Source organism: Aquipseudomonas alcaligenes NBRC 14159 (assembly GCF_000467105.1).
Taxonomy (GTDB): domain Bacteria; phylum Pseudomonadota; class Gammaproteobacteria; order Pseudomonadales; family Pseudomonadaceae; genus Aquipseudomonas; species Aquipseudomonas alcaligenes.
This window is the reverse complement of the sequence record NZ_BATI01000005.1, coordinates 53,370-252,742: the sequence shown is the minus strand read 5'-3', so window position 1 is coordinate 252,742 and position 199,373 is coordinate 53,370. Positions and strand designations below refer to the sequence as shown.

Sequence of the window (199,373 nt, the reverse complement as noted above, 5' to 3'; positions counted from 1 at the left end):
ATCAAGGCCGGCGTGCCGGTGCCGCTGGTGGAAGCGGCGCTGATGGGCGCGGACGGCCAGTTACTGCCGATCGATGGCGAAACCCAGGGCGAGCTGGTGCTGCGCGCGCCCTGGCTGACCATGGGCTACTTCAATGAGCCGCAGAAAAGTGCCGAGCTGTGGGAGCACGGCTGGCTGCACACCGGCGACGTCGCGACCCTCGACGACTTCGGCTTCATCGACATTCGCGACCGCATCAAGGATGTGATCAAGACCGGTGGCGAGTGGCTGTCGTCTCTGGAGCTGGAGGATCTGATCAGCCGCCACCCGGCCGTGCGCGAGGTGGCGGTGGTCGGCATTCCCGATCCGCAATGGGGTGAGCGTCCCTTCGCCCTGCTGGTGCTGCGTGAAGGGCAGGCGCTGGATGCCAAGGGGCTGAAGGAACATCTGATTCCCTTCGTCGAGCTGGGCCACATCAACAAGTGGGCAATACCCAGTCAGATCGCGATTGTTACCGATATTCCCAAAACCAGTGTGGGTAAGCTCGACAAGAAACGTATTCGTCTTGATATCGCCCAGTGGCAAGCCGCGGGCAGCGCGTTCCTGTCGACGCTCTGAGCCCTGAGGGCGGGGCATCGGAGCATTTCGTTGCCCCATCCGAGCAAACGCTTGGCTTGTTAATTGCTGTCGCGTGATGAATCTGGTCGGCTCGCACATGCGTGACCGGCCGGTCTAGAGAGGCTGGGGGCTGGAAATCACACTTTAGGGGGATCAAGCCTAGGGGGGTGGTAGCTATAGTCCGCGGCATCCATAACAAAAACACATGGAGTAGCGTCGATGACAACCACTAAACCGTTCTGGCGTATGGCCAAGCTGCCTCTGGCAGTCAGCCTTGCCTCAACCCTCGCTGCCCCGGCATTCGGCGTCAGTTTCAATATCGGTGAAATCGAGGGTCAACTCGACTCCACCCTGTCCTTAGGTGCCAGCTGGTCGGTGCGCAGTGCAGACCCTGACCTGATCGGTGTGAACAACGGCGGCAAGGGCCTGTCCCAGACCACCGATGATGGCCGTCTGAACTTCAAGCGTGGTGAGACCTTCTCGAAGATTTTCAAGGGCATCCATGACCTCGAGCTGAAGTACGGTGATACCGGCGTATTCGTCCGTGGCAAGTACTGGTATGACTTCGAGTTGAAGGACGAGAGCCGCCTGTTCAAGGACATCGACGACTCCAATCGTAAAGAAGGCGCCAAGGCCTCCGGCGCCGAAATTCTCGACGCTTTCGTCTACCACAACTACAGCATCGCCGAGCAGCCGGGTTCCGTGCGCCTGGGCAAGCAGGTGGTGAGCTGGGGTGAAAGTACCTTCATCCAGAACGGTATCAACGCCGTCAACCCGGTCGACGTGTCCGCTTTCCGTCGTCCTGGCGCCGAGATCAAGGAAGGTCTGATCCCGGTTAACATGTTCTTCGTGTCGCAAAGCCTGACCGAGAACCTGTCGATGGAAGCTTTCTATCAGCTGGAGTGGGATCAGACCGTAGTTGATAACTGCGGCACCTTCTTCTCCCAGGTTGACGTGGCTGCTGATGGTTGCGATGACAATCTGCGTTTGCTGACCAACGATACCGCGCTGGTCGATACGCTGAATAACCTGGCGTTGATTCCCCGCGGTTTGGATCCCCTGAATACTAACGGGGAGGGTAATCTGGTAGCTAGGGCAGATGACCGTGATGCCCGCGACAGTGGCCAATGGGGTGTGGCTTTCCGCTACTTCTATGAGCCGCTGGATACCGAGTTTGGCGCCTATGCCATGAACTACCACAGCCGTGCCCCTATCCTCAGTGCCACTGCGCCGGGGCAGGATATTTACGATGTGGCAAACCAATTGCTGCCAGTTTTCAATGGCGCTGCATCTGCTCTGGCAATCGCCGGTAACTCAAGCTACTTCATGGAGTATCCCGAGGATATTCGTCTCTATGGCCTGAGCTTCTCCACGACGCTTCCCACTGGCACCGCCTGGAGTGGTGAGATCAGTTACCGTCCGAATGCGCCGGTTGCTCTGAATACCACGGATGTTCTTTATTCGGCAGTGCGTCCGATGAACAATCCTCTGGCTGATAACCCCTATGCGGATGCCTCGGTATTGAGTGCTGCGCCTGGCGGAACTCGTCATGGCTACAACCGCAAGGAAGTTACTCAGGTGCAGACTACTTTCACCCACTTCCTCGATCAGGTTATGGGCGCTAGCCGCCTGACCTTGGTGGGCGAAGTTGGTATGACTTTTGTGGGTGGCCTGGAGCACAGCAGCGAAGCCCGCTATGGTCGCGATCCGGTATTCGGCCCTGGTGAACTGCCTAACGGTACCTGTGAGCTGCTCAACGACGTAACTCTCGATCGCGCCGTTGGAAATACGGATTTCTCCAACGCTACCAAAGACTGTAACGACGACGGTTTCACCACCCACAGTTCTTGGGGTTATCGCGCACGTGCCATCTGGGATTACCCGGATGTGTTCGCCGGTGTAAACCTGCGCCCGAGCATTGCCTGGTCGCATGACGTGGACGGTTACTCGCCTGGCCCGGGTGCCAACTTCGAGGAAGGTCGTAAGGCTGTTAGCCTGGGTCTCGAGGCCGAGTACCAGAACACCTACACCGCCAACCTGTCCTACACCGACTTCTTCGGCGGCGATTACAACACCCAGATCGACCGCGATTTCGTAGCCTTCAGCGTCGGCGCAAGCTTCTAAGACCAGGGTTCCTGAGGAAAGACATGCAAATGAAAACAACAAAGTACATGCTGCAATCCGGCGTCCTGGCGCTGTCCCTGCTCGCCACCAGTGTCATGGCTGCTGTTTCTGCCGACGAGGCCGCCAAGCTGGGCACCACCTTGACCCCGCTGGGTGCCGAGAAGGCCGGTAACGCCGATGGTTCCATCCCGGAGTGGACTGGTGGTCTGCCGAAGAACGCCGGCACCGTGGATGATCGTGGCTTCCTGTCCGACCCGTTCGCCAGCGAGCAACCGCTGTTCACTATCACTGCGCAGAACGTCGAGCAGTACAAGGACAAGCTGACCCCTGGTCAGGTCGCCATGTTCAAGCGCTACCCGGACAGCTTCAAGATTCCGGTGTACCCGACTCATCGCTCCGCTACCGCTCCGCAGAGCGTGCTGGAGGATGTGAAGGCCAACGCCGTCAACACCAAGCTGGTTGAGGGCGGTAACGGTCTGGAAAACTTCAAGACCGCGTATCCCTTCCCGATTCCGCAGAACGGCCTGGAAGCGATCTGGAACCAGATCACCCGCTATCGCGGCGGCAGCGTGCGTCGTCTGGTGACCCAGGCTACTCCGCAGCCCAACGGTTCCTACAGCCTGGTTTACTTCCAGGATGAGTTCACCTTCCCGACCAGCCTGACCGACTACGATCCGAGCAAGCCGAGCAACATCCTGTTCTACTTCAAGCAGCGCGTGACCGCGCCGGCGCGTCTGGCCGGTAACGTTCTGCTGGTCCACGAGACCCTGAACCAGGTGAAGGAGCCGCGTCTGGCCTGGCTGTACAACGCCGGTCAGCGCCGCGTGCGCCGCGCTCCGCAGGTGTCCTACGACGGCCCGGGTACCGCCGCCGACGGTCTGCGTACTTCCGACAACTTCGACATGTACAACGGTGCTCCTGACCGTTACGACTGGAAGCTGAACGGCAAGAAGGAGATCTACATTCCGTACAACTCCTACAAGCTGGACTCGCCGAAGCTGAAGTATGCCGACATCATCAAGGCCGGCCACCTGAACCCGGAGCACACTCGCTACGAGCTGCACCGCGTGTGGCACGTGACCGGTACCCTGAAGGCCGGCGAGCGCCACATCTACGCCAAGCGTGATGTGTTCATCGACGAGGACAGCTGGCAAGCCGCGGTGATCGACCACTACGACGGTCGTGGCGCCCTGTGGCGTGTCGCCGAGGCTCATTCCCAGTACTACTACGACAAGCAAGTGCCGTGGTACACCGTGGAGACGCTGCACGACATCATCTCCGGTCGTTATCTGGCCCTGGGTATGAAGAACGAGGAGAAACAGTCCTACGACTTCAACTACAAGGCCGCGACCAGCGATTACACCCCGGCAGCCCTGCGTCAGGCTGGCGTGCGTTAATCGTCGCGTGATCGAAGAAGCCGGCCTAGTGCCGGCTTTTTCGTTTCTGGCGGACGGGGTGGACTTCAAATGCACGGCGTGAGCGGATAGTCTGCGGACATTTCGCGCCTGGATGTCGACTCCGCCCGTGACCGATCTGTCTAGCTCTCCCGCTCTCGCCAGCTTTCCGGTTTCCGCCGGTGAGGGTCGCTTCTTCCGTCCTCCATTGCCTGCCGGGCATGTGTTGCGGCCGCGTCTGTGTGAGCGCCTGGAAGAGGGCATGGACGGGCGCCTGCTGCTGGTGTGTGCGCCGGCCGGTTTCGGCAAGAGTTCGCTCGCCGTGGAGTTCTGCGAGCGTCTGCCTGCCCACTGGCAGAGCCTGTGGCTCAGCCTCAACCGGCGCGATGGTGATCCCGGGCGTTTCCTCGAGCGCCTGCTGGAGGGACTGCGTCAGCATTTCCCGCGGATTGGCGATGAGGCCCTGGGGCTGTTGAAGATGCGCCAGCGCCACCAGCCGTTCGCCTTCGAGGAATGGCTGGACGGCTTGCTCGATGAGCTGGGCGAACGCCTCGATCCTACCAGTCCGCTGCTGCTGGTGCTGGATGATTACCACCTGGCCCAGGGGGCGGTGCTGGATCGCTGCCTGCAGTTTTTCCTCAATCACCTGCCGGCCGGCATGCTGGTGCTGGTGACCAGCCGCCAGCGCCCCGACTGGCACCTGGCCCGCCTGCGCCTGTCGCGGCAACTGCTGGAGCTGCAGGAACAGGATCTGCGCCTGACCCTCGACGAGACCCGTGAGTTGCTTTCCGAACAGGGGGCCGAGCTGCCTGGCGAGGCGCTGGACAACCTTCTGCAACGCAGCGAGGGTTGGGCCGCTGGCTTGCGCCTGTGGCTGCTCACTGCCGCCGAAGGCGAGCGTGGTCTGCACGGCGCCCAGGGCATGATCCGCGATTACCTGCTGGAGGAGGTGATCGAGCGCCAGCCGCCCGAACTGCAGGCCTTTCTCTATGACACCGCCTGCCTCGATCGCTTCTGTGCCGAACTGTGCGATGCGGTGCGCGATAGCCATGACAGTGCCGCCATGCTCCAGCACCTGCAGGCGCATCAGGTGTTTCTGGTGCCGCTGGACGAGCAGGGCCACTGGTTCCGTTACCACCACCTGTTCTCCGATCTGCTGCGTGCCAATCCGGCCAGCCAGCTGTCTCAGCCGTTGTCTCGTCTGCACCTGCGTGCCTGTCGCTGGTTCAGCGCCCAGGGGCGCCTGGACGAGGCGGTCGAGCAGGCCCTGCGTGCCGGTCAGCCGGATGTGGCGGCCAGCCTGGTGCAGAACTTCTCCGAGGAGCATCTGCTGGCCGAGCAGAACGTCGCCATGCTGCTGCGCTGGAAGATGGACCTGCCCGACAGCCTGCTGACCAGCACCCCGCGGCTGATCCTGCTCTACAGCTGGGCGCTGGCCCTGGCCTGTCAGCTGGATGCGGCGGAAGACCTGGCCAACCACCTGCAGCGCTTCCTGCCGGCCCCCAGCGGCGCCGAGCAGCAGTCGTTGCTGGCGCAATGGCTGGCCATCAGTGGCGTGATTGCCCGTGGTCGCGGTGACAGCGATAACGCCGAGCTGTACTGCAGTCAGGCGCTGGCAGGCATGCCCAGCCAGCACTACGGCTCGCGCCTGCTGTGCCTGTCCACGCTGGCCAACCTGGCGGTGGTGCGGGGCGATCTGTGGCGCGCACGCGGCCTCAATCGCGAGGCGCTGGAACTGGCGCAGCGCCACGGCAATCCGCTGTTCGAGGCCTTCTGTCACTACGATCGCGGTCGTGTGCTGCTGGCCCGCGGCGAGATCCTCCGTGCGCTGGAGGAGGTACGAGCCGGTCTCGAGCGCCTGCGTGGCTTGCCGAGCCAGCGAGCGTATGCGGTACGTGCGCGGCTGACCCTGTACGAAGGTTTCCTGCTCGCCCTGCGCCTGTGTCCGGAGCAGGCCCGTGAGCGTTTGCAGGCTGGCATCACCGAGGCGCGCAGCTGCCGTGATATCAGCCTGCTGGTCGGCTACTGCATCCTGGCCAGTCAGGAGGGGCGACTGGGGCGGCTCAATGAGGCATTCGCCCTGCTGGCCGAGGCCGAGCGCCTGATGCACGTCTGGGATGTGCCGCCGGTGTATTACCTGGCGATGATTACCGTGACCAAGTGCGAGTTGTGGCTCAGCCAGGGCCAGGTCGAGCTGGCCAATGCCTGGTTGTTGCGCCTGGCCGAGACCTACGGCGGCGAGCCGGCGGCCGCTGCGCCTGAATTCCACCCGCAGCTGCCGTTGCACATCGAACTGCAGCGTGCCGCCCTGGAGCGGCGCACGGGCCAACTGGAGGCCGCAGAGCGGCGCCTGCGGGCGCTGACCCAGCGCGCCCAGACCCAGGGTGGGCAGCTGTTGGGCGTTTTTGCCCAGGTTCAGCTGAGCCTGCTGCTGTATGCCGGTGGTCGCGAGCGTGATGCCCAGCAGCAGCTGCTGGCGGGCCTGGAGTTGGCCAGCGGTGGAGCGTTGCTGCCGTTCTACGAGCTGCTCGCCCATCAACCGGGTTGGCTGAGGGCGCAGCTGCAGACGGCGCCGGTTTCCGCGCTGGGCGAAGCACTGCGTCGCTGCCTGCCGGATGAGGTTGCGGTCGAGCCGGTACCGGTCGGCGCCGCCGAAGCGCTGAGTACCCGCGAGCTGGCGGTGTTGCGGCTGATCGCCCTGGGTTGCTCCAATCAGGAGATCAGCGAGCGCCTGTTCATCTCTCTGCACACGGTCAAGACGCACGCCCGCCACATCAACAGCAAACTCGGTGTGGAGCGACGTACCCAGGCCGTGGCCCGGGCCAAGGGACTGGGGCTGATCAGCTGACTTCCAGCGGGTCGAACTCGCGGCGCCGCTCCAGGATCACCTGCAGGTTGTCGTGCTGCCAGGGGTGGAAGTCGGCCCGGTAGAAGTCGAAATAGGCCTGCACCAGCGGCTTCAGGATGCCGCGACTGCCCCACAGCCAGCCCAGGCCGTCGCGCCAGATTCGCCAGTTCCACAGCAAACCGTCGCGGCGCAGCATGTGCACCAGGCCCTTGATCGTGTCCAGGGTGAAGAAGAAGGTGCTCTGCAGCATGGCGCGGCGCCGCAGCCAGACCTTGCCGCAGACCTGCTGGTAGAGGTCGAACGCTACCGCCTTGTGCTCGCTCTCCTCCAGTGCATGCCAGCGCCACAGGCGCGCCATGGTCGGATCGGCGCCCTCCAGCCATTCCGGGTTCTGCAGGATGGCGTCGGCCATGATCGCGGTCAGGTGCTCCACTGCCGTGGTCGCTGCCAGGTGTACCTTGGGCGGCAGATGCTTGCGCACGAAGGCCAGGCGCTTCTTCAGGCGTCGTTCCAGATAATCGAGGTCGTAGCCGCTCTCGCGCAGGGCTTCGCTGTAGTGCTGGTGCTCACGACTGTGATGCGCCTCCTGGCCGATGAAGCCGCGAATCTGTGCCTGCTGCTGCGGGTCGGTCACCTGGTCGCGGTAGGCGCGCACCGCGTCGATGAAGAAGCGCTCGCCGTCGGGAAACAGCAACGACATGGCATCGAAGAAGTGGCTCTTGAAGGCGTCGCCGCCGTGCCAGTGGCGCAGCCAGGGCGAGGGCAGGGCGAATTCGGGCTGACGCGGCTTGATCAGCAGGTCGTGCGGGGTCTGGCAGTGCATGCGGCCTCCCATCTTGTTGTTATCAGTGCAAGGACTATGGGCTTGTGGGCTTTTCCCGGACAAGGTTATCTTCAGCCAACTTGAAGGTCATATCTGGCCAATGGCTGGCGCGGTGCCTATGAGCAAACCTCTGACCCTGAGTTCCGAGCTGGTTCCTGTGACCTATGCCGAAGCGCTGCTCCAACTGGCTGGCGAACTCGGTGTCGGCCGCGAGCAGTTGCTGAGCGCCGCCGGCCTGCGCGCGGAACAGTTGCACAGCCCGACCGGCCGGTTGTCCCTAACCGACTTCCACCAGCTCGCCAGCGCCGCCCTGCTGCGCTGCGATGAACCGGCGCTCGGCCTGTTGCTCGGCCTGCGCCTCAATGCCTCGGCCCATGGCATCCTCGGCTATGCCCTGTTGTCCAGTGCCAACCTGGGCAAGGCCGTGCACTTTGCCCTGCGCTACTACCGGGTGCTGGGACTGACCTTCGACCTCGAGTTGGTGGACAGTCCTGACTCACTGGAGCTGCGTGCCAGTGAGTCGATTCCGCTGGGCATGCTCAGTCGCTTCGCCGCCGAAGGTCTGTTCGGCAGCCTGTATGCGATCGCTCAGTTCCTGCTCGGCGAGCCTCCACAGGGCGTAGAGATCGGCTTTGCCTATCCCGAGCCCGTACATGCCACGCGCTATCACGAGGCGTTCGGCGTGGTGGCGGCCTTCGACCAGCCATGGCACTGGTTCCGTCTGCCGCGCGACTATCTGGACCGGCCCATGGCCCTGGCCAACCCCGCCACCATGCAGATGTGCGAGCAGCAGTGCGAGGCCTTGCTGGCCAGCCTCGATGTGCAGGAGGGGCTGCTCAGCCGCCTGCGCCGCCTGCTGCTGGCGCGCCCAGGCGAATTCCCCAACCTGGACAGCGCTGCCAGCGCCCTGCACACCAGCGGCCGCAGCCTGCGCCGCCACCTGGCTGCTGCGGGCACCAGTTACCAGCAGGTGCTCGACGAGGTGCGTAAGCGCCTGGCCCTGCAGTACCTGGAGACCACGCACCTGCCGTTGTTCGAGATCGCCGTGCTGCTGGGGTTCAGCGATCCATCCAACTTCCGCCGCGCCTTCCGTAAATGGACGGGCAGGGCGCCGACGGATTATCGTGCCCGCCCCGTGACGCCCGAGGAGAACGCCCGATGACCGACAGTCCACAAACCAGCCTGATCCGCGAAACCTTCCCCGTCGGCCCCTTGCAGTGCAACTGCAAAAATTGATATTCCTTGGACGAGCTTGAAGTCAGCATTTCAGGCGGAGAGTGCCCGTAATAGAAGGGGTTAAGGCGTTCGTAAGTGTCATTCTTGGTAACCCTTGATCATCGCTTGGCACAAGTTCACTGTGCCGAAATTGTGCCAGGGCAGTTGCGCGGATGACCGCAGATGATTAGTCTGCGATCAAGCGCGCCGGCAGGTACGTAGAATGCCCTGGCCTGAGGGAGTCCATCATCTGGTAATGGTGGCTGCCGTTGAGGGTTAGCAGGGTTCCTAGGTCCGGCACCGTGGACAGTTGTAAGCGGACGAAACTGCCGCGGAAGAAAGGATGCCCATACGTGGGCAATCGCCTGATGACACAACGCCACCGGCATTGATGGGGCCGGAACCCAATTGGCAGCGTGCGGAGGAGAGCGTGGGAAACTGAGGGCACAACCCCGCGTATGGATCGATCCCACCTTGTGGCTGAACCAGCAGCTGCAAGTGGTCAATCGCCTACGCTGCCGCGGACCCATCCTAACTCGACCATTTGATTCATATGGTCGGGCGAGGATGAGACATGCCGCTCGAAAAGCTTCTCACAATCAATGATCTCGCTGAGATCCTGGGCCGGTCTGCCGGCACAATCAAAAATCAGCACTCCAAAACCCCTTTTAAGTTGCCTCCGGTTTGCCGTATTCCAGGTGCTGGACGGCTGCTTTGGCGCCGAGAAGATGTTGATCGGTGGTTGCAGCAGCATGTTGCACCGCACGATATTCCAGTCTCTACGTTAAAGCGGAAGCCAGGGCGGCCTCGGAAATCTTTAGCCGTTGTGAGCGGAGGGGGCCTCCGCCATGCATGAGGTCTCCCGCAGCAAAATTTGGGGGGGACTCTCAAGCACAATCGAGAAACTGAACAAACGGAGCGCAGAGGCTGCTGAGCGTAGCAAACTTAAAAGTGAGCTTCTTGCAGAGTCTGTTTGTTTAGATGAAGTGCCCCTGAAAAATCTTGATCAAATACGATACTTTCCTGGCAAGGCATCAGCGATGCCAATTCCATGGACCAGGACAAGTCTGTTCTCGAGTCTAAAGAAAGGTCAGAGACGAATGTTGGTGAATGAGGTTATTGAAAGTAGGAAAGACTGCTGTGTGAGAGTCAGTGGAGAACAACTGGATATGTGCGATAACGATGTATTTCTGCATATTATCCAGCTTGCTCAGGGTTCTTGCTCAGGAGATTCAATATGCTTTGAGCGATCAACATTTCTACGCGCCATAGGTCGTGGTAACGACCTGTCCTCGGAAAGCTATCGCAGGCTTGAAGGGTCAATGAAAAGGCTGGCAAGTACAAAAATTTTTATTGAGGGCGTTGGAGAGGGTGAAAGCTTTCATCTTATAGGCGAGCTCATATGGGGTGCTGGGGGAAGATACTATATTTTGATGGATCCTGTTGTTGTCTCTATATTTGCTAGCGAATTTCTTGCCTATATCGACATGGGTGTCAGACTTCGCTTGAAAAGCCCGTTGGCCAAATACCTTCAGAATTATGTTTGCGGGCATAAGGTCGGGCCGCATGCGATTTCATGTGAGTCCTTACGTCGATGGAGTGGTTCGACGGGGCGCTTGCGGGATTTCACCAGCCGGGCTTTGCCTGCGGCGTTGGACGAGCTACAGACGCAGCGTCTCATCAGTGATTGGGAAATCGGATTCGAAACGGTCCGATGGTTAAGGCTCCCGCACGAAAAAAGCAAAAAGGTATGATTTATACACAGCCTTCGGGGTATCTGCGCAGAGGCCTCCGGGCTTTCTGCGCTAACTCCCGGGTTATATACGCACTATGACGGGGTATCTGCGCATCGGCATTTCTAGAGGCCTGATTCTGTGCGGGCTGCGGGGGGGAGGGGTAGCCTCTAAAATGCTTTTAAACATCATCTAAAATGCGGAGGGGCGGGGAGACCTATGGTCTCGGGTTGTCTGCGTGTTTGTAGCAGCGATTTTTGCGAACCTGAAACGCCTACGGCGCAGAAGCCCCCGGAAGGGAAAGAGGCGACGGACGAAGGCGGTGAAGCACAGTCCTGGGGTCAGTATTCGCGAAGCACAAAATAAATAGATAAATAATCGAAATATATGTGGCGGTTTACTTTTTCTTGTGTCTTGATATGCCGTAATTTAGTTGATGTTTGTGATTTTTACCAAGCTCCCGAAGAGCGGCGGCAGTGGGGTTGTAATAATTAGAAGTGTCCAGTTGGGTGCTTGCTGTTACCATCCCATAATTCGCTATGTGCGATCCTTGCGACGAGTTTTTTGGGTGCTTAAATCAAAAGATAATTGAGTCTATTAAATAAAGAAGTTTTTTTGCATTGCTATGTCTGCAGCCACAAAAAAGCCCGGCATTGCCGGGCTTCACTTTTCGGGAAGGGCTTCTAATTACTGAACTCTTTGATGAAGGCGCCGCCGAGCTTCAGGTATCCGTCGCCCGCGAAATGGGCCTGGTTCTCCTTTACCGTAGCAACATAACGCTGCGCCGGTTCGAGCTTCTTCTGAGCCAAGGCGACCTTGACCTTCGTCTGAGCAAAACCTCGATCTCCAGCTGCGATATCGGCCTCGATCGAATCTTTCAGGCCAATCCAGGACAGGTCAGGCTGATCTTGGGCAGACAGCGAGTACTGAGCGCGGAACTTCTTTGCACGCTTATTGCCCTTGATCTCCATCCGCTCGAGGTCGGACAGCGCACCGACAGTTCGCCAGTATGTGCCTTCGACAGCAAAGCCGAGCGCTTCGCCCTCCTTGTACATCCTAAACTTGGCTTGTTCCTTTTCCTCCTGTGCTGCGGCCTGAGCCCCAGCTTCAGCTCGGACAGCCGTTGCGTACTGCGAATAGCCCGAGTTGATAGCCTGAGCGCCTAGGTAGAGCACCGCGCCAACCGCAGCTAGGATGATTGCGCCGCTCGGCCAACGAAGTGCAGCCAGGATGGCCAAGATCAGCCCGCCAGCCACGAATCCACTGACGTTCTGCGCCTGCTCGTCGATCTGATTTTGGTTCATCTAGGTACTCCTGCTCGGGGCCGAATAGCGGAGAGCTATAATGGGGGGGAGCTAGCCTTCCCCTCAAACATATAGGTCCGCGGTGTCTCCGGTTTCGCGCGTCTCGGAATACACCGAAGGATCGCACTCGACCGCAAGTGCGCTGCTGGAGACATCACAAGGTGGTCCTTTCAGCTGCCGCGGAGGCCTTGGCATTTTCGCGCAGCAGGTCGAAACCCGCGTCCACCATCAAGGTGACGGGGCCATGCATGAAGACGCCGAGGGCAAATGCAGCGACGAGCCCGTAGAAACCTACGCGGCGGGAGTTTGCGGCAGCCAGCTTCTCGCTGACAGCGCCCAAATCCTCACCGAGCTTGTTGATGGCCTGCTCGCTCAGCTGCTCGCTCTTGGACAGGGTGTTCATCAGAACCAGGTTCTGCGATTTGAGGTTTTCGATTTCCTTCTCGGCCTGAGAAAGCTTCGCTGCGTTGAGGGCGGCATCACCAAAAACGGCGTCGCTGGCAGCTTGAGCTGCAGGCTTGAGCAGCGATTCGAGTTCGCGACTAGTGATCTCGATACCAGCGTTGCGCGTAGCCTCAACCACCTCCTCGAAAAGGTCGGTGAAGGTGTTACGCACAGCAAGCCGGAAACCCTCTTCGTCCGCGATCTTCACCAAGCGCTCCGGCAATGCCTGTACTTGTTGAAGGAGTGCAGCAACTTTCTGTGCGAGTTCGCTGCCAGCAATAGGGCCTAGAGCAACGCAAGCAGTTTCAAGGTCGGCGATCACACCGCGAGAGCCCTCAGTCCCCCGCAGCATGTCAAACACGCGATCAACCTTGCCGGCCGCTTCATCGAAGCGGTCGGCCAGCTTGTAGTGGTCAGCGAACAGCTCTTCGAGCAGTGCTCGCTCGCGGGTCTGCCTTTCCATTGCGTTAGCCCTCGGCGCCTGCGGTCAGCCGCTCGAACACATACTGCAGCTGGCGATCCATGGCCTTGGCCATCTTCTGGATGGCCACCATGTCAGCGGCTTTCTGGAAGCCCTTCTTGTCGTCAGTCGCTCGGGCAGCTTTCAGCTCGGATTTCCAGTCGGTCTGATCATTGAGAGCCTGGGAAATGTTGAGCTTCTTATCGGCGAGGAGGCTGAACAGCTCGCTCTCCGGGATGAAGCAGTCCGGGTTCGCGGTTACTTGGCCGGTCTTCTTCGCGAAATTCAGAACGTCCCCGAAGTCGGTCTCGACGTCCTGGGTGCGGTTAAAAACGAACGTGATGCGGGATGCCTCGACACCCAGATCCGAGAGCATTACGGCAGTCTTGACCGCCTCGGTGCGTTCCTTCTTGGCAGGCGTGGCCGGGATTACGAAGAGGTCAACTTCGTCATGCCCGTCCTCAAAACGCTCGAGGCCGAGCAGGAAATCTTCGATGTTGCTGGCTCCTACATCCAGGATCAGGTCGTCCGCTGCTGCCAGCTCGGCATAGATTCGAGAGAACTGCTCCCCGCGGAGTTTTTCGACATCGATGCCCAGGTCGTTGCCCGCTCCGTTGATGGTTTCGACGGCCAGGATTTTGGCCCCCGGAATGCGCGGCGAGAACAGGTTCACCGCGAGGGTGGTTTTGCCCTGATTGCCGCCCAGGTTCACGATCGCAATTCGCATGAGTGCTTCCTTATTCGGTTCCGTTAATCGGGTACATCGTCTAGGTCGATTCGGTCGGCATCAGCGCGCAGCTGACCTCGAGGCCGCATCGGTGGTTTTCTCTCGCCGGTGGCAGCAGGCTTGGTCACGGGTTTTGCTTCTTCCTTCTGTTTGCCTGCTCCTGTCCCCTCCGGTTGCCGAAATTCGGGGGGGGTGTCTATTTCCAGTACCTCGGGCGGAATCTCCTTACCGAAATGTGGGTCTCCGGGTTTTTTGGCTACCAGGTACTCGGCGTATTCGCGCGGCAGGTAGCGCTGCAGAAAGGCTCGAAGCGAGTGGTAGTTCACCTGGACTCCGCCCTCGCCAAGGAGGTCTGTGATCTCTCGCATCGACAGTCCGTACACGACCATTTCGCGCAGCTCCTCCAGGCGTGGCCGCAGCACACGGGTCGCATGACCACGGGTGCGGTTAGCGGTGCCGCCCTCCAGGTCTTGCGCCTTCCTGCGCTCCAGTAGCTCTCTCAGCCTTAGGTTCACGCTCTCCTCCAAATCAAGGGTGGCCTGCCCGTTTTCCTCGATGTCCTGCTTTTTCATGGGGTTGATCCTCTGTTTGGTTGTCTGCGCCAGTTTATAGCGCGTACCTACAAACAAGATCGCCCATTCATCAACAATGGTCTACTGACTCTATACGAAATCCAATTTATCCAACTGGTTTCTATAATGCAAATCAACTTAAAATAATTTAGCGATACAGATTGCAACGAAAATCGAAGTTAGTAGTATGTAGCTCGGGAAGGCTGAACACGGCTGCACTCGCTTCGCGAGGTGCATCCGTGTCAGCCCGCACCAGCCGGTCATCACGAGAGATAGGTGGTCTACTACAGCGGTAGTAGCCACCCCTGAAGGGAAGGGAGCTGAATGGCTTTCGAGAGGAAGAATCACACACAGAGCATGGTTACTGAGGCCGCTCAGCAGGCGTTCGAGCGCCTCGCGCGTGACCTGAAAGTTTCGAAATCGGCTGTGCTGCAGACCATCCTGGAGGCTGTTCCGACCGCAGATTTGGTCGCCCTGGTGCACGGTGATCTGGCTCTGCATACGGCCAAAATCGTCGCCCTGGAGCCCGAGGAATCGCTCGCGATCCGGTCTGAGATTGAATCCTCACTCGCCCTTTTGGGACCTCGGATCGCGGAGGCGAGCCGGCTGGGAGCGCAGCGCGCGGTGGCTGAACAGCTCAAGTTTCTGTTCGCTGGCGTCGAGGGTGTTTGAGATGGCCATCTTCACGATCGACAAATTCACCAGCGGCGATATCGGGGCGCGGGCGAACTATTTCGAGCGTGGCGAGGGCCAGATCCTCGACGACGAACACGATCAGGTGCTTTCTACCGGAGGAGAGGACTACTTCCACAAGCCTGGCGCCGATACGGTGCTGACTGAGTATCTCGGTCAAGGCGCCGAAGCAATGGGGTTGGGTATCACCCCGCAGGATGGTGATTACTCCGCCCTGATGAGCGGTATCAACCCCCGCACAAGGGAGTCTTATGTCCTCAAGCGCCGTCAGGATCAGCTTGAGCGTGGCACCGGGACGGCGGGATTCTCGACCAGCCTCAACGTGGATAAGACCCTCTCGCTGGTATATGCCTCGCTGCCGCGAGAACAGCAGATCATTCTTGAGCGGTCCATGATGGAGGCCTCGCGACGGACCTTTGAGTACGTGGAAAAACAAGGGTACTTCGGCTATAGGCTTGGCGCCCAAGGGGTGGCCCGCTTCGCCGGAAAGGCCATGGCTGCCTCGTATTTGCACTTCACCAACCGCAATCAGGAACCCCATCTCCACGTCCACATCGAGATTCCGAATGCCTGCCTTACGCCTGATGGCGAGTGGCGGCCGCTCGATGGTGGCGAGCTGTATAAGCGTCAGGGAGAGTTCGCTGCGCTATTTGACTGCTATCTGGCCCATGCCCTCAGGCGGGATATCCCTCAGCTTGCCAAGTATTTTGAATCTGACCTCGAGCGCAACGGGCTTCGCGTGGCCGGTATTTCACGGGAAACCGTGCTGGAGTATTCCACCCGCCGCATGGAGATCCTCAAGGCGCTCGACGAGATGGGTGCCAGTGGTGCTGACTCAGCACGAGGCGCAGCTAAGCGGACTCGTGAGGGCAAGAAGGAGCGTGACTCAGACGAACTCCGCGCCGAATGGCGCGAGCAACTGCAGAACTTCCACCAGGAGCTGCAGCGAGGCGACCTGACCCCGGAAACCAAGCTGTTCGCCGAGCAGCTTGTGCTTCGGAACGCCAGCGTGTTCGGCGAACACGCCCTCGATCGCGCAGCAGCCCAGCTGGCGATCCTGCATGGGGGCGAATCCGCTATCCCAGCAATCAAGAGCGGCCTAATCCGCCAGCTCGGGGTGATCGAGCTGCCGCAGGAAGGGCGCCACCGCGAGTTCACAACCGAGACCTACCGCCAGTTCGAGGCCGAGCTGCTGGCTTATGCCCATGCAGCCCAGCGTCCTGAGGTCCGATTCACGATCAAACCTTTCGACACAGAGATGGCCATCGCCCGGATTGAGCGGGAAAAGGGCTACCCCATGCGCGACGAGCAGCGCGCGGTCGTGCGCTTCTGCACGAGCGGGGCTCGCTTTCAGATCATCCAGGGCGCTGCCGGTACTGGTAAATCCGTCAGCCTGGCCGCGCTCCGCGAGGCCTACGAGGCTGCCGGTAACCGAGTGATCGGTCTGGCGCCGTCTGGTGCTGCTGCCGCCGAACTGCAGAACTCAGCTGGCATCCGGGCTCGCACAATCCATTCGCTACTGATGCGACTGGAAAACGACAACGCTCAGTACCGCGAAAAGCTGCGCGCCAACGATGTGATCATTTGTGACGAGGCGGGCCTCGCGGATCTGCGCACCCTGCACAAACTCGCCGGGTACTGCGACGCTGCCGGCGCCAAGCTCATCTTGGTCGGTGACGGTCGCCAGCTCGAAGCCGTGGGCTCCGCGTCGGTGCTTGACATGCTGACAGAGGAGGTTGGCTGCGCTGAGTTGATCCAGATCGCACGCCAGAAAGACCCGGCAGACCGGGCGATCTCTCAGGCCTGGTTCGAGGGACCTGCGGAGCAGGGCGGCCCTGACGCCCTGGAGATGATGAAAGCACGCGGCCTACTGAAAATGCCGGGCGAGGGCACCAAGGATAAGCCGATCAAGCTGATGATGCGCGACGCGCTGCAGGCGCACGAAGAGGGCACAGACTGGCAGGAAATCCTGCTGCTGGCCGACCGCAACCAATCTGTCCGCTCATTGAACAGCAAGGTCCGCGAGCACCGATTCGAGATCGGTGAACTGGACAAGGCCCAACAGGTCCGTATCCCGGTTGAGACCGGTCGAGGCGATTACGCCGACCTCGATCTGGTGCCAGGTGATCGAATCATGCTGCGCAAAAACCAAAAGGTCGATGGCGAGCCGGTCTACAACGGTGACCGCGCGACCCTCACTGGCATCGAGCGTGTGCAGACCGGCACTGACGATAACGGTGAGCCGATCTGCGACACAAAGCTCACCGCAAGGCTGGACCGCACCAAAGAAGAGGTCAGTTGGAACCTGTCCGACTATGCCTCGATCGATCATGCCTACGCGATGACCGTGCACAAGAGCCAGGGCCTCACGGTCGATCGGGCCTTCTACTTGACCTCAGATTCCACCGATCGCCGCCTCGCCTACGTGGCGTTTACCCGCTCGCGCCAGGCCTGCAGCTTCTACATCGGCAACGATCAAGAGTCGCTCGACACGCTGGCCCGGAACACCGCGGTATTCAAGTCCAAGCGCTGCGCCCTTGATGCCGACAAAGAGTTCCGCGCCCTGATCCGCGCCAACGCTGAAGCAGGCCTCTACGAAGAGCAGCCGATCAAGGCCCAGCAGCCGAGCACCAAGGATCTGCTGGAGAAGGCAGGCGAGCGTTTCGAGTACGCCACAGAGCCTAAGGCAGAGCCCAAGCAGTCGCCTGAAATCCAGGTTATGCCGGCCACTCAGGCCGACCATGACCTGTCCGTTGCCCGCGGCTTCGCAGTAACCGGGCTTATCGATCTGCCCAACGACACCCGCCAGAAACCCGGGAAACCCTACGAGTTGCCGGCCGATGCCAAGCGCGTCGCGCTGCTTGCCGAACCACTCCCATTACCCCCAACCCCGAAACAGGAAATCGAAAATGAGCGACCTGAACGAGCAGTTGCTGCAGGAATGCGTCAGGACAGTTCCGCCGCAGTAGGAGGGGATATGCCAAAGCAGCGTCGTGTCTGGACCAAGGCCGAGCAGCAGCGTGAGACCCAGGCGATCCGCGATCGGGTGGATCTGCGCGATCACGCTGAGCGCCTAGGCTATGTCCAGGTCAGCGGGTCAGGCGCCCGTGTTCGGATGGAAAACAAGGCCTTGGATAAAGCTGACCCCATGCGCGAAATCACCCTCAAGCCGAACGCCAAAGGAGAGCCGAGCTGGGTGGCCACCAAGGCTGGTCAAGGTTCCGGCCTTGGGGGTGACGTTTTCCACCTCCATCAGCACGCCACGGGTCAGGGCTTTTTGGAGACCCGCGACGAGCTGCGAAGGGTCGCCTTCAACAAGGACTTCGACTCCGGCTCCCGTTACCAGGGGCTGAGCAATGCCGAGCGCGAGGCTCGCATAGAGCAGCAGCGGCAGAAGACCGCGCTAGAAGCAGAAATTCGACGAGTTGCTGCCTGCGACCAATACAAGAAGGCATCTACAGAGCCAAACCGTTTCCTGCTGGCTAGAGGTATCTCCGAGCAGACCATCGCTGAAACGAAATCCCGCACCGATCAGCACGGAAACGCGGTTTTCCCACACGTCCGCGAGGACGGGAGGTTCACTGGTTACGAGCGCAAAAAGGACGGCTGGACCCTTTATTCCTCCTCAGATCGAGGAATCTATGTCGCGAACCAAAGCTGCCCCAACCCTGAGCAAATCAAAGTGGCTGAGGGCGGCCTCGATGCTTTGAGCTTGTACCAGATGGACTCTCCAGAACAGCGCTCTCGCACACTGTATGTCAGCTCGGGTGGAAATCCGGCCGACGACACCGCCCAAGCCTTGCGCGGTCTATCTGAGCGCACTGGCGCCAAGAAGGTCGAACTTGTCTACGACCGGGACGAAGCTGGTGATGGGCATACCGAAACCCTGCAGAAGGCGCTCGCCGAAAAAGCCCCTCACCTGCAGGTCGAGGACCGGCGCGGCGATTACGCCATGCGCGAAGGCGAAGACCCCAACGACCTCCTCCGCCGCCTCCAAGCCGAACGCCAGCAGAGCGCCGAGCGCACCCAGCCGGCGCAGCCAACCCGCGATGCCGTCCAGTACAAACCCTCCATCCATGACGGCAAAACCCAGCAGCAACCCGAACAAACCAAACCGGAACCGGCCCACCAGGCCGGACCCGAGCAGACCCAAGACCAGCATCAGGGCCGCGGCATGAGCCGCTGAGGAGCCCCCAGTGACCCGACTACAGCCCACCATCGACCTCTCCTACGGCGAGCAGGAGGTGCTCCAGCGCATCCTCGCCGAACCCCGGAAAATCGCCGACGCCCTGGCGCCAGACGACGTCCGCGAGCACTCGCGGATCATCGGTGTGCTCGAAGAAGTCGCAGCCGCCTTCGCCGAAGTGTTTTTCCACGTTGTCGAGCAGCTGCCCGACCCAGAGCCTGAGCAGACCCAGCAGCAGAGCCGCAGGATGAGCCAATGATCCTGACCCTCCTCCAGCACCTCGAACGGGCCGACTCCGGCCTGTTCGTTCAAGCCCCTGAGGGAACCTGCCAGCGCCTGGCCGAGGCGCTGGGTGACGCGGGAAAACCCCTCGCCGGTCTTACTGAAACAGAGGACAGCCAGCTCGCCATCGAGCAGCTGGCCGTCCAGCTTGCTGTAGATCCAGGGCACACCCTCGCGGCCACCCTGGAGTCCGCCAGCCGCCTGATCGGGGAGCCGATCTATGTCCTGATCGATCGCGCCGAGCGCCTCGAGCACGCCGACCTGACCTACGCCCTCAAGGCCGCCCGCGACGTCCTGGCCAGCTCTGAACTGGCAGGCCTGCGCCTCGCTTTTTTCAGCACCGACCGCGCTGCTCTGGAACGTATGACGCGCCGGCAGTCGGCCGCTTTCTTCTGCGCCCAGATCCTCAATGTTGCCGATGAACTGTGCTGGGAGAACGCCCCGGCCGTTGGCCACGAATTCGGTTCTATGTCGATCGACCTGCAGACCCGCGAGCTGACCAGGCGCAATGCGCTATGGGCGCTCGGCAACCCGGAAAAGCATGACCAGGCGACCCAGGACCTGCTGCGCGTCTGGCGTGCTGACCGTGACTGCCCGATTGGGCCTGCCGCAGGCCTGACCGTCGACGAGATCCGCAACCTGGTGCAGATCCACGTCGAAGAGGGCGCCGGCTCCCTGGTGCGCTACTCCGAAATCCCTGAGCCATGGGCAACCCGATTCCAGGTCGCCAGTCTTGGCGCTACCCGCGCCCTGAACGGGTACTACGCCCGCGACTGGGAGAGGTTCCTCGACCTCTGGCAGGGTGAGGCCGAGACAGTCGATGACCTGGTTGAGCATGAGCTGGAGCGACTGGCCATCATCGGCATCCAGAAAGCCAATGTGCGCAGCGCCGCGACGCTGGCAGACCTTGGCATCGATTCCGTCGAGCTGGGTGAGTGGGTGGCTGAGCAGGTCGGGAAAGGGCGCTGGCCAGAAGGCGATTTCGTGGAGGCCTTCCGCGTCTGGCGTGACCAGAAAAATACGTCGAACGCCGATCCTGTCTGCAGGCCATGATCCTGTTTCTCGATATCGACGGGGTGCTGCACCCCGATCCTCCCCAGCCCGATCAGCGTCTGCGCTCACTGCCGAGGCTGGTCGAGGTCCTGCGCGACCATCCCCAGCTCGTGGTGGTGATCAGCTCGCTCTGGCGCGAGAAGCTCACGCTCGACCAGCTGCGCGAGCTGTTCCCGGCCGATATGCGCGAGCGGATTATCGACGTGACGCCTATCGCCGAACGCATCGATGGCTGGTTACCCGCGCGACGTGAAGGCGAGATTCTGGACTGGCTGGAGGCCTCAGGCCGTGCCGGCGAGCCATGGCTCGCCATCGACGACCAGGTGTGGCAGTTCACCCAGCACCGGGACCGGTTGATCGCGTGCATGTTCTACGACGGAATAACCGACGCAATCGATGCGCTGCTGCGCCAGAGGCTCGCCGCCGATTCCTGAAAATACGTCGAACGCCGATCTGTGTATGTCATAAGCAGTGCAGCATTTGGAGCGATCTTCGGGTGTAAGGGGGGCTCATACCAATCTCCCGAAACCGTCACTCGGCGGATCTTGGTCAAGCATGTTGCTCACCATTCGCTGACGTCTTAGCGTGCCCAGCGTGAAGAGGAAGCACGACTCGCAGAGTCGCACCTGGCAGCGCTCTCCAGCATGCGGCGAACTATCGCTGATCTCCGCGGCAAGCTGGCCCGGCAGCGGTTCGGCGGTGTCGCAAACGCCAACCTTTTCGCTCAAAGCTTCATCCCCATCGCGAAATCCAGCTCGAGCTGCGGTTCTTCCGGCACCTGCCGCGCCCGGCGCATGTAGAGGTCTACCGAATCCTCCTCGATCAGTCGCCAACCACGCCCGTTCTGTGGTGTGTACGACTCGGACTCAAGCAGCTGGTCGGCCTAGTCGAGCGAGACGCCACCTACGACCACCGAGAACACCATCGAGGCCTCAGGGAGGCTCAGCATGACCGCATGCGTCGGTCTGCCCATCCGCAGCATGGTATCGGTCACCCAGGCCGTATGAGGCTGACAGCCCTCCAGTAGCGCTCGGCGCACTGTGTCGATGAACGTTTGTCGGTGATCGCCTGTGCGAGCGTATGCCTCGTAGTAGATCGAGGCAGCGTGCCTTGGGTGGTCCTGGTCGATCGTTCTTTGTGAATCTCTGCACATGAGATCTGTCCTCACAACTGATAGCAGTTGGCCGCAAACCCTCTGATCTTTTCCATTACCGGAGACAAGTCGGCTGACGAACCGTAAGACACCATCCCTTCTGCAACGAAGACTAGATGAGGCACAGCAGGCTGAGCGGCTGCGTGAAATGCAAGAGCAAAAGCGCATAACCTAAATCGGAGCACTCAGCCCGAACCTAACCAGATGGTTTACTATCCAGAAACTGTGAGGCGGAGCACGGTGCTGGGTGATTCGCGCATTTGGAAGCGAGTAAAAGCAGAGGGTTAGGACGCGTGGCTAAAAAGCAGAATGTGCTGCTCTGCTGGGTAGGTGGCAACGACCTCAAGGCACCATCAGGAAGTGATGCTGGGCCTGTGCTTTCGACGCTGAAAGCGGAGTCTTTCGATCAGGTTGAACTGCTCTCTTCATACCCGGCTGCGCAGGTTGAACCCTACTTGGCCTGGCTGCGTGAGCAGGTGAATTCGCAGGTCAATCTTAGCTATGAGTCGCTTAGGTCTCCGGTGCATTTCGGAGATATCTACCAGGCAGCCAATGCACACCTAAAGCGGCTGCACGTCCCTGGCGCGCAGCTATCCATCCTGCTCAGTCCCGGCACCCCAGCCATGCAGGCTGTTTGGATTTTGCTCGGCAAGACCCGCTACCCAGTCACCTTCTACCAGTCCTCGTTAGAGCAGGGGGTGCAGAAGGTCGATGTGCCATTCGAGATCGCTGCGGAATATGTACCGGCAGCTAATACCATTGCGGGTGACAAGCTGCTTCGGCTTGCTGACGGCCAGGCCCCGGTCAATGCGGCCTTTGACAGCATCGTTACGCAGAGTGAACGCATGTTCAGGCTCAAAGCGCAGGCGCAGGTTCTTGCTCAAAAGCAGGTGCCTGTCCTGATCTATGGCGAAACGGGTACTGGCAAGGAGCTATTTGCCAGAGCGATTCACAATGCCAGTCCCCGTTCATCGGGGCCATTTGTTGCGGTCAACTGCGGAGCTATCCCGCCGGAGCTGATTGATTCCACATTGTTTGGTCATCGCAAAGGCGCGTTCACGGGCGCCGTTGAGAGCCGTGCCGGTGTTTTCCAGCAGGCTGATGGTGGAACCCTGTTCCTGGACGAGTTCGGTGAGCTGACTCCTGATGCCCAGGTGCGTCTGCTGCGCGTGCTGCAAGAGGGGGTGGTGACTCCGGTTGGGGGCAGCCAGGAAGTCAGAGTGAATGTGCGATTGGTCACTGCGACTCACCGTAACCTGATGCAAGCCGTGGCTGAAGGTGGCTTTCGGGAAGACCTTTTCTATCGGGTTGCCATCGGAGTGCTGCACCTACCGCCATTGCGTGAGCGCGAGGGCGATTTGCTGTTGCTGGCGGACACTCTGCTGGGTGCAATTGCCGCAGGGGATGAATCGCTAGAGAGTAAGAAAATTTCCGCAGAGGCAAAAAAACTTATCCTCAGCCATCCCTGGAGAGGCAATGTGCGGGAGTTGCAGTCCACCTTGTTGCGCGCCGCCCTCTGGTGCCCGGGGGATGTGATTGGCGCTGCGGATATCGAACAGGCAATGTTCCAACCGCCTCGTGAGCAGAAGAGCCCCTTGTCTCAAGATGTCTCTCAAGGCATTGATTTACAAGAGGTAATTGCTGAGGTTGCCGGGCATTATCTGCGTCAGGCTCTGAAACTTACCGGCAACAACAAGACCCGTGCGGCCAGCCTGCTAGGCCTCAAAAGCCAGCAGACGCTGAGCAACTGGATGGACAAGTACGGCATCGAATAAAACTTGGCACGGTCCTCGCTCTAGGACCCTCATGGACAGAATCGCCTACATGAAATCAGTCAACTTCGAGTTTCTCCGCACCGGCAACGAACTGCTGGCGAACCTCGCTGGCCTCGCCGAAGCCGTCCTGCATATCGATCCGGGCAGCGCCCTCACTCGCCTGCGCAGCTTCGCCGAAGAGCTGACCAAAGCCATCTACAAGGAAGAGCTGCTGCCGCGCATGCCGCAGTCAACCTTTTACGACTTGGTTAAAAACTCGGTGTTCACCGATTGCGTCAGCAAGCCGCTGGTTCACCAGATCAACTTCCTGCGCATCCAGGGTAACGACACCGCGCACGGCGCGGAAGGTGATCTGCGCAATGCACAGCTGGCGCTGAAGACGGCTCATCAGTTGGCCATGTACATGGCCATCAAGTACTACGGCACCGCACAGGCCGATATTCCACCCTTTGCCGAGGTGCAGGATCCGACTGCGACTCTCGCCAGTCTGCAGAAGACCGTCTCCAGCTACGAGAAGGAGCTCAACCAGCAGCAGGAAGAGCTGCAGCGTGTCATGGAGAAGCTGGAGCAGGAACGCACCCGCCATCTCGACAAACTGGAGCCGCCTGCCAAGCCTGACCAGCAGAAGCGTCAGCAGCAGAGCCAGAAGGTCGCCGACAGCCTGCAGTGGAACGAGGCCAAGACCCGCGCCCTGCTGATCGACGCCATGCTGGTGCAGGCGGGTTGGGATATCAGCAACCCCTCCCAGGTCGGCCAGGAAGTAGAAGTCGACTTCCCCGATAACGTTTCCGGCAAGGGGCGTGCGGACTACGTCCTATGGGGCGACAACGGTCAGCCGCTGGCCGTTATCGAGGCCAAGAAATCCGGCAATGTCAGCCTGCAAGCCGGGCGCGAGCAGGCCCGCATGTATGCCGACGGCTTCGAGCGCATGGGCATGCAGCGCCCGGTGATCTTCTACAGCAACGGCTACGAGACCTTCATCTGGGACGACGCGCAGTACAACACCTACCGCCCGGTGTATGGCCTCTACAGCAAAGACAGCCTCGAATACCTGATCTACCAGCGCCAATACCGCAAAGCGGAGCTGGAGCGTCATAACCCTGATCTGAACATCGCTGACCGTCCCTACCAGATCGAGGCGATCAAAACAGTTGCCGCGCACTTCCAGCAGCAACGTCGCCGCGCGCTGATCATCCAGGCCACCGGCACGGGCAAGACCCGCGTGGCCATCGCACTGGCCGAATTGCTACTGCGCACCGGTTGGGCCAAGCGCGTGCTGTTTCTGTGTGACCGCAAGGAACTGCGCGTGCAGGCCGATGAGGCCTTCAAGCAGAACCTGCCCAGCGAGCCGCGTTGCGTTATCGGGGAAACCAACAAGGTCGATCAGACCGCACGCGTCTACATCGCCACCTACCCGGGCATGATGAACCGCTTCGCCCAGCTTGATGTGGGCTTCTTCGACCTGATCATTGCCGACGAAAGCCACCGCAGCATCTACAACAAATACCGTGATCTGTTCGATTACTTCGATGCCCTGCAGGTAGGCCTCACCGCCACCCCGGTGAAGTTCATCAGCCGCAATACCTTCGATATGTTCGATTGCGAGACCACCGACCCGACCTTCGAGTTCGGCCTCGATGCCGCCATCAACAACGATCCGCCTTACCTGGTGCCGTTCCGTGTCAAAGACCTCACCACCGACTTCCTGCGCGATGGCATTCACTACAACGACCTGAGTGAAGAACAGCAGCGTCAGCTCGAAGAGGACCTCGGCGAGGAGGAGGCCAAGCGCACCACCATCGCCGGCAAGGACATCGGTCGCAAGATCTTCAGCGAAGACACCGACCGCATCATCCTGGAAAACCTGATCAACAACGGCATCAAGGACGAGACCGGCTCACTGGTCGGTAAAACCATCGTCTTCGCCCAGCGTCAGGATCATGCCGAGCATCTGGAGGCGCTCTTCTGCAAGCTCTATCCGCAGTACGGTAGCAAGGTCTGCAAGGTCATCCACAACGCCATCCCGCACGTGGATACCCTGATCAAGGAATTCAAAAAGCCGGGCAACGACTTCCGCATCGCCATTTCGGTGGACATGCTTGATACCGGTATCGACGTGCCCGAAGTGGTCAACCTGGTGTTCGCCAAACCGGTCAAATCCTGGGTGAAGTTCTGGCAGATGATCGGGCGCGGCACACGCCTGCGCCCGAACCTGTTTGGTCAGGGCAAGCACAAGACCGAGTTCCTCATCTTCGATCACTACGGCAACTTCGACTTCTTCGAGCAGGAGTACGAAGAGCCGGAAGACCAGGGTGGCAAGTCGCTCCTGCAGACCACCTTCGAAGCGCGTCTGGAGCTGGCGCAGGCCGCCCTAAAGCACAATCATGCTGCTGCCTTTGATGCCGCCATCGAGCTGCTGCGTGCCGACATCAACGACCTGCCGGAGAGCAGCGTTGCCGTCAAACGCGAGCTGCGTGCCGTGCACCAGTTGCAGCAGGGCGACCAACTGCAGAAGTTCGACGCCAAGACCCAGCACCTGCTGGCGACCACCATCGCCTCTCTGATGTCCGCCCGTGTGCTGCGTGACAAACATGCCACCGCACTCGACAAGCTCATCGCCGGTATCGAGCGCTGCCTGGTGGAGCAGGCCAGCTGTTTCGAGGATGGCAAGATCACCTTGCTGGAAGAGATCGACAAGCTCGCCATCAATATCCAGGCCGTGCGCCAGAAGGATGCCCTGATTGCGGAAGTGCGCAGCGCTGACTTCTGGCTCAACGCCAACGTGGGCAAGCTGGAGCGTGCGCGGCAGGAGCTGCGCGGCATCATGAAATACCGTAAGTCCGGCGATGGCACAGGCTACGCAACGCCGGGTACTCGCACCGCCGATGGCGGTGTAAAGGAGGCGGAGCGCGTCATCACCATTGCCGGCGCCAACGAGGCGATGATCTACCGGCGCCGCATCAAGGACATCCTCGACGCCATGCTGGCTGCCAACCCGACCCTGCAGAAAATCCACAAGGGCGAGCCGATTGCCGAGCAGGAGCTGAACTCGCTCACCTCGACCATCCTCACCACACACCCCGGCGTTAGCCTGCAGGTGCTCAACGAGTTCTATGGCCGTACCGCCAGCGAGCTGCAGCTGACCGTGCGTGAGCTGATTGGTTTGGATGTGCAGGCTATCGAACAGCATTTCGCCCAGTTCCTGCATACCCACCCCAGCCTCACGGCCCAGCAGGTGCGCTTCATGAACCTGCTCAAAAGCTACATTGCCCAGCACGGCAGCATCGTCATCGAAAAGCTCTACGACGCGCCGTTCTCCAGCATTTCCCACGAAGGCATCGACGGTGTGTTTACCCCAGCCGACGTGGGTGAGCTGGTGGCCGTGCTCAAGCCCTTCTTGCGCGGGGAAACCCCGCCCACCAGTCACTAGGAGTGCACATGCAAGCCAGTCAATGGACTACCGAAATCATCGTAATCTGCGTGGTCGCCGCTCTAATCAGTGTGGTGTTTGGCTACGTTGTCGCAGCCCTGCTGCAAGGGCGGCAGCTCAGCCGGCTCACTGCGCAGCTTGAGCAGGCGCAAGAAGCACAGGCCTCCGCAGTGGCCGCCAGCACGGCGCTGAGTGAGCAATTGAAGGCTGCAGAGGCACGCGGTCAGGTGCTTCAGATTGAAGAAAGCTCACTGAAGGCCAAACTGCAGGCAGCCTTCGAGAACGTGACGCGGCTGAACCAGGAGCAGCAAGAGAGCAAAGACGCAAAGGCAGCCCTAGAGATAAAGCTGGAAGACGCCAACCGGCGCCATAACGAAACCGCCAAGCTTCTGGAAGCGGCTCAGGCTGAGGGGCGAGCGCTTCAGGAGCAAATCACCGACCTGCGTGATCGTCTGAATACGGCGCAAACCTCCATCACCTCGCTGCAAAGTGAGCGTGATGGCCTCAAAAACGAGCTGGCTAGCCTGGATGCCAGCGCCCAGGTGGCCGCATCAGAAGTGCGTGAGGCGCGTGAGCAGCTCAACGACACCAAGCAGAAACTTGCTGAGCAGACACAGTCACGCGCCGAGCTACAGGGTCGTTATGAGCCACTGAGTAATGCTCATGCAGAGCTTAAGACTGCCTTGGAGAAGCGTGAGGAATTAGTGGCCGATCTAAATGAGCGACTCGCCAAGGCTCAAGCTGCAGGTCTTCAACTGCAGGCTGAGCGTGAGTCACTAAAGGACGAGCTGGCCAGCGAAGGTAAGCGGGCTAAGGCTCTGGAAACCGCTGAGCGCGAAGTGCGCGAGCAGCTAGCAGAAACCAAGCAAACGCTGGTCAAGCAGGTGCAGTCTTTCAGCGAACTGCAGGAACGCCTGCAGCAGCTCAACGCGGACCATACCGAGCTCAAAACCACCCTGCAGAAGCGCGAGGAGCACTTCCAGGAGCAGATGACGCAACTGGCTGATACCCGTAAGTCGCTGACTCAGGAATTCGAGAACCTGGCCAACAAGATTTTCGAAGAGAAGGGGAAGACCTTTACCCAGACCAGCCAAACCAGCATCGACGGCATGCTCAAGCCGTTCCGCGAGCAGATCGAAGGCTTCCAGAAGCGCATCAACGAAGTTCACGATGCGTCCCTGCAGGGCAACACCAGCCTCAACTCTGAAATCAAGAAGGTGCTGGAAATCGGCCTGCAGATGAGCAAAGAGGCCAACAACCTCACCTCGGCACTCAAGGGCGACTCCCAGCAGCGCGGCGCTTGGGGCGAGGCGCAACTGCGCCGCACGCTGGAAATGAGTGGCCTGATCGAAGAGGCGCACTACGAAGTACAGACAGCCTTCAAAGATGCAGAGGGCCGCTCCAAGCAGACCGACTACCTGATCAAGCTGCCCGATGGCAAACACATCATCATAGACAGCAAGGTCTCCCTGGTCGCTTACGACCGCGCCGTTGGCGCCGAGTCACCAGAGGAATACCAGCTGGCCATGGCCGAACATGTCAAAGCGGTGCGCAAGCACATCGATGACTTGGCCTCCAAGGACTACACCAACCTGGCTGGCATTCACAGCCCGGACTTCGTGCTCATGTTCATGCCCATCGAGCCGGCCTACATCGAGGCCATGAAGCACAACAAGGACCTGTTCGAGTACGGCTACAAGAAGCACATCGTGCTGGTCTCGCACACCACCCTAATTCCCATTCTGCGCACTGTCGCCAACCTATGGATGATCGAGCGCAGTAATGCCGAAGCGCGCGAGATCAGTGAAAAGGCCGGCGAGATCTACAACCAGGTCTGCACCGTGGCCGAGCGTCTCGGCAAGCTGGGCGGCACGCTCAATACCGTGAGCAACCACTACAACGACACCGTCAAGGCACTGGCTGGCAAGCAGGGCCTGTACGGCAAGGTGGAACGCTTCAACAAGCTGTCGGCCAAGGTCAGCAAGACACTGCCGGCACTGGAGCCAACCCACATGGATTTCGAAAGCGAGCGACTCTCGCTGATCGTCGAGGCGCTCGACGAGGCGGATGAGCCCACCGCAGAGCTGCCACCGCTCATGAACCACATCGCTAACGACAGCGAAGCGCTGCCGCAGGCCTGACCCCATTTTTAACGAGAGAAGTACCTCGAATGCTCACCGGTAAAATCCGCAACGATATCGACAAGCTCTGGGAAAAATTCTGGACCGGCGGCATCACCAACCCGCTGACCGTGATCGAGCAGATCAGCTACCTGATGTTTGCCCGCATGCTCGACATGCAGGAAGACGTGGCCGAGCGCAAAGCCAGCCGCACTGGCAAGGACTTTGCCCGCCTGTTTCCCAATACCCCGGAAGGCCAGCTGCTGCGCTGGAAGAACTTCCGCAACATGAGCGGCAAGGAGCTGCACAGCCACCTCAAGCAGAAGGTCTATCCGTTCTTCGCCCAACTCGGCAGCGCCGGGGGCGAGGGTGGCGAGCGTGAAGGCCTCGGCCATATCAGCGAATACATGCAGGACGCCGATCTGGAGATCAAGAACGAGTCCGTGCTCACCTCTGCCGTGGAGATGGTCAACGACCTGCCGCTGACCCAGAGCGACGTAAAGGGCGACATCTATGAGTACCTGCTGAGCAAGCTCACCACCGCCGGCATCAACGGCCAGTTCCGCACGCCGCGCCATATCATCGACGCGATGATCGAACTGATCGCCCCGCAGCCCAACGAGGTGATCTGCGACCCGTCCTGCGGCACCGCCGGCTTCCTCGCCCGCACCATGGAATACCTCAATCGCGTGCACTCCAGCGAAGCGGGCACCTTCACCGACGAAGACGGCAACCTGCATTACTCCGGTGACCTGCTCGAACCCTACCGCCAGCACATCAACAGCCAGATGTTCTGGGGCTTTGACTTCGACACCACCATGCTGCGCGTCTCCAGCATGAACATGATGCTGCACGGCGTGAACGGCGCGAACATCCGCTACCAGGACTCCCTGAGCAAATCCATCAAGGAGCACTACCCGCGTCAGGAGCAGGACTTCTTCGACGTGGTGCTGGCCAACCCGCCGTTCAAAGGCAGCCTGGACGAAACCAACACCAACCCCGACGTGCTCGGCCTGGTGAAAACCAAGAAGACCGAGCTGCTGTTCGTCGCCCATATCCTTCGCTCGCTCAAGCTTGGTGGCCGCGCCGCCGTGATCGTGCCGGACGGCGTGTTGTTCGGCTCCTCCAAGGCCCACCAGCAACTGCGCCAGGAACTGCTCGACAACAACCAGCTTGAAGGCATCGTCAGCCTGCCCAGCGGCGTATTCAAACCCTACGCCGGTGTCAGCACCGCCATCCTGATTTTCACCAAGGGCGGCAGCACCGAGCGCGTATGGTTCTATGACCTGCAGGCCGACGGCTATTCGCTGGATGACAAGCGCACCGAGCTGAAAGGCGAGGGCAGCAACGACCTGCCCGATGCCATCGCCCAGTGGCACAAATACCGGCAGATGGTCGAAAGCAATCTCAGCGCCAGCACCATCAACACCCTGTTCGGTGACAAGCGCAAAAAGGCCTTTGTCGTACCCGCCGAGGACATTGCCGCCAACAAGTACGACCTCTCCATCAACCGCTACAAGGAAGTGGAGTACCAGCAGGAACAGTACGAGGACCCCAAGGTGATTCTGCGACGGCTGAAAGGGCTGGAGCAGGAGATTCTGGCGGATCTGGATGAGCTGGAGGGGATGCTATGAGTTGGCCGTTGGTTGAGTTGGCTTCTCTTGAGGGGCAGAAGGGGGGCTTCGTGGATGGGCCTTTCGGTTCGAATTTGAAAGCTACAGAATATGTTGAGTCAGGCGTTCCCATTATTCAGCTCAAAAACATTAAGCCGAACGCATATGTTGCAAAAGATATAAAGTTTATTACCCCGCAAAAGGCGGGTGAGCTAAGTCGACATTCTTATGCTCCGGGGGATGTCGTTATCGCAAAGCTTGGGGCGGTAGGTACTGCATGTATAATTCCTGAGGATGCTCCAGCGGGAGTTATTGTTGCCGATGTTGTTCGCTTCAGAGGGGACTCCAAGAGAGTAGATCATCGTTTTCTGTGTCATTACCTAAACTCTAGTTCAGGCCAATGTGCAGTGATGAAGCTAAGTCGTGGCTCTACAAGGGTTAGAACAAATCTTAGCGACCTTAAAAAAGTTGAAATCCCCCTCCCCCCCCTGTCCGAACAAAAGCGCATTTCCGCCATCCTAGACAAGGCCGACGCCATCCGCCGCAAAAGCCAGCAAGCCATCCGGCTCGCCGACGACTTCCTCCGCGCCGTGTTTCTGGACATGTTCGGCGACCCGGTGACCAATCCGAAGGGGTGGGAAGTAGATGCATTGGAACAACTATCTACTCGTGTAACTAAGGGCGAGTCGCCTAAGTGGCAAGGTTTTGAATATGGTAGTGAGGGCGTTAGATTTATTACTAGTGAGAATGTCTTGTGGGGTTCGCTAGATGAGAGGATGAAATTTATTCCTCTGGAGTTTCACCAAAAGCTAAAGCGATCGCAGGTTCAAGAGGGCGATCTTTTAATCAATCTTGTTGGTGCATCGGTAGGTCGAGCCTGCTTAGCCGAGCTGAATGGAATGCCTGCAAATATTAATCAAGCTGTTTCGGTTACTACGCTTGATCACTCTCGACTGCTACCAGAGATAGCGCTTTATCAGCTGCTCGTGCCTTCAATGCAAAGAGTTCTGCTTGGGAATGTCGTGGATGCGGCAAGGGCAAACATCAGCCTTGCAGGTATCCGAGATTTACAGATGTTGGTTCCGCCGATAGGCGTGCAGCTGGCCTTCCTTAAAGTTCTAGGGAAGGTGAAAAAATATATGGCGGTCAACTCATCTTTCTCGGATTTAAATTTGTTTGAATCACTTAGTCATAATGCATTTTCAGGCCAGCTGTAGATAAGGAAATCCCCATGCGCCTCAAGTCCGTCAAGCTCACCCATTTCCGCGGCTATCGCGCCACCACGGTTATTCCCATCGACGAAGCCATGACCGGCATCGTTGGCCGCAATGACTATGGCAAATCGACCATCCTCGAAGCCTTGGCGATCTTTTTCGAGAGCGGCGACGTCAAGGCCGACAAGAGCGATATGAACTGCTTCAGTCTGGCCGAGGGCGCCGAGCAGTTCGAGATTGCCTGTGAGTTTGACGGCCTGCCTGAAGCACTGGTGCTGGATGAGAATGCCGAGACTTCCTTGGCGCAGGAGTACCTGCTCAACACCGAGGGTGCGCTGGAAATCGTCAAAACCTTTAAGGCCAACACCGGCAAGCTGGAGCGCACCGCTATCCGCTGCCAGCACCCTGCGGATGAAGCGCTAGCTGGGCTGCTGAGCCTGAAAATGGCCGATCTGAAAAAGCTTGGAGTGCAACTTGGTGTTGCTGAGCGTGTTGCTGATCAGCGTGTGGCTTTTCAGTGGCGGCAAGCCATTCGTGCGGCAGCGGGACCTATTGTCTGCCAGGAGATGCTGCTGGACGTTAGCAAAGGGCTTTCGACCGACAGCAAATCCATCTGGGAAAAGATCGAGGCTCAGTTGCCCACCTTCGCCCTGTTCAAGGCGGATCGTGAAAGCAGTGATGGCGATGCCGAGGCCAAGAACCCCCTGCAGCAAGCGGTCAAGGAAGCCCAGGCTGCGCTGCAGAATGAAATCAGCGCACTGGAGCAGCAGATCGAGGCCAGCGTGCTGGATGTCGCCGCCCGCACTCTCGACAAGCTGCGGGAAATGGCCCCCGAGCTGGCCAACGAGCTGACTCCGCGCTTCAAGGAAAAGCCCAAGTGGAGTTTCAGCTTCACCCTGGATGGTGAGAACGGCATCCCCATCAACAAGCGCGGCAGCGGCGTGCGCCGCCTGATTCTGCTCAATTTCTTCCGTGCTGAGGCGGAGAAGGCGGTAGTGGGCTCACAGCGCAATGTGATTTACGCCATCGAAGAGCCGGAGACCTCCCAGCACCCGAACTACCAGATGATGCTGATGAAGGCGCTGCTGGAACTCTCCAACCAGCCCAACCGGCAGATCATCGTCACCACCCACGTCCCTGCGCTAGCTGGCCTGATGCCCATCGACGGCATCCGCTATGTGACCAAGGATGAGAACGGTATCCCCATCGTCAAAATGCCCAATGACGATGTGCTCAAGGAGGCCGCCGAGAGTTTGGGTGTGCTCCCAGAAACGGGGATGGAGCGAGCGAAGGGAATCATCCTGGTGGAAGGCAAGAGCGATATCACCTTCCTGCGTCACACGGCTAGCACCCTCAAGGCGGCAAACGTTATTGACCGCGATCTCGATGATCAGGGACTTATCCCGATTCACGTTGGCGGCTGTGGAAACGTGAAGCATTGGGTCACCCACCGGCTTGCCGGCGAAATTGGCCTGCCGTGGTGCGTTTTCTTGGACTCAGATCTTGGCGATCCCTTTCAGCACAAGACCAATCTCAAGCGTAAGCAGGAAGTTGAAGGGCTTGGGCGGGCGTTTTATTCGACTCGTAAGCGCGAAATCGAAAATTACCTGTGCCCAGACTTGATTCGGAACGAAGCCGGTGTCGCAGTTAACTTCACGGATACCTGCGATGCCAAGCAGATCATTGGTGATGCTGTGGGAATGAACCCTGACGATGTTTCAGATCGATTCTGGCCACTGATGAATGCCGACCAAATCCTTCAGCGCTCGATGTACCAAGAGGGTACTCAGCAGAGATCAGAGCTGAAAGAGCTGATCGAGAACCTGCTGGCATTGGCTCCTTGAGTCCAGGACTGTGTGTGGCCCAGCCGAAAGCGGTTTTCTCTTTGCCCGTGGGCAGTGTTAGGTGACACAAAGGTAGGATCTATGGCGCTTGATTTAAGCAACACGCTGGTAGTGGGTATCTCGGCCACCGCGCTGTTCGACATGAGCGAGTCCGATCAGATGTTCAAGGCGGCACTAGAGGCCGATCCCGAAAGCGTGATCGATAACTACCGCCGCTATATGCAGGAGCGTGAGGGTGAGCCGCTGGCGCCGGGTACCGGGTATCACCTGGTCAAGGCGCTGCTAGACCTCAACCGGCATATGAAAGGTGGCGAGACCTCGCCGTTGGTCGAGGTGGTGGTGATGTCGCGCAACAGTCCGGACACCGGCATCCGCGTGCTCAAGACCATTCGCCGTGACCAGTTGACGATAACCCGTTCGGCCTTTACCGGTGGCGAGTCGGTGGCCGACTACATGGATGCCTTCGATGTGGACCTGTTCCTGACCACCAATGTGGAGGATGCACAGAAGGTCATCGACTCCCGGCAATGTGCCGCCGCGATCCTCAAGGCACCGCCGACCAACGCCCCGCAAATCCCTGAGGGCCAGGTGCGCATCGCCTTCGACGGGGACGCGGTGCTGTTCTCCGACGCCAGCGAATTGGTTTACAAAACCCAGGGGTTGGAGGCTTTTAAGGCCCAGGAAGATGCGCTGCAGCACACGCCGATGGAAGAGGGCCCTTACGCCAGTCTGCTGAAGAAACTGGCCCGGCTGCAGGAGCGCTTGCCCACTGGCGGTAAGGACTCACCGATCAGGATCGCCATCGTTACTGCCCGCAACTCACCCTCTGAAATGCGAGTCATCAATACCCTGCGCGCCTGGGGCGTGTACGTTGATGAGGCCTTTTTCCTAGGGGGCGTTGGCAAAGCCAAAGTGCTCAGCGCTTTCACCCCGCATATTTTCTTCGATGATCAGGACGTGCACCTGGAAGCAGCAGCCAACTTGGTACCCTCCGGCAAAGTGCCGTATCTCAGCAAGTCTGGCTTAGCTATCAGCAGTGAAATGGAGGAGAACATTCATGGTTGATCAAACTGCTCAGCTCTACAAATTGGCGATTACCCCTTCAGGGCGTCGGCTGTGGACGTACCTGGCGGCCATTCTTGTAGTCACCGAAATGGATCAAGGCAAGCCATTTCAATTGAGGCGGTTTCTGAAAAATTTCCAGACTCACTTGGATGGGCGGCGAATCGAGCGTGTGCCCGAGGGTTTCAGGCTGACCCGAATTGGGCAGGACTATTTTCAAGACCGCTACCGGGTTGGGAATCCCCAGCACATTGAGCGGGCTGAGGTTGAGAGAATGATCAGCTCTATCCGAACCGGTCGCGGAGAGGGGGATTGGGTGCCGCTGGCCTAGGGTGAGCCGTACTTCTCGCAGAAAAACGGGACACATTTATTTATCTAGGACTTGAGGCGGGTATATGTCTGTCTGGACGGGCTTGAAGCGCGCTGTCGCTGTACTGGCTTCGGTTTCAGGAACGGTTTCGCGAGCGTTTACAGGGCTCAACGGCGCTCTAAATGCCGCTAATCGCTCTCTGGCTGAATATAACCGCTCGCTTGAGGCCCGCCTTGAGGCTGAAAAGACGCCAGCGCTTGAGGCCGAAGTAAAAATTCTGGAGGCTGGTATTGCCTGCCCAGATTTTTTTGGTTTTTCACCGCGTCAGGTTGCGAGTAAGCGCAAGGAGCTTTTGCTGGCCTACGAGGCGTTGGCGGGGCGCTTGGCAGGCGAAGCCGCTGCTGATGTGTTGCTGAAAATACAGAGGCTCCGGGCGGAGCTTGGTGAGAAGACGGCAGGGTAAGTTCTGTGTGCGATTGGTGATTTTTCTGATCTTTGTATGGATTCGCACGGTCGAGTAAGGGAAATGAATGGTTTCGGATAACTTTGTCCCGTTGAAGTCACGCTGGCCTGAGCTGTATCAGCATGCCGCTTTTGCTGAGCGTTATGTGTTTGCCGACCCGCACACCGCGGCTATTAAACTGCGCTGCTTTGCAGAGGTGCTGGTCGGCCTTCTCTACCGAGATTTGCGCCTACCCAGTGAACCGTCCGATGGGTTCTTCGAGAAGCTCAAATACCCGGCGTTTCAGGAGGTGGTTGGCGATATCGTGCTGCAGAAGCTGCACGCCCTGCGGATGATCGGCAATAAAGCCGCCCACGGTGGTGTTATCGACGCCGGCGTCTCCCTCTCCCTGCTTGGGGATGCGTATCTGATCGGCCAGTGGTTTTTCAAGACCTGCAGCGGTGAGTCTGCCGACAGCTATCCGCCGTTCACGCCTCCTGTGGAGGCCGCAGATTCGGGCAGTCCTGCAGATGACCGTGCCGAGCAGTTGGCCAGGGCGAAACACGAGTTGAACCGCCTGGAGGCTGCTGAGAAAGCCGCTCAGGCTGAGGCAGCGTCAAACACCCCGACACCTGATCCGGCCAGGCTGGATGATTTCAAGTGCGCTTCGGCCCAGGCCCTGGGTTCTATCGATTTCAGCAGTGCCAACACACGTCAGCATCTCAGTATTCACGATGCCTTTGCTGGCTATACGTTGACCAACGGCCAAGCTGAGCTGGTCAAGCAGATCGAGCGCTTCCTCGCCAGCAATACGGAAAGCGTGTTCCTCCTCAAAGGCTACGCCGGTACCGGGAAAACCTTCATCACCAAGGGGCTGACCGAGTATTTCCGCGCGATTGGCCGTAACTATGTGCTGGCTGCGCCCACCGGCAAGGCGTCAAAGGTGATCGCCAGCAAAACCCAGTCGCCGGCTTACACCCTGCATAAGACGCTCTATGCGTTTGACGATATGGCCGAGTACCTCGATGAAGACACCGAGGGTACCGAGACTTTCAAGTTCTACGCAAAGCTGGCGGTGAACACGCTCTCGGTGGATACGGTGTACATCGTGGATGAGGCGTCCATGGTGGCGGATATCTACCAGGAGGCGGAGTTCTTCCGCTTTGGGTCGGGCTATCTGCTTGCCGACCTGTTCGAGTTTGTCAATCTGGACCATAACGATCACCGCAAGAAGGTGATCTTTATCGGTGACGACGCGCAGCTGCCGCCCGTGGGGATGAACTTTTCCCCTGCTTTGGATGCGGAGTATCTGTTGCGCCATCACCGCGTCCGTTGCAGCGGATACGAGCTGTCTGAGGTGGTGCGGCAGAAAGCGCAGAGCGGCATTCTGGCCAATGCCCAGCCCCTGCGACAGTCACTGCAGAGCAAGGTGTTCAACCGCCTGACCATGGACCTCTCCTATCCGGATGTTGAGAAGGTCGAACATCAGGCGCTGTTGCAGCGTTATCTGGACTCTTGTGGCGGCAAGATCAACGGCGAGTCTATCGTCATTGCTCACTCCAACGCTGACGTGGGCGATTACAACCGGCTAATTCGCGAACACTTCTTCCCCGGCTGCGCGCAGGTGATGCCGGGAGACAAGGTGATGGCTATCTCCAATAGCAATGCGTACGGGTTCTTTATCTCGAACGGTGACTTCGGCCTGATCCGTGAGGTGCTCGGAGAGGTTGAAGAGCGCAGCGTCAAGCTGAAGCGGAGAAATCCTGAAACCGCTGTGGTCGAGGAAATTGTTGTGCCGCTGCGCTTCAGGGACGTACTGGCAGGCTTCCGTGACCTTGATGGCACAGCGCATTTCTTCCCGGCCAAGATCATCGAGGATCTGCTTTACAGCAAGGAGCCAACGCTCTCGTCAGATGAGAACAAGGCGCTCTACCTCGACTTCTGCATGCGCCACAAGCACTTGCCAAGGCGGACTAAGGCGTTCAAGGACGCCCTGATGGCGGATCCGTATTTCAATGCCTTGAGGCTCAAGTTCGGTTACGCCATCACCTGCCACAAGGCGCAGGGCAGTGAGTGGAATCATGTGTTTGTGAAATGCAAAAGCCACCAAAGCCAGCTCACGGCTGACTACTTCCGCTGGCTCTACACGGCGATTACGCGCACGGCGCACCACCTGTATCTGCTCGGTCCGCCGAACCACCAGCCGTGGAGTGGTATTCAGATGGTGGCCAATCCGGCGCTGGAGATGCTCGGCGCGGCGCCCAGCATGCCCGCGGCTCCGGCTCCCAGCGTTGCAGCGCCAGCAGCTGCAGCGGTTTCCCCTCCGCCGCCAGCCAATACATTCGGCATTCCCCCCAGTGCAACAACGCTGCTCGCGTTGCTGGCCGAGGTGCGCAAGTTGATTGCCGGGCGGGGGATCAGTATCGAGGACGTTCTCCATCACCAGTATCAGGAGGTTTACCTCTTCAGCCGTGAGGGGGAGTCTGCCCGAATAGACATTGCCTATAACGGCAAGAGCAAGGTTACCGGTGTAGCTGCTCCTTATCTCTCCGAGTTGAGCAGCGAACTGAGTGCTGTGCTGGCCGAGCTCAAGGGCTTGCCGCTTGCGAGTGGCGGGACGGCAGGGGTTGCCGATGCCCATTTCGCCAAGCCGTTTCTCAATGAGTTTCACGCCAAGGTGCTCAGCCTGTGTGCGGGCGGTGGTATCACGCTGCACAAGGTGGTTGAGCAGCAGTGGTGCCAGCGCTACAGTTTTACCCGCGAGGGTGCCGTGGCCGTTTATGACATCTGGTACAACAGCAAAGACCAGTTCACGAAATGCCAGCCCGTGGTCGCGGCCTGCTCACCGGGCACCCTGGTCGCTGAGGTCGGGCAGCTGCTTACGGCGGGTATGCAGGCATGATTAGCAACAAGGAGGTATTCGCCAAGCGCAGGGAAGGGGCGATCGACGAAGCCTACAAGATGGCGCTTGAGTTGATGGCTGCGCCGCAGGCCGATGACTGGGACCGCAAGGCATTTGCCTGGTGCCTAATCGACCTGATCAAGCGGGACGTCAAGGATGGGCAGTTGCAGAACCTGCCGCACTACCGCAGTCAGTTGGAGAGTATTGCTATTGATCCTGCTGACGATGTCTTGAGTAAAGGGGTTCGCCATGCGCTCTCGCTGTGCAATCCCTTTGGCCAGCAGATCAGCGAGGCCAAGGCGCTGAGCAAAGGCGGGCAGCATGCGCAAGCGGCTGCTATCTACCGCAAGGTCTGGATGAGCGGCGCTGCCGATCAGGAAATCCAGACCAGTCTAGGCTGGGAGCTTTACCAGCACACCAAGGCGCTGCTGGCCAAGGAGAGCTTCAGCGTTGGCGAGGTCAAGCGCAATTTAAGTGACTATCTCAAGCTGGAGATCGAAAAGCCCTCTCCGCTTCACTCTCGCATACTGCAGTTGGCAGCCAAACTGGCCGGGCAGGACAAGCTGAGAATGCTGGCCTTTTCCCGCCATTGGAATCTCCAGTACCTGCGCGAAGAAGACTATGAGCGTTTCCGCGCCGAGGATGGCAGGGAGTTTCCGTCACTGGCCGAGAAGGTCATCCAGCAGGCGGGCAAGGAAGCGGCCGCTGCGGATGATGCGGACGGGCAGGCGTACATGCTGCCCGTCATTGATAGGGCCATGGGGCGCTTTCCGGACAATGTATTTCTCAAGCTGAACAAGGCCAAGCTGCTACTGGCGCTGGGCCGGCATGATGAGGCGCTGGCTTTTGGGATTGCAGTGACCAAGGCTAAGTCAAACGACTACTGGGCCTGGGGGCTGCTGGGCGACATTGTCTCGCAGAAGGATCCGGATGCGGCATTGGGCTGTTACTGCAAGGCGCTGACCTGTCCGGCAGAGGACAAGTTCACTGGGAAAATCCGCCTGGAAGTCGCCGAGCGCATGCTGGAGGCCAATGACCATGCAGCAGCCAAGCACGAAGTCGAAGCCATTATTCGAGCCAAGGAGCAGGAGGGCTACAAGATCCCCGAGGCCGTTGCCAGCATTGCGGCGCAGGGCTGGTTTGCCGAGATGCAGGCCAAGGCATCCAATCGTGACTACTACAGGCTGCATGCAAAGGCGGCTGAGGCGCTGCTGTTCAGTGACTTGCCCTGGATTGATGCTTGCCTGGGCGAGATGTTTGTCGTGCCGGGCAAAGAGGACAAGCCAAAACCCAAGCCCAGGCGCAAGGTTTTCCTGAAAACGGGCTCAATCCCCACGGAGGTAGCGATTCCCGAGTCAAAGGTCGCGCGGATGAGTCTGGCGACCGGGGATGCCGTCAGGGTCAAGGGCGAGTTTGATGAGAATCAGCGCTTCAACCTGTTTGTGCTGGAGCGCCGGGCTGGCGCTACAGCGTGGGATATCGCACCCGAGCTTCTAGGGGTTGTGAACCAGGTGAATGAGGACAAGCAGGCCATTCGCTACATCGTCAGCCGGGAGATCAATGGCGAGATTCCGATGTCGGTGTTGCCGTGTGCGTTTGCCGAGGGCGATGCCATCGAGGTGCAGCTTGTTCGCTATGTTTCGAAGCGTGGTCCCCAATACCGCGTGCTTGCCGCAAAGGCGAGCGAGAAAGTGCCAGGAGATCTGTTGCGCAAGGACTTCACCGAGGCGGTTCGCGTCTCTAACGGTATGGGTTTTACCCCGAGCGAAATTTTTATTCCTCGGCATCTGGTGGAGCGCTGCGAGATCAAAGACGGCCAGCAGGTTTCCGGTACAGCGGTACAGGCCTACAACAAGAAGCGTGAAAGCTGGGGATGGAAGGCCGTATCCATTCAACCGTTGTAGGCGGCTACTCGTTGGTCTTTCTCTGGCTCTTTTGAGAGTTGACGAATAATTGCGAAAGAAAAATCTGCAGTCCGGCTTTTTCAAGGCAGCATCCCTTGCGGCCGCCCCAAGCCTGATCATGGGTACGCTGCCTTTGCTGGGTTACGCGCCGTGGTGGGCGTACCAGCCTGGAGGTGGTTGTTTTCTTCGTGGTGGGTTCGCCACTTGAGATGGTAACGGGCGATGCTGCTCTTAAAGGCTTCTATGGCAATCAATGGGCTCTGCAGTTCAAAGCGGGTAGTGGTTTGAGCTGGGACCGACTCGTTTACCTGTCAAGGCAGAATTATGAGCAGGCCGGGTCAAACGACCTTGCTGGGTCGCTGGGCCTACATCCACGAGTGATCATGCTGCTTTTGCAGCCGGCCTTGCCCAGCCTTCTGCTGGGCAGGGTTAACTCTGCGGAGACTCCAGAGTTTTCAGTCTTACGCTCATACCTTGAGCACTCTGGCCGTTAGAGCATCCTCATGTGGATGAAATGAATATCTGGGTGTTTTCATCACTGGCCGCTAATACTCTGCACTGGATGCGCGTCATGATCTCCTCTCCAAGCCGAGGTGATGAGAAATCGAACCTGAGCAGATAAGGCTTTCCACTTCGTTCGGCCTCCCAGTAGGAAAGTCCTTGATCAAACTGGATGGTCAGTTGCTTGCCTGAGCGCAACTGCAGTTGCAATTGGCGGTAGTGTGGCAAACTCGGAAGGCTGAGGACATCGGCTTCTAGGCCACAGTACTCAAACGCCTGACGGATCGCATGATCGCGCTCTTGAGATGTGCGCCAATCGTGCCAGCACTGCCAAGGTGAGCGATTGTCATCCTTCTGGTACTGACGCCCCTGAATCCTAATGGCAAAGACATCATCGCTATGCGCTCCGATCTCATGGATCAGATTGACAAGCAGATTCACGACCAGCGGACTGCATACATAGCGGTCGCTGTAGACCAACTCGATGATTGGATCCTGGCCTGTGATGGCATTAGCCAGAAGGCTTCTGGCCTCCTGTCTAAGGTGCTCCCAGAACCGGCGAGCAAAGCCATCGAGCGAGCCATCCAGATGATTACCGATCTCGACCTTAACCAAGCCCTGGGTTGTAGGCGGCATTAAATCGCTGGTATCCAGTACGCGCTCAGTTTTCAGGATGGGGGATACGCCCCGAATGATCCGCACCCCGGCTGCCGCCAGATCCCAGGTGCGTCCAGGTGCGGCCAGGTTTACATTGTCGCTGGCCCAGGCGAAGTTGCCTCGCGGCCCATGTACGCTGATGTTCAGCGCCAGCACTCCGAGATCTGGCATGGCCTTGTTTAGGCCGATCTCAATCCCGTTGAAGGACAGTTTTGCGAGCCACTCCCTCTGGTCGGCAGGCAGAGCGGCGAAGGTGCTTTCCAGCAGATGCAGTTGCACTTGGTGTCCGGCGTCTTCCCAATTCTGTAGCTGATGCCGCAGGCGGCGGGCGACGGAAAGATCCCAGTCTTCGGCGGCAGCCGCGAGGTAGACCGTAACGGTCTTCGCGCTGTCATCTTGGGTAATCGCCCGTTCGACCGCTTCCTGAAGGGTGGTAATTTCCGCCTGACTTTGTGAACCAAAGACTGCGAGTTCAGCGGGCAACTTTAAGCCGGTAAGCCAGGTCTGGTTGATCCACTCCAGTGCAGCGTGGCGATTGAGGCGGTCAGCCTCAAAGCGGGTATCAAAGCTGAGCAGGCAGCGCTGGCAGGCATGCGAACAGTTGCAGCTGTCCAGGCGCGTGATGACCCGCTGCCACAGGCTGGAGTCATTCAGCCGTTCTGCCGCCTGAGAGGTATAGCCGCCACTGCGCAGGTCGAAAATCCGGATGGCTCGGGTTGGAGAGCCATCGACCCTAATCGGGTGGCAATCGCAGCCAAGCTCTTCGGTCTGCACGCCCAGTTCAGCGGCTATTGCTTCCCGCAGCGCCACGGCAATCGAATAGCCGGTGATGTCATCGTTCAGCAGTTCACCGTTGGAGGGCCTACGCAGTACCAACTCCAGCGCATCGGTCAGGCTGTCATGGCCGAGGTGGATGCTCTGCTTGATCTTCCAGCTGTTGTGGCTGCCGGGGCAGATGTTTTCCCCGTCGTCGTTCTTGCCGCCGCGCAGACGTCTGTGCTGTGCCTTCTGGCGGAAAATGGCCGGTAGATACTGCTCATTGGCAGGGGCGGATGTATCGGGATGGCTAAGCATGGGCTCAGCCTTGCCGCACTCTAGACAGATGGCGAAGCCCTGCTGATTAGCCCCCGAGGTGTAGTGGAATAGGTGGGCCTGCTGGCTGGAGCGAAACTGGCCGAGTGCAGGGTTGGCCAGGCAGACCCAGCTGGAGGGCAAATTCAGCCACGGGGCTTTGACCGGTACGTACTGCAGGCGGCTGATATCGTTATGCGGCTCATCGAAGAAGTCCACAGCAAAGCCTGCGGGCACCAGGTATTCGCGAATCTCGTCCCGCTCGATCAGAGCGCCGCAGTCCTGGCAGTTTATCTCCAGTCCGGGGTTGATGGCCGTGTCACTGGCGCCGCACTGCCCGCAGCGCCAGGCCTTCTTGAAGAGTTGTAGTTCCTTGATGCCTTCGGCGGAGGCGGGTGCATGCCAGTTCAGCGTAATGCCGGAGGACTTGTACACCAGTCCGTCCATGACTAGTTCGGCGCCAGGTGCGTACTCGCGCAGGCCGGTGACGCGATCGCGGGAAGCCAGCGAACGATATCGTACGCGGTTGTCCTCACGCTTATCGGCCTCCTCCAGTTTTAAGGTCTGCATGCAGCGGTTATCGAAACTGACGATATCCGTTGGGAAACCATAGCCAGGTAGAAATCGCCGGTCAGCCAGCTCGCTTAGCAGATACTCCTTCTCGATACGGCTGAGTTGGGCCTCCATGGCGCGGGACGCGACGGCTTTCTTGTCGGCAATTTGCAACAGTTGAGAACGGCTTGCCTCATGCTCTTGCCGCCATGTCTGCATTATTTCGGCGAGATTGCTGCTGGCGCGATTCAGCAGCTCAGACTGCGGCGTAGAGTCGAGAATGCTGCGTCGAGTAATGTCCTTAATGGCTTGTACTACCTGCGGATCCGCTTCGCTTGCCTGATTGTTGCACCATAGACAGAAGCGCTTGGCCAGCGACATAGGCATTTCGCCGTCGAGGAAGAATGCACCTGCCGTCATCGACTTGATTTCCTGGGCGGCGACAACGTGTTTCAGCCAGTGCGAGAGCAGCCAGGCGTTGATATGGCGCTGTACCAGCTCAGGGCTTTGCAGGGAAACCTTGGGCATGCGCATGGGCGTGGTGAAGGGCCAGAGGGGGTTATTGAACACACTCTGATCGTGCGGGGTGTTCTTACAAACGGTTAGCGCCAGGGAGCGCCCTTCACGACGACGACCAGCTCGTCCCGCACGTTGGAGGTAGTTGGCCGGGTGTGGGGGGACGTTGTTCATGGCCACTACGCTGATGCCGCCGATATCCACACCCATTTCCATGGTGGTCGAACAGCTCAGCAGGTTCAGCTTGCCTGCCTTGAACATGCTTTCGTAGGTATCCAGTTTGTGCTTCGGTTGTTGGGCCGAGTGCTCGGCCGCATGGAAGTAGTTGCCGCCCTCGATAACCAGATCCATTACGTCAGACCAGAGAGACTCCTGGCGCAGCTGCTGGATTTCCGGCTGGGTGTTGAGCCAGTCACGAATCGCCAAGAGGCCGTCATCACCCGGCAGATATAGGAGGTCTTCTGGGGGGCGCGGCAGGGTGTATGGTGTCACTTTGACGACCATCGCGCGGTCGGTGCGTGGCGTATACGGGCTTAGCTGCTCGAACGGAGTGTCTATGAAGCGCCTTGATACCGGGCAGAGGTAGACTTCGGTGGGCAGCCGGAAGCTCAGATCATTGAGGTCGAGCTGATAGCCATCACCAGAGGAAATCAGCAGTTTTGCCTGCTGGGTGAGTGCTTGCCAAGCGTCACGCAGGATCGAGTCGATTTGATCCTGATGAGCCGCGGTTGACCAGTTGAACGCCTTGCAGAGCAGCAGGATAGGCCGTGATTGGGCGCTGCTGACGGTATTGACTGAAGGCCAGCGTACGTAGCGACCAGGAAGCCTTTCAAGTTTGCCATCAGAAACCGGAGCTACTACCCACTTGGGACTGATACGAATGCCGATCAGTGATTGCCATTGTCTATCGATATTCAGGATGGCGTTTTGGCGGACGAAGAAATCCATCAGTACTTTAAGGTAGGTGCGCCAGGATTCGACATCCAGGTGCGCAGGCCAGGCCATGGGTTTGGTGGTGATGTTGGTCAGCTTGGGATAGCACACTTGCACCAGTCCTAGAGTTTCCAGACTGTTGGCGTGTTTGGGTCTGCGGAAGAATTCACGGGCGAGCAGCATTTTGGCCAAGGCGATACTGTCGTGCTTGCCAAAAGTTTTGGGGGCGAGGCCGTGGTAGTAGTCCAGAATGCCCAGTTGCAGATCCGGGGTGCTGGCCAGATGGTTGACCATGTCGGTCCAGCAGATTGCGGTGCCCTTAGCCGTCTCAGTTTGCTTCTCCTGCAGTTGCTCCAGATATTTCTGCGCATAGCGGTCAAGCGTTTGTGAGGCTGCACGTGCCTGTAGATCACGGAATTCCTGCAGCTCTTCCTCTGACATGGCCGCAGTGGGTTGGGCCTGTAGAAGGCGCTGATAAATCAACCCGCGAATCCGGTTCCGCTCAGAGTCCTGCTGTAGCTTGACCGCAATGCGTGCCGTACCTTGGCGGCTGTCGGTGAAGGAAATTAGCTTGCGGCCTTGGAAAGGCTTGCCGGACGGCATCGGGTCTGGAGGGCAAAATTCCAATAGGGTCCCAATCACCGTACTCAAGGTGAAGGGCGTGCCGATTCGGGCCGGGCGCATCAGGCTGCTACCTTGGATGGTGGCGCCACAGCATGGGCACTCATTTTTGTGGCTCTGGAAAACCTGCAGTTCGATGTAGCCTTCCTTGGGACCATCGAACATCAGTTTCTGGCTAGTGCGATCAAGGAACTCAGAGCTGCCGTGCGCCACGGGGCGGTTGGTAATCAGGATTTGGCTAAGTGATTCACTGTCGTTATCGGCTTGGTCTTCCGTATCCGCAGAGTCTTCATCTAGAGAAAATTCGTCGACCTGTTGTAGCGACTGATCGATCAATCTTCCGCTGCTGGTAGGTTTTGCCTGCAAGAAGCTCTCATTGCACTCCTCGCAGGAGACCAGAGGCATTAACGGGGCATTGCAGCGGCAATGGGTCCGTTCCTCCAGATACACCATTCCGAAGGGCCACTCCGCGTGATCCAGCGCTGTGCCAGCCTTGTAAGCGCAGTTCCGATCCACGCAGGCGCGGATTGCCGGGATTACGTTGTGGAACAGGTGCGCTCGTAACGGCAGGTAGGACAGCCCGTCGGCACTCTTAGTGCCGGACATCAGATCCAACCAGGCCAGTATTTGTGCTGCCGTGAGACCGGATGCTCTCGTGAGACCCAGTAGGCTTTGCGGTTTCACTTGTCCATCAGGAATGAACAGGGAACGCAACCTCCGTGCAGTCGGGCTGGCCTCCAGGCGCCGGTAGCGCAGCGCAGATTGCTCTTGTTCTCCCTCGATAGCCCCGATGGATTCGGGCGTGTCCTGAGAGGTTTCTGGCTTGGCGTCCAGCAATGCTGGAATATCCCTGTGGCCCTGCACAACATGCACCTGATCAGGAGTCACTCCGCCGATATCGGCGAGGAACTTGCGGAGGCTCTCGATGGTTTGCATATCCGAGCCGAAGGTAGCTGAAGTCGCAACGAAGCGGACATCCTGAGGCTTAACTTGAAACGCCAGCATCACCCGGCGCAGTAACAGAGCCATCTCAGCAGCTTGTGAGCCGATATGGGTATGAGCCTCGTCAAGAATGATCCAGCGCAGTTTTCCGGCCGACTTTTGCAGGATAGGCTCATCGTCTTTACGAATGAGCATGTACTCGAGCATGGTTGCATTGGTTACGAGTAGCTGTGGCGGCCGCTCGCGCAGGCTCTTACGGTCAATCACCTGGCCCTTGTATTGCTGATCGGAAGCCTTTCGCTCATTTTCCAGCGCGCCGGTGTATAGACAGTGGCGAATCTGCCCGCCAAAGCCATCGGTCCAGGCGTCTAGACGGTTTTGCTGTGAGTTGATCAGGGCATTCAGCGGATAGATGAACAGGGCACGAACCCCTTCCAGGTCTTCCCCGGCATCGATCTCCTTCGCCAGATGGTTGAGGACTGGCACCAGGAAACATTCGGTCTTTCCCGAACCGGTGCCGCTGGTAACCACCAGTGATTGCGGCTCCGGGCTATTTAATGTTTTCCAGGCCGCTAACTGGTGGGTGAATGGATGCCGGGTGACGGGGAAGGTGTATTCCTGGGCAAGATCCTTGGGCGGGGATGCCATGGCTTCGGCAAGACGCGGGTGCAATAGATTGCCGCCGGATAGAGAGCCCATGGTTTCATTGCTTTCTTCCCAACCGAAGGTCGGTTCGAAAACTGGATCTGCAAGCCAGGCACCTGGAGTGCCGGGAGAGGCGGTCAGCTGATCATGCAGGAACTGGCGCAGGTGAGGGCTGCCAAGGCTGAGCAGGCCCTGCGCAGCGCGTTCGCTGCGGGTGCTCAAATTTGTGGTTAGGGCGGAGAAATAATTCTTTTGATAGAGCATAGGACTCACTTTTGTATCGAGCCGGCTTGCGCCATGGCGAGGCCGAGTTCATAGGCCGAATCAAACCAGACGGTATCGAACTGGCGAGCATTTCTGAGGCTGAGCAGGCGGGCCGGATCGGCTTGCCACTGCTGGCCATGACCGGCATGGGCGTCGAAGGCGGCCATGAAGGGCAGCATTACCACGGCCAACTTGAAGTCGTTGGCAGGAAGCTTGCTGCGGCGGAGTAGTAATTGGCCATGCGTAGTTTTTAGGAATGCCCCGATATTCGTATTCCCGGCGCCAGGGTATTGATGGGTTTCAGCAGGGTTGCGTTGGAACATCCGCTGCATGGCAGATTTCTCTCCCCCTTCAAACAGCCTGTCTAACCAGGTTCCGGTGAGCACCGCCGGACTTCTCAGGAAGAACCCTACATCCTGGCTTTGGAGATCGAAGTAGCGGTGGAAGCCTTGTTCGAAAATGAAGCGCAGCGCGGGTTGCCAGCGAGACAGGTACTGACTCTTGCTCTGGATGTCGTGGCGGATGATCGACAAGAGTCGGTCATCGCTAGCGGCAAACTGCCGGCGAAGTATCGCGAAGGTGTCGAACCAGTGGTCTGGAGCGATGAGCAGCCACTCGAAGGGCAGCTCGGATGGCAGGCGTTCAGCCATTCGACTGGAGAAGCCGTCGAGGAGCAGTGTGGTCATGGCGAGCGCCTGCGGCTCACGTATCAGTGCCTGGCAAATATCCAGGCTGGCCGGTGGCAAGTGGTGCAGTCGCTCAAGCAGAAGTTCCAGCGTTTGCCAGTCCTTATCTTGCGGGTCATTCACCATCGAGCGCAGAGCGGCTCTGAGCATGCTCATGCGCACCTCACCATCGGCCTCGCAGAGCGCTTGACGCAGAGGAGTCAATGGCTTCGACAGACCAATCATTGTCGGCGGAACAACTGTCGGGCGGCTATGCAGTGGTGATTCGTCTGATGTGTACAGCAACCAGGGGCCAGTCGCATCGGTGGGCAGGCTGACCAACCAGTTGCCTGTGAACACCTGCTCGGAGAAATGCAGCGGCAGGCTGACCGGCTCATGGTCAGGCTCGGCCAGTGGTAGGGCTAGCATCAGGCCTTCAGCTTGGGGCTGCTCGAGAATGAGATCTCGGCCTCCATCACTCAATGACACCATCTGTCTCTGGCTGTGCGGGCGGATGCGCGTCGAGTAGCGGCCGACTTGAAGGCGAGCACGTGTCTGATGGGTATGTATTAGCTCCAGTTGCACAGCATGATCTAGCCCCGGGTGGCAGGAAAGCATCTGTTGGATTGCCGGGATCAGCTCGAACAGCCGAATCTCCCGAATCCCCGTGTAGCGAATTTCCTGTGACAGGGTGGCGCGAGCATCGGGTCCGACAGACGTCAGGCGAACCTGCCAATGCTCTGCGCCCTTTGCCGACATTAGCAGGGCACGACAGCCGATCAGCTCATCGATGGTCAAGGCCTGATTGGGCTTGAGAGGAAGATTGTCACGCCGCAGTGTGACGCCATAACCGGGGAACGGCAGCGTGAGCCTATGTTCGCCGTCGGGCCACTGTAGGCAGAGCGGAACCGAAGTTGCAGGTTGAGCGCTCGTGCTTTTCAGCCTGAGGATCAGGCTTGTTCCATCATGACGGCTGTCCAGCTCAATCTCTTCGTTCTCACAACGAACTGGTACGTCGGGCCAGTTATCGAGTCGAATGGTTCCTTCGAGGGTGCTTGCCGCTGGAACATAGGTAATGGAAGCTCCCGCCGGGAGGAGTACGGCGCGGGTGCTCAGCAAGCGCTGGCCATCCTTGCGCCAGATCAGTCGGCATAGTCCTGGTGCCTGTGCCTCACCGAGTGCTAGCTCCTTGGAATGGCTGCGAACAAAAAGTTCATGGGACGGCGCGTAACTGGAATGCCCTGGCCCCTGATCGACTCGAAGGCGTGGCGTACCACGGAACAGTAAGCCCGGCACAGAAAGCGCCTCTAGACTATTACCTTGCCAATAGGCTTCCGGGCGGTGCGAGGCACTGGCGCTGATGGTGACAATGAACGCTTGTCCGCGATAAGCGAGCCTCGTCTTGCCAGCCGGAAGCTCCATCAGCATCTGCCCATCAGCAAGGCAGTCGTGAAGTTCACGGGTCTCGCCTTCCTCAGCCAATACGATGGTTCTTGCCGGCATGACCGCCAGTGCGGACAGCCCCTTTACCAGAGCATCGCCTTGAGCAATCAGACGAGCAAAGGGATAAGTATTTTCGAAAATCAACGGTTCGTCGTGGCTTAACGCTTCGCCGCCGGGCAGGTTGGCGATGTGCAAGGTGGCGCCCCAACGACTGACTATCAGCTGCGCAGATTCGTGCACAGTTTGAATGGAGGGCAGCGGTCTGGCGATAAGCTGATACTCGTCATCCCTGAGCAATGCTTCGCCGACCAGGTGCTCCCGCTCACCGATGCGCAGCAGCAGTTGGAAGTGCGGCGGCAGTCGATCAGCAGCCAAACCCAGTGACTCGGCAACTTGATCTCGCTTGGCTTGTGCCTGCATTGCAAAGGACAGCTCGTAGACGGGCATGGAGCCGTCGGAGCTGAAGCGCAGGCCGCGCTGAATCTGGAAAGGGGGACGTCTGGACTGGGGTGTGATGCCGACTGTGACCCGGACCAGGCCCTTGATGAGGCTGGCTGCGGCCTGACTGTCGAGCGCGATTGGAAAGAGTTCTTCCCACTGAGGGCATTCTTCCTGCAGCTTGGCGATCGGATCCTGGGCAACCTTCAGAGCATAGGTCCTGCGGATATGCAGGACCGCCTTGATCAGGTTGTCCAGCAACTCATAGACCGGTGCTTGTTGATAGCATGCGGGCAAAAGAGCAGCCTGGGCTTCGATAGCCTGACGCAGTTGCTCATCGTGCAGGTCGTAGTCCACCGCCTGTAGGGTTACCATGCGCAGCAGGCCGGATAGCCCCCCCTGCGCCGACTCGACCAGGCGCATCGGCAGGCCGCCGTTCACTGCGACCAGGCCGATGAAGCGTTTGCCTTCATTCTTGATGGCGGTTTGCAGACACCATTGGCGACGCCCTTCAATGACCAGCTTGCGAGTCTTCTCATGTGACAAGCCCCGCTGGCCTGCCGCCTCGCACAACGGCCCCCAGCGCCATGCGCCACCTGAATATTCCCGCTTCCACCACTCGGCGGCAAACAGTAGCCAAGCCTGAGGGTAGCTGGGAGTTACTTGCTGCCCTCCGGGAAGATTCTGCAAAAGCTGGCGCAGAGCTTCGAACTCTTCTGAAGAGGTCTTATAGGCAAAAAGGGGACGGCCATCTGGCTCTTGCAGTCCACGCCGGGATAGAAAATCTGAGATCCATTGGGCAAGCGCCACACATAATTCCTTTTTGTGAACGACTGAGCTGACTCAAGAGGCGATTTTCTGATCGTGTCTTTTTTTCAATCTCAAAACAAGGCAGCTGATCCCGCCTGGACGCTCTGGCCCTCAAGCGGATTAGCAGGCGCCCGCGGATCAAAATATGAGTAGTCACCCTGGGCAGGCAGCCACAAGCTACGAGCCAAAGCGGTGCGGAAATTTTTGTTCAGTCCATAAAGCGACAAAAGGTCAGCACGATGGCTGACCTAAGTCATTTTTTCATATGTTGGGCTCGTACGGACTTGAACCGTGGACCAAAGGATTACGAGGGTGTTGCTTTTGACTATCCAAGTTTCTTGGCTAGATCTTCGGCCCTTGGGTGGTAATAGCGCATGAGCATTCTGGTGTCTTGGTGGCCGGTGATTTTGGTCAGTTCATGCAGGGGGAAGATCTCAGCCAGGCGTGAGGTGGCCTCATGGCGTAGATCGTGAAACCGAAGGTCGAGCAGGAATGGATCTTTGACGATTCGATCTGCGATCTGCTCTGGCTTTAGCCCTTCGGATTGGAGGTGCAGCTCAAGCCCTTCCTCATAAGCGTTTCGAGCGTCATTAAGTGCGTCCAGAAACGCCTTGGTAATAGTGTCCGGCTGGCTCTTGAAGACGCGGCCGTCCTCTAGCTTCGGTTGGTTTTCAATGATTGCTGCCGCTCGGCTGGATAGTGGCACCCCGCGTGATGAGCCATTCTTTGTTACGGGCAGGAGAGCGGTCCGCTTTTTCACGTCTACGTTAGCCCGAAGCAGGCCAGAGATCTCGCCGCGGCGCATACCTGTTTCAACAGCAAACCGGACGATCTGCGGCAGCTCGGTTGAGCGTGAGTGACGGGAGATCATCTCCAGCTCGTCGAGATATTCACAAACCTGTTCGCCGCCCTGGAGCGTCAACACATTCGCGCTCAGGATGCGCCTATCCCTTGCGTCATCGACGCTTGGTTGACGGATCAACTCGACGGGGTTGCTCAAGGACTCCATACGCCACTCTTTACGAGCGATAGTGAAGACATGAGAGATCAAAGCAAGCTCGCGGCGTACTGTGGCCGCTGCCAGCCCCTCTGCGAGGCGTTGATCGCGGTAGCTGGCCATGTCGGCACCACGGATGCTGGCGAGCGATCGTAGGGCCAGTGGGTGGCGTTGCAGGGCCTGGATGCGTGATAACTCGGAATCGCTACTGCGTTTCTTGCTAGTCACCTGCTCGGCGTACATCTCCAGGGCTTTGGCGAAGGAGGTCGATTCCGCCTCGTTGCGGCTGACGAACACGCCGGCGTCCATTTCGCGCTCGATCATCGTTGCCCAGGCTTTCGCCTCTGCCTGGGTGTTGAAAGTGCGGGTCTGTTGGGGCCACCCTTTACGTCTGATTTGGGCGTGCCACTGGTACGGGCCTTTCTTCCTGATCGTCGCCATCGTCAATCGCACTGTGCCAAAAATGTGCCATTAATCCTACAGGAATACCCATGGAAGCCGCAAAAGCCGCGCTAATACGAGAAACCTTCCCCGTCGGGCCTTTGCAGTGCAACTGCACGATCATCGGCGATCCGGTGACGAAAAAGGCCATCGTTGTCGATCCGGGCGGCAATCCCGAGCTGATCATGGCGCGTCTGGATAAGCATGGACTCAAGGTGGTGAGCATCATCCACACGCACGCCCATCTGGATCACTTCCTCGCTTCCGGGCAGATGAAGGAGAAGACCGGCGCGACCCTGCACTTGCACAAGGATGACCAGTTCCTCTGGGATAACCTGGAAATGCAGTGCCGCATGTTCGGTGTGCCCTACACCCCGGTGCCGGCCCCGGACCAGTGGCTGGCCGACGACGAGGAGCTGGCCTGCGGCTGTGGCGTTGCGCTGCATACACCGGGGCACACTCCGGGCTCCACCAGTTTCTGGTTCGCCGAGGCCAAGCTGCTGATTGCCGGCGATACCCTGTTCCGCCGTGGCATCGGCCGTACCGACCTGTGGGGTGGCGACTATGCGACCATCGAGCGTTCGATCAGGCACCTCTACACTCTGGATGAGGATGCCACTGTGGTGACCGGCCACGGACCGGATACCCGGCTGGGCGACGAGATGCGCGAGAACCCGTTCATCCGCGCCTGAGCGGGAATTTTTCCTCGTCTCCCGCCTCTAACAGAGCGTCGGTCCGTGTGGCCGGTAACCCGTCTCAGGAGCAGCAGAACCATGTCCAATACTTCACGCCTGACCATCGCTGCCGTTCTGGTTGCACTGTTGTCGGGCTGTGCTTCGCAGAACCCCTACGACAACCAGGGCCAGCAGAGCTCCGGTGGCATGAGCAAAACCGCCAAGTACGGCGGCCTGGGGGCTCTCGCCGGTGCGGTGGCCGGGGCCGCGATCAATCATGACAACCGCGGCAAGGGCGCGCTGATCGGCGCCGCAGTGGCCGGTGCGGCCGGTGCGGGTTATGGCTATTACGTCGACAAGCAGGAAGAAGAGCTGCGCCGCAGCATGCAAGGCACCGGCGTGGAAGTGCAGCGTCAGGGCGATACCATCCAGCTGATCATGCCCGGCAACATTACCTTTGCCACCGATTCGGCCGACATCGCCAGCAGCTTCTATACCCCGCTGAACAACCTGGCCGGCTCGTTCCGCCAGTACAACCAGAACAGCATCGAGATCGTCGGCCATACCGACAGTACCGGCAACCACGCCTACAACATGGGGCTGTCGCAGCGCCGCGCACAGAGCGTGGCCAATTACCTGATGGCCCAGGGTGTCGATGCCTCCCGCTTGAGCACCCGCGGCGCCGGCCCGGATCAGCCGGTTGCCAGCAACGCCACTGCGGACGGGCGCGCACAGAACCGTCGGGTGGAAGTCACACTCCGGCCGCTGCCCGGCGCCCAGTACTGAAGCCAAGGCCCCGCGAGGGGCCTTGTGCTTTCCGGGTGATGGCCTTGTGCCGTCCGTCGTCACGGGCGGGCCCGGGAAAATCCTGACTACACTCTCAGCAGGTCGCGCCATCAGGTCGCGCGAGTCGGCGACCCCAGGTACGCGGGGCGCCTTGCTGCAGGATCAGGAGACTCCATGGACGACGCCGCTCCCACCTTTCATTCCCGCAAGCCCTGGTTGCCTCTGCTGATCAGCCTGTTGCTGTTTGCCGGCTTGAGTTCGCTGGTGCTGTGGCAATGGCGGGCGCTGGAGAGCTCCAGCAGGGCGTCTCAGGAACAGCTCTTCGCGTTGGCCGTGGATGGTGTCGAACTCAGCGTGCGCGAGCGCATGCGGGCCTACGAGATGGTGCTGCGCGGCATGGCCGGCCTGATGTCCGGCAGCGACCAGGTATCCGATCAGGAATGGCAGCGGGCGACCGATCAGTTGCAGTTGCAGGACCACTACCCGGGTATCCAGGCGCTGGCCTGGGGGCGTTACCTGCGCAGTGGCGAGCTGTCCGCCTTCGTCGACGCGGTGCACGCCACCGAGCGCAAGGACTATCAGGTCTACCCCCCGGGAGAGCGTGAGGCGCACATGGTGGTCGAGTTCATCAACCCGATGGACTGGCGCAACCGCCGCGTGCTGGGGTTCGACATGTACAGCGAGGATGCCCGCCGTGAGGCCATCGCTCAGGCGCGTGACAGTGGCGATGCGGTGCTCACCGGACCACTGCGGCTCAAGCAGGAGACCGACAAGGATGCTCAGGCCGGCGTGTTGTTGTACCTGCCGGTGTTCCGCCTGAATGCGCCGCTGAGTACCGTCGAGGAGCGTCAGGAGGCCGTGCTGGGCATGGTCTTCGGGGCATTCCGCATGGCCGACCTGATGCGCGGCATACTCGGCAACAACAGCTCGCAGTTTGAGGTCGAGTTGATCGACTCTGCCGCCAGTGACTCGCCCATGCTGGCGCACCGTGAAGCCACTGAGCACAAGCCGCGGTTCCACGCGGCGCGCAACCTCAACATCTACGGCCGTGACTGGCAGCTGAGGGTGGGCAGTACCGCCGCTTACGAGGCCGCAGTGGTCAACAGCGGCCTGCCGGTCGGGCTGGGCAGCGGCCTGCTCGCCGTGCTGCTGCTGTCGCTGCTGGTTGGTGGCTTTCTCTTCCTGCGCGAGCGCACGCTGGGTGAAAGCGAGTTGCAACGTCGCCGCCTGCACGAGAGTGAAGGGCGTTTCCGTCTGGTGGTGGAGGCCTCGCCCAATGCCATCGTGCTGGTCGACGCCGATGGCAAGGTGGCCATGGTCAATCGCCAGGTCGAGATGCTGTTCGGCTACGAGCGTGAAGAGCTGCTCGGGCAGCCGGTGGAGCGCCTGTTGCCGGAAAGCCTGCGTCACGGCCATGTGGCTCAGCGCCAGGCCTTTCATCAGGCGCCGGAGCAGCGGCGCATGGGCGGCAATCGCGAGCTGTTCGGCCAGCACCGTGACGGCCGCCTGATTCCGCTCGAAGTCGGGCTGGCACCGATCCGCGCCGGCAGTGAAATGCTGGTGCAGGCGGTGATCATCGACATCAGCGAGCGCAAGGCTGCCGAGGAGCGCTTCCGGCTGGTGGTGGAAGCCTCGCCCAACGCGATAGTGCTGATCGATGGCAAGGGCCGCTTGAGCATGGTCAATCGCCAGGTCGAGCAGATGTTCGGCTACGCCCGCGACGAGTTGCTCGGCAAACCGGTGGAGATACTCCTGCCCGAGTCGGCCCGGGCCATGCATCCGGCGCTGCGCGATGGTTTTCTCAGCAACCCCTCGCCGCGGCGCATGGGCGGTAATCGCGAGTTGTTCGGCCAGCATCGCGATGGCCGGCTGATTCCGCTGGAGGTCGGCCTGTCGCCGTTGCGCAGTGGCGAAGATCGCCTGGTACAGGCGGTGATCATCGATATCAGCGAGCGCAAGGCCGCCGAGCAGCGTTTGCGCGAGCAGGCCGAACAGCTGGCACTGGCCAACCGCTACAAATCGGAGTTCCTCGCCAACATGTCGCACGAGCTGCGCACGCCGCTCAACAGCATCCTGATCCTCAGCGAGCAGCTGCGCCACAACGTCGCCGGCAACCTCAGCGAGAAGCAGGTCAAGCATGCGGACATCGTTTACAAGGCCGGCAACGACCTGCTGCAACTGATCAACGACGTACTCGATCTGGCCAAGATCGAGGCCGGGCGCGTGCAGCTCAAGCTGGAGCCGCTGAATATCCATGACCTGCTGGTGGAGCTGGACTCCAGCCTGCGCCCGATGGCCGAGATCAAGGGCCTGCGCCTGCTGACCCATCTGGAGCCGGGCGTGCCGAAGATGATCCATAGTGACCGTGGGCGCCTGCAGCAGATCCTGCGCAACCTGCTGTCCAACGCCCTCAAGTTCACCGAGCATGGCGAGGTGGAGCTGTCCATCGGCCACTCGCCGGTGTCGCTGGACGAGGAGCGCGAGACCTTGCAGTTCGTCGTTCGCGACAGCGGCATCGGCATCGACCCTGCGCAGCATCAACGCATCTTCCAGGCCTTCCAGCAGATCGACGGCTCCACCAGCCGGCGCTTCGGGGGTACCGGGCTGGGGCTGGCCATCACTCGCCAGCTGGTCGAGGTACTGGGCGGGCAGATCAGCCTGGAGAGTACTCCGGGGCAGGGCTCGCGCTTCATCGTGCGTCTGCCGGTGCTGGCCTTGCAGACGGCCGGGCGCGAGGACGACGCGCCCGATGCCGCGCCGCTGCGTGCGGGCAGTGGCCCGGCCATGCTGATCGTCGAGGACGACCCCAACTTTGCCGCGGTGATCGCCGAGGAGGCCCAGGCCCATGGTTTTTCCAGCGTGCACTGCCGCACCGGCAAGCAGGCCATCGCCCTGTTGCAGAACGAGCGTTTCGTCGCGGTGATCCTCGACATTCTCCTGCCGGATATCAGCGGCTGGCAGATCTACCGGCGCCTGCGTGGCCTGCTGCAGCATCGCGATGTGCCGGTACATATCGTCTCCTGCGTGCCGCAACCGCAGGACTGGCACAGCGAGGGCACCCGCTACCTGGTCAAGCCGATCGCCCGCGAGGACCTCGAGCAGGTGTTTCAGGACATCGTCCTGCCCGACGCACCTACACGCAGTCTGTTGCTGGTCGAGGATGTCGAGGTGGAGCGCGAGCATTATCGCGAGCACCTGACCCAGATGGGCTTCCAGGTGGTTGCCGAGGGCAGTGCCGAGCGGGCTCGCCAGGTCTATTCCGGCAAGGCCTTCGAGGCGCTGGTGATCGACCTCGATCTGCCCGATCAGGACGGCTTCGACCTGCTCGAGGCCCTGCACCGGGAGCGCCCTTTGCAGAGCACCCAGGTGGTGATCAATACCGGCGTGGATATCACCCGCCAGGACCTGCAGCGCCTGCGCCGCTACTCGGCGGTGGTGGTGCGCAAGAGTGGCGACGATCTCGGGCCGCTCAGCGAGGCCCTGCAGGGCTTCCTCGCCACCCTGCGCGAGCCGCAGGTCGAAAGCCTGGAGCTGGGCGGCAAGCGCGTGCTGCTGGTGGATGACGATATCCGCAACATCTACGCCATGACCGCGCTGCTCGACGAGCTGGGGCTGGTGGTGGTGGCGGCCAAGGACGGCGTGGAGGCGCTGCAGGCATTCGATCGCGAGCCCTTCGACCTGGTGCTGATGGACATGGCCATGCCCAACATGGATGGCTATACCGCCACCCGCATCCTCAAGGGTGAGCGCGCCTGTGCCATTCCGGTCATCGCCCTGACCGCTCACGCGATGAAGGGCGACCGGGAGAAGTGCATTACCGCGGGCTGTGACGATTACCTGGCCAAGCCGGTGGGGCGCCAGGAACTGCTGGAAATGCTGCATCGCTGGCTGGCCGTCGCGCAGGCGCCGCGGCGCCGGGTACAGGGTTGAGAGGAGGTCGGCATGGCACAGATGCAACTGGAGGCCGCCACCGAGCAGCAGGTGCTGCTGGTGGTGGATGACCGCGAGGAAAACCTGGTGGCCATGGAGGCGCTGCTCGGCGACGGGCAGTGGAACGTGCGGACCGTCGACTCCGGCGAGGCGGCCCTGCGCTGCCTGATGGAGGAGGATGTCGGCCTGGTGCTGCTCGACGTGCAGATGCCGAAGATGGATGGCTTCGAGGTGGCCAGGCTGATGCGTGGCAGTCCACACACGCGCCACACACCGATCATTTTCCTGTCTGCCATCGCCCACACCGAGGATTCGGTGCTGCAGGGCTATGCCATCGGCGCGGTGGATTTCATCCTCAAACCCTTCGACCCCAAGGTGCTCAAGCACAAGATCGGCGCCCTGCTGGAGCAGGAGCGTCATCGTCACGAGCTGCTGCAGCTGACCCAGCAACTGGACAGCGAGCGTGCCTTCAATGCTTCGGTGCTGGACAACGCCTCGGAAGGCATCTTGGTGATCGACAAGGAGGGCGTCATCCGCTTCGCCAACCCGGCCATCGCGCAGATGCTCCATGGCGAGGTGGCCGATCTGACCGGGAGTGCGTTGCTGTCCTATCTCAAGGCGCCACAGATGCCGGCCGACTGGAAGGACAGCGAGTTCTACCGGCACTGGCGCGCCGGCCAGACCTACCGGGCGCACGATGCGGTGTTGGCGACCCTGAGTGGCGACTACCTGCCGGTGGCGCTGTCCTGCTCGCCGCTGCCGCAGTACCAGAATTCCATGGTGCTGATCGCCCTGGACATGTCGGTGGTGCGCAACCTGCACGCGCAGCTGGAGTCGCAGGCGATCACCGATGCCCTGACCGGCCTGTACAACCGGCGCGGCTTCCACCAGATACTGGAGTCCACGCTGTCGCGCATCGACCGCAGCGGCAAGCGCATGGCCGTGCTCTACCTCGATCTGGACGGCTTCAAGCGAGTCAACGACTCGCTCGGCCACGCCGCCGGTGACCAGGTCCTGCGCAAGGTCGCCGAGCAGTTGAAGACCAGCCTGCGCCCCTACGATTGCGTGGCGCGCATGGGCGGTGACGAGTTCACCGCCTTGCTCGACTCCCTCGATCATCCCGAGGATGCCGCGCGGGTGGCGGAGAAGCTGATCGAACTGGTGTCGGTACGGCACAAGGTGGATGGCGTCGAGTTCACCCTGGGCGCCAGCGTCGGCATTGCCTGCTATCCCGAATGCGGGCAGACCGTGGACGGTCTGCTGCGCTCGGCCGACATGGCCATGTACGAGGCCAAGCGTGCGGGGCGCCAGCAGTACCGTTTCTTCTCGCCGGAGATGAACGGGCGCGCGCGTTCGCGGCTGATGCTGGAGGAGAGCCTGCGCAACGCCATCGAGCAGGACGACTTCGTGCTGGTCTATCAGCCACAGATCGAGCTTGCCACAGGTCGCCTGCGTGGTTTCGAGGCGCTGCTGCGCTGGGAGCATCGGGTGGCCGGCACCATCTCGCCGGGCGTGTTCATCCCGCTGCTGGAGGAGACCCGTCTGATCAACCGTCTGGGCGAATGGATATTCGACCAGGGCGTGCGTCAGTGTCAGGCCTGGCGCGAGCGTTTCGGCGAACAGCTACTGCTCAGCCTCAACGTCAGCCCGGTGCAGTTCGGCATGCCGCAGCTGGTGGCCGACCTGCGCAGGGTGCTGGAGGTACACGGCCTGCAGGCCTCGCAGCTGGAGGTGGAGGTGACCGAGAGTGCGCTGATGCAGGATCTCGACACCACCCGCGAGCAGCTGCGTCAGCTGCGCCAGCTGGGCGTGCGCATCGCCATCGACGACTTCGGTACCGGCTATTCGTCGCTGGCCTATCTGCGTCACTTCGAGCTGGATACCCTGAAGATCGACCGGCTGTTCATCGCCAACATGCTGGACTCGCCGAAGGACGCGGCGATCGTCAGCACCATCATCGATCTCGGTCATCACCTGGGCCTGGAAGTGATCGCCGAAGGCGTGGAGACCCTCGAACAGCGCGACTGGTTGATCGCGCATCACTGCACCACCATGCAGGGCTTCCTGGTGGCGCCGGGGTTGCCGGTGGCGCGCGCCAGCGCCTTCCCGACGCGCCTGGACTGGAGCAGCTGGCAGCCGGACGAGCCGCCGCACTCCAGCTGAGTTCAGTCGCGGCCGGGGAACTGCCGGTGCAGCTCGGCCAGCTGGGCGTCCTTGGCCTGCCACAGCTGGTTGACCCACTGCTGGAACTGCAGGCGGTATTCCTCGTCCTGGTCGTAGTTGTGGCCGACGAACTCCGCAGGCACATCCAGCTTGGCGAAGCGCGCCACCACTTCGCCGACGTTGCCGCACAGCAGGTCCCAGAAACCGGGATTGCCGCCCGGGTAGTGGATGGTGACGTTGACGATGGCATCCAGCTGCTCACCCATCGCGTCCAGCACGAAGGCGATGCCGCCGGCTTTGGGTTTGAGCAGGTACTGGAACGGCGAGTTCTGCTGGGCATGCTTCTGCGGCGTCAGGCGGGTGCCTTCGAGGAAATTGAAGACCGATACCGGGTTGCTCTTGTAGCGCTCGCAGGCCTTGCGTGTGGTGGCCAGGTCCTGGCCGCGTTTTTCCGGATGCTTGGCCAGGAACTCCTTGCTGTAGCGCTTCATGAACGGGAACTCGAGTGCCCACCAGCACAGCCCGATCACCGGCACCCAGATCAGCTCCTGCTTGAGGAAGAATTTCAGCAGCGGCATGCGCCGGTTGAGCAGGTATTGCAGCACCAGGATATCCACCCAGCTCTGGTGGTTGCTGGTGACCAGGTAGGAGTGGCGCATGTCCAGGCCCTGGATGCCTTCGACGTCCCAGTGGGTGTCGCGCACCAGGTTCATCCAGAATTTGTTCACGCCGATCCAGAACTCCGCGATGCCATGCATCACCGTGCGCAGCACACGCTGTGCGGCGGGGAAGGGCAGCAACAGCTTGAGCAGCGCCACGGTGAACAGCGGCCAACAGCAGATCAGGGTGTTGAGGGCCAGCAGCAGGGCGCTGATGACTCCGCGCAGCGGGGCGGGCAGGAAATGCAGCATGGGCTCGGAAGGCTCCTGGTCAGGGGGCGTTCTGTGCGCCCCGTTCGGGTCGAGATACCTGCAGCACTCCCTGCGGCAAGTCGGTCCGGCGCCAAGGTTAACGCTTGTACACTGAACGGCAAGTGCTGGTGTTGACCAATTGGTTGCGCTGCTTCGGTGCCGGGCGCGCGAAATTCTAGCGCAAGCATCCCGTAGGGCGGGTGAAACCCACGCGGGTTTCACCCGCCCTACACAAAGCCTTAGCTCTTGCACGCCGTATGGATCTCACTGAGAAAGAATGCTCTCGACTAGGAAGCCATCACTTGAGTTACTGGCTTCGGTGTTCGGCCTTGCCTTCTGTATCCGTGTGGCCGTCCATGGGGAGGAAAGAGGCCGAGCGGATGGCCCTAGTCGTAATACTCGTATTCCACCTCGGGATAGTCTCCCTCGCTCAGGCGCCCATATTCGTCGATGGCGACGCTCCAGCCGATGCGGTGTACTACTCCCGCATCATCCTCTATGCATTCGGCCTCATCGGTATACACCACCGCCCGCACCTCAAGGCATCCGGGACGACGCATCAGGTGGATCAGCGGTGTAGCCATCTCGAACGCATCGTCGCCCGCAAACAGGTTCAACGTCAGGCCTTGCTCCCCATCCAGAGACCAACCCTGCAAGCATGGCCGCGACTTGTTCTGGCTCAGCTCCAGCAAGGTGCGCCAATGGACGCCCCTGCTGCGCTCTAGGTAGGCCCACAGGGCTTCGGGCAAGGGGAAATGACCGGCACCGACGGGCAGATGCGGGATGACTTCGGCCAGCTCCGGATTGACGGGGGTGATGCTCAGATCGATATCGCACTCCATAGGCCTCACTCCCCCTGCGGAGCTTCCTCTATATCGCCATCACGCACCATTTCCGCATAGGTCTTGGCACCATGGGTCCGCATCAACTCGACCACCTGGTCAATCGCGCCATCACGGTTCTCATAACTGTTCCTATCTCGGTACCAGATCAAATCATCCAAAACGGTGACTTTGTTATAAAAATCACCGCAGTCGACACGTGCACCACACTCCAAGAGCACACGTATAACGTTCAACCGCCCACCTATCACCGCGCGCATCAAAGGCGTCATACCACCAGGCGTCAGCTGATTCACATCTCTTGAAAGCCGGATAAATTGCTCGACATATTTATCGTTCTTCCCGAGCACCAACAAATGCAGCAGCGACTCGCCCCGAGGATTCAAATGATCGACATCAGCCCCCATCTCCAGAAGTCGATACACATACTCATCAGAGATGGCAGATGTGTACTTATTCTCCAATGCACTCGCACTGTAGAGCCCGCTGTACCCGGGATCGGGAGTATTTACCTGCTGCGCGTAATCCAGCAGCGCCAGAGAAACCGGCAGGGAATTCTCGTCGAACTTCCCGAAGAGTAGCCGCTGACGCACCTCATCTTCTGCAGGCAGGTATTCCGAGTAATCGAGGTTGCGATACGAGTATTTGCTGTTCCAGTACAACGGCATGCCATTATCAACCAGCATACGGGCCAGTTCGATCGAGCCGCTGTGTTGCGCGATCACCAGCGGATAGACATCCGCGGTCCAGATCTCACGTAGATCAAGCCCCTCGTCGATCAGCGCCTTGACCCGTGCAATATTCCCCTCACAACAGGCATCGCTCAATTCCTGATGTTTCTTATTGATTTTAATTTTGATGGCCATGGCCCGCCTCGCGAAGTTATCGGGAGCTTCTATAAGAGTTTGGATTGCTGCAAAGCGGCCGTATTATGGCCGCGGTTATTTGCAGTGCGAGGCAAGCGGGAAGAGTGCTTCGGCCTCGGCAAGTCCTTTTGCCGGATACCGGCTCAGGCAGGGTATCTTTGTGGCCGGCGCAATTTCAATCGGGTACGCGGTGCTTCATTCGCCTTTGGCTTGACTCGCCGCCTGGATCGCGGTGAGGGCGATGGTGAAGACGATGTCGTCCACCAGCGCGCCGCGCGACAGGTCGTTCACCGGCTTGCGCAGGCCCTGCAGCATGGGGCCGACGCTGACGCAGTCGGCGCTGCGCTGCACGGCCTTGTAGGTGGTGTTGCCGGTGTTCAGGTCGGGGAACACGAACACGGTGGCGCGGCCGGCGACCTGGCTGTTCGGGGCCTTCTGCCGGCCGACGCTGGCGATGGCGGCGGCGTCGTACTGCAGCGGGCCGTCGATCAGCAGCTGCGGGTTCTGCTCGCGGGCCAGGCGGGTGGCCTCGCGCACCTTCTCCACCTCGGCGCCGCTGCCGGAGTCGCCGGTGGAGTAGCTGATCATCGCCACCCGCGCCGGCACGCCGAAGGCCTCGGCCGAGGCGGCGCTCTGCAGGGCGATCTCGGCCAGCTCGGCGGCATTCGGGTCGGGGTTCACTGCGCAATCGCCGTAGACCAGTACCTGGTCCGGCAGGAGCATGAAGAACACCGAGGACACCAGGTTGTAGCCCGGCGCGGTCTTGATCAGCTGCAGGGCCGGGCGAATGGTGTTGGCGGTGGTGTGGATGGCGCCGGAGACCAGGCCGTCGACTTCGTCCAGGGCCAGCATCATGGTGCCCAGCACCACGCTGTCCTCCAGCTGCGCCAGGGCCATCGGCGCATTGAGGCCCTTGCCCTTGCGCAGTTCGACCATCGGCTCGACATAGCGCTCGCGCACCTGCTCGGGGTCGAGAATCTCCAGGCCCGGTGGCAGCTCGATGCCCTGGGCCTTGGCCACGTTGTGCACGTCCTCAGGCTTGGCCAGCAGTACGCAGCGGGCGATGCCGCGCGCCTGGCAGATGGCGGCGGCCTGCACGGTGCGCGGCTCGCTGCCCTCGGGCAGGACGATGCGCTTGTTGGCCGCCTGGGCACGGCGCACCAGCTGGTAACGGAAGGCCGGCGGCGACAGGCGCAGTTCGCGCGGGGTGCCGCAGCGCTGGGTCAGCCAGTCCAGATCGATATGTCCGGCGACGAACTCGGTGACCTTCTCCGCGCGCTCGCGGTCGTCCACCGGGATTTCCTTGTTCATGCGGTTGAGGTTGGTCGCCGTGTCGTAGGAGCCGGTGCTCACCGTCAGCACCGGCAGGCCGCCCTGCAGGGCGCCCTGGCACAGTTCGAGGATGCGCTCGTCCGGCGGGAAGTCGCTGCACAGCAGCAGGCCGGCCAGCGGCACGCCGTTCATGGCCGCCAGGCTGGCGGCGAGGATGATGTCGTCGCGGTCACCGGGGGTGACCACCAGCACACCGGGCTTGAGCAGGTGGACGCTGTTGGGCACGGCGCGCGCGCACAGCACGATCTTCTGTACGCGGCGCTGTTCGTAGTCGCCGGCGTTGAGGATCTGCGCGCCGAGCAGTTCGGCGACGTCGCGGGTACGTGGTGCGTTCAGTTCGTCCTGCCAGGGGATGCAGCCGAGCAGGCGGAAGTCCTCGCCGCGCAGCAGTGGCGAGAGCTGGCCGAGCTGCTCGGTGAAGGTCTCGATACCCTGCGGGTGGCGGACCTTGTTGAGGATCACGCCGAGCACCTTGGGGTCCTTGGGGCCGCCGAACAGCTGGGCCTGGATCTCGATGCGGTCGGACAGTTCGGTCAGGCTTTCCGGCTCTTCGCCCTCGGGCGCCGACACCAGGATGATCTCGGCATCCAGGCTTCTGGCCAGATGCACGTTGACCCGCGCCGCATAGCTGGCGTGGCGGGTTGGCACCATGCCCTCGACGATCAGCACGTCCATGCCCTCGGCGACCTGCTGGTGCAGGCGCACGATCTCTTCCAGCAGCTCGTCCAGCTGGCCGTCGCCGAGCATGCGCTCGACCTGGGCCAGTGGCAGCGATTGTGGCGGCAGTAGGCCGTGGGTCCGTGCGACCAGCTCGCTGGAGCGCTCGGGCCCGGCATCGCCGGGGTGCGGCTGGGCGATCGGCTTAAAGAAGCCGACCTTAAGCCCGGCGCGTTGCAGGGCGCGGATCAGGCCGAGGCTGATGGAGGTGAGGCCGACGCCGAAACCGGTGGGGGCGATGAAGAAGGTATGCATGGGTATTCCTTGGGCGGTCAGGCGGTGAGCAGGGCCAGGGTGTCGAGGGCGATCTGCCGTTCCTCGTTGGTCGGCACCACCAGCACCCGCGGGTGGCCTTCGGCACCGATGGCGCCGGCGACGCCGCGGATGCAGCGGGCATTGGCCTGCGCATCGAGGGTCAGATTGAACAGTTTCAGGTGCTCCACCGTCTTGCTGCGGATCAACGGCGAGTTCTCGCCGATGCCGCCGGTGAAGATCAGGCCGTCCAGCTGCGGCAGGGCGCAGCTCATCGCGGCCAGCGACTTGGCCAGGCGGTAGCAGAATACTTCGATGGCCAGGGTGGCGCCGGCGTGGCCCTGCTCGCGCGCCTGTTCCAGGCTGCGCATGTCGTTGGACAGGCCGGACAGGCCGAGCAGGCCGCTGTCCTTGTTGAGCATGGCGTCGATCTGCTCCAGGCTCCAGCCCAGGGTGCGCGCCAGGTGACCATGCAGGTTGGGGTCGACATCGCCGCTGCGGGTGCCCATCACCAGGCCTTCCAGCGGGGTCAGGCCCATGCTGGTATCGCGGCTCTGGCCGTCGACGATGGCGCAGGTGGAGCAGCCGTTGCCCAGGTGCGCCGAGAGCCAGCTGCTGGCGGCATAGGGCACCCCAGCCATCTCCGCGGCGCGCTGGCTGACGTAGCGATGGCTGGTGCCATGGAAGCCGTAGCGGCGCACGCCGTGCTCGCGGTATAGCTGTTCCGGCACCGCGTAGCGATAGGCGTGCTCAGGCAGGCTCTGGTGGAAGGCGGTGTCGAATACCGCGACCTGCGGCAGCTCGGGGAACAGCTTGAGCGCCGCCTCGATGCCCTGCAGGTTGGCCGGGTTGTGCAGCGGTGCCAGCGGCGAGGTGGCGCGGATCGCCAGCAGGCTGACGGTGTCGATGCGGCAGGCCGCGGTGAAGTGCTCGCCGCCGTGCACCACGCGGTGGCCGATGCCATGCAGCTGGCCGCCGGTGGCGTTCTGCACCAGCGGCAGCAGGTGCTGCAGGGCTGTCCGATGGTCACCACCCTGCAGCAGCAGACTGTCCTTCTCGCCGTTGTGCTGCCAGTGCAGCACCGCCTCCGGGCTGGCCAGGCGCTCGGCCAGGCCGCTGAGGATGAAGTCGGGCTGCTCCTCGTTGACCAGGGCGAACTTGATCGACGAGCTGCCACAGTTGATGACCAGGATGTTGCGTGACGGCATGACTACTCCTTATCCGCTTGCTTTGCCGGTTCGCCGGCGCACCAGCCACAGCTGAACGGCTGGCCCAGATGACGCTGGCGTGCCTGCGGGTCCGTGACCCAGGCGCGATTCTGCCATGGTGGCTGATGACGCAGGTGCTGCGTATGGCCGCAGGACAGCTCGGCCACCCAGTGGCCGTCTTCGTCCTGGTGGAAGCCCAGCAGCCGCGTGCCCCGTCCGTCTGGCCCGCGGTCGCTTTCGGCCGTTTTGGCGGTTAGACTTGGTACCTTTCCATTCTCTTGCAAAAGGTTTCTCCTCCATGCAGATCGCCGCCAACAAGGCTGTGTCCATCGACTATACCCTGACCAACGATGCCGGTGAGGTGATCGACAGCTCTGCCGGCGGTGCTCCGCTGGTGTACCTGCACGGTGCCGGCAACATCATCGTCGGTCTGGAAAAGGCTCTGGAAGGCAAGCAGGCCGGTGACGAGCTGAGCGTGGCCATCGAGCCGGGCGAAGCCTACGGCGAGTACAGCGCCGAGCTGGTTGCCACCCTCAACCGCAGCATGTTCGAAGGCGTCGACGAGCTGGAAGTGGGCATGCAGTTCCACGCTTCCGGTCCGGACGGCGGCATGCAGATCGTCACCATCCGCGACATCGAAGGCGATGACGTGATTGTCGACGGCAACCACCCGCTGGCTGGCCAGCGCCTGAACTTCCAGGTCAAGGTCGTCAACGTGCGTGACGCCCATGCCGAAGAGCTCGCCCACGGCCACATCCACGGCGAAGGCGGTCACCACCACTGATCGGTGACGGGGCGAGCAATACGACTTATGGTCGTTTCAGACTCGACTCCGGCTGCTAAGCTGAGCTAACCGAAAAGGCGCCCCCGGGCGCCTTTTTTGTCCCTTGAGGAGTCCGCCATGAGTGCCTTTCACGATCTCAATCTGCGCGCGCTGGACGGCCAGGACCTGCCGCTGGCGCCCTACAAGGGCCAGATAGTGCTGGTGGTCAACGTCGCCTCCAAGTGCGGCCTGACCCCGCAATATGCCGGCCTGGAAAAGCTGCATCAGGCCTATCGCGAGCGTGGCTTCACCGTGCTCGGCCTGCCGTGCAACCAGTTCGCCGCCCAGGAGCCGGGCAGCGAGGACGAGATTCGCGAGTTCTGCAGCCTCAACTACGGCGTGACCTTTCCACTGGGCAGCAAGCTCGAGGTCAACGGTCCCAATCGCCATCCGCTGTATCGCCTGCTGGCCGGTGAGGGCGCCGAGTTCCCCGGTGACATCACCTGGAACTTCGAGAAATTCCTGGTCGGCCGCGACGGCCGCGTGCTGGCGCGCTTCTCGCCACGCACCACGCCGGACGATCCTGCGCTGCTCCAGGCGATCGACAAAGCCCTCGGCTGATTCGGCCATTTTTCGGCCGATTTCCCGGCGCAGTATTGCCCCCTCGGCGTCCCGATAGCCTAATCGGGGCATCTGCCGAGGAGGCCCCCGATGACCAGCTTCTCCCCCGATGACCTCAGCCTCGGCGCCTCGCCGCAGGCGCTGCGCGCACTGATCGAGAGCCGCCGCGCGGTGCGCCGTTTCCTCCCCGAGGCGGTGCCCGATGCGGTGATCCGCGACTGCCTGGAGCTGGCCGTGCTGGCGCCCAACTCCTGCAACCTGCAGCCCTGGAGCTTCCAGGTGGTGCGCGACCCGGCGCTGCTGGCGCGGCTACACCCGGTGTGCATGAGCCAGAATGCGGCCAAGGCACCGCTGATCATCGCCGTGCTGGCGCGCCCGGATACCTGGAAACAGGCCTGCGCCAACATGGTTGAGTACTGGCCGGAGCCCGAGGTGCCGGGGCGCATCCGGCACTTCTACGCCAAGACCGCGCCTTTCCAGTACAACCAGGGCCCGCTGGGCCTGCTCGGCCTGTTCAAGCGCCAGCTGGTGCGCCTGCTGGCGCTGCGCAAGCCGCTGATGCGCAAGCCCAACAGCCACGCCGACATGCGCCTGTGGGCAGTGAAGTCCACGGCGCTGGCGGCCGAGAACCTGATGCTGGCCTTCCAGAGCCACGGCTACGCCACCTGCCCGATGGAGGGTTTCGACGAGGTGCGCCTGCGCAAGGTGCTGGACATCCCGCGTCAGGCCATTCCGATCATGCTGCTGGCGGTCGGCCGCCAGGGCGAGAAGGGCGTGTACAACCCGCGCCTGCGCTTCCCGCTGGAGCAGCACGTCACCTGGCTCTAGAACTCAGGCGCGCCGCGACAGCCAGGCGTGGATCAGTCCGGCCTGGAAGAACGGCACCGGCAGGGTGAAGCCGCCGGCGGCGATGATCGCCGCGGTGCGCTCAGGCGACAGCACCCCGATATCCCTGGCGTAGGCCTGGCGCATGCGTGCCATGGTCTCCGGCGAGACTTCGGCCGCCGCCATCATGTGCATCCAGGCTGTCAGCAGCACTTCGTATTCCGCCGAGTCCACGTCGGCGGCCAGGTCGGAGCTGGCGAGCAGGCCGCCCGGCGTGAGGCGCTCGGCGATCTCGGCGAAGAAGGCCGAACGCGCCGGCGGCTCGAGGATGAACTGGGAGACCAGAAAGCAGGTGGCCGCGTCGTGTGCCGCGGTTGCCGGCAACGACTCCAGATAACCCTCGTGGAAGTCGCAGCGGGCGGCGAAGCCGTCCTGCTCGGCCCGCTGCCGGCACACATCGAGCATCGCGGCGGAAGGCTCCACCGCGGTAAAGCGCCAGCCCGGGTTCTGCGCGGCCAGGTGGGCCAGCTCCGTGCCAGTGCCCACGCCGACGCAGAGAATGCGCGCATCGGTCGGCAGCTCGGCAAACAGCGAGTCGAGCAGCAGATGCAGGCAGTGGCGGAGCGGCGCCGTCTTGGCCCACTGGGTGTCATAGCTGGCGGCCTGCTGCTGGAAGATGGCCGTGACCTGGTCGCGATGCATATGGCGTTCCTCAAATAACGCGGGTTCAGTACAGCCTACCCTGCGTGTCAAGAGGGTCTGCCGCCGCGGACGCGGCCAACTTCTGCAGCACAATCACCGAGATCAATAGTGCTGGGCGAGGCGAGACGACCGGTCATATGCTCGCCGCCATGAACAGCAGCGTCCGACTCGACAAGCGTGAACTGATCCTGGCCAAGGGCTCGCAGGTGATGACCCGGCGTGGCTACCACGGCACCGGGGTGATGGAGATCGTCCAGGCCGCCGGCATTCCCAAGGGCAGCTTCTATCACTACTTCGCCAGCAAGGAAGACTTCGCCCTGCAGGCCCTGGACTTCGTCTACCGGCCGCGCCTGATGCGCTATGCCGAGGCCCTGGGCAATGCGGCGCTGAGCCCGCGTGCGCGCATCCTCGCTTACTACCGCGAGCTGCTAGCGCATTTCTCGCGCCAGGAACAGCCCGAGTACCACTGCTTCATCGGCAGCCTGAGCTTCGAGATGAGCGATGTGCTGCCGGCCATCGGCGCCGAGGTCGAGCGCATCCAGCAGGCCTCGGTGGACATCCTGCGCGACTGTCTGGAGCAGGCGCGCGCGGCCGGCGAGCTGGGCGCGGACGAAGACTGCGACAACCTGGCGACCTTCATCGCCAACGCCTGGCAGGGCGTGCTGGCGCGGCTCAAGGTCGGCCGCAGCCTGCAACCGCTGGAAGCCTTCATTCAGCGTCTGGAGCTGCTGCTGCAGCCCTGACGCATTTTTTTGCCCATCGACGAGACGACCGGTCAGCTGGCCGGCCCAAGGAGATCCCATGACCGCACCTGTTCAAGCCCTGTTCGCGCCCTTCCGCCTGGGTAACCTGGAGCTGCCCACCCGCGTGGTGATGGCGCCGATGACCCGTTCCTTCTCGCCGGGCGGCGTGCCCAATGCCCAGGTGGTCGAGTACTACCGCCGCCGTGCCGCCGCCGGCGTCGGCCTGATCGTCACCGAGGGCACCACCGTTGGCCACAAGGCCGCCAACGGCTATCCGCACGTGCCGCGCTTCTACGGCGAGGATGCCCTGGCCGGCTGGAAGCAGGTGGTCGATGCCGTGCACGCCGAAGGCGGCAAGATCGTCCCGCAGCTGTGGCACGTGGGTAACGTGCGCAAGGCCGGCACCGAGCCGGATGCCAGCGTGCCGGGTTACGGCCCGTCGGAGAAGGTCAAGGACGGCACCGTGGTCGTGCATGGCATGACCAAGGACGACATCCAGGAGGTGATCGCCGCCTTCGCCCAGGCCGCCCGCGACGCCAAGGCCATCGGCATGGACGGCGTGGAGATCCACGGCGCCCACGGCTACCTGATCGACCAGTTCTTCTGGGAAGGCAGCAACAAGCGCACCGACGAGTACGGCGGCGACCTGGCCCAGCGCTCGCGCTTCGCCATTGAGCTGATCCAGGCCGTGCGCGCCGCCGTTGGCCCGGACTTCCCGATCATCTTCCGCTTCTCCCAGTGGAAGCAGCAGGACTACACCGCACGCCTGGTACAGACCCCGGAAGAACTGGGGGCCTTCCTCAAGCCGCTGTCCGACGCCGGCGTGGATATCTTCCACTGCTCGACCCGCCGCTTCTGGGAGCCGGAGTTCGAAGGCAGCGACCTCAACCTGGCCGGCTGGACCCGCCAGCTCACCGGCAAGCCGACCATCACCGTCGGCAGCGTCGGCCTGGACGGCGAGTTCCTGCAGTTCATGGTTAACACCGACAAGGTGGCCGAGCCGGCCAGCCTGGAGAACCTGCTGGAGCGCCTGAGCAAGCAGGAGTTCGACCTGGTGGCCGTGGGCCGTGCCCTGCTGGTCGACCCGGACTGGGCGGTGAAGGTGCGCGATGGCCGCGAGAGCGACATCCTGCCGTTCAGCCGCGAGGCGCTCAAGCAGCTGGTCTGATCCTTCGCTTTACCCCAGGTGCGCCGCGCTGCGGGGCACCCCTTCCAGCCCCGGCACACCGGGGCTTTTTTATGCCTGCGCGTCGCGCGCCGCGTGCAGCAGGCTCTCGAAGCGCTCGACGATGGCCGGCCAGCCCTGCTTGCCGGCGTGCTGGCGCGCATTCAGGCGCACCCGGCGCAGGCTCTCCGGGTCTTCCAGCAGCCAGCGGGCCGACTCGATGAAGGCCACCTCGTCGCCGGGCGTGGCCAGGGCGCCGTTGTGCCCATGGCGGATGTGCTGGGCGGCGGCGGCCTGATCGAAGGCGACTACCGCCAGGCCCGAGGCCAGGGCTTCGAGCACCACGTTGCCAAAGGTTTCGGAGAGGCTGGGAAAGAGGAACAGATCGCCGCTGGCGTAGTGCGCAGCCAGTGCCTCGCCCCGCTGCACACCGCAGAACAGTGCTTCGGGCAGCTCGGCCTGCAGCTGGGCGCGCAGCGGGCCGTCGCCGACCAGTACCAGGCGCAGGCGCTGCTGTGGCAGGTCGCGCTGCAGTTGGCGAAAGGCGCGGGTCAGCAGCTGCAGGTTTTTCTCCGCAGCCAGGCGGCCGACGTGCAGCACGGCGATCTCGTCCTCGCCCAGGCCCCACTCGGCACGCAGGGCGGCCGAGCGCCGGGCTGGGTGGAACAGCTGGCCATCGACGCCGCGCGCCAGCAGCTCCAGGCGCTCGAAGCCACGCCGCTGCAGCTCCAGGCGCTGGCTCGGGCTGGGCACCAGGGTCAGCCGCGAGCGGTTGTGGAACCAGCGCAGGTAGCCGGTGAGCAGGCGCGTGAGCAGGCCGAAACCGTAGTGGTCGCTGTACTGCTGGAAATTGGTGTGGAAGCCGCTCACCACCGGGATGCCCAGGCGCCGCGCGGCGCGCAGGGCGGACAGGCCGAGCGGCCCTTCGGTGGCGATGTACAGCACGTCCGGCCGGTTGCGCTGCCAGCGGCGCAGCAGCTTATGCAGCGACGACTGGCCCCATTGCAGGCCGGCGTAGCCCGGCAGCGGCCAGCCGCGGGTGAGCAGCAGCTGGTCGTCGTTGGGGGCGGTGTCATCGGCCTGGCGCGGGCGCACCAGCTGCAGCCGGTGGCCACGCTCGCGTAGGCCCTGGCACAGGCGGCCGAGGGTGTTGGCCACGCCGTTGACTTCCGGCGGGAAGGTTTCGCTGACCAGGGCGATATGCAGGCTTGTGACATTCATGGCGCCAGTCTGGAGCGGCACCATGAACGGGCTGTGACGTTCGGGTTACTGCGCGGTGACGTCGCGCTCGCGCACCCAGAACAGGGTGGCACCGGCCACGGCGGCGGGCATCACCAGGATGTTGACGAAGGGGATCAGCAGCGACAGGTACACGGTGCCGCCGAAGCCCAGGCTCTGCCAGCGCTTCTCGCGCAGCCAGGCGAGCATGTCGTCCCAGCTGACCTTGTTGTTGTCGCAGGGGTAGTCGATGTACTGCACGGCCATCATCCAGATGCCGAAGAGAATCCACAGCGGCGCGGCAAGCAGGTTCAGCACCGGCACGAAGGTGAGGATCAGCAGTGGGATGGCGCGCGGCAGGAAGTAGGCCAGCTTGCGCAGCTCGCGGCCGACGGTGCGCGGCACCATGGCCGTCAGCTCGGCCCAGCTGAAGGGCGGGAAGTCGTCACGACCGCGCAGCACCACTTCCACCTTTTCGGCGAGGAAGCCGTTGAACGGGGCGGCGATGATGTTGGCCAGCAGGGTGAAGCTGAAGAACATGATCACCAGCACCAGCACGACGAACAGAGGCCAGAGGACGTATTCGAGGAAGCTCAGCCAGCTCGGCAGGCCGGGCATGAAGGTGTCGACCCAGCCGCCGAACTGCTGCATGGCCAGCACGATCATGCCGATGAACAGCAGGGTGTTCACGGCCAGGGGCAGCAGCACGAACAGGCGCAGGCCCGGGCTGAGCACCAGTTTCAGGCCTTGAGCGAGGTATTGGGGGCCGGTCAGGGTAGGGGCGAGCATGCTGATCTCCGCAGCGCTGAAAACGCGCCGACCTTAACCAGTTTGCGGGGAGGAGGAAAGCGGTTGCGGCTGGTACAGGCAGGCGCGGTTGCGCTCGCGCTTGGCCTCGTACATGGCGCTGTCGGCGGCCTTGAGCAGATTTTCCGCATCGTCGGCATGCTGCGGGTAGAGGGCGATGCCGATACTCGGGGTAACAAAATCGATGTTCAGTGAGCCGATCCGGATCGGTTCGTGCAGCGCCTGGCGCAGGCGTTCGGCGAGCTTCTGCGCGCCCTCGGCATCGCTCTCGGCGAGGATCAGGGTGAACTCGTCGCCCCCCAGGCGATAGACCCGGTCGGGTTGGCGCAGGGCGTTGCGCAGGCGTTCGGCGATCTGCCGCAGAAGATCGTCGCCAACGTCGTGGCCGAAGCGGTCATTGACCTCCTTGAAGCGGTCCAGATCGAGAAACAGCAGGGCCAGCGAGCGGTGCTTCTCCATCGCCTGGCGCAGCTGCTCGGCGAAGGCCTTGCGGTTGCCCAGGCCGGTCAGCGGGTCACGGTAGGCCATGTCCAACAGGCGGTTCTGGTAGGCCACCTGGTCGCTGATGTCGCGCAATATGCCGCGGTAGCCGGTGAAGTTGCCCTGGCCATCATGGATCAGCGACAGGCGGGCCTCGTAGTAGCCCTGGCTGCCGTCGCGGCGCCGGAACGGGGCGGCGAAGCTGACGTTCTCGCCGCTCTCCAGGGCGCGGCCGAAGAGGATGCGCGCGCGCTCGATGTCCTCGTGCTCCAGCATGGTCTCGTAGGAGTGCTCGAGCAATGCCTCGCTGGGGTAGCCGAGCATCCTGCACAGCGCGCGGTTGACCGCCCGCACGATGCCGTCAGGGCTCAGCTCGAAGTAGCCGTCCTGGATGGCGTCGAGTATCTCGCGGTCGCGCGTTTCACTCTGCTCCAGGCGTTCGAGCATGCGGTTGATTTCCAGCGCCAGGCGGCCGAGCTCGTCATTGCCGCGGTCGCCAATGCGCTGCCGCACCGAGCCCGGGCCGATGGCGGCGATTTCCCCATGCATGCGCGAGACCCGGCGCAGGATGCCGAACTCCAGGCCCAGATAGATCAGCAACCAGGCGGCCAGGCCGACGCCACCGGCCTGGGCCAGGAAGATGGTGATGGCCTGGCGGCCTTCGCGGTACAGGCTGCGCTCGCGGGTCAGTTCGAGCATCACTTCCGGCTCGCCCAGACTGTTGCTGAACAGCAGGGCGATCTGCTGGTGCTGGTCGTCGAGCACCCGCCTGGGGCTGATCTCGATCTCGTTGAGGCCACTCTGACCGGTGGCGGGCAGGTCGCGCCAACGGGCCAGCATGTCGCTCGGTGGCAGCAGGCGCAGGGCGCCATTGAGCTGGGTCTGCAGGTGTTCGGCGCGCTCGCCGTCGATGAAGTGGCCGGCCAGCAGGGTGCCGACGCTGGGCAGGCTGTTCTGGTTGTTGCTGATCTCGCTCATCACCAGGATCAGGGGTACGCCCTGCACCTCGACCAGTTGGCCGCGTGGCCCGCCACTGGTGGATTGGCGCAGCCGCTCGGCCAGCGCCAGGATGTTGTGGCGCAGCGAGGCATGGCTGCGTGGCCGGTCGCTGCCCAGCACCAGCAGGTCCGGCAGGTCGGGCGGCAGCCACTGCTCGGCGCGCACCTCGCCGTCGAGGTCGAGAAACACCATGAAGTCGAAGTTCATCTGGCGCAGCGCTTCCGGGTCCATGTTGCGGCGAGTGAAGTCCGGGTGGTTGCCGCGCATGAATTCATAGCTGTCGTCCCACTGGGCGTAGCTCAGCAGCAGGTCGAGATTGCGTTTCAGGCTGTTGTCCAGCAGCGCGCGCAGGCGTTCGGCCTCGGCCGTGAGCTGGGCCGTGTCCTGGCGGTCGAAGCGGCTGAGAATCAGGCTCTGTGACAGCAGGTAGGCGAAGCCCAAGGCGAACAGCAGCAGGGGGGCGAACAGCCAGAACAGTCGTTTGCGCAGGGTCATGCGATTGACACCCGGAGGCAGGGATTGAGCCGAGTATAGCCAAGGCCCGCACGGCACCCGGGCGGATAGGCCAGGGCTATCGGCCGTATTGATAATGGACATTTTCACCCTGCCAGGCCGCTGGGTAGCCTTGCCGGCAATCACCCTTAGCGGGGCCTGCCGTACCTTCAAGCCTTCCCCAAGTGCTTTCGGCCGGCCCCTTTTTCTTCAGGAGCCGGTCATGTCCGCCAACCGCCACGCTCGCGTCATCATTCTGGGTTCCGGCCCGGCCGGCTACAGCGCCGCCGTATACGCCGCACGCGCCAATCTCAAGCCGCTGCTGATCACCGGCATCCAAGCCGGCGGCCAGCTGACCACCACCACCGAAGTCGACAACTGGCCCGGCGACCCCCATGGCCTGACCGGCCCGGCGCTGATGCAGCGCATGCAGGAACATGCCGAGCGCTTCGAGACCGAAGTCGTCTATGACCACATCAATGCCGTGGATCTGGCCGGCAAGCCCTTTACCCTGGTCGGTGACAACGGCACCTATACGGCCGACGCGCTGATCATCGCCACCGGCGCCAGCGCCCGTTACCTCGGCTTGCCGTCGGAAGAGGCGTTCATGGGCAAGGGAGTTTCCGCCTGCGCCACCTGCGATGGCTTCTTCTACCGCAACCGCGAGGTGGCGGTGGTCGGCGGCGGAAACACCGCGGTGGAGGAGGCTCTGTACCTGGCCAATATCGCCAGCAAGGTGACCCTGGTGCACCGCCGCGAAACGTTCCGCGCCGAGAAGATCCTGCAGGACAAGCTGCAGGCGCGCATTGCCGAAGGCAAGATCGAGCTGCGCCTGAATGCCGAGGTGGACGAGGTTCTCGGCGACTCGGCTGGCGTGACCGGTGTGCGCCTGCGCCACCGCGACGGCAACGCCAGCGAGCTGCAGGTCGATGGCCTGTTCGTCGCCATTGGCCACACGCCCAACACCTCGCTGTTCGAGGGCCAGCTGGCGCTGCGGGATGGCTACCTGGTGGTCAACGGCGGCCGCGACGGCAATGCCACCGCCACCAGCATCCCCGGTGTCTTCGCCGCTGGCGACGTGGCCGACTCGGTATACCGCCAGGCCATCACCTCGGCCGGTGCCGGCTGCATGGCGGCGCTGGATGTGGAGCGCTACCTCGACTCGCTGTAAGTCGTGCGTCTGCATGAACAAGCCCCGCCATGCGGGGCTTGTTCGTGTCAGAGGCCGCCCAGCAGGTCGTAGGAGTCGAGCAAGCGGTAGGCGATCTCCGGCTGGCGCTCCAGGCCGCGGCGAATGGCGGCGGGGATAGCCTGGCGGGTCTTGCGGCACAGGCCCGGGTGCTCGGCGATCTGGATGGCGATGCCGCGCATGCTGCGCACTTCGTTGAAGCCCGGTGCCACCTCCACGCGAATGCCCAGTTGCTGCTGCATGCGCTGCTGCAGGTGGCGCAGGTCGTCGAGGTCGCGCAGGTTCTCCAGGCGCTCCAGCAGGCGCTTCTCCTCGCTGCGGTTGAGCAGCAGGATGCGCAGGTCCGCGCCGGGCGTTTCCAGCAGCTGGTCGCGGCTGCAGTCACAGGCGCCGGGCGGGCAGGGTGGGCGTAGTGGAGGCGGGTTGATCATGGGGTGTGATCATAGCCAGGTCGGGGTGCTTTCCGACAAGAGCCGGCTGACGAACCGGTGCCGCCTTGTCTACCAGGGCAGCGGCAGCTGCTGGTAGTCGAGAAAGTGGCAGCCGTCGGCATCGAGATGCGCCTCGATGGTGGCGAGCAGGCCGGCGACGCTGGTTTCGACCTCCAGCGCCGCCTGGTCGCCGCCCATCTCGGTGCGCACCCAGCCGGGGTGCAGGGCCAGCAGGCAGGCCTGGGGGCGTTCGCTGGAGCGGTGCCAACTCTGCAGCAGGCTGTTCAGCGCGGCCTTGCTGGCGCCATATAGCGGCATTTCGGCAGAGCGGGCCAGGGCGACGCTGCCCATCTGCGAACTCATGCAGGCGATCACGCCACCGGCGCGTAGCCGATGCGCCAGTTGCCTGGCCAGGCGGATCGGCGCGACGGCATTGGTGAGAAACAGGGTGGCGACCTCATCGGCGCTGATCTGCGCCACGTCCTGATGCTCTGGCCCGAGGATGCCGGCATTGAGCAGCAGGATATCCAGCGGCTGGGCCGGCAACGCCGCCGCGATGTGCTGCGCGGCATCCGGGCGGGTCAGGTCGCAGGTGATCAGCACCAGGCGTTCGGGATGTTGCTGTTGCAGTTGGTCGAGGGCTGCGTTGCCCGCGCGGCGCGCGACGGCGTAAACCTTGTCGCCGCGTGCCAGGCAGGCGCGGGTGAGGCCCAGGCCGATGCCGCGCGAGGCGCCGGCTATCAGTACGTTGTGCATGGTGTTCTCCGTGTTGGTCCGGCTCATGGCCAGTGCGGCCGCAGGGACCGGCCCTGAAGGAGTTGAGTGAGCGGCTCGCCGAGGCCCGGCGCGATAAGCCGCCGATGGCGAGGGATGCGCTTGGCGAAACCAATGGAAAGCCCCGATCGCGGGGCTTTCCATGGCAGCCGGCTTACAGGCGCGGGTAGTCGATGTAGCCGACCGGGCCCTGGGCGTAGAACAGCTCGGGGCGCGGCTCGTTGAGCGGGGCGTCCTGAGCCAGGCGTTCGACCAGGTCGGGGTTGGCGATGAAGGGGATGCCGAAGGCCACGGCGTCGGCCTTGCCTGCGGCCAGCCAGGCGTTGGCCTGCGCCTTGGTGAAGCGCTCGTTGGCGATCACCAGGCCGCCGAACTGCTCCTTGAGGTAGGGCGTCAGGCTGTCTTCGCCTTCCCGCTCGCGGGTGCAGATGAAGGCCACGCCGCGCTTGCCCAGCTCGCGGGCCACATAGCCGAAGGTCTCGCGCGGGTTGGCGTCGCCCATGTCGTGGGCGTCCTGGCGCGGCGCCAGGTGCACGCCGACGCGGTCGGCGCCCCACACGGAGATGGCGGCATCGGTGACTTCCAGCAGCAGGCGCGCGCGGTTCTCCACGGAGCCGCCGTACTGGTCGTTGCGCTGGTTGGTGCTGCTCTGCAGGAACTGGTCGAGCAGGTAGCCGTTGGCGCCGTGGATCTCCACGCCGTCGAAGCCGGCGGCCTTGGCATTCTCGGCGCCGTGGCGGTAGGCCTCGACGATCTCGGCGATCTCCTCGGTTTCCAGGGCACGCGGGGTGACGAATTCCTTGATCGGGCGCACCAGGCTGACATGCCCGGCCGGCTTGACGGCGCTGGGCGCCACTGGCAGCTCGCCGTTCAGGTAGACGGGGTCGGAGACCCGGCCGACGTGCCACAGCTGCAGGAAGATGCGCCCGCCGTTGGCGTGCACGGCGCGGGTGATGTTGAGCCAGCCGCGCACCTGGTCCTCGGACCAGATGCCGGGGGTGTCCGGGTAGCCGACGCCCATCGGGGTCACCGAGGTGGCTTCGCTGAGGATCAGGCCGGCCGAGGCGCGCTGCACGTAGTACTCGGCCATCAGGGCGTTGGGCACGCGTCCTGCGTCGGCGCGGCAGCGGGTCAGCGGGGCCATGATGATGCGGTTGGGCAGTTGCAGGCTGCCAAGCTTGAGCGGATCGAACAGGGTGGTCATGGTGCGGTCTCCAGTGGGTCAGTCCAGCAGGGGTTCGGCGGCTGGGGTGCTGCCGAGGGAAGTCGTGAGCAGGGCGGCGAGCAGGGCCAGGGCGGCCAGCGCGGCAGCGGCCAGGGGCACACTGGTAAGGCCCAGGCCCTGGCCGATCACCAGGCCGCCGACCCAGGCACCGAGGGCGTTGCCCAGGTTGAAGGCGCCGATGTTGAGGGTGGCCACCAGGTTGGGGGCGGCCTGGCCGAAGTTCATCACGTTGACCTGCAGGGCCGGCACGGCGGCGAAGGCGGCCATGGCCCAGAGCAGCAGATTGATCTCCAGCGGAACCAGCAGCGGGCTGCTCCAGCGCACCAGCGAGGAGAGCAGGGCCAGGGTCAGCAGGATGCCGGCCAGCGCGGTGGCCAGGTTCCAGTCGGCCAGGCGGCCACCGATCAGGTTGCCCAGGGTCAGGCCGACGCCGATCAGCAGCAAGGTCCAGGTGATGCCGCGCGGCGACACGCCGGTGACCTCGCCGAGCAGCGGGGCGATGTAGGTGAACAGAGCGAACACGGCGGCGGAGAACAGCACGGTGGTGCTCAGCGCCAGCCAAAGCCCGGCGCCGCGCATGGCGGCCAGCTCGCCGCGCAGGTCGGCCGGCTCCTGCTGCTGATTGTTCGGCAGCACGCGCCACAGGCCGATAAAGGCGATCACGCCGATCGCGGTCACCGCCCAGAAGGTCGAGCGCCAGCCGGCGTACTGGCCCAGCGCGGTACCCAGCGGCACGCCGAGCACATTGGCCAGGGTCAGGCCGGTGAACATCAGGGCCACGGCCGAGGCCTTGCGGTTCTCCGGCACCAGGCTGGCGGCGACCACCGAGCCGATGCCGAAGAAGGCGCCGTGGCAGAGCGCGGTGACCACCCGTGCGACCATCAGCAGCTCGTAGTCGGCGGCAGTGGCGCACAGCAGGTTGCCGATGACGAAGATGCCCATCAGGCCGAGCAGGGCCAGCTTGCGTGGCCAGTTGGCGGTGACCAGGGCCATGAACGGCGCGCCCAGGGCCACGCCCAGCGCGTAGCCGGTCACCAGCCAGCCGGCGCCGGGGATGGATACGCCGAGGTCAGCGGCCACCTCGGGCAGCAGGCCCATGATGACGAATTCCGTGGTGCCGATGGCAAACGCGGACAAAGCGAGGACGAGAAGCGGTAACGGCATGGGGCCGGCTCCTGAAACGAATCGGTGATGGAAGGGCCCGTGGGCTCAGAGTTGTTGGTCGAGGCTTCTCAGGAAGGCCTGGATGACGGCCTCGTTACGCTTGAAGAAGCTCCACTGGCCGACCTTGCGACAGGTCACCAGGCCGGCGCGCTGCAGCGTTGCCAGGTGCGCCGAGACGCTCGACTGGGACAGGCCGCAGCGCTCGAACTTGCCGGCGCACACGCCCAGTTCCAGCGGGTGGTCCTGGTCGGCGAAGTGCTTTTCCGGCTCCTTCAGCCACTGCAGGATTTCGCGGCGCACCGGGTGGGCCAGGGCTTTGATGATTTCGTCGAGGTCGATGGAGTCGGACATGGCGGCGGACTGCGCGTATCGGATTGAGGCGAACTGTATATCGGGCTTTCCCGATACGCAGATCGTTTGTTCCGATAGCGACTATCGACGCTGCTGATGGGCAGGCCGCGAGCCTGCGCGTGGCTCGCGGCCGGGGTGGGTCATTCGGCCAGCGGCTCGAACTCGTCCTTCACCCGGATCGCGCAGTCCGGGCAGGCGAAGTCGTCCGGCAGGGCGTCCCACGGCGTGCCGGCCGGGTAGCCCTGGTGCGGCTCGCCGCGGGCTTCGTCGTAGCAGTAGCCGCATTCCGGGCAACGGTAGCGGCTCATGCGGCGTGCTCCTGCAGGCCGTAGCGGCGCATCAGGCGCTCGCGCAGGCCCGGCTGGAAGTTGATGCGCGCCGCATCGCCCTGCACTGCCGCGATCAGCCGCGGGTTCATCAGGCGGAACCACAGGGGCGGCACGTAGGCCAGCAGGTACATGCCGAAGTAGCCGCTGGGCAGGCGCGGCAGGTCGGGGAAGTTGCGCAGCGACTGGTAGCGCCGGGTCGGGTGGGCGTGGTGGTCGGAATGGCGCTGCAGGTGGAACAGCGCCCAGTTGGAGAACAGGTGGTTGCTGTTCCACGAATGGTGCGGCTGGCACACCTCGTAGCGGCCATTTTCCAGCTTGCGCCGCAGCAGGCCGTAGTGCTCCAGGTAGTTGGCCGAGGTCAGCTGGAAGGCGCCCCAGAAGGCGCTGAGCAGCAGGAACGGCAGGATCTGCCAGCCCAGCGCGGCCACCAGCGCGCCGTACAGCGCCAGGCTGATCAGCGCCGGCTGCAGCACTTCGTTGTCCAGGCTCCAGGGACTCTTGCCGCAGCGCGCCAGGCGTTCGCGCTCCAGCTGCCAGGCACGGCGGAAGCCGCCCGGCATTTCGCGCAGGACGAAACGGTAGATCGACTCGCCCATGCGCGACGAGGCCGGGTCGACCGGCGTCGCCACATCGCGGTGATGACCGCGGTTGTGTTCGATGTAGAAGTGCCCGTAGCAGGCCGGCGCCAGCGCCAGCTTGGCCAGCCAACGCTCCAGGGTGCTCTTCTTGTGGCCCATCTCGTGGCCCAGGTTGATGGCGAAACCCAGGCCGCCACCGGTGTTGATGATCATCGCCAGCAGGCCGGTTGCGCTCAGCGGCTGGCTGGCGACGAATACGCAGATGGCGATGAACGAGGCCCACAGCACCGGCACCAGCAGGTAGGTGATCCAGCGGTAGTAGGGATCGGCTTCCAGCGCCGGCACTTCGGACTCCGGCGGGTTGCTCGGGTCCTCGCCGATCAGCGCGTCCAGCAGCGGGATGCCGAAATAGAAGAACAGCGGCGACAGCCACAGCCAGAATTCGCTGGGCGACACCAGCAGGTACAGCGCCGGGCCGATCAGCCCGAGGATGGGAACGAACAGCGACAGCAGCCACAACGGGCGCTTGTGGTCACGGTAGGGCAGGGCGATTTCCATGTTGTTCTCTCCGAGGTTCTACGACCTGTGGCCAGCATGGACCGCATTGGTGTTGCGCAGAACCGTTGAGATGGGCAGAAAATCGTCTTATGGTGACAGCTGAGCATCGCGCCGGAAGCCGCCATGGAACCCAGCCTCGTCCCGCTGCAACCCTGCCTGCACCCGATCTACGCCCGTCTGCTGTGCGCGGCGCTGCGCCAGCGCGGCTTCACCGAGGACGACATCCTCAGCGGTACCGGGCTGGACTGGCAACACCTGCACCGCGACAACCGCCCGCTCAACTTCGCCCAGGTGCAGCGCCTGGTGCGCCGTGCCATCGTACTCACCGACTGTCCCTGGCTGGGCCTGGAGGTGGGCTGCGCCACGCCGGTATCGGCCCATGGCCCGGTGGGCTACGCCGCGGCGCTGTGCCCGGACCTGCGTGGCGTGCTGCAGGTGCTGGAGCGCTTCAGCGTGCTGCGCCTGTCCAGCCTGCGCCTGTCCGGTGGCGTGGAGGGCGAGCGCTACCGCATTCGCGTCGATGAGCTGTTCGACCTGGGCGATGTGCGCGAGCACATCCTCACCAGCCTGGCCGGGGTCTGCCTGCGCCTGCTGGAGGCGGTGTGCGGCGGCCTGCCGGAAGGCCGCCTGGAGTTCGCCTTTCCCTTCGCCGAGCCGCCCTGGGGGGCGCGCTACCGCGAGCTGCTGGGGCCGCACGTGAGCTTTGCCGCTGAGGCGTGCAGCGTCTGCCTGCCGCTGGCCTGGCTCGACCGGCCGAGCCTGAGCGCCGATGCCCAGGCCGCGCGCATCGCCCTGCGCGACTGCGAGCATCAGCTGCTCGGCACCCGCCACGGCGGCGACTGGACCAGCAAGGTGCAGCTGCGCCTGCTGGCCTGCAGCGGCAGCTACCCGACCCTGGAGCAGCTGGCCGAGGAGTTCCACCTGTCCGAGCGTACCCTGATCCGCCGCCTGCGCGAGGAGGGCGCGCACTACCAGCTGCTGCTCGACGAGGTGCGCCAGGAGCTGGCCTGCTGGCTGCTGCAGAACACCGAGCTGAGCGTCGAGGCGGTGGCCGAGCGCTTGGGTTATCGCGACACCAGCAACTTCAGCCGCACCTTCCGCCGCTGGCTGGGCATGACCCCCAATGCCTGGCGCAGGGCGGCCGCATGAACTACCTGGCGCACCTGCACCTGGGCGGCGACAGCCCGGCGCAGCTGCTTGGCAGCCTGTACGGCGACTTCGTCAAGGGGCCGCTGGCGGGGCGCTTTCCGGCCGATCTCGAAGCGGCCATCCGCCTGCACCGGCAGATCGACGCCTTCACCGACCGCCACCCGCTGGTCGAGCAGGCGCGGGCGCGCTTTCCCGCCGAACGGCGGCGCACTTCGGGCATCCTGCTGGACCTGTTCTTCGACCATTGCCTGGCGCGCGACTGGGCGGACTACCACGCTGAACCACTGCCGCAGTTCACTGGCCGGGTCTATGAGGTGCTGGCGGCCCAGCGCGAACTGCCCGAGCGCCTGGCCTTCATCGCCCCGCGCATGGCGGCGCAGGACTGGCTGGGCAGTTACCGCGAGTTCGCCGTGCTTGAGCAGGTGATCGGTGGCATGAGCCGGCGCCTGTCGCGGCCGCAGCTGCTGGCCGGCGCCATGCAGGAACTGGAGCGGCTGTACCAGCCGCTCAGCGATGACTTCCGCGAGTTCTATCCGCAGTTGCAGGTGTTTGCCAGATCCTAGGGTGGATGACGCACCCTTACGCCGCCCGGTGGATCGGTGAAGCGTGATCCACCCTACGGCGGCAGTAAACCGCACGCCATCAGGCCGCCTGCGACTGCTCCTGCGGCTCGCCAAACAGCGCCACCTGCACCGCCCGCTGCGCCTGGCGAGCCAGGGCGTTGCGCTCCTGGCCGTGACTGGCGATCGGGGTAAGCAGCTGGATTTCGACCACCGCGCGCTCGGCACGAAAAAGCCGTAGCAGGTGCGAGGGCAGGTCGTCGTCGCCGATAAAGGGGGCGATGAGGTCGATCTCGTCATCGCGCCGGTAGCGGATCGCCACCGGCTGCAGCGGCACGCCGGCCTCGATGGCACCGGTCAGCAGGCGGCCGTGGAAGGTGCGTACCTGCTGGCCGTCAGTGGTGGTGCCCTCGGGGAAGATCAGCAACTGGCGCCCGGCTTCCAGGTGACGGTGCAGCTGGCGCGCCAGCAGTGTGCTGTCGCCCGAGCCTCTGCGGATAAACAGGGTGCCAGCCTTGTGCGCCAGCCAGCCGGCCAGCGGCCAGGTACGCACTTCGGCCTTGGACAGGAAGGAGATCGGCAGCAGCTGGCCGAGCAGCGGGATGTCGGTCCACGACACATGGTTGCCGACCCAAAGGTGCGGGCCCTGTGGCAGCTCGCCGCGTACTTCGACGTCGAAGGGCAGGGCGCCGCTCAAGCGGGCGAGGAACCAGCGGGTCAGGCGCTGGCGCAGCGCCATCAGGTCGTGCCGATACAGGCGCTCGGCGACGGCCACAACGCTGGCCAGGGCCATGCCCAGCAGCAGCACCGCTGCCAGCCGGGCCAGGCGCAAGTAGAGACGAAGTCGGTTCATTATTGCTCTCGTGTGAGGGAACAAGAGCCGGAAACCTGTTTCGGGCTCTTGAGCTAGAGCCAGGCAAGGCGAAATGGGGCGAGGGCGCGGAGTTTACGAGCTGTAAATGAGCAGCCCGAGCACCATTTCAACGCAGCATGGCCGACGATCAAGAGATCCGAGACAGGTTTCACACGGCGGCCTTGAAGTGACGGGCGTAGCGCGGACACAGCTCGTCGCGCTTGAGCAGGATGAACACGTCGGCCACCTGGAAGTCGCGGTCCCAGCACGGTTCACCACAGACCTTGGCGCCCAGGCGCATGTAGGCCTTGAGCAGCGGCGGCATCTCGGCGATGACGTTGCCCGGCAGGTCCATGGCCGGCAGCGGGGTGCGCGGTTCGGCGCGCAGGTTCTCGGTGCACAGGTGGCGTTCGCGCAGGCGCTGCATGATCGCCTGGGCCTGGACGCCGCCGTCCTGCATGGGGATGCTGGCGCAGCCCATCAGGTAGCGGTAGCCGCCTTCGTTGAGCACGTCGGCCAGCTCGCTCCACAGCACCGCGATGGTGCCGCCGTTGCGGTAGGCCGGGTCGACGCAGGTGCGGCCGATCTCCAGCAGCGGCCCTTCGAGGTGGGCCAGGCCATGCAGGCTGAACTCTTCCTCGCTGTAGAAACGGCCGAGGCTGGCGGCGGCCTGATGGTCGAGCAGGCGGGTGGTGGCCACCAGCTTGCCGCTGTTCAGATCGCGCACGCCGATGTGGCGGCAGTGCGGGTCGTAGTCATCCATGTCCAGGCCCAGCTCGGCGCCTTTCAGCTTTGCATCGAATTCGCTGCTGAACACGGCGTAGCGCAGGGTCTGGGCCTCGCGCAGCGCATCCGGGCCGATCAGGCGCTCGGCATGCAGGCGGCGTTCGGCAGTTCGGGCGATCTGGGTCATCGATTAGCCTCCGTGAGCCAGCCTGCTATGGGTTGCGGCCGGTCGATGTTGTTGGGCAAGCTCAGGCTAGGAACACCCGGTGTCACCTCCATGAACATTTGGTGATGCTTGCGTGACAGACGACGAGGACTTTTGTGATGCCCTGGCAATCTCTGCTGGAAACCCGTGACCGCCTGCCGGCCGGGCCCCTGGATGACTGGTATGCCGCGCTGCTGGGGCGGGCGGGCGATAGCAGCCCGTTTGCCCTGGCGGTGCTCGGCGGCTGCCTGGCGGCCACGCCGGGGCTGGCCTTCCTGGCCGGTTACCAGGGCGCCTTGCGCGCGTTGTGGCCGGCGGCGCCGCGCAGCCTCGGCGCGCTGTGCGTCACCGAGAACCGCAGCTCGCGTCCGGCCGATCTGCACACCCGCCTGGACGGGCTGCACCTGTCCGGGCGCAAGGACTTCGTCACCGCCGCCGAGGCCGCCGACTGGTTGCTGGTGGCGGCGCGCAGCGAGGAGCAGGGCGCCCCGCGTCTGGCCGTGGGCGTGGTGCGCAGCGGTGCGCCGGGCGCGCGCATCGAGCCACTGCCGGCGCTGGCCCTGATGCCGGACATCGGCCATGCCCGCCTGCACCTGGACAATGTGTTGTGCGAACTGTTGCCGGGCGATGGCTGGGACAGTTACGTCAAACCCTTCCGCAGCATCGAGGACCTGCATGTGCTGGCCGCGATCACCGCCTGGCTGTACGGCATCGGGCGCGATGGCGGCTGGCCGGCGGCGCTGCGCCTGCGCCTGCTGGCACTGATCGGTGGTTGCGCCGAAGTGGCGCGACACAGCGCCAGCGAGCCGGTCACCCATCTGCTGCTGGCCGGCTTGTTCGCCCAGTTCGAGGCGCTGCGGCCGGAAGTGGACGCCGCCATCGGCGCCGGAGCGGAGTCCTGGGCCGCGCTGTGGACGCGCGATTGCAACCTGCTGGCGGTGGCCCGCTCGGCGCGCGACAAGCGCCTGGAGAAGGCGGCCGCCGCGCTGGGCTTCTAGGGCCTGTTCGTGGTCCGCAAGCCAGGCCCTAGAGCTGTCGCGCAGTCGCCACTCACTCTCGTTTGATCCAGGTCAGTATGTTTGTCGCTGCCTGCGCCTAAGCTCGCGTCGCTCTGTTATCCCGAGGTTTCCATGCGCCGCGAGCCCATCGTGCTGTTCGACAACGGTACCCACCAATGCCTGATGTTCGATGACCTGGTCAGCGGCGAGGGTGTGCAGTCCAACCAGTTCCTGATCACCGACCACGAGCAGTACCTGCTGCTCGATCCGGGCGGCGACCTGACCTACACCCCACTGTCGCTGGAGCTGTCCAAGCACATCCCGGTGCAGGCACTGACCTACATCTTCGCCTCGCACCAGGACCCGGACATCATCGCCTCGCTGGACAAGTGGCTGCTGCACACCCGGGCGCGGGTGATCTGCTCCAAGTTGTGGGCGCGTTTCCTGCCGCACCTGACGGCCAACTACCTGGCCCTCAGCCACGGCATCTGCACCTACGACCGCATCATCGCGCTGCCCGATCGCGGCCAGTCGATCCCGCTCGGCAACTGCCAGCTGAAGGCCGTGCCGGCGCATTTCCTGCACTCGGTGGGCAACTTCCAGCTGTACGACCCGGTGAGCAAGATCCTCTTCTCCGGCGACATGGGCGCCTCGATGGTCGACGACGCCAGCCCGGTCCAGGACTTCGCCGCCCACGTCCCCAGCATGGCCGGTTTCCATCGGCGCTACATGGCCAGCAACAAGGCCTGCCGCTTCTGGGCGCAGATGGTGCGCGAGATGGACGTGGCGATGATCGTGCCGCAGCACGGCCGGCCCTTTGTCGGTCCCCAGATGATCAATGCCTTCCTCGACTGGATCGAGCAGCTGGAGTGTGGCCTGGACCTGATGACCCAGCAGGACTACCGCCTGCCGGATTGAGCGCAGCGCCCGCGACGCTGTTGTTCGTCACCCCCGCCGTGCTAGCGTCGGCTCCTCTCCGAAATGTGAGCGAGCCCGATGCCCCTTGCCCTGTTGCGTCGCACCCTGGTCGCCGGCTGCCTGCTGGCCGCCGGCCCCCTGGCTGCGCAGAGCTGGCCGATGCCCGAGTGGAACAGCCAGCCCAGCGCCGTCACCCCCGCCCTGCAGGCCCTCGAGGCCTATGCCTTTCCGGCGCGCGACGATGCCACCCGCGCCGGTGTGCGCAGCGATGCGCTGCTGGTGATCAAGGATGGCGTGATCGTCTACGAACGTTACGCCGCGCCGACGACCGCGCAGACCCCGCATCTGACCTGGTCGATCAGCAAGAGCCTGTTCGCCAGCGTGCTCGGCGTCGCCTATGGCGAAGGACGCTTCAAGCTGGACGATACGGTGGCCAAACACTATCCGCCGTTCGCCGCGCACCCCGACGTGAAGCTCGGCCACCTGCTCAACTGGGCATCGGGCCTGGACTGGCAGGAGGACTACGAATACGCACCGCTGAGGTCCTCGGTGGTGGCCATGCTCTACACCCGTGGCCGTGGCGACATGGCGGCCTTCACCGCCGAGCATGCGCTGGGCGCCATCCCCGGCACGCGCTTTCGCTATTCCAGCGGTGACAGCAACGTGCTCGGCGCCAGCCTGAAGTCGATGGTCGGCGAGCAGGCCTATGCGAACTATCCCTGGAGCGCGCTGTTCGAGCCGCTGGGCATCACTTCGGCCGTGTGGGAGCGCGATGCCAGCGGCACGTTCGTCGCCTCTTCCTATGCCTACCTGAATGCCCGCGACCTGGGCCGTGTCGGCCTGCTGATGCAGCGCGACGGCCGCTGGGGCGAGCGCCAGCTGCTGCCGCCGAGCTGGGTGGCGTTCAACCGCACGCCGTTCGCCAACTACCGGCCCGACCCGCAGAAGCCGGGCGAGGCCGTGCCGGGTGGCCAGTGGTGGCTCAACGCGACGCTGGAGGGCTCGGCCAGTCCCTGGCCGGACGTGCCGGACGATGCCTTTGCCGCGCTCGGCCACTGGGGGCAGGGGCTCTACGTGCTGCCGACGCAGAAACTGGTGGTGGTGCGCTATGCCGATGACCGTGACGGCAGCTACAGCCACAACGAACTGCTCAAGCGCGTGCTGAATGCCTTCGGAGAACAGCCATGATCCGCCGTCGTCCTTTCCTTTCGGCCTTTCTCCTGCTGCTGGTCGGCCTTGCCCTGCTGGCCTGGAGCAACCGCGTGCATCTGGCTTCCTTCCCCGGCATCGTCGGTGGCTACTCGGCCAAGGAGTACTGCTCCTGCCGCTATGTCAGCGGCAACCCGGCCGAGTACTGCGCCGGCTACGTCAAGCTGTACCTGCCGCTTAGCGCCTTCCATGACGACGCCGAGCGCAAGCGGGTGACCGCCAGGGGCCTGGGCAGCAGCCAGACCTCCGCCTGGCTGGATGCGCGCCAGGGCTGCCAGCTGCAGAGCCAGGCCGATCCGCTCTGATAGCGCCTGCCACACGCTGCAACCGTCCGCTGTTTGGCAAGGCTGCCGTGGGCCGCTATCGTTGCGCTCAAACCGCAATACAAGTGAGCCCATGGTCAAGCCTCTTTCCCTTTTCAGCGGCGTGCTGCTGGCCGCCTGCATGAGCCTGCCGGCGCAGGCCGACTGGTATCTGGACAACGAGTCCTCGCGCCTGTCCTTCATCTCCACCAAGGCCGGCAACCTCTCCGAGGTGCATCGCTTCCTCACCCTGCATGGCCGTATCGACGCCAAGGGCGCTGCGCGCCTGCGCGTCGAAATGGAGTCGGTGAGCACCGGCATTCCGGTGCGCGACGAGCGTCTGCGCAGCCTGCTGTTCAAGACGAAGGAATTTCCTGACGCACACATCATGGCCCAGCTCAACCTGGCGCCGATTACCGACCTGGCCCCGGGTGCCCAGCTGGAAATCAGCCTGCCGGTACAGGTGGAGATTCGCGGGCGCAAACACGCCTACATGGCCGAACTGCTCGCCACCCGTCTGGATGACCGGCGCTTCCAGGTGGTGACCCTGGCGCCGCTGGTGCTGCATGCCGAGCATTTTGGTCTGGAGGAGGGCGTCGAGGCGCTGCGCAAGGTCGCCAGGTTGTCCAACATCAGCCTGTCGGTCCCGGTCGGCGCGGTGATGATTTTCACCTCGCGATGAGCGGCACCATCTTCCCCTGGAAGGCGGCCAACCGCTTCGAGCTGTTGGTGGATGGTCCGGCCTTCATGCCGGCCATGCTCGCCGACATCGACGCGGCCGAGCGCCTGGTGCTGCTCGAGCTGTATCTGGTGGAGGATGGGTTGTGCACGGCGGCGCTGGTGGAGGCGCTGTGCGCCGCCGCCGGCCGTGGGGTCCAGGTCTGCTGCCTGTTCGACGGCTTCGGCAGCCTGGGTTTCAGCCGTGCCTCGCGTGAGCGCCTGGCCTTGGCCGGGGTGCAGCTGCGCCAGTACAACCCGCTGCGCTGGCGCCGGGGGCTGCACAACCTGTACCGCGATCACCGCAAGCTGCTGGTGGTCGATGAACGCTGTGCCTATGTCGGCGGCACCGGTGCCACCGATCAGTTCTGGACGCCCGCGCCCGGCGATTACTGGCACGAGGTGATGGTGCGCATCGAAGGCGTGCTGGTGGCGCACTGGCGCCTGCTGTTCGAGCACCAGTGGCTGGCCTGCGAGGGCCGCAGCCCCTGGAAGCCTGGCCATGCCCAAGGCCTGGCGCACCTGCCGCCCTGTCCGCCGGCCGGCGTCGGCATGGGCCGGGTGGCATACGCCGACTCCAGCCAGCACCTGGACATCGTCCAGTCGCTGCTGCGCAGCATCGGCCATGCCAAGCAGCGGGTATGGCTGGCCACGCCCTACTTCCTGCCCAGCCGCAAGGTGCGGCGCTTCCTGATGCGGGCTGCGGCGCGCGGGGTGGAGGTGCGCCTGCTGCTGACCGGGCGCAACACCGATCACCCGCCGGTGCGCTATGCCGGTCAGCGCTACTATCCGCGCCTGCTCAAGGCCGGGGTGCGTATCTTCGAATACCAGCCGCGCTTCCTGCATCTGAAGATGGTGCTGGTGGATGACTGGGTCAGCGTCGGTTCGTGCAATTTCGATCACTGGAACCTGCGCTTCAACCTGGAAGCCAACCTGGAAGCCCTCGATGCACAGCTGACCAGCGCAGTGGCGGACAGCTTCATTGCCGACTTCCAGCAGAGCCGCGAGATCACCCTCGAAGACTGGCAGCGCCGACCGCTGCTCAAGCGCATCCAGCAGCGCCTGTGGGGCTGGCTGGACCGCCTGGTGGTGAACCTGCTCGATCGCCGCCGCTGAGTGCTACCAGCCAGGCACGCCGCTCATGTCCGGCAGCTTGTGGGCGATGCCCTTGTGGCAGTCGATGCAGGTGGCCTGGCCGCTGGCCAGGGCGGTGGAGTGCATCTCGCGTGCCCGCGGGCTCTGCCGGGTGAAGTCCATGAAGTCGAAGCCGTGGCAGTTGCGGCATTCCAGCGAGTCGTTGGCCTTGAGCCGCGCCCATTCGTGCTCGGCCAGTTCGCGGCGCTTCTGCAGGAACTTGTCGCGGGTGTTGATGGTGCCGAAGATCTTGCCCCAGACCTCCTTGGACGCCTGCATCTTGCGCGCGATCTTGTCCGTCCACTGGTGCGGCACGTGGCAGTCCGGGCAGGTGGCGCGCACGCCCGAGCGGTTGCTGTAGTGGATGGTGTCCTGCAGCTCGACGTACACGTTGCTTTCCATTTCATGGCAGGAGATGCAGAACTGCTCGGTGTTGGTCGCTTCCAGGGCGGTGTTGAAGCCGCCCCAGAAGACGATGCCGGCGATGAATCCGCCAAGGGTGAGGAACCCCAGGCTGTAGTGCACGCTGGGGTGGCGCAGGATGTGCCAGTAACCGCTGAGCCAGGCAAACAGGGCTTTCATGGACACCTCACTGGGTCTGGCCGGCGCGCTGCACTTCGTCCTGCAGCAGCTGGTCGATGGTGCGGAAGTCGTTGCCCACCAGCGGCTTCACCTCCTTCTGCGGCACGTGGCACTGGGTGCAGAAGTAGCGCCGTGGCGAGACGGCGGCCAGGGGTTGGCCGTCGCGGTCCATGTAGTGGGTGATGCTGATCATCGGCGCCTGGGTCTTGGCGCTGCCCGCGCGGCTGTGGCAGGTCAGGCACTTGTTGCCGTTCTTGTCGACCTGGTAGCCACGGATGGCGTGGGGAATGGTCGGTGGCTGTTCGGGGTAGTTGCGCTCGCGCTTGATGTCCTTGTTCTCGTCCTCAGCCAGCGGCGGCGCCGGCAGTTCCTGGCTGATCGTGCCGCCGGGGCGGCGGCCATCGGGTGCGGGGGCGTCCAGCGGGTAGTCGGCGGCCTGGGCGAGGCTCGCCAGGAACACCAGCAGCAGGGGCAGGCTTCTCATGATCGGGCTCCTCAGGCCAGGCTGACCAGTTCGATGCGCACCGCGCACTTCTTGTAGTCGGTCTGCTTGGAGATAGGGTCGGTGGCGTCCAGGGTGACCTTGTTGATCAGCTTGTTGGCATCGAAGAAGGGCACGAACACCAGCCCGCGCGGTGGCTTGTTGCGCCCGCGCGTCTCGATGCGCGCGCGCATTTCGCCGCGTCGGCTGATCACCTTCACCTCGCTGCCGCGCCGCGCCTTGAGCTCACGGGCGTCGTCCGGATGCATGTACACCAGGGCATCCGGCACGGCGCGGTACAGCTCGTCGACGCGCTGGGTCATGCTGCCGGTGTGCCAGTGCTCCAGCACCCGGCCGGTGCTGAGCCAGAACGGGAAGTCCTTGTCCGGTGCCTCGGCCGGCGGCTCATAGGGCAGGGCGAAGATGATCGCCTTCTTGTCCGGGTAGCCGTAGAACTGCACGCCGCTGCCTTTTTCCACGTAGGGATCGTGCCCCTCGCGGTAGCGCCAGCGGGTTTCCTGGCCATCCACCACCGGCCAGCGCAGGCCGCGGGCCTCGTGGTAGGTGTCGAAGGGCGCCAGGTCGTGACCATGGCCGCGGCCGAACGCGGCGTATTCCTCGAACAGGCCCTTCTGTAGGTAGAAGCCGAAGGCCGCTGCCTCGTCGTTGGCGTAGCCGGCGGCCAGATCGCTGCTGGGGAACTGGTCGACCTGGCCGTTCCTGAATAGCACCTCGAACAGTGTCTTGCCCTTGAGCTGCGGCGCCTTGGCCAACAGCTCGGCGGGCCAGACCTCGTCGGTGGTGAAGTATTTGGCGAACTCCACCAGTTGCCACAGGTCCGAGCGGGCATCACCGGGCGCCTTGACCAGTTGGTGCCAGAACTGGGTACGCCGTTCGGCGTTGCCATAGGCGCCTTCCTTCTCCACCCACATGGCGCTGGGCAGGATCAGATCGGCGGCCTGGGCCGAGACGGTGGGGTAGACGTCGGAGACGATGACGAAGGCCTCCGGGTTGCGCCAGCCCGGCAGTACCTCCTGCATGATGTTGGGGCCGGCCTGCATGTTGTTGCAGACCTGGGTCCAGTACACCTTGAGCACGCCATCCTTGAGCATGCGGCTCTGCTGCACGGCATGGAAACCGGGCTTCTCCTGAATGGTGCCGGCGGGCACTTTCCAGATCTTCTCGGCGGTGGCGCGGTGCTTGGGGTTGGCCACCAGCATGTCCGCCGGCAGGCGGTGGGAGAAGGTGCCGACCTCGCGCGCGGTGCCGCAGGCCGAAGGCTGACCGGTGAGCGAGAAGGGGCTGTTGCCCGGCTCGCTGATCTTCCCGGTGAGCAGATGGATGTTGTAGATCAGGTTGTTGGCCCACACGCCGCGGGTGTGCTGGTTGAAGCCCATGGTCCAGAACGACACCACCTTGCGCTTGGGGTCGGCATACAGCTCGGCCAGCGCCTTGAGGCGCTCGGCCGGCACTCCGGATTCCTCGGCGGCGCGCTCCAGGCTGTAGGGTTTGACGAAGGCGGCGAACTGCTCGAAGGAGATGTCGCTCCAGGTATTGGCATTGGCGGCGTTCTTCGCCTTCTGCTCCAGCGGGTCGGTGGGGCGCAGGCCGTAGCCGATGTCGTCGGCGCCCTTGGCGAAGCGGGTGTGGCGGTTGACGAAATCCTGGTTCACCGCGCCGGACTGGATGATGTGGTTGGCGATGTAGTTGAGGATGATCAGGTCGGTCTGAGGCTTGAACACCATGGGGATGTCGGCCAGGTCGAAGCTGCGGTGCTCGAAGGTCGACAGCACCGCCACCTTGACCTGCGGCTGGCTGAGACGGCGGTCAGTGACCCGGCTCCACAGGATCGGGTGCATCTCGGCCATGTTCGAGCCCCACAGCACGAAGCTGTCGGTGGCCTCGATGTCGTCGTAGCAGCCCATCGGTTCGTCCATGCCGAAGCTGCGCATGAAGCCCATCACCGCCGAGGCCATGCAGTGGCGGGCGTTGGGGTCGATGTTGTTGCAGCGCAGGCCGGCCTTCATCAGCTTGTTGGCGGCGTAGCCTTCCCACACCGTCCACTGCCCGGAGCCGAACATGCCGACGGCTTCTGGGCCGTGCGCCTTGAGCGCGGCCTTGGTCTTCTCGGCCATGATGCTGAAGGCCTGCTCCCAGCTCACCGGCTGGAACTCGCCCTGCTTGTCGTACTGGCCGTTCTTCATGCGCAGCAGCGGCTGGGTCAGGCGGTCGCTGCCATACATGATCTTCGACAGGAAGTAGCCCTTGGCGCAGTTCAGCCCGCGGTTGACCTCGGCCTTGATGTCGCCGTGGGTCGCCACCACGCGGCCGTCGCGGGTCGCCACCATCACGCCGCAGCCGGTGCCGCAGAAGCGGCACGGCGCCTTGTTCCAGTCGAGGGAGGTGAGGTCGGCGTCGGTGAGCAGGTTGCTCGCCGCGCTGGTCAGCGGCATACCGGCGGCCAGGGCGGCGATGGCGGCCGCCTGGGCCTTGGCGAATTCGCGGCGGGTCAGCTTCATCGGGCTTCTCCTTCAGCGTCGAGGCGTTCGTGATAGATCAGCGCGGCGCCGAGCACGCCCGGCAGCTGCTGGATGGCATGCAGGCGCTCGAGCACGGTCGCCTCGTCCTGCGCCTCGACGACCACCACCAGCTTGCCGCTGGGGCTGCTCTGGTGCAGTTCGAGGTCGGGCAGGCGCGCCAGGTTGGCACGCAGGGCGGCCAGCTGATCCGGATGGCAGTGCACCAGCAGGCTGGCGATGTGCAGGACGTCGTCCATGGCCACGCCCCGGCTAACCGGGTGGCCCCGGCGGCCCGGCGAAGATCTGAATGATCCAGACCAGGAAGCCGTAGCCGCCGACGATGGCGACGGAGAGGATGGGGAACAGGAAGATCACCAGGAACAGGAACAGCCTGGTTTCCTTGGCTTTGCTCACGGTATCGGACATTCCGGCACTTCTCGGCTGGTGCGGATGTCCTGAAGACTAGACCCTGCTGTTCATGAGGGCAAAAGCCCGGCGCCGATCAGCGACAGAGGACGATCATGGTCCGGCTGGAAAAGCCGGCCGGGTTGAGGCCGAAGGCGAAGTCTGCCGGGTCGTCCTCGGCGCTCTGGTCCTGGCCCGCCTTGGCGATCACCTTGTAGCCCTTGGGGCCGCAGGCGCGCGCGGCCTTGTCTTCGCACTGCTGCCAGCTGGAGGTGAGTCCCGAGCAGTTGATGTTGAGGCCCTTGCGGCCCTTCTTTTCGTACGTCTTGGCAGTTGCGGAACAACCGGCGACCAGCGCCAGCGTGATCATCAGCAGTACAAGCCTTTTCATCTCTTTCCCCACGGGCTTGTCTGTTATCGGCGGCAATGCCGCCACCCCTTGCAATGGCTCCGGCGGTGGTGCAGCTCTTTGTGTCGAGTCGCTGCTTGCACCCTGTCTGGCAGTAAGGCCGGGGGTCGAGAAATAGCACAAAGGGTGGGTCGTGTGCGAGACAAAAAAGTTGCATTTTTCTTGCAGTTTTCCGGTCTTCGTTCGTCTTGATAAGCAGGTCTTGCCGACAAGACGCGAATCAAGTGCACAGGGAGAGTGGCATGGACGCAAACGAGCGCCGGCAATTGCGCAAACTGTTGCAGGGAGCCGGACTGAAGGTGAGCCTGGTACGGCTGAAGATTCTCGACGTGCTGCAGCGCAGTGAGCGGGGGCTGCGCTCGCGGGAGCTGCATGAGCGGCTGCGCCTGGCCGATGAGCAGATCTCCGTGCTCAGCGTGCGCCAGGTGCTCAGCCGTCTGCTGGCCTGTGGGCTGGTGACGCGCGATGACGAGGGGCTGTATCGCCTGCACCGTTCGCCGCCGGTGGCGCTGGCCGGCTGAGCGGGCGGGCGCTTCAGTCGGACGCCGCGGCGCCGCTCTCGCGGGTCGCCAGCCAGCACAGCAGCGAACCGCCGATCACCATCGCCACCCCCTGCCAGAACGAGACGCCCAGCGGCGTTGCCAGCCAGAGCATGGCGAACAGCGCCGAGAGCACCGGGGTGAAGTACGAGGCGCTGGCCATCAGCGTCAGGTTGCCGCGCAGGATGCCCAGGTTCCACAGCGCATAGCCGCCCGCCATGGCTGCCCCGGCCGCGAGCAGTTCCAGGCTGGCCGGCAGGCTGAAAACCAGCGGTGCCCGTTCGCCGGCCAGGTACTTGAGCCACAGCGAGGCCGCCACCAGGATGAAGAACAGCACCACGCCGTTACTGCCCTCGGCATAGCGCTTGGTCACGTTGCAGTACAGCCCCCAGAGCACCGCGCCGGAGAATGCCAGGGCGTAGGCGAGCGGATTGCTGGCGGCGTTGGTCAGCGTCTGCTGCAGGGAAATCGACTGCTCGCCGCTGGCCACCCAGACGATGCCGAGCAATGCCAGGGCAATGCCCGGCACGATCGGCCAGCGGGCCCGCTGGCCGTTCATGGCGATGGCCAGGAGGATGGTGAAGCATGGCCACAGGTAGTTGATCACGCTCAGCTCGATGGCCTGCATGCGGTTGTCGGCAAAGCCCAGCGACAGCGCCAGGCACCACTCATAGGCGACGAACAGCAGGCTGCCGAGCAGCAGATAGGCGCGCGGGAAGCCGCGCAGGCGCGGGCGCCCGAGCAGCAGCGTGAGCAGGATGGCGCCGACCGTGTAGATCAGCGCTGCGCCGCCGACGGCGCCGAAGTGTTCGCTGACGCCGCGGATCAGCCCGACGATGGTGCTCCACAGCACGATGGCCATAAGGCCGCACAGGGTTGCCGCATTGCGGCTCAGGGAGGGGGACATGCTGGCTCCGGGGCGGTGCAGGATTCTGGAGGGCTGGGCCAGTGCTGCAAAATGCGGCTGGCATGGCGACAATGCAGGCTGACTTTTACCGCGAGCCTGCCATGATCGCCGAAGCACTGCGCAATTGTCGTCACCTGCTGGTGTTCAGCGGTGCCGGCGTATCCGCCGAAAGCGGCATTGCCACCTTCCGTGATGCGCTGACCGGCCTGTGGGCGCGCTTCGATCCGGCGCGGCTGGCCACGCCCGAGGCGTTCGTGGCCGACCCCGAGCTGGTCTGGGGCTGGTACGAGTGGCGTCGCCAGCAGGTGTTGCGGGCCGCGCCGAATGCGGCGCACCGGGCGATTGCCGAGCTGGCGAGGCGGGTGCCGCGGCTGACCCTGGTGACCCAGAATGTCGACGACCTGCACGAGCGTGCCGGCAGCCAGGCGGTGATTCATCTGCACGGCAGCCTGCATGCGCCGCGCTGCTTCGATTGCGCGGCGCCTTACGCGGGGCTGGACACGGAGTTGAGCGAGCCGGAACAGGGCCGGCGCCTGCCACCTCCACATTGCGGGGTCTGTGGCGGGCGAGTGCGTCCGGGTGTGGTGTGGTTTGGTGAGGCGCTACCGCAGCTGGCGTTACAGCGCGCCTTCGCGGCCGCGGCGGAATGCGACCTGCTGCTGTCGGTCGGCACCTCGGGGTTGGTCTATCCCGCCGCGCAGGTGCCGCAGATCGCTCTGTGCAACAGCGCTCAGGTGGTGCACATCAACCCGCAGCCAGTGATCAGCAACAGCCCCCGAGAACATAGCGTTCTGGGGGCTGCCGGAGTGGTGCTGCCGCACCTGTTGCATGCGGCGTTTGCTGGCTGATCAGGTTTCTACCGTGGTCTGGCCAGGCTGTTCCGCGCCTTGTGCCGGCGCTTCCTGCTCGGGCTTCGGCTGCGCCTGGTCCATGAACTGGCGAGTGCTTTCCTGAGCCTTGTCGACCTTCTCGTTGAGCTGCTCGACCTGCTGGTCGAACTCCTTGAGGGTCTCGCCCAGGCTCTCGCGAGCGGTTTCCACGGCGGCTTCCTCGACCTTCTTGGTGAAGCTCTCGGCGGCCTGTTCGGCGCTGTCGCAGCCGGCCAGAGCAAGCATGCCCAGGCCCAGCAGCATAGGTTGGTAAGCATTCATATGCGGTCCTCCGATCAGGATTCGAGCTTGTGAGCGGGCTGGTTGCGGGTCTTCCACAGCGACAGCAGCACACCACCGGCCAGCAGGCCCACGGTCACGCTCAGCGATATCTCGGCGGGGATCTTGCCGACGATGTCGTGCAGGAAGATCTTGCCGCCGATGAACACCAGCACCAGGGCCAGGGCGTACTTCAGGTAGGTGAAGCGGTGGATCATCGCGGCCAGGGCGAAGTACAGGGCGCGCAGGCCGAGAATGGCGAAGATGTTCGAGGTGTAGACGATGAACGGGTCCTGGGTGATGGCGAAGATCGCCGGCACGCTGTCCACGGCGAACACCAAGTCGGCCAGCTCGATCAGGATCAGCGCCAGGAACAGCGGCGTCACCCACAGCTTGAGCTTGCCGCTGGCATCCGGCTGGCGCACGAAGAAGCGCTGTTCGTGCAGGCGGTCGGTCACCGGCAGGTGGTTGCGCAGCCAGTTGACGAAGCGGTTCTTCGACAGGTCCGGCTCGTCGTCGACCTTGGAGAACAGCATCTTCACGCCGGTCAGCAGCAGGAAGGCGCCGAACACGTAGAGGATCCAGTCGAACTCGCTGATCAGCGCGGCACCCAGGCCGATCATGATCGCGCGCAGGACGATCACACCCAGAATGCCCCAGAACAGCACGCGGTGCTGATAGCGGCGCGGGATGGCCAGGAAGCTGAAGATCAGGGCGATCACGAAGACGTTGTCCATGGACAACGATTTCTCGATCAGGAAGCCGGTGAGGTAATCCATGCTGGCGTCGCCGCCTTTCTGGAAGAACACCCAGACGGAGAACAGCAGACCCATGGAGATGTAGCCGGCGGACAGCATCAAGCTTTCCTTGACGCCGATTTCGCGCTCATCGCGATGCAGCACCCCGAGGTCGAAGGCCAGCAGGGCGATTACTACAGCGAAGAACGAGAGCCACAGCCAGGTGGCGGTGCCGAGGAAGTCGGCGAGGAGAAACGTTTCTAGGGTGCTCATGAGCCCCTCCTTTCAGTCGTAGTTGTACCAACTATGACTCCGACATGGCGGCTGCAAACCGTCAGAGGGGCCCGGCGTCACGGTGCGGAGGATAAGGAAAATCCAGAGCGTCTCAAGCACCGGGTTTTTGCAAAGTATGTATTGCCCGTTCGACCTGCCACCAACTCGGCAGCAACTGGCGCACCTCGCGGCGGGTGAAGCGGTCGTCGAGCAGGTAGACCACGCCCTGATCCGAGGTGGTGCGGATCACCCGGCCGGCCGCCTGCACCACCTTCTGTAGCCCGGGGTAGAGGTAGGCGTAGTCGTAGCCGTTGCCGAACATCTGCTGCATGCGCGCCTTCACTTCCTCGTTGACCGGGTTGACCTGCGGCAGGCCGAGGCTGGCGATAAAGGCACCGATCAGGCGCTTGCCGGGCAGGTCGATGCCCTCGCCGAAGGCGCCGCCGAGCACGGCGAAGCCGACCCCGCGGGAATGCTCGGTAAAGCGCTCGAGAAAGTCCTGGCGCTCGGCCTCGTTCATGCTGCGCGACTGTGCCCACACCGGGATATCCGGGTGCGCGCGGCGGAAGTTGTCCAGGGCCTGTTCCAGGTAGGCGTAGCTGCTGAAGAAGGCCAGGTAGTTGCCCGGCTGCTGGTGGAACTGGCGCGCCATCAGATCGGTGATGGGCGCCAGGCTGGTCTCGCGATGCTGGTAGCGGGTCGACAGGTTGGCCAGCGCCTGCACCCTGAGCTGCTCGGCGTTGAACGGCGACTGCACTTCCAGCCACTGCCAGTCGCGTGGCAGGCCGAGCAGGTCGGCGTGGTAGTGGCCGGGGCTGAGGGTGGCGGAGAACAGCGTGGCGCTGTGCGCATTGGCGAAACGCTCGGCGAGGAAACGTGCCGGCACGATGTTGCGCAGGCACAGGGTCGACAGGCTGCGCGTGTCATGGCGGGTGATATCGAACAGCGAGTGCGGGCCGAACGCCTCGGCCAGGCGGCAGAACAGCATGGCGTCTAGGTAGAAGCGCAGCAGCGCGGCCTGGTTGCCCTCGGGCTGGTCGGTGAGGTGGTCGGTGATCGCACTCACCGCCTTCTGCAGGGCGGCGATGAACAGGTCGGCGATGGTCGGGTAGATCTGGTAGGGCACTTCCTGATCGCGGTGCAGCTGGTTCCAGTGCCGGCCGACCCGCTCCAGTACGCCCTTGAGGCCGGCCGGGGCGACTTTGCGCAGGGCGTTGAATTCGGCCTGGTCCAGCTCGGCACTGTACATGCCGCGGGCGCGGTCGATCAGGTTGTGCGCCTCGTCCACCAGCAGGGTGACTTTCCAGCCATTGACCACGGTCAGCCCGTGCAGAAGGGCGGTCATGTCGAAGTAGTAGTTGTAGTCGCCGACCACCACGTCGCTCCAGCGGCACAGCTCCTGGGACAGGTAGTAGGGGCAGACCTGGTGCGCCAGGGCGACCTCGCGCACGGCCTCCTGGGTCAGCCAGCGGTGTTCCAGGGCGGCGGCACGGGCGGCCGGCAGACGGTCGTAGAAGCCCTTGGCCAGCGGGCAGGAGTCGCCGTGGCAGGCCTTGTCCGGGTACTCGCAGGCCTTGTCGCGGGCCACGTGCTCCAGCACCCGCAGCGGCATGTTCTGCTCCTGCTCGCGCAGGCTGGCCAGGGCGTCCAGCGCCAGGCGCCGGCCGGGTGTCTTGGCGGTTAGGAAGAACAGGCGATCCAGGTCCTGGCCGGGAAACGCCTTGAGCTGCGGGAACAGGGTGGCCAGGGTCTTGCCGATACCGGTGGTGGCCTGGGCCAGCAGGAAGTCGCCATCGCGGGCGGCACGGTATACGGACTCGGCGAGCTGGCGCTGACCGCGGCGGAAGCTCGGGTAGGGGAAGCGCAGCGTTTCCAGGCTGGCGTTGCGTGCCAGGCGGTGCGCCGTTTCCTGCTCGGCCCAGGCGACGAAGCGCGCGCACTGCAGTTCGAAGAAGGTCCGCAGCTCGGTGGCCGCGAAGCGCTCGCGAAACACCGTTTCCTTCTGCGACAGGACGTTGAAGTACACCACCGCCAGGTCGATCTCCTCCAGGCCCAGGCTGTCGCACAGCAGCCAGCCATAGACCTTGACCTGAGCCCAGTGCAGCAGGCGGTGGTTGGCCGGGATGCGTGCCACGTCGCCGCGATGGGTCTTGATCTCCTCCAGCAGGTTCTGCGCCGGGTCGTAGCCGTCGGCGCGGCCGCTGACCAGCAGGCCCGGATAGGCCCCGGTCAGCGGCAGCTCGGCGACATAGCCGGCGCCACGCCGGCCGACCACCGTGCTGTGTCCGGCCATACCCTCGGCGGCGGTGGGCGCGGGGGTGAAGCGCAGGTCGAGGTCACCTTCCTTGGCGGTGAACTCGCACAGCGCGCGCACGGCCACGGCGTAGCTCACGCCTCGCTCCAGCGCACGTAGCAAACGTCCACCGGCATGCCGTGCTGGGCGCAGAACGCCAGCCAGCGCTTCTGGTTGTCCTGCAGGCGGTCGCCGGGGCCCTTCACCTCGATCATCCGGTAGCGTCGCTCGGCCGGCCAGAACTGGATCAGGTCCGGCATGCCGGCGCGGTTGGCGCGGATGTCGCCGAGCAGGCGCTCGAACCAGGCGCGCAGGTGTGCCGGCGGCAGGCAGTGCAGGGCGGTTTCCAGCAGCTCGGGCGTCAGCACGGCCCAGTGCACGAAGGGCGAGACGATGCCGTGCTTGGCGGCGTAGGTGGCGCGAATCGCCTCGGCGTGGCTGCCCTCATCCAGCATGCCCAGGCAGCGCTCGAACAGCGCGGCGCGGCGGCTGCGGAAGTCGCTGTCGTGCAGGTCCACCGGGCCGCTGTGGAAGGGGTGGAAGAACGCTCCGGGCAGCGGGGCGAAGATCGCCTCCCAGCACAGCAGGCCGAACAGCCCGCAGACCAGGGTGTTCTCCACATAGAAGACTGGCGCCTGTTCGTCGTGCAGGTGCTGCTGTACTGCCCACTCCACGCTCGACGCCTCGGGCCTGGGCAGTTCCAGTTCGATCAAGCCGGCCTCGGCCGCAGCGGGGCGCGGTTGCCTGGGCAGGCCGAGCTGGCGCTGCAGGCGGGGCAGGGCGCGCTCCAGTGCCTGGGCCTCGGCATCGTTGCGTGGGGCGAGCAGGGAGGCAGTGGCGAGGTCGTGGGCCTGCTGCAAGTCGCCAAGCTTTTCCAGTACCCGCACTTGCCGCTGGCGCGCTTCGGCGTGGCTACTGGCGGCATAGAGCGCGGCCGCCTGGGCCAGCTCGCCCGCGCGTTCCTCGGCCTGGCCGAGGTGGAACAGCAGCTTGGCGTGGCGGCGGCTCAGGTGCGGGTTCGCGCTGCTGAAATCGCCCAGCTCGGCGAGCACCTCGGCGACCGGCTGGCCCGCCTCGAACTGCTCCCGGCAGCGGCGCAGGTGCAGGTAGTCGTCGACATCGCGGCGGCTGCGGAAACCGCGTGACTCGCGGCTGATCGGGACCGCCTCGTAGCGGAAGATGCCCAGCTCGGCGAGCACGAACTCGGACCAGTCCTGTGCCAGGTTGCCGAAGAACAGCAGGCGCAGACGGTCGCACAGCGGGCCGATGGTCAGGCTGTAGAGGCGGTCGAGTGGCGGGCACCAGTGGCGGAAGGTACGCGCGTCCGGGTAACGAGCCAGCAGGGCCTGCAGCTGCTCGTCCTTTTTCAGCCCGCGCAGGGGGGCGAGTTCCGTGAAGCAGGCGAGCAGCTCGTCCTTGCGCAGCAGGGCGAACAGCTCGGTCAGCGTCAGCTCGGCATCCTCGGTCAGCCAGCCCAGATGCAGCAGCGGCTCGGCGGCGGCGCCGACGTCGCCAATCTCGTCGTAGCTCAGCTTGCTCGCGCGAAAATGCGGCCCCTTGCGCATCACCAGACGCACCAGCAGCGCCTGCGACGACTGCGGCAATGTGCTGAAGCCTTGCAGGAAGGCCGCTTCCTCGGCGTCCAGCAGATCGCTGTAGCGTTCGCCGATCCAGGCCAGCGCGGTGCGGAAGTTGGCGAGGTAATAGAGGCTGGGGTCGAGTGCGGCAGGCATGGCAGTTAACTGGTTTTATATACAGTTAATGGTGCGTGACCCGCGCTGACGAGGCAAGCCCGCTCCGACCGTTTGCACGTGCGCAAGGCAGAAAAGCAAAAGCCCGGGCCATGACTGACCCGGGCTTTGCGAGGTTTTGGGGCGGCTAGGCGGCTACCGAGTTGCCGATCAGCATGCCGTGCTGCACGCGGAACAGATGCCCGCTGATGCGCAGGGTGAAGGGGGCGCGGCTGACAATCTGGGCTCCGTCCTGGAGCAGGGTTTCGATATGTGCACGCAACGCGAGGTATTTCCGTTGTTCCTTCATCGGAAAGCTCCTGTATTGAGGTTGCCGAGAGCCTACCAAGCTTTGTGATGATGTCGACATTTCTGTGTGGTGTTAAATGTGTCGTGCATCACATTTTGTGATGGCGTTATGCCTGTGCGCCATGTCGGGGCCGAATGACGGATAATGCCGGCCATTTCGCCTCGCACGCATTCTGGTAATCCCGCATGGAAATCAAGGTCAATTTTCTCGACAACCTCCGTCTCGAAGCCAAGTTCGATGACTTCACGGTGATTGCCGACCAGCCCATCCGCTACAAGGGCGATGGCTCGGCGCCGGGGCCGTTCGACTACTTCCTGGCGTCCTCGGCACTGTGCGCGGCCTACTTCGTCAAGCTGTACTGCCAGACGCGCAACATCCCCACCGACAATATCCGGCTGGCGCAGAACAACATCGTCGACCCGGAAGACCGCTATAAGCAGATCTTCAAGATCCAGGTCGAGCTGCCGGCGGACATCTCCGACAAGGACCGCCAGGGCATCCTGCGCTCCATCGACCGCTGCACGGTGAAGAAGGTGGTGCAGACCGGCCCCGATTTCGTCATCGAGGAAGTCGCCAACCTCGACGCCGACGCCCAGGCCCTGCTGATCCCGGCGCTGACCGCGGGCGAGGGCACGCGCATCCTCGGCAAGGATCTGCCGCTGGAACAGACCATCGCCAACATGTCGGCCATCCTCGCTGGCCTGGGCATGAAGATCGAGATCGCCTCCTGGCGCAACATCGTGCCCAACGTCTGGTCGCTGCATGTGCGCGACGCCCAGTCGCCGCTGTGCTTCACCAACGGCAAGGGCGCGACCAAGGAGAGCGCGCTGGCCTCGGCGCTGGGCGAGTTCATTGAGCGGCTGAACTGCAACTTCTTCTACAACGACCAGTTCTGGGGCGAGGAAATCGCCAATGCCGATTTCGTTCATTACCCCAACGAGCGCTGGTTCAAGCCGGGGCCGAAGGACGCGCTGCCGGAAGAGATCCTCGACGAGCACTGCCTGGCCATCTACAACCCGGACGGCGAGCTGCGCGGCTCGCACCTGTACGACACCAACTCCGGCAACAAGGCGCGCGGCATCTGCTCGCTGCCCTTCGTGCGCCAGTCCGACGGCGAGGTGGTGTACTTCCCGTCCAACCTGATCGAGAACCTGTACCTGTCCAACGGCATGAGCGCCGGCAACACATTGGCCGAGGCGCAGGTGCAGTGCCTGTCGGAAATCTTCGAGCGCGCGGTCAAGCGCGAAATCCTGGAGAACGAGCTGGCCCTGCCGGACGTGCCGCAGGAAGTGCTGGCCAAGTACCCCGGCATCGTCGCCGGGATCAAGGGCCTGGAGGAACAGGGCTTCCCGGTGCTGGTCAAGGACGCCTCGCTCGGCGGCGAATTCCCGGTGATGTGCGTGACCCTGATGAACCCGCGCACCGGCGGCGTGTTCGCTTCCTTCGGCGCCCACCCGAGCTTCGAAGTGGCGCTGGAGCGCAGCCTCACCGAGCTGCTGCAGGGCCGCAGCTTCGAGGGCCTCAACGACCTGCCGGCGCCGACCTTCGAGAGCCAGGCGCTGACCGAGCCGAACAACTTCGTCGAGCACTTCATCGATTCGAGCGGCGTGGTGTCGTGGCGCTTCTTCAGCGCCAAGGCCGACCACGAGTTCGTCGAGTGGGACTTCTCCGGCCATGGCGAAGACTCCAATGCCCAGGAGGCCGCGACCCTGTTCGGCATCCTCGAGGACATGGGCAAGGAGGTGTACATGGCCGTGTACGACGACCTCGGCGCCAACGCCTGCCGCATCCTGGTGCCGGGCTACTCGGAGATCTACCCGGTCGAGGACCTGATCTGGGACAACACCAACAAGGCGCTGATCTTCCGCTCCGACATCCTCAACCTGCACAGCCTCAGCGACCTGCGCCTGAAGAGCCTGCTCAAGAGCCTGGAGCAGTGCGAAGTCGATGACTACACCGACATCACCACGCTGATCGGCATCGAGTTCGACGACAACACCGTGTGGGGCCAGCTGACCATCCTCGAACTCAAGCTGCTGATCTACCTCGCCCTGAAGAAGTACGACGAGGCCAAGGCGCTGACCGAGGCCTTCCTGCAGTACAACGACAACACCGTCGAGCGCGGCCTGTTCTACCAGGCGCTCAACGTGGTGCTGGAAGTGCAGCTGGACGACGACCTGGAGCTTGCCGACTACGAGGCCAACTTCCGCCGCATGTTCGGCAACGAGCGGATGGACGCGGCCATCGGCTCGGTGGAAGGCAGCGTGCGCTTCTATGGCCTGACGCCCACCAGCCTGAAGCTGGAAGGGCTGGATAAGCACCTGCGTCTGATCGACAGCTACAAGAAGCTGCATGCGGCGCGGGCTGCAGCAGCAACTCAATCGCGCTGAAAGCGGAGTTGCAGGGGCTTCTTTCATTGATTGAAAAGGCTGTCGTGCCCCTGCGTCTCTGATTTTGGCTCCAGGGCTCAGGCCATCAGGTACCCGAGGCGAATGCAGTGAAACTCATTGTTCACCTTATCCCCAGGCAACCCGGTGCCGAAGCCGTCATAGCCGCCTCAGTCGCGGGTTGCACTCGGCATGCGTCGGGTGGCTTTGCCATGGAGATCGACCAGCCCGCCTTGCGTGCGGCAATTGCCTCGGGTGAGCGGCTTGGCGGGTTGGGCGTTTCGGCTGAGTGGCGACTGACAGAGGCCGAGCTGGCGTCGCTGTCCCATTTCTCCGTCGTATGTCGTCTGACCGTTCCGGAGAGCGATGCTGCCTACAAGCGCAACTACGACATGTGTCAGGCGTCTCCACAGATCGCAAGCGGAGCCGGCGCATCGATTCGCCTTGCGCGTGGCTTCTGCCTGAGCAAGGCAAGCCTCAAGCCAAACTCGGTCGCAGGCATTGGCGAATGGACCGGAGCGTACTTGGCCGGCGAGGATGTGCTCGAGGCATTTCGACAGGCCGGGCTGACAGGGCTGGCTTCTGAGCCTGTTCTTCAGACCAGCTCCCGGGCCCCTTTTTCGAATGTTCGGCAGCTCGTTACAGAAGCTATCCTGCCTGCCGCTGTTGCCGGTGCGCTGCCCGATTTTCCATCAGGGTATTGCGGCCTGCTCTGTTACGAGCCCCGGCAACTCATCGATCAGCCGGACTTTTCGCACACGGCGGAGCCTTGGGCGAGTCAGCGCTATGGTTGGCCGCTGTGGGTTGTCAGTGCCCGTACGCGCAATCTGTTTCTTTTGCAGGGCATGTCCGGCTGGGCGTTCCGGCCCGTTCTGGTCACCGACTCGGCTCTCTATGAGCGCTATCTCGCTCTAAGTCAGGAACTTTGCGCGCTGCTTCGTGATGCACCGCAGAGCAAGCTCGAAGACCGGGAGTGGTAAGCGGGGTCTAGGTAGGTGGTGCCGGCGACGCGCTCCAGCTGGCGGACCTACTCGTCGGAGAGTGGGTGGTGGCCGGTGTTCTCGTACAGCTTGTTGTCGAACTGCATGAGGTCCAGCCCCTGGTTGGCAGCTGCACACTCGCGGCCACCCGGGAAGGCGGCGACATCGGTCATGACTGCCGGCCGGCGGCTATCAATAGTCGGGCGTTTCATCTTCTCGTTTCCCCATGGGCCGACCGCACCACTGTGCAACCGTGCCCTCTTTGATGCCGAGCAGAACGGCGGAGCGGTGGGCTTCGCCGCCCTTGCCCTTCTTTGTGCCGGCTAGAACTTGATAAGCGGTGTGCAAATCGAGGTGGTGCTCTTCGGCGAAATCCTTGACGGACTTTCCTTGGGCTTCGATCCAAGCCTTTGCTTGTGCAGGCGTGCGGGTGGCGTGCACCATTCAAAAGCGTTCAACGAGCAAGTGGGGATTATTAAGGTTTCCGTGTGCTGTCAGCAAAGAGGCTTTTATAAAGCGAAATGCTGGACATCGACGGCTAGTTGATGAGGTGCTTAGTAAGTTTCCTCAAGTTAAACAGCTCGATCCGGCTCTGGTTTTGTGCGATGAGCGGTATTGTTATGGAATGAAGGATGGGAAGCCGTTGTATTCAGACGATGCTCACTTGAGCAAGTTTGGGTCATCATTTGTAGCAGAAGGTATGCGGAATCAACTCCGTTAAATTTGGTTAGTTCGAGACAAAAAGGTGAGTCGCCCGCATACTCTCATGGTGGTGGTGATCTGCCTTTTTACGGGGGGCGCTGGGGTAAGGCCCAGGCACTGACCCCGGAGCGGCTTGGCGCAGGTGTCGTGACCTTTGCCAATACCAAGTCGAAGCGGGTGAGGGCGGTTCCGGTGCATCCGTCCCGGTGGATGCCATCCGCAAGCACTGGAGCACGCATGGCCCGTTCACCAACTGTCTGTGCGTGTTCCGCAAGGTGCTGCTCGAAGCCTCTATCAAGCCCCCCAAGGGGCAGTCGAGCCACACCCTGCGCCACACCTTCGCCGCTCACTTCATCATGGGCGGTGGCCACATCGTCACGCTGAAGGAGATCCTGGGGCATGCCTCGCTGAGTATGACGATGCGCTATGCCCACTTGGCGCCGGAGCACCTGCATGACGCGATCAGGCTTGGCCCGCTGTCAGGTATCACGCTATCGCTTACGCATAATTGAAGTCTGACGGCGGTGATCAGGCGACAGACATAGTAAGGATTTCGTAGTTCGGATTGAGAGCCTTACTCAGAAATGCATTAGGTACTTCAAATTTGGATATTGCCTGGAGCCCAGTTCGCATGTCGGGTGGGCAGCGTTCAATGCTTACATCCAGGCCGAAGTAGCTGACAGAAAAGCTCCAAACATCTGGAAATGGAGCGTTCTCCCAACCAATTGCCTTGTATCCGATCATTGCGGCGTCTATCAGCGACTCTAAAAACAGGCGATTCAGCGTTCCTACTGCGGGGACGAGGGGATATCCATACTCCCCCCCACGGGTAGTCCAGTCGTAGAGTTCTTGCTTAATGTTGACCTGAGCATGAGGGTATGAGCGGAGGTGCTGCACTACCTTATCAACGCTTTCGAAGCTCAGTTCGCTAAGCGTGGAGTCTTGCTCCTCATAGGCATCTGCAATCCCTTGCTCTTCATCGGAGCGCGATTTTCCAGAGATTTCCGAGATGAAAAGGGAATCACAGGTTGCTCGGAAGTCTGTAAGGGAGCAGAAGCCACTTTCTACCAGTGACGTCAGAAGAGTTTTCAGTTCCTCGTCAGTGAGCCTTTCTGCATTCGATTTTCCAAATACAACGCCGGTAGCCATAGAGTCTCCTTCTCTAGTCGACACTTTTTCGACACGTTCATCTGCCGGATACGAAAAAGCCCTGTAAAAACAGGGCCTTGACGTTGATGTTCTGGAGCGGGCGAAGGGAATCGAACCCTCGTCATGAGCTTGGGAAGCTCAGGTAATGCCATTATACGACGCCCGCTCGGGCGGCTGACTTTTTACCAGAATCGCCCGGGAAGGTGAAGCCGGGCGCGCGTCTTGCGCCCGTTTTATTGCCGGGCGCTTCATAGCGCCACGGCCCGTGGCTCTCGTTCCACGCTGCGTGCATGGCCCTGCGTGGGGGCCAGCAGGAAGGCCAGCAGGGCATCGCGGGTCTGCATCCAGGCGGCCTTGTGTTCCATGTCGAGGAAGTGGCCGGCCTGGGCGATGGTGCGGAACTCGCAGTGGCGCACGTACTGGGTGAACAGGCGCGCGTCAGCCGGCGTTGTGTACTCGTCCCACTCGCCGTTGACGAACAGCAGCGGTATCTCGATCTGCCCGGCGAAGCTGACGCAGGAGCGCCCGCCGTTGTTCAGCACGGTTTCCACGTGGTGGCTCATCTGCTCGTATTCGTAGCGTTCCAGGCCGGTGACGTGTCGATGGTTGTAGCGCTTGAACAGCGAGGGCAGGTGCTTGCCGATGGTGCCGTTGAGCACCATGCCGATGCTCTCGCGGTCGCATTCGCGCATCACCACCAGGCCGGCGCGCAGGTAGCCGAGCATGGCGCTGTTGACGATCGGCGAGAAGGAGTTGATCACCGCGCGCTCGATTCGTGACGGACGCCGGGCCAGCGCCTGGAGCGTGGCGATGCCGCCCCAGGAGAAGGACAGCACGCTGTCGCAGGCGAAGTGTTCGACCAGCTCCAGAAGGATGTCGGCTTCTTCCTCGCGGCTGAGAAAGCGCTCATGCAAGTTGTGCGCACGTGACTGGCCGGCGTAGGGCAGGTCGAACAGCACTACGTTGAAGTGCGGGTGGAGGTAGCGAAGCGTCTGCGCGAAGGATGCGGTGGTCGACAGCGAGCCGTTGACCAGGATGATGGTCCGCTCGGCGCAGTCGGCGCGGTAGAACTCCGTGTAGACCCGGTATTGCCCCTGGATATCCAGCACAGCGGTTTCAGCTTTCATGGTCATGCCCCTGACATGCGGCGTTGCGGACGCACAGCGGCACATCGCGGCTGCGCGAGCTTCATGGCAGGTAGGCATGGGCCTGGGAAACGGGGCCTGGTCGGCTCAAAAGGCTGGCCGGGATTTATTGTTGGCGGCGGGTGCATTTTCCGTCCGGGATCGACAACTCGATGGGCAGCCCGTGATTGGCGGAAAAGGCGTTTAGATGTTTGTTGTGACTGTTCGGTCACTAACGGACCGTTGACTGGATTCAAGCAGCCTCGTGTTACCGATGCAAGTCATGCCGATGAAATTGGCCCTGCCATTGGTCGGGCGAACTGTGTTCAGACGGCCTCTATCTCGGCGCTTGTGAGCGGGCGGTAGTGGCCTGGGGCCAGGGCCGGATCGAGTTGCAGCGGGCCCATGCATTCGCGGTGCAGGCCGATGACCTTGTTCTGGAAGTGGCCGAACATGCGCTTGACCTGGTGGTAGCGCCCCTCGTGCAGGGTCAGTAGGGCGGTATGCGCATCGAGTATCTGCAGCTCGGCGGGCAGGGTGGTGAGGTTTTCGTAGGCGAAGTACAGGCCGCGGGCGAACACCTCGATGTATTCGGCGGTGATCGGCTGTTCGGTGCTGACCCGGTAGACCTTGCCCAGGCGGCTGCGCGGCTCGGTGAGGCGGCGCGACCAGAGGCCGTCGTTGGTGACGAGCAGCAGGCCGGTGGTGTTCAGGTCGAGGCGCCCGCCGATGTGCAGCTCTTGCTTGTCCGGCTCGTCGAGCAGGTCGAGCACGGTGCGGTGCTCGGCATGTTCGGTGGCGCTGACCACGCCGGCCGGCTTGTTGAGCATGAAGTAGCGCGCCGGCTTGCCGGCCTGCAGCAGCTCGTCGTCCAGTTCGATACGGCTGAACTCGCGGATCTCGTGGCGGCCGTCGCGCACCGTGGCGCCGTCCACGCGCAGGCGCCCGGCGGCGAGCAGCAGACGGGCGTCGGCGCGGCTGAAGCGCGGCAGGTTGCTGAGGAAGCGGTCGAGGCGCATCGCTAGTCGGGCTTGGCGTCGGCGCCCTGTGCGCTGGCGCAACGGGGGCACAGGCAGGCCTGGTCGCGTGCTTCGGCGGGCAGGGCTTCCAGCACCTGCGGCGCGATCGGCACATGGAAGCACCAGCAGTCCTGCACCGGTTCGTCCTGGCCCGCCTGGGCGCAGGCGTTGGCCTGGCCGCAACGCGGGCAGCGCGCGCTGTTCACTGCTGCAGCCCGCTGACGTCTTCGCACACGCGGTTGCGCCCGGACTGCTTGGCCCGGTACAGGGCGCGGTCGGCGCGGCCGATCAGGCGGTCCATGCTGTCGTCGCCCTGCAGTTCGGTAACACCGATGCTGGTGGTGACGCGCAGGTTGACACCATTGAAGGGGAACACGGCTTCCTCGGTCTGCTGGCGGATCTTCTCTGCCAGCTGGCGTGCGGTGCTGCTGCCGGTGTCCTTGAGCAGCAGAATGAATTCCTCGCCGCCCCAGCGACAGATGATGTCGGACTGCCGCAGATTGCCCTGCAGGGCATGGGCGAAGCCGCGCAGCACCTGGTCGCCGGCCAGGTGGCCGTGGGTGTCGTTGAGTTGCTTGAAGTGGTCCAGGTCGATCAGCAGGGCGCTCAGCGGGCTCTGCCCGCGGATGGCTTCCTGCAGGGCCTGGGCGGCCAGCAGGTCGAAGCCACGGCGATTGGGCAGGCCGGTGAGCACGTCGGTGGTGGCCAGGGCGGCAATGCGCAGCTGGTAGCGGCGCGTGGCCAGGTAGACCAGGAACAGCACCAGCAGGCTGATCAGGGTGCAGATCAGCAGGTTGAGATAGAGGCTGTGGCGGATGCCGGCCAGGGCGCCTTCCTCGTGCTTGTCGACGAACAGGAACCAGTCCAGTTCGGGGATGTAGCGCACGTTGAGGAAGTGGCCGCGTCCACCTTCCCGATAGTCGAAGCGGCCGCTCTTGGGCTGTGGCAGCACCGCCAGCAGCGGTTCCAGACCGGCCACTTCGCTGAGCAGCTGGCCGCGATGAGCACCCATCGGCCCGCCGTCGGCGCTGGTCAGTACCAGGCGGCCGTTGCGGTCGGTGAAGTAGATGGTGCGGTCGTAGCGGCGCTGGTAGTCGTCGACCAGCTTGACCACCGCGTCCACGGTCAGGCCGACACCGGCCACGCCGATGAACTGTTCCTGGTAGTCGAACACCTTGAAGTTGATGAAGAAGGTCAGCCGATCACTGTTGGCCATGTCCGGGTCGACGCTGATCTCGTAGGGCTCGGCCATGTTGCGCACGCGGAAGTACCAGACATCGCGCGGCTCGTCTTCCTTGACCTGCTTGAGGATGCCCTTGGCCTGGTAGTAGGTGCGGGTCTTCTCGGAGATGAAGAAGCTGGTGAAGGTGCCGTAGTGGTCCTGGATTTCGCGCAGGTAGCGGGTCATCGGCCCGGTATCCTGCTCTCCATTCAGCGCCCAGTCGCGCAGGAAGGTGTCGCGCGACATCATCGAGGCGATCTGCGTGGGGCGGATCAGGTCCTTTTGGATTTCCGAGTAGATGTTGTCGGAGGTCAGCGGCAGCTCGGTGTTGACGATGTTGTCGCGGATACTGTCGCGGGAGACGTAATAGCTGACCAGGCTGGTGGCGAGAAAGCCGCCCAGCAGGAGGATGGTCAGGAGCAGCAGCAGGGAAATCTGGGCCTTGCGGGACGTGCTGAGCGGCATGGGACTGAGGCCTTTAGGACGTGGCGCAATGCTAGCGCGGTGCGCCGTGTTCGTCATCGCGATTAGGGTTTTTTATCGGCGATTCGTACGTCACTGAGCCAGGGTTCCAGCCGTTGGCCGAAGCTGACTTCGGCGCTGAAGGGCTGGTTGGCGTTGCCGTAGTATTCCGGCAGATGTTCGGCCAACAGCTGGCGCCAGGCGTGAGGCACGTTGATGCTGGCGTTGCTGGGGGAGAACGAGCCGCTGAGCGTGGTGTCGGCGTCGTTGTAGCAGCGTCGCCAGACCCGCACGTTGCCGCGCAGCAGCAGGTAGTGAGCGCGATCCGGATAGCGCTGGCGCAGGGCTGCGGGGTCCAGGCCGACATCGGCAAGGAACAGCCGACTCTCCTTGTCGCGTTCGTTGGCCAGGGCCTCGCGCGCGGCGTTCTCCTGCTGCTGCCGCTCCTTGTCGTTCGGCAGCTCCTGCAGTTTGGCGCTGGCCTTGTGCAGATGGCGCTCGGCCTGTTGTAGCGCTTGCTGATAGAGCGGGCCGTCCAGCCCGAGAATCGCCCAGGCCTGGCGGGTGTCCTGGCGCGGTTCGGGGCCGCTGCTGGGTAGGCCTACGGCCTGCAGCTGCGCTGGCGTAAGGCCGTATTCGCTGTGGCAGCGATCCTTGTCGGCCGGGTTGGTGCGCACGGGCATGCGCCAGTCCAGACGCAGGCTCAGGCCACTGTTCTCGCGGCGCGGGCCGTCCCAGTCGCGATGCAGCTCCCTCTCGGACAACAGCAGCCGGCTCTCCGGCTCGCCCTGGCGGTTGTACCAGACGCCGGCAAGGGCCACGGCGTTGCTCAGCAGGATCAGGCCGAGGCCGGCCAGCAGGCCGTGGCGGGGCTTGAGGGCGATCATGCGTGGTCACCTCCCTTGTGGCTGCGGCGCAGGCGCCCGAGTACCAGCAGGGCGAGGATGGCGGTCAGGCCGAGGATCAGGAAGAACAGGTACTTGGGCAGCACGTCCCACCACCAGTCGACCATCTTGATGAACAGGAACAGCAGGAAGGACAGCTGGCCGATCAGGCTGACCTCGGACCAGTCGCGGCGGATGCCGAGCCAGATGAACAGGGCCGATACTACGAAGCCGAGCAGCTGGTAACTCTTCTCGATGCTGGCGTAGTCGAACGGCAGGTAGCTGCCGCGCCCCCAGTTGGCCAGGACCAGCATCGGCACCAGCAGGGCCAGCATGCCGACGATGCGGTAGGTGGCGGCGAAGCCGCTGAAGCGTGCCTGGGACAGCAGCGCCGGCAACACGAACACCAGCAGGCCGCCGGGCAGGAAGTGCTCCGGTCGTTCGGCGGCCTCCAGCCAAAGCCAGCCGCACCATTGGCTGAGGCGCGTGCCGCTATAGGCCAGCAGGCAGATCAGGCCGGCGGCCAGCAGCAGGCGCGCGTTGCAGGCATAGGCCAGCAGCAGGGCATAGGCGGCCCAGCAGAGCAGGGCGTTGTCCGAGGGGGTGATATTGAAGATCTGCCCGAGCATGTGGATGTTCAGCACGAAGCAAGCCAGGGCCAGCACGCCGGCCAGCTTGGCGAAGTAGCCGGAGGCGTCGCGTTGCTGCAGGGCGAAGGTCAGCAGCAGGCTGCCGAGCGAGAAACCGATCAGGATGCCGACCTGCAGCGCTTCGCCGAACAGGCCCCAGAACTGATAGAAGAAGAACAGCAGGCTGGCCGCCAGGGCTAGCGCACCGAGCAACGAGACCACACGCATGCTCAGCGACAGGCGCTTGGTCTGTTGGTCGTGATCGATGTCGAAATGGCTGCGGTACTGCGCCAGTAGCTGGTCGTGGTGGGCGGCGATGCGCGCGAGCGGCTCTTCCTCCAGCGCCAGAGCATTCTCGCCACGCAGGCGCTGGGCCTCACGGCGAAACGCCTGGATATCGTCGGCTCGTTGCTGGGCCTGGTCGCGGGTCAGCGGCATGGTTCTTCCCTGTGGATGCGCTGCCCGCGACTGTATCCCTTAAGCCTCTTCCAGCACCACTACCCGCTGGCCCGCGCGTACCGGCGAGCCGGGTTGCACGCGCACCTCGCGCACCACGCCGTCGCGCGGGGCGGTGAGGGGGATTTCCATCTTCATCGACTCGAGGATCACCAGCACGTCGCCGGCTTTTACCGTGTTGCCTTCCTCGACCTGCACCTGCCAGAGGTTGCCGGCGATGTGGCTGTCGATGCTGTGCTGGCCGGCCGCCAGCGGGGCGTCGTCGCCCAGGTCGGCGACCGCTTCCTCGCTTTCGAAGTGGGCCTGGCCGGAGGCTATCCAGCGCTGGCGCTCGGCGTCGAAGGCGGCGCGTTGCTGGCTGCGGAAGGCGTCGATGCCCGCGGCTTCCTCGCTGAGGAAGTCCTGGTAGTCGGCCAGGGCCAGTTCGCTGTCTTCGATGCGCAGTTCATAGCGACCGAGCGGGAAGTCACGGCGAATCTGCAGCAGCTCCTCGGCCCCCACCGGGTAGAAGCGAATCTGGTCGAAGAAGCGCAGCAGCCAGGGTTTGCCGTGGAAGGCGGCGACTTCGCGGTAGCGGTTCCACATCTGCAGGGTGCGGCCGACGAACTGGTAACCGCCGGGGCCTTCCATGCCGTACACGCACATGTAGGCGCCGCCGATGCCCACCGAGTTCTCGGCGGTCCAGGTGCGCGCCGGGTTGTACTTGGTGGTGACCAGGCGATGGCGCGGGTCGAGCGGGGTGGCCACCGGCGCGCCGAGGTAGACGTCGCCCAGGCCCATCACCAGGTAGCTGGCGTCGAACACGGTCTTGTAGACCTCGTCGAGATTGGGCAGGTCGTTGATGCGGCGGATAAATTCCAGGTTGCTCGGGCACCAGGGCGCGTCCTTGCGCACCGTGGTCATGTACTTGTCGATGGCCAGTTGGCAGGCCGGGTCGTCCCACGACAGCGGCAGGTGGACGATGCGCGACGGCACCTTGAGGTCCTGGGCGTTGCACACCGCATCCCACTCGCCGATTACCACCGCCAGCAGGTTGGCCAGCGACAGGGTTTCCGGCTGGTAGTGCACCTGCAGCGAACGGATGCCCGGCGTCAGGTCGATCACGCCGTTGAGGTTCTTCGCTTCCAGCGCCTGCATCAGTGCGTGGCCGCGGAAGCGCAGCACCAGGTCCAGCTCGGCCTGGCCGATCTCCAGCAGCAGGTGGGTGTCGCCGGAGAGGCGGGCGACCAGGCGCTTGTCCTGGCTGCCGATGTCGAGGATCACCGGCGGCTCCAGCGGGATCGGCTTCCAGTTCACCGCCACCGCTTCCAGCCCGGCGATTTCCGCTTTGCGTGCCTTGGCCAGCTGGCGCGCGGTGTCGATGTTGACCGGCACGAAGCGCAGCTTGTCGCCGGCCTTGAGCTGGCCGAGCTGCCACAGGTCGGCCTCGATGATGGTCACCGGGCAGACGAAGCCGCCCAGGCTCGGGCCGTCCGGGCCGAGGATCACCGGCATATCGCCGGTAAAATCGACGGCGCCGATGGCATACGGGTTGTCGTGGATATTCGACGGATGCAGGCCGGCCTCGCCGCCGCTGTCGCGCACCCACTCCGGTTTCGGGCCGATCAGGCGCACGCCGGTACGGCTGGAGTTGAAGTGCACTTCCCAGTCGGTGGCGAGGAAGGTGTCGATATAGGCCGGGGTGAAGTATTCCGGTGCGCCATGCGGGCCGTAGATCACGCGGATTTCACGCACGGCGGGCAGGGTGGTGCACAGTTCTTCGGGCAGCTGCGCGCCGTTGTCCGCATCGCTCAATACGGGGATATGCAGCACATCGCCGGCACGCAGGGCGCGGCCGCCGTGGCCGCCGAACTGGCCGAGGGTGAAGGTGCTTTTCGAGCCCAGGTATTCCGGCACCTGCAGGCCGCCGCGCAGGCACAGATAGGAGCGTGCGCCGGAGCCGGCGATGGTGCCCAGGCTCAGGGTACTGCCGGCCTTGATCAGCAGGGCGGTGTTCAGCGGTTGTGCCACGCCGTCCAGGGTGACGGGGATTTCCGCGCCGGTCACCGCTACCACCGCATCGGTGTTGAAGCGCAGCAGCGGGCCGCTCATGGTGATTTCCAGGCCGGCGGCGCCTTCGGCATTGCCGAGCAGGCGGTTGCCCAGGCGCAGCGCACGGTCATCCATCGGCCCGGACGGCGGCACGCCGACGGCCCAGTAGCCGAGGCGGCCGGGGAAGTCCTGCACGGTGGTCTGGGTGCCGGCGGAGAGCACCTCGAAAGTGTTGGCCTGGTAGGTCAGGCCTTCCAGGCAACGGGTCCAGGGATTGCCTTCGGCGAACGGCGCGTCGACCAGGATCTGCCGCAGGTACTGGCTGTTGGTTTCCACGCCGTACAGCAGGGTATCGGCCAGTGCCTGGCTGAGTGCGGCGCTGGCTTGCTCGCGGGTCGGTTGCCAGGTGATGACTTTGGCGATCATCGGGTCGAAGTAGGGTGGAATCTCGCAACCGGCTTCGACCCAGGTGTCGATGCGCAGGCTCTTGCCATCGGCCGCCGGGAAATGCACGGCGGTGAGCAGGCCGGGGCTCGGCTGGAAGTCGCGGCCCGGGTCTTCGGCATACAGGCGCGCCTGGATGGCATGGCCGCTGGGTTTCAGGTTCTGCGCCAGTTCGCTTAGCGGGGCGAGGTCGCCGGCCGCCAGTTCGATCATCCAGCGCACCAGGTCGACGCCCCACACCTGTTCGGTGACGCCGTGTTCGACCTGCAGGCGGGTGTTCACCTCTAAAAAGTAGAAGCGCTCGGCTGCGCTGTCGTAGACGAACTCCACGGTGCCGGCGCTGCGGTAGCTGACCGCCTTGGCCAGCTTGATCGCCGCCGCGCAGAGTTCCTCGGCCATGCCGGCCGGCAGGTTCGGTGCCGGGGTTTCTTCCAGCACTTTCTGGTTACGGCGCTGTACGGAGCAGTCGCGCACGCCGAGGGCGAGGACTTCGCCCTGGCCGTCGCCAAATACCTGCACTTCCAGATGGCGGGCGCGCTGGATGTACTTCTCGATAAATACGCCGCTGTCGCTGAAGTTGTTCTGCCCGAGGCGCTTGACCGCGTCGAAAGCGTCGGAGAGCTCGGCCGCGCTGTTGCACACGCGCATGCCGATGCCGCCACCGCCGGCGGTGCTTTTCAGCATCACCGGGTAGCCGACTTCTTCACCGGCCTTGAGCGCGGCGTCGAGGTTTTCCAGCAGCTCGGTGCCTTCCAGCATCGGTACGCCGTGCTGTTTCGCGAGGGCCCTGGCGGTGTGCTTCAGGCCGAAGACGCGCAGCTGCTCCGGGGTGGGGCCGACAAAGGCGATGCCGGCGGCCTCGCAGGCTTCGGCGAAGGCGGCGTTTTCGGAGAGGAAGCCGTAGCCGGGGTGGATGGCTCGGGCGCCGCTGCGCTTGGCGATCTGCAGAATCTTGTCGACCACCAGATAGGTCTGGGCCGCCGGGCCTTCGCCCAGGCTATGGGCCTCGTCGGCCTGCTGCAGGTGCAGGCTGGCGGCGTCGGCCTCGGAGTACACGGCCACACCCTTGACGTCGAGCTGGCGCAGGGTGCGCAGGATGCGGCAGGCAATGGCGCCGCGGTTGGCGATCAGGAGTTTGTCGAACATTCGAGGAGCCCTCGAAGGGTGGCGGGTCGTCCCGCCGCTATTCGGTCTGCACCACGGTCGTCCGGGGTGATTTGCGGAGGTAAGGTCCGCGCTGCTCTTGGTTCCCTCTCCCCGTGGGAGAGGGTTAGGGTGAGGGTGCCTCGTGGTCGCCGGAGCTGATTTCCCTCACCCCAGCCCTCTCCCGGAGGGAGAGGGGGTTGTCCGAGTGGACTGTTTGGTTGGCTCCAGGCACTGCCCCGAGCGGCTCTGGCACAGGCGGAACAACCACAGGCGCAATCCTTTCAGTCCCATACCAGCACCTCGGCCGGGGTGGGGTTGTAGGCGTTGCAGGGGTTGTTCAGTTGCGGGCAGTTGGAGATCAGCACGATCACGTCCATGTGCGCCTTGAGTTCCACGTACTTGCCTGGCGCCGAGAGACCGTCCTCGAAGGTCAGGCCGCCCTCTGGAGTGACGGGCACGTTCATGAAGAAGTTGATATTGGCACCGAGGTCGCGCTTGGTCAGCCGGCCGTCGTGCAGCGCGCCGCGCAGGAAGTTGTCGCGGCAGCTGTGCATGTAGCGCTTGTCCAGGGCATAGCGGATGGTGTTGCTCTCCTGAGCGCAGGCGCCGCCGAGGGTGTCGTGGCGTCCGCAGGTGTCGGCTGTGATGGTCAGCAGCGGGTTGCCGAGGTTGGACCAGAGCACGGTGCCGGTGGTCAGGTACACGCTGTTCTGCTTACGCAGGGTGCGCTGCGGGTCGTAGCGCTCGCGCGGGTTACGGGCCGAGAAGAACAGGGTATCGACGGCCTGGTTGCCTTCCAGGTCGAGCAGGCGCAGGGTCTGCCCGGCCTTGACCTCGAACAGGTAGGGCTCGCCGGCCGGGATCACATGGCGGAACGCGGCGGCTTCGGGGTGCAGGGTGCTTTCGATCAGGCTCATGGCATCAGCCCTCAGATATACAGACGTTCGGTGTTGTGGAAGCCTCGGCCGTTTTCCGGACGCGAGGTGCGGCAGAGCACGCTGATGCCATCGCTCTGCACCTGCTGCCAGCTGAGCTGCACCGGCTTGGGTGCGTACTGCGGATTCGGGTCCATCGGGTGTTGCAGGGCGGTAAGCACCACCAGGGTGTCCATCGGCGCATACAGCTCGAGGTAGTCGCCGGCTTTGGAGTTGCCGGCTTCGAAGTGGAAGCAGCCGTCGCGATCGACCGTGACCTTGCTGAACAGGTTGAGGTTCATCAGAAGGTCGGCGAGGCCAAGGTCCCACTTGCCCAGCTCCACCAGCAGGTTGTCCATGCCGTTGCGGAAGAAGCCGTTGCGCAGCTCCTGATAGCGGCCCTGGCCGTACTTCTCGGCCACTTCTGCCGCGTTCAGCAGGCCGCCCATGCTGTCATGCCAGCCGCAGGTGTCGGCGGTGATGGCGGCGAGGATTCTGCCCATATCCGAGTACAGGCAGTGGCCGGCGGTGAGCCTGGCGGTGTGCTGGCACTTGAGGGTGTCCGGCAGGTTCAGCCGCTCGCTTTTCTCGTGGGCATTGAGCAGCAGCAGGCTGACGTTGGCGCCACCTTCGATATCGGTGATTCGCAGCAGCTGGCCGCGCTTGAGGACGAAGGAGGTGTGGCCGCCACCGGGGACGGTCTCCTCATAGAGGGTCGGGCGCAGGGCGAGAGAGGCAGTCATGCTCAGGCTCCTTGAAGTTGCGATTGCAGACGCTCGGTCAGCTGCACGGGCAGCGCGGCGCGGCGTTCGCTGTTGAGCGGAATGTCGTAGGTGATGCGCGCGCCGAAGGCATTGGGCGCATGCGGGTCGACACGCACCTTGTCGAATACCAGCAGGCGGGTGCCGAGGCTGAAGCCTTCACTCAGATCATGAGTGACCATGAACACGGTCAGCCCGGTCTCGCGCCACAGCTCCAGCAGCAGGGCGTGCATGTCCTTGCGGATGCCCGGGTCCAGCGCGCCGAAGGGTTCGTCCAGCAGCAGCACGCGTGGCTTGGTGATCAGCGCCTGGGCGATGGCCAGGCGCTGCTGCATGCCACCGGACAGTGCGCTGGGGTACTTGTCCAGGGCGTGGCCCAGGCCGACCGTGCGCAGCAGCTCGGCGGCGCGCTCGCGCGCCTCGCGTTTGGCATTGCCGAACAGGCGGCCGAGCAGGGGTGAACGCGGCAGCTCCAGGCCGATGGCGACGTTGTCCAGCACCGACAGGTGCGGGAACACCGAGTAGCGCTGGAATACCACGCCGCGGCTGGCATCCGGCTCGGCCACCAGCGGCTGGCCAGCCAGCAGGATCTCGCCCTTGCTCGGCCGCTCCTGGCCCAGCAGCAGGCGCAGGAAAGTCGACTTGCCGCAGCCGGAGGCACCGACCAGCGCGCAGAATTCGCCTTCGCGGACGATCAGGTTGAGGCGCTCCAGCACCACCTGATCGCCGTATTCCTGCCAGACATTCTTGACCTGAATGAAGCTCATGCCTTGGCTCCTTCGTACCAGGGGAAGCACAGGCGGGCGAGCTGGCGCAGGCCCAGGTCCATCAGCCAGGCGAGCAGGGTGATCCACACCACGTAAGGCAGGATCACGTCCATGGCCAGGTAGCGGCGTACCAGGAAGATGCGGTAGCCCAGGCCGTCAGTGGAGGCGATGGCTTCGGCGGCGATAAGGAACAGCCAGGCCGAACCCAGTACCAGGCGCAAGGCGATCAGCAGGCGCGGCAGCAGCTGCGGCAGGACCACGCGCAGGATCAGGGTCCAGGTGTTGGCGCCGAGGGTCTGCGCCTTGATCAGCAGCTCGGCCGGGATTTCCCGGGCGCGCTGCTCCATGTCGCGGGCCAGGATCGGGGTGATGCCGATCACGATCAGCATCACCTTGGACAGTTCACCCAGGCCGAAGACGATAAACAGGATCGGCAGAATCGCCAGCGGCGGGATCATCGACAGCACGGTCAGCAGCGGCGATAAAGGCGCGCGCAGCAGCGGCAGGGTGCCGGCAGCGATGCCCAGGCACAGGCCGGACAGTGCCGCGATACCGATGCCCATACCCAGGCGGCCCAGACTGGAGGCGGTGTCCTGCCAGAACAGATAGCCGCCACTGCGCTTGTCCTCGGTGAAGGCCAGGCGCTGCACCGCATCGACCATCTGCGCCGCGCCGGGCAGCAGCTTGTCGTTGGGGTTCTCCGCCAGGCGCGCCGCCGAACCGGTGAAGTAGGCGAACAGCAGCAGGGCGAAGGGCAGCAGGATCAGCAGCAGGCGGCCGCCGCGGTCCGGGTGTCGGTTGATCAGGCGCATGGCGCTCCCTCGGATGGAGTGGGGCGCTTAGCGCCCCGTCGGGCTGTCAGAGCTTGCCGTCGGCCGCCATCTGCATGTAGCTCGGGTCGAAGCGCAGCTTGACGTTGCCCTTGTCGCCGGTGATCACGTCCTTGGCGAAGGCCATGCCTACCGCGTCGGCGCTCTGCGCACCTTCGCCGAGCAGGCCGTGGGAGAAGGAGAACTCGGCCACTTTGGTCATGGTCGCCGGCAGCTTCGGGCTATTGGCGAAGGCCACGGCATCCTTGGCCGCGTAGAACATCTTGGTCGCGGCGAGCTGTGCCTCGTAGCCGGCCAGGTCGGTGCCGGAAGCCTTGGCCATGTGTTCGCGGGCCGCCTTGCCGGCACCCGAGTCGGCGCTCATGGTGGCCATGATTTCGTACCAGGCGCCGGTCAGCGCCTTGCCCAGTTCCGGGTTGTCCTTGAGGGTGTCGCTGTTGACCACCATCAGGTCGATGATTTCACCGGGGATCTGGCTGGAGTCGAACACCTTGGTCACGCCCGGGGTGGCTTCGATCTCGGCCAGCAGCGGGTTCCAGGTGGCCACGGCCTGTACGTCGTCGGTGGCGAAGGCGGCGACCAGGTCGGCGTCGGAGGTGTTGACCACCTTCAGGTCCTTTTCGCTCAGGCCGGCACGTTCCAGGCCGCGGGCCAGCAGGTAGTGGGAGACGGACAGCTCGACCAGGTTGACGTCCATGCCCTTGAGGTCGCCGAGGGTCTTCTTCTCGCCCTTGAGCACGATGCCGTCGTTGCCGTTGGAGAAGTCGCCGACGATCAGCGCGGTGCTGTCCACGCCGCCCGCGGCGGGAATGGTCAGGGCGTCCATGTTGGTCATGGTGCAGCCGTCGAACTGGCCTGCGGTGTACTGGTTGATCGACTCGACGTAGTCGTTGAGTTGGGTGACCTTGATCTCAATCCCGTACTTCTGCGCCCACTTGTCGACGATGCCCTGGGTGGCGCCGTACTCCCACGGCATCCAGCCGGCGTAGATGGTCCAGCAGACGTCGAACTGCTCTTTCTTTTCGGCGTGGGCGGGGAAGGCGAGGGCGGCGGCGAGGCCGGCGGAAAGCAGGGCGAGCAGCGGGGACTTGCGCATGGGTAGACCTCCAGTTCCAGGGATACGGGCAGGAGCGGCGCGGCACTGGCCTGTGCGCGTTCTCCCGGGCTTTTGTCCCGCCGTGTAACCCCTGTCGAGGTCGCCCACTCTCGGACCAGTCGCTCGCCGGGCTTGGCGAGCCGGAACCCTAGTCGGCCATTGCAAGTTGTAGTGCCGCGCCCCTTGCGGGGTGCTTCTGCATGGTCTGGATTAAGCGAACATCGTGCCAGCTATGTGCGAGGCCCAGGCTGCGGGCCTCGCGCTGCAGCGTGCGCCTTGCACTGGCAACGCCCTGCGCGATGCTGGTGCAGGGTGTTCGCTATTGGTGCTTACAGCTGATTGTCGGCAGCCAGCTGCATATAGGCCGGGTTGAAGCGCAGCATGATCTGCGCGGGGTTGCCCAGCACGCGGTTGTCGCTGAAGGAAATGCCCAGGCGCTGCAGACCCGGTCCATCACCGAGCAGTTGCTGCGCATCGGCGAAGTTGGCGACGCGCTGCATCAGGTCCGGCATTTTCTCGCCACTGGCAAAGGCGGCCGCCGAGCGCGGTGCATAGAAGGAGCGGATGGTGCGCAGCTGTTCGTCGAAGTCTTCCGGGGTGGTGTCCGCCGCTCTGGCCATGCTAGCGCGGGCGGCCGCGCCCGCGGCGTTGGGCAGGCCCATCAGGCGCATGCCTTCGAACCAGGCGCCGGTGAGGGCGCGGCCGAGCTCCGGGTGCTGGGTCAGGGTCTGGCTGTTGATCACCAGCAGGTCGAGGATTTCCCCGGGCACATGGTGCGAGCTGAACACCTGCACGCTGTCGCCGTCCTGGCGCAGGTCGGCGAGGATCGGATTCCAGGTCACCACCGCGTCGCCCTTGCCGCTGCGCCAGACCTGGGCCAGGTCCTTGTCCGAGACGTTCTCGATGGTGACGTCGGAAGGCTGCAGGTGAGCCCATTCCAGGGCGCGGCTGAGCAGGTAATGGGATACCGAGTTCTCCACCAGCAGGATGGTCTTGCCCTTGAGGTCCTTCAGGTCTTTGCTGCCGCCACGCACCAGGATGCCGTCGGCGCCTGCAGAGAAATCGCCGACGATCAGCGCGGTGGAGTCCACGCCGGCGGCGGCCGGAATGGTCAGGGCGTCCATGTTGGTCATGGCGCAGGCATCGTATTGGCCGGCGGTGTATTGCTCGATCGAGGCCACGTAGTCCGGTACCTGCTGGACCTGAATCTCGATGCCGTACTTCTTTGCCCACTTGTCGATGATGCCTTCCTCGGCCATGTAGCCCCACAGCATCCAGCCTGCGTAGATCGACCAGCAGACCTTGAACGGGCGTATTTCTTGCGGTGTGGCGTGAGCGGGCTGCAGGAGCAGCAGGGCGAGCAGTGAGCAGGACAGCAGGCGAGTCAGCATGACAACCTCGGAACAGTGGACGGGAGGCAGGATGGCGGTCGCCGTGCCGCGTGTTCTCCCGGGCTTTTGTCCCTCCGTGTGACCTCTGTCGAGGTTGCCCACTCTCGGACCAGTCGCTCGCCCTGGTGGGCGAGCCGGAACCCTAGTCGGCCATTGCGATGAATGTGTCGGCGACCGACCCGTAGGGGTGGTCATCCTGCGCGGAAGTTGCTAGCGAATGCCGTGCCAGAGCGGCCGGTTGGCGATTGCGCGGATGTTGCGGGGGTGTGGGGCGCGGTCTTGTGCGTCAAATCGGTGCGGTGCGCATCGCTGCGGTGCGCTCGCCGGGCTGGCGATTTTTTGCGCAGGCGCATGGATGCTCTAGGTCGAGGCTCTGCCCGGGATCGGCCTGCGCTTACTGCAATATCATCTTGACATCAATCATTTATTACGCTGTAGAATTGACGCAATTCAAAAAAATCATAAAAACAAGATGTTTTTTTGACGTTGTTTTTCTGTCACGCCCGCTTGGGTTGCTGCCGAAAACCGGAACTCTCAGTGTGAAGTTATGAGTGCCTCGAGCGATATCTCCAGTCTTTTCAAGCTGTTCGGCGGTCGTGCAGACCAGTACCAGGAAATCTCCCAGGAGGGCAGCGAGACCGCTTCCCAGCGCCGCTGGCCGGTGCTGTCTGGTGGTGAGCCCGCGCCTGCGCCCATGACGCAGCCGGCTGCGGCACCCGTCGAGCCGGTGGCTGAGTCCGTGCAGGCCCCTGTCCAGGCCAGTGCGCCCGTCGCCGCGCCTGCCGAGCCGGAGGCCGTGTCCGCCTGGTCTGCTGCCGGGCTGCGCAGCCTGCTGGCCAAGCTGGGACAGGAGGCTCGCACGCCGGTCGAGGAGCCGGTGGTACCCGTTGCTGCGGCGCCCAAGCTCGATCACATCCGCATTCTGGCCGTGGTCTCCGCCAAGGGCGGGGTCGGCAAGAGTACCCTGGCGGCCAACCTGGCCGCGGCGCTGCAGCGGGCCGGCCGGCCGGTGCTGGCGCTCGATATGGACCCGCAGAACGCCCTGCATCATCACTTCCTCTCGGTTGACGAGCAGCAGGCGCTCGGTCAGCGCGGTATCGCCCATTTCGATCAGGACTGGCGCGAGCAGGGCATGTCCAGCGCCGAAGGCGTGTTCGTGCTGCCGCATGGCCTGGTCGAGGAAGCGCAGCGTCGCGACTTCGAAACGCAGCTGCACGACGATCCGCAATGGCTGGCGCGCCACCTCAGCGACCTGCAGCTGGCCGAGGGCGCGCTGGTGATCATCGATACGCCGCCCGGCCCGTCCGTCTATCTGCAGCAGGCCCTGAGCGTGGCCAATCTGGCCCTGGTGGTGAGCCTGGCCGACGCCGCGTCCTACACCGCGCTGCCGATGATCGACAGCCTGATCAAGACCCACACGGTCGGGCGCAAGAGCTTCGTCGGCACCAGCTACCTGATCAACCAGGTCGACAACTCGCGCCAGCTGAGTCGCGACATCACCCAGATCATGCAGGGCCTGCTGGGCCAGCAGGTGATCGGTACCGTCCATCGTGATCAGTCGATCACCGAAGCCCTGGCCTACAACCGCAACGTGCTGGATTACGATCCGCAGGGTCGCGGCTGCCACGACATTCTCGACTGTGCCCAGGCCCTGGTGGAACGCCTGGCGAGCGCTGCGCAGGTCGAGCAGCCGGCATGACCTGGCGCAATGCGCTGGCCGGTGCGCTGGCACCGGCCGGAGGGCTCACGCGGCTGTTATCCAGGCCCCTGGGACAGAACCTGCTGACGCTGGTGGCCCTGGGGCTGATGATCATCGTCATCGCCGCGCCGCTCGACCTGGAGCAGCAGATGCTGTTTACCGCCGCCTGTATGGCGGCGGCGTTGTTATTGCGCCGGCGTGCCAATCGCCTGGCGATGCTGGCGATGATCACGCTGTCGGTGATCGCCTCGCTGCGCTACATGTACTGGCGTCTGACCAGCTCCCTAGGTTTCGAAAAGCCGTTGGACATGCTGTTCGGCTACGGCCTGGTGCTGGCCGAGCTGTATGCCCTGCTGGTGCTGCTGCTGGGTTACCTGCAAACGGCCTGGCCGCTGCAGCGCAAGCCCTACCCGCTGCCGCGCGACACCGCCCTGTGGCCCACGGTGGATGTGTACATCCCCACCTACAACGAGCCGCTGGAGATCATCAAGCTCACCGCCTTCGCCGCCCAGGCCATCGACTGGCCGAAGGACAAGCTCAACGTCTACGTGCTCGATGACGGCCGCCGCGAGGAGTTTCGTGCTTTCTGCGCCGAGGCTGGGATCGGCTACATCATTCGCCCGGACAACTTCCACGCCAAGGCTGGCAACCTCAACCACGCGCTGAAGCTGACCCACGGCGACTACATCGCCATCTTCGACGCCGACCACGTGCCGACCCGCTCCTTCCTCCAGGTCGGCATGGGCTGGTTCCTGCGCGACCCCAAGCTGGCGATGCTGCAGACGCCGCACTTCTTCTTCTCGCCGGACCCCTTCGAGAAGAACCTCGACACCTTCCGTTCGGTGCCCAACGAGGGCGAGCTGTTCTATGGTCTGGTGCAGGACGGCAACGACCTGTGGAACGCCACCTTCTTCTGCGGCTCCTGCGCCATCATCAAGCGCGGCCCGCTGGAGGAAGTCGGCGGCATCGCCGTGGAGACCGTCACCGAGGACGCCCACACCGCCCTCAAGCTCAACCGTCTGGGCTACAACACCGCCTACCTGGCGCTGCCGCAGGCCGCCGGCCTGGCCACCGAGAGCCTGTCCGGGCATATCGGCCAGCGCATCCGCTGGGCGCGCGGCATGGCGCAGATCTTCCGCACCGACAACCCCTTGCTGGGCAAGGGGCTCAAGCTCGGCCAGCGGCTGTGCTACCTCAACGCCATGCTGCACTTTTTCTACGGCCTGCCGCGCCTGGTGTTCCTCACCGCGCCGCTGGCCTACCTGTTCTTCGGTGCGCAGATCTTCCAGGCCGAGGCCCTGCTGATCATGGCCTATGCGCTGCCGCACATCCTCATCGCCAGCGTCACCAACTCGACCATCCAGGGGCGCTTCCGCCATTCCTTCTGGAACGAGGTCTACGAGTCGGTGTTGGCCTGGTACATCATGCGTCCGGTGCTGCTGGCGATGGTCAACCCCAAGCTCGGCAAGTTCAACGTGACGGCCAAGGGCGGGGTGATCGACCAGAGCTACTTCGACTGGAAGATGGCGCGCCCCTACATCGTGGTGCTGGCGCTGAACGTGCTGGGCGTGCTGGCCGGCCTGTGGAAGCTGGGCTTCGATCCCGAGGTCAGCGTGGCCACCGTGCTGATCAACCTGACCTGGACCTTCTACAACATCGTCATCAGCGCCGCGTCGGTCGCGGTGGCCGCCGAAGCCCGGCAGATTCGTGCCGAGCCGCGGGTGTACGCCGAGCTGCCGGCCACCCTGAGCCTGGCCAACGGCAAGACCATCGTCTGCCGGACCAACGACTTCTCCCAGCGCGGCATCGGCATCGCCCTGCCGGAAGGGGCACATGTCGAGCGTGGTGAGCAGCTGCTGGTATCGCTGTTCCGCGACAACGAGGAGTGCGTGTTCCCCGCCGTGGTGATGTTCTCCCGCGACGGCGTGCTGGGCCTGAACTTCCTCGAATTGAACCTTGAGCAGCAGCGCGAACTGACTCGCATGACCTTCTCGCGTGCCGACACCTGGGCCGCCACCTGGGGCCAGGGTGCTGTCGATACACCGCTGGGCGCCCTGGCTGAAGTCTCCAGCATTGGCTGGCGCGGCATTCGTCTGCTGTCACGCGCCACCTTCGCCGAATTGCGTGTGCGCTTGCGCATCCCGTCTTTCCACCTTCGCTCCACCCCGAGGAACCCATGAGCCAGAAACGCAATGGACTGTCGTCCCTGTGTCTCGCATTGACCCTGCCGCTGCTGGCGGCATCCACCTGGGCCGAGGAGCCGGTCGAGGAGAGCGCCGTCGCCGTCGAGGGCGCTGCCGTCGAAGGTGGTGAGGTACCGGCGGAGGCCGTGCCGGTCGAGTTCGTGCCGACCTACAGCGCCACGCTCAAGCAGCTGGGCGCCAACTACACCATGCACCTGCGCGGCATCGAGGGCAGTGACAGCGTCAGCTTCGACGTGCGTGCCGACCAGGTGGTGAGCAAGGCGCGGGTCAAACTGGAGTACAGCTACTCGCCGGCGCTGCTGCCCGACCTGTCGCAGATCAACCTGATGGTCAACGACCAGGTGGCGGCCAGCCTGCCGGTGCCCAAGGAAACCGCCGGGACTCTGCAGCAGCAGGTACTGGATATCCCGCCGCACCTGATCACCGAATTCAACCGCCTGACCCTGCAGCTGATCGGCCACTACACCATGATGTGCGAGGACCCACTGCATTCCAGCCTGTGGGCCAAGGTCAGCAACACCAGCGAACTGCAGCTGGAGACCACCCAGATCGCCCTGCCGGACGACCTGGCCAAGCTGCCGCTGCCGTTCTTCGACAGCCGCGATTCGCGTTTGCTGGAGCTGCCCTTCGTGTTTGCCGGTGCGCCGGACAACCGCAGCCTGGAGGCCGCCGGCATGGTGTCCTCGTGGTTCGGCGCGCTGGCCAGCTATCGCGGTGCGCGTTTCCCGGTGAGCCTCGGCCAGCTGCCGGAGAAGGGCAACGCCATTGTCCTGCTCAGCGGTGCGGCCAGTGTCGACGGTGTGCCCGAGGCAACCGACAAGGGCCCCAGTCTGACCCTGATGGCGCATCCCGCCGATCCCTTTGGCAAGCTGCTGATCCTGCGTGGTGACGACAGCGAACAACTCAAGCAGGCCGCCCTGGCGCTGGTCACCGGCAGCCAGGTACTGTCCGGCGCCCACGCCCGCATCGAGCGCATCGACAGCCTGGCGCCGCGCGAACCCTATGACGCGCCGAACTGGCTGCCCAGCGATCGCCCGGTGCGCCTCGGCGAGCTGGCCGATGCCAAGCGCCTGAGCGTTTCCGGCTATGATCCGGGCACCATCAACCTGCCCATGCGCCTGCCGCCGGACCTGTTCAACTGGCGCCAGCCGGGCGTACCGCTGCACCTCAAGTACCGCTATACGCCACAGCCGGTGTCGACCAACTCGTCGCTGCTGATCAGTGTCGGCGGCAAGTTCATCAAGTCGCTGCCGCTGCCGTCGCAGGAGAACCTCGACAAGTCCCTGCTGGCCAAGCTGCAGGATGACAGCCTGTTGCGTGAGGCCAAGCTGATGTTGCCGCTGGACAGCCTGCCGCTGCAGTCGGCCCTGCAGCTGCGCTTCATGTACGACTACATCAAGCAGGGTGATTGTCGCGACATCATCATCGACAACATGCGCGGCACCATCGAGCCGGATTCGACCCTGGACCTGAGCGGCTACGAGCATTTCATCGCCATGCCCAACCTGGGCGTGTTCCAGAGCAGCGGCTTCCCGTTCACCCGCATGGCCGACCTGGCCGAGACCGCCGTGGTGATCCCGGCCGGCGCCAGTGCCGAAGAAATCTCCCTGCTGCTCGATCTGCTCGGTCGCTTCGGTGAATCCACCGGCCTGCCGGCCAGCGGCGTCAGCGTGACCCAGGGCGACAACGATGCCGAGCTGGAGGACAAGGACCTGCTGGTGCTGGCCACCGGCAGCAACCAGCCGCTGCTGGAGCGCTGGGCCGACTGGCTGCCGGCGCAGATCAACGGTCGCGCCCGCTTCGAGCTGTCCGACCTGGTCCATCGCGTGCGCCACTGGGTGGACAGCGACAGCCGCGCCAACCTGCGCCCGGCGCGCAGCAACCTGATCCTCGACGGTGGTGCGGCCGGCGCCTACGTGACCGGCTTCGAGTCGCCGCTGACCAGCGAGCGCAGCGTGGTGGTGATCGCCGCCAGCGCTGCGGAGCGGCTGGGCGAAGTCAGCGCGGCCCTGCGTGGCGGCGAGGACTACGAGCAGTCCCTGCAGGGCAGCCTGGCGGTGGTCAACGGCACGCGCATCAACTCGCTGGTGGCCGACGAGCAATACCATGTCGGCGACCTGGGCTGGTTCCGCTACCTGCAGTGGCTGCTGGCGCACAACCTGGGCTGGATGCTGCTGCTCACCGCGCTGGGCGTCGGCCTGATCAGCCTGCTGCTGTTCGTCAGCCTGCGTGCGCGGGCCCGTGCCCGCCTGAACGGCTGAGGTCGGCCATGCGGCGTCTGTATCCGACTCTCTGCGCCGGCCTGCTGAGCCTCATGCTCGGCAGCGCCGCGCAGGCTGCCTGCCCGGTCCAGTGGCCGCACTGGCAGCGCTTCGCCGAGCACTGGATCCAGCCGGACGGCCGCGTCCTGGAGTCCAGTCTGGAGAAGAACCACAGCACCTCGGAAGGGCAGTCCTACGCGCTGTTCTTCGCCCTGGTGGCCAATGACCAGGCGCGTTTCGAGCGCATCTGGCGCTGGAGCCGCGAGAACCTCGCCGGCAACGATCCGCAGAACATCCTGCCGGCCTGGCTGTGGGGGCAGGGCAAGGACGGCCAGTGGCAGGTGCAGGACCCCAACTCCGCCTCCGACGCCGACCTGTGGTTCGTCTACGCCCTGCTGGAAGCCGACCGCCTGTGGCGCAAGCCCGAATACCGCGCCGATGCGCTGGCCCTGCTGGCGCAGATCAAGGCCCGTGAAACCACCGAGCTGCCAGGCCTGGGCCCCGTGTTGCTGCCGGGTCCGATCGGCTTCTCTCATATCGGCCATCTGTGGCGCATCAACCCCAGCTACCAGCCGTTGCCGCTGCTGCGCCGCCTCGCCGCCGTCGACCCCAAGGGGCCGTGGAACGCCATCGCCCGGCACAGCGCGGTGTTGCAGGAACAGGCCGGGCCGCATGGCTTCGCCGCCGACTGGATCGGCTACCGCGCCGTTTCCGAGCGCGCCGGGCTGTTCGCCAGCGACCCGATGAAGGGCGACAGCGGCAGCTACGACGCCATTCGCGTCTACCTCTGGGCCGGCATGACCGACCCCGCCGACCCGCTGGCCAAGCCGCTGCTCGACAGCCTGTTCGGCATGGCCCGCGCCACCGCCTCCAGCGGCCTGCCGCCGGAAAAGGTCGACGTGCGCACGGGCACCACCTCGGGGCAGAGCCCGAGCGGCTTCTCCGGCGCGCTGGTGCCGTACTTCCGCGCCAAGGGCCAGCCCTGGCTGGAAGAGCTGCAGGATCAGCGCGCGCGCGGCGCCATCGACCAGTGGATCGCCGGCACGGGTCCTGCGCCGTTCTATTACGACTACATGCTCAGCCTGTTCGGTCTCGGCTGGGCGGACAAGTACTACCGCTTCGCGGCCGATGGCCGTTTGCTACCGCTTTGGGAGTCTCCATGTTCCGCTACCGCCCGCTGACTCTGGCGCTGCTCGCCGCCCTGGCCCATGGCGGCGCCCAGGCCGAGGGCAGCGATGCCCAGCGCCTGCTGATCGAGCAGGGACATTTCTGGCAGGCGCAGGACAAGCCCAAGCGTGCCGGTGAGGTCTGGCAGAAGCTGCTGCTGATCGATGCGGCGCAGCCGGATGCGCTCTATGGCCTGGGCTTCATCGCGGTCAAGGACGGCGACCTGGCCAGCGCTGGCGGCTATCTGCAGCGCCTGCAGGCCATCCAGCCGCTGCCGCGTCAGGCATTGCTGCTGGAGCAGGACATCCGCCTGGCCGATCCGGCCAACCAGAAGCTGCTCGACGAGGCTCGCCTGCTGGTCGAGAGTGACCAGCGCGCGAAGGCCGCCGAGATCTATCGCCGTGCGCTGGGTGGCAAGCCTGCGCAGGGGCAGATCGGCCTGGAGTTCTACAACAACCTGGGCTACGTCGACGCGCACTGGGCCGAGGCCCGCAGCGGCATGGAGCGTATCCGCCGCGAGTACCCGGACGACCCCTACGCCGCGCTGTTCCTGGCCAAGCACCTGGCGCGCAACCAGGGCGCGCGCGAGGAGGGCATCCGTGCCCTGGCCAAGCTGGCCGAGCGCGAGGATATCGGTGGCGACGCCGACGAGAGCTGGCGCCTGGCGCTGACCTGGATCGGCCCGCCCAACAAGGCGCAGCAGCCGCTGTTCGAACAGTTCCTCAAGACCCATCCGGACGACGAGGAAATCCGCGCGCTGCTGGTCAAGGGCCGCACTCAGCCCGCCAGCGCAGCGGCGGCCTGGCGCCGTGACCCGCAGCTCGACCGTGGCCTCAAGGCCTTGGAGAAAGGCGAACTGCAGGTGGCCGAGCGCGAGCTGAGCGCCTACCTGGAGAAGCACCCCAAGGACCCCGATGCCCTCGGCGGGCTGGGCATCCTGCGCCAGCGCCAGGAGCGTTTCGAGGATGCCGAGCTGCTGCTCACCCGTGCCGTGAAGGGCGGTGGTGGCCGTGCCTGGCAGAGCGCGCTGGACGATGTGCGCTACTGGTCGCTGTTGCAGCGTGCGCGCGACAACATCGCCAACGCGCGCAATGCCGATGCCCGCCAGCAACTGGAACAGGCGCGCCGGCTCAAGCCCAAGGATGCCGAGGCGGTACTGAGCCTGGCCGAGCTGCAGGCCCAGCAGGGCGAACTCGCGGCCGCCGAAGCCGGCTATCGCCAGGCATTGCAGCTGGGGCAGCAGCAGGCACGCGCCCTGCGCGGCCTGGTGCAGGTGCTGGGTGGCCAGGGCAAGGCCGACGAGGCCCTGCGCGAGCTGGACAAGTTGCCCAAGGCCGAGCGCGAGAAGATCGGCAGCCTCAGCCAGCTGCGTGCCGAGCAGGCGCTGCAGCGCGCCCGCGCCGCCGAACAGCGTGGCGACAGCGCCGGCATGCGCCGCGAGCTGGAAAACGCCCTGCGCGACGATCCGAACAATGCCTGGGCACGTTTTGCCCTGGCCCGCCTGTACGTCGATCTGGGCGCCGTGGACGAGGCGCGCAGCCTGGTCGATGGCCTGTTGCAGACCCAGCCGAACGACCGCGACGCGCTGTACACCAGCGCCCTGTTGTCCATGCAGCTGGGCGACTGGCGCAAGGCCCAGGCGACCCTCGCGCGCATCCCGCGCGACGCGCGCAATTCGGACGTCAGCCGGCTGGTGGCGGAAGTGGATTTCAACCTGCAGATGCAGGAAATCGAGCGCCTCAACCGCAGCGGTCGGCGCGCCGAGGCGCGCGCCTTCCTTGGTCGCATCGAACCGCTGGCCCAGGGCAAGCCGGCGCGCCTGGCCAGCATGGCTTCGGCCTATGCCGATGCCGACGACCCGCAGCGTGCCATGGTCATCATGCGCGACCTGCTGGCGCGCAGCCCGCGCAACGATCTGTCGCTGACCCTGAGCTACGCCGGCGTGCTGTTGCGCGCCGAGCAGGACACCGAGGTGGCCGCCATTCTGCGCGACCTGCAGGGCCGCAGCATGACGGTGGAGCAGCGCAAGCAGTACGACGATCTGCTGTTCCACTACCGCGTGCGCCAGGCCGAGCAGCTGCGCCTGCGCGGTGAGCTGGCCGCCGCCTACGACACCCTGGCGCCGGCGTTGGCGCAGCGTCCGCAGGACCCGCTGGCGGTTTCGGCGCTGGCGCGCATGTACGGCGCCAACGGCAACACCGCCAAGGCCCTGGAGCTGTTCAAGCCGCTGGTGCAGCGTCACCCACAGGACGCCAACCTGCAGGTCGGTGCCGCCGACATGGCCGCCCAGCAGGCCGAAAACGGCTACGCCGAGGAACGTCTGGAGCAGGCGCTGAAGCTGGCGCCCAACGATGTCGATATCCTTACCACCGCCGCCCGCGTCTACCGCTACCTCGGTCGCACCGGTACCGCCGCCGAGCTGCTGGGCAAGGTGGTGGCCCAGGAGAAACGCGAACAGACCCCGAGCTACGCCGCCAGCACCCGTCCGGCCAGTGCGCCGGCCAACCCCTTCGCCGGTGTTGGCAGCCTGGCCGCAGCACCCGCCGCGATTCCCGACCCGGTATCGACCCTGCCGGCGCCGGTCGAGCGTCCGACTCTCGCGCTGGACGATATTCCAGCTCCGGCGAGCAGCCAGCCGCGTGCCTCGGCCCGCACCGAGCTGCCGGTGAGCACCACGCGCGACAGCCTGCTGGCCCTGGAACCCGCGCCGGCACCGACGACCACCTTGGCCGCCGCCGAGCCGGTCTCGACCAATCCCTTCCTGCCGGGTGCCGAGGAAGAGCCGGACCCGCGTGCCGGCATGAGCGAGGCGGCCCGCGCCCTGGACGATATCCTGCAGCAGCGCAGCGCTTATGTGGTGCAGGGCGTGACGGTGCGGCGCAACGACAGCGAGGACGGTCTGAGCAAGATGACCGACATCCAGACGCCGATCGAGGCCAGCATGCCGGTGGGCGACCAGCGCCTGGCCCTGCGCGTCACCCCGGTGCACCTGGACGCCGGCAAGCTGGATACCGAGGCCAGCAAGCGTTACGGCACCGGCCTTGCCGACGGCGCGTCCGCCGTCGATATGGGTCGGCAGAAGGACAGCGGGGTGGGCCTGGCGGTGGCCTGGGAGAGCGAGCCGCACGGCCTCAAGGCCGATCTCGGCGTCAGCCCGCTGGGCTTCCTCTACAGCACCGCGGTGGGCGGCATCAGCCTGGAGCGCTCGTTCGCCGGTCATCCGAACCTGCACTACGGCCTGAGCCTGTCGCGCCGCGCGGTGACCGATAGCCTGACTTCCTTCGCCGGCTCGCGCGACGAGCGTTCGGGCGAGGAGTGGGGGGGCGTCACGGCCAACGGCTTGCGCGCTCAGCTGTCCTACGACGACGGCGAGATCGGCGCCTATGGCTACGGTTCGGCCCATGCGCTGCTGGGCAACAATGTCAAATCCAACACTCGTGCTGAGCTGGGCAGTGGCGTCTACTGGTACCTGCTCAATGACGAGCGCAGCATGCTGACCGTCGGGCTTGGCGCCACCGGCATCGGCTACGAGAACAACCAGGGCAACTTCACCTACGGCAGTGGTGGCTACTTCAGCCCGCAGCAGTTCTATTCACTTGCAGTTCCGGTCAACTGGGCCCATCGCGGTGAGCGCTGGACATACAGGGTTCGCAGCTCCGTGGGTATCCAGCACTTCAAACAGGACGATGTGCCGTTCTTCGTCGACGATGGCGGCATGCAGCGCCAGCTCGAGGCTGATGCCGCCGTCAGCACCCTCTACATCCCCACCGGATTCGAAGGGTCGAGCGAAACCGGCATCGGCTACAACCTGAGCGCCGCTGCTGAGTTCCGACTTGGCGATCATTTCTTCCTTGGTGGCCAGCTTGGCGTGGACAACGCCCAAGACTACGAGCAGGTAAATGGCAGCCTGTACCTGCGCTACATGCTTGAAGAAATGACTGGCCCGATGAGCTTGCCCGTTTCTCCCTATCAATCTCCCTACGCGAACTAGAAAGGCATTTATCCGATGGCTTCCTCCCTGCTTGCCGGCCTGTCGATCCTGATCATTGGCGACAGCCATATGGCCACTCCCAACTACCTGATCGGCGGCCTGCACGACGACCTCATCCGCAAGGGTGCCAACGTCCATTCCATCGGTATCTGCGGGGCCAACGCCGGCGACTGGCTGAAAGTCTCCCCGGGCGGCGGCTGCGGTGCGGCCGAGCGCCGTGGCAAGGAGCCGGCCCAGGTGCTGCGCGGCAAGGCCAGCACCACGCCGATCAAGGAGCTGATCGCCAAGGACAAGCCAGACCTGGTGCTGATCGTGATCGGCGACACCATGGCCGGCTACGACAAGCCGTCCTTCCCCAAGGCCTGGATCTGGCAGCAGACCACCAGCCTGACCAAGGCCATCGGCGCCACCGGCACCCAGTGCACCTGGGTCGGGCCGAACTGGGGCACCGAGGGCGGCAAATACGGCAAGACCTACGCCAAGGTGAAGCAGATGTCGGCCTTCCTCGCCGCCAACGTGGCGCCGTGCAGCTACGTCGACTCGCTGAAATTCTCCAAGCCGGGCGAGTGGGCCACCACCGACGGTCAGCACCTCAACGTGCAGGGCTACCAGAAGTGGGGCGCGGCCATCAGCGCCGAGCTGGAGAAAGTGCGCAAGGGCGCCGCCCAGTAAGCCCGGTATTCCTCTTTACGCAGTGAACGATTCAAGGAGTTTCAGATGTCTTCTTCCGTACTGGCCGGCCTGACCCTTCTGGTGCTCGGCGAAAGCCACATGAGCCTGCAGAACCACCTGACCGAGCCGCTCAATGCGGCGCTGGTGGCCAAAGGCGCCAACGTGCACTCCATCGGCGCCTGCGGTGCCAGCGCGGCCGACTGGCTGGTGACCAAGAAGGTCGACTGCGGTGCCGTGCAGGACAACAACGGCAAGCTGGTGCTCAAGGGCAGTGGCGCCACCACCACGCCGATCAAGGAGCTGATCGCGCAGCAGAAGCCGGATGTGGTGGTGCTGGTCATCGGCGACACCATGGCCTCCTACGACAAGCCGGCCTTTCCCAAGGCCTGGGCCTGGCAGAGCGTGACCAACCTGACCAAGGCCATCGCCGCCACTGGCACCAAGTGCGTGTGGGTCGGCCCGGCCTGGGGCAAGGTCGGTGGCAAGTACAAGAAGAACGACCCGCGCACCCAGTTCATGTCGCAGTTCCTCGCCGCCAACGTGGCGCCCTGCACCTATGTCGACTCGCTGAAGATGTCCAAGCCGGGGCAGTGGGTGACCACCGATGGCCAGCACTTCACCGTGGCCGGCTACAAGGCCTGGGGCAATGCCATTGCCGAAGCGATGAGCAAGCTGCCGGCCGCCAGCCTGAAAGGAGGCAAGTGATGAAGCGCGCACTGCTCGGTCTGTTCGCTTTGCTGCCGCTGGGCCAGGCCCTGGCGGCGGAGATTCCGCTGTACCCCACCGGCCCCAGCGAAGATTCGGCCTTCCTGCGCTTCTTCAACGCCGGCGAGGCGCCCCTGGAGCTGAACGCCGCCAACGGCGCCAGCCTGCGCCTGGAAGGCGAGCAGCGTGCCTCCGATTTCCTCACCGTGCCGGCCGGCAAGCCGATCCAGGGCAGCCTGAAGCAGGGCGACGCGCAGCAGGCGCTGGATGTCAGTGTCGAGCCGGGTGAGTTCGCCACCGTGGTCGGCCTTGGTAACGGCAAGGAACTGCGCCTGGTGACCCTGCGCGAGCAGCCGGACGACTTCAACGCCCTGAAAGCTTCGCTGGCCTTCTACAGCCTCGATGGCAGCTGCGCCAACGCCGGCCTGCAGGCCGCCGGGCGCAATGTCGACATTTTCAAGGATGTCGCCGAAGGCAGCCTGCAGCGGCGTTCGATCAACCCGCTGAAGCTGTCCGTGCAGCTGCGTTGCGGCGGTGCCGCCGTCGGCCAGCCGCTGGACCTCGGCCAGCTGGCCGCCGGTCAGCGCTACACCCTGTTCCTGGTGCCCTCGGCCCAGGGTCCGCGCCTGTTCCAGGCCGTCGACAACCTGGCCAATTAAGATCCCGACATGGTTTTCGCCTCCCTCGAGTTTCTCCTGCTGTTCCTGCCCACCTTCATGCTGGTGTATGCCCTGGTCCGGCCGGGGGGGCGCAACCATGTGCTGCTGATCGGCAGCTGGATCTTCTACGGCTGGCTGAGCCCGGCCTTCCTCCTGCTGCACGTGGTGCTGACGGTGGTGGGCTGGGTCGGCGGCCTGCTGGTGGAGCTGACCGATCCGCAGTCGCGGCGGCGCTACCGACTGCTGACGCTGCTGATCGTGGCCAACGTGCTGGTGCTGTGCTGGTACAAGTACGCCAACATCCTTGCCGCGACCTTCAACGAGTTGCTCACCGCGCACGGCTCCATGCCGTTCGAGTGGCAGAAAGTGGCGCTGCCGGCGGGCCTGTCGTTCATCGTGCTGCAGGTGATTTCCTACCTGGTCGACGTGCATCGCAAGGTGGTGCCGGTGGAGCGCAGCTTCGCCAACTTCGCCACCTACCTGGCGATGTTCGGCCACTCCATCGCCGGCCCGATCATCCGTTACGACTGGGTGCGTCGCGAGCTGGTGCAGCGCTACTTCAACCCGCTGAACTTCGCCCTCGGCGCGCGCCGCTTCATGATCGGCATGAGCATGAAGGTGCTGGTCGCCGACAGCCTGTCGCCGCTGGTAGATGTGGCGTTCCATCAGACCAACCCGTCCTTCGTCGATGCCTGGATCGGCTGCCTGGCCTACTCGCTGCAGCTGTTCTTCGACTTCGCCGGCTACAGCGCCATGGCCATCGGCCTGGGCCTGATGCTCGGCTTCCACTTCCCGGAGAACTTCAACCGGCCGTACTGGGCGCGCAATATCCAGGACTTCTGGCGGCGCTGGCACATCTCGCTGTCCAGCTGGCTGCGCGACTACCTGTACATCGGCCTGGGCGGCAACCGCTTCGGCACCTGGAAGACCTACCGCAACCTGTTCCTGATCATGGCCATCGGCGGTCTATGGCATGGCGGCGACAGCTGGAACTACGTGCTCTGGGGCGCCGCCCACGGTATCGCCCTGTGCATCGACCGTGCCTGGAGCCGCGCCGGCCTGCCGGACCTGCCGGCGCCGCTGGCGCACACGGTGACGCTGCTGTTCGTCTGCCTGGCCTGGACCCTGTTCCGCTCGCCGGACTTCGCCACGGCGCTGGGCATGTATGCCGGCCAGTTCGGCTTCAACGGCTTCGCCCTCGGCGATGCCCTGGCGGCGACCCTGCGCCCGGCTCACGGCATCGCCGCCGCCCTCGGCGTGGTGTGCCTGCTGCTGCCGTTGCTGCAGGCCCGTGCCGAGGCGCGCTTCGGTCACAGCCTGAGCTTCCGTGCGGTTGGCGCCCTGTGGCCGGTCGCCGGTTTCCTGCTGTCGTTCGCCCTGATCGCCAGCCGTGAAACCGTACCTTTCCTGTACTTCCAGTTCTAAGGGGACGTCCTCATGTCGAAAAAAGACGCTTCCCTCGCTCCGGTGCCGCCGAGTGCGATGACCATTCTGCTCAGCCCGGTGGCCGGAGTGGTGATGTTCGTATTCCTGCTGGCCGGCCTGCTCAGCTGCCTGTGGGCCATGTTCGTCAGCGGCAAGGTAGACCTGCTGCCCAAGGAGCACGGCTGGGCCGCCATCAGCGAAGGCGAGATCACCCACCATATCGCCAAGGAACTGTCCCATGTGACGCTGGCCAGGAAGGCGGCCGACCTGGAGCGCGCCGCCAGCTGGCTGCTGATCGGCGACACCGGCGCGCGCGTGCGCCAGGGCTGTCCGGGCTGGCTGTTCCTGGCCGACGAGAACCGCATCCACCCGCGTGCCGAGGCCAATGCCCAGGCGCGTGCGCAGAAGGTGCTCGCCGTGCGCGACTGGCTGGCGACGCGCAATATCCGTCTGCTGGTGGCGCTGGTGCCGGACAAGAGCCGGATCGCCGCTGACCAGCTGTGCGGCATCAGCCGTTCCGCCCAGCTGGCCGATCGCGCGCAGCGCTGGCAGGCGCAGCTGCAGCAGGCCGGCGTGGCCGTGCTGGACCTGGCGCCGACCCTGCAGGCGCTGGGCAGCTCGGCCTACCTGCGCAGCGACACCCACTGGAGCGAAGCAGGGGCGCAGGCCGCCGCACTGGCGTTGGCGCCGCAGGTCGGCGTGCTCGGTGTGACCCCGACGCCGGCTCAGCAGCTCAAGCGCGAGCTGCAGGCGGAGGCGCCGCGTCCCGGTGATCTGGTGCGTCTGGCCGGCCTCGACTGGCTGCCGGAAGGCCTGCAGCCGGCCGGCGAGCGGGTGGCCGAGTCGCGCTTCAGCAAGGTCGAGCAGGCCGAGGCGACCAGCGAGGACGACCTGTTCGGTGACAGTCAGCTGCCCAACGTCGCGCTGATCGGTACCTCCTTCTCGCGCAACTCCAACTTCGTGGCCTTCCTCGAGCAGGCCCTGGGGGCCAGCCTGGGCAACTTCGCCAAGGACGGCGGCGAGTTCTCCGGCGCCGCCAGGGACTATTTCGCCAGCCCGGCTTTCCGCGAAACGCCACCGCAGCTGCTGATCTGGGAGATTCCCGAGCGCGACCTGCAGTCGCCCTACAAGGACGACATCGAGCTGTCGGCGCTGTAACAACTTGTAATGAAAGTTCGCCCGGGGCCCGGTATGCGCTTGCCCCGGTGACGCGGTCAGATGCAGTGGGAGCAGTCCCGGAGCCGGCACTCGCCGGCGCCTTCCCCGCGGTCGAAGGAGGCCGCCATGTCCCGTCTAGCCCTTGTCCTTGCAGTTCTGGCCCTGAGCCTCAGCGGTTGCGCCGTGTACGGTGGTGACTACGGTTATCCCGGCCCCAGCGTGCGCTACTACGAGAGTTATCCCTCCACCCGCATCTATTACTACGACGACGATCGCAGCTATCACCGCTGGCACCGCGACCGTTATCAGGAGCGTCGCCACTCCTACTACGCGCCGGGTTATGACGGTCGTTACCAATGGCAGGATGGCAGGCGCCACGAGCGCTACCGCGAGCATGACCGCGGCTACCAGCCACCGCGCCATGGCTGGGACCAGCGCTATCGCGGCCATGACCGCCGCGACCGGTCGTCCTGGCAGCAGCAACATGGCGGACAGCGCTATGACGGCTACCCACGCCGGCACGACGGCAGTCGCGAGCATGATGGCAGGCGCCACTCGCAACATCGCGAGGGCGTTGGCGGTATGCGCCGCGCCTACTGACTAGGGCACGGCGAAGGATGCAGGTCCTTCGCCGTTTGCCTGCTCAGCCGTTCATTCGACGAACAGTTTCTGTACCGCCGAGAAGTCCAGCTTGCCGTTGCCCTGCTTGAGCAGCAGGCGATACAGCTGCAGTGCCAGCGCGCCCATCGGTGTGCTGCTGCCGGTAGCCTGTGCGGCTTCCTGGGCGAGGCCGAGGTCCTTGGCCATCAGCTCGGCCATGAAGCCACCGCTGTAGCCTTTCGACGCCGGCACGTTGTCCATCAGTCCCGGCCAGGGGTTGTACTTCTCCAGGCTCCAGTTGCCGCCCGAACTCTGGCGCATGATCTCGGCCAGCACGGCCGGGTCCAGGCCGCTGGCCACGCCCAGGGCCATGGCCTCGGCGGTGCCGATCATGTGCACGGCGAGCAGCTGGTTGTTGCACACCTTGGCCACCTGGCCGGCACCGTCGGGGCCGGCGTGGAAGATGTTCTTGCCCATCGCGGCGAGCACGGTGCGCGCGCATTCCAGCGCCTCGGCCTTGCCGCCGACCATGAAGGTCAGGGTGCCGGCGGCGGCGCCGGCGGTACCGCCGGACACGGGCGCATCGAGCAGGGCGATGCCACGCGCGGCGGCGGCCGCATGCACCTTGCGCGCGGAGTCCGGGGCGATGGTCGAGCATTCCAGCACCAGGCTGCCGGGGGTGATCTTCTGCAGCAGGCCGTCATCGCCCAGGTACAGACCCTCCACATGGCGGCTGGCGGGCAGCATGCTGACCACCACCTGGGCGTCGCGCACGGCCTCGGCAGCATTGGCAGCGCGCTTGCCACCGTCCCGCGCGAAGGCGTCCAGCGCCTCCTGCGCCAGGTCGAAGGCGGTGACGGCAAAGCCGGCCTTGAGCAGGTTGCGGGCCATCGGCAGGCCCATGTGGCCGAGGCCGATAAAGGCGATCTGGGTCATTGTTGTTCTCCTTTTACAGTCCCGGTGATGGTGTGGCCGTGCAGGGCCTTGTTCTTCCCTCTCCCCTGGGGGAGAGGGTTAGAGAGAGGGGGGCGACTCGGCGTCGCCTGCATGACCCTCTCCCTACGCGGGTTGCCCCGCACCCTCTGCCGCGAACGGAGAGGGGAGTGTCGGCACGTAGCCCGGATGCAATCCGGGTCGCGGTTTCGCAGCCCTCCCTGATTTCATCCGGGCACGGCTCGTTCCTACAAATCCGCCAGCGGATGCGCCCCGTCCCAGACCGGCGCGAAGTGCGCCGCGATCACCGCCGTCGGAATGGTCGCCGGGTCGGGCCAGTGCCACTTCGGCGCCTGGTCCTTGTCGATCAGGCGGGCGCGCACACCCTCGGGGAATTCCGGGTGGCGGCAGCAGTTAAGGCTCATGGCGTACTCCATGCGGAACACCTCGGCCAGCGACAGATGGCGGGCGCGGCGGATCTGCTGCCAGACCAGGTGTGCGGTCAGCGGGCAGCCGGCGGCCAGGGTCTTGGCGGCGCGCGCCAGCAGCAGGTCGTCGTCGCCCTGCAGGGCGGCGAGGGCGCGCCAGGCGGCGGGCAGGTCGGCCACGTCGAGCAGTGCGTCGATGCGCTCGCGGCGTGGCAGCCACTGGGCCTGCGGCAGCTCGGAACGGGCCTCGTGCTCCAGGGCGCGCAGCAGGCTGTTGAGCTGCTCGGGCGCCTGCTGCTGCCAGTTGAGCTGCGCCAGGCCGTCGAGCAGCGCGTCCTGCTGCTCGTCGCGCAGGAAGCGGTCGGCCAGGTTCAGGTCCAGCGCGTCGCGGGCATTGATGCCGGCGGCGGTGAGGCCGAGGAACAGGCCGAGCCTGCCCGGCAGGCGAGCGAGGAACCAGCTGCCGCCCACATCCGGGTACAGGCCGATGTTGATCTCCGGCATGCCCAGGCGGCTGCTCGGGGTGACGATGCGGATCGTCGCACCCTGCATCAGGCCCATGCCGCCGCCCAGCACGTGGCCATGGGCCCAGCAGATCAGCGGTTTCGGGTAGGTGTGGATGCGGTGATCGAGGCGGTATTCGTCGGCGAAGAAGCGTCGCGCCAGCGGCGGCACTTCACCCGGATGCTCGCGGCACTGCTGCACCAGCTGCACCACGTCGCCGCCGGCGCAGAAGGCCTTGGGCCCGTTACCGCGCAGCAGCACGCAGGCGATACGCTCGTCCTCGGCCCACTGGCGCAGCTTGGCGTCCAGCGCCTCGATCATCGGCAGGGTCAGGGCGTTGAGGCTCTTCTCGGCGTCCAGGCTGGCGATGCCGATGCGGTAGCCATGCTGGGCGGCGCGTTCTTCGAAATGCATGTTCATCAGGCGGGCCATCGTAGGGTGGATAAGCGCGTAGCGTTATCCACCGAAGGGAAGGTTGGTGGAAAAGACCTGCGGTCGTTTTCCACCCTACGGATCACTTGTTGCGCCACTGGGCGTCGCGCTTCTCGAGGAAGGCGTTGACGCCCTCGCGGGTATCGTCGGCGTCGAACAGGTCGACGAAGCGCTCGCGCTCCTCGGACAGCCAGGTGTTCGGCCCACGTTCGCGGGCGCCCTGGATCAGCGGCTTGATGGTGCGCACCGCCACCGGGCTCTGCCGCGCCACCTTGGCTGCCAGCAGCAGGGCGGTGCCGCGCGCTTCGCCGCTGTCCACCACCTGCTCGACCAGACCGATGCGCAGGGCGGTTTCGGCGTCGATGCGCTCGCCGCAGAGGATCATGCGCTTGGCCCAGCCTTCGCCGACCAGCCAGGGCAGGGCCTGGGTGCCGCCGGCGCAGGGCAGCAGGCCGACCGTCGCTTCCGGCAGGGCCATCTGCGCCTGGCGCTCGGCGATGCGGATATCGCAGGCCAGGGCGCACTCCAGGCCCCCGCCCATGGCGTAGCCGTTGATCGCAGCGATGGACACGCCGCGGAAGTCGCGCAGGGTCTCGAAGGCCTCGCCGAAGCGCCGCGCCATCTCGCGGGCGCGGGCCTTGTCGCCGTCGGCGAACAGGTTGAGGTCGGCGCCGGCGCTGAAGAACTTGCTGCCCTGGCCGGTCACCACCAGAGCGTAGACATCGTCGTCGCGGTTGAGGTGCTCGACCACCTGCTTGAGGCCGATCAGCGAGTCGCGGTCCCAGGTGTTGGCCGGCGGGTGGTTAATGGTGATCAGCGCGGTATGGCCGTGCTTCTCCACGGTCAGCTTGTGGGTCAGGTCGAACATGCCGGGGTTGTAGGGTTCGATGGCGGTGCTCATAACGGTCCTCGTCGGATTACTCCCCTCTCCCATTCATGGGAGAGGGGCAGGGGGAGAGGGAGGTTGATCGGCCCCCTCTCCCTGACCCTCTCCCCGAGGGGAGAGGGGACTAAAAGCCAAAACTACAGCAGGCGATCGAGCATGCCGCCCTGGTCCAGCAGGCGGCGGGCGATGATCACCCGCATGATCTCGTTGGTGCCTTCCAGTATCTGGTGTACGCGACTGTCGCGCACCCAGCGCTCCAGCGGGTAGTCGTTCAGGTAACCGTAGCCGCCGTGCAGTTGCAGCGCTTCGTTGCACAGGGCGAAGCAGTGGTCGGTGGCGAAGCGCTTGGCCATGGCGCAGTACAGCGCGGCCTCGGCGTGGCGGTTGTCCAGCTTGTGCGCGGCCAGGCGCACCATCTGCCTACTCGCTGTTAAATCGGTGAGCATATCGGCCAGCTTGAACTGCAGGGCCTGGAACTCGGCCAGTGGCTTGCCGAACTGCTTGCGCTCCTCGACATAGCGCAGGCTCTGCTCCAGCGCTGCCTGGGCCGCGCCGAGCGAGCAGCTGGCGATGTTCAGGCGGCCGCCGTCCAGGCCCTTCATGGCGTAGACGAAGCCCTGGCCCTCGGGGCCGATGCGGTTGCCGGCGGGGATGCGCACGCCCTCGAAGCTGATGGTGCGGGTTGGTTGCGCCTTCCAGCCCATCTTGTCCTCGTTGCGTCCGTACTTCACGCCCTCGGCACCCGCCGGCACCAGGAAGCAGGAGATGCCCCTGGCGCCGTCCTCGCCGGTGCGGGCCATGACGATCAAGACATCCGTGCTGCCCGCACCGGAGATAAAGCACTTGCTGCCGTCCAGCAGGTACTCGTCGCCCTCGCGGCGGGCACGGGTACGCAGGTGGGCGGCGTCGGAGCCGGCGTCCGGCTCGGTCAGGCAGTAGGAAGCCAGCAGCTCGCCGCTGGTCAGCCCTGGCAGGTACTGCGCTTTCAGGGCTTCATCAGCGAAACTGGCCAGCATCCAGGTGGCCATATTGTGGATGGTCAGGTAGGCCGTGGTGGCCACGCAGCCGGCGGCGAGCTGTTCGAAGATCAGCGAACTGGTCAGGCGCGACAGGCCCAGGCCGCCGTCGTCCTCGCCGATGTACAGGGCCAGGTAGCCCTGCTCGGCGGCGCGGCGGATCACCTCCAGCGGGAAGTACTGCTCGCGGTCCCAGTCGGCGGCATGCGGCGCCAGCTCCCGCGTGGCGAAGGCGCGGGCGCTGTCGACCAGCAGGCGTTGTTCTTCGTTCAGCTCAAAGTCCATAGGCTCTCACTGCAATGTCGTGGGCTGGCCGGCGGCGCGCCGCTCGGCCTGCCATTCGGCCAGGCTGGGCGCGGCCTTGTCACCGTCCAGGCGGTGGACGATCTCGAAGTAATCCTGGTGCCGTGGCGAGGCCATCACCTCGGCGCGGCTCTTGACCCGTACCGCGTACACCGTCTGCACATTCTGGTGATCGAAGGCGCGCCACTCCTGCGGGCCCTTGAGCAGGCTGTAGCGGTGGCCTTCCAGGGCCTTGATCAGCGCCTCGCTGTCCAGGCTCTTGGCGCGGCCGGCGGCCTCCGCCCACTGGCGGACGATGCTGTAGGCCGAGGCGGCGGCGCTGGAGGGGTAGACCTCGTAGCGCTCGGTGAAGTGGCTGACGAAGGCCTGGCCGGCCTGGCTGCCTTCCAGCTCCGGCACGCGCCAGGTCCAGGGCTCGGTGCCCACCACGCCTTCCATCAGGCCGGGGCCGGCCTGCTCGACGATGCCCTGGGTCAGATTGGGCGCGACGATCTGCACCTTGCGGGTCAGGCCGAGTTTCTCGGCCACGCGCATGGCGCGCACCAGGTCCTCGCCGAACAGCACCAGTACCAGCACCTCGGCGTCGCTCTGCGCGGCCTGGGTCAGGGCGTTCTGGTAGTCGGCCATGCGCGCGCCAGGGAAGGGCACCTTGAGGCCGGGATTGCGCGCGCCATCCTGGGTGCCGGTGGTTTCGCGCAGCGAACTCTCGGTGGTGTTGCCCCAGGTGTAGTCGGCGGTGACGTAGAAGTAGCGCTTGTCCGGCAGCTGCTTGGCCAGGTACTGGCCGAGCACGCGGGCGCTCATCCAGGCGCTGTTGCACTCGCGGAACAGGTAGCGGTGGCCGTCCTTGCCGGTGGTGTCGTTGGAGTAGGTGAGGGTGCCGAAGTACAGCAGGCCGTGTTCCTTGGCGCGCTTGCCGGCGGCGATCGCGGCGGCGCTGGAGGCACCACCGAAGAGCATGGCGGCGCCTTCGCCGGCCAGCTTGTCGACGTTGCGCGCGGCCTTCTCGGGGCGCGAGGCGTCGTCCAGGCTGGACAGGCGCAGCGGGCGGCCGAGTACGCCGCCCTTGGCGTTCAGCTCATCGATGGCCAGCAGGGCTCCACGCATCTGTGCCAGTCCTTCTTCCTTGTAGCTGCCGGTGCGCGGGTAGCTGAGGCCGAGGGTGATCGGCTCGGCCGCCTGCGCGGCGGCGGTGAGTCCGGCCCAGAGGGCCAGACAGGCAGTCAGTCGTTTCATGCAATGCTCCCTGTTGTTGTTATGCCAGGGCCGACTGTGCAGCCCTGGCGAACGCGGAGGCATTGTCTTTTCGTCGTAGTCGTCGCTTATTGAGGTGAGTCAGGTCTCACTTCAGTTGGATGGTCATATTCGGGCCAGAGACCGGAGTGTCATCGAACCACCTGCTGGTGACGGTCTTGGTCTCGGTGTAGAAGCGCACCGCCTGCTTGCCGTAGGCGTGCAGGTCGCCGTAGAAGGAGCCCTTCCAGCCGGTGAAGGAGAAGAATGGCAGCGGCACCGGGATCGGCACGTTGATGCCCACCTGGCCGACTTCCACCGCATGCTGGTAATGCCGCGCGGCGCCGCCGGAGCGTGTAAAGATGCTGGTGCCGTTGCCGAACGGGCTGGCGTTGACCAGTTCGATGGCCTCCTCAAGGGTGTCGACCTCCATGCACACCAGCACCGGGCCGAAGATCTCCTCGCGGTAGATCGACATGTTCGGCTTGACGTTGCGGAACAGAGTCGGGCCCAGCCAGTTGCCGTCAGGATAGCCCGGCACCTCGCAGTGGCTGCCGTCGAGCAGGCACTCGGCGCCTTCCGCCTTGCCCTCGGCGATCAGTTTCTGCACGCGCTGCTTGGCCTGCTGGCTGATCAGCGGACCATAGGCGGCGCCGCTGTCCTTCCAGTAGCCGGGGCGCAGCTCGGCCATCTGCGCGGCCAGTTCGGCAATCCACTGTTTCGACTCGCCGACGAACACCGCCACGCTGATCGCCATGCAGCGCTGGCCGGCGGCACCGCAGCTGGCGCCCACCAGGTTGCTGAGCACCTGGTCCTTGGGCGCGTCGGGCATGATCACCATGTGGTTCTTGGCGCCGGCGAAGGCCTGCACGCGCTTCAGGTGTTGTGTGCCCGTGCGGTAGATATGCTGGCCCACCGGCACCGAGCCGACGAAGGAGATGGCGCGGATGTCCTCGTGGGTGAGCAGGGCGTCGACCACCTCGCGGCCGCCGTGCAGCACCTGCAGCACGCCGGCCGGCGCGCCGGCCTCGAGGAACAGCTCGGCCAGGCGGTTGGGGGTCAGCGGGTCCTGCTCGGAGGGCTTGAGGATGAAGGTGTTGCCGCAGGCGATGGCCAGCGGGAACATCCATAGCGGGATCATCGCCGGGAAGTTGAACGGGGTGATGCCGACGCACACGCCGAGCGGCTGGATATAGCTGGCGGTGTCGATCTCGCGGGCGACGTTCTCCACCGTCTCGCCCATCATCAAGCTGCAGATGTTGGCCGCATGCTCGGCCACCTCGATACCGCGCCAGACGTCGCCCTTGGCATCGGCGAAGGTCTTGCCGGTCTCGCCGGCGAGAATCTCGGCCAGCTCGTCGTGGTGCTCCTTGAGCAGGTGCTGGTAACGCAGCATCAGCCGAGCACGTTCCGGCACCGGGACTTCGCGCCAGCTGAAGAAGGCCTGCTTGGCGCCGGCGATGGCCGCCTCGATTTCCTCGTGGGTGGCCTTGGGCGCCAGGGCCAGGACTTCCTGGGTGGCCGGGTCGGTCACCTCGATCAGTTCGCGGGCGTTGCTGGCCTGCCATTGGCCGTTGATCAGCTGGGGGATCACCTGGGGCATCGAGGGCCTCCTGATTGTTCTTGTGTGCCCCTGTTATAGCCGCAGCCGAACCCCCTGTGGATTGACGATCTTGCTCGGGGGATGGACGATCTTGGCATTCGAACAACAATGAGGGCGCCATGAACGCCTCGGTGGAAACCTCCAACTGGCCACTGCCGGCCAACGGCCTGCGCTTTATCGTGCCGCCTCGGCTGAGGCGTGTACTGGCCCGTCACCCGCTCTCGGCAGGCTGCTATCCGCTGGCTCTGGGCTTCTACCCGGAGGCCGCCGGGCACCGCATGCAGCGGCCGCTACCGGATGACCACCTGCTCATCTACTGCCGTGCCGGGCGCGGCTGGCTGGACAGCGTGGATGGACGATTGGAGGTGGGTGGCGGTGACCTGCTGTTGTTGCCCAAGGGCCTGGCGCACACCTACGGTGCCGACCCGCAGCGGCCCTGGACCATCCACTGGGTGCATTTCGACGGCGCCCTGTGCGACGACTTCCTGCGCCTGCTGGGCAAGCCCGGTGTGCGTCGTATCGGTGTGCAGCCACGCCTGCTGACCGACTTCGAGGCGTTGCTTGGCCTGCATCGCCGTGGCCTCAACCCGGCGCACTTCATCCACGCCGCCCACCAGCTGCAGGCGCTGCTCAGCTCGCTGGCCGTGCTGCCGATCCGCACCACACTGAAGTCCGGACGGGTGCTGGACGTGGACGCGGTGCAGGCGGTGATGCGCAGCCACCTGCACGGCAGCCTCAACCTCGACGAGCTGGCCGCGCAGTTCAAGCTGTCGCGCTTCCACTTCGCCAAGACCTACCGTGCCCTGACCGGCCACGCGCCAATCCAGGACTTCATCCAGCTGAAGATGGCCCAGGCCTGTCGCCTGCTCGACCAGGGCACCCTGGAAGTGCGGCAGATCGCCGAGCAACTGGGCTACGACGACCCCTACTACTTCTCACGGCTGTTCCGGAAGGTGGTGGGCATGGCGCCCAGCCATTACCGAGCGCTGCATCGCGGCTGATCAGGCGAGCAGGCGCAGCCACAGCTGCAGCTCGGGGCGCAGCGCCTCGCGCAGCTCAGCTAGCGGCTGTTGCAGGCCGAGGCGCTGTTGCGCCGGCAAGGGCTCGACCAGGGCGGCCGCGTCGGCCTGCAAGGCGCTGGCGACCAGGACCAGGTCGGTGAGGTCTGCCGCGCCCTCGTGCTGGCGCTGCCACTGGCCGCGCTGGCGCGCGCATTCGATGACGGCAGCGGGCAGTTGCCAGCGGGTCAGCACCAGTGCGCCGATGTCGGCGGAGAGCTGGTCGCACAACTCGTCCAGCGCCGCCATCTCGCGCGGGAAGTCCGGCCAGTGCTGCAGCTCGTCCAGCAGCGGCAGGCTGCCGATGTCCTGCAGCAGGCCGGCGAGCATGGCGTCATCCAGCGCCAGGCTGCAGCGCTGGGCCAGTGCCGCGCAGTAGGCGGCGCGCTCCCGCGCACGCCGCCAGCGCAGGGCAAAGGCCTGTTGCAGGATGGTTTCGCGGCTGGCGAACAGGTGGCGCACGGTGAAGCCCAGCACCAGGTCATTGAGTTGGCGGGTGCCCAGCCGCGCCAGCAGGTCGCGCATGGACATGCCCTGGCGGCCGCCGCGCAGCAGCGGGCTGTCGGCGAACTGCATCAGGTAGGCCGCCAGCGGCGGATCGCTGTTGATCACCCGTGCCAACTGTTCCAGCGAGGTGCGTGGGTCCTCCAGCAGACGGCGAATGCGCAGGGCGGCTTCCGGCATCTGTGGCACCTTGGCTTCACCCTTGAGAAAGCGGGTGAGCAGGGCGAAACGCACGGCATTGGCGGACTGCGACATAGTGACGACGACAAGGGGAAAAGGGCTGGCGATGCTAGCAAATTGCAGGCGCCGACGCATGAAGGGCCGGGTGAACGGCCCGCGCGAGCAATCAGATTGAGCAGACCCTGCCGGCCAGCTCCACCCGGCCGAAACTGGCGCCTGGGTCGAGCGGGGTGATGGCCAGCAGGCGATCCAGACGCACCTCCTGCCGGCCCTCGTCGGTCTGCAGCACGAGGAACTCCTCCTTGCTCGCCGCCGTGTGGGTATCCAGCGCCCTGGCTACGAAGCCGGGGCCGTCGACCAGCTCGACCTGCAGGCGATAGCCGTGCATGCAGGCGATCTCCAGGTAGTCGTACAGGTCGCAGTTCAGGGGCTGGTACGTGTTCATGCTGACCTCCTAGCAACCCTGCAGCGGGATGATGAAATAACCCTGCCGGGCAATCGCGGCGGCCACCTCGGGGTGGGCCGGCTCGCTGTGGCAGAACTGGCAACGGCTTTGCGCCACGTCCTCCGCCATCACGCCGCGGCTGGCGAGCCAGTCGCGGGCATGGCGGGCGGCAAGCGCCTGGTCCTGACCCTCGATGAGCACGTCGAAGTGTAGGTAAGCCCCTTCGAGCGTGCGTACGTGGGTGTCGAATACCTGAACGTTCACCGCCGGGCTCCTTACTTGAGGTCGTCGAGGGCGGCGCCGAAGTTCAGGTGCAGCACCTGGCCTTCGACCACCAGCGCCGGCACCGACTTGACGCCGGCCTGCTCGGCTTCGCTCAGCCGCTGCGGCTGGTCGCCGAGGTGAACGACCTCGACCTTGACCTGTGGGGCAAGCAGGCCGAGCAGGGTCTGTTCGGCCGAGACGCAGACGGGGCAGCCGGCATGGTAGAAACGTGCGTGGGTCATTTCGAGTCTCCTTGAGTTGTTTTAGTATCGAATCGATACTGATTGGAAGGCTACGCCGGCGCTCGTTCTGCTTATATAGTTTTTACTCGATACTAATTTTCGATCAAAATGATGATATGACCGCCACGACTCTCTTCGACCTGATCGAGCGCCTGACCAGCCTGATGCGCATCTGGAACCGCCAGCACCCGCTGCTGGCGGAGCTGCAGCCGATTCAGGTCAGTGCGCTGATCTACCTGTCGCGCTGCAACCGCTACTCGGACACTCCGCTGGCGGTGACCGAGTACCTGGGGCTGACCAAGGGCACGGTGTCGCAGTCGCTCAAGGCGCTGGAGGCCAGGGGCCTGATCGAGAAAGTGGCGGACGCGCGCGACCGGCGCAGCGTGCACCTGCGCCTGAGTGCAGCGGCGCAGGCGCTGGTGGCGGCGATCAACCCGCCGGAGTTTCTGCTCACAGCCGTGGAGCAGATGGGCGAGCGCGCTCAGGTGCTGGAGGCGGCCTTCGCCGACCTGCTACTGCAGATCCAGCGCAGCCAGGACGTGCCGGGCTTCGGCCTGTGTCGCATCTGCCGCTTCCATCAGCAACGCGATGGCCGGCCGTTCTGCGGCCTGACCCAGGAGCCACTGGCGCCGAACGAGGCCGAGCTGATCTGCCGCGAGCACCGGCCGCTGGAAACCGCCTGAACTAGACCCGGGCAATGGTCGCCAGCCCGGTGGCGACCAGCTTCTCCAGGCCATTCTTCAGCGCAAACACATCGGCCCGGCACACCGCCTGGCGCTGGCCAGCCTTGAGCACTTCGCTGCGGCACAGCAGGCGCTCGCCGATGGCGGGGGCCAGCAGGTTGAGCTTGTACTCGCTGGTGACCACGTCGCCGCACAGCGAGGCCGCCGCCCAGGCGCAGCCGCTGTCGACCATGAAGCCGACCACGGCGCCGTGCAGGTAGCCGTGGTGCTGGCACAGGTCGGGCCGGCTGCGTACCTGCAGGCTGACGCGGCCGGGCTCGAAGTCGAGCAGCTCGGCGCCCAGCAGCTGGGCGAAGGTGGAGTGTTGCAGTGCCTGCTCCAGGCGTTCGCGGCTGATGCCGGTTGTCATGATCCATGCTCCTCGGCAGTGGGAGCCAGTAGTCTTGGTCGGCTTGCGCGGCGCCGCCACACGCATCCAGCGGCGTGATGGCGCGGCATCAGCCTTGACTTGCCCCGGTGCCTTGCCTAGCGTGCCGCTTTCGTTTTTTCCGCAGGAAAGCCGCATGAGCGCCGACGACCGCATCAAACTCGAACCGGGCTGGAAAGAAGCCCTGCGCGAGGAGTTCGACAAGCCCTACATGAAGGTGTTGAGCGAGTTCCTGCGCACCGAGAAGGCGGCCGGCAAGGTGATCTACCCGCCCGGGCCGCTGATCTTCAATGCGCTCAATTCCACGCCGCTGGACCAGGTCAAGGTGGTGATCATCGGCCAGGACCCCTACCACGGTCCGGGCCAGGCCCATGGCCTGTGCTTCTCGGTACAGCCGGGCGTGCCGGCGCCGCCCTCGCTGGTGAACATCTTCAAGGAGCTCAAGCGCGACCTGAACATCGACATCCCCGCGCACGGCTATCTGCAGAGCTGGGCGGAGCAGGGCGTGCTGCTGCTCAACACTTCACTCACCGTGCAGCAGGCCAGCGCCGGCTCGCACGCCGACAAGGGCTGGCAGCCGTTCACCGACAAGGTGATCGAGGTGGTCAATGCGCGCCCCGGCAACCTGGTGTTCCTGCTCTGGGGCTCGCACGCGCAGAGCAAGCAGAAGCTGATCGACACCACCCGCCATCTGGTGCTGAAGTCGGCGCATCCCTCGCCGCTGTCGGCCTACCGGGGCTTCCTTGGCAACGGCCACTTCAGCCGCACCAACCAGTACCTCAAGCAGTGCGGCCTTACTCCGATCGACTGGCGACTGCCGCCGCTGCCGGCGTGACGCACTCCAGCCCGGCGATGTCCTCACGCAGGGCGCCGAGACGGTCATACAGACGCTGGCGCTGAGTGTTGTCGGCGCTGGCAATCAGCTGGCCGAGCAGCTCGGCCAGGTCGCTTTCGCTCTGCTCGAACGACTGCCGGTAGGCATCACTCCAGTAGCTCTGCCGTTCGCGCAGCAGACGCTCGATGCGCGCGGCGAAGTCGGCACTGCGGCGGCCTTCCAGCTCCTGCAGCAACGCTGCCTGCCAGCGCTCGCGGCTGTCCAGCCACAGGCGGTTCTGCTCGCCGCGCTGCTCGGCCCAGTGGCGCACCAGGGCCTGTTGCGCTGCGTTGAGCTCGCCAAACCAGGGCTGCAGGCGCTTTTCCGTGTTCTGCGCGCGTAGCGCGATCTGCTGCTCCAGCGGTGGGGCGACGAATTCGCGGCGCAGCTCGGCATTTTCCTTGGCCATCTGTTCGCGCAACTGCTGCACCTGCAGCGGGCTGAGCTGCTGCAGCAGGCCGGCGACGGTCGGGCTGACCTCGCCGGGAATCTGTTCGAGCGCAGCGCGCAGTTCGCCCAGGCGGGCGCGCAGCTGGGGCGCGTCCAATTCGCCGGCGGCGAGGGTGGCGCGGTCCTGGTCCAGCCAGTGGGTCAGCTGTGGCAGCTGTGTGCTGCAGTGCCAGGTCAGGTGCTGGTCCAGGCGCGGTTCGAGCCAGGCCTTCTGCTCGGCATTCAGGTCGAGGTAGCGTTCGATGCGCCAGGCCAGCAGCCAGTCGAGGTTGCGGTAGGCCAGGTCGAAACGGCTGCAGGCGCCGAGCAGCGCCAGACAGGCCAGCAGGGTGAGCAGACGCAGCGGTCGTCGCATGGCAGCCTCCGGGGGCGTTGCTGCGTCAGCCTAGTCCAGGCGCTTGTGGATGCGCATCACGGCCAGGCCCAGCAGCACGATGCAGAACACTCCTAGGATCAGGATCTCCCGCCACAGTTCCTCGACACCGGCGCCACGCAGCATGATCCCGCGCGACAGGCGCAGGTAGTGGGTCAGCGGCATGAACTCGGCGATCCACTGCGCCGCGCGGGGCATGCCGGCGAAGGGGAACATGAAGCCGGACAGCAGGATCTGCGGCAGGAAAGTGAAGAAGGCCATCTGCATGGCCTGGAACTGCGTGCTGGCCAGGGTCGACAGCCACACGCCGAGGGCCAGGCTGGCGACGATGAACAGCAGCGACGCGCCGTACAGGTCAAGGATCGCGCCACGCACTGGCACGCCGAACAGCCAGTGGCCGACCACCAGGATCACCGTCACCTGGATCAGGCCTATGCCGATGAAGGGCAGCACCTTGCCGATGGTCAGCTCCCAGGGCGACACCGGCGTGGCGATCAGCAGTTCCAGGTTGCCGTGCTCGCGCTCGCGCACCAGCGCCACGGCGGTGAACAGCACCATGGTCATGGTCAGAATCACCCCGAGCAGGCCGGGCACGGTGTTCAGCGGCGCCAGGCGTTCCGGGTTGTAGAAGTTCACCACCTCCACGCCCTGGCGACTTTCCCAGCCGGGCAGCGGGTAGGCGGCCAGCTGGCGCGCCGAGGCCTGCACGCTCTGGTCGGAGCCATCCACCACCAGCTGCAGCGGCGGGCGGTCCTGGCGCTGCAGGCGCGCCTCGAAGTCGCGCGGCACCACCAGGGCGGCGCTGATCTTGCCCTGGCGCAGCAACTGATCGATCTGCTGCGGGTCGTGCAGGTGGTACTGGATGTCGATCACCTGGCTGGAAACGATTTCCGCCACCGCCTCGCGCGATTGCGCGGTGTTCGCCTGGTCCAGCACGGCGGCCTCGATGCCGCGCACGTCCATGTTGATGGCGTAGCCGAACAGCACCAGCTCCAGCAGCGGAATGCCGGCGATCATGGCGAAGGTCAGCTTGTCGCGGCGCAGCTGGCGCAGTTCCTTGAGCACGATGGCGCCGAGGCGACGCAGGTTCATGTCCGCGCCTGCAGCGGCTTGCGGGTGACGGCGACGAACACGTCTTCCAGGTTGGCCTCGCCGTCGCGCAGCTGCGCGTCGATGCCGGCGCGGCGCAGGCTGGCGGCGATGTCGTCACGGGCACCGTTGGCGGCGCAGAGTACGCGCAGGGTGGCGCCGATCTGCGCCATCGCCAGCACCTCGGGGTGCCCCTGCAGGGCGCGCTGGGCTTCGCGCGGCTGGGCGTAGTCGACCAGCAGCGGGTGGCCGGGCAGGGCGTCCATCAGTTCGCGCGGGCTGCCATCGGCCACCAGGCGACCGGCGTCGAGAATCCCCAGGCGGGTACAGCGCTCGGCCTCGTCCATATAGTGGGTGGACACCAGCAGGGTGGTGCCCTGCTCGGCCAGCTCGAACAGCGAATCCCAGAATTCGCGGCGCGACTGCGGGTCGACGGCGCTGGTCGGCTCGTCGAGCAGCAGCAGGTCAGGCTTGTGCAACACCGCGCCGGCCAGGGCCAGGCGCTGCTTCTGCCCACCGCTGAGGGTGCCGGCCATCTGCGTGCGACGGTCGGCGAGCCAGTAGCGCTCCAGCAGTTCGTCGATGCGCTGGCGCGTGCCGCGCCGGCCGATGCCCTGCACGGCGGCGAGGAACTCCAGGTTTTCCTGCACCGTGAGGTCTTCGTACAGCGAGAACTTCTGCGTCATGTAGCCGATGCGCCGCTTCAGCGCTTCGGCATCACGCGGGATCTGGTAGCCGAGCACTTCCACCTCGCCCGCGCTGGGCAGCAGCAGGCCGCAGAGCATGCGGATGGTGGTGGACTTGCCGCAGCCGTTGGGGCCGAGGAAGCCGAACACTTCGGCGCGCGCCACCGACAGGTCGAGGCCGTCCACCGCGTTGAGCTGGCCGAAGCGCTTGCTCAGGCCGCGGGCGCGGATCACCAGGTCAGGGTCGTGCATCGCCGCGCTCCGCACGCAGGGGCAGGCCGGCCGGCAGCTGGCGTGCGGCTTCGCCCTGCAGTACCAGCTCGGCGCGGTACATCAGGCGGCTGGCGTCATCGCCGGTCAGCGCGTAGTAGGGGGTGAAGGCGGCCTCGCTGCGGATGCTGCGCACGCGGGCCTGGAACGGCTGCTCGACGCCTTCGACGAACACGCGCATGAGGTCGCCGACGCTGACCTGCGCCCTGATGCTGGCCGGGATAAACACCCGTGCATAGGGCTGCTCACCGACCAGCAGGCTGACCAGCTCGGCACCGGCCGGCGGTTGGTCGCCGACCTTGAAGGGCAGGGCGTCGACCAGTCCGGAGCGGGGCGCGCGCAGGCTGAGGTGCTCGCGGCCGACTTGCAGCTGGGCCAGGTTGCCGCGGGCGGCCTCCAGGGCGGCGGCGGCCTGTTCCAGCTGCTCCGGGCGGGTGCCGTTGGTCAGCTCGCGCAGCTGCGCCTCGGCGCTGCGGGTGGCGGCGCTGGCCTGATCGCGGGCGGCGCGGGCGCGGTCCAGTTCGGCGATGGCCACCTGCTTACGCTGGTACAGCTCGGCGATGCGGCTGAAGCTGCGCTCAGCATCGGTCAGCTCGGCACGGTTGCGCGCCAGGTCGGCACGCGCCGCGTCGATGGTTTCGCTGCGCGCGCCATTGCTCAGCTCGGCCAGGTGCGCGGCGGCCTGTTCCACCTCCGCGCGGGCCTGGGCGATGCGTGCGTCCTGGCGACGCGGATCGAGCTCCAGCAGCAGCTGGCCGGCCTCGACCCGCTCGCCTTCGGCCACGGCGATCCGCAGCAGGACCTCAGAGGCTTCGGCGGGCAGGCTGACACGGTCCCATTCCAGGGTGCCGAGCAGCGGCTTGTCGGCATCAGTGCAACCCGTCAGGGCGCCGAGCATCAGGGCGGACAGCAACAGGCGGCGCATCTCAGGGCTCCATCCCGCCCTTGAGCAGGGCCAGGGTGTGGGTGATCAGCGCGTCGTCGCCGATCTCCGGGTTGGCGAACACGCCACGCCAGATCGGCGCGGCGGCGTAGGGCAGCAGGGTCAGGCCGATCAGCGAGACCACCAGCAGGCGCGGGTCGAGTCCGGGGTTGAGGGCGCCTCGGGCCTGGGCGGCGGCGAACTTCTGCGCCAGCAGCAACGGCACCATGGGCGCGACGCGGTGCATCAGGCGCTCGCGCAGCACGCCGCCCTCGCAGAGGATTTCGCGTACCCAGAGTTGGGACAGCCACGGCTGCTCGGTGACGTTGCGCACCATGTCGCGGATAAAGGCTTCGACCAGCGCGAGCGGATCGTCGCCGGCCTGCTGCAGCTGTGCGGCCGCGCGCGCGACCAGGGGCAGGAAACGCTCCTCGACCATGGCCTCGACCAGCCGCTCCTTGCTGCCGAAGTAATAGTTGAGCAAGGCCGGGGTCACCCCGGCGCGCTCGGCGATGGCGCGCAGGCGGGTGGCCTGGATGCCCTGCTGGGCGAACAGGTCTGTGGCGATGCTGAGCAGCTGCTCGCGCTGCACCGTGGCAGCGGCAGTCGGGCGCCCGGGGGCGCGTGGAGTCTTGGCGGGTTTGTTCATGGGTTAATAATTAAGCGTGTAATTAATTTATGGCAACCGCCGTTCGTCTTTCCATACTCTGGACGAATACTGTTAGCTGGCTAATAATTAGCTCTGATGGTTTAGCTGCTCGGGGCGTGGGCGGCTACCTTGATTGCCAATGCCTCCATCGGTAGCAGACCCGTGCGTGATTCCCTGTCGGCCTTCCTGACCCCCAGCCTTGCGGCGCTGCAGTTCGCCGGCAAGACCCTGCTCAGCGGTGGCCTGGCGCTGTGGTGCGCCTTCCGCTTCGACCTCGACCAGCCGCAATGGGCGCTGATGACAGCCTTCATCGTGGCCCAGCCGCTGGCGGGCATGGTGGTGCAGAAGGGGTTGGCGCGGCTGCTCGGGACGCTGGTCGGTACGGCGCTGTCGGTACTGTTCATGGGCCTGTTCGCGCAGGCGCCCTGGCTTTTCCTGCTGGTGATGGCGCTGTGGCTGGGTCTGTGCACGGCTGCCTCGACCCTGTTGCGCAGCGCCTGGGCCTACGCCTTCGTGCTGGCGGGCTACACGGTGGCGATCATCTGCCTGCCGATCATCGGCAAACCGCTGCTGGTGTTCGACGAGGCGGTGGCGCGATGCACCGAGATCTGCCTCGGCATCCTCTGCTCCATGGCGGTCAGCGCCGTGCTCTGGCCGCAGCGGGTCGAGCAGGTGGTGGTGCAGCAGGCACGCGCCGCCTGGCAGGGCGGGGTGCAGGCGGCCTCCGCCGCGCTGCAGGGGCGGGCGGCGGGGCGCCAGGGGCTGCTGGAGACGCTCGGGCGCATCGTCGCGGTGGATGCCCAGCGCGAGCACGCCTGGTTCGAGGGCCAGCTCGGCCGTCAGCGCGCCCGTGGCCTGCGAGTGCTGACCCGCGAGCTGCTTGGCCTGCTGCGCCTGGCTCGTGGCGTGGCACGGCAGTGGCAGCAACTGGACGAAGCCGACATGCACGCGCTGGGACCCTGGCTGGACGAGGTGCAGGCGCTGCTGGCCGAGCCGGACGGGGCGCGCCAGGAGGCGCTCTACCGGCGTCTGCTGGAACAGTCGCAGGCGCCCGAACAGGCTCTGGCGCGGCAGTACTGCCTGGGGCGGCTGGCCCTGGTGGTGCGCCAGTTGGGCTACGCGCAGGTGGCGCTGGCGTCGATCCAGCGTGGCGAGGCACCGCAGGACGCGCCGCCGCCGCTGTCCTGGCACCGCGACCTGCAGACGGCGGCCGTCTACGGCCTGCGCAGCTGCCTGACGCTGTTGGTGCTGTCGGCTTTCTGGCTGGCCACCGGCTGGCCGGCCGCCAGCGGCGCGCTGCTGCTGGCGTCGGTGGTGTGCAGCCTGTTTGCCAGCCGCGAGAACGCCGACCTGATCGGCATGGCCTTTCTGCGCGGCATCTTCTACGCCCTGCCGGTGGCCTTCGTGGTCGGCCAGTTGCTGCTGCCGCAATGGAATGGTTTTCCGCTGCTCTGCCTGGCGCTGGGTGTGCCGCTGCTGTTCGGCCTGCTGGCGATGGCGCGACCGGCGCTGGCGGGCGCTGCCACCTCGTTCTGCCTGCACTTCATCGTGCTCTGTGCGCCGCGCAATGACATGGTCTACGACGTCGCCTTCTTCCTCAACGAGGCCCTGGCCATGCTGATCGGCGTCGGTTGCGCGGTGCTGGCGCTGCGCCTGATCGTGCTGCGCAATCCACTGTGGCATGGCCGGCGCCTGCTGCGGGCGACCCTCGACGACCTGGCGCGCCTGTGTTCGCGCAGCCTCGAGGGGGCGGAGAACTGGTTCGGCGGGCGCATGGCCGACCGCCTGCTGCAGCTGGCGCGCCATTATCCGCAGCTGCCGCAGGGTGGCCGCAGCCGCTGGGACGACGGTATCGACGGCCTCGATCTGGGCGATGAACTGCTGCACCTGCGGGCCTGCCTGGCGGCGGCGCAGAGTGCACCGCGCCAGGCCGAGCAGCGCTTCTTCGAGCAGGTGCAGGATCTGCTGCGCCAGGGCCCGGTGGCGGGTGGCGGCGAGCAGCTGCAACCGCCGGTCGAGGCCCTGGTGCGGGCCCTGCGTGATCAGCCTGCGGCCATCGAACTACGCCTGGCCGAGGCGGCATTGTTGCAACTGACCCATAGCTGGCGCCACTGGTGCGACCGCCAAGGAGACCCCCATGGAATTGCGTGAATGGGCGCTGGGTGGCGTGCTGCTCAGCCCCATGCTGCTGTACGCGCTGCTGGCGCTGCTGCTGACCGGCGTGCTGCGCCTGGGCCTGCAGCGCGCCGGCCTGGCGCGCTGGATCTGGCACGAAGCGCTGTTCGATTGTGCCCTGTATGTCTGTGTGCTGGCCGGGTTGCTGGCGCTGTTCGCTACCTGGTGAGGAGCCTGAAATGCAAAGCATCCCCCGTATTGTCGTGACCCTCGCCGTGGTCCTGCTGGCCCTGCTGGCCGGCTGGTGGCTGTGGCACTTCTACATGATCGCGCCCTGGACTCGCGACGCGCGGGTGCGCGCCGATGTGGTCACCATCGCCCCGGACGTGTCCGGCTGGGTGGTCGAGCTGAAAGTGCGCGACAACCAGCAGGTAAAGGCTGGCGACCTGCTCATGAGCATCGACCGCGAGCGCTACCAGGCGGCGCTGGACAAGGCCCGGGCGCTCGCCGAAACGCGCCGCCAGCAGCTCAATCTGCGCCAGCACGAGGCCTCGCGCCGTGTCCACCTGGGGCCGCAGGCGATCAGTGCCGAGCTGCGCGAAAACGCGCAGATCAACGCCGAGATCGCCCGCGCCGAGTTCCAGCAGGCCGAGGCCGAGGTCAAGCTGGCCGAGCTCAACCTCGCGCGCAGCGAGGTGCGCGCGCCGCGCGCGGGGCAGATCACCAACCTGCACCTGGCCCAGGGCAATTACGTGCAGGCCGGCCAGGCGGTGATGGCGCTGGTAGCGGATGATTCCTTCTACGTGCAGGCCTACTTCGAGGAAACCAAGCTGCCCGGCATCCGCGTAGGCGCGCCGGCCGAGGTGATCCTGATGAGCGGCGGCGAGCCGCTGCAGGGCAAGGTGCAGAGCATCAGCCGCGGCATCACCGACCGCAACGCCGCCGCGGACGCGCAGCTGCTGGCCGATGTCGAGCCGACCTTCAACTGGGTGCGCCTGGCCCAGCGCATTCCGGTACGCATCGAGCTGGACGAGCTGCCCAAGGAGCTGTTGCTGAGTGCGGGGATGACGGCGAGCGTGAGGGTTATGGAACAGGATTAAGAGGGTTGGCAGCGGCTTCGGGCGCATGCCCTAGCTTTTTTTGCGATGGATCAGGCAGGCAGCGAAGTAGGCCAGAAAGATGCCGATGGCGGCTTGTATAGCCCATTTTATGTAGCCCATTTGCATGAACTGCTGATACTCGGCGCTTTTGACGAACGTCCCCACTGCCTCGTAAGCGTCGTCACTGAGGGGGCTTCTGCTTGTGATAACAGAGTGCTTCTCAACGGCTTGCTCATAGAGATTGAGCATCTGCTTTTTGTAGAGCTCATCGATCGCTGCAGATGAGACGGAATTGATGAGATACAGCGCGACGAGAAGCGCAGTGGTTGCCAGCTTACGAACACTCGGTTTCCAGAATTCCATTTCCAGCGATCTCTACAGTTCTAGGTATGAAAAAAGCCAGCCGGGCTGGGTGCCCGGCTGGCTTTCAGATCGAGCCTCAGCCAACCGTGACCATCGGCATCTCCGGCATATTCAGCGTCTGCTCTGCGCGCGGCGCCAGCACTTCGGCCTCGCCGTCGACCACCTGCTCCTGGTTCTGGTTGAACACGCGGGTGGCCAGGCGTACGCGGCCCTTGGGCAGTTTCTCCAGCACTTCCAGTTGCACGGTCAGGGTGTCACCGAGTTTCACCGGACGGGTGAACTTGAGCTGCTGGCCGAGGTAGATGGTGCCCGGGCCGGGCAGGCGGCAGGCGATGGCCGCGCTGATCAGGGCGCCGCTGAACATGCCGTGGGCGATGCGCTCCTTGAACATCGTCTCGGCAGCGAAGGCGGCATCCAGGTGCACCGGGTTGTTGTCGCCGGAGACGGCGGCGAACAGCTGGATGTCGCGTTCCTCGACGGTCCTTTCCAGGCTGGCCTGCTGGCCGACTTCAAGGTTGTCGTAGGGGATGTTGGTGACCAGGGTCATACGGGTTCCTCGATGGGGTGGGTGCACGCGCGGCTGCGGGCCAGGGCCCGGTCCAGCCAGTCGCGCAGGTAGGTGGTGACTTCGTCGCGGTTGCTCTCGTTGAGCAGCTCGTGGCGCGCCTCGGGATAGATCTTCAGCTCCACGTTGTGCAGACCGGCAGTGCGCAGGGCGCCGGCCAGGTCGCCGAGGCGCTTGCCCTGGCTGACCGGGTCGTGGTCGCCGCCGATCACCAGCAGCGGCAGATCGGCGTCGATCTGTGCCAGGTTCTCCACCGGGGTGATCTGTTGCAGGCCGCCCATCAGGTCGCACCACAGCTGGGTGGTACAGACGAAGCCGCACAGCGGGTCGGTCACGTACTTGTCCACTTCCGCCGGGTCGCGACTGAGCCAGTCGAAGCCGGTGCGGTTGGGCTTGAAGGCCTTGTTGAACGAGCCGAAGGACAGGAAGTCGATCAGCCGGCTGCGTCCGGTCGGGCCCAGGCGCCAGCGCTCGAAACGGGTGATCAGGCTGGCGGCCTGGTAGACCGGCAGTGGCTGGTAGTTCGAGCCGGACAGGATGGCGCCCTGCAGGCTGCAGCTGTGCTGCATCAGGTAGGCCATGCCGATGTAGCTGCCCATGCTGTGGCCGAGGAGGAAGATCGGCGCCTGCGGGTGCTGTTTGCGAATGTGGTGATTGAGCGTGGCCAGGTCACCGACCACCTTGTTCCAGCCGTCCGCGTCGGCGTAGTGGCCGAGCATGCCCTGGTCCGCCGTGCGGCCGTGACCGCGCTGATCCATGGCGTACACACCATAGCCGGCGGCGGTGAACACCTCGGCCAGGCGCGCATAGCGCTCGGCATGTTCGGCCATGCCGTGGGCAATCATCAGCAGCGCCTTGGGCGGTGTCTCGGTCGGCCAGTGGAGTACGCGCAGGGCGGTGCCGTCACTGGCGCCGATCCGGAAGTCTTGTGGGTGCATGGCGATCCTTGTGCCCGGTTATTGGCGGCATTGTGCATGGCCGGGGCACCTGCGCAAAGGGCCGCTAGCGCCACTCGCTGTGGCGTTTGAGGATGCGCAGGTACTCGCCGCTGGCGTGCAGCTCGCGCAGGCCGCGCTCGAAGATCGCGGCCCAGTCCGGTTGGCCGGCTTGCGGGGCGCTGAAGCCGACCACCAGCGGGATGCGTTCCAGCGCCGGCTCCTGCCAGATCAGCTGGCCGCGCAGCTCGCTGTCGCCGGTCATCAGGTGCTCGCCGACCAGGCGCTCCAGCAACACCAGGTCGAAGCGTCGGGCGGCCAGCTTGCGCAGGTTGCTGATGTCGTCCACCGCTTCCTCGGTGACGATGCCGGAGCCGAGGATGCGCGGCGGGTAGCCGTAGCCGCGCACGATGCCCACCCGCCGGCCGTGCAGTTCGCTCAGGTCGGTGAAGTGCACGGGCGTGTCGCGCCGCACGAAGAACCCGAGCTGGCTGTAGAACAGCGGCGTGAGGCGTGCAGCCGCTCTTCCCGGATTTCCTGGGGCCACAGCGCCAGTGCCCCCTGGTAGCGGCCGGAACGCAGCTCGGCGCGCACCCGCGCCCAGGGCATGAAGTCGATGCTCGGGGTGTAGCCCTGGGTGGCGAAGGCGCTGCGGGTCAGTTCGACGATGCTGCCGCCGGCCGCCTGGGTCTGCGAGCTGTAGGGAGGGTATTCCAGGGTAGCCAGGCGCGGTTCGGCCGCCAGCGGCAGGCAGAGCAGGGCAAGGGTGGCGAGCAGCAGGGGGCGATACATGGTGGGTGCCAGACAGGGGGCGCCTTCTAGCTATAGACCAGTGCGCGGGGAATCGCTGAAAAGCATGGTAAAGATTCACGTGGTCAATGAGCGCCATCGGGGGATATGCCGGCGCGGATGGAGCTGTTAAGTTCCTGATCAGCCCGGCCGCGACCCAGGTGGCTGGCCCGCATCTTCAGGTCTAGGGGAATAACAACAATGCAACCTGATTTCTGGGACGACAAACGCCCTGCCGGTGTCGCCAACCAGCTCGACTTCGCTTCCTATCGTTCGGTGGTCGAGGTCTTCGAACGGTCCTGCAAGAAATTCGCTGATCGCCCGGCGTTCAGCAACCTCGGGGTAACCCTCAGCTACGCCGAGCTGGAGCGCCATTCCGCGGCCTTCGCCGCCTGGCTGCAGAAGAACACCGACCTCAAGCCGGGCGACCGCATCGCCGTGCAGATGCCCAACGTGCTGCAGTACCCGATCGCCGTGTTCGGCGCCATGCGTGCCGGGCTGATCGTGGTCAACACCAACCCGCTGTACACCGTGCGCGAGATGCGCCACCAGTTCAACGACGCCGGTGTGCGTGCCCTGGTCTACCTCAATACCTTCGGCAAGTCGGTGCAGGAAGTGCTGCCCGATACCCAGATCGAGTACCTGATCGAGGCGCGCCTGGGCGACATGCTGCCGAGCCTCAAGGGCTGGCTGGTGAACACCCTGGTCAAGCACGTGAAGAAGATGGTGCCGGATTACCAGCTGCCGCAGGCCATCTCCTTCAAGCAGGTGCTGCGCGAAGGCAAGGGCCATGCCTTCCAGCCGGCCAAGCAGGGGCTGGACGATATCGCCGTGCTGCAATACACCGGCGGCACCACCGGGGTGGCCAAGGGGGCCATGCTCACCCACGGCAACCTGGTGGCTAACATGCTGCAGGTGCACAACTGCCTGCAGCAGGCGGGTGACGACGGCCAGCCGCTGATGCGTGAAGGCGGCGAGATCATGATCGCGCCGCTGCCGCTCTACCATATCTATGCCTTCACCGCGAACTGCATGTGCATGATGGTCAGCGGCAACCACAACGTGCTGATCACCAACCCGCGCGACATCCCCGGCTTCGTCAAGGAACTGGGCAAGTGGCAGTTCTCCGCGCTGCTGGGGCTGAACACCCTGTTCGTCGCGCTGATGGACCACCCGGACTTCAAGAACCTCGATTTCTCCCGTCTCAAGCTGACCAACTCCGGCGGTACCGCGCTGGTCAAGGCCACCGCCGAGCGCTGGCAGCAGATGACCGGCTGCACCATCGTCGAGGGCTACGGCCTCACCGAGACCTCGCCGGTGGCCACCACCAACTGCTACGGCAAGCTGGCGCGCCTGGGCTCGGTGGGCATTCCGGTGGCTGGCACTACGCTCAAGGTGATCGACGACAACGGCGTCGAGCAGCCGCTGGGCGAGCGTGGCGAGCTGTGCATCAAGGGCCCGCAGGTGATGAAGGGCTACTGGCAGCGTCCCGAGGCGACCGCCGAGGTGCTGGACGAGGAGGGCTGGTTCAAGACCGGCGACATCGCCGTGATCGACCCAGATGGCCATGTGCGCATCGTCGACCGCAAGAAGGACATGATCATCGTCTCCGGCTTCAACGTGTATCCGAACGAGATCGAGGACGTGGTCATGGCCCACCCGAAGGTGGCCAGCTGCGCGGCCATCGGCGTACCGGACGAGAGGTCCGGCGAGGCGGTCAAGCTGTTCGTGGTGGCCCGCGAGGGCGGCGTCACCGTCGAGGAGATCAAGGCCTACTGCAAGGAGAACTTCACCGGCTACAAGGTGCCCAAGCACATCGTGCTGAAGGATGCCCTGCCGATGACGCCGGTCGGCAAGATTCTCCGTCGCGAGTTGCGCGACATCGCCTGAGGCCCCGTCCTCAAGCGGTTCCCATCTGCTCCATCAGGAAATGACCGATCGAATATGATCGGTCATTTTTCTGACCGCCGGGGCCATGTTTGGTGCTAGGCGCTCCCCGGCAAAGCTGCTACTCTCGGCACGCTTTGCGCCAGTCCCCACCTCGCGTCAAGGTCAATCATCACAACAAACAACCGCCATTACGCGCGGTGTAGACAAGCTGTTGCTCAGGAGTAGGCTTCCATGACCGATAACTTCTGGAAGGACAAATATCCTGTCGGAATCGCTGCCGAAATCGATGCCGACCAGTACCCCAATATCCAGGCCGTACTGAAAGAGTCCTGCCAACGTTTTGCCGATAAGCCTGCTTTCAGCAACATGGGCAAGACCCTGACCTACGGCGAGCTGTACGAGCTCTCCGGCGTCTTCGCCGCCTACCTGCAGAACCATACCGACCTCAAGGCCGGCGATCGCATCGCCGTGCAGTTGCCCAACGTCCTGCAATACCCCGTCGTGGTATTCGGTGCCCTGCGCGCCGGCATGATCGTGGTCAACACCAACCCGCTGTACACCGCTCGGGAGATGGAACACCAGTTCAACGACTCCGGTGCCAAGGCGCTGGTGTGCCTGGCCAACATGGCTCACCTGGCCGAGGAAGTGCTGCCCAAGACCGGCATCAAGCACGTCATCGTCACCGAAGTGGGTGACCTGCTGCCGCCGCTCAAGCGCCTGCTGGTCAACACCGTGGTCAAGCACGTGAAGAAGATGGTCCCGGCCTTCAACCTGCCGCAGGCCGTCAAGCTGACCAAGGCCCTGGCCCTGGGCCGTGGCAAGCCGGTCAGCGAAGCCAGCCCGAGCAATGGCGACATCGCCGTGCTGCAGTACACCGGCGGCACCACCGGCGTTGCCAAGGGCGCCATGCTGACCCACCGCAACCTGGTGGCCAACATGTTGCAGTCCAAGGCGCTGATGGGCTCCAACCTCGGTGAAGGCTGCGAGACCGTGATCTGTCCGCTGCCGCTCTATCACATCTACGCCTTCACCTTCCATTGCATGGCGATGATGCTGACCGGCAACCACAACATCCTCATCACCAACCCGCGCGACCTGCCGGGCACCGTGAAGGAACTGGGCAAGTGGAAGTTCACCGCCTTCGTCGGTCTCAACACCCTGTTCGTCGCCCTGTGCAACAACGAGGACTTCCGCCGTCTGGACCTGTCCAGCCTGAAGCTGACCCTGTCCGGTGGCATGGCTCTGCAACTGGCCACCGCCGAGCGCTGGAAGGAAGTCACTGGCTGCTCCATCTGTGAAGGTTACGGCATGACCGAAACCAGCCCGGTGGTGTCGGTCAACCCGTACCAGAACATCCAGGTTGGCACCATCGGCATTCCGGTGCCTTCTACCCTGTGCAAGGTCATCGATGACGAAGGCAACGATCTCGCCATGGGCGAGCGTGGCGAGCTGTGCGTCAAGGGTCCGCAGGTGATGAAGGGCTACTGGCAGCGCCAGGACGCCACCGACGAGATGCTCGATGCCAACGGCTGGCTGAAGACCGGCGACATCGCGGTGATCCAGGACGACGGCTACATGCGCATCGTCGACCGCAAGAAGGACATGATCCTGGTGTCCGGCTTCAACGTGTACCCGAACGAGCTGGAAGACGTGCTCGCCACCCTGCCGGGCGTGCTGCAGTGCGCCGCCATCGGCGTGCCGGACGAGAAGTCGGGCGAGGCGATCAAGGTCTTCATCGTGGTGCGCCCGGGCGAGAGCCTGACCAAGGAGCAGGTGATGGAGCACATGCGCTCCAACGTCACCGGCTACAAGGTGCCGCGTTTCGTCGAGTTCCGCGACAGCCTGCCGACCACCAACGTCGGCAAGATCCTGCGCCGCGAGCTGCGCGACCAGGAGCTGAAGAAGCTGGCCGCCACGGCCTGATCTTCTCCGCTATGAAAAAGCCCCGCCTAGGCGGGGCTTTTTCGTTTCTGCGGTTCTCTTATTCGGGCAGTAGCGCCTGGCGCAAGGCCTCGGGCAGGGCGGTCGGCTGCTTGCTCTCGGGGCAGATGCACACCTGGGTCATCGAGGCGCGGAAGGTCACCTCGCCCGAGGCCTGGCGGCCTTCCACGACGAAGCCGAACGAGGTGGTGCCGGGCGCTTCGCTACCTACCTCGATACTGATCACCTCGTCCCAGGTCATGGGCGAGAGGAATTCGATCGACAGCGCTCGCGCCGGCGGCAGGATGCCCATGGCGAAGACCTTGCGCAGGCCCTCGCCGTCGAGGCGATCAGAGAGAAAGTCGTGGATCGCCTCGATGACGAAGTAGGCGATGCGCGGCGTGTAGACGATCCCAGCGGGGTCGCAGTCGCCAAACAGAATGGTGCGGGTGGTAATGAAGGGCATGACGGCGCGCGCCTGGCTGAATCGCTGGGGGAGTGCGCCGATCATAACCCGACTGCCGATGGGGTGATCCGGCGGTCCGGCGCACGACAATGGCTCGCGCGCCGGGGCCTCTTACAGTCTGAGCTTGCGAATCGCCTTGCCCAGCTCTTCGGCCAGCCCCACCAGCTCACCGCTGGTGCTGGCCGAGGCCAGGGTCTGCTGCACGGTCTGCTCGGTGACGTCGCGGATGCCCACCACCGAGCGGGTCATCTCCTCGGCGACCTGGCTCTGCTGCTCGGCGGCCACGGCGATCTGCGTGTTGCTCTCGCGCATCAGCGCCACGGCGCGGGCGATATCGCCCAGGGCCGCGCCGGCGGCATTGGCCTCCTGCACGCAGTGGTCGGCCTTGATCGAGCTTTCCTGCATGAACTCCACGGCATCGCGGCTGGCCGCCTGCAGGGTGCCGATCATGCGGGTGATCTCGTCGGTGGAGTCCTGCACGCGCTTGGCCAGGTTGCGTACCTCGTCGGCCACCACGGCGAAGCCGCGGCCCATTTCACCGGCACGCGCCGCTTCGATGGCGGCGTTGAGCGCCAGCAGGTTGGTCTGTTCTGCAATGCCGTGGATGGTCTCGACCATGCCGCCGATGGTGCGGCTGTCGTCGGCCAGCTTCTGGATCATCTCGGCCGTCTGCTGCACGCCTTGCGACAGGTTGGCGATGGCCGAACCGGCGCGTGCCACCACCTGCTGGCCGACGCCGCTGAGGCGATCCGCCTCGGTGGACTGGTCGCGGGTATCGGCGGCGTGCTGGGCGATATGGTGCACGGTGGTGGACATTTCGTTGATCGCGGTGGCGGCCTGGTCGGTCTCGCTCTGCTGGCCGAGCATGCCGCTGCGTACCTGCTCCATGCTGCTGGCCAGGCGCCTTGCGCCTTCGTCGAGGCTGGCGGCGGCCTGGGCCACGGTGCCGACCACGCGCTGGTAGCCGGCCTGCATGGCGTTGAAGGCATTGGCCATCTGGCCCACCTCGTCGCCGCTGTTCAGTTCGGCGCGGGCGGACAGGTCGCCGCTGCGCTCCACGTGCAGCATCACGTCTTTCAACTGGTTCAGGTGGCTGAGGATGAAATGGATCAGCAGTTGCGAGGCCGCCAGCAGGAGCAGCATCAGCACGAAGACGCTAACCGCATAGGCACCGGCCCGGTCCTCGAACACCTGCCACAGGCTCGGCGCCTGCGCGGTCACTGCCACGCGCTGGCCGGCGACTTCCTGGACCCAGGCGCCGATCACCGGCGAGTCGCCCCACAGCGCGTCGTGTTCCAGCTCCGTCCAGCCGCGGGCAGACGACGACAAGCCCAGCGGCGGCTGGCCGCTGGCGGGGAAGGGCAGTAGTTGCGCGTCACGCGGCAGCGGCACGTCCGCCGGCCAGGCGTCCAGCAGTTGCGCGCGTGCCTGGGCAGCCTCGCGCGCGGCGTCGGCGCGACCGGCCTGTTCCTGCTGCATGGCGAACAACACCAGCAACAGCGTGGTGAAGAAGGCCACCAGGTTGACGGCCCAGAACTTGTATTTCAGGGAGAGATCGCGAATCCACGCATCCATGGCGAACTTCTTCATCGACTGATGGGATGGCACAAGGCCGCTATCATGCATGCGGCATTTCGTCCCCGCTTGATCCGGGTCAAGAGAGCCGCCGCTGCTCTTTATAGCGGTTGAGATTAGGCGATCTTTAGCGCGCCGGACGCAACGCTACCAAGGTCACGCCGACCGTGGTGCACAGGGCCGCCAGCAGCATGGAGGCCGAACCCTGCTCGCCGAGCAGGAAGATCGCCACCGCCGCGCCGGTAATCGCCGTGACCGAGCCGATCTGGCTCAGGTATACCGCGCCGGCCACCTTCTGCAGCACGAAGTAGAGCGCATACATGCCGGCGAATAGCGCCACCTCGGCGGCCAGCCACCAGGCCCCCGCGGCCTGCTCCCAGGCCGGGCGCAGCTCCACGCCGAACAGCCCCAGCGGCAACAGCAGCAGGGCGCCGGCCAGCAGCATGCCGGGCGCCAGTTGCAGCGGGCGCGCGCCTTCCGGCCAGTGGCGTGAGCGGTAGACGTTGCCGATGGCCAGGAACACCGGCATCACCAGCGTCGCCAGTACCCAGAGCAGCGGGCTGTCGCCGCTGCCGAGTTTGCCCAGGGCGAGGATCAGGCTGCCCGCCAGGCCGATCAGGATGCCGAGCAGGCGCAGGCGCTGCAGACCCTCCATGCGCAGCGCCAGGGCCAGCACGTAGGTCAGCAGCGGCGGGAAGGCCAGGCACAGCGAGGCGAAGCCGGCGCCGACATGGGGAATGGCGCTGAACAGCAGGGCGTTGGGCAGGCTGATGCTGACCAGCCCGGAGATCAGGTAGTAGCGCAGGTAAGGGCGACGCAGGCTGGGCGCCTCACCGCGGGCAAGCGCTAGCAGGCAGAGCAGGCCACCGGCGCCGAGCAGGCTCCACAGCAGCAGGGCCACCGGTGGCCAACCGCTGGCGGCGGCGAGTTTGGCGACATTGCCGATCAGGCCGAGCAGACCGCCCACGGCCAGCAGCAGGAACAGGGAAAGCCAGGGGCGCGACATGGCTGTCTCCTCGGGTTAGGATGGCTGCATTCTTGATGATAAGTATCTTGATGGCAAGATAAATGGAGCCAGCCATGCATGACCGCGCGCAAACCGCCGCCGACCAGTGGCGCCAGCAGCGTCCCGACCTCGATCCCGCGCCCATGGCCCTGCTGGGGCGCCTGAGCGAGCTGAGCCAGCTGATCAGCCGCGATCACCTGCTGCCGTTTTGCACCACCCATGGCCTGCAACCGGGCGAGTTCGACCTGCTGGCCACCCTGCGCCGTGCCGGCGAGCCCTATGCGCTGATGCCCACCGCACTGTACGAGGCGGCGATGATCTCCTCCGGCGGCATGACCAGCCGCATCGACCGCCTGGAGAAGGCCGGGCTGATCGAGCGGCGCAAGCACCCGAGCGACCGGCGCGGCGTGCTGGTGGCGCTGACCGACGCCGGCTTCGCCCTGATCGACGGGATTCTGGTCGAACATGTGGCCAACATGCGCCGCCTGCTGATAGGGCTGGATGAAGCCGAGCAAACCCAGCTGTTCGACCTGCTCGGCAAGCTGCTCGCCGGCCTGCCGCCAGCCGGGCGCTGAGCCGCGCGGTTTCACGCCGGGTCGCGCAATCTGCGACAATCGCCGCCCGCCCTCGCCAGACCGCCGCGTTGCAATGACCGACTTCCACACCTTGCAGAAGAACCTCGACCAGGCCATGCAGGCCGACCGCCACCGCCTGCGCCGCCAGCTGCACGAACTGCAGAAGCAGACGCCGCAGGACGAGGCCAAGCTGGCGCAGTGGCTGGAGCGCTTCCAGGCGTCCGTGGCCAAGGTCGAGGCGCGCCGGCAGAGCATCCCGGCGATCCGCTACGACGACGCCCTGCCGATCGCCGCCAAGCGCGACGAGATCAAGAAGGCGCTGCAGGAGCACCAGGTGCTGGTGATCGCCGGCGAGACCGGCTCGGGCAAGACCACCCAGCTGCCGAAAATCTGCCTGGAGCTGGGCCGTGGCGTGTACGGCCTGATCGGCCACACCCAGCCACGCCGCCTGGCCGCGCGCAGCGTGGCGACCCGCGTGGCCGAGGAGATCGGCACGCCGCTGGGCGAGCTGGTCGGCTACCAGGTGCGCTTCGAGGACCATTCCGGCGACGCCAGCCTGATCAAGTTGATGACCGACGGCATCCTGCTGGCCGAAACCCAGCACGACCGCTTCCTGGAAAAGTACGACACCATCATCGTCGACGAGGCCCATGAGCGCTCGCTGAACATCGACTTCCTGCTCGGCTACCTGAAGACCCTGTTGCCGCGCCGCCCCGACCTCAAGCTGATCATCACCTCGGCAACCATCGACCTGGAGCGCTTCAGCAAGCACTTCGGCGGGGCCGGCCTTCCGGATGCGCCGATCATCGAAGTCTCCGGGCGTACCTATCCGGTGGACACCTGGTACCGCCCGCTGGCCGCCGAGGTGGACGAGGAGGGCGAGAGCCTGCTCGACGACCTGACCGTCGACCAAGGCATCCTCGCCGCGCTGGACGAGATCGCTGCCCATGAGCGCGCTGAGGGCAAGCGCCCGGGCGACGTGCTGGTGTTCCTCCCCGGCGAGCGCGAGATTCGCGAGGCCGCCGAGGTGCTGCGCAAAGCCAACCTGCGCCTGACCGAGGTGCTGCCGCTGTACGCGCGGCTGACCCCGGCCGAGCAGCAGAAGATCTTCGCGCCGATGGGCGCGCGCAAGATCGTGCTGGCCACCAACGTCGCGGAAACCTCGTTGACCGTGCCGGGCATCCGTTATGTGATCGACTCGGGTACGGCCAGGATCAGCCGCTACAGCTACCGCGCCAAGGTGCAGCGCCTGCCCATCGAGGCCATTTCCCAGGCCAGCGCCAACCAGCGTAAGGGGCGCTGCGGCCGGGTCGAACCGGGCATCTGCATCCGCCTGTACAGCGAGGAGGACTTCCTCGCCCGCCCCGAATTCACCGATCCGGAAATCCTGCGTACCAACCTGGCGGCGGTGATCCTGCAGATGCTGCACCTGCGCCTGGGCAGCATCGAAGACTTCCCCTTTATCGAGCCGCCAGATGGCAAGGCCATCAGCGACGGCTTCAACCTGCTGCAGGAACTCTCGGCGGTCAACCGCGAGGGCCAGCTCACGCCGCTGGGGCGCCAACTGGCGCGCCTGCCCATCGACCCGCGCCTGGGGCGCATGGTGCTGGAGGCGGCCAAGCTCGGCAGCCTGGACGAGATCCTCATCGTTGCTTCGGCGCTGTCGGTGCAGGACCCACGCGAGCGGCCGATGGATCGCCAGCAGGCCGCCGACCAGGCGCATGCGCAGTGGAAGGACGTGGATTCCGACTTCGCTGCGCTGATCAACCTGTGGCGTGGCTTCGAGGAGAAACGCCAGGAGCTGGGCAGCAATCCCCTGCGCAACTGGTGCAAGAAGAATTTCCTCAACTACCTGCGTCTGCGCGAATGGCGCGATGCGCACCGCCAGCTGGTGCTTATTGCCCGCGAGCTGCAGCTGTCGGCGAGCCAATCGGAGAGTAGGCGTGGGAGCGGCCTTGGCCGCGATGTAAATTCTCCGGCAGCTGATCGCAGCCAAGGCCGCTCTCACAAAAGCGCGCCGCAGCCCACCAGCGATACCAAGGTCAATGTCATCGTCCGCGAGCAGGCCGAGGCCAGCGAGGCGGCGCAGCGCGCCAAGAGCTACGCCGCGGTGCACAAGGCGATCCTGTCCGGCCTGCTCAGCCAGATCGGCCAGAAGAGCGAGGACGGCGACTACCTCGGCGCGCGCCAGCGGCGCTTCTGGATTCACCCCTCGTCGGTGATCGGGCGCAAGAAGCCGGCCTGGGTGATGACCGCCGAACTGGTGGAAACCACCAAGCTGTTCGCCCGCATGGTCGCCAAGATCGAGCCGGACTGGATCGAGCCGCTGGCCGGCCACCTGATCAAGAAGAACCACTTCGAGCCGCACTGGGAGAAGCGCCGTGGCCAGGTGGTGGCCTTTGAGCAGGTCACCCTGTACGGGCTGATCGTGGTCGGTCGCCGCCCGGTGCATTTCGGCCCGGTCGATCCGGTCGCCTCGCGCGAGCTGTTCATCCGTGAAGGCCTGGTGCGCGGCGAGATCAACAGCCGCGCCAGGTGCCTTACGGCCAACCGCGAGCTGCTGGAGCGCCTCGACGAGCTGGAAGCCAAGGCCCGCCGCCGCGACATCCTGGCCGACGAGGAAACCCTCTACGCCTACTACGAGGCGCGCATCCCGGCGGAGATCCACCAGGCCGCGACCTTCGAGCACTGGTACAAGAGCGAGGGCGCGAAGCACCCGCAGCTGCTGATCATGCGCGAGGAAGACGTGCTGGCGCGCGATGCCAAGGAGGTCACCGCCGCCCAGTACCCGGATATTCTCCAGCTCGGTGAGCTGCAACTGCCGCTGACCTACCACTTCGAGCCCAACCATCCGCGTGACGGCGTGACCCTGCGCGTGCCGGCGCCGCTGCTGCCGCAACTGCCGGCGGATCGCCTGGAGTGGCTGGTGCCGGGCCTGATCGAGGCCAAGGCCATCGCCCTGGTGCGCGGCCTGCCCAAGGCGCTGCGCAAGAACTTCGTGCCGGTGCCGGACTTCGTCGGCGCGGCCCTGTCGAAGATCGCCTTCGGCCAGGGCTCGCTGCCCGAGTCGCTCGGTCGCGAGCTGACCCGCATGACCGGTGCACGCGTGCCCGAAGAGGCCTGGGATGAGTCGGCGCAGCAGCTGGAACACCACCTGAAGATGAACATCGAGGTGGTCGATGCGCGCGGCAAGTTCCTTGGTGAAGGCCGCGACCTGGCCGAGCTGTGCGCGCGCTTCGCCGAAGCCAGCCAGGCCGCCTTGGCCATCCCGCAGCAGAAGCAGGAACAGAAGCCGGTCGAGGCCAAGGCCTTCGCCCAGGTCGCCGAGAAGACCCAGCAGAAGATCGCCGGCCTCTCCATGACCGTGTTCCCGGCCCTGGTGGAAGAGGGTGGGGTGGTCAAGGAAGGGCGCTTCCCGACCCAGGCCGAGGCCGACTTCCAGCACCGCCGCGCACTGCAGAAACTGTTGCTGCAACAACTGGCCGAACCGGCCAAGTACCTGCGCGGCAAGCTGCCGGGGCTTACCGAGCTGGGCCTGCTGTACCGCGAAATGGGCCGCCCCGAGGCGCTGGTCGAGGACATCCTGCTGGCCAGCCTCGATGCCTGCGTGCTCGACGGAGAAACGACCCTGCCGCGCGACGGAGCAGCGCTGGCCGCCCTGGCCGAGAAAAAGCGCGGCGACTGGACCGGCCACGCCGAGCGCATCGCCAGGCTGGTGCTGGACATCCTCAAGCTGACCCACGGCTTGCAGAAGCGCTTCAAGGGCAAGATCGACCTGGCCCAGGCCATGGCCCTCAACGACATCAAGCAGCAGCTGGCCAACCTGGTCTACCCCAGCTTCGTGCGCGAGACGCCCGGCGAGTGGCTGAAGGAGATCCCGCGCTACCTCAAGGCCATCGAACAGCGCCTGGACAAGGTCGGCAGCCAAGTGCAGCGCGACCGCGTGTGGACCGGCGAGCTGACGGCCGCCTGGCAGCAGTTCCAGGCGCGTGCCGCCAAGCATGCCCAGGAAGGCAAACGCGATCCCGAGCTGGTGCTGTATCGCTGGATGCTGGAGGAGTACCGGGTATCGCTGTTCGCTCAGCAACTGGGCACGAAAATGGCAGTATCCGACAAGCGCCTGGCCAAGCAGTGGAGTCAGGTAGAGGCTTGATGGCATTCTGAGCTCATGTCGGCGGCGCCACTGCCGACATAAGTGAGCCGCTGCAGTGCGGCATGCACTGGACAGGAGCGCCCAGGTGACCTTGATCCACAGGCTGACACGGACGCTGGACCCGTTGCACGGCTTGCCGAGCGCGACGCGCCAGGATTTTGCCTGCTGGTATCGCCAGATCAAGCTGCCACAGGTACGCCAGCTCGCCTTCCTGACCATGGCGCTGTACCTGGTCTACGCACTGATCGAGCAGAACGTGGCGCAGGATCAGCTCGGCCTGCGGCTGCTCGCGCATGGCCTGCTGGTGCCGCTGGCGCTGCTCGCCGTGGGCGTGCTGAGCTACTTCGAGGCCTGGCACCGCTGGATGCTGGCCATCCTCTGCGTGGCGTCGGTGGGCTCGGTGGCCGCCAACCTGGCGTTCAACTACGGCAAGCCGGATTTCGCCTACTTCGTACCGGAGATCTACCTCAACCTGATGTGGACCTTCACCGTGTCCGGCCTGACCTTGCGCCAGGCCACGCTGACCGCATCGGCCTCGACCCTGGTGCTGCTCCTGGTCACCCTGCCGGATGCCCTGCAACCGGGTGTGCAGCGCCTGCACTGCATCTGGGTGCTGGCATCGCTGTCGTTCGGCGCGTTGTGCGCCTTCATGCTCGAGAAAGCCTACAAGACCATGTTCCTGCACCAGAGCCGGCTGGCCCTGAGCGCCAGCCTCGACGGGCTTACCGGGCTGTGGAACCGCGCGCGCATCGACCAGCTGTTCGTCGAGGAGTTCGCCCGTGCGCGCCGGTACGGCACACCGTTCTCGGTGATCCTGCTGGATATCGACCACTTCAAGCACGTCAACGATGACCACGGCCACACGGTGGGCGACAGCGTGCTGCGCCAGTTCGCCGCGCTGCTGCGCGACAACGTGCGCAGTGTCGACAAGGTCGGCCGCCTGGGTGGCGAGGAGTTCCTCATCATCCTGCCGGAGATCGATGCATCCCAGGCCCAGGCCGCCGCGCGCACCCTGCAGGAGCGCATCCGCCAGTTCGACTTCGACACCGTGGTGCGCAAGACCGCCAGCTTCGGCGTTACCCATTACCACGGCGACGAGAACCCGCAGAGCATGCTCGACCGTGCCGACCGCGCGTTGTACCGGGCCAAGGCCAACGGCCGCGACCGCATCGAAGTGTTGTGAAGCGCTTTGTCACCCACCGGGGCTCGACCCTCGCCGGGCGTTCAGGCAAGGTGGCGCTCCCTCGCCATTCACCCAGGTAGACCATGTTCGAAATCCAGTCCATGAGCCCCGAGCTCTACCGCCAGCAGACCCGCCGCAGCACCTTCGTGGTCATCGCCATCTTCCTGGTGCTGGCCATGCTCTGCGCCACCGCCAGCACCCAGCTGTTCGGCGGTCCGCCCGGTGACAACTTCAAGTGGAACCTGCTCGGCGTACTCAGCGGCCTGGCCCTGACCGTGGCCGTGGTGCGCCAGCAGCTCTGGCATCGCCCGTTCATGGCCGCCGCCGCCTACGGCTGGGCGCTCAAGCGCAGCCTGATGCGTGTCACCAACGTCATGCACCACGTCAGGGCTGGCGTGGCCGCCGGTGACGAGACGGCCATGAAGCTGCTGCGCTTCTACCACTTGGGGGTGGCTCAGATGCACCAGCTCGATGGCAACAGCAGCGAGCTGAGCCAGATGACCCGCGAGATCGACGCGCACCGCGAGGCCATGGAGCAGCGCGGCCTGGACACCGAGCAGAAACGCCTCGACCTGGCCTGGCTGGAGGCGGTGAAGCGCCACAAAGCTTGAGTCGAGCGAGCTTTACCGGCGCAGGGGCTTTCTCTTAGAGTCGGCTGCAGTCACTTCGCGAGCACTTCGATGCCCCTTATGCGTTTGCTCCTGCGCCTCCTGATTGGCGCATCGCTGCTCGCTCCCGGCCTGGCCGGCGCCGCCTGCGTGGTATCGCTGCGCTGGGACAACGACCCGCCCTACAGCATGCAGCTGGCCGATGGCGCCATCGGCGGCATCTCCGTCGACAGCGCCCGCACTGTGCTGCATGAGCTGGGTTGTGAGGTCCATCTGGTTCGCCTGCCCTGGGCCAGGGCGCTGCGCGAACTGGAGCAAGGGCGCCTGGATGTGCTCACCGGTACTTTCCGCAAGCCCGAGCGCGAGGTCTATGCGTACTTTTCCGGTGTCATCGAAGAGCCCGCGCGCAACATCCTGTTCATGAGCCGGCAGGCGGCCGCGCGCTGGCCGGTCACCGAACTGCTGCAGCTGCGCGACACGCCATTCCGCCTGGGCGCACAGATCGATGTGTCCTACGGGCCCGGCTACCAGGTACTGCTCCAGGAGCCTGCCTTCCATGAGCGCATGGAGTTCAGCGCGAACCGCGCCAGCCTCTGGCGCATGCTGGGCAAGGGCCGCCTCGATGGTGTGATCGCCGACGAGCACACCGGCCAGCAGGAGCTGGTGGCGCTGGGCCTGAGCGAACTGATCCGGGCGACGCCGGTGGTGGTGTCCAGCGAGGGGGCGGAGGTCGCTTTCAGCAAGAAGAGCGTGTCTGCCGAGTTCGTCCAGCGCTATGCCGATGCCCTGCGCCGACAGATCGCCGAGGGCCACTATGCGCGTATTCGGGCGCGCTACCTGCAGCGCTGAGCGCGTCGCTAGCGGGCGATGTCCTTGATATAGAGCGCTTCCACCTTTTCCCGCGCCCAGGGCGTTTTGCGCAGGAACTTGAGGCTGGATTCGATGCTGGGGTCGTGGGTGAAGCAGCGGATGGCGATGAGCTGGCCGAGGCGCTCCCAGCCGTGTTTGTCGACCAGGGCCTGGAGGATGGCTTTCAGGGTCAGGCCATGGAGAGGGTCGTTGCTCATCGTTTTTTTGCTCAGGGCTGGCGGGGGAGTTGGAGCGGGGCACTGTAACTCCCCTCTCCCGTTTACGGGAGAGGGGCGGGGCGGCCCGCGTAGGGGAGAGGGGCTCTGGTTTCGTGCCGCTGCTGATTCTCGCGTTGCTTGATGCTTCAGTTCCGCCCTGCTGGGCGGGTTCCTTTTGGCAGTCGCCCCAAAAGGAACCAAAAGGGCTTGCCCCGCCATCCGGCCCTACGCTTTGCTCCGGGTTCGTTCACTCCATCGTCACTCCGAGGGTCGGCTTACAAGGGCCGTCCCTGGCCCTTTAAGCCTTTCGCCGCATCCATGCGGCTCACCCCTCTACGCAACGATTCCGCTCACCCTCCTGAAGGGGCGTTTGGAGCTGCCTGACAGTCATGTGTCTTCTCCAGCTCCCACGCTCTGCGTGGGAGCTAATCCCGTACGCTCCTCGTCACAGAGCTGCCGGCCCGTACAAAACAACGAATGGACGCGGGGCATGGGAACGATCAATGCGCGCAGCGCCAGTAAAAGCCATCAGGCAACTCGGAGCCCGAACCCCGTCAGGAGGCCGAGTGGAGGGGTTGCGCAGGGGGACGAGCCGCAGGTATGCGGCGAGAGGCTTAAAGGGCCAAGGATGGCCCTTGTAAGCCGGCCCCCGGAGCAGCACCGGAGCGAGGGAAGTCTGGCCGCAGGCCAGACCCGGATGCCGGGCGCGCTTTCTCTTTGGTTACTTTCTCTTTGCGCGCGCAAAGAGAAAGTGACTCGCCGTGCAGGGCGAAACCTGTAGCTTCAGCCGAGGAAAGTGTTGCGACCTAGAGCCTTCGCTTCGGATAAAGCGTGGTCTGTCCCCAATTGGTTCTGAGCGCGAGCCAAGAGTGCAATCAGAGGTGGAAATGGCCTGCAGCCTCCGGCTGGTAAAGCACTTTTCTGATGGCAATCCGGCAGGTCCGATCAGCAATACGCCAGTCGATGGCGTCCCCTTCCTGATAGCCGAGGATGGCAGCACCGATGTCGGAACACACGGAATGCTTCCCGGCGTTGGTGTCCGCGTCTTCCGGGTAGACCAAGGCCACTTCGAGCTCTTCTTCGTCCAGCTGCAGCAAGGCCCTGGAGTTCATCGTAACGACATTGCGCGCCACCTGCTGCGGCTTGACGACAATGGCCCGTTCAAGCTCGTGTTCGAGCTCAACAACGGCCGGGCCCTGCTCGAGTGCGATCAGGCTCTCGAGCCTGGATTTGTCGATTTCAGTGATGTAGATCCTGCCGGAGTCGCCAGCGGCACCCTCGCGCAAGAGCTCGAGATAGCGCCCTGCCGTCATGGAAAATGACTTCAATGCAGGCGATTCGCTCTCAAGCAGAAAGCCGCTGCGCAGAAAGGCTTTGAGCGAGCGCACGTTATCCGGGTGGATCTTGGCGATTAGCTTTTCGGCCCGCATGTCGAGAAACGCCAGTTTCATGCCTTCGCGGAGGGTGCTGGTGCCAAGGTTGCGGCCCCATGTGTCGCTGTCTCCGATGACCAGGACGATTTCGCACTGTGCGCCGGTCTTGATCAGACGGACAAAGCCCACCGGAGCGTCATGTCGGTCGTAGGCCATGAAGAATCGGCCGCCGCGGTTGAACAGATGAGTCAGGATCGGTAGCTGAGTACGATCGATGGCTTGCTCGATGAAGCGGGAGGTATGACGCGAATCGCTCAGGTAGCAGGTGACGCGCTCATCTTCCAACCAGTCCATCAGCTTCAGCGCGTGTGCCCGAGTAATTTCAGGGCACAGCGAAATGAAAGGCTTGTTCATCTTCACCACACGTGTCTGTAAAGAATGAAAGCCCTTCATGGCTACGGCCATGACGGTTCTTTCGGCAGCCCGCCATCTTAAGACATAACGCGGGGAATGCCGAATGGCCTGGGAAGTTCGAGGAGGCCAAGGCGCTGTCGAACCTGAACTCGTAAGGGGCCAAAACATCCCTTTTGCATCGGTGCCCCTCACTGCCACATCGCTGTCACTTCGACCTCGCCGAATGTCTTATCGACCACGAATCATCGTTGTCATGACGACTTGTTATTTCATCAAGTCATTGAAATTAAATAGGAAAATATCTGGCACGAAAGCTGAGTAACTCCAGGCGCAATGCCCAACTCAGGAGTACTCAGATGAAACGCCTTGCCTTGCTTGCTATCACAACCGGCCTGTTGGCCATGCAATCCCTCCAGGCCGCCGAGGTGGTGGCGGAGCGGGAAGAAAACGCGGTCGGCACCGGTTTCGGTGGGCTGACCGGGCTGATGGTCGGCGCTGCGGCCGGTGGGCCGGTCGGCGCTCTGGTGGGTGTAGCGGTGGGTGGCTGGTCCGGGGCGCAGGTGCAGCGCGCCAGCGGGCAGAGTGGCACCGCCTACCGGGTGCGTGACGAGGCGGGTGAGGAGCGCTGGGTGCGCTCGCCGCAGCGGCGCTTCGAGCGTGGTCAGCAGGTCGACCTGCGCCAGGGCCGGCTCTATCCCCATTGATCCTGACGGCGCTCCGGGCCAGGCCCGGAGCGGCCCCTTCTTCCCGGTTTTCGAGGTAAGTGATGAACAATGAATTTGAACAGCGCCTGGCGGTGGTGACGGGCGCCAGTTCCGGTATCGGTCTGGCCGTGTGTGAGCAGTTGCTTGAGCGTGGCGCAGGGGTGCTGGCCATGTCGCGCAGCCTGGGCGAACTGGCGCTGCTGCTGCAGCGCTATCCCCAGCATCTGCACTGGCTGGAGGGCGACGTGACCCGCGAGGCGTCGCTACACGCCCTGGCGGCGCGTGCCGCCGAGCTGGGCGAGGTGCACTATCTGGTGCCCAATGCGGGCATCGCCCGGTTGGCGCCGGGCAGTGATCTGCAGGCGTTCGAGGCGCAGTGGCGGGTCAACGGTGCCGGCGCGGTGAACACCTTCTACGCATTGAAGGCGCAGCTGGCACAGCCGGCGTCGGTGGTGTTCATCAGCACCTTCCTGCGCCAGCTCGGCTTCGTCGGCCTGGGCGCCTACATCGCCAGCAAGGCGGCGCTGTCCGCGCTGGTGCGCAGCCTGGCGCTGGAGCATGCCGGCGAAGGTGTGCGCCTGAACCTGGTGTCGCCGGGGCCGACGGCCACGCCGATCTGGAACAGCCTGGGCCTGCCGGATGAGGCGCTGGCCGGTGTGGCCAGCGAGGTCAATGCGCGCCTGGTGGATGGCGAGTTCCTCAGCGCCGCGGTGGTGGCCGAGGTGGTGCTGTTCCAGCTGTCCCAGGGCGCCCGTGGCGTGTATGGCCAGGACTGGGTGGTGGACAAGGGTTACACCCTGCGCTGAAAGGCTGTGGCACGCGGTAGCGTGCCATCGGCTTCAGCCCTGGCGCACCAGCAACCGCACCAGGCGCTGGGTCAGCGGCGCTACCAGCAGCACGGTCGGGAAGGCGAACAGCCAGGCCGTCAGCCAGGCGCCCAGCCAGATGTCGATGAACGGCGGCCCCAGCCCGCTGGCGCGCAGGGTGGCGATAGCCGAGACCAGCAACGACATCAGGCCGGAGAGGATCAGGGCGAACAGCTGCGGGGCGTACCTGGGCGGGATCATCCGGCGCGCTCCAGGCTGGTGCCGGCGTGCAGGCGCAGCAGGGTGTGGGCGAAGTGCTGGCCGAACAGGCGCGCCGTCTTGATATCGCCGGGGGCGAAGGCGTGGCCGGGCGAGGCCTTGTCCGCCTGGGCCATCAGCCCGGACCAGGAGCCCAGGCGGTTGGCCGCTTCGTCATAGGGCACGCCCTGGTGCTGCTCGGGCAGGATCGGGTTGCCGACCCAGAGCATGCCGTGCTGCATACAGAAGGTGAACATCGACAGCAGGGTGGACTGCTTGTCGCCGGCCGGCAGCGCCGACACGGTGAAGCCGGCCGCCAGCTTGCCGCGCAGGCGCTGCTGGCGCCACAGGCCGCCGGTGGCGTCCATCAGCGCCTTGAGCGGTGCCGAGACGCCGCCGAGGTAGGTGGGCGAGCCGAGGATCAGGCCGTCGTAGGCAAGCAGGTCTTCGGGACGCGCGAGCAGGTCCTGGGCCTGCAACAGGTCGGTCTGTAGGCCGGCGACCTGCTGGATGCCGTCACCGATGCAGCGGGCGATGTGTTCGGTGTGGCCGTGGGCGCTGTGGTACAGGATGGCGATGCGGTGCATGACGATGACTCCGTTTACAGGGCGGCGATCAGCGCGGCGCTCAGGTACAGGCCGAGGCCGAACACGCCGTGGTTGGCGATGCTGCGCAGGCAGTTGCGCAGCGGCGTTGGGGTTTTCGACGAGGCGATGCCGGCGCCCATGGCCGGCTGGATCAGCAGCAGCGGCACGGCGACGGTGGCGATGCCCAGGGCCAGTGCCGGCAGCAGGCTGGGGGCGGCCGCCCAGGACGGGCCGGTGAGGGCCAGCAGCAGGGCGGCGAAGGCGATGCCAGTGGCGTAGTGCATCGCCCAGCCGAGGGCCCGTTCGCCACGGATGGGCGCGGAGCGGGCAATGGCCGCGTGCATCACCTGGCCGCGTGGCAGATGGCCGACCCAGCGGCCGATAAAGGCGAAGTTGAGGGTGGGGATGCCGCATTTGTTCAAAAGCAGCAGCCAGGCGTCCATCACCAGGGTGGCGCCGGCGCCGATGGCGGTGAGCAGCAGGATGTCGTGCATGGGAACCTCGCAGGAGTCGTTCAGGGGGTTGAAACGACTCTACGAGTTCAAGTTGACTTGAGGTCAACAGGCTTTTTTGCGGGGTGCCGACAGACGGTTCAGCGCTGTCTCTGCCACAGGCGGAAGGCCGGTTCGGCGAGGAACAGCACGCACATCAGGCGCAGCACCTGCAGCCCGGTGATCAGCGGCACCGACAGCGCCAGGGCCTCGGCGGTCAGGCTCAGCTCGGCGATACCGCCGGGCATCATGCCCAGCATCAGCGAGCGCTGATCCAGCGCGCCCAGCCAGCCGAGGGCCTCGGCGGCCAGGGCGGCGGCGCACATGGCCAGCAGCGTGGCGCCCAGTACCAGGGCGAGGAAGCGCGGTGCGCGGCGGAAGAACTCGCGGCTGAAGTGGCAGCCCAGGGCGCTGCCGATCAGCCACTGGCCCAGCTCGCTGGTCCCGGGTGGCAGGCTCAGTGGCTGGTCCAGCCAGACCGCGCCGGCGGCGGCGAACAGGATCGGTCCGAGCAGCCAGGGGTTGGGCTGGCGCAGGCGCTGGCCGAGCAGGGCCAGCAGTGCACCACCGGCCAGCAGCGCGGCCAGCGCCAGGGGCTGGCTGTGGCCATGCGTTTGCGCCAGGGCCGGCGCGGCGCCCAGCCACCACTGGAACAGCGCCGGTACCAGCAGCACGACCAGGAGCAGGCGCAGGCTCTGCCCGGCCGCGACCTCGCCGGCCTGGGCACCGTTGCGCTGGCCGAGGTTGACCATCTCGCTGGCGCCGCCGGGCATGCTGGCGAAGAAGGCAGTGGCGCGGTCGTGGCCGGCGGCGCGCAGCAGGGCGATGCCGATCAGGCTGGTGAGGCTGGTGAGCAGGGCGCCGGCCAGCAACAGGCCGCCGTGGGTCAGCACCTGCTCCAGCACCGCCGGGCTGAAGTGCAGGCCGATGCCGGTGCCGACCAGCCACTGCCCGCCCTTGCGTGCGCCGGGCACTTCGCGCAGGTCCAGGCCGCCCAGGCAGCGCAGCAGGATCACCGCCAGCAGGGAGCCGACCATCCACGGCAAAGGCCAGCCGATCAGGCTGGCCAGGGTACCGCCGGCCGCACCGGCCAGCGGCGTGAGCCACCACTTAGGCATGCGCGGCACGCAGCGAGCGGCGCTTGCGCAGCCAACGCAGGCCGGGCAGGGCCAGCATCAGCAGGGCCAGGCCCCACAGCGCCACGGTGATCGGGCTGGACCAGAGGATCGCCAGGTCACCGTTGCTGATCGACAGGGCGCGGCGCAGGTTGGATTCCATCAGCTCGCCGAGGACGAAGCCGAGGATCAGCGCCGACAGCGGGAAGTCCATCTTGCGCAGCAGGTAGCCGAACACGCCGAGGCCGATCATCAGCACCAGGTCGAAGGTGGTGCTGTGCACAGCGTACACGCCGACCAGGCTGACGATGGTGATCGCCGGAACCAGGATCCAGCTCGGCACGCTGAGCATGCGGGCGAACAGGCCGACCAGCGGGATGTTCATCGCCAGCAGGATGACGTTGCCGATGAACAGCGAGGCGATCAGGCCCCAGACCACGTCCGGCTGCTGCTCGAACAGCAGCGGGCCGGGGGTGATGTTGTACAGGGTCAGGGCGCCGATCATCACCGCGGTGGTGCCCGAGCCCGGCACGCCGAGGGTCAGCATGGGGATCAGCGAGCCGCAGGCCGAGGCGTTGTTGGCCGCCTCCGGTGCCGCCACGCCGCGCAGGTCGCCGTCGCCGAAGCGGCCGTTGGTGCCGGCCATGCGCTTTTCGCTCATGTAGGTGATGGCGCTGGCGATGGTTGCGCCGGCGCCCGGCAGCACGCCGATGACGAAGCCGGCCAGCGAGCTGCGCAGGGTGGTCCACCAGACTGAAGCGAACTCCTTGAAGTTGAACAGCATGCGCCCGCTGGCCTTGACCGCCTTCTGCCCGCTGGTGGTGTGTTCGAGCATCAGCAGCACCTCGCTGACGCTGAACAGGCCGATTACCACGATGACGAACTGGATGCCGTCGGACAGGCCGACGCTGTCGAAGGTGAAGCGGTACACCCCGGTGGTGGCGTCCACCCCGACCGTGGCCAGGCCCAGGCCGATCAGCGCGGCGAGCAGGGTCTTCACCGGCTTGTCGCCGACCATGCCGCCCAGGCAGGCGATGGCGAACACCATCAGCACGAAGTACTCGGCCGGGCCGAAGGCCACCGCCCAGTTGGCCAGGATCGGCGCGAACAGGACGACGCCGATGGTGGCGATGGTGCTGCCGATGAACGAGCTCATGGCCGACAGCGACAGGGCGATGCCGCCCTTACCCTGGCGCGCCAGCGGGTAGCCGTCGAGGGTGGTCATGATGGCTGCGGCGTCGCCCGGCACGTTGAGCAGGATGGCCGAGATGCGCCCGCCGTACTCACAGCCCAGGTACACGGCGGCCAGCAGGATCAGCGCGGTCTCCGGCGGCAGGCCAAGGGCGAAGGCCAGCGGTAGCAGGATCGCCACGCCGTTGATCGGGCCCAGGCCCGGCAGCAGGCCGACCACGGTGCCGACGAAGGCGCCGAACAGCGCCACCAGCAGGTTGACCGGCCGGGTGGCCACGTCGAAGCCCTGCATCAAGAAATTCAGCGTTTCCATTTCAGCTCTCCACGAAGGCGGCGAACAGGCCGAGCGGCAGCGGCACGTCCAGCAGGTAATCGAACAGGCCATACAGCAGCGTGCCCATCAGCAGGCCGCTGAGGGCGCTGGGCAGCAGGCGGCCGCCGAACAGCAGGCCTAGGCCGAAGCCGGCCAGGGCGGTGCTGAGTACGAAGCCCAGTGGCTCGAACAGCAGGGCGTAGGCCAGCAGGGCGCCGACGCACAGGCCGACCTTGCGCGCCAGCACCCAGGAGATCGGCAGGGTCGGCTCGCCGCTCGGCTTGCACAGTAGCCACAGGGCGGCGGCGGCCATCAGGGTCAGCAACAGCAGGGGGTAGGCACGCGGGCCGACCGGGTCGTAGGAAAAGGGCGCCTGGAAGCCCCAGGCGACCACGGCGAGAAAGGCGCAGACGAGCAGCCACACCGCAGCGAACAGGCGGACGTACATGAGGAGTTCCTCGTGATAGGGGGAGGCGGGAAGCGTCGCGAGCGACGGAAAGGCAAGGCGGAAGGCGGCGAGGGGAGGGAGTTGGGTCAACCCAATGACCGAACCGAGCCGCCTTCCAACACAGCCTTTCCTAGCGCAGCAGCTTCCCTACTGGACCAGGCCGAACTCGCCGGCCAGGGCCTTGTAGTCCTGCACCTGCTTGAACACGTAGGCCTTCAGCTCGTCGCCGGTCATGCTCAGGGGGAACAGGTCGCGCTGCTCGCGCAGCTTGGCGAACTCGGGGCTGGCCAGCAGGGTGTCGAACTGGCCCTTCCACCAGGCGTAGTCCGCATCGCTGACTTCCGGGCCCATGTAGAAGCCACGGATCACCGGCCAGGTGATGTCGTAGTCCTGCTCCTTGGCGGTCGGCAGGTTGGCCAGCTTGCCCGGCAGGCGCTGGTCGGAGAGCACGGCGATGACGCGGATCTTGTTCGCCGCCAGTTGCGGGGTGACTTCGCCGAGGCCGCTGGAGGTGACCTGGACATGGCCGCCAAGCATGGCGGTGAGGGTTTCGCCGCCGCCTTCGAAGGCCACGTAGCGCAGCGCCTTCGGATCGATGCCGGCGGCGCGGGCGATCAGCGCGGTCTGCATCCAGTCCTGGCCGCCGATGGTGGCGCCGGCGCCGAAGACGATGCTGCCCGGGTCCTTCTTCAGCGCCTGCACCAGGTCGTCGAGGGTCTGGTAGGGCGAGTCGGCGCGCACGCTGATGGCGCCGTAGTCGGTGCCGATGCCGGCCAGCCAGCGCACGGCGTTCTCGTCGTAACGGCCGAACTTGCCTTGGGCCAGGTTGAGCAGGGAGCCGGAGGAGAACGCGGTGATGGTGCCGGCGTCCTTCGGCCGCTGCGCCACCACGGCGTTGTAGGCCACCGCACCGACGCCGCCGGGCATGTAGGTGACGCGCATCGGCGCCTGGAGCAGGCCGTTGTCCTTCAGGCCGCTCTGGGCCAGTTTGCAGGTCAGGTCGAAACCGCCGCCGGGCTTGGCCGGGGCGATGCACTCGGGGCGCTTGGGCTCGGCCAGCAGCTGGCTGCTGAGGGCGAGGGCACCGAGGGCCAGGGCGATATGCGACAAGGCAGTCTTCATGATCTTTCTCCTGTGGAGTTTTATTGTGGCTTACCAGATCGGCAGGCTGTAGCCGACGATCAGACGGTTTTCGTCCGCGTCGCGGGCGAAGCTGGAACGGAAGCTGGCGTTGCGCAGGCGCACGTAGAGGTCCTTGAGCGGACCGCTCTGCACCACGTACTTGAACTCGATGTTGCGTTCCCACTCGCGGCCTTCTTCATCACTGCCGCTGACCTGGGCGTTGTCGCCCTTGATGTAGCGGGTCATGAAGCTCAGGCCGGGCACGCCGAGGCCGGCGAAGTCGAAGTCGTAGCGGGCCTGCCAGGAGCGCTCGTCGGCGTTGGCGAAGTCGTTGATCTGCACGAAGTTGACCAGGAAGGGGTCGCTGCCATCGAGGTAGGCGAAGCCGGTGTCGCCGGTCAGGTGCTGGTAGCCAAGGCCGACCTTGTGGCCGCTGTGGGCGTAGGAGACCAGGCCGTTCCAGGCGTTGTTGTCGACCTTGCCGGCCTGGGCCGAGCCACTGTCGTCGCTGATCGAGACGCGCAGGTCGGCGCTCAGGGTACCGCCGCCCAGAGACTGGCTGGCGAGCAGGCCGAGGAAGTGCTGGCGGTAGATGTCCTCGACGTCGGCGTAGTAGTAGCGCCCGGTCAGGCCCTTGGCGAAGCTGTAATCGAAGCCGGCCAGGTCCATGTGCTCGGCCGTCACGCCGCTGGCGAAGCGGCTGTTCTTGCTGTTGAGGATGAGGTCCTCGGAGTTGGTCGAGGCGCGGTCGATCACCTTGTCCAGGCGCCCGCCGGTGAAGCTCAGGTTGTCGATGTCACTGGAGGTCAGCAGGCCGCCCTCGAACACCTGCGGTAGCAGGCGGCTGTCGCTGGCCTTGACCACCGGCAGCTCGGGGATATGCGAGCCGTAGCGGAGCTCGCTTTCGGCGAGCCTGACCTTGGCGGTCAGACCGAGGCGACCGAACTGGTCCGGGGTGCCGCCGTCGTCCTGCACCGGCAGCAGGTCGGTGCCGGTGCGACCCTTGCCGGAGTCGAGCTTGAGGCCGAGCATGCCGAGGGCGTCGAGGCCGAAGCCGACGGTGCCTTCGGTGTAGCCGGAGCGGACGTCGAGCAGGAAGCCCTGGCCCCATTCCTCGCGCTTGTTCTGGCCATCGCCTTCACGGAAGTCGCGGTTGAGGTAGATGTTGGTGGTGGTCAGGGTGGCGCTGCTGTCTTCGATGAAGGCGGCATGCGCGGCGGGCGCCAGGGCGCAGGCGAGCAGGGTGAGGCTGAAGCGACGAACAGGCGCCGAGGCCTGCCGATGGGCAGATCGCATCATGTGGTCTCCGATTGTTGTTCTTGTCACACCGGGGCAACCACGCTCCCGGCGTTTTACGGGTGGATCGAGCCACCTTGGTCGCGATCCTAGGGGGCGAAACTTTCGCCAGGCTTTCAGGGTGAAAGAAACCTGCGGCGCCCTTCACAGGCCGCCCGCGCTGGTTAAACTCGGCGCATAACGACAAGACTTCGGAGTGTGCTGCCGTGCGAATCCTGCTGGTCGAGGACCATCTGCCCCTGGCCGAGAGCGTGGCCCAGGCCCTGCGCGGCGCCGGGCTGACCGTCGATGTGCTGCACGACGGGGTGGCCGCCGAACATGCCCTGGCCAGCGAGGACTACGCTCTGGCGGTGCTCGATGTGGGCCTGCCGCGGCTCGACGGTTTCGAGGTGCTGGCGCGCGTGCGCGGGCGCGGCAAGACCCTGCCGGTGCTGATGCTCACCGCGCGCGGCGAGGTCAAGGACCGCGTGCATGGCCTCAACCTGGGCGCCGATGACTACCTGGCCAAGCCCTTCGAACTCACCGAGCTGGAGGCGCGGGTCAAGGCCCTGCTGCGTCGCAGCGTGCTCGGCGGCGAGCAGCAGCAGCGCTGTGGCGAGCTGGTCTACGACCTGGGCACCCGGCGCTTCACCCTGGGCGCGCAGTTGCTCAACCTGACCTCGCGCGAGCAGGCCGTGCTGGAAGCGCTGATCGCCCGCCCCGGGCGGGTGATGAGCAAGGAGCAGCTGGCCGACCAGGTGTTCGGCCTGGACGAGGACGCCAGCGCCGATGCCATCGAGATCTACGTGCATCGCCTGCGCAAGAAGCTGGAAGGCGATGCGGTGCGCATCGTCACCTTCCGCGGCCTGGGCTACCTGCTGGAAGCCACCGGTGACTGAGCTGGCGGCGGGCAGCCTGCGTGGCCGGCTGTTGCGCCGGCTGGCCATCCTGCTGGCCATTCCGCTGCTGATCGGCAGCCTCAGCGCCTACTGGAATGGCCGCCATGCCGCCGACGCGGCCTATGACCGCACCCTGCTGGCCTCGGCGCGGGCCATCGCCGACGGGCTCTACACCGAGGATGGCAAGCTGCGCGCCGACGTACCCTACGTGGCGCTGGACCCCTTCGCCTATGACCTGGAGGGGCGCATCTTCTACCAGGTCAGCGACCTCGAGGGGCGCGTGGTGTCCGGCTACGACGGTCTGCCGGCGCCGCCGCAGGGCACGCCGCGTACCGATGACTACCCGGCGCTGGCGCGCTTCTATGACGGTGAATTCGACGGCGTCGGCGTGCGCCTGGTCAGCCTGCTGCAGCCGGTTTCCGAGCCGGGGATGAACGGCATGGCGGAAATCCGCGTGGCCGAGACCGACGTCGCCCGCGTGCGCATGGCCCGTGGCCTGCTGCTCGATACCCTGTGGCGCATGGGCCTGCTGGCGCTGATCACCCTGGCCCTGGTGGGGCTGGCGGTGAGTGCCGCGCTGCGCCCGCTGGAGCGCCTGCGCGCGGCGGTGGAAGAGCGCCAGCCGGACGACCTGGAGCCGCTGCCGATGGTCCAGGTGCAGGACGAGTTGCGCCCGCTGGTGGCCTCGCTCAACCACTTCACCGAGCGCCTGCGCCAGCAGTTCGAGCGCCAGGCACAGTTCATTACCGACGCCTCCCACGAGCTGCGCACGCCGCTGGCGGCGCTCAAGGCGCGCATCGAGCTGGGCCTGCGCGAGCGCGAGCCGGCGCTGTGGCGCAGCACCCTGGAAAAGGCGGCGCAGAGCACCGACCGCCTGACCCACCTGGCCAACCAGCTGCTGTCGCTGGCGCGTATCGAACGTGCTGCCCGCGCCGTTTCCGAGGGCGGCGCCGAGCGGGTCGAACTTGCCCAACTGGCCCGCGAGCTGGGCATGGCCCTGGCGCCCCTGGCGCACCAGCGTGGCATCGCCCTGGCGCTGGAAGCCGATACCGAGGTGTGGCTGCGCGGCGAGCCGATGCTGCTGCACGAGCTGATCTACAACCTGGTGGACAACGCGCTGGCCCACACGCCGGGCGGTAACGTGGTGGTGCGTGTGTTGGCGCCGGCGCTGCTGGAGGTGGAGGATGATGGCCCCGGCATTCCGCCGGAGGAGCGCGAGCGGGTGTTCGAGCGCTTCTACCGGCGCAATCCACATGTCGGCGGGGCCGGGCTGGGGCTGGCGATTGTCGGCGAGATCTGCCGCGCCCACCGCGCCGAGATCGAGCTGGGGCAGGGCGCGCTGGGCGGCTTGCTGGTGCGGGTGAGCTTTCCGCCGGCCTATTAGTACGTCAGGCTCAGTGGTTGCTGGATTTCCAGCAGGTACTGGCTGACCTTGCCGCTGTCCTGCAGGGCCTTGAGGCCGCGATTGAAGCGCGCCATGCGCTCGGCGTTGCCGGGCACCTGCTTCGACAGCAGCAGGTGCAGGCTGTCGCTGCGTAGCGGCAGCGGGTGGAAGGACAGCTGCAGGCGCTCCTCGCGGCGGAACTGGCTGTGCAGCATGTCGAAGGCCACCACCTTGTCCATCGGGAAGGCATCCAGGCGACCGGCCAGCAGCATGCGCAGGCCCTGTTCCTCGCTGCTCAGGCGCTTGACCTTGAGCACGCTGTCGCGCTCGGCCTGCTGGAAGGCCTGGCCGTAGTCATAGTCGATGGCGCCGCCGAGACGCAGCGGCGCGAGGTCGGCGACCTGTTGCCAGTCGAAGGGGCGGTCCTTGCGGTGGAACAGGTAGTAGCCGCTCTCCACCACCGGGTCACTGATGTAGAAGGCTTGCTCGCGTTCGGGGCTGCGCAGCCACACGGCGCTGCCGTCGCTCTTGCCGCGCTCGGCGCTGCGTAGGGCGCGGGCCCAGGGGTAAAACTCCCACCTGACCCGGATGCCTTCCAGGGCGAAGGCCTCTTCGACGATGCGCGAGGCAACGCCGTGGTGGGGCAGATTCTGGCCGAGGTAGGGGCTCCATTCGCCGTTGGTCAGGCGGACTTCGTTGGCCGTGGCGGCCAGGGGCAGGAGCAGGGCGAACAGCAGTGGCAGCAGGCGCATGAGATATTCCCTTACCCAGAACCCAGCATTGCGACCCCGATTCCTTTGGGGCCGTGGCGTACTTCCGTTGACGCCGCCCGGCGCACGCCGGGCTTGCTTGCAGTCTAGTCAGGATCAGCCTTGCCGGGGTGGGGTGGGGTGGGCGACGGAGGGTCGCCCCGGTCTCACTGCAGCATGCTGGTGGCCGCTTCCATGGCGGCGGAGAGATCTTCGTCGGCCTGCATGTCGACATTCGGGTCAAGGCCGAGCTTGGCAAAGGCCGGAATCTGGCTCCAGTCCAGCTGGGTGTAGGGGTGCTCGCTGCCCAGGTAGCTCTGCAAGGTGGCGACCTGGACGATATCCACGTAGTCGGCCTTGGCCGAGTTGCGGCTGAAGTTCAGGTGCTGGCTGGGCACGATGGCGATCGGCTCGGGGAACTCCCAGGCACGCAGGATGCGGTCGCCGATGATCGGGTGGATCTTCTCGATCACGTGGTTGAGGCTGATCGAGTCGGCCAGCAGCGCGTTGTTCTCTTCGGCATAGGTGAGGATCGGCAGCACGCCGATCTGGTGCACCAGGCCGGCCAGGGTGGCCTGGTCGGGCATCAGCTTGGTGTAGTGGCGGCACAGGACGTGGCAGATGCCGGCGATCTCGGTGCTTTTGTTCCACACCTCGCGCATCTTGCGGTCGACCACATCGCTGGTGGCCTGGAACATCTGCTCCATGGCCAGGCCGGTGGCCAGGTTGCAGGTGTAGTTGATGCCCAGGCGGCTGACGGCCATCTGGATGTCGGTGATTTCCTTGCTGGTGCGCAGCAGCGGACTGTTCACCACCTTGATGATGCGCGCGGTGAGGGCCGCGTCGTTACCGATCACCTTGCTCAGGGTCGGGATGCTGATGTTCGGGTCTTCCGCCGCCTCGCGTACCTTGAGCGCCACTTCGGGCAGGGTCGGCAGCACCAGCTCATCGTTCTCGATGGCCTGGATCAGTTCTTCCTGGACTTTCTCGGCAAGCTTGCTCATTTCGCTTCTCGGGTCGCTCGACCGCCTCAGTTTAGGCGCTGAGGCGGACTGTGTTCGGGTCTGTCCGGGTTGTACCGCGTTTGCCCGGGATCATGCATCAGCTTTTTCGTTTAGCGCTGGATTTCGCGATCTGCGTCCAGCTGGTAGGGCAGTTCCAGCAGGTCGAGGCTCGGGCCCTCGGGACTGCCCAGGTGGATACGGCCATTGGCGACGGCATCTTCCTGGAGTACCGCCAGCAGCTCGGCGCCGTCACCGTTACCCGCCGCCAGCACCACTTCACCGACGCTGGAGCCGTGCACTGGCGAGAACAGTTCGCTGCCCACGGCCGGCAGTTCGCCCTGGGCCAGGCTCAGCCGCTGCAGGCGGCGCTTGAGCTTGCCGAGGTACTGCATGCGCGCGACGATTTCCTGGCCGGTGTAGCAGCCCTTCTTGAAGCTGACGCCACCGACCGCCTGCAGGTTGATCATCTGCGGGATGAACAGCTCGCGGGTTGCGCCGAATACCTGGCCGATGCCGGCGCGCACCTGGCCGAGCAGCCAGTCGTTGAGCGGGGCTTCCGGCAGCTGGGCGGCCAGGCGAGCCTGCAGGCTGTCGGCCTGGGCGGCCGGGGCCCACAGTTCGGCACGGCCGCCGGGCAGGCGGATGGCGATCAGGCCGTTGGCGCGGGCCACCGCGTCAGGCTGCTGCGGCAGGTCCAGGCCGAGACTCACCAGCGCACCATCGCCGCCGCTGAGGCCGAAGCGGGCCCAGACGGCGGATTCGTCGGCCAGGCTGGACTTGGAGAACACCGCGTATTTCTTCAAATCCGTCAGTTGCGCTTCGAGCAGTTCGCTGGCCAGCGCCAGCAGGTAGCCGTCGCCTTCCTGGACGATGCGGAAGCTGGAGATCATGCGGCCCTTGGGCGTGCAGCGAGCCCCCAGGCTGGAGGTCCGTTCGTCGAGATAGTTGAGGTTGCAGGTGAGCTGGCCCTGGAGGAACTTGGCAGCGTCCGGGCCGCGTACGGCGAGCAGGGCTTCGTGGTTGAGCGGGGTGAAGAAGGCGGAGTCGGCCATGGGCGATCGCTGGTCAATAAGTCAGGTCGTCATCATAGAGGCCGTCCGGCGCCTTGTCAGCGGGTGCCGAGCGCGCCGTGCGCCGTTATACTGCGCCCCTTTGCACAGGAGCCTGGCGTATGGCCGACGCGACCGAACTGAACCGACTCTTCTGGCATAGCCGCCGCGGCATGCTGGAGCTGGATGTGCTGCTGGTGCCCTTTGTCAAGGAGGTCTACCCCAGCCTGGATGCCGAGGATCAGGCGCGCTACCGCAAGCTGCTGGAGTGCGAGGATCAGGACATGTTCGGCTGGTTCATGCAGCGTGGCGAGCCCGAGGATGCCGATCTGCGCCGCATGGTTCGCATGATCCTGGACCGTGTCCAGCCCAAGTAAGCACTTCGAATGTCACTGGCAGGCCTCGTGCCTGCTGCTGACGCTCTACCTGGCGGCGCTGGGCCTGGCGCTGTTCACCCTGCTGGTCATCGATCTGCCTGCCTGGGCCGCTGCGCTCGGCGTGCTCGCCTGCGTGGCGCATGCGGCCTGGACGTTGCCGCGGCAGATTCTGCTGCGTCACCCGTCGGCCTTCACCGGTCTGCGCCGGGACGAGGAGGGCTGGCAGCTGTTCAGCGCGCGCAATGGTTGGCAGCCGGTGCAGCTGCGGCCGGACAGCCTGGCGCTGCCGCTCGCCGTGGTGCTGCGTTTTCGCCTGGTCGGTGAGCGCCGCGTGCGCGGCTTGTGTATCCCGCGTGATGCGCTGACCCGCGAGGCGCACCGGCGCCTGCGCGTGCGGCTGAAGTTCAGCCGGCGTAGGTGGGCGGCGCCAGGATAGTGTCGCGGGCCTCGGGCAGCAGGTCCGGATAGTCCAGGGTGTAATGCAGGCCGCGGCTCTCGCGGCGCAGCATGGCCGACTCGATCATCAGCTCGGCGACCTGGGCCAGGTTGCGCAGCTCGATCAGATCGCGGCTGACCTTGTAGTTGGAATAGAACTCGTCGATCTCGTCGAGCAGCAGGCGCACCCGGTGCTGGGCGCGCTGCAGACGCTTGTTGGTGCGCACGATGCCGACATAGTCCCACATGAAGCGCCGCAGCTCGTCCCAGTTGTGCGCGATGATCACGTCCTCATCAGAGTCGGTTACCTGGCTGGCGTCCCAGGTCGGCAGCTCCTGCAGCATCGGCACGCGGTCCAGCTGCGCGACGATGTCCTGGGCGGCCGAGCGGGCGTAGACGAAGCATTCGAGCAGCGAGTTGCTGGCCATGCGGTTGGCGCCATGCAGGCCGGTGAAGCTGGTCTCGCCGATGGCGTACAGGCCGGGCACGTCGGTGTGGCCGTGCTGGTCGACGACCACGCCGCCGCAGGTGTAGTGCGCCGCCGGCACCACCGGAATGGGCTGGCGGGTGATGTCGATGCCGAACGTCAGGCAGCGCTCATAGACGGTGGGGAAGTGCGACTTCACGAATTCGGCCGGCTTGTGGCTGATGTCGAGGTACACGCAGTCGATACCTAGGCGCTTCATCTCGTGGTCGATGGCGCGGGCGACGATGTCGCGCGGAGCCAGCTCGGCGCGCGGGTCGAAGCGCTCCATGAAGCGTTCGCCGTTGGGCAGCTTGAGGTGCGCGCCTTCGCCGCGCAGGGCCTCGGTGACCAGGAAGCTCTTGGCCTGCGGGTGGTACAGGCAGGTCGGGTGGAACTGGTTGAATTCCAGGTTGCCGACCCGGCAGCCGGCGCGCCAGGCCATGGCGATGCCGTCGCCGCTGGCGCCGTCCGGGTTGCTGGTATAGAGGTAGACCTTGGCCGCGCCGCCGGTGGCGAGGATGACGAAGCGCGCGTGGTAGGTATCGACTTCGCCGCTGGTGCGGTTGAGCACATAGGCGCCGACGCAGCGCTGACCGGGCAGGCCGAGCTTGCGCTCGGTGATCAGGTCGACCGCCACCCGCTGTTCCTGCAGTTCGATATTGGCGCGCTGGCGGGTCTGCTGCAGCAGGGTGTTGAAGATCGCGGCGCCCGTGGCATCGGCGGCGTGGATGATGCGCCGGTGGCTATGGCCGCCCTCGCGGGTGAGGTGGAACTCGAAACCGCCGTCCTCGCGCTCCTGCTCGTCGTCACGGGTGAAGGGCACGCCCTGTTCGATCAGCCACTGGATGGCTTCGCGGCTGTGCTCGACGGTGAAGCGTACGGCATCCTCGCGGCACAGGCCGCCACCGGCGTTGAGGGTGTCGGCGACATGGGATTCGACGGTGTCGGCGTCATCCAGCACGGCCGCCACGCCGCCCTGGGCCCAGTAGGTGGAGCCGTTGGCCAGGTCGCCCTTGCTCAGCACGGCGATACGCAGGTGCGCGGGCAGGGTCAGGGCCAGGGTTAGGCCGGCAGCGCCGCTGCCGATGACCAGGACGTCATGCTGATAGTGTTGGCTCATCTACTGCTGGTTCCGCGGGGGAGTCGAAATGGCGTCACCTAGTATATAGAGGGGGTGATGCGCACAATAGCCAGGCTTATGACGCAATAATGCGAATCGGAACTTTCTTAGTCACTCAGGTTCCAAAGGAAGTTGTCGACATCATGGCTACCCTTCATGGGCGGTCAGTGGGTCGGCTGCAAGGATCATTCAGGCAGTGGCTGGACCCAGCCACTGCTCCGTTTTGCGTAGGCCTCGACGGCCTCGCGAAGCTTGTTCGGAGGGGAGAACTTTTGCACAGCGCCCGAGTCTATCTTGGCAGACCGACAGACTGGACGATGCTGACCCCCTCCGAGACGAACGAGGAGTATTCATGCTAGCCCAGGAAGACGATCAGCAGCTGGTCGAGCGTGTGCAGCGGGGCGACAAACGAGCCTTCGACCTGCTGGTGCTCAAGTACCAGCACAAGATTCTCGGTCTGGTGGTGCGTTTCGTACATGACAGTCATGAGGCGCAGGATGTCGCCCAGGAAGCGTTCATCAAGGCCTACCGGGCGTTGGGCAACTTCCGTGGTGACAGTGCGTTCTACACCTGGCTGTACCGCATCGCCATCAACACGGCGAAGAACTATCTGGTTTCGCGCGGTCGCCGACCGCCGGACAGTGATGTCAGCGCCGAGGATGCCGAGTTCTACGAGGGCGACCACGCCCTGAAGGACATCGAGTCGCCGGAGCGCGCCATGTTGCGGGATGAGATCGAGGCCACCGTGCATCGAACCATCCAGCAGTTGCCGGAAGACCTGCGTACGGCACTGACCCTGCGCGAGTTCGACGGTCTGAGTTACGAGGACATTGCCAATGTGATGCAGTGTCCGGTTGGCACCGTGAGGTCACGGATCTTCCGTGCTCGCGAGGCCATCGATAAAGCCCTGCAGCCGTTGCTGCAGGAAGCCTGAGACAGCGGCGACAGCCAAGAGAGGAAACGCCATGAGTCGTGAAGCCCTGCAGGAATCGCTGTCCGCGGTGATGGATAACGAAGCGGACGAACTGGAGCTGCGTCGAGTGCTGGCTGCCGCCGGCGACGATGCCGAGTTGCGAGGCACCTGGTCGCGCTACCAGCTTGCCCGCGCGGTGATGCACAAGGAGCTGCTGGAGCCGCGCCTGGATATCGCTGCGGCGGTTTCCGCCGCGCTGGCCGAAGAGGCGCTGCCTGCGCCTGCCGCAACGCGCTCCTGGCGCACCCTCGGGCGCGTGGCGGTAGCCGCCTCCGTGACCCTGGCGGTTCTGGCCGGTGTGCGTTTCTACAATCAGGACGAGCTGTCCGGTGCTCAGTTGGCCCAGCAGGCCGGTCAGCCGAGTCTGACCCTGCCGCAGGTGCAGGGGCCGGCGGTGCTGGCAGGCTATACCGAGTCCGCCGCGCCGGTGCGGCAGAACGTGCAGCAGCCTGCCTCCGGCTGGTATGAGCAGCGTCTGCCGAACTACCTGCGCCAGCATGCGCAACAGGCGGCTGCCAGCGGGAATGATTCGGTCCTGCCCTATGCCCGTGCCGCCAGCCTGGAAAACCGCTGAGAGCCTCTATGCGCGTCGTCCTTCTCGCCATGCTCGGCAGCTGTCTGGTTCAGCCCGTCCAGGCAGCCGAGAGCTGGCTGCAGCGCCTGACCCAGGCCGAGCATCAGAGTTTTCAGGGTACTTTCATCTACGAGCGTAACGGCAGCTTCTCCACCCATGCCGTCTGGCACAAGGGTGGTGATGAGAGGATCAGCGAGCGGCTGCTGCAGCTCGATGGTCCGGCTCAGGAAGTCTTGCGGGTCGACGGCCGACCGCAGTGCATGACCGACGCCCTGGCTGGGCAGGCGGTCGAGGCGCAGTGGCCGGCTCGTGAGCTGAACGCGGCGCAGCTGCAGCAGCATTACGACCTGCGCGTGCTGGGCAGTTCGCGGGTCGCCGGTCGCGCCGCTACCGTGCTGGCGCTGATTCCCCGCGATCGCCATCGCTACGCCTTCGAGCTGCATCTGGATGACGAGACGGCGCTGCCACTGAAGTCGTTGCTGATCAACGAGAAGGGGCAGTTGCTGGAGCGCTTCCAGTTCATCAGCCTGGCGTCTTTCGAGAATGAAAATGCGCTGCAGCCGAGCGCTGCCTGCAAGCCGGTCAGCTTCGACAAGTCGCCCGATGGTCTTTCGCAGTCCTGGCAGGCCGGCTGGGTGCCGCCTGGTTTCGAGTTGACCCAGGCGCTGGAGAGAACCAGCCCGCTGTCTCCCGAGCCGGTGGCCTACCTGCTCTACGGTGACGGTCTGGCGCGTTTCAGTATTTTTCTCGAGCCGCTGCAGGGCGCTGCCGCCGAAGACGCGCGCAGCCAGTTTGGGCCGACGGCCGTGGTATCCCGGCGCATGAGCACTGCCGAAGGTGACGTGATGGTTACCGTGGTGGGGGAGATTCCCCTGGGCACCGCCGAGCGTGTGGCGCTGTCGATGCAGGGTGGTGACGCCAAGAGCGCGCAGTGAATTTCGATGGTCGCGACCGCCGGGTGCGTCATGCGCCCCGAGCGGGTGCGAATTTGTCCTGTCTTCCGAGTGGATGGAGCTGATGTCCATGCGTAGCCTGAAATCCTCGTTTTCCGGCCTTTGTGCCCTGCTGCTGCTGGGCCAGGTATCCCTGGCGCAGGCGGAACTCCCCGAGTTCACCGAGCTGGTGCAGGATGCTTCGCCTGCCGTGGTGAATATCAGTACCCGACAGAAGCTGCCGCAGCGCGAAGTGGCGATCCAGGGGCAGATGCCGGATCTCGAAGGGCTGCCGCCGATGTTTCGCGAGTTCTTCGAGCGCAATGTCCCGCAGATGCCGCGTGGCCCAGGCGGCCGGCAGCGCGAGGCGCAGTCGCTGGGCTCGGGGTTCATCATCTCCGATGATGGCTATGTGCTGACCAACAATCACGTGGTGGCTGACGCCGACGAGATCATCGTACGTCTTTCGGACCGCAGTGAGCTGGAAGCCAAGCTGATCGGCGCCGATCCGCGCACCGACGTGGCGCTGCTCAAGGTCGACGGCAAGGACCTGCCTACGGTCAAGCTGGGCAAGTCGGATGCGCTCAAGGTGGGCGAGTGGGTGCTGGCCATCGGTTCGCCGTTCGGCTTCGATCACTCGGTGACCGCCGGCATCGTCTCCGCCAAAGGGCGCAGCCTGCCCAACGAGAACTACGTGCCCTTCATTCAGACCGACGTGGCGATCAATCCGGGTAACTCCGGCGGCCCGCTGTTCAATCTGGACGGCGAAGTGGTCGGCATCAACTCGCAGATCTTCACCCGCTCCGGCGGCTTCATGGGGCTGTCTTTCGCCATCCCGATCGATGTGGCGATGGATGTGGCCAATCAGCTGAAGAGCGCGGGCAAGGTCAACCGTGGCTGGCTGGGTGTGGTGATCCAGGAGGTCAACAAGGATCTGGCCGAGTCCTTCGGGCTGGACAAGCCGGCCGGCGCCCTGGTGGCCCAGGTGCTCGAGGAGGGCCCCGCAGCCAAGGGTGGCCTGCAGGTCGGCGATGTGATCCTCAGCCTCAACGGCCAGCCGATCGTCATGTCGGCCGATCTGCCGCACCTGGTCGGGGCGCTCAAGCCTGGCGAGCAGGCCGCTCTGGAAGTGGTGCGCGAGGGCGAGCGCAAGACCATCAAGCTGGCCATCGGCGCTCTCCCCGAAGAGGGTGAGGAAGTCGCGCTGGGCGCTGCCGAGGGTGTCGAGCGCAGCAGCAATCGGCTGGGCGTCTCGGTGGTGGAGCTGAGTGGCGAGCAGAAGAAAGCGCTCGACCTGCGCGGTGGCGTGGTCATCAAGGACGTGCAGAACGGCCCGGCAGCGCTGATCGGTCTGCGCCCCGGCGATATCATCACGCACCTGAACAATCAGGCCATCACTTCTGCCAAGCAGTTTGCCGAAGTGGCCAAGGCGCTACCGGTCAACCGCTCGGTGTCCATGCGCGTGCTGCGTCAGGGGCGCGCCAGCTTCATTACCTTCAAGTTGGCCGAATAAGCCGGCTGGCGAGTGAAAAGGGCGGCTTCGGCCGCCCTTTTCATGCCTGCCCGTGACGGCCCGGTCGCCGATCGGGTAGAATCCCCGGCTATTTTTCGGCGGGCAGCCTGCCTGCGGCTTTTTCGAGTGTTGATCCGTGAGTGACCTGAGTCATATCCGCAATTTTTCCATCATCGCCCACATCGATCATGGCAAGTCGACCCTGGCCGACCGCTTCATCCAGATCTGTGGCGGCTTGTCCGACCGCGAGATGGAAGCCCAGGTCCTGGACTCCATGGACCTGGAGCGTGAGCGCGGCATCACCATCAAGGCGCACAGTGTGACCCTGCACTACCCGGCGCAGGACGGTAAGACCTACCAGCTGAACTTCATCGACACTCCCGGCCACGTCGACTTCACCTATGAAGTCAGCCGCTCGCTGGCCGCCTGTGAGGGCGCGATCCTGGTGGTGGATGCCGGCCAGGGCGTGGAGGCACAGTCGGTCGCCAACTGCTACACCGCCATCGAGCAGGGCCTTGAGGTCATGCCGGTGCTGAACAAGATGGACCTGCCGCAGGCCGAGCCGGAGCGGGTCAAGGACGAGATCGAGCACATCATCGGCATCGATGCGACCGACGCCGTGCCCTGCAGTGCCAAGAGCGGCATGGGCGTGATCGACGTGCTGGAACACCTGGTCAAGGTGATTCCGCCGCCAGAGGGCGAACTCGACGCGCCGCTGCAGGCACTGATCATCGACTCCTGGTTCGACAACTACCTGGGCGTGGTCTCGCTGGTGCGGGTCAAGCACGGTCGGGTAAAGAAGGGCGACAAGATCCTGGTCAAGTCGACCGGCAAGATGCACCAGGTCGACAGCGTCGGCGTGTTCACTCCGAAGCACACCGAGACCCCCGACCTCAAGGCGGGCGAGGTGGGCTTCATCATCGCCGGCATCAAGGACATTCACGGCGCGCCGGTGGGCGATACCCTGACCCTGTCCACTACCCCGGACGTCGATGTGCTGCCGGGCTTCAAGCGGGTCAAGCCGCAGGTCTACGCTGGCCTGTTCCCGGTCAGTTCCGATGATTTCGAGGACTTCCGCGAAGCCCTGCAGAAGCTGACCCTGAACGACGCTGCCCTGCAGTACGAGCCGGAAAGTTCTGACGCCCTGGGCTTCGGTTTCCGCATCGGCTTCCTCGGTATGCTGCACATGGAGATCATCCAGGAGCGCCTGGAGCGCGAGTATGACCTGGACCTGATCACCACCGCGCCGACCGTGATCTTCGAAGTGGAGATGAAGAACGGCGAGACGATCTACGTCGACAACCCGTCCAAGCTCCCCGATCCGGCCGGCATTCTCGATATGCGCGAGCCGATCGTGCGCGCCAATATCCTGGTGCCGCAGGAGCACCTGGGCAACGTCATCACCCTGTGCATCGAGAAGCGCGGCGTGCAGCGCGACCTGCAGTTCCTCAGCAGCCAGGTGCAGGTCTCCTACGACCTGCCGATGAACGAGGTGGTGCTGGACTTCTTCGACCGCCTCAAGTCGGTGAGCCGCGGTTACGCCTCGCTGGACTACAGCTTCGATCGCTTCCAGTCGGCCAACCTGGTGCGTCTGGACGTGATGATCAACGGCGAGAAGGTCGACGCTCTGGCGCTGATCGTGCACCGTGATCGTGCTCACCAGAAAGGCCGGGTGCTGACCGAGAAGATGAAAGAACTGATCCCGCGGCAGATGTTCGACGTGGCGATCCAGGCGGCCATTGGCGGCCAGATCATCGCCCGGACCACGGTCAAGGCATTGCGCAAGAACGTATTGGCCAAGTGCTACGGCGGTGACGTCAGCCGTAAGAAGAAGCTGCTGGAGAAGCAGAAGGCCGGTAAGAAAAGGATGAAGCAGGTCGGCAGCGTGGAAATCCCGCAGGAAGCCTTCCTCGCCGTACTCAAGGTGGATAGTTAACTCCCATGTCGTTCAACTTCCCGCTGATTCTGGTCATCGCCGTCGCTGTGTGCGGCGCTCTCGCTCTGCTGGATCTGCTGCTGCTGGCGCCGCGGCGCCGGGCGGCCATCGCGACCTACGAGGGCCAGGTCAGCGAGCCGGACGAACAGGTTCTGCAGCGTCTGAACAAGGAGCCGTTGCTGGTTGAGTACGGAAAGTCGTTCTTTCCGGTGCTGGCCATCGTCCTGGTGCTGCGCTCCTTCCTGCT

At 64.6% G+C, this 199,373-nt stretch carries 174 protein-coding genes, 1 tRNA gene, 2 pseudogenes and 2 riboswitches (1 of these 179 only partly in view); of the genes and pseudogenes, 83 read left to right on the top strand and 94 right to left on the bottom strand.

Annotated features, from left to right (window positions below; genetic code table 11):
* The 4 genes from PA6_RS03230 to PA6_RS03215 all read left to right on the top strand — a co-directional run.
* Positions 1 to 597, top strand: a 597-nt coding sequence (locus tag PA6_RS03230) for an AMP-binding enzyme (RefSeq protein WP_021699445.1), incomplete at its 5' end; no start/stop codon positions are given.
* 219 nt (positions 598 to 816) lie between these two features.
* Positions 817 to 2,721: a DUF1302 domain-containing protein gene (locus tag PA6_RS03225; RefSeq protein WP_021699444.1), complete on the top strand. Its 1,905-nt coding sequence runs from the start codon at positions 817 to 819 to the stop codon at positions 2,719 to 2,721.
* 29 nt (positions 2,722 to 2,750) lie between these two features.
* Complete coding sequence (locus tag PA6_RS03220; RefSeq protein ID WP_021699443.1) at positions 2,751 to 4,118, top strand: DUF1329 domain-containing protein; 1,368 nt, start codon at positions 2,751 to 2,753, stop codon at positions 4,116 to 4,118.
* 127 nt (positions 4,119 to 4,245) lie between these two features.
* On the top strand, positions 4,246 to 6,963 hold the full coding sequence (locus PA6_RS03215) for a LuxR C-terminal-related transcriptional regulator (RefSeq protein ID WP_043216191.1): 2,718 nt from the start codon (positions 4,246 to 4,248) through the stop codon (positions 6,961 to 6,963).
* Here PA6_RS03215 and PA6_RS03210 read toward each other — a convergent pair.
* Complete coding sequence (locus PA6_RS03210; RefSeq protein ID WP_021699441.1) at positions 6,956 to 7,786, bottom strand: metal-dependent hydrolase; 831 nt, start codon at positions 7,784 to 7,786, stop codon at positions 6,956 to 6,958. The two genes, PA6_RS03215 and PA6_RS03210, sit on opposite strands and share 8 nt — an antisense overlap.
* Before the next feature lie 118 nt (positions 7,787 to 7,904).
* Between PA6_RS03210 and PA6_RS03205 the strand changes: the two genes are divergently transcribed.
* From PA6_RS03205 to trfA, 3 genes are all read left to right on the top strand, one after another.
* On the top strand, positions 7,905 to 8,948 hold the full coding sequence (locus PA6_RS03205; RefSeq protein WP_021699440.1) for an AraC family transcriptional regulator: 1,044 nt from the start codon (positions 7,905 to 7,907) through the stop codon (positions 8,946 to 8,948).
* A 627-nt stretch (positions 8,949 to 9,575) separates the two neighbouring features.
* On the top strand, positions 9,576 to 9,857 hold the full coding sequence (locus PA6_RS24520) for a helix-turn-helix transcriptional regulator (protein ID WP_081693925.1): 282 nt from the start codon (positions 9,576 to 9,578) through the stop codon (positions 9,855 to 9,857).
* Positions 9,850 to 10,755 (top strand): plasmid replication initiator TrfA, encoded by a 906-nt coding sequence (trfA, locus tag PA6_RS23300; protein ID WP_021699439.1) that lies wholly within the window; start codon positions 9,850 to 9,852, stop codon positions 10,753 to 10,755. Before PA6_RS24520 ends, trfA begins: the two co-directional genes overlap by 8 nt.
* Positions 10,756 to 11,417: 662 nt before the next feature.
* Here the strand turns inward: trfA and PA6_RS03200 are convergent.
* The 4 genes from PA6_RS03200 to PA6_RS03185 form a co-directional block, all read right to left on the bottom strand.
* Entirely contained in the window at positions 11,418 to 12,038 is a 621-nt protein-coding gene (locus tag PA6_RS03200) for a hypothetical protein (protein WP_021699438.1), read from the bottom strand.
* A 154-nt stretch (positions 12,039 to 12,192) separates the two neighbouring features.
* Positions 12,193 to 12,945: a hypothetical protein gene (locus PA6_RS03195; protein ID WP_021699437.1), complete on the bottom strand. Its 753-nt coding sequence runs from the start codon at positions 12,943 to 12,945 to the stop codon at positions 12,193 to 12,195.
* A 4-nt stretch (positions 12,946 to 12,949) separates the two neighbouring features.
* Positions 12,950 to 13,669, bottom strand: a complete 720-nt coding sequence (gene stbB / locus PA6_RS03190) for a StbB family protein (protein ID WP_021699436.1) — start codon at positions 13,667 to 13,669, stop codon at positions 12,950 to 12,952.
* 23 nt (positions 13,670 to 13,692) lie between these two features.
* On the bottom strand, positions 13,693 to 14,241 hold the full coding sequence (locus PA6_RS03185; protein WP_021699435.1) for a hypothetical protein: 549 nt from the start codon (positions 14,239 to 14,241) through the stop codon (positions 13,693 to 13,695).
* A 324-nt stretch (positions 14,242 to 14,565) separates the two neighbouring features.
* Here PA6_RS03185 and PA6_RS03180 point away from each other — a divergent pair, with 324 nt between their 5' ends.
* From PA6_RS03180 to PA6_RS03110, 16 genes are all read left to right on the top strand, one after another.
* A complete protein-coding gene (locus PA6_RS03180) occupies positions 14,566 to 14,913 on the top strand; it encodes a hypothetical protein (RefSeq protein WP_021699434.1) in 348 nt (115 codons plus the stop codon).
* A gap of 1 nt (position 14,914) precedes the next feature.
* Positions 14,915 to 19,120 (top strand): MobF family relaxase, encoded by a 4,206-nt coding sequence (gene mobF, locus PA6_RS03175; RefSeq protein ID WP_021699433.1) that lies wholly within the window; start codon positions 14,915 to 14,917, stop codon positions 19,118 to 19,120.
* A 10-nt stretch (positions 19,121 to 19,130) separates the two neighbouring features.
* A complete protein-coding gene (locus PA6_RS03170; RefSeq protein ID WP_021699432.1) occupies positions 19,131 to 19,379 on the top strand; it encodes a hypothetical protein in 249 nt (82 codons plus the stop codon).
* The gene (locus tag PA6_RS03165) at positions 19,376 to 20,455 is read left to right on the top strand and encodes a hypothetical protein (RefSeq protein ID WP_021699431.1); all 1,080 of its coding nucleotides are present in this window, start codon (positions 19,376 to 19,378) and stop codon (positions 20,453 to 20,455) included. Before PA6_RS03170 ends, PA6_RS03165 begins: the two co-directional genes overlap by 4 nt.
* Entirely contained in the window at positions 20,452 to 20,889 is a 438-nt protein-coding gene (locus PA6_RS03160; protein ID WP_021699430.1) for an HAD domain-containing protein, read from the top strand. The genes PA6_RS03165 and PA6_RS03160 overlap by 4 nt, the downstream gene beginning before the upstream one ends.
* 1,012 nt (positions 20,890 to 21,901) lie before the next feature.
* On the top strand, positions 21,902 to 23,383 hold the full coding sequence (locus PA6_RS03150) for a sigma-54 interaction domain-containing protein (RefSeq protein WP_021699429.1): 1,482 nt from the start codon (positions 21,902 to 21,904) through the stop codon (positions 23,381 to 23,383).
* Positions 23,384 to 23,432: 49 nt separating this feature from the next.
* Complete coding sequence (locus PA6_RS03145) at positions 23,433 to 26,813, top strand: DEAD/DEAH box helicase family protein (RefSeq protein ID WP_043216185.1); 3,381 nt, start codon at positions 23,433 to 23,435, stop codon at positions 26,811 to 26,813.
* Between the two features lie 8 nt (positions 26,814 to 26,821).
* On the top strand, positions 26,822 to 28,954 hold the full coding sequence (gene rmuC, locus PA6_RS03140) for a DNA recombination protein RmuC (protein ID WP_021699427.1): 2,133 nt from the start codon (positions 26,822 to 26,824) through the stop codon (positions 28,952 to 28,954).
* Between the two features lie 29 nt (positions 28,955 to 28,983).
* Entirely contained in the window at positions 28,984 to 30,567 is a 1,584-nt protein-coding gene (locus PA6_RS03135; protein WP_021699426.1) for a type I restriction-modification system subunit M, read from the top strand.
* Positions 30,564 to 31,763: a restriction endonuclease subunit S gene (locus PA6_RS22640; RefSeq protein ID WP_021699425.1), complete on the top strand. Its 1,200-nt coding sequence runs from the start codon at positions 30,564 to 30,566 to the stop codon at positions 31,761 to 31,763. The genes PA6_RS03135 and PA6_RS22640 overlap by 4 nt, the downstream gene beginning before the upstream one ends.
* A 14-nt stretch (positions 31,764 to 31,777) precedes the next feature.
* Complete coding sequence (locus tag PA6_RS03130) at positions 31,778 to 33,604, top strand: AAA family ATPase (protein ID WP_021699424.1); 1,827 nt, start codon at positions 31,778 to 31,780, stop codon at positions 33,602 to 33,604.
* Positions 33,605 to 33,685: 81 nt separating this feature from the next.
* Positions 33,686 to 34,669 carry a 5'-nucleotidase gene (locus tag PA6_RS03125; RefSeq protein ID WP_021699423.1) on the top strand — a complete coding sequence of 328 codons (984 nt, stop codon included), beginning with the start codon at positions 33,686 to 33,688 and terminating at the stop codon, positions 34,667 to 34,669.
* Positions 34,662 to 34,997, top strand: a complete 336-nt coding sequence (locus tag PA6_RS03120) for a hypothetical protein (RefSeq protein WP_021699422.1) — start codon at positions 34,662 to 34,664, stop codon at positions 34,995 to 34,997. Before PA6_RS03125 ends, PA6_RS03120 begins: the two co-directional genes overlap by 8 nt.
* A 64-nt stretch (positions 34,998 to 35,061) precedes the next feature.
* Entirely contained in the window at positions 35,062 to 35,439 is a 378-nt protein-coding gene (locus tag PA6_RS23295; RefSeq protein ID WP_021699421.1) for a hypothetical protein, read from the top strand.
* A 67-nt stretch (positions 35,440 to 35,506) separates the two neighbouring features.
* Positions 35,507 to 38,320, top strand: a complete 2,814-nt coding sequence (locus PA6_RS03115) for an ATP-dependent DNA helicase (protein ID WP_021699420.1) — start codon at positions 35,507 to 35,509, stop codon at positions 38,318 to 38,320.
* Positions 38,317 to 40,224 carry a DUF7017 domain-containing protein gene (locus tag PA6_RS03110; RefSeq protein ID WP_021699419.1) on the top strand — a complete coding sequence of 636 codons (1,908 nt, stop codon included), beginning with the start codon at positions 38,317 to 38,319 and terminating at the stop codon, positions 40,222 to 40,224. The genes PA6_RS03115 and PA6_RS03110 overlap by 4 nt, the downstream gene beginning before the upstream one ends.
* 501 nt (positions 40,225 to 40,725) lie before the next feature.
* Here the strand turns inward: PA6_RS03110 and PA6_RS03105 are convergent.
* The 3 genes from PA6_RS03105 to PA6_RS03095 form a co-directional block, all read right to left on the bottom strand.
* The gene (locus PA6_RS03105; protein WP_021699417.1) at positions 40,726 to 46,926 is read right to left on the bottom strand and encodes a DEAD/DEAH box helicase; all 6,201 of its coding nucleotides are present in this window, start codon (positions 46,924 to 46,926) and stop codon (positions 40,726 to 40,728) included.
* Positions 46,927 to 46,931: 5 nt separating this feature from the next.
* Entirely contained in the window at positions 46,932 to 50,282 is a 3,351-nt protein-coding gene (locus PA6_RS03100) for an STY4851/ECs_5259 family protein (RefSeq protein WP_021699416.1), read from the bottom strand.
* Positions 50,283 to 50,607: 325 nt separating this feature from the next.
* Complete coding sequence (locus tag PA6_RS03095; RefSeq protein ID WP_255209907.1) at positions 50,608 to 51,603, bottom strand: tyrosine-type recombinase/integrase; 996 nt, start codon at positions 51,601 to 51,603, stop codon at positions 50,608 to 50,610.
* Between the two features lie 167 nt (positions 51,604 to 51,770).
* Between PA6_RS03095 and PA6_RS03090 the strand changes: the two genes are divergently transcribed.
* The 4 genes from PA6_RS03090 (at position 51,771) to PA6_RS03075 (ending at position 59,273) form a co-directional block, all read left to right on the top strand.
* Positions 51,771 to 52,412, top strand: a complete 642-nt coding sequence (locus PA6_RS03090; protein ID WP_021699414.1) for an MBL fold metallo-hydrolase — start codon at positions 51,771 to 51,773, stop codon at positions 52,410 to 52,412.
* 81 nt (positions 52,413 to 52,493) lie between these two features.
* Positions 52,494 to 53,180, top strand: coding sequence for an OmpA family protein (locus PA6_RS03085; RefSeq protein WP_021699413.1), 687 nt, complete (start codon positions 52,494 to 52,496; stop codon positions 53,178 to 53,180).
* A gap of 174 nt (positions 53,181 to 53,354) precedes the next feature.
* Positions 53,355 to 57,110, top strand: a complete 3,756-nt coding sequence (locus PA6_RS03080; RefSeq protein WP_021699412.1) for a PAS domain S-box protein — start codon at positions 53,355 to 53,357, stop codon at positions 57,108 to 57,110.
* 12 nt (positions 57,111 to 57,122) lie between these two features.
* The gene (locus PA6_RS03075; protein ID WP_021699411.1) at positions 57,123 to 59,273 is read left to right on the top strand and encodes a putative bifunctional diguanylate cyclase/phosphodiesterase; all 2,151 of its coding nucleotides are present in this window, start codon (positions 57,123 to 57,125) and stop codon (positions 59,271 to 59,273) included.
* 2 nt (positions 59,274 to 59,275) lie between these two features.
* On the opposite strand, the gene PA6_RS03070 is transcribed toward PA6_RS03075, so the two are convergent.
* From PA6_RS03070 to PA6_RS22635, 6 genes and pseudogenes are all read right to left on the bottom strand, one after another.
* Positions 59,276 to 60,184, bottom strand: coding sequence for an acyltransferase (locus PA6_RS03070; protein ID WP_021699410.1), 909 nt, complete (start codon positions 60,182 to 60,184; stop codon positions 59,276 to 59,278).
* Between the two features lie 386 nt (positions 60,185 to 60,570).
* Positions 60,571 to 61,026, bottom strand: a complete 456-nt coding sequence (locus tag PA6_RS03065; RefSeq protein ID WP_021699409.1) for a hypothetical protein — start codon at positions 61,024 to 61,026, stop codon at positions 60,571 to 60,573.
* 5 nt (positions 61,027 to 61,031) lie between these two features.
* A complete protein-coding gene (locus tag PA6_RS03060; protein ID WP_021699408.1) occupies positions 61,032 to 61,892 on the bottom strand; it encodes an ankyrin repeat domain-containing protein in 861 nt (286 codons plus the stop codon).
* Between the two features lie 195 nt (positions 61,893 to 62,087).
* On the bottom strand, positions 62,088 to 64,196 hold the full coding sequence (gene pta / locus PA6_RS03055; RefSeq protein ID WP_021699407.1) for a phosphate acetyltransferase: 2,109 nt from the start codon (positions 64,194 to 64,196) through the stop codon (positions 62,088 to 62,090).
* Between the two features lie 17 nt (positions 64,197 to 64,213).
* Positions 64,214 to 65,401 (bottom strand): acetate kinase, encoded by a 1,188-nt coding sequence (locus PA6_RS03050; RefSeq protein ID WP_021699406.1) that lies wholly within the window; start codon positions 65,399 to 65,401, stop codon positions 64,214 to 64,216.
* Positions 65,402 to 65,403: 2 nt separating this feature from the next.
* Positions 65,404 to 65,731: pseudogene (locus tag PA6_RS22635) on the bottom strand (DUF3565 domain-containing protein).
* Between PA6_RS22635 and PA6_RS03040 the strand changes: the two are divergent.
* The 3 genes from PA6_RS03040 to PA6_RS03030 all read left to right on the top strand — a co-directional run bounded on the left by PA6_RS03040 (position 65,700) and on the right by PA6_RS03030 (position 67,613).
* Complete coding sequence (locus PA6_RS03040) at positions 65,700 to 66,185, top strand: FKBP-type peptidyl-prolyl cis-trans isomerase (protein ID WP_021699404.1); 486 nt, start codon at positions 65,700 to 65,702, stop codon at positions 66,183 to 66,185. The pseudogene PA6_RS22635 and the gene PA6_RS03040 sit on opposite strands and share 32 nt — an antisense overlap.
* A gap of 117 nt (positions 66,186 to 66,302) precedes the next feature.
* The gene (locus PA6_RS03035) at positions 66,303 to 66,785 is read left to right on the top strand and encodes a glutathione peroxidase (RefSeq protein WP_021699403.1); all 483 of its coding nucleotides are present in this window, start codon (positions 66,303 to 66,305) and stop codon (positions 66,783 to 66,785) included.
* A 90-nt stretch (positions 66,786 to 66,875) separates the two neighbouring features.
* Complete coding sequence (locus tag PA6_RS03030) at positions 66,876 to 67,613, top strand: nitroreductase family protein (protein WP_021699402.1); 738 nt, start codon at positions 66,876 to 66,878, stop codon at positions 67,611 to 67,613.
* A 3-nt stretch (positions 67,614 to 67,616) separates the two neighbouring features.
* Here the strand turns inward: PA6_RS03030 and PA6_RS03025 are convergent, their stop codons facing one another.
* A complete protein-coding gene (locus tag PA6_RS03025) occupies positions 67,617 to 68,312 on the bottom strand; it encodes a class I SAM-dependent methyltransferase (protein ID WP_021699401.1) in 696 nt (231 codons plus the stop codon).
* Positions 68,313 to 68,461: 149 nt separating this feature from the next.
* On the opposite strand from PA6_RS03025, the gene PA6_RS03020 reads away from it, so the two are divergent.
* Together PA6_RS03020 and PA6_RS03015 are read left to right on the top strand one after the other, a co-directional pair.
* On the top strand, positions 68,462 to 69,055 hold the full coding sequence (locus PA6_RS03020; RefSeq protein ID WP_455737470.1) for a TetR/AcrR family transcriptional regulator: 594 nt from the start codon (positions 68,462 to 68,464) through the stop codon (positions 69,053 to 69,055).
* A 58-nt stretch (positions 69,056 to 69,113) separates the two neighbouring features.
* A complete protein-coding gene (locus PA6_RS03015; protein ID WP_021699399.1) occupies positions 69,114 to 70,223 on the top strand; it encodes an NADH:flavin oxidoreductase in 1,110 nt (369 codons plus the stop codon).
* A 69-nt stretch (positions 70,224 to 70,292) separates the two neighbouring features.
* Here the strand turns inward: PA6_RS03015 and PA6_RS03010 are convergent, their stop codons facing one another.
* From PA6_RS03010 to PA6_RS03000, 3 genes are read right to left on the bottom strand one after another with little or no spacing between them, the layout of a single operon-like run.
* Entirely contained in the window at positions 70,293 to 71,441 is a 1,149-nt protein-coding gene (locus PA6_RS03010; RefSeq protein ID WP_115288025.1) for a glycosyltransferase family 4 protein, read from the bottom strand.
* 45 nt (positions 71,442 to 71,486) lie between these two features.
* Positions 71,487 to 72,227: a sulfate transporter CysZ gene (gene cysZ, locus PA6_RS03005; RefSeq protein WP_021699397.1), complete on the bottom strand. Its 741-nt coding sequence runs from the start codon at positions 72,225 to 72,227 to the stop codon at positions 71,487 to 71,489.
* A gap of 33 nt (positions 72,228 to 72,260) precedes the next feature.
* Entirely contained in the window at positions 72,261 to 74,219 is a 1,959-nt protein-coding gene (locus tag PA6_RS03000; protein ID WP_021699396.1) for a sensor domain-containing diguanylate cyclase, read from the bottom strand.
* 220 nt (positions 74,220 to 74,439) lie between these two features.
* Here PA6_RS03000 and trxB point away from each other — a divergent pair, with 220 nt between their 5' ends.
* Positions 74,440 to 75,387 (top strand): thioredoxin-disulfide reductase, encoded by a 948-nt coding sequence (trxB, locus tag PA6_RS02995; protein WP_021699395.1) that lies wholly within the window; start codon positions 74,440 to 74,442, stop codon positions 75,385 to 75,387.
* A gap of 47 nt (positions 75,388 to 75,434) precedes the next feature.
* Here trxB and PA6_RS02990 read toward each other — a convergent pair whose 3' ends face one another.
* The 7 genes from PA6_RS02990 to PA6_RS02960 form a co-directional block, all read right to left on the bottom strand.
* On the bottom strand, positions 75,435 to 75,836 hold the full coding sequence (locus PA6_RS02990; protein ID WP_021699394.1) for a hypothetical protein: 402 nt from the start codon (positions 75,834 to 75,836) through the stop codon (positions 75,435 to 75,437).
* A 69-nt stretch (positions 75,837 to 75,905) separates the two neighbouring features.
* Positions 75,906 to 76,592 (bottom strand): SDR family oxidoreductase, encoded by a 687-nt coding sequence (locus PA6_RS02985; RefSeq protein WP_021699393.1) that lies wholly within the window; start codon positions 76,590 to 76,592, stop codon positions 75,906 to 75,908.
* 172 nt (positions 76,593 to 76,764) lie between these two features.
* Positions 76,765 to 77,814, bottom strand: a complete 1,050-nt coding sequence (locus PA6_RS02980; RefSeq protein ID WP_021699392.1) for an alkene reductase — start codon at positions 77,812 to 77,814, stop codon at positions 76,765 to 76,767.
* A gap of 18 nt (positions 77,815 to 77,832) precedes the next feature.
* Positions 77,833 to 78,999, bottom strand: coding sequence for an MFS transporter (locus PA6_RS02975; RefSeq protein ID WP_021699391.1), 1,167 nt, complete (start codon positions 78,997 to 78,999; stop codon positions 77,833 to 77,835).
* Positions 79,000 to 79,044: 45 nt separating this feature from the next.
* Positions 79,045 to 79,350, bottom strand: a complete 306-nt coding sequence (locus tag PA6_RS02970) for an ArsR/SmtB family transcription factor (RefSeq protein WP_021699390.1) — start codon at positions 79,348 to 79,350, stop codon at positions 79,045 to 79,047.
* 140 nt (positions 79,351 to 79,490) lie between these two features.
* Positions 79,491 to 79,658 carry a rubredoxin gene (locus PA6_RS02965; RefSeq protein WP_021699389.1) on the bottom strand — a complete coding sequence of 56 codons (168 nt, stop codon included), beginning with the start codon at positions 79,656 to 79,658 and terminating at the stop codon, positions 79,491 to 79,493.
* Positions 79,655 to 80,815: an alkane 1-monooxygenase gene (locus PA6_RS02960; RefSeq protein ID WP_021699388.1), complete on the bottom strand. Its 1,161-nt coding sequence runs from the start codon at positions 80,813 to 80,815 to the stop codon at positions 79,655 to 79,657. The genes PA6_RS02965 and PA6_RS02960 overlap by 4 nt, the downstream gene beginning before the upstream one ends.
* 123 nt (positions 80,816 to 80,938) lie before the next feature.
* Here PA6_RS02960 and PA6_RS02955 point away from each other — a divergent pair, with 123 nt between their 5' ends.
* Together PA6_RS02955 and PA6_RS02950 are read left to right on the top strand one after the other, a co-directional pair.
* Complete coding sequence (locus PA6_RS02955; protein ID WP_021699387.1) at positions 80,939 to 81,964, top strand: AraC family transcriptional regulator; 1,026 nt, start codon at positions 80,939 to 80,941, stop codon at positions 81,962 to 81,964.
* Positions 81,961 to 82,527: an acyl carrier protein phosphodiesterase gene (locus tag PA6_RS02950; RefSeq protein ID WP_021699386.1), complete on the top strand. Its 567-nt coding sequence runs from the start codon at positions 81,961 to 81,963 to the stop codon at positions 82,525 to 82,527. The genes PA6_RS02955 and PA6_RS02950 overlap by 4 nt, the downstream gene beginning before the upstream one ends.
* 79 nt (positions 82,528 to 82,606) lie before the next feature.
* On the opposite strand, the gene PA6_RS02945 is transcribed toward PA6_RS02950, so the two are convergent.
* Positions 82,607 to 83,377: a lysophospholipid acyltransferase family protein gene (locus PA6_RS02945; protein WP_021699385.1), complete on the bottom strand. Its 771-nt coding sequence runs from the start codon at positions 83,375 to 83,377 to the stop codon at positions 82,607 to 82,609.
* A 169-nt stretch (positions 83,378 to 83,546) separates the two neighbouring features.
* On the bottom strand, positions 83,547 to 84,290 hold the full coding sequence (olsB, locus tag PA6_RS02940; protein WP_021699384.1) for an L-ornithine N(alpha)-acyltransferase: 744 nt from the start codon (positions 84,288 to 84,290) through the stop codon (positions 83,547 to 83,549).
* 137 nt (positions 84,291 to 84,427) lie between these two features.
* Between olsB and PA6_RS02935 the strand changes: the two genes are divergently transcribed.
* The 6 genes from PA6_RS02935 (at position 84,428) to PA6_RS02910 (ending at position 89,568) form a co-directional block, all read left to right on the top strand.
* Positions 84,428 to 85,306 (top strand): acyl-CoA dehydrogenase family protein, encoded by an 879-nt coding sequence (locus PA6_RS02935; RefSeq protein ID WP_021699383.1) that lies wholly within the window; start codon positions 84,428 to 84,430, stop codon positions 85,304 to 85,306.
* Between the two features lie 132 nt (positions 85,307 to 85,438).
* Positions 85,439 to 86,224 carry an oxygen-binding di-iron domain-containing protein gene (locus PA6_RS02930; protein WP_021699382.1) on the top strand — a complete coding sequence of 262 codons (786 nt, stop codon included), beginning with the start codon at positions 85,439 to 85,441 and terminating at the stop codon, positions 86,222 to 86,224.
* A 78-nt stretch (positions 86,225 to 86,302) separates the two neighbouring features.
* Positions 86,303 to 87,412, top strand: coding sequence for a serine hydrolase domain-containing protein (locus PA6_RS02925; protein WP_021699381.1), 1,110 nt, complete (start codon positions 86,303 to 86,305; stop codon positions 87,410 to 87,412).
* The gene (locus tag PA6_RS02920) at positions 87,409 to 87,738 is read left to right on the top strand and encodes a hypothetical protein (protein ID WP_021699380.1); all 330 of its coding nucleotides are present in this window, start codon (positions 87,409 to 87,411) and stop codon (positions 87,736 to 87,738) included. The genes PA6_RS02925 and PA6_RS02920 overlap by 4 nt, the downstream gene beginning before the upstream one ends.
* A gap of 91 nt (positions 87,739 to 87,829) precedes the next feature.
* On the top strand, positions 87,830 to 88,417 hold the full coding sequence (locus PA6_RS02915) for a YceI family protein (RefSeq protein WP_021699379.1): 588 nt from the start codon (positions 87,830 to 87,832) through the stop codon (positions 88,415 to 88,417).
* On the top strand, positions 88,414 to 89,568 hold the full coding sequence (locus tag PA6_RS02910) for a phospholipase D-like domain-containing protein (protein ID WP_021699378.1): 1,155 nt from the start codon (positions 88,414 to 88,416) through the stop codon (positions 89,566 to 89,568). Before PA6_RS02915 ends, PA6_RS02910 begins: the two co-directional genes overlap by 4 nt.
* Before the next feature lie 3 nt (positions 89,569 to 89,571).
* On the opposite strand, the gene PA6_RS02905 is transcribed toward PA6_RS02910, so the two are convergent.
* The 6 genes from PA6_RS02905 to PA6_RS02880 form a co-directional block, all read right to left on the bottom strand.
* Positions 89,572 to 90,168 (bottom strand): cytochrome c3 family protein, encoded by a 597-nt coding sequence (locus tag PA6_RS02905; RefSeq protein WP_021699377.1) that lies wholly within the window; start codon positions 90,166 to 90,168, stop codon positions 89,572 to 89,574.
* 7 nt (positions 90,169 to 90,175) lie between these two features.
* On the bottom strand, positions 90,176 to 90,652 hold the full coding sequence (locus tag PA6_RS02900) for a nitrate reductase cytochrome c-type subunit (RefSeq protein WP_021699376.1): 477 nt from the start codon (positions 90,650 to 90,652) through the stop codon (positions 90,176 to 90,178).
* A gap of 11 nt (positions 90,653 to 90,663) precedes the next feature.
* Entirely contained in the window at positions 90,664 to 93,168 is a 2,505-nt protein-coding gene (gene napA, locus PA6_RS02895) for a nitrate reductase catalytic subunit NapA (RefSeq protein WP_021699375.1), read from the bottom strand.
* The gene (locus tag PA6_RS02890) at positions 93,165 to 93,425 is read right to left on the bottom strand and encodes a chaperone NapD (protein WP_021699374.1); all 261 of its coding nucleotides are present in this window, start codon (positions 93,423 to 93,425) and stop codon (positions 93,165 to 93,167) included. Before PA6_RS02890 ends, napA begins: the two co-directional genes overlap by 4 nt.
* Positions 93,426 to 93,438: 13 nt before the next feature.
* Positions 93,439 to 93,594 carry a periplasmic nitrate reductase, NapE protein gene (gene napE / locus PA6_RS02885; protein ID WP_021699373.1) on the bottom strand — a complete coding sequence of 52 codons (156 nt, stop codon included), beginning with the start codon at positions 93,592 to 93,594 and terminating at the stop codon, positions 93,439 to 93,441.
* A gap of 76 nt (positions 93,595 to 93,670) precedes the next feature.
* The gene (locus tag PA6_RS02880; RefSeq protein WP_043216182.1) at positions 93,671 to 93,964 is read right to left on the bottom strand and encodes a hypothetical protein; all 294 of its coding nucleotides are present in this window, start codon (positions 93,962 to 93,964) and stop codon (positions 93,671 to 93,673) included.
* A 260-nt stretch (positions 93,965 to 94,224) separates the two neighbouring features.
* Here PA6_RS02880 and PA6_RS02875 point away from each other — a divergent pair, with 260 nt between their 5' ends.
* A complete protein-coding gene (locus PA6_RS02875; protein WP_021699371.1) occupies positions 94,225 to 94,503 on the top strand; it encodes a transcriptional repressor in 279 nt (92 codons plus the stop codon).
* Between the two features lie 13 nt (positions 94,504 to 94,516).
* Here PA6_RS02875 and yddG read toward each other — a convergent pair whose 3' ends face one another.
* The gene (gene yddG, locus PA6_RS02870) at positions 94,517 to 95,428 is read right to left on the bottom strand and encodes an aromatic amino acid DMT transporter YddG (protein ID WP_021699370.1); all 912 of its coding nucleotides are present in this window, start codon (positions 95,426 to 95,428) and stop codon (positions 94,517 to 94,519) included.
* A 101-nt stretch (positions 95,429 to 95,529) separates the two neighbouring features.
* On the opposite strand from yddG, the gene PA6_RS02865 reads away from it, so the two are divergent.
* Complete coding sequence (locus tag PA6_RS02865) at positions 95,530 to 96,276, top strand: SIR2 family NAD-dependent protein deacylase (protein ID WP_255209906.1); 747 nt, start codon at positions 95,530 to 95,532, stop codon at positions 96,274 to 96,276.
* On the opposite strand, the gene PA6_RS02860 is transcribed toward PA6_RS02865, so the two are convergent.
* From PA6_RS02860 to PA6_RS23815, 5 genes are all read right to left on the bottom strand, one after another.
* Positions 96,277 to 96,579, bottom strand: a complete 303-nt coding sequence (locus tag PA6_RS02860) for a hypothetical protein (RefSeq protein ID WP_021699368.1) — start codon at positions 96,577 to 96,579, stop codon at positions 96,277 to 96,279.
* 14 nt (positions 96,580 to 96,593) lie between these two features.
* Entirely contained in the window at positions 96,594 to 97,586 is a 993-nt protein-coding gene (locus tag PA6_RS02855) for a TerC family protein (protein WP_021699367.1), read from the bottom strand.
* 112 nt (positions 97,587 to 97,698) lie between these two features.
* The gene (locus PA6_RS02850; protein ID WP_021699366.1) at positions 97,699 to 99,978 is read right to left on the bottom strand and encodes an ATP-dependent DNA helicase; all 2,280 of its coding nucleotides are present in this window, start codon (positions 99,976 to 99,978) and stop codon (positions 97,699 to 97,701) included.
* Complete coding sequence (locus tag PA6_RS02845) at positions 99,975 to 101,612, bottom strand: VRR-NUC domain-containing protein (protein WP_021699365.1); 1,638 nt, start codon at positions 101,610 to 101,612, stop codon at positions 99,975 to 99,977. The genes PA6_RS02850 and PA6_RS02845 overlap by 4 nt, the downstream gene beginning before the upstream one ends.
* 145 nt (positions 101,613 to 101,757) lie before the next feature.
* Positions 101,758 to 101,919 (bottom strand): hypothetical protein, encoded by a 162-nt coding sequence (locus PA6_RS23815; RefSeq protein ID WP_021699364.1) that lies wholly within the window; start codon positions 101,917 to 101,919, stop codon positions 101,758 to 101,760.
* A 185-nt stretch (positions 101,920 to 102,104) separates the two neighbouring features.
* Here PA6_RS23815 and PA6_RS02840 point away from each other — a divergent pair, with 185 nt between their 5' ends.
* Complete coding sequence (locus tag PA6_RS02840) at positions 102,105 to 104,309, top strand: OsmC domain/YcaO domain-containing protein (RefSeq protein ID WP_021699363.1); 2,205 nt, start codon at positions 102,105 to 102,107, stop codon at positions 104,307 to 104,309.
* Between the two features lie 209 nt (positions 104,310 to 104,518).
* Entirely contained in the window at positions 104,519 to 105,286 is a 768-nt protein-coding gene (locus PA6_RS22380) for a hypothetical protein (RefSeq protein ID WP_021699362.1), read from the top strand.
* Positions 105,287 to 105,333: 47 nt separating this feature from the next.
* Here PA6_RS22380 and PA6_RS23290 read toward each other — a convergent pair whose 3' ends face one another.
* Both PA6_RS23290 and PA6_RS02830 read right to left on the bottom strand, forming a co-directional pair.
* Complete coding sequence (locus PA6_RS23290; protein ID WP_155948006.1) at positions 105,334 to 105,498, bottom strand: phage regulatory CII family protein; 165 nt, start codon at positions 105,496 to 105,498, stop codon at positions 105,334 to 105,336.
* Positions 105,479 to 105,730 carry a helix-turn-helix domain-containing protein gene (locus PA6_RS02830; protein ID WP_021699361.1) on the bottom strand — a complete coding sequence of 84 codons (252 nt, stop codon included), beginning with the start codon at positions 105,728 to 105,730 and terminating at the stop codon, positions 105,479 to 105,481. The genes PA6_RS23290 and PA6_RS02830 overlap by 20 nt, the downstream gene beginning before the upstream one ends.
* Between PA6_RS02830 and PA6_RS24515 the strand changes: the two genes are divergently transcribed.
* Positions 105,627 to 106,007, top strand: coding sequence for an SGNH hydrolase domain-containing protein (locus tag PA6_RS24515; RefSeq protein ID WP_370670715.1), 381 nt, complete (start codon positions 105,627 to 105,629; stop codon positions 106,005 to 106,007). The genes PA6_RS02830 and PA6_RS24515 overlap by 104 nt on opposite strands.
* Before the next feature lie 15 nt (positions 106,008 to 106,022).
* A pseudogene (locus PA6_RS24465) lies at positions 106,023 to 106,500 on the top strand (tyrosine-type recombinase/integrase); the annotation flags it as partial.
* 16 nt (positions 106,501 to 106,516) lie between these two features.
* Here the strand turns inward: PA6_RS24465 and PA6_RS02820 are convergent.
* From PA6_RS02820 to PA6_RS02750, 15 genes are all read right to left on the bottom strand, one after another.
* Entirely contained in the window at positions 106,517 to 107,137 is a 621-nt protein-coding gene (locus tag PA6_RS02820) for a hypothetical protein (protein WP_021699359.1), read from the bottom strand.
* Positions 107,138 to 107,229: 92 nt separating this feature from the next.
* Positions 107,230 to 107,303: transfer RNA gene (locus PA6_RS02815), tRNA-Gly, on the bottom strand.
* A gap of 82 nt (positions 107,304 to 107,385) precedes the next feature.
* A complete protein-coding gene (locus PA6_RS02810; protein WP_021699358.1) occupies positions 107,386 to 108,264 on the bottom strand; it encodes an alpha/beta fold hydrolase in 879 nt (292 codons plus the stop codon).
* A 323-nt stretch (positions 108,265 to 108,587) separates the two neighbouring features.
* Positions 108,588 to 109,280, bottom strand: a complete 693-nt coding sequence (locus PA6_RS02805; protein WP_021699357.1) for a pseudouridine synthase — start codon at positions 109,278 to 109,280, stop codon at positions 108,588 to 108,590.
* Between the two features lie 2 nt (positions 109,281 to 109,282).
* Entirely contained in the window at positions 109,283 to 109,486 is a 204-nt protein-coding gene (locus tag PA6_RS02800; RefSeq protein WP_021699356.1) for a cysteine-rich CWC family protein, read from the bottom strand.
* The gene (locus PA6_RS02795; RefSeq protein ID WP_021699355.1) at positions 109,483 to 110,967 is read right to left on the bottom strand and encodes a sensor domain-containing diguanylate cyclase; all 1,485 of its coding nucleotides are present in this window, start codon (positions 110,965 to 110,967) and stop codon (positions 109,483 to 109,485) included. The genes PA6_RS02800 and PA6_RS02795 overlap by 4 nt, the downstream gene beginning before the upstream one ends.
* 62 nt (positions 110,968 to 111,029) lie before the next feature.
* Positions 111,030 to 111,851 (bottom strand): DUF4824 family protein, encoded by an 822-nt coding sequence (locus PA6_RS02790; RefSeq protein ID WP_021699354.1) that lies wholly within the window; start codon positions 111,849 to 111,851, stop codon positions 111,030 to 111,032.
* Positions 111,848 to 112,915, bottom strand: coding sequence for a DUF2157 domain-containing protein (locus PA6_RS02785; protein ID WP_021699353.1), 1,068 nt, complete (start codon positions 112,913 to 112,915; stop codon positions 111,848 to 111,850). The genes PA6_RS02790 and PA6_RS02785 overlap by 4 nt, the downstream gene beginning before the upstream one ends.
* A gap of 39 nt (positions 112,916 to 112,954) precedes the next feature.
* Complete coding sequence (gene uca, locus PA6_RS02780) at positions 112,955 to 116,554, bottom strand: urea carboxylase (protein ID WP_021699352.1); 3,600 nt, start codon at positions 116,552 to 116,554, stop codon at positions 112,955 to 112,957.
* Between the two features lie 281 nt (positions 116,555 to 116,835).
* A complete protein-coding gene (locus tag PA6_RS02775) occupies positions 116,836 to 117,471 on the bottom strand; it encodes an urea amidolyase associated protein UAAP2 (RefSeq protein WP_021699351.1) in 636 nt (211 codons plus the stop codon).
* A gap of 11 nt (positions 117,472 to 117,482) precedes the next feature.
* Positions 117,483 to 118,211 (bottom strand): urea amidolyase associated protein UAAP1, encoded by a 729-nt coding sequence (locus tag PA6_RS02770; RefSeq protein WP_021699350.1) that lies wholly within the window; start codon positions 118,209 to 118,211, stop codon positions 117,483 to 117,485.
* A 2-nt stretch (positions 118,212 to 118,213) separates the two neighbouring features.
* Positions 118,214 to 118,996: an ABC transporter ATP-binding protein gene (locus PA6_RS02765; RefSeq protein WP_021699349.1), complete on the bottom strand. Its 783-nt coding sequence runs from the start codon at positions 118,994 to 118,996 to the stop codon at positions 118,214 to 118,216.
* Positions 118,993 to 119,808: an ABC transporter permease gene (locus PA6_RS02760; RefSeq protein ID WP_021699348.1), complete on the bottom strand. Its 816-nt coding sequence runs from the start codon at positions 119,806 to 119,808 to the stop codon at positions 118,993 to 118,995. The genes PA6_RS02765 and PA6_RS02760 overlap by 4 nt, the downstream gene beginning before the upstream one ends.
* A 46-nt stretch (positions 119,809 to 119,854) precedes the next feature.
* Positions 119,855 to 120,922 (bottom strand): putative urea ABC transporter substrate-binding protein, encoded by a 1,068-nt coding sequence (locus tag PA6_RS02755; RefSeq protein ID WP_021699347.1) that lies wholly within the window; start codon positions 120,920 to 120,922, stop codon positions 119,855 to 119,857.
* Between the two features lie 59 nt (positions 120,923 to 120,981).
* A riboswitch (guanidine-I (ykkC/yxkD leader) is annotated at positions 120,982 to 121,085 on the bottom strand.
* 166 nt (positions 121,086 to 121,251) lie between these two features.
* Positions 121,252 to 122,313, bottom strand: a complete 1,062-nt coding sequence (locus PA6_RS02750; protein ID WP_021699346.1) for a putative urea ABC transporter substrate-binding protein — start codon at positions 122,311 to 122,313, stop codon at positions 121,252 to 121,254.
* A 53-nt stretch (positions 122,314 to 122,366) separates the two neighbouring features.
* Positions 122,367 to 122,470: riboswitch (guanidine-I (ykkC/yxkD leader) on the bottom strand.
* Between the two features lie 390 nt (positions 122,471 to 122,860).
* On the opposite strand from PA6_RS02750, the gene bcsQ reads away from it, so the two are divergent.
* The 11 genes from bcsQ (at position 122,861) to PA6_RS02695 (ending at position 138,854) form a co-directional block, all read left to right on the top strand.
* The gene (gene bcsQ, locus PA6_RS02745; protein WP_021699345.1) at positions 122,861 to 124,012 is read left to right on the top strand and encodes a cellulose biosynthesis protein BcsQ; all 1,152 of its coding nucleotides are present in this window, start codon (positions 122,861 to 122,863) and stop codon (positions 124,010 to 124,012) included.
* Positions 124,009 to 126,192, top strand: coding sequence for a UDP-forming cellulose synthase catalytic subunit (bcsA, locus tag PA6_RS02740; RefSeq protein ID WP_021699344.1), 2,184 nt, complete (start codon positions 124,009 to 124,011; stop codon positions 126,190 to 126,192). Before bcsQ ends, bcsA begins: the two co-directional genes overlap by 4 nt.
* A complete protein-coding gene (bcsB, locus tag PA6_RS02735; protein ID WP_021699343.1) occupies positions 126,189 to 128,477 on the top strand; it encodes a cellulose biosynthesis cyclic di-GMP-binding regulatory protein BcsB in 2,289 nt (762 codons plus the stop codon). The genes bcsA and bcsB overlap by 4 nt, the downstream gene beginning before the upstream one ends.
* 8 nt (positions 128,478 to 128,485) lie before the next feature.
* Complete coding sequence (gene bcsZ / locus PA6_RS02730; RefSeq protein WP_021699342.1) at positions 128,486 to 129,658, top strand: cellulose synthase complex periplasmic endoglucanase BcsZ; 1,173 nt, start codon at positions 128,486 to 128,488, stop codon at positions 129,656 to 129,658.
* On the top strand, positions 129,637 to 133,635 hold the full coding sequence (locus PA6_RS02725) for a cellulose biosynthesis protein BcsC (protein ID WP_021699341.1): 3,999 nt from the start codon (positions 129,637 to 129,639) through the stop codon (positions 133,633 to 133,635). The genes bcsZ and PA6_RS02725 overlap by 22 nt, the downstream gene beginning before the upstream one ends.
* A gap of 15 nt (positions 133,636 to 133,650) precedes the next feature.
* On the top strand, positions 133,651 to 134,307 hold the full coding sequence (locus PA6_RS02720) for an SGNH/GDSL hydrolase family protein (RefSeq protein ID WP_021699340.1): 657 nt from the start codon (positions 133,651 to 133,653) through the stop codon (positions 134,305 to 134,307).
* A gap of 45 nt (positions 134,308 to 134,352) precedes the next feature.
* The gene (locus PA6_RS02715) at positions 134,353 to 135,012 is read left to right on the top strand and encodes an SGNH/GDSL hydrolase family protein (RefSeq protein ID WP_021699339.1); all 660 of its coding nucleotides are present in this window, start codon (positions 134,353 to 134,355) and stop codon (positions 135,010 to 135,012) included.
* Positions 135,012 to 135,671: an alginate O-acetyltransferase AlgF gene (locus tag PA6_RS02710; RefSeq protein WP_021699338.1), complete on the top strand. Its 660-nt coding sequence runs from the start codon at positions 135,012 to 135,014 to the stop codon at positions 135,669 to 135,671. The genes PA6_RS02715 and PA6_RS02710 overlap by 1 nt, the downstream gene beginning before the upstream one ends.
* Positions 135,672 to 135,680: 9 nt before the next feature.
* Positions 135,681 to 137,096: an MBOAT family O-acyltransferase gene (locus tag PA6_RS02705; RefSeq protein ID WP_021699337.1), complete on the top strand. Its 1,416-nt coding sequence runs from the start codon at positions 135,681 to 135,683 to the stop codon at positions 137,094 to 137,096.
* 12 nt (positions 137,097 to 137,108) lie between these two features.
* Complete coding sequence (locus tag PA6_RS02700; protein WP_021699336.1) at positions 137,109 to 138,254, top strand: alginate O-acetyltransferase AlgX-related protein; 1,146 nt, start codon at positions 137,109 to 137,111, stop codon at positions 138,252 to 138,254.
* Positions 138,255 to 138,380: 126 nt separating this feature from the next.
* A complete protein-coding gene (locus PA6_RS02695; RefSeq protein WP_021699335.1) occupies positions 138,381 to 138,854 on the top strand; it encodes a hypothetical protein in 474 nt (157 codons plus the stop codon).
* Positions 138,855 to 138,905: 51 nt separating this feature from the next.
* On the opposite strand, the gene mmsB is transcribed toward PA6_RS02695, so the two are convergent.
* The 6 genes from mmsB to PA6_RS02665 form a co-directional block, all read right to left on the bottom strand.
* Complete coding sequence (gene mmsB / locus PA6_RS02690; RefSeq protein WP_021699334.1) at positions 138,906 to 139,790, bottom strand: 3-hydroxyisobutyrate dehydrogenase; 885 nt, start codon at positions 139,788 to 139,790, stop codon at positions 138,906 to 138,908.
* A gap of 245 nt (positions 139,791 to 140,035) precedes the next feature.
* Positions 140,036 to 141,139: an enoyl-CoA hydratase/isomerase family protein gene (locus PA6_RS02685; protein ID WP_043216203.1), complete on the bottom strand. Its 1,104-nt coding sequence runs from the start codon at positions 141,137 to 141,139 to the stop codon at positions 140,036 to 140,038.
* 94 nt (positions 141,140 to 141,233) lie between these two features.
* Complete coding sequence (locus PA6_RS02680) at positions 141,234 to 142,052, bottom strand: enoyl-CoA hydratase (RefSeq protein WP_021699332.1); 819 nt, start codon at positions 142,050 to 142,052, stop codon at positions 141,234 to 141,236.
* A 122-nt stretch (positions 142,053 to 142,174) separates the two neighbouring features.
* Complete coding sequence (locus tag PA6_RS02675) at positions 142,175 to 143,338, bottom strand: isobutyryl-CoA dehydrogenase (RefSeq protein WP_021699331.1); 1,164 nt, start codon at positions 143,336 to 143,338, stop codon at positions 142,175 to 142,177.
* A 6-nt stretch (positions 143,339 to 143,344) separates the two neighbouring features.
* Positions 143,345 to 144,592 carry an ABC transporter substrate-binding protein gene (locus PA6_RS02670; protein ID WP_021699330.1) on the bottom strand — a complete coding sequence of 416 codons (1,248 nt, stop codon included), beginning with the start codon at positions 144,590 to 144,592 and terminating at the stop codon, positions 143,345 to 143,347.
* Between the two features lie 106 nt (positions 144,593 to 144,698).
* A complete protein-coding gene (locus tag PA6_RS02665) occupies positions 144,699 to 146,192 on the bottom strand; it encodes a CoA-acylating methylmalonate-semialdehyde dehydrogenase (RefSeq protein ID WP_021699329.1) in 1,494 nt (497 codons plus the stop codon).
* A gap of 119 nt (positions 146,193 to 146,311) precedes the next feature.
* On the opposite strand from PA6_RS02665, the gene PA6_RS02660 reads away from it, so the two are divergent.
* Positions 146,312 to 147,193: an AraC family transcriptional regulator gene (locus tag PA6_RS02660; RefSeq protein ID WP_021699328.1), complete on the top strand. Its 882-nt coding sequence runs from the start codon at positions 146,312 to 146,314 to the stop codon at positions 147,191 to 147,193.
* Here PA6_RS02660 and PA6_RS02655 read toward each other — a convergent pair whose 3' ends face one another.
* From PA6_RS02655 to PA6_RS02640, 4 genes are all read right to left on the bottom strand, one after another.
* Positions 147,194 to 148,009 (bottom strand): HDOD domain-containing protein, encoded by an 816-nt coding sequence (locus tag PA6_RS02655; protein ID WP_021699327.1) that lies wholly within the window; start codon positions 148,007 to 148,009, stop codon positions 147,194 to 147,196. It lies immediately after the preceding gene.
* A 91-nt stretch (positions 148,010 to 148,100) separates the two neighbouring features.
* On the bottom strand, positions 148,101 to 148,379 hold the full coding sequence (locus tag PA6_RS02650) for a Rho-binding antiterminator (protein ID WP_021699326.1): 279 nt from the start codon (positions 148,377 to 148,379) through the stop codon (positions 148,101 to 148,103).
* A gap of 9 nt (positions 148,380 to 148,388) precedes the next feature.
* Positions 148,389 to 148,643: a DUF2024 family protein gene (locus PA6_RS02645; RefSeq protein ID WP_021699325.1), complete on the bottom strand. Its 255-nt coding sequence runs from the start codon at positions 148,641 to 148,643 to the stop codon at positions 148,389 to 148,391.
* An 11-nt stretch (positions 148,644 to 148,654) separates the two neighbouring features.
* A complete protein-coding gene (locus PA6_RS02640; protein WP_021699324.1) occupies positions 148,655 to 148,885 on the bottom strand; it encodes a glutaredoxin domain-containing protein in 231 nt (76 codons plus the stop codon).
* A gap of 116 nt (positions 148,886 to 149,001) precedes the next feature.
* Here PA6_RS02640 and PA6_RS02635 point away from each other — a divergent pair, with 116 nt between their 5' ends.
* The gene (locus tag PA6_RS02635) at positions 149,002 to 149,568 is read left to right on the top strand and encodes a MarR family winged helix-turn-helix transcriptional regulator (RefSeq protein ID WP_021699323.1); all 567 of its coding nucleotides are present in this window, start codon (positions 149,002 to 149,004) and stop codon (positions 149,566 to 149,568) included.
* Position 149,569: 1 nt separating this feature from the next.
* Here the strand turns inward: PA6_RS02635 and PA6_RS02630 are convergent, their stop codons facing one another.
* Positions 149,570 to 149,977, bottom strand: coding sequence for a PaaI family thioesterase (locus tag PA6_RS02630; RefSeq protein ID WP_021699322.1), 408 nt, complete (start codon positions 149,975 to 149,977; stop codon positions 149,570 to 149,572).
* Positions 149,978 to 150,131: 154 nt separating this feature from the next.
* Here PA6_RS02630 and ung point away from each other — a divergent pair, with 154 nt between their 5' ends.
* A complete protein-coding gene (ung, locus tag PA6_RS02625; protein WP_021699321.1) occupies positions 150,132 to 150,830 on the top strand; it encodes a uracil-DNA glycosylase in 699 nt (232 codons plus the stop codon).
* On the opposite strand, the gene PA6_RS02620 is transcribed toward ung, so the two are convergent.
* Genes PA6_RS02620 through PA6_RS02600 form a run of 5 tightly spaced genes read right to left on the bottom strand, consistent with a single transcriptional unit; the run spans position 150,790 to position 155,308 of the window.
* Complete coding sequence (locus PA6_RS02620) at positions 150,790 to 151,674, bottom strand: DUF6279 family lipoprotein (protein ID WP_021699320.1); 885 nt, start codon at positions 151,672 to 151,674, stop codon at positions 150,790 to 150,792. The genes ung and PA6_RS02620 overlap by 41 nt on opposite strands.
* A 30-nt stretch (positions 151,675 to 151,704) precedes the next feature.
* Positions 151,705 to 152,784 carry an ABC transporter permease gene (locus PA6_RS02615; protein ID WP_021699319.1) on the bottom strand — a complete coding sequence of 360 codons (1,080 nt, stop codon included), beginning with the start codon at positions 152,782 to 152,784 and terminating at the stop codon, positions 151,705 to 151,707.
* The gene (locus tag PA6_RS02610; RefSeq protein ID WP_021699318.1) at positions 152,781 to 153,719 is read right to left on the bottom strand and encodes an ABC transporter ATP-binding protein; all 939 of its coding nucleotides are present in this window, start codon (positions 153,717 to 153,719) and stop codon (positions 152,781 to 152,783) included. The genes PA6_RS02615 and PA6_RS02610 overlap by 4 nt, the downstream gene beginning before the upstream one ends.
* Complete coding sequence (locus PA6_RS02605; protein ID WP_021699317.1) at positions 153,706 to 154,662, bottom strand: HlyD family secretion protein; 957 nt, start codon at positions 154,660 to 154,662, stop codon at positions 153,706 to 153,708. Before PA6_RS02605 ends, PA6_RS02610 begins: the two co-directional genes overlap by 14 nt.
* 1 nt (position 154,663) lies before the next feature.
* On the bottom strand, positions 154,664 to 155,308 hold the full coding sequence (locus tag PA6_RS02600; RefSeq protein ID WP_021699316.1) for a TetR/AcrR family transcriptional regulator: 645 nt from the start codon (positions 155,306 to 155,308) through the stop codon (positions 154,664 to 154,666).
* Between the two features lie 162 nt (positions 155,309 to 155,470).
* Here PA6_RS02600 and PA6_RS02595 point away from each other — a divergent pair, with 162 nt between their 5' ends.
* The 3 genes from PA6_RS02595 to PA6_RS02585 are packed head-to-tail and all read left to right on the top strand — an operon-like array spanning position 155,471 to position 158,523.
* The gene (locus PA6_RS02595; RefSeq protein WP_043216180.1) at positions 155,471 to 157,459 is read left to right on the top strand and encodes an FUSC family protein; all 1,989 of its coding nucleotides are present in this window, start codon (positions 155,471 to 155,473) and stop codon (positions 157,457 to 157,459) included.
* Positions 157,446 to 157,652 (top strand): DUF1656 domain-containing protein, encoded by a 207-nt coding sequence (locus tag PA6_RS02590; protein WP_021699314.1) that lies wholly within the window; start codon positions 157,446 to 157,448, stop codon positions 157,650 to 157,652. The genes PA6_RS02595 and PA6_RS02590 overlap by 14 nt, the downstream gene beginning before the upstream one ends.
* 10 nt (positions 157,653 to 157,662) lie before the next feature.
* The gene (locus PA6_RS02585; protein ID WP_021699313.1) at positions 157,663 to 158,523 is read left to right on the top strand and encodes an efflux RND transporter periplasmic adaptor subunit; all 861 of its coding nucleotides are present in this window, start codon (positions 157,663 to 157,665) and stop codon (positions 158,521 to 158,523) included.
* Between the two features lie 30 nt (positions 158,524 to 158,553).
* On the opposite strand, the gene PA6_RS02580 is transcribed toward PA6_RS02585, so the two are convergent.
* The 5 genes from PA6_RS02580 to PA6_RS24140 form a co-directional block, all read right to left on the bottom strand.
* Positions 158,554 to 158,886, bottom strand: a complete 333-nt coding sequence (locus PA6_RS02580; protein ID WP_021699312.1) for a hypothetical protein — start codon at positions 158,884 to 158,886, stop codon at positions 158,554 to 158,556.
* A gap of 76 nt (positions 158,887 to 158,962) precedes the next feature.
* Positions 158,963 to 159,433: a MaoC family dehydratase gene (locus PA6_RS02575; RefSeq protein ID WP_021699311.1), complete on the bottom strand. Its 471-nt coding sequence runs from the start codon at positions 159,431 to 159,433 to the stop codon at positions 158,963 to 158,965.
* Positions 159,430 to 160,389 carry an alpha/beta hydrolase gene (locus PA6_RS02570; RefSeq protein WP_021699310.1) on the bottom strand — a complete coding sequence of 320 codons (960 nt, stop codon included), beginning with the start codon at positions 160,387 to 160,389 and terminating at the stop codon, positions 159,430 to 159,432. The genes PA6_RS02575 and PA6_RS02570 overlap by 4 nt, the downstream gene beginning before the upstream one ends.
* A gap of 64 nt (positions 160,390 to 160,453) precedes the next feature.
* Entirely contained in the window at positions 160,454 to 160,843 is a 390-nt protein-coding gene (locus PA6_RS24145; protein ID WP_021699309.1) for a substrate-binding periplasmic protein, read from the bottom strand.
* The gene (locus tag PA6_RS24140) at positions 160,825 to 161,178 is read right to left on the bottom strand and encodes a type 2 periplasmic-binding domain-containing protein (protein WP_021699308.1); all 354 of its coding nucleotides are present in this window, start codon (positions 161,176 to 161,178) and stop codon (positions 160,825 to 160,827) included. Before PA6_RS24140 ends, PA6_RS24145 begins: the two co-directional genes overlap by 19 nt.
* A 198-nt stretch (positions 161,179 to 161,376) precedes the next feature.
* Between PA6_RS24140 and fadD2 the strand changes: the two genes are divergently transcribed.
* The gene (gene fadD2, locus PA6_RS02560) at positions 161,377 to 163,065 is read left to right on the top strand and encodes a long-chain-fatty-acid--CoA ligase FadD2 (protein ID WP_021699307.1); all 1,689 of its coding nucleotides are present in this window, start codon (positions 161,377 to 161,379) and stop codon (positions 163,063 to 163,065) included.
* Between the two features lie 231 nt (positions 163,066 to 163,296).
* Complete coding sequence (gene fadD1 / locus PA6_RS02555) at positions 163,297 to 164,988, top strand: long-chain-fatty-acid--CoA ligase FadD1 (protein WP_021699306.1); 1,692 nt, start codon at positions 163,297 to 163,299, stop codon at positions 164,986 to 164,988.
* 58 nt (positions 164,989 to 165,046) lie between these two features.
* On the opposite strand, the gene PA6_RS02550 is transcribed toward fadD1, so the two are convergent.
* From PA6_RS02550 to PA6_RS02540, 3 genes are all read right to left on the bottom strand, one after another.
* Positions 165,047 to 165,451 carry an acyl-CoA thioesterase gene (locus tag PA6_RS02550; protein ID WP_021699305.1) on the bottom strand — a complete coding sequence of 135 codons (405 nt, stop codon included), beginning with the start codon at positions 165,449 to 165,451 and terminating at the stop codon, positions 165,047 to 165,049.
* A gap of 111 nt (positions 165,452 to 165,562) precedes the next feature.
* Positions 165,563 to 167,026, bottom strand: coding sequence for a methyl-accepting chemotaxis protein (locus PA6_RS24730; RefSeq protein ID WP_021699304.1), 1,464 nt, complete (start codon positions 167,024 to 167,026; stop codon positions 165,563 to 165,565).
* Between the two features lie 127 nt (positions 167,027 to 167,153).
* Positions 167,154 to 168,032: a DMT family transporter gene (locus PA6_RS02540; protein ID WP_021699303.1), complete on the bottom strand. Its 879-nt coding sequence runs from the start codon at positions 168,030 to 168,032 to the stop codon at positions 167,154 to 167,156.
* Between the two features lie 74 nt (positions 168,033 to 168,106).
* Between PA6_RS02540 and PA6_RS02535 the strand changes: the two genes are divergently transcribed.
* From PA6_RS02535 to PA6_RS02515, 5 genes are all read left to right on the top strand, one after another.
* Complete coding sequence (locus tag PA6_RS02535; RefSeq protein ID WP_021699302.1) at positions 168,107 to 168,607, top strand: MarR family winged helix-turn-helix transcriptional regulator; 501 nt, start codon at positions 168,107 to 168,109, stop codon at positions 168,605 to 168,607.
* Between the two features lie 73 nt (positions 168,608 to 168,680).
* Complete coding sequence (gene hrpA, locus PA6_RS02530; RefSeq protein WP_021699301.1) at positions 168,681 to 172,760, top strand: ATP-dependent RNA helicase HrpA; 4,080 nt, start codon at positions 168,681 to 168,683, stop codon at positions 172,758 to 172,760.
* Positions 172,761 to 172,845: 85 nt separating this feature from the next.
* Positions 172,846 to 173,943 carry a GGDEF domain-containing protein gene (locus PA6_RS02525; protein ID WP_021699300.1) on the top strand — a complete coding sequence of 366 codons (1,098 nt, stop codon included), beginning with the start codon at positions 172,846 to 172,848 and terminating at the stop codon, positions 173,941 to 173,943.
* An 83-nt stretch (positions 173,944 to 174,026) separates the two neighbouring features.
* Positions 174,027 to 174,554, top strand: coding sequence for a DUF3087 domain-containing protein (locus PA6_RS02520; protein ID WP_021699299.1), 528 nt, complete (start codon positions 174,027 to 174,029; stop codon positions 174,552 to 174,554).
* Between the two features lie 69 nt (positions 174,555 to 174,623).
* Complete coding sequence (locus tag PA6_RS02515; protein ID WP_255209905.1) at positions 174,624 to 175,400, top strand: substrate-binding periplasmic protein; 777 nt, start codon at positions 174,624 to 174,626, stop codon at positions 175,398 to 175,400.
* Between the two features lie 8 nt (positions 175,401 to 175,408).
* Here PA6_RS02515 and PA6_RS02510 read toward each other — a convergent pair whose 3' ends face one another.
* Both PA6_RS02510 and PA6_RS02505 read right to left on the bottom strand, forming a co-directional pair.
* Positions 175,409 to 175,618, bottom strand: coding sequence for a VF530 family protein (locus PA6_RS02510; protein WP_021699297.1), 210 nt, complete (start codon positions 175,616 to 175,618; stop codon positions 175,409 to 175,411).
* Between the two features lie 875 nt (positions 175,619 to 176,493).
* Entirely contained in the window at positions 176,494 to 177,456 is a 963-nt protein-coding gene (locus PA6_RS02505) for a bifunctional GNAT family N-acetyltransferase/nucleoside diphosphate kinase regulator (RefSeq protein WP_021699296.1), read from the bottom strand.
* Between the two features lie 305 nt (positions 177,457 to 177,761).
* Between PA6_RS02505 and PA6_RS02500 the strand changes: the two genes are divergently transcribed.
* Positions 177,762 to 178,109, top strand: a complete 348-nt coding sequence (locus PA6_RS02500; RefSeq protein ID WP_021699295.1) for a hypothetical protein — start codon at positions 177,762 to 177,764, stop codon at positions 178,107 to 178,109.
* A 62-nt stretch (positions 178,110 to 178,171) separates the two neighbouring features.
* A complete protein-coding gene (locus PA6_RS02495) occupies positions 178,172 to 178,915 on the top strand; it encodes an SDR family NAD(P)-dependent oxidoreductase (protein ID WP_021699294.1) in 744 nt (247 codons plus the stop codon).
* A 33-nt stretch (positions 178,916 to 178,948) separates the two neighbouring features.
* Here the strand turns inward: PA6_RS02495 and PA6_RS02490 are convergent, their stop codons facing one another.
* From PA6_RS02490 to PA6_RS02455, 8 genes are all read right to left on the bottom strand, one after another.
* A complete protein-coding gene (locus tag PA6_RS02490) occupies positions 178,949 to 179,176 on the bottom strand; it encodes a DUF2798 domain-containing protein (RefSeq protein WP_021699293.1) in 228 nt (75 codons plus the stop codon).
* Complete coding sequence (locus PA6_RS02485; RefSeq protein ID WP_021699292.1) at positions 179,173 to 179,760, bottom strand: flavodoxin family protein; 588 nt, start codon at positions 179,758 to 179,760, stop codon at positions 179,173 to 179,175. Before PA6_RS02485 ends, PA6_RS02490 begins: the two co-directional genes overlap by 4 nt.
* Before the next feature lie 14 nt (positions 179,761 to 179,774).
* A complete protein-coding gene (locus PA6_RS02480; protein WP_021699291.1) occupies positions 179,775 to 180,254 on the bottom strand; it encodes a DUF2938 domain-containing protein in 480 nt (159 codons plus the stop codon).
* A gap of 98 nt (positions 180,255 to 180,352) precedes the next feature.
* On the bottom strand, positions 180,353 to 181,378 hold the full coding sequence (locus tag PA6_RS02475; RefSeq protein WP_370453053.1) for an AbrB family transcriptional regulator: 1,026 nt from the start codon (positions 181,376 to 181,378) through the stop codon (positions 180,353 to 180,355).
* On the bottom strand, positions 181,362 to 182,870 hold the full coding sequence (locus tag PA6_RS02470) for a tripartite tricarboxylate transporter permease (RefSeq protein ID WP_021699289.1): 1,509 nt from the start codon (positions 182,868 to 182,870) through the stop codon (positions 181,362 to 181,364). The genes PA6_RS02475 and PA6_RS02470 overlap by 17 nt, the downstream gene beginning before the upstream one ends.
* A gap of 1 nt (position 182,871) precedes the next feature.
* Positions 182,872 to 183,318: a tripartite tricarboxylate transporter TctB family protein gene (locus tag PA6_RS02465; RefSeq protein ID WP_021699288.1), complete on the bottom strand. Its 447-nt coding sequence runs from the start codon at positions 183,316 to 183,318 to the stop codon at positions 182,872 to 182,874.
* Between the two features lie 147 nt (positions 183,319 to 183,465).
* Complete coding sequence (locus tag PA6_RS02460) at positions 183,466 to 184,440, bottom strand: Bug family tripartite tricarboxylate transporter substrate binding protein (RefSeq protein ID WP_021699287.1); 975 nt, start codon at positions 184,438 to 184,440, stop codon at positions 183,466 to 183,468.
* 30 nt (positions 184,441 to 184,470) lie between these two features.
* The gene (locus PA6_RS02455) at positions 184,471 to 185,736 is read right to left on the bottom strand and encodes an OprD family porin (RefSeq protein ID WP_021699286.1); all 1,266 of its coding nucleotides are present in this window, start codon (positions 185,734 to 185,736) and stop codon (positions 184,471 to 184,473) included.
* A gap of 206 nt (positions 185,737 to 185,942) precedes the next feature.
* Here PA6_RS02455 and PA6_RS02450 point away from each other — a divergent pair, with 206 nt between their 5' ends.
* Positions 185,943 to 186,614 (top strand): response regulator, encoded by a 672-nt coding sequence (locus tag PA6_RS02450; protein WP_021699285.1) that lies wholly within the window; start codon positions 185,943 to 185,945, stop codon positions 186,612 to 186,614.
* 1 nt (position 186,615) lies between these two features.
* A complete protein-coding gene (locus PA6_RS02445) occupies positions 186,616 to 187,998 on the top strand; it encodes a sensor histidine kinase (protein ID WP_043216200.1) in 1,383 nt (460 codons plus the stop codon).
* Here the strand turns inward: PA6_RS02445 and PA6_RS02440 are convergent.
* The 3 genes from PA6_RS02440 to ygfZ form a co-directional block, all read right to left on the bottom strand.
* The gene (locus PA6_RS02440) at positions 187,995 to 188,750 is read right to left on the bottom strand and encodes a substrate-binding periplasmic protein (protein ID WP_021699283.1); all 756 of its coding nucleotides are present in this window, start codon (positions 188,748 to 188,750) and stop codon (positions 187,995 to 187,997) included. The genes PA6_RS02445 and PA6_RS02440 overlap by 4 nt on opposite strands.
* A gap of 164 nt (positions 188,751 to 188,914) precedes the next feature.
* Positions 188,915 to 189,751, bottom strand: coding sequence for an HDOD domain-containing protein (locus tag PA6_RS02435; protein WP_021699282.1), 837 nt, complete (start codon positions 189,749 to 189,751; stop codon positions 188,915 to 188,917).
* Between the two features lie 110 nt (positions 189,752 to 189,861).
* Positions 189,862 to 190,803: a CAF17-like 4Fe-4S cluster assembly/insertion protein YgfZ gene (gene ygfZ, locus PA6_RS02430; RefSeq protein WP_021699281.1), complete on the bottom strand. Its 942-nt coding sequence runs from the start codon at positions 190,801 to 190,803 to the stop codon at positions 189,862 to 189,864.
* Between the two features lie 119 nt (positions 190,804 to 190,922).
* Here ygfZ and PA6_RS02425 point away from each other — a divergent pair, with 119 nt between their 5' ends.
* Both PA6_RS02425 and PA6_RS02420 read left to right on the top strand, forming a co-directional pair.
* A complete protein-coding gene (locus PA6_RS02425) occupies positions 190,923 to 191,177 on the top strand; it encodes an FAD assembly factor SdhE (RefSeq protein WP_021699280.1) in 255 nt (84 codons plus the stop codon).
* Complete coding sequence (locus tag PA6_RS02420; protein WP_021699279.1) at positions 191,161 to 191,613, top strand: protein YgfX; 453 nt, start codon at positions 191,161 to 191,163, stop codon at positions 191,611 to 191,613. Before PA6_RS02425 ends, PA6_RS02420 begins: the two co-directional genes overlap by 17 nt.
* Here the strand turns inward: PA6_RS02420 and nadB are convergent.
* A complete protein-coding gene (gene nadB / locus PA6_RS02415; RefSeq protein ID WP_021699278.1) occupies positions 191,582 to 193,198 on the bottom strand; it encodes an L-aspartate oxidase in 1,617 nt (538 codons plus the stop codon). The two genes, PA6_RS02420 and nadB, sit on opposite strands and share 32 nt — an antisense overlap.
* 352 nt (positions 193,199 to 193,550) lie before the next feature.
* Between nadB and rpoE the strand changes: the two genes are divergently transcribed.
* The 6 genes from rpoE to lepB form a co-directional block, all read left to right on the top strand.
* Entirely contained in the window at positions 193,551 to 194,132 is a 582-nt protein-coding gene (gene rpoE / locus PA6_RS02410) for an RNA polymerase sigma factor RpoE (RefSeq protein WP_021699277.1), read from the top strand.
* A gap of 31 nt (positions 194,133 to 194,163) precedes the next feature.
* Positions 194,164 to 194,745, top strand: a complete 582-nt coding sequence (locus PA6_RS02405; protein ID WP_021699276.1) for a sigma-E factor negative regulatory protein — start codon at positions 194,164 to 194,166, stop codon at positions 194,743 to 194,745.
* A gap of 8 nt (positions 194,746 to 194,753) precedes the next feature.
* Complete coding sequence (locus PA6_RS02400) at positions 194,754 to 195,680, top strand: MucB/RseB C-terminal domain-containing protein (RefSeq protein WP_021699275.1); 927 nt, start codon at positions 194,754 to 194,756, stop codon at positions 195,678 to 195,680.
* An 88-nt stretch (positions 195,681 to 195,768) separates the two neighbouring features.
* Positions 195,769 to 197,190 (top strand): DegQ family serine endoprotease, encoded by a 1,422-nt coding sequence (locus PA6_RS02395; protein ID WP_021699274.1) that lies wholly within the window; start codon positions 195,769 to 195,771, stop codon positions 197,188 to 197,190.
* A 136-nt stretch (positions 197,191 to 197,326) separates the two neighbouring features.
* A complete protein-coding gene (gene lepA, locus PA6_RS02390; RefSeq protein WP_021699273.1) occupies positions 197,327 to 199,126 on the top strand; it encodes a translation elongation factor 4 in 1,800 nt (599 codons plus the stop codon).
* 5 nt (positions 199,127 to 199,131) lie between these two features.
* On the top strand, positions 199,132 to 199,373 hold the start of the coding sequence (gene lepB, locus PA6_RS02385; RefSeq protein WP_021699272.1) for a signal peptidase I. 610 nt of this gene lie beyond the right edge of the window; only the first 242 of its 852 coding nucleotides appear in the window; it begins with the start codon at positions 199,132 to 199,134; its stop codon lies off the right edge, out of view.

Coding starts and splice junctions, on each gene's coding strand:
- PA6_RS03225 (WP_021699444.1), top strand. CDS start 817: ATGACAACCACTAAACCGTTCTGGCGTATGGCCAAGCTGCCTCTGGCA.
- PA6_RS03220 (WP_021699443.1), top strand. CDS start 2,751: ATGAAAACAACAAAGTACATGCTGCAATCCGGCGTCCTGGCGCTGTCC.
- PA6_RS03210 (WP_021699441.1), bottom strand. CDS start 7,786: ATGCACTGCCAGACCCCGCACGACCTGCTGATCAAGCCGCGTCAGCCC.
- PA6_RS03205 (WP_021699440.1), top strand. CDS start 7,905: ATGAGCAAACCTCTGACCCTGAGTTCCGAGCTGGTTCCTGTGACCTAT.
- PA6_RS24520 (WP_081693925.1), top strand. CDS start 9,576: ATGCCGCTCGAAAAGCTTCTCACAATCAATGATCTCGCTGAGATCCTG.
- trfA (WP_021699439.1), top strand. CDS start 9,850: ATGCATGAGGTCTCCCGCAGCAAAATTTGGGGGGGACTCTCAAGCACA.
- PA6_RS03200 (WP_021699438.1), bottom strand. CDS start 12,038: ATGAACCAAAATCAGATCGACGAGCAGGCGCAGAACGTCAGTGGATTC.
- PA6_RS03195 (WP_021699437.1), bottom strand. CDS start 12,945: ATGGAAAGGCAGACCCGCGAGCGAGCACTGCTCGAAGAGCTGTTCGCT.
- stbB (WP_021699436.1), bottom strand. CDS start 13,669: ATGCGAATTGCGATCGTGAACCTGGGCGGCAATCAGGGCAAAACCACC.
- PA6_RS03185 (WP_021699435.1), bottom strand. CDS start 14,241: ATGAAAAAGCAGGACATCGAGGAAAACGGGCAGGCCACCCTTGATTTG.
- PA6_RS03180 (WP_021699434.1), top strand. CDS start 14,566: ATGGCTTTCGAGAGGAAGAATCACACACAGAGCATGGTTACTGAGGCC.
- mobF (WP_021699433.1), top strand. CDS start 14,915: ATGGCCATCTTCACGATCGACAAATTCACCAGCGGCGATATCGGGGCG.
- PA6_RS03165 (WP_021699431.1), top strand. CDS start 19,376: ATGATCCTGACCCTCCTCCAGCACCTCGAACGGGCCGACTCCGGCCTG.
- PA6_RS03160 (WP_021699430.1), top strand. CDS start 20,452: ATGATCCTGTTTCTCGATATCGACGGGGTGCTGCACCCCGATCCTCCC.
- PA6_RS03145 (WP_043216185.1), top strand. CDS start 23,433: ATGAAATCAGTCAACTTCGAGTTTCTCCGCACCGGCAACGAACTGCTG.
- rmuC (WP_021699427.1), top strand. CDS start 26,822: ATGCAAGCCAGTCAATGGACTACCGAAATCATCGTAATCTGCGTGGTC.
- PA6_RS03135 (WP_021699426.1), top strand. CDS start 28,984: ATGCTCACCGGTAAAATCCGCAACGATATCGACAAGCTCTGGGAAAAA.
- PA6_RS22640 (WP_021699425.1), top strand. CDS start 30,564: ATGAGTTGGCCGTTGGTTGAGTTGGCTTCTCTTGAGGGGCAGAAGGGG.
- PA6_RS03130 (WP_021699424.1), top strand. CDS start 31,778: ATGCGCCTCAAGTCCGTCAAGCTCACCCATTTCCGCGGCTATCGCGCC.
- PA6_RS03125 (WP_021699423.1), top strand. CDS start 33,686: ATGGCGCTTGATTTAAGCAACACGCTGGTAGTGGGTATCTCGGCCACC.
- PA6_RS03120 (WP_021699422.1), top strand. CDS start 34,662: ATGGTTGATCAAACTGCTCAGCTCTACAAATTGGCGATTACCCCTTCA.
- PA6_RS23295 (WP_021699421.1), top strand. CDS start 35,062: ATGTCTGTCTGGACGGGCTTGAAGCGCGCTGTCGCTGTACTGGCTTCG.
- PA6_RS03115 (WP_021699420.1), top strand. CDS start 35,507: ATGGTTTCGGATAACTTTGTCCCGTTGAAGTCACGCTGGCCTGAGCTG.
- PA6_RS03110 (WP_021699419.1), top strand. CDS start 38,317: ATGATTAGCAACAAGGAGGTATTCGCCAAGCGCAGGGAAGGGGCGATC.
- PA6_RS03105 (WP_021699417.1), bottom strand. CDS start 46,926: ATGCTCTATCAAAAGAATTATTTCTCCGCCCTAACCACAAATTTGAGC.
- PA6_RS03095 (WP_255209907.1), bottom strand. CDS start 51,603: ATGATCGAGCGCGAAATGGACGCCGGCGTGTTCGTCAGCCGCAACGAG.
- PA6_RS03090 (WP_021699414.1), top strand. CDS start 51,771: ATGGAAGCCGCAAAAGCCGCGCTAATACGAGAAACCTTCCCCGTCGGG.
- PA6_RS03085 (WP_021699413.1), top strand. CDS start 52,494: ATGTCCAATACTTCACGCCTGACCATCGCTGCCGTTCTGGTTGCACTG.
- PA6_RS03080 (WP_021699412.1), top strand. CDS start 53,355: ATGGACGACGCCGCTCCCACCTTTCATTCCCGCAAGCCCTGGTTGCCT.
- PA6_RS03075 (WP_021699411.1), top strand. CDS start 57,123: ATGGCACAGATGCAACTGGAGGCCGCCACCGAGCAGCAGGTGCTGCTG.
- PA6_RS03070 (WP_021699410.1), bottom strand. CDS start 60,184: ATGCTGCATTTCCTGCCCGCCCCGCTGCGCGGAGTCATCAGCGCCCTG.
- PA6_RS03065 (WP_021699409.1), bottom strand. CDS start 61,026: ATGGAGTGCGATATCGATCTGAGCATCACCCCCGTCAATCCGGAGCTG.
- PA6_RS03060 (WP_021699408.1), bottom strand. CDS start 61,892: ATGGCCATCAAAATTAAAATCAATAAGAAACATCAGGAATTGAGCGAT.
- pta (WP_021699407.1), bottom strand. CDS start 64,196: ATGCATACCTTCTTCATCGCCCCCACCGGTTTCGGCGTCGGCCTCACC.
- PA6_RS03050 (WP_021699406.1), bottom strand. CDS start 65,401: ATGCCGTCACGCAACATCCTGGTCATCAACTGTGGCAGCTCGTCGATC.
- PA6_RS03040 (WP_021699404.1), top strand. CDS start 65,700: ATGCAGATCGCCGCCAACAAGGCTGTGTCCATCGACTATACCCTGACC.
- PA6_RS03035 (WP_021699403.1), top strand. CDS start 66,303: ATGAGTGCCTTTCACGATCTCAATCTGCGCGCGCTGGACGGCCAGGAC.
- PA6_RS03030 (WP_021699402.1), top strand. CDS start 66,876: ATGACCAGCTTCTCCCCCGATGACCTCAGCCTCGGCGCCTCGCCGCAG.
- PA6_RS03025 (WP_021699401.1), bottom strand. CDS start 68,312: ATGCATCGCGACCAGGTCACGGCCATCTTCCAGCAGCAGGCCGCCAGC.
- PA6_RS03020 (WP_455737470.1), top strand. CDS start 68,462: ATGAACAGCAGCGTCCGACTCGACAAGCGTGAACTGATCCTGGCCAAG.
- PA6_RS03015 (WP_021699399.1), top strand. CDS start 69,114: ATGACCGCACCTGTTCAAGCCCTGTTCGCGCCCTTCCGCCTGGGTAAC.
- PA6_RS03010 (WP_115288025.1), bottom strand. CDS start 71,441: ATGAATGTCACAAGCCTGCATATCGCCCTGGTCAGCGAAACCTTCCCG.
- cysZ (WP_021699397.1), bottom strand. CDS start 72,227: ATGCTCGCCCCTACCCTGACCGGCCCCCAATACCTCGCTCAAGGCCTG.
- PA6_RS03000 (WP_021699396.1), bottom strand. CDS start 74,219: ATGACCCTGCGCAAACGACTGTTCTGGCTGTTCGCCCCCCTGCTGCTG.
- trxB (WP_021699395.1), top strand. CDS start 74,440: ATGTCCGCCAACCGCCACGCTCGCGTCATCATTCTGGGTTCCGGCCCG.
- PA6_RS02990 (WP_021699394.1), bottom strand. CDS start 75,836: ATGATCAACCCGCCTCCACTACGCCCACCCTGCCCGCCCGGCGCCTGT.
- PA6_RS02985 (WP_021699393.1), bottom strand. CDS start 76,592: ATGCACAACGTACTGATAGCCGGCGCCTCGCGCGGCATCGGCCTGGGC.
- PA6_RS02980 (WP_021699392.1), bottom strand. CDS start 77,814: ATGACCACCCTGTTCGATCCGCTCAAGCTTGGCAGCCTGCAACTGCCC.
- PA6_RS02975 (WP_021699391.1), bottom strand. CDS start 78,999: ATGCCGTTACCGCTTCTCGTCCTCGCTTTGTCCGCGTTTGCCATCGGC.
- PA6_RS02970 (WP_021699390.1), bottom strand. CDS start 79,350: ATGTCCGACTCCATCGACCTCGACGAAATCATCAAAGCCCTGGCCCAC.
- PA6_RS02965 (WP_021699389.1), bottom strand. CDS start 79,658: ATGAGCCGCTACCGTTGCCCGGAATGCGGCTACTGCTACGACGAAGCC.
- PA6_RS02960 (WP_021699388.1), bottom strand. CDS start 80,815: ATGGAAATCGCCCTGCCCTACCGTGACCACAAGCGCCCGTTGTGGCTG.
- PA6_RS02955 (WP_021699387.1), top strand. CDS start 80,939: ATGGAACCCAGCCTCGTCCCGCTGCAACCCTGCCTGCACCCGATCTAC.
- PA6_RS02950 (WP_021699386.1), top strand. CDS start 81,961: ATGAACTACCTGGCGCACCTGCACCTGGGCGGCGACAGCCCGGCGCAG.
- PA6_RS02945 (WP_021699385.1), bottom strand. CDS start 83,377: ATGAACCGACTTCGTCTCTACTTGCGCCTGGCCCGGCTGGCAGCGGTG.
- olsB (WP_021699384.1), bottom strand. CDS start 84,290: ATGACCCAGATCGCCCGAACTGCCGAACGCCGCCTGCATGCCGAGCGC.
- PA6_RS02935 (WP_021699383.1), top strand. CDS start 84,428: ATGCCCTGGCAATCTCTGCTGGAAACCCGTGACCGCCTGCCGGCCGGG.
- PA6_RS02930 (WP_021699382.1), top strand. CDS start 85,439: ATGCGCCGCGAGCCCATCGTGCTGTTCGACAACGGTACCCACCAATGC.
- PA6_RS02925 (WP_021699381.1), top strand. CDS start 86,303: ATGCCCCTTGCCCTGTTGCGTCGCACCCTGGTCGCCGGCTGCCTGCTG.
- PA6_RS02920 (WP_021699380.1), top strand. CDS start 87,409: ATGATCCGCCGTCGTCCTTTCCTTTCGGCCTTTCTCCTGCTGCTGGTC.
- PA6_RS02915 (WP_021699379.1), top strand. CDS start 87,830: ATGGTCAAGCCTCTTTCCCTTTTCAGCGGCGTGCTGCTGGCCGCCTGC.
- PA6_RS02910 (WP_021699378.1), top strand. CDS start 88,414: ATGAGCGGCACCATCTTCCCCTGGAAGGCGGCCAACCGCTTCGAGCTG.
- PA6_RS02905 (WP_021699377.1), bottom strand. CDS start 90,168: ATGAAAGCCCTGTTTGCCTGGCTCAGCGGTTACTGGCACATCCTGCGC.
- PA6_RS02900 (WP_021699376.1), bottom strand. CDS start 90,652: ATGAGAAGCCTGCCCCTGCTGCTGGTGTTCCTGGCGAGCCTCGCCCAG.
- napA (WP_021699375.1), bottom strand. CDS start 93,168: ATGAAGCTGACCCGCCGCGAATTCGCCAAGGCCCAGGCGGCCGCCATC.
- PA6_RS02890 (WP_021699374.1), bottom strand. CDS start 93,425: ATGGACGACGTCCTGCACATCGCCAGCCTGCTGGTGCACTGCCATCCG.
- napE (WP_021699373.1), bottom strand. CDS start 93,594: ATGTCCGATACCGTGAGCAAAGCCAAGGAAACCAGGCTGTTCCTGTTC.
- PA6_RS02880 (WP_043216182.1), bottom strand. CDS start 93,964: ATGAAAAGGCTTGTACTGCTGATGATCACGCTGGCGCTGGTCGCCGGT.
- PA6_RS02875 (WP_021699371.1), top strand. CDS start 94,225: ATGGACGCAAACGAGCGCCGGCAATTGCGCAAACTGTTGCAGGGAGCC.
- yddG (WP_021699370.1), bottom strand. CDS start 95,428: ATGTCCCCCTCCCTGAGCCGCAATGCGGCAACCCTGTGCGGCCTTATG.
- PA6_RS02865 (WP_255209906.1), top strand. CDS start 95,530: ATGATCGCCGAAGCACTGCGCAATTGTCGTCACCTGCTGGTGTTCAGC.
- PA6_RS02860 (WP_021699368.1), bottom strand. CDS start 96,579: ATGAATGCTTACCAACCTATGCTGCTGGGCCTGGGCATGCTTGCTCTG.
- PA6_RS02855 (WP_021699367.1), bottom strand. CDS start 97,586: ATGAGCACCCTAGAAACGTTTCTCCTCGCCGACTTCCTCGGCACCGCC.
- PA6_RS02845 (WP_021699365.1), bottom strand. CDS start 101,612: ATGCCTGCCGCACTCGACCCCAGCCTCTATTACCTCGCCAACTTCCGC.
- PA6_RS23815 (WP_021699364.1), bottom strand. CDS start 101,919: ATGAAGGAACAACGGAAATACCTCGCGTTGCGTGCACATATCGAAACC.
- PA6_RS02840 (WP_021699363.1), top strand. CDS start 102,105: ATGGAAATCAAGGTCAATTTTCTCGACAACCTCCGTCTCGAAGCCAAG.
- PA6_RS22380 (WP_021699362.1), top strand. CDS start 104,519: ATGGAGATCGACCAGCCCGCCTTGCGTGCGGCAATTGCCTCGGGTGAG.
- PA6_RS23290 (WP_155948006.1), bottom strand. CDS start 105,498: ATGAAACGCCCGACTATTGATAGCCGCCGGCCGGCAGTCATGACCGAT.
- PA6_RS02830 (WP_021699361.1), bottom strand. CDS start 105,730: ATGGTGCACGCCACCCGCACGCCTGCACAAGCAAAGGCTTGGATCGAA.
- PA6_RS02820 (WP_021699359.1), bottom strand. CDS start 107,137: ATGGCTACCGGCGTTGTATTTGGAAAATCGAATGCAGAAAGGCTCACT.
- PA6_RS02810 (WP_021699358.1), bottom strand. CDS start 108,264: ATGAAAGCTGAAACCGCTGTGCTGGATATCCAGGGGCAATACCGGGTC.
- PA6_RS02805 (WP_021699357.1), bottom strand. CDS start 109,280: ATGCGCCTCGACCGCTTCCTCAGCAACCTGCCGCGCTTCAGCCGCGCC.
- PA6_RS02795 (WP_021699355.1), bottom strand. CDS start 110,967: ATGCCGCTCAGCACGTCCCGCAAGGCCCAGATTTCCCTGCTGCTGCTC.
- PA6_RS02790 (WP_021699354.1), bottom strand. CDS start 111,851: ATGATCGCCCTCAAGCCCCGCCACGGCCTGCTGGCCGGCCTCGGCCTG.
- PA6_RS02785 (WP_021699353.1), bottom strand. CDS start 112,915: ATGCCGCTGACCCGCGACCAGGCCCAGCAACGAGCCGACGATATCCAG.
- uca (WP_021699352.1), bottom strand. CDS start 116,554: ATGTTCGACAAACTCCTGATCGCCAACCGCGGCGCCATTGCCTGCCGC.
- PA6_RS02775 (WP_021699351.1), bottom strand. CDS start 117,471: ATGAGCCTGATCGAAAGCACCCTGCACCCCGAAGCCGCCGCGTTCCGC.
- PA6_RS02770 (WP_021699350.1), bottom strand. CDS start 118,211: ATGACTGCCTCTCTCGCCCTGCGCCCGACCCTCTATGAGGAGACCGTC.
- PA6_RS02765 (WP_021699349.1), bottom strand. CDS start 118,996: ATGAGCTTCATTCAGGTCAAGAATGTCTGGCAGGAATACGGCGATCAG.
- PA6_RS02760 (WP_021699348.1), bottom strand. CDS start 119,808: ATGCGCCTGATCAACCGACACCCGGACCGCGGCGGCCGCCTGCTGCTG.
- PA6_RS02755 (WP_021699347.1), bottom strand. CDS start 120,922: ATGCGCAAGTCCCCGCTGCTCGCCCTGCTTTCCGCCGGCCTCGCCGCC.
- PA6_RS02750 (WP_021699346.1), bottom strand. CDS start 122,313: ATGCTGACTCGCCTGCTGTCCTGCTCACTGCTCGCCCTGCTGCTCCTG.
- bcsQ (WP_021699345.1), top strand. CDS start 122,861: ATGAGTGCCTCGAGCGATATCTCCAGTCTTTTCAAGCTGTTCGGCGGT.
- bcsA (WP_021699344.1), top strand. CDS start 124,009: ATGACCTGGCGCAATGCGCTGGCCGGTGCGCTGGCACCGGCCGGAGGG.
- bcsB (WP_021699343.1), top strand. CDS start 126,189: ATGAGCCAGAAACGCAATGGACTGTCGTCCCTGTGTCTCGCATTGACC.
- bcsZ (WP_021699342.1), top strand. CDS start 128,486: ATGCGGCGTCTGTATCCGACTCTCTGCGCCGGCCTGCTGAGCCTCATG.
- PA6_RS02725 (WP_021699341.1), top strand. CDS start 129,637: ATGTTCCGCTACCGCCCGCTGACTCTGGCGCTGCTCGCCGCCCTGGCC.
- PA6_RS02720 (WP_021699340.1), top strand. CDS start 133,651: ATGGCTTCCTCCCTGCTTGCCGGCCTGTCGATCCTGATCATTGGCGAC.
- PA6_RS02715 (WP_021699339.1), top strand. CDS start 134,353: ATGTCTTCTTCCGTACTGGCCGGCCTGACCCTTCTGGTGCTCGGCGAA.
- PA6_RS02710 (WP_021699338.1), top strand. CDS start 135,012: ATGAAGCGCGCACTGCTCGGTCTGTTCGCTTTGCTGCCGCTGGGCCAG.
- PA6_RS02705 (WP_021699337.1), top strand. CDS start 135,681: ATGGTTTTCGCCTCCCTCGAGTTTCTCCTGCTGTTCCTGCCCACCTTC.
- PA6_RS02700 (WP_021699336.1), top strand. CDS start 137,109: ATGTCGAAAAAAGACGCTTCCCTCGCTCCGGTGCCGCCGAGTGCGATG.
- PA6_RS02695 (WP_021699335.1), top strand. CDS start 138,381: ATGTCCCGTCTAGCCCTTGTCCTTGCAGTTCTGGCCCTGAGCCTCAGC.
- mmsB (WP_021699334.1), bottom strand. CDS start 139,790: ATGACCCAGATCGCCTTTATCGGCCTCGGCCACATGGGCCTGCCGATG.
- PA6_RS02685 (WP_043216203.1), bottom strand. CDS start 141,139: ATGAACATGCATTTCGAAGAACGCGCCGCCCAGCATGGCTACCGCATC.
- PA6_RS02680 (WP_021699332.1), bottom strand. CDS start 142,052: ATGAGCACCGCCATCGAACCCTACAACCCCGGCATGTTCGACCTGACC.
- PA6_RS02675 (WP_021699331.1), bottom strand. CDS start 143,338: ATGGACTTTGAGCTGAACGAAGAACAACGCCTGCTGGTCGACAGCGCC.
- PA6_RS02670 (WP_021699330.1), bottom strand. CDS start 144,592: ATGAAACGACTGACTGCCTGTCTGGCCCTCTGGGCCGGACTCACCGCC.
- PA6_RS02665 (WP_021699329.1), bottom strand. CDS start 146,192: ATGCCCCAGGTGATCCCCCAGCTGATCAACGGCCAATGGCAGGCCAGC.
- PA6_RS02660 (WP_021699328.1), top strand. CDS start 146,312: ATGAACGCCTCGGTGGAAACCTCCAACTGGCCACTGCCGGCCAACGGC.
- PA6_RS02655 (WP_021699327.1), bottom strand. CDS start 148,009: ATGTCGCAGTCCGCCAATGCCGTGCGTTTCGCCCTGCTCACCCGCTTT.
- PA6_RS02650 (WP_021699326.1), bottom strand. CDS start 148,379: ATGAACACGTACCAGCCCCTGAACTGCGACCTGTACGACTACCTGGAG.
- PA6_RS02640 (WP_021699324.1), bottom strand. CDS start 148,885: ATGACCCACGCACGTTTCTACCATGCCGGCTGCCCCGTCTGCGTCTCG.
- PA6_RS02635 (WP_021699323.1), top strand. CDS start 149,002: ATGACCGCCACGACTCTCTTCGACCTGATCGAGCGCCTGACCAGCCTG.
- PA6_RS02630 (WP_021699322.1), bottom strand. CDS start 149,977: ATGACAACCGGCATCAGCCGCGAACGCCTGGAGCAGGCACTGCAACAC.
- ung (WP_021699321.1), top strand. CDS start 150,132: ATGAGCGCCGACGACCGCATCAAACTCGAACCGGGCTGGAAAGAAGCC.
- PA6_RS02620 (WP_021699320.1), bottom strand. CDS start 151,674: ATGCGACGACCGCTGCGTCTGCTCACCCTGCTGGCCTGTCTGGCGCTG.
- PA6_RS02615 (WP_021699319.1), bottom strand. CDS start 152,784: ATGAACCTGCGTCGCCTCGGCGCCATCGTGCTCAAGGAACTGCGCCAG.
- PA6_RS02610 (WP_021699318.1), bottom strand. CDS start 153,719: ATGCACGACCCTGACCTGGTGATCCGCGCCCGCGGCCTGAGCAAGCGC.
- PA6_RS02605 (WP_021699317.1), bottom strand. CDS start 154,662: ATGCGCCGCCTGTTGCTGTCCGCCCTGATGCTCGGCGCCCTGACGGGT.
- PA6_RS02600 (WP_021699316.1), bottom strand. CDS start 155,308: ATGAACAAACCCGCCAAGACTCCACGCGCCCCCGGGCGCCCGACTGCC.
- PA6_RS02590 (WP_021699314.1), top strand. CDS start 157,446: ATGGAATTGCGTGAATGGGCGCTGGGTGGCGTGCTGCTCAGCCCCATG.
- PA6_RS02585 (WP_021699313.1), top strand. CDS start 157,663: ATGCAAAGCATCCCCCGTATTGTCGTGACCCTCGCCGTGGTCCTGCTG.
- PA6_RS02580 (WP_021699312.1), bottom strand. CDS start 158,886: ATGGAATTCTGGAAACCGAGTGTTCGTAAGCTGGCAACCACTGCGCTT.
- PA6_RS02575 (WP_021699311.1), bottom strand. CDS start 159,433: ATGACCCTGGTCACCAACATCCCCTACGACAACCTTGAAGTCGGCCAG.
- PA6_RS02570 (WP_021699310.1), bottom strand. CDS start 160,389: ATGCACCCACAAGACTTCCGGATCGGCGCCAGTGACGGCACCGCCCTG.
- PA6_RS24140 (WP_021699308.1), bottom strand. CDS start 161,178: ATGTATCGCCCCCTGCTGCTCGCCACCCTTGCCCTGCTCTGCCTGCCG.
- fadD2 (WP_021699307.1), top strand. CDS start 161,377: ATGCAACCTGATTTCTGGGACGACAAACGCCCTGCCGGTGTCGCCAAC.
- fadD1 (WP_021699306.1), top strand. CDS start 163,297: ATGACCGATAACTTCTGGAAGGACAAATATCCTGTCGGAATCGCTGCC.
- PA6_RS02550 (WP_021699305.1), bottom strand. CDS start 165,451: ATGCCCTTCATTACCACCCGCACCATTCTGTTTGGCGACTGCGACCCC.
- PA6_RS24730 (WP_021699304.1), bottom strand. CDS start 167,026: ATGGATGCGTGGATTCGCGATCTCTCCCTGAAATACAAGTTCTGGGCC.
- PA6_RS02540 (WP_021699303.1), bottom strand. CDS start 168,032: ATGTCGCGCCCCTGGCTTTCCCTGTTCCTGCTGCTGGCCGTGGGCGGT.
- PA6_RS02535 (WP_021699302.1), top strand. CDS start 168,107: ATGCATGACCGCGCGCAAACCGCCGCCGACCAGTGGCGCCAGCAGCGT.
- hrpA (WP_021699301.1), top strand. CDS start 168,681: ATGACCGACTTCCACACCTTGCAGAAGAACCTCGACCAGGCCATGCAG.
- PA6_RS02520 (WP_021699299.1), top strand. CDS start 174,027: ATGTTCGAAATCCAGTCCATGAGCCCCGAGCTCTACCGCCAGCAGACC.
- PA6_RS02515 (WP_255209905.1), top strand. CDS start 174,624: ATGCCCCTTATGCGTTTGCTCCTGCGCCTCCTGATTGGCGCATCGCTG.
- PA6_RS02510 (WP_021699297.1), bottom strand. CDS start 175,618: ATGAGCAACGACCCTCTCCATGGCCTGACCCTGAAAGCCATCCTCCAG.
- PA6_RS02505 (WP_021699296.1), bottom strand. CDS start 177,456: ATGGCCGTAGCCATGAAGGGCTTTCATTCTTTACAGACACGTGTGGTG.
- PA6_RS02500 (WP_021699295.1), top strand. CDS start 177,762: ATGAAACGCCTTGCCTTGCTTGCTATCACAACCGGCCTGTTGGCCATG.
- PA6_RS02495 (WP_021699294.1), top strand. CDS start 178,172: ATGAACAATGAATTTGAACAGCGCCTGGCGGTGGTGACGGGCGCCAGT.
- PA6_RS02490 (WP_021699293.1), bottom strand. CDS start 179,176: ATGATCCCGCCCAGGTACGCCCCGCAGCTGTTCGCCCTGATCCTCTCC.
- PA6_RS02485 (WP_021699292.1), bottom strand. CDS start 179,760: ATGCACCGCATCGCCATCCTGTACCACAGCGCCCACGGCCACACCGAA.
- PA6_RS02480 (WP_021699291.1), bottom strand. CDS start 180,254: ATGCACGACATCCTGCTGCTCACCGCCATCGGCGCCGGCGCCACCCTG.
- PA6_RS02470 (WP_021699289.1), bottom strand. CDS start 182,870: ATGGAAACGCTGAATTTCTTGATGCAGGGCTTCGACGTGGCCACCCGG.
- PA6_RS02465 (WP_021699288.1), bottom strand. CDS start 183,318: ATGTACGTCCGCCTGTTCGCTGCGGTGTGGCTGCTCGTCTGCGCCTTT.
- PA6_RS02460 (WP_021699287.1), bottom strand. CDS start 184,440: ATGAAGACTGCCTTGTCGCATATCGCCCTGGCCCTCGGTGCCCTCGCC.
- PA6_RS02455 (WP_021699286.1), bottom strand. CDS start 185,736: ATGCGATCTGCCCATCGGCAGGCCTCGGCGCCTGTTCGTCGCTTCAGC.
- PA6_RS02440 (WP_021699283.1), bottom strand. CDS start 188,750: ATGCGCCTGCTGCCACTGCTGTTCGCCCTGCTCCTGCCCCTGGCCGCC.
- PA6_RS02435 (WP_021699282.1), bottom strand. CDS start 189,751: ATGAGCAAGCTTGCCGAGAAAGTCCAGGAAGAACTGATCCAGGCCATC.
- ygfZ (WP_021699281.1), bottom strand. CDS start 190,803: ATGGCCGACTCCGCCTTCTTCACCCCGCTCAACCACGAAGCCCTGCTC.
- PA6_RS02425 (WP_021699280.1), top strand. CDS start 190,923: ATGGCCGACGCGACCGAACTGAACCGACTCTTCTGGCATAGCCGCCGC.
- nadB (WP_021699278.1), bottom strand. CDS start 193,198: ATGAGCCAACACTATCAGCATGACGTCCTGGTCATCGGCAGCGGCGCT.
- rpoE (WP_021699277.1), top strand. CDS start 193,551: ATGCTAGCCCAGGAAGACGATCAGCAGCTGGTCGAGCGTGTGCAGCGG.
- PA6_RS02405 (WP_021699276.1), top strand. CDS start 194,164: ATGAGTCGTGAAGCCCTGCAGGAATCGCTGTCCGCGGTGATGGATAAC.
- PA6_RS02400 (WP_021699275.1), top strand. CDS start 194,754: ATGCGCGTCGTCCTTCTCGCCATGCTCGGCAGCTGTCTGGTTCAGCCC.
- PA6_RS02395 (WP_021699274.1), top strand. CDS start 195,769: ATGCGTAGCCTGAAATCCTCGTTTTCCGGCCTTTGTGCCCTGCTGCTG.